The organism is Nocardia sp. MDA0666, from assembly GCF_003023875.1.
GTDB classification, from domain to species: Bacteria; Actinomycetota; Actinomycetes; order Mycobacteriales; family Mycobacteriaceae; genus Nocardia; species Nocardia aobensis.
On record NZ_PYHT01000010.1, the window covers coordinates 1 to 206,336 of the forward strand.

At 68.0% G+C, this 206,336-nt stretch carries 204 protein-coding genes, 1 tRNA gene and 1 riboswitch; of the genes, 81 read left to right on the top strand and 124 right to left on the bottom strand.

Annotated features, from left to right (window positions below; genetic code table 11):
- Nucleotides 1–389: 389 nt before the first annotated feature.
- The 23 genes from murA to argS all read right to left on the bottom strand — a co-directional run bounded on the left by murA (nucleotide 390) and on the right by argS (nucleotide 25,340).
- Nucleotides 390–1,652, bottom strand: coding sequence for a UDP-N-acetylglucosamine 1-carboxyvinyltransferase (gene murA / locus C8258_RS15900; RefSeq protein ID WP_106955854.1), 1,263 nt, complete (start codon nucleotides 1,650–1,652; stop codon nucleotides 390–392).
- Between the two features lie 10 nt (nucleotides 1,653–1,662).
- Nucleotides 1,663–2,271, bottom strand: a complete 609-nt coding sequence (locus C8258_RS15905) for a cob(I)yrinic acid a,c-diamide adenosyltransferase (RefSeq protein ID WP_106955855.1) — start codon at nucleotides 2,269–2,271, stop codon at nucleotides 1,663–1,665.
- A gap of 24 nt (nucleotides 2,272–2,295) precedes the next feature.
- Nucleotides 2,296–2,718 (bottom strand): DUF2550 domain-containing protein, encoded by a 423-nt coding sequence (locus tag C8258_RS15910; protein ID WP_030518273.1) that lies wholly within the window; start codon nucleotides 2,716–2,718, stop codon nucleotides 2,296–2,298.
- Between the two features lie 582 nt (nucleotides 2,719–3,300).
- Nucleotides 3,301–3,675 (bottom strand): F0F1 ATP synthase subunit epsilon, encoded by a 375-nt coding sequence (locus C8258_RS15915; protein WP_036498593.1) that lies wholly within the window; start codon nucleotides 3,673–3,675, stop codon nucleotides 3,301–3,303.
- 6 nt (nucleotides 3,676–3,681) lie between these two features.
- Nucleotides 3,682–5,130, bottom strand: a complete 1,449-nt coding sequence (gene atpD, locus C8258_RS15920; protein ID WP_062961541.1) for a F0F1 ATP synthase subunit beta — start codon at nucleotides 5,128–5,130, stop codon at nucleotides 3,682–3,684.
- A 26-nt stretch (nucleotides 5,131–5,156) separates the two neighbouring features.
- Entirely contained in the window at nucleotides 5,157–6,128 is a 972-nt protein-coding gene (locus C8258_RS15925) for a F0F1 ATP synthase subunit gamma (RefSeq protein WP_106955856.1), read from the bottom strand.
- A 54-nt stretch (nucleotides 6,129–6,182) separates the two neighbouring features.
- Entirely contained in the window at nucleotides 6,183–7,823 is a 1,641-nt protein-coding gene (gene atpA, locus C8258_RS15930) for a F0F1 ATP synthase subunit alpha (RefSeq protein ID WP_106955857.1), read from the bottom strand.
- A gap of 62 nt (nucleotides 7,824–7,885) precedes the next feature.
- Entirely contained in the window at nucleotides 7,886–8,695 is an 810-nt protein-coding gene (locus C8258_RS15935) for a F0F1 ATP synthase subunit delta (RefSeq protein WP_039776815.1), read from the bottom strand.
- 89 nt (nucleotides 8,696–8,784) lie between these two features.
- On the bottom strand, nucleotides 8,785–9,339 hold the full coding sequence (locus tag C8258_RS15940; RefSeq protein ID WP_036498568.1) for a F0F1 ATP synthase subunit B: 555 nt from the start codon (nucleotides 9,337–9,339) through the stop codon (nucleotides 8,785–8,787).
- 5 nt (nucleotides 9,340–9,344) lie between these two features.
- Nucleotides 9,345–9,593, bottom strand: a complete 249-nt coding sequence (locus C8258_RS15945; protein ID WP_025347580.1) for an ATP synthase F0 subunit C — start codon at nucleotides 9,591–9,593, stop codon at nucleotides 9,345–9,347.
- 70 nt (nucleotides 9,594–9,663) lie between these two features.
- Nucleotides 9,664–10,512: a F0F1 ATP synthase subunit A gene (gene atpB / locus C8258_RS15950; RefSeq protein WP_083870617.1), complete on the bottom strand. Its 849-nt coding sequence runs from the start codon at nucleotides 10,510–10,512 to the stop codon at nucleotides 9,664–9,666.
- Nucleotides 10,513–10,757: 245 nt separating this feature from the next.
- Entirely contained in the window at nucleotides 10,758–11,135 is a 378-nt protein-coding gene (locus tag C8258_RS15955) for a hypothetical protein (RefSeq protein ID WP_307617820.1), read from the bottom strand.
- Between the two features lie 97 nt (nucleotides 11,136–11,232).
- The gene (locus tag C8258_RS15960; protein WP_030518282.1) at nucleotides 11,233–12,384 is read right to left on the bottom strand and encodes an MraY family glycosyltransferase; all 1,152 of its coding nucleotides are present in this window, start codon (nucleotides 12,382–12,384) and stop codon (nucleotides 11,233–11,235) included.
- Nucleotides 12,385–12,395: 11 nt separating this feature from the next.
- The gene (locus C8258_RS15965) at nucleotides 12,396–13,061 is read right to left on the bottom strand and encodes an L-threonylcarbamoyladenylate synthase (protein WP_036498542.1); all 666 of its coding nucleotides are present in this window, start codon (nucleotides 13,059–13,061) and stop codon (nucleotides 12,396–12,398) included.
- 72 nt (nucleotides 13,062–13,133) lie between these two features.
- The gene (gene prmC / locus C8258_RS15970) at nucleotides 13,134–14,000 is read right to left on the bottom strand and encodes a peptide chain release factor N(5)-glutamine methyltransferase (protein ID WP_106955971.1); all 867 of its coding nucleotides are present in this window, start codon (nucleotides 13,998–14,000) and stop codon (nucleotides 13,134–13,136) included.
- A 32-nt stretch (nucleotides 14,001–14,032) separates the two neighbouring features.
- Entirely contained in the window at nucleotides 14,033–15,115 is a 1,083-nt protein-coding gene (prfA, locus tag C8258_RS15975) for a peptide chain release factor 1 (RefSeq protein WP_106955972.1), read from the bottom strand.
- Between the two features lie 90 nt (nucleotides 15,116–15,205).
- Nucleotides 15,206–15,451 carry a 50S ribosomal protein L31 gene (rpmE, locus tag C8258_RS15980; RefSeq protein ID WP_036498540.1) on the bottom strand — a complete coding sequence of 82 codons (246 nt, stop codon included), beginning with the start codon at nucleotides 15,449–15,451 and terminating at the stop codon, nucleotides 15,206–15,208.
- 852 nt (nucleotides 15,452–16,303) lie between these two features.
- Nucleotides 16,304–18,301 carry a transcription termination factor Rho gene (rho, locus tag C8258_RS15985; RefSeq protein WP_106955858.1) on the bottom strand — a complete coding sequence of 666 codons (1,998 nt, stop codon included), beginning with the start codon at nucleotides 18,299–18,301 and terminating at the stop codon, nucleotides 16,304–16,306.
- A 433-nt stretch (nucleotides 18,302–18,734) separates the two neighbouring features.
- Complete coding sequence (thrB, locus tag C8258_RS15990; protein ID WP_106955859.1) at nucleotides 18,735–19,694, bottom strand: homoserine kinase; 960 nt, start codon at nucleotides 19,692–19,694, stop codon at nucleotides 18,735–18,737.
- A gap of 25 nt (nucleotides 19,695–19,719) precedes the next feature.
- Nucleotides 19,720–20,817 (bottom strand): threonine synthase, encoded by a 1,098-nt coding sequence (gene thrC / locus C8258_RS15995; RefSeq protein ID WP_106955860.1) that lies wholly within the window; start codon nucleotides 20,815–20,817, stop codon nucleotides 19,720–19,722.
- Nucleotides 20,814–22,214 (bottom strand): homoserine dehydrogenase, encoded by a 1,401-nt coding sequence (locus C8258_RS16000; protein ID WP_106955861.1) that lies wholly within the window; start codon nucleotides 22,212–22,214, stop codon nucleotides 20,814–20,816. Before C8258_RS16000 ends, thrC begins: the two co-directional genes overlap by 4 nt.
- Nucleotides 22,211–23,641 (bottom strand): diaminopimelate decarboxylase, encoded by a 1,431-nt coding sequence (gene lysA, locus C8258_RS16005; protein WP_106955862.1) that lies wholly within the window; start codon nucleotides 23,639–23,641, stop codon nucleotides 22,211–22,213. The genes C8258_RS16000 and lysA overlap by 4 nt, the downstream gene beginning before the upstream one ends.
- A 40-nt stretch (nucleotides 23,642–23,681) precedes the next feature.
- A complete protein-coding gene (gene argS, locus C8258_RS16010; protein ID WP_106955863.1) occupies nucleotides 23,682–25,340 on the bottom strand; it encodes an arginine--tRNA ligase in 1,659 nt (552 codons plus the stop codon).
- Nucleotides 25,341–25,480: 140 nt separating this feature from the next.
- On the opposite strand from argS, the gene C8258_RS16015 reads away from it, so the two are divergent.
- The 3 genes from C8258_RS16015 to C8258_RS16025 all read left to right on the top strand — a co-directional run bounded on the left by C8258_RS16015 (nucleotide 25,481) and on the right by C8258_RS16025 (nucleotide 26,568).
- Entirely contained in the window at nucleotides 25,481–25,789 is a 309-nt protein-coding gene (locus C8258_RS16015; protein WP_106955864.1) for a hypothetical protein, read from the top strand.
- 122 nt (nucleotides 25,790–25,911) lie between these two features.
- Nucleotides 25,912–25,984, top strand: a tRNA-Arg gene (locus C8258_RS16020).
- 122 nt (nucleotides 25,985–26,106) lie between these two features.
- Nucleotides 26,107–26,568, top strand: coding sequence for an SgcJ/EcaC family oxidoreductase (locus C8258_RS16025; RefSeq protein ID WP_106955865.1), 462 nt, complete (start codon nucleotides 26,107–26,109; stop codon nucleotides 26,566–26,568).
- On the opposite strand, the gene C8258_RS16030 is transcribed toward C8258_RS16025, so the two are convergent.
- On the bottom strand, nucleotides 26,523–27,461 hold the full coding sequence (locus C8258_RS16030; protein WP_106955866.1) for an undecaprenyl-diphosphate phosphatase: 939 nt from the start codon (nucleotides 27,459–27,461) through the stop codon (nucleotides 26,523–26,525). The genes C8258_RS16025 and C8258_RS16030 overlap by 46 nt on opposite strands.
- Nucleotides 27,462–27,622: 161 nt before the next feature.
- Complete coding sequence (locus C8258_RS16035) at nucleotides 27,623–29,050, bottom strand: MFS transporter (RefSeq protein WP_233225128.1); 1,428 nt, start codon at nucleotides 29,048–29,050, stop codon at nucleotides 27,623–27,625.
- 126 nt (nucleotides 29,051–29,176) lie between these two features.
- Here C8258_RS16035 and C8258_RS16040 point away from each other — a divergent pair, with 126 nt between their 5' ends.
- Both C8258_RS16040 and C8258_RS16045 read left to right on the top strand, forming a co-directional pair.
- Entirely contained in the window at nucleotides 29,177–29,770 is a 594-nt protein-coding gene (locus tag C8258_RS16040; RefSeq protein WP_233225129.1) for a TetR/AcrR family transcriptional regulator, read from the top strand.
- A gap of 81 nt (nucleotides 29,771–29,851) precedes the next feature.
- Complete coding sequence (locus C8258_RS16045) at nucleotides 29,852–30,340, top strand: FBP domain-containing protein (protein ID WP_106955868.1); 489 nt, start codon at nucleotides 29,852–29,854, stop codon at nucleotides 30,338–30,340.
- Nucleotides 30,341–30,504: 164 nt separating this feature from the next.
- On the opposite strand, the gene C8258_RS16050 is transcribed toward C8258_RS16045, so the two are convergent.
- On the bottom strand, nucleotides 30,505–31,080 hold the full coding sequence (locus C8258_RS16050) for a TetR/AcrR family transcriptional regulator (protein WP_106955869.1): 576 nt from the start codon (nucleotides 31,078–31,080) through the stop codon (nucleotides 30,505–30,507).
- Nucleotides 31,081–31,186: 106 nt separating this feature from the next.
- Between C8258_RS16050 and C8258_RS16055 the strand changes: the two genes are divergently transcribed.
- Entirely contained in the window at nucleotides 31,187–32,356 is a 1,170-nt protein-coding gene (locus C8258_RS16055) for an NAD(P)/FAD-dependent oxidoreductase (protein WP_106955870.1), read from the top strand.
- A gap of 7 nt (nucleotides 32,357–32,363) precedes the next feature.
- Here the strand turns inward: C8258_RS16055 and C8258_RS16060 are convergent, their stop codons facing one another.
- Nucleotides 32,364–32,768: a hypothetical protein gene (locus C8258_RS16060; protein WP_106955871.1), complete on the bottom strand. Its 405-nt coding sequence runs from the start codon at nucleotides 32,766–32,768 to the stop codon at nucleotides 32,364–32,366.
- A 195-nt stretch (nucleotides 32,769–32,963) separates the two neighbouring features.
- On the opposite strand from C8258_RS16060, the gene C8258_RS16065 reads away from it, so the two are divergent.
- Nucleotides 32,964–33,638, top strand: coding sequence for an EthD domain-containing protein (locus tag C8258_RS16065; RefSeq protein ID WP_106955872.1), 675 nt, complete (start codon nucleotides 32,964–32,966; stop codon nucleotides 33,636–33,638).
- Between the two features lie 4 nt (nucleotides 33,639–33,642).
- On the opposite strand, the gene C8258_RS16070 is transcribed toward C8258_RS16065, so the two are convergent.
- Complete coding sequence (locus tag C8258_RS16070; RefSeq protein WP_146161247.1) at nucleotides 33,643–34,674, bottom strand: extracellular solute-binding protein; 1,032 nt, start codon at nucleotides 34,672–34,674, stop codon at nucleotides 33,643–33,645.
- Nucleotides 34,675–34,817: 143 nt separating this feature from the next.
- Between C8258_RS16070 and C8258_RS16075 the strand changes: the two genes are divergently transcribed.
- The 3 genes from C8258_RS16075 to C8258_RS16085 all read left to right on the top strand — a co-directional run bounded on the left by C8258_RS16075 (nucleotide 34,818) and on the right by C8258_RS16085 (nucleotide 37,982).
- On the top strand, nucleotides 34,818–36,227 hold the full coding sequence (locus C8258_RS16075) for a metallophosphoesterase (protein WP_106955873.1): 1,410 nt from the start codon (nucleotides 34,818–34,820) through the stop codon (nucleotides 36,225–36,227).
- A gap of 62 nt (nucleotides 36,228–36,289) precedes the next feature.
- The gene (locus C8258_RS16080) at nucleotides 36,290–36,826 is read left to right on the top strand and encodes a MarR family winged helix-turn-helix transcriptional regulator (RefSeq protein ID WP_036498508.1); all 537 of its coding nucleotides are present in this window, start codon (nucleotides 36,290–36,292) and stop codon (nucleotides 36,824–36,826) included.
- A 73-nt stretch (nucleotides 36,827–36,899) separates the two neighbouring features.
- The gene (locus C8258_RS16085) at nucleotides 36,900–37,982 is read left to right on the top strand and encodes an Hsp70 family protein (protein ID WP_233225130.1); all 1,083 of its coding nucleotides are present in this window, start codon (nucleotides 36,900–36,902) and stop codon (nucleotides 37,980–37,982) included.
- 9 nt (nucleotides 37,983–37,991) lie between these two features.
- Here the strand turns inward: C8258_RS16085 and C8258_RS16090 are convergent, their stop codons facing one another.
- The 7 genes from C8258_RS16090 to C8258_RS16120 form a co-directional block, all read right to left on the bottom strand.
- Nucleotides 37,992–38,498 (bottom strand): DUF3558 family protein, encoded by a 507-nt coding sequence (locus C8258_RS16090; protein ID WP_106955874.1) that lies wholly within the window; start codon nucleotides 38,496–38,498, stop codon nucleotides 37,992–37,994.
- A 5-nt stretch (nucleotides 38,499–38,503) separates the two neighbouring features.
- Nucleotides 38,504–39,004: a DUF3558 family protein gene (locus C8258_RS16095; protein ID WP_158271264.1), complete on the bottom strand. Its 501-nt coding sequence runs from the start codon at nucleotides 39,002–39,004 to the stop codon at nucleotides 38,504–38,506.
- 245 nt (nucleotides 39,005–39,249) lie between these two features.
- On the bottom strand, nucleotides 39,250–40,026 hold the full coding sequence (locus C8258_RS16100; RefSeq protein ID WP_030518309.1) for an enoyl-CoA hydratase: 777 nt from the start codon (nucleotides 40,024–40,026) through the stop codon (nucleotides 39,250–39,252).
- 16 nt (nucleotides 40,027–40,042) lie between these two features.
- The gene (mmsB, locus tag C8258_RS16105) at nucleotides 40,043–40,933 is read right to left on the bottom strand and encodes a 3-hydroxyisobutyrate dehydrogenase (RefSeq protein WP_106955876.1); all 891 of its coding nucleotides are present in this window, start codon (nucleotides 40,931–40,933) and stop codon (nucleotides 40,043–40,045) included.
- Entirely contained in the window at nucleotides 40,933–42,015 is a 1,083-nt protein-coding gene (locus C8258_RS16110) for an enoyl-CoA hydratase/isomerase family protein (protein WP_106955877.1), read from the bottom strand. Before C8258_RS16110 ends, mmsB begins: the two co-directional genes overlap by 1 nt.
- Nucleotides 42,016–42,038: 23 nt before the next feature.
- A complete protein-coding gene (locus C8258_RS16115; RefSeq protein ID WP_106955878.1) occupies nucleotides 42,039–43,178 on the bottom strand; it encodes an acyl-CoA dehydrogenase family protein in 1,140 nt (379 codons plus the stop codon).
- A gap of 3 nt (nucleotides 43,179–43,181) precedes the next feature.
- Complete coding sequence (locus C8258_RS16120; RefSeq protein ID WP_106955879.1) at nucleotides 43,182–44,702, bottom strand: CoA-acylating methylmalonate-semialdehyde dehydrogenase; 1,521 nt, start codon at nucleotides 44,700–44,702, stop codon at nucleotides 43,182–43,184.
- Nucleotides 44,703–44,920: 218 nt separating this feature from the next.
- On the opposite strand from C8258_RS16120, the gene icmF reads away from it, so the two are divergent.
- Complete coding sequence (gene icmF / locus C8258_RS16125) at nucleotides 44,921–48,190, top strand: fused isobutyryl-CoA mutase/GTPase IcmF (RefSeq protein WP_106955976.1); 3,270 nt, start codon at nucleotides 44,921–44,923, stop codon at nucleotides 48,188–48,190.
- A gap of 84 nt (nucleotides 48,191–48,274) precedes the next feature.
- Nucleotides 48,275–49,360: an amidohydrolase gene (locus C8258_RS16130; protein WP_036498497.1), complete on the top strand. Its 1,086-nt coding sequence runs from the start codon at nucleotides 48,275–48,277 to the stop codon at nucleotides 49,358–49,360.
- Between the two features lie 63 nt (nucleotides 49,361–49,423).
- Here C8258_RS16130 and C8258_RS16135 read toward each other — a convergent pair whose 3' ends face one another.
- A complete protein-coding gene (locus C8258_RS16135) occupies nucleotides 49,424–49,753 on the bottom strand; it encodes a Dabb family protein (protein ID WP_199195725.1) in 330 nt (109 codons plus the stop codon).
- 44 nt (nucleotides 49,754–49,797) lie between these two features.
- Between C8258_RS16135 and C8258_RS32900 the strand changes: the two genes are divergently transcribed.
- Together C8258_RS32900 and C8258_RS16145 are read left to right on the top strand one after the other, a co-directional pair.
- The gene (locus C8258_RS32900; RefSeq protein ID WP_233225131.1) at nucleotides 49,798–50,058 is read left to right on the top strand and encodes a TetR/AcrR family transcriptional regulator C-terminal domain-containing protein; all 261 of its coding nucleotides are present in this window, start codon (nucleotides 49,798–49,800) and stop codon (nucleotides 50,056–50,058) included.
- A 95-nt stretch (nucleotides 50,059–50,153) separates the two neighbouring features.
- On the top strand, nucleotides 50,154–51,668 hold the full coding sequence (locus tag C8258_RS16145; protein WP_106955880.1) for an NAD(P)/FAD-dependent oxidoreductase: 1,515 nt from the start codon (nucleotides 50,154–50,156) through the stop codon (nucleotides 51,666–51,668).
- Here the strand turns inward: C8258_RS16145 and C8258_RS16150 are convergent.
- Genes C8258_RS16150 through C8258_RS16160 form a run of 3 tightly spaced genes read right to left on the bottom strand, consistent with a single transcriptional unit; the run spans nucleotide 51,641 to nucleotide 56,074 of the window.
- The gene (locus tag C8258_RS16150) at nucleotides 51,641–52,414 is read right to left on the bottom strand and encodes a helical backbone metal receptor (protein ID WP_106955977.1); all 774 of its coding nucleotides are present in this window, start codon (nucleotides 52,412–52,414) and stop codon (nucleotides 51,641–51,643) included. The two genes, C8258_RS16145 and C8258_RS16150, sit on opposite strands and share 28 nt — an antisense overlap.
- Nucleotides 52,415–52,430: 16 nt before the next feature.
- Nucleotides 52,431–53,219, bottom strand: a complete 789-nt coding sequence (locus tag C8258_RS16155) for an SWIM zinc finger family protein (RefSeq protein WP_036498490.1) — start codon at nucleotides 53,217–53,219, stop codon at nucleotides 52,431–52,433.
- Nucleotides 53,216–56,074 carry a DEAD/DEAH box helicase gene (locus C8258_RS16160; RefSeq protein WP_106955881.1) on the bottom strand — a complete coding sequence of 953 codons (2,859 nt, stop codon included), beginning with the start codon at nucleotides 56,072–56,074 and terminating at the stop codon, nucleotides 53,216–53,218. The genes C8258_RS16155 and C8258_RS16160 overlap by 4 nt, the downstream gene beginning before the upstream one ends.
- 237 nt (nucleotides 56,075–56,311) lie before the next feature.
- On the opposite strand from C8258_RS16160, the gene C8258_RS16165 reads away from it, so the two are divergent.
- Entirely contained in the window at nucleotides 56,312–57,013 is a 702-nt protein-coding gene (locus tag C8258_RS16165; protein ID WP_106955882.1) for an HNH endonuclease family protein, read from the top strand.
- A gap of 5 nt (nucleotides 57,014–57,018) precedes the next feature.
- Here the strand turns inward: C8258_RS16165 and C8258_RS16170 are convergent, their stop codons facing one another.
- The gene (locus C8258_RS16170) at nucleotides 57,019–57,687 is read right to left on the bottom strand and encodes a TetR/AcrR family transcriptional regulator (RefSeq protein WP_233225132.1); all 669 of its coding nucleotides are present in this window, start codon (nucleotides 57,685–57,687) and stop codon (nucleotides 57,019–57,021) included.
- A gap of 218 nt (nucleotides 57,688–57,905) precedes the next feature.
- Between C8258_RS16170 and C8258_RS16175 the strand changes: the two genes are divergently transcribed.
- Genes C8258_RS16175 through atzF form a run of 5 tightly spaced genes read left to right on the top strand, consistent with a single transcriptional unit; the run spans nucleotide 57,906 to nucleotide 64,451 of the window.
- A complete protein-coding gene (locus C8258_RS16175) occupies nucleotides 57,906–59,429 on the top strand; it encodes an amino acid permease (RefSeq protein ID WP_106955884.1) in 1,524 nt (507 codons plus the stop codon).
- Nucleotides 59,430–59,463: 34 nt separating this feature from the next.
- Nucleotides 59,464–60,213 (top strand): DUF1989 domain-containing protein, encoded by a 750-nt coding sequence (locus C8258_RS16180; protein WP_106955885.1) that lies wholly within the window; start codon nucleotides 59,464–59,466, stop codon nucleotides 60,211–60,213.
- Nucleotides 60,210–60,830 carry an urea amidolyase associated protein UAAP2 gene (locus C8258_RS16185; protein WP_106955886.1) on the top strand — a complete coding sequence of 207 codons (621 nt, stop codon included), beginning with the start codon at nucleotides 60,210–60,212 and terminating at the stop codon, nucleotides 60,828–60,830. The genes C8258_RS16180 and C8258_RS16185 overlap by 4 nt, the downstream gene beginning before the upstream one ends.
- Complete coding sequence (locus C8258_RS16190; RefSeq protein ID WP_106955887.1) at nucleotides 60,827–62,848, top strand: 5-oxoprolinase/urea amidolyase family protein; 2,022 nt, start codon at nucleotides 60,827–60,829, stop codon at nucleotides 62,846–62,848. The genes C8258_RS16185 and C8258_RS16190 overlap by 4 nt, the downstream gene beginning before the upstream one ends.
- Nucleotides 62,849–62,858: 10 nt before the next feature.
- Entirely contained in the window at nucleotides 62,859–64,451 is a 1,593-nt protein-coding gene (gene atzF / locus C8258_RS16195) for an allophanate hydrolase (RefSeq protein ID WP_106955888.1), read from the top strand.
- 6 nt (nucleotides 64,452–64,457) lie between these two features.
- Here atzF and C8258_RS16200 read toward each other — a convergent pair whose 3' ends face one another.
- The 3 genes from C8258_RS16200 to C8258_RS16210 form a co-directional block, all read right to left on the bottom strand.
- The gene (locus C8258_RS16200) at nucleotides 64,458–65,273 is read right to left on the bottom strand and encodes a sulfurtransferase (RefSeq protein ID WP_106955978.1); all 816 of its coding nucleotides are present in this window, start codon (nucleotides 65,271–65,273) and stop codon (nucleotides 64,458–64,460) included.
- A gap of 62 nt (nucleotides 65,274–65,335) precedes the next feature.
- On the bottom strand, nucleotides 65,336–66,490 hold the full coding sequence (locus C8258_RS16205) for a benzoate/H(+) symporter BenE family transporter (protein WP_106955979.1): 1,155 nt from the start codon (nucleotides 66,488–66,490) through the stop codon (nucleotides 65,336–65,338).
- Between the two features lie 143 nt (nucleotides 66,491–66,633).
- On the bottom strand, nucleotides 66,634–67,206 hold the full coding sequence (locus C8258_RS16210) for an Lrp/AsnC family transcriptional regulator (protein ID WP_106955889.1): 573 nt from the start codon (nucleotides 67,204–67,206) through the stop codon (nucleotides 66,634–66,636).
- Between the two features lie 181 nt (nucleotides 67,207–67,387).
- On the opposite strand from C8258_RS16210, the gene pdhA reads away from it, so the two are divergent.
- Genes pdhA through C8258_RS16225 form a run of 3 tightly spaced genes read left to right on the top strand, consistent with a single transcriptional unit; the run spans nucleotide 67,388 to nucleotide 70,912 of the window.
- Nucleotides 67,388–68,524, top strand: coding sequence for a pyruvate dehydrogenase (acetyl-transferring) E1 component subunit alpha (pdhA, locus tag C8258_RS16215; protein WP_106955980.1), 1,137 nt, complete (start codon nucleotides 67,388–67,390; stop codon nucleotides 68,522–68,524).
- A complete protein-coding gene (locus tag C8258_RS16220; RefSeq protein ID WP_106955890.1) occupies nucleotides 68,521–69,501 on the top strand; it encodes an alpha-ketoacid dehydrogenase subunit beta in 981 nt (326 codons plus the stop codon). The genes pdhA and C8258_RS16220 overlap by 4 nt, the downstream gene beginning before the upstream one ends.
- Before the next feature lie 25 nt (nucleotides 69,502–69,526).
- On the top strand, nucleotides 69,527–70,912 hold the full coding sequence (locus C8258_RS16225) for a dihydrolipoamide acetyltransferase family protein (protein ID WP_106955891.1): 1,386 nt from the start codon (nucleotides 69,527–69,529) through the stop codon (nucleotides 70,910–70,912).
- Here C8258_RS16225 and C8258_RS16230 read toward each other — a convergent pair.
- The gene (locus tag C8258_RS16230; RefSeq protein ID WP_106955892.1) at nucleotides 70,909–71,370 is read right to left on the bottom strand and encodes a thioesterase family protein; all 462 of its coding nucleotides are present in this window, start codon (nucleotides 71,368–71,370) and stop codon (nucleotides 70,909–70,911) included. The two genes, C8258_RS16225 and C8258_RS16230, sit on opposite strands and share 4 nt — an antisense overlap.
- Before the next feature lie 356 nt (nucleotides 71,371–71,726).
- Between C8258_RS16230 and C8258_RS16235 the strand changes: the two genes are divergently transcribed.
- From C8258_RS16235 to C8258_RS16265, 7 genes are all read left to right on the top strand, one after another.
- A complete protein-coding gene (locus C8258_RS16235) occupies nucleotides 71,727–73,082 on the top strand; it encodes an MFS transporter (RefSeq protein WP_106955981.1) in 1,356 nt (451 codons plus the stop codon).
- Nucleotides 73,083–73,092: 10 nt separating this feature from the next.
- Nucleotides 73,093–73,668 (top strand): TetR/AcrR family transcriptional regulator, encoded by a 576-nt coding sequence (locus C8258_RS16240; RefSeq protein ID WP_106955893.1) that lies wholly within the window; start codon nucleotides 73,093–73,095, stop codon nucleotides 73,666–73,668.
- 70 nt (nucleotides 73,669–73,738) lie between these two features.
- Nucleotides 73,739–74,527: an oxidoreductase gene (locus C8258_RS16245; protein ID WP_106955894.1), complete on the top strand. Its 789-nt coding sequence runs from the start codon at nucleotides 73,739–73,741 to the stop codon at nucleotides 74,525–74,527.
- Between the two features lie 149 nt (nucleotides 74,528–74,676).
- Nucleotides 74,677–74,997: a hypothetical protein gene (locus C8258_RS16250; RefSeq protein ID WP_106955895.1), complete on the top strand. Its 321-nt coding sequence runs from the start codon at nucleotides 74,677–74,679 to the stop codon at nucleotides 74,995–74,997.
- Between the two features lie 5 nt (nucleotides 74,998–75,002).
- Nucleotides 75,003–76,424 carry a hypothetical protein gene (locus C8258_RS16255; RefSeq protein WP_106955896.1) on the top strand — a complete coding sequence of 474 codons (1,422 nt, stop codon included), beginning with the start codon at nucleotides 75,003–75,005 and terminating at the stop codon, nucleotides 76,422–76,424.
- A complete protein-coding gene (locus C8258_RS16260; protein WP_106955897.1) occupies nucleotides 76,425–76,727 on the top strand; it encodes a hypothetical protein in 303 nt (100 codons plus the stop codon).
- Between the two features lie 9 nt (nucleotides 76,728–76,736).
- Complete coding sequence (locus tag C8258_RS16265; protein WP_146161248.1) at nucleotides 76,737–77,021, top strand: hypothetical protein; 285 nt, start codon at nucleotides 76,737–76,739, stop codon at nucleotides 77,019–77,021.
- 6 nt (nucleotides 77,022–77,027) lie between these two features.
- Here C8258_RS16265 and C8258_RS16270 read toward each other — a convergent pair whose 3' ends face one another.
- Nucleotides 77,028–78,464 (bottom strand): MFS transporter, encoded by a 1,437-nt coding sequence (locus C8258_RS16270; RefSeq protein ID WP_106955899.1) that lies wholly within the window; start codon nucleotides 78,462–78,464, stop codon nucleotides 77,028–77,030.
- A gap of 59 nt (nucleotides 78,465–78,523) precedes the next feature.
- Here C8258_RS16270 and C8258_RS16275 point away from each other — a divergent pair, with 59 nt between their 5' ends.
- A complete protein-coding gene (locus C8258_RS16275; RefSeq protein ID WP_106955900.1) occupies nucleotides 78,524–79,033 on the top strand; it encodes a MarR family winged helix-turn-helix transcriptional regulator in 510 nt (169 codons plus the stop codon).
- Between the two features lie 6 nt (nucleotides 79,034–79,039).
- On the opposite strand, the gene C8258_RS16280 is transcribed toward C8258_RS16275, so the two are convergent.
- The 4 genes from C8258_RS16280 to C8258_RS16295 all read right to left on the bottom strand — a co-directional run bounded on the left by C8258_RS16280 (nucleotide 79,040) and on the right by C8258_RS16295 (nucleotide 82,394).
- Complete coding sequence (locus C8258_RS16280) at nucleotides 79,040–79,357, bottom strand: hypothetical protein (RefSeq protein WP_051024354.1); 318 nt, start codon at nucleotides 79,355–79,357, stop codon at nucleotides 79,040–79,042.
- A 191-nt stretch (nucleotides 79,358–79,548) separates the two neighbouring features.
- On the bottom strand, nucleotides 79,549–80,961 hold the full coding sequence (locus tag C8258_RS16285; protein WP_063011162.1) for an NAD(P)(+) transhydrogenase (Re/Si-specific) subunit beta: 1,413 nt from the start codon (nucleotides 80,959–80,961) through the stop codon (nucleotides 79,549–79,551).
- A gap of 3 nt (nucleotides 80,962–80,964) precedes the next feature.
- Nucleotides 80,965–81,306 (bottom strand): NAD(P) transhydrogenase subunit alpha, encoded by a 342-nt coding sequence (locus C8258_RS16290; RefSeq protein WP_063011164.1) that lies wholly within the window; start codon nucleotides 81,304–81,306, stop codon nucleotides 80,965–80,967.
- Entirely contained in the window at nucleotides 81,306–82,394 is a 1,089-nt protein-coding gene (locus tag C8258_RS16295) for a Re/Si-specific NAD(P)(+) transhydrogenase subunit alpha (RefSeq protein ID WP_106955982.1), read from the bottom strand. Before C8258_RS16295 ends, C8258_RS16290 begins: the two co-directional genes overlap by 1 nt.
- Before the next feature lie 326 nt (nucleotides 82,395–82,720).
- Here C8258_RS16295 and C8258_RS16300 point away from each other — a divergent pair, with 326 nt between their 5' ends.
- The 3 genes from C8258_RS16300 to C8258_RS16310 are packed head-to-tail and all read left to right on the top strand — an operon-like array spanning nucleotide 82,721 to nucleotide 84,684.
- On the top strand, nucleotides 82,721–83,191 hold the full coding sequence (locus tag C8258_RS16300; RefSeq protein WP_062994055.1) for an HIT family protein: 471 nt from the start codon (nucleotides 82,721–82,723) through the stop codon (nucleotides 83,189–83,191).
- A complete protein-coding gene (locus C8258_RS16305; RefSeq protein WP_106955901.1) occupies nucleotides 83,188–84,027 on the top strand; it encodes a maleylpyruvate isomerase family mycothiol-dependent enzyme in 840 nt (279 codons plus the stop codon). Before C8258_RS16300 ends, C8258_RS16305 begins: the two co-directional genes overlap by 4 nt.
- A 6-nt stretch (nucleotides 84,028–84,033) precedes the next feature.
- On the top strand, nucleotides 84,034–84,684 hold the full coding sequence (locus C8258_RS16310) for a Type 1 glutamine amidotransferase-like domain-containing protein (RefSeq protein WP_106955902.1): 651 nt from the start codon (nucleotides 84,034–84,036) through the stop codon (nucleotides 84,682–84,684).
- A 21-nt stretch (nucleotides 84,685–84,705) separates the two neighbouring features.
- Here the strand turns inward: C8258_RS16310 and C8258_RS16315 are convergent, their stop codons facing one another.
- Nucleotides 84,706–85,038, bottom strand: a complete 333-nt coding sequence (locus tag C8258_RS16315; protein ID WP_030513638.1) for a helix-turn-helix domain-containing protein — start codon at nucleotides 85,036–85,038, stop codon at nucleotides 84,706–84,708.
- A gap of 67 nt (nucleotides 85,039–85,105) precedes the next feature.
- On the opposite strand from C8258_RS16315, the gene C8258_RS16320 reads away from it, so the two are divergent.
- Nucleotides 85,106–85,432, top strand: coding sequence for a hypothetical protein (locus C8258_RS16320; protein ID WP_036498460.1), 327 nt, complete (start codon nucleotides 85,106–85,108; stop codon nucleotides 85,430–85,432).
- Nucleotides 85,433–85,441: 9 nt separating this feature from the next.
- Nucleotides 85,442–86,086, top strand: a complete 645-nt coding sequence (locus tag C8258_RS16325) for a cysteine hydrolase (RefSeq protein WP_106955983.1) — start codon at nucleotides 85,442–85,444, stop codon at nucleotides 86,084–86,086.
- Nucleotides 86,087–86,098: 12 nt separating this feature from the next.
- On the opposite strand, the gene C8258_RS16330 is transcribed toward C8258_RS16325, so the two are convergent.
- A complete protein-coding gene (locus C8258_RS16330; protein WP_106955903.1) occupies nucleotides 86,099–86,686 on the bottom strand; it encodes a TetR/AcrR family transcriptional regulator in 588 nt (195 codons plus the stop codon).
- Between the two features lie 157 nt (nucleotides 86,687–86,843).
- Between C8258_RS16330 and C8258_RS16335 the strand changes: the two genes are divergently transcribed.
- A complete protein-coding gene (locus C8258_RS16335) occupies nucleotides 86,844–88,307 on the top strand; it encodes an MFS transporter (RefSeq protein ID WP_106955904.1) in 1,464 nt (487 codons plus the stop codon).
- Nucleotides 88,308–88,354: 47 nt separating this feature from the next.
- On the opposite strand, the gene C8258_RS16340 is transcribed toward C8258_RS16335, so the two are convergent.
- The gene (locus C8258_RS16340) at nucleotides 88,355–88,675 is read right to left on the bottom strand and encodes a co-chaperone GroES (protein WP_030513633.1); all 321 of its coding nucleotides are present in this window, start codon (nucleotides 88,673–88,675) and stop codon (nucleotides 88,355–88,357) included.
- A 50-nt stretch (nucleotides 88,676–88,725) separates the two neighbouring features.
- Between C8258_RS16340 and C8258_RS16345 the strand changes: the two genes are divergently transcribed.
- The 3 genes from C8258_RS16345 to C8258_RS16355 all read left to right on the top strand — a co-directional run bounded on the left by C8258_RS16345 (nucleotide 88,726) and on the right by C8258_RS16355 (nucleotide 90,853).
- Nucleotides 88,726–90,084 (top strand): FAD-binding oxidoreductase, encoded by a 1,359-nt coding sequence (locus C8258_RS16345; RefSeq protein ID WP_106955905.1) that lies wholly within the window; start codon nucleotides 88,726–88,728, stop codon nucleotides 90,082–90,084.
- 111 nt (nucleotides 90,085–90,195) lie between these two features.
- Entirely contained in the window at nucleotides 90,196–90,516 is a 321-nt protein-coding gene (locus C8258_RS16350; protein ID WP_106955906.1) for a hypothetical protein, read from the top strand.
- Nucleotides 90,517–90,562: 46 nt separating this feature from the next.
- Nucleotides 90,563–90,853, top strand: coding sequence for a GNAT family N-acetyltransferase (locus C8258_RS16355; RefSeq protein ID WP_036498431.1), 291 nt, complete (start codon nucleotides 90,563–90,565; stop codon nucleotides 90,851–90,853).
- A 22-nt stretch (nucleotides 90,854–90,875) separates the two neighbouring features.
- On the opposite strand, the gene C8258_RS16360 is transcribed toward C8258_RS16355, so the two are convergent.
- The 5 genes from C8258_RS16360 to C8258_RS16380 all read right to left on the bottom strand — a co-directional run bounded on the left by C8258_RS16360 (nucleotide 90,876) and on the right by C8258_RS16380 (nucleotide 95,286).
- Entirely contained in the window at nucleotides 90,876–91,184 is a 309-nt protein-coding gene (locus C8258_RS16360) for a hypothetical protein (protein ID WP_063920619.1), read from the bottom strand.
- A gap of 299 nt (nucleotides 91,185–91,483) precedes the next feature.
- Nucleotides 91,484–92,641: an acyl-CoA dehydrogenase gene (locus C8258_RS16365; RefSeq protein WP_039776753.1), complete on the bottom strand. Its 1,158-nt coding sequence runs from the start codon at nucleotides 92,639–92,641 to the stop codon at nucleotides 91,484–91,486.
- Nucleotides 92,642–92,824: 183 nt separating this feature from the next.
- Nucleotides 92,825–93,505, bottom strand: a complete 681-nt coding sequence (locus tag C8258_RS16370) for a TetR family transcriptional regulator (RefSeq protein WP_106955907.1) — start codon at nucleotides 93,503–93,505, stop codon at nucleotides 92,825–92,827.
- Nucleotides 93,506–93,554: 49 nt separating this feature from the next.
- On the bottom strand, nucleotides 93,555–94,091 hold the full coding sequence (purE, locus tag C8258_RS16375; protein ID WP_106955908.1) for a 5-(carboxyamino)imidazole ribonucleotide mutase: 537 nt from the start codon (nucleotides 94,089–94,091) through the stop codon (nucleotides 93,555–93,557).
- The gene (locus tag C8258_RS16380) at nucleotides 94,084–95,286 is read right to left on the bottom strand and encodes a 5-(carboxyamino)imidazole ribonucleotide synthase (protein WP_106955984.1); all 1,203 of its coding nucleotides are present in this window, start codon (nucleotides 95,284–95,286) and stop codon (nucleotides 94,084–94,086) included. Before C8258_RS16380 ends, purE begins: the two co-directional genes overlap by 8 nt.
- 151 nt (nucleotides 95,287–95,437) lie before the next feature.
- Here C8258_RS16380 and C8258_RS16385 point away from each other — a divergent pair, with 151 nt between their 5' ends.
- Complete coding sequence (locus tag C8258_RS16385) at nucleotides 95,438–95,983, top strand: GtrA family protein (protein ID WP_039776751.1); 546 nt, start codon at nucleotides 95,438–95,440, stop codon at nucleotides 95,981–95,983.
- A 9-nt stretch (nucleotides 95,984–95,992) separates the two neighbouring features.
- Here C8258_RS16385 and C8258_RS16390 read toward each other — a convergent pair whose 3' ends face one another.
- From C8258_RS16390 to C8258_RS16415, 7 genes are all read right to left on the bottom strand, one after another.
- Complete coding sequence (locus C8258_RS16390; protein ID WP_036498426.1) at nucleotides 95,993–97,303, bottom strand: HAMP domain-containing sensor histidine kinase; 1,311 nt, start codon at nucleotides 97,301–97,303, stop codon at nucleotides 95,993–95,995.
- A 6-nt stretch (nucleotides 97,304–97,309) separates the two neighbouring features.
- Complete coding sequence (locus tag C8258_RS16395) at nucleotides 97,310–97,987, bottom strand: response regulator transcription factor (RefSeq protein WP_030513615.1); 678 nt, start codon at nucleotides 97,985–97,987, stop codon at nucleotides 97,310–97,312.
- A 60-nt stretch (nucleotides 97,988–98,047) separates the two neighbouring features.
- Entirely contained in the window at nucleotides 98,048–98,596 is a 549-nt protein-coding gene (locus tag C8258_RS16400) for a PH domain-containing protein (protein ID WP_036498425.1), read from the bottom strand.
- Between the two features lie 29 nt (nucleotides 98,597–98,625).
- Nucleotides 98,626–99,423: a biotin--[acetyl-CoA-carboxylase] ligase gene (locus C8258_RS16405; RefSeq protein WP_232329269.1), complete on the bottom strand. Its 798-nt coding sequence runs from the start codon at nucleotides 99,421–99,423 to the stop codon at nucleotides 98,626–98,628.
- A 122-nt stretch (nucleotides 99,424–99,545) separates the two neighbouring features.
- Nucleotides 99,546–99,776, bottom strand: coding sequence for a hypothetical protein (locus C8258_RS32295; RefSeq protein WP_146161249.1), 231 nt, complete (start codon nucleotides 99,774–99,776; stop codon nucleotides 99,546–99,548).
- Between the two features lie 131 nt (nucleotides 99,777–99,907).
- On the bottom strand, nucleotides 99,908–100,246 hold the full coding sequence (locus C8258_RS16410; protein WP_106955910.1) for a hypothetical protein: 339 nt from the start codon (nucleotides 100,244–100,246) through the stop codon (nucleotides 99,908–99,910).
- The gene (locus C8258_RS16415; RefSeq protein WP_106955911.1) at nucleotides 100,246–100,698 is read right to left on the bottom strand and encodes a DUF1707 domain-containing protein; all 453 of its coding nucleotides are present in this window, start codon (nucleotides 100,696–100,698) and stop codon (nucleotides 100,246–100,248) included. The genes C8258_RS16410 and C8258_RS16415 overlap by 1 nt, the downstream gene beginning before the upstream one ends.
- A gap of 279 nt (nucleotides 100,699–100,977) precedes the next feature.
- On the opposite strand from C8258_RS16415, the gene C8258_RS16420 reads away from it, so the two are divergent.
- Nucleotides 100,978–102,609 (top strand): serine/threonine-protein kinase, encoded by a 1,632-nt coding sequence (locus C8258_RS16420; RefSeq protein ID WP_106955912.1) that lies wholly within the window; start codon nucleotides 100,978–100,980, stop codon nucleotides 102,607–102,609.
- A gap of 110 nt (nucleotides 102,610–102,719) precedes the next feature.
- Here the strand turns inward: C8258_RS16420 and C8258_RS16425 are convergent, their stop codons facing one another.
- A complete protein-coding gene (locus C8258_RS16425) occupies nucleotides 102,720–104,522 on the bottom strand; it encodes an acetyl/propionyl/methylcrotonyl-CoA carboxylase subunit alpha (protein WP_106955913.1) in 1,803 nt (600 codons plus the stop codon).
- A gap of 121 nt (nucleotides 104,523–104,643) precedes the next feature.
- Nucleotides 104,644–105,573, bottom strand: coding sequence for a sulfurtransferase (locus C8258_RS16430; protein WP_106955914.1), 930 nt, complete (start codon nucleotides 105,571–105,573; stop codon nucleotides 104,644–104,646).
- 157 nt (nucleotides 105,574–105,730) lie between these two features.
- Between C8258_RS16430 and C8258_RS16435 the strand changes: the two genes are divergently transcribed.
- Entirely contained in the window at nucleotides 105,731–106,522 is a 792-nt protein-coding gene (locus C8258_RS16435) for a metalloregulator ArsR/SmtB family transcription factor (protein WP_106955915.1), read from the top strand.
- On the opposite strand, the gene C8258_RS16440 is transcribed toward C8258_RS16435, so the two are convergent.
- From C8258_RS16440 to C8258_RS16460, 5 genes are all read right to left on the bottom strand, one after another.
- Nucleotides 106,430–107,155, bottom strand: coding sequence for a nucleoside triphosphate pyrophosphatase (locus C8258_RS16440; protein ID WP_106955916.1), 726 nt, complete (start codon nucleotides 107,153–107,155; stop codon nucleotides 106,430–106,432). The genes C8258_RS16435 and C8258_RS16440 overlap by 93 nt on opposite strands.
- 1 nt (nucleotide 107,156) lies before the next feature.
- Complete coding sequence (locus C8258_RS16445; RefSeq protein WP_106955917.1) at nucleotides 107,157–107,489, bottom strand: acyl-CoA carboxylase subunit epsilon; 333 nt, start codon at nucleotides 107,487–107,489, stop codon at nucleotides 107,157–107,159.
- A gap of 206 nt (nucleotides 107,490–107,695) precedes the next feature.
- Entirely contained in the window at nucleotides 107,696–109,336 is a 1,641-nt protein-coding gene (locus C8258_RS16450) for an acyl-CoA carboxylase subunit beta (RefSeq protein ID WP_106955918.1), read from the bottom strand.
- Nucleotides 109,337–109,481: 145 nt separating this feature from the next.
- Entirely contained in the window at nucleotides 109,482–110,846 is a 1,365-nt protein-coding gene (gene lat / locus C8258_RS16455; protein ID WP_106955985.1) for an L-lysine 6-transaminase, read from the bottom strand.
- A gap of 64 nt (nucleotides 110,847–110,910) precedes the next feature.
- Entirely contained in the window at nucleotides 110,911–111,363 is a 453-nt protein-coding gene (locus tag C8258_RS16460; protein WP_036498415.1) for an Lrp/AsnC family transcriptional regulator, read from the bottom strand.
- Between the two features lie 97 nt (nucleotides 111,364–111,460).
- Between C8258_RS16460 and C8258_RS16465 the strand changes: the two genes are divergently transcribed.
- The gene (locus C8258_RS16465) at nucleotides 111,461–112,990 is read left to right on the top strand and encodes an aldehyde dehydrogenase family protein (protein WP_106955919.1); all 1,530 of its coding nucleotides are present in this window, start codon (nucleotides 111,461–111,463) and stop codon (nucleotides 112,988–112,990) included.
- Between the two features lie 4 nt (nucleotides 112,991–112,994).
- On the opposite strand, the gene C8258_RS16470 is transcribed toward C8258_RS16465, so the two are convergent.
- The 3 genes from C8258_RS16470 to C8258_RS16480 all read right to left on the bottom strand — a co-directional run bounded on the left by C8258_RS16470 (nucleotide 112,995) and on the right by C8258_RS16480 (nucleotide 115,336).
- Entirely contained in the window at nucleotides 112,995–113,846 is an 852-nt protein-coding gene (locus C8258_RS16470; RefSeq protein WP_106955920.1) for an SDR family oxidoreductase, read from the bottom strand.
- Nucleotides 113,843–114,790, bottom strand: a complete 948-nt coding sequence (locus C8258_RS16475; RefSeq protein ID WP_106955921.1) for a patatin-like phospholipase family protein — start codon at nucleotides 114,788–114,790, stop codon at nucleotides 113,843–113,845. Before C8258_RS16475 ends, C8258_RS16470 begins: the two co-directional genes overlap by 4 nt.
- Before the next feature lie 81 nt (nucleotides 114,791–114,871).
- Nucleotides 114,872–115,336 carry a VOC family protein gene (locus tag C8258_RS16480; RefSeq protein WP_106955986.1) on the bottom strand — a complete coding sequence of 155 codons (465 nt, stop codon included), beginning with the start codon at nucleotides 115,334–115,336 and terminating at the stop codon, nucleotides 114,872–114,874.
- 168 nt (nucleotides 115,337–115,504) lie between these two features.
- On the opposite strand from C8258_RS16480, the gene C8258_RS16485 reads away from it, so the two are divergent.
- The 3 genes from C8258_RS16485 (at nucleotide 115,505) to C8258_RS32630 (ending at nucleotide 121,425) form a co-directional block, all read left to right on the top strand.
- The gene (locus C8258_RS16485) at nucleotides 115,505–120,283 is read left to right on the top strand and encodes an ATP-dependent helicase (protein ID WP_106955922.1); all 4,779 of its coding nucleotides are present in this window, start codon (nucleotides 115,505–115,507) and stop codon (nucleotides 120,281–120,283) included.
- A gap of 41 nt (nucleotides 120,284–120,324) precedes the next feature.
- Nucleotides 120,325–121,131 carry a DNA-formamidopyrimidine glycosylase family protein gene (locus C8258_RS16490; protein WP_106955923.1) on the top strand — a complete coding sequence of 269 codons (807 nt, stop codon included), beginning with the start codon at nucleotides 120,325–120,327 and terminating at the stop codon, nucleotides 121,129–121,131.
- Between the two features lie 120 nt (nucleotides 121,132–121,251).
- The gene (locus C8258_RS32630) at nucleotides 121,252–121,425 is read left to right on the top strand and encodes a hypothetical protein (RefSeq protein ID WP_157121695.1); all 174 of its coding nucleotides are present in this window, start codon (nucleotides 121,252–121,254) and stop codon (nucleotides 121,423–121,425) included.
- Nucleotides 121,426–121,444: 19 nt separating this feature from the next.
- Here the strand turns inward: C8258_RS32630 and glpD are convergent, their stop codons facing one another.
- A complete protein-coding gene (gene glpD, locus C8258_RS16495) occupies nucleotides 121,445–123,193 on the bottom strand; it encodes a glycerol-3-phosphate dehydrogenase (protein WP_106955924.1) in 1,749 nt (582 codons plus the stop codon).
- A gap of 132 nt (nucleotides 123,194–123,325) precedes the next feature.
- On the opposite strand from glpD, the gene glpK reads away from it, so the two are divergent.
- Entirely contained in the window at nucleotides 123,326–124,825 is a 1,500-nt protein-coding gene (glpK, locus tag C8258_RS16500) for a glycerol kinase GlpK (protein ID WP_106955925.1), read from the top strand.
- A gap of 10 nt (nucleotides 124,826–124,835) precedes the next feature.
- Here the strand turns inward: glpK and C8258_RS16505 are convergent, their stop codons facing one another.
- The 4 genes from C8258_RS16505 to C8258_RS16520 all read right to left on the bottom strand — a co-directional run bounded on the left by C8258_RS16505 (nucleotide 124,836) and on the right by C8258_RS16520 (nucleotide 130,318).
- Nucleotides 124,836–126,020: a PLP-dependent aminotransferase family protein gene (locus C8258_RS16505; protein WP_106955926.1), complete on the bottom strand. Its 1,185-nt coding sequence runs from the start codon at nucleotides 126,018–126,020 to the stop codon at nucleotides 124,836–124,838.
- A 111-nt stretch (nucleotides 126,021–126,131) separates the two neighbouring features.
- The gene (locus C8258_RS16510) at nucleotides 126,132–127,328 is read right to left on the bottom strand and encodes a hypothetical protein (RefSeq protein WP_106955927.1); all 1,197 of its coding nucleotides are present in this window, start codon (nucleotides 127,326–127,328) and stop codon (nucleotides 126,132–126,134) included.
- A 73-nt stretch (nucleotides 127,329–127,401) separates the two neighbouring features.
- Nucleotides 127,402–128,544, bottom strand: coding sequence for a hypothetical protein (locus C8258_RS16515; protein ID WP_233225134.1), 1,143 nt, complete (start codon nucleotides 128,542–128,544; stop codon nucleotides 127,402–127,404).
- 355 nt (nucleotides 128,545–128,899) lie between these two features.
- The gene (locus C8258_RS16520) at nucleotides 128,900–130,318 is read right to left on the bottom strand and encodes an NAD(P)H-quinone dehydrogenase (protein ID WP_255420422.1); all 1,419 of its coding nucleotides are present in this window, start codon (nucleotides 130,316–130,318) and stop codon (nucleotides 128,900–128,902) included.
- Nucleotides 130,319–130,519: 201 nt separating this feature from the next.
- On the opposite strand from C8258_RS16520, the gene C8258_RS16525 reads away from it, so the two are divergent.
- Nucleotides 130,520–131,002 carry a gamma-glutamylcyclotransferase gene (locus C8258_RS16525; RefSeq protein WP_039776727.1) on the top strand — a complete coding sequence of 161 codons (483 nt, stop codon included), beginning with the start codon at nucleotides 130,520–130,522 and terminating at the stop codon, nucleotides 131,000–131,002.
- 52 nt (nucleotides 131,003–131,054) lie between these two features.
- Here C8258_RS16525 and C8258_RS16530 read toward each other — a convergent pair whose 3' ends face one another.
- From C8258_RS16530 to C8258_RS16545, 4 genes are all read right to left on the bottom strand, one after another.
- Entirely contained in the window at nucleotides 131,055–132,218 is a 1,164-nt protein-coding gene (locus tag C8258_RS16530; RefSeq protein ID WP_106955988.1) for a M20 family metallopeptidase, read from the bottom strand.
- A 218-nt stretch (nucleotides 132,219–132,436) separates the two neighbouring features.
- A complete protein-coding gene (locus tag C8258_RS16535) occupies nucleotides 132,437–133,612 on the bottom strand; it encodes a M20 family metallopeptidase (protein ID WP_106955989.1) in 1,176 nt (391 codons plus the stop codon).
- A gap of 204 nt (nucleotides 133,613–133,816) precedes the next feature.
- Complete coding sequence (locus C8258_RS16540; RefSeq protein ID WP_106955929.1) at nucleotides 133,817–134,518, bottom strand: enoyl-CoA hydratase-related protein; 702 nt, start codon at nucleotides 134,516–134,518, stop codon at nucleotides 133,817–133,819.
- An 88-nt stretch (nucleotides 134,519–134,606) separates the two neighbouring features.
- Nucleotides 134,607–135,515 (bottom strand): ribonuclease Z, encoded by a 909-nt coding sequence (locus C8258_RS16545; RefSeq protein ID WP_106955930.1) that lies wholly within the window; start codon nucleotides 135,513–135,515, stop codon nucleotides 134,607–134,609.
- Nucleotides 135,516–135,616: 101 nt separating this feature from the next.
- On the opposite strand from C8258_RS16545, the gene C8258_RS16550 reads away from it, so the two are divergent.
- Nucleotides 135,617–136,396 carry a purine-nucleoside phosphorylase gene (locus C8258_RS16550; RefSeq protein WP_106955931.1) on the top strand — a complete coding sequence of 260 codons (780 nt, stop codon included), beginning with the start codon at nucleotides 135,617–135,619 and terminating at the stop codon, nucleotides 136,394–136,396.
- Nucleotides 136,397–136,405: 9 nt separating this feature from the next.
- Nucleotides 136,406–138,022 (top strand): phospho-sugar mutase, encoded by a 1,617-nt coding sequence (locus C8258_RS16555; protein WP_106955932.1) that lies wholly within the window; start codon nucleotides 136,406–136,408, stop codon nucleotides 138,020–138,022.
- Nucleotides 138,023–138,048: 26 nt separating this feature from the next.
- Here C8258_RS16555 and upp read toward each other — a convergent pair whose 3' ends face one another.
- Complete coding sequence (upp, locus tag C8258_RS16560; protein WP_036498402.1) at nucleotides 138,049–138,678, bottom strand: uracil phosphoribosyltransferase; 630 nt, start codon at nucleotides 138,676–138,678, stop codon at nucleotides 138,049–138,051.
- Nucleotides 138,679–138,824: 146 nt separating this feature from the next.
- Between upp and C8258_RS16565 the strand changes: the two genes are divergently transcribed.
- From C8258_RS16565 to C8258_RS16585, 5 genes are read left to right on the top strand one after another with little or no spacing between them, the layout of a single operon-like run.
- A complete protein-coding gene (locus tag C8258_RS16565) occupies nucleotides 138,825–139,145 on the top strand; it encodes a type VII secretion target (protein WP_036498448.1) in 321 nt (106 codons plus the stop codon).
- Nucleotides 139,142–140,284 carry an NlpC/P60 family protein gene (locus C8258_RS16570; RefSeq protein ID WP_106955933.1) on the top strand — a complete coding sequence of 381 codons (1,143 nt, stop codon included), beginning with the start codon at nucleotides 139,142–139,144 and terminating at the stop codon, nucleotides 140,282–140,284. The genes C8258_RS16565 and C8258_RS16570 overlap by 4 nt, the downstream gene beginning before the upstream one ends.
- A complete protein-coding gene (locus C8258_RS16575; RefSeq protein WP_036498400.1) occupies nucleotides 140,281–140,628 on the top strand; it encodes a hypothetical protein in 348 nt (115 codons plus the stop codon). Before C8258_RS16570 ends, C8258_RS16575 begins: the two co-directional genes overlap by 4 nt.
- Nucleotides 140,629–140,644: 16 nt before the next feature.
- On the top strand, nucleotides 140,645–140,977 hold the full coding sequence (locus C8258_RS16580; RefSeq protein ID WP_030513580.1) for a YbaB/EbfC family nucleoid-associated protein: 333 nt from the start codon (nucleotides 140,645–140,647) through the stop codon (nucleotides 140,975–140,977).
- A 33-nt stretch (nucleotides 140,978–141,010) separates the two neighbouring features.
- Nucleotides 141,011–142,273, top strand: a complete 1,263-nt coding sequence (locus tag C8258_RS16585; protein WP_106955934.1) for a primosomal protein — start codon at nucleotides 141,011–141,013, stop codon at nucleotides 142,271–142,273.
- Nucleotides 142,274–142,294: 21 nt separating this feature from the next.
- Here the strand turns inward: C8258_RS16585 and C8258_RS16590 are convergent, their stop codons facing one another.
- The 5 genes from C8258_RS16590 to C8258_RS16615 all read right to left on the bottom strand — a co-directional run bounded on the left by C8258_RS16590 (nucleotide 142,295) and on the right by C8258_RS16615 (nucleotide 146,404).
- Nucleotides 142,295–143,389 carry an adenosine deaminase gene (locus C8258_RS16590; RefSeq protein ID WP_036498398.1) on the bottom strand — a complete coding sequence of 365 codons (1,095 nt, stop codon included), beginning with the start codon at nucleotides 143,387–143,389 and terminating at the stop codon, nucleotides 142,295–142,297.
- A gap of 110 nt (nucleotides 143,390–143,499) precedes the next feature.
- Nucleotides 143,500–144,003, bottom strand: coding sequence for a DMT family transporter (locus tag C8258_RS16595; RefSeq protein WP_106955935.1), 504 nt, complete (start codon nucleotides 144,001–144,003; stop codon nucleotides 143,500–143,502).
- A complete protein-coding gene (locus C8258_RS16600) occupies nucleotides 144,000–144,524 on the bottom strand; it encodes a DMT family transporter (RefSeq protein WP_158271266.1) in 525 nt (174 codons plus the stop codon). Before C8258_RS16600 ends, C8258_RS16595 begins: the two co-directional genes overlap by 4 nt.
- 147 nt (nucleotides 144,525–144,671) lie before the next feature.
- On the bottom strand, nucleotides 144,672–145,958 hold the full coding sequence (locus C8258_RS16610; protein WP_106955937.1) for a thymidine phosphorylase: 1,287 nt from the start codon (nucleotides 145,956–145,958) through the stop codon (nucleotides 144,672–144,674).
- A 44-nt stretch (nucleotides 145,959–146,002) separates the two neighbouring features.
- Complete coding sequence (locus C8258_RS16615) at nucleotides 146,003–146,404, bottom strand: cytidine deaminase (protein WP_106955938.1); 402 nt, start codon at nucleotides 146,402–146,404, stop codon at nucleotides 146,003–146,005.
- Nucleotides 146,405–146,733: 329 nt separating this feature from the next.
- On the opposite strand from C8258_RS16615, the gene sdhC reads away from it, so the two are divergent.
- The 5 genes from sdhC (at nucleotide 146,734) to C8258_RS16640 (ending at nucleotide 151,259) form a co-directional block, all read left to right on the top strand.
- Nucleotides 146,734–147,135, top strand: coding sequence for a succinate dehydrogenase, cytochrome b556 subunit (sdhC, locus tag C8258_RS16620; RefSeq protein WP_051024341.1), 402 nt, complete (start codon nucleotides 146,734–146,736; stop codon nucleotides 147,133–147,135).
- Between the two features lies 1 nt (nucleotide 147,136).
- On the top strand, nucleotides 147,137–147,568 hold the full coding sequence (locus C8258_RS16625; protein ID WP_030513572.1) for a succinate dehydrogenase hydrophobic membrane anchor subunit: 432 nt from the start codon (nucleotides 147,137–147,139) through the stop codon (nucleotides 147,566–147,568).
- A gap of 13 nt (nucleotides 147,569–147,581) precedes the next feature.
- Nucleotides 147,582–149,366, top strand: coding sequence for a succinate dehydrogenase flavoprotein subunit (gene sdhA / locus C8258_RS16630; protein ID WP_106955939.1), 1,785 nt, complete (start codon nucleotides 147,582–147,584; stop codon nucleotides 149,364–149,366).
- The gene (locus C8258_RS16635; protein WP_036498394.1) at nucleotides 149,366–150,142 is read left to right on the top strand and encodes a succinate dehydrogenase iron-sulfur subunit; all 777 of its coding nucleotides are present in this window, start codon (nucleotides 149,366–149,368) and stop codon (nucleotides 150,140–150,142) included. The genes sdhA and C8258_RS16635 overlap by 1 nt, the downstream gene beginning before the upstream one ends.
- Before the next feature lie 232 nt (nucleotides 150,143–150,374).
- Nucleotides 150,375–151,259, top strand: a complete 885-nt coding sequence (locus C8258_RS16640; RefSeq protein WP_106955940.1) for a phenylalanine 4-monooxygenase — start codon at nucleotides 150,375–150,377, stop codon at nucleotides 151,257–151,259.
- Nucleotides 151,260–151,272: 13 nt separating this feature from the next.
- Here C8258_RS16640 and C8258_RS16645 read toward each other — a convergent pair whose 3' ends face one another.
- Nucleotides 151,273–151,923, bottom strand: a complete 651-nt coding sequence (locus C8258_RS16645) for a TetR family transcriptional regulator (RefSeq protein ID WP_233225135.1) — start codon at nucleotides 151,921–151,923, stop codon at nucleotides 151,273–151,275.
- Nucleotides 151,913–153,373, bottom strand: a complete 1,461-nt coding sequence (locus tag C8258_RS16650; protein ID WP_106955991.1) for an MFS transporter — start codon at nucleotides 153,371–153,373, stop codon at nucleotides 151,913–151,915. The genes C8258_RS16645 and C8258_RS16650 overlap by 11 nt, the downstream gene beginning before the upstream one ends.
- Before the next feature lie 304 nt (nucleotides 153,374–153,677).
- Between C8258_RS16650 and C8258_RS16655 the strand changes: the two genes are divergently transcribed.
- Nucleotides 153,678–154,991 (top strand): D-alanyl-D-alanine carboxypeptidase family protein, encoded by a 1,314-nt coding sequence (locus C8258_RS16655; protein WP_106955942.1) that lies wholly within the window; start codon nucleotides 153,678–153,680, stop codon nucleotides 154,989–154,991.
- A gap of 35 nt (nucleotides 154,992–155,026) precedes the next feature.
- The gene (locus C8258_RS16660; protein ID WP_158271267.1) at nucleotides 155,027–156,127 is read left to right on the top strand and encodes a D-isomer specific 2-hydroxyacid dehydrogenase family protein; all 1,101 of its coding nucleotides are present in this window, start codon (nucleotides 155,027–155,029) and stop codon (nucleotides 156,125–156,127) included.
- A gap of 34 nt (nucleotides 156,128–156,161) precedes the next feature.
- On the opposite strand, the gene C8258_RS16665 is transcribed toward C8258_RS16660, so the two are convergent.
- Nucleotides 156,162–156,362, bottom strand: a complete 201-nt coding sequence (locus C8258_RS16665; protein ID WP_106955944.1) for a DUF397 domain-containing protein — start codon at nucleotides 156,360–156,362, stop codon at nucleotides 156,162–156,164.
- Nucleotides 156,362–157,243: a helix-turn-helix transcriptional regulator gene (locus C8258_RS16670; protein ID WP_106955992.1), complete on the bottom strand. Its 882-nt coding sequence runs from the start codon at nucleotides 157,241–157,243 to the stop codon at nucleotides 156,362–156,364. The genes C8258_RS16665 and C8258_RS16670 overlap by 1 nt, the downstream gene beginning before the upstream one ends.
- Nucleotides 157,244–157,494: 251 nt before the next feature.
- On the opposite strand from C8258_RS16670, the gene C8258_RS16675 reads away from it, so the two are divergent.
- Complete coding sequence (locus tag C8258_RS16675; protein WP_233225136.1) at nucleotides 157,495–158,862, top strand: serine/threonine-protein kinase; 1,368 nt, start codon at nucleotides 157,495–157,497, stop codon at nucleotides 158,860–158,862.
- Between the two features lie 24 nt (nucleotides 158,863–158,886).
- On the opposite strand, the gene C8258_RS16680 is transcribed toward C8258_RS16675, so the two are convergent.
- The 4 genes from C8258_RS16680 to C8258_RS16695 form a co-directional block, all read right to left on the bottom strand.
- Nucleotides 158,887–159,510, bottom strand: coding sequence for an antibiotic biosynthesis monooxygenase (locus C8258_RS16680; RefSeq protein WP_189594907.1), 624 nt, complete (start codon nucleotides 159,508–159,510; stop codon nucleotides 158,887–158,889).
- A 98-nt stretch (nucleotides 159,511–159,608) separates the two neighbouring features.
- Nucleotides 159,609–160,631 carry a hypothetical protein gene (locus C8258_RS16685; RefSeq protein WP_106955946.1) on the bottom strand — a complete coding sequence of 341 codons (1,023 nt, stop codon included), beginning with the start codon at nucleotides 160,629–160,631 and terminating at the stop codon, nucleotides 159,609–159,611.
- A 3-nt stretch (nucleotides 160,632–160,634) separates the two neighbouring features.
- A complete protein-coding gene (locus tag C8258_RS16690) occupies nucleotides 160,635–160,994 on the bottom strand; it encodes a hypothetical protein (protein ID WP_106955947.1) in 360 nt (119 codons plus the stop codon).
- Between the two features lie 7 nt (nucleotides 160,995–161,001).
- Complete coding sequence (locus C8258_RS16695) at nucleotides 161,002–161,508, bottom strand: YbaB/EbfC family nucleoid-associated protein (protein WP_106955948.1); 507 nt, start codon at nucleotides 161,506–161,508, stop codon at nucleotides 161,002–161,004.
- Nucleotides 161,509–161,612: 104 nt separating this feature from the next.
- Between C8258_RS16695 and C8258_RS16700 the strand changes: the two genes are divergently transcribed.
- A complete protein-coding gene (locus C8258_RS16700; RefSeq protein WP_106955949.1) occupies nucleotides 161,613–162,044 on the top strand; it encodes a YbaB/EbfC family nucleoid-associated protein in 432 nt (143 codons plus the stop codon).
- 17 nt (nucleotides 162,045–162,061) lie between these two features.
- Here the strand turns inward: C8258_RS16700 and yhjD are convergent, their stop codons facing one another.
- The 3 genes from yhjD to C8258_RS16715 all read right to left on the bottom strand — a co-directional run bounded on the left by yhjD (nucleotide 162,062) and on the right by C8258_RS16715 (nucleotide 165,151).
- Nucleotides 162,062–163,075 carry an inner membrane protein YhjD gene (yhjD, locus tag C8258_RS16705; protein WP_106955950.1) on the bottom strand — a complete coding sequence of 338 codons (1,014 nt, stop codon included), beginning with the start codon at nucleotides 163,073–163,075 and terminating at the stop codon, nucleotides 162,062–162,064.
- A gap of 51 nt (nucleotides 163,076–163,126) precedes the next feature.
- Nucleotides 163,127–164,149, bottom strand: coding sequence for a tryptophan--tRNA ligase (gene trpS, locus C8258_RS16710; protein WP_106955951.1), 1,023 nt, complete (start codon nucleotides 164,147–164,149; stop codon nucleotides 163,127–163,129).
- Nucleotides 164,150–164,218: 69 nt separating this feature from the next.
- Nucleotides 164,219–165,151, bottom strand: a complete 933-nt coding sequence (locus tag C8258_RS16715) for an oxygenase MpaB family protein (RefSeq protein WP_106955952.1) — start codon at nucleotides 165,149–165,151, stop codon at nucleotides 164,219–164,221.
- A gap of 99 nt (nucleotides 165,152–165,250) precedes the next feature.
- On the opposite strand from C8258_RS16715, the gene C8258_RS16720 reads away from it, so the two are divergent.
- Nucleotides 165,251–165,892: a TetR/AcrR family transcriptional regulator gene (locus C8258_RS16720; protein ID WP_233225137.1), complete on the top strand. Its 642-nt coding sequence runs from the start codon at nucleotides 165,251–165,253 to the stop codon at nucleotides 165,890–165,892.
- Between the two features lie 7 nt (nucleotides 165,893–165,899).
- Here C8258_RS16720 and C8258_RS16725 read toward each other — a convergent pair whose 3' ends face one another.
- The 3 genes from C8258_RS16725 to C8258_RS16735 form a co-directional block, all read right to left on the bottom strand.
- A complete protein-coding gene (locus tag C8258_RS16725; protein ID WP_199195727.1) occupies nucleotides 165,900–166,421 on the bottom strand; it encodes a barstar family protein in 522 nt (173 codons plus the stop codon).
- Entirely contained in the window at nucleotides 166,421–166,927 is a 507-nt protein-coding gene (locus C8258_RS16730) for a ribonuclease domain-containing protein (protein WP_369974761.1), read from the bottom strand. The genes C8258_RS16725 and C8258_RS16730 overlap by 1 nt, the downstream gene beginning before the upstream one ends.
- 109 nt (nucleotides 166,928–167,036) lie before the next feature.
- Nucleotides 167,037–167,825 carry an exodeoxyribonuclease III gene (locus C8258_RS16735; protein ID WP_106955955.1) on the bottom strand — a complete coding sequence of 263 codons (789 nt, stop codon included), beginning with the start codon at nucleotides 167,823–167,825 and terminating at the stop codon, nucleotides 167,037–167,039.
- A gap of 14 nt (nucleotides 167,826–167,839) precedes the next feature.
- On the opposite strand from C8258_RS16735, the gene C8258_RS16740 reads away from it, so the two are divergent.
- The gene (locus tag C8258_RS16740) at nucleotides 167,840–168,772 is read left to right on the top strand and encodes an alpha/beta fold hydrolase (protein ID WP_233225138.1); all 933 of its coding nucleotides are present in this window, start codon (nucleotides 167,840–167,842) and stop codon (nucleotides 168,770–168,772) included.
- A 63-nt stretch (nucleotides 168,773–168,835) separates the two neighbouring features.
- On the opposite strand, the gene C8258_RS16745 is transcribed toward C8258_RS16740, so the two are convergent.
- The 7 genes from C8258_RS16745 to C8258_RS16775 all read right to left on the bottom strand — a co-directional run bounded on the left by C8258_RS16745 (nucleotide 168,836) and on the right by C8258_RS16775 (nucleotide 175,001).
- Nucleotides 168,836–170,092, bottom strand: coding sequence for an acyl-CoA dehydrogenase family protein (locus C8258_RS16745; protein ID WP_106955956.1), 1,257 nt, complete (start codon nucleotides 170,090–170,092; stop codon nucleotides 168,836–168,838).
- Nucleotides 170,093–170,110: 18 nt separating this feature from the next.
- Entirely contained in the window at nucleotides 170,111–170,980 is an 870-nt protein-coding gene (locus C8258_RS16750; protein WP_063063884.1) for an SDR family oxidoreductase, read from the bottom strand.
- A 14-nt stretch (nucleotides 170,981–170,994) separates the two neighbouring features.
- Complete coding sequence (locus tag C8258_RS16755; protein ID WP_106955957.1) at nucleotides 170,995–171,876, bottom strand: MaoC/PaaZ C-terminal domain-containing protein; 882 nt, start codon at nucleotides 171,874–171,876, stop codon at nucleotides 170,995–170,997.
- A 4-nt stretch (nucleotides 171,877–171,880) separates the two neighbouring features.
- Nucleotides 171,881–172,315, bottom strand: a complete 435-nt coding sequence (locus C8258_RS16760) for an SRPBCC family protein (protein ID WP_106955958.1) — start codon at nucleotides 172,313–172,315, stop codon at nucleotides 171,881–171,883.
- A gap of 13 nt (nucleotides 172,316–172,328) precedes the next feature.
- Nucleotides 172,329–173,546 carry a lipid-transfer protein gene (locus tag C8258_RS16765; RefSeq protein ID WP_106955996.1) on the bottom strand — a complete coding sequence of 406 codons (1,218 nt, stop codon included), beginning with the start codon at nucleotides 173,544–173,546 and terminating at the stop codon, nucleotides 172,329–172,331.
- Between the two features lie 235 nt (nucleotides 173,547–173,781).
- Nucleotides 173,782–174,426: a TetR/AcrR family transcriptional regulator gene (locus tag C8258_RS16770; protein WP_106955959.1), complete on the bottom strand. Its 645-nt coding sequence runs from the start codon at nucleotides 174,424–174,426 to the stop codon at nucleotides 173,782–173,784.
- A 38-nt stretch (nucleotides 174,427–174,464) separates the two neighbouring features.
- Nucleotides 174,465–175,001, bottom strand: a complete 537-nt coding sequence (locus C8258_RS16775; RefSeq protein WP_106955960.1) for a potassium channel family protein — start codon at nucleotides 174,999–175,001, stop codon at nucleotides 174,465–174,467.
- A 257-nt stretch (nucleotides 175,002–175,258) separates the two neighbouring features.
- Here C8258_RS16775 and C8258_RS16780 point away from each other — a divergent pair, with 257 nt between their 5' ends.
- Genes C8258_RS16780 through C8258_RS16800 form a run of 4 tightly spaced genes read left to right on the top strand, consistent with a single transcriptional unit; the run spans nucleotide 175,259 to nucleotide 180,752 of the window.
- Complete coding sequence (locus C8258_RS16780; RefSeq protein WP_199195728.1) at nucleotides 175,259–175,642, top strand: hypothetical protein; 384 nt, start codon at nucleotides 175,259–175,261, stop codon at nucleotides 175,640–175,642.
- 33 nt (nucleotides 175,643–175,675) lie between these two features.
- Entirely contained in the window at nucleotides 175,676–177,616 is a 1,941-nt protein-coding gene (locus tag C8258_RS16785; RefSeq protein ID WP_106955961.1) for a type VII secretion target, read from the top strand.
- Entirely contained in the window at nucleotides 177,613–179,730 is a 2,118-nt protein-coding gene (locus tag C8258_RS32635) for a hypothetical protein (RefSeq protein WP_158271268.1), read from the top strand. The genes C8258_RS16785 and C8258_RS32635 overlap by 4 nt, the downstream gene beginning before the upstream one ends.
- Nucleotides 179,727–180,752: a hypothetical protein gene (locus tag C8258_RS16800; RefSeq protein WP_146161251.1), complete on the top strand. Its 1,026-nt coding sequence runs from the start codon at nucleotides 179,727–179,729 to the stop codon at nucleotides 180,750–180,752. The genes C8258_RS32635 and C8258_RS16800 overlap by 4 nt, the downstream gene beginning before the upstream one ends.
- Nucleotides 180,753–180,774: 22 nt before the next feature.
- Here C8258_RS16800 and C8258_RS16805 read toward each other — a convergent pair whose 3' ends face one another.
- The 3 genes from C8258_RS16805 to C8258_RS16815 all read right to left on the bottom strand — a co-directional run bounded on the left by C8258_RS16805 (nucleotide 180,775) and on the right by C8258_RS16815 (nucleotide 184,930).
- Nucleotides 180,775–182,037 (bottom strand): FAD-binding protein, encoded by a 1,263-nt coding sequence (locus C8258_RS16805; protein WP_106955965.1) that lies wholly within the window; start codon nucleotides 182,035–182,037, stop codon nucleotides 180,775–180,777.
- A 200-nt stretch (nucleotides 182,038–182,237) separates the two neighbouring features.
- Nucleotides 182,238–183,542 (bottom strand): MFS transporter, encoded by a 1,305-nt coding sequence (locus C8258_RS16810; RefSeq protein WP_233225139.1) that lies wholly within the window; start codon nucleotides 183,540–183,542, stop codon nucleotides 182,238–182,240.
- A 170-nt stretch (nucleotides 183,543–183,712) separates the two neighbouring features.
- A complete protein-coding gene (locus C8258_RS16815) occupies nucleotides 183,713–184,930 on the bottom strand; it encodes an NADP-dependent isocitrate dehydrogenase (protein WP_030513542.1) in 1,218 nt (405 codons plus the stop codon).
- A 312-nt stretch (nucleotides 184,931–185,242) separates the two neighbouring features.
- Nucleotides 185,243–185,354: riboswitch (SAM riboswitch) on the top strand.
- Between the two features lie 13 nt (nucleotides 185,355–185,367).
- Between C8258_RS16815 and C8258_RS16820 the strand changes: the two genes are divergently transcribed.
- Nucleotides 185,368–185,607 carry a hypothetical protein gene (locus tag C8258_RS16820; protein ID WP_063063875.1) on the top strand — a complete coding sequence of 80 codons (240 nt, stop codon included), beginning with the start codon at nucleotides 185,368–185,370 and terminating at the stop codon, nucleotides 185,605–185,607.
- 44 nt (nucleotides 185,608–185,651) lie between these two features.
- Nucleotides 185,652–186,770 (top strand): homoserine O-acetyltransferase, encoded by a 1,119-nt coding sequence (locus C8258_RS16825; protein WP_369974762.1) that lies wholly within the window; start codon nucleotides 185,652–185,654, stop codon nucleotides 186,768–186,770.
- A 28-nt stretch (nucleotides 186,771–186,798) separates the two neighbouring features.
- On the opposite strand, the gene C8258_RS16830 is transcribed toward C8258_RS16825, so the two are convergent.
- Nucleotides 186,799–187,044 carry a DUF3017 domain-containing protein gene (locus C8258_RS16830; RefSeq protein WP_036498363.1) on the bottom strand — a complete coding sequence of 82 codons (246 nt, stop codon included), beginning with the start codon at nucleotides 187,042–187,044 and terminating at the stop codon, nucleotides 186,799–186,801.
- 172 nt (nucleotides 187,045–187,216) lie between these two features.
- On the opposite strand from C8258_RS16830, the gene C8258_RS16835 reads away from it, so the two are divergent.
- Nucleotides 187,217–187,681, top strand: a complete 465-nt coding sequence (locus C8258_RS16835; RefSeq protein ID WP_036498362.1) for a tRNA (cytidine(34)-2'-O)-methyltransferase — start codon at nucleotides 187,217–187,219, stop codon at nucleotides 187,679–187,681.
- Nucleotides 187,682–187,696: 15 nt separating this feature from the next.
- On the opposite strand, the gene C8258_RS16840 is transcribed toward C8258_RS16835, so the two are convergent.
- Both C8258_RS16840 and C8258_RS16845 read right to left on the bottom strand, forming a co-directional pair.
- Entirely contained in the window at nucleotides 187,697–187,927 is a 231-nt protein-coding gene (locus C8258_RS16840; protein ID WP_036498332.1) for a DUF167 domain-containing protein, read from the bottom strand.
- 83 nt (nucleotides 187,928–188,010) lie between these two features.
- Complete coding sequence (locus C8258_RS16845) at nucleotides 188,011–191,352, bottom strand: error-prone DNA polymerase (protein ID WP_106955998.1); 3,342 nt, start codon at nucleotides 191,350–191,352, stop codon at nucleotides 188,011–188,013.
- 284 nt (nucleotides 191,353–191,636) lie between these two features.
- On the opposite strand from C8258_RS16845, the gene C8258_RS16850 reads away from it, so the two are divergent.
- On the top strand, nucleotides 191,637–192,986 hold the full coding sequence (locus tag C8258_RS16850) for an MFS transporter (RefSeq protein ID WP_106955967.1): 1,350 nt from the start codon (nucleotides 191,637–191,639) through the stop codon (nucleotides 192,984–192,986).
- Between the two features lie 6 nt (nucleotides 192,987–192,992).
- On the opposite strand, the gene C8258_RS32640 is transcribed toward C8258_RS16850, so the two are convergent.
- On the bottom strand, nucleotides 192,993–193,169 hold the full coding sequence (locus tag C8258_RS32640) for a hypothetical protein (RefSeq protein ID WP_158271269.1): 177 nt from the start codon (nucleotides 193,167–193,169) through the stop codon (nucleotides 192,993–192,995).
- A gap of 205 nt (nucleotides 193,170–193,374) precedes the next feature.
- Here C8258_RS32640 and C8258_RS16855 point away from each other — a divergent pair, with 205 nt between their 5' ends.
- A complete protein-coding gene (locus C8258_RS16855; RefSeq protein WP_036498316.1) occupies nucleotides 193,375–194,355 on the top strand; it encodes an SDR family NAD(P)-dependent oxidoreductase in 981 nt (326 codons plus the stop codon).
- Nucleotides 194,356–194,389: 34 nt separating this feature from the next.
- Here the strand turns inward: C8258_RS16855 and C8258_RS16860 are convergent, their stop codons facing one another.
- From C8258_RS16860 to C8258_RS16875, 4 genes are all read right to left on the bottom strand, one after another.
- A complete protein-coding gene (locus C8258_RS16860) occupies nucleotides 194,390–195,301 on the bottom strand; it encodes a sucrase ferredoxin (RefSeq protein ID WP_106955999.1) in 912 nt (303 codons plus the stop codon).
- A gap of 50 nt (nucleotides 195,302–195,351) precedes the next feature.
- Nucleotides 195,352–196,119: an alpha/beta fold hydrolase gene (locus C8258_RS16865; protein WP_369974763.1), complete on the bottom strand. Its 768-nt coding sequence runs from the start codon at nucleotides 196,117–196,119 to the stop codon at nucleotides 195,352–195,354.
- Between the two features lie 77 nt (nucleotides 196,120–196,196).
- Nucleotides 196,197–197,801: a DNA polymerase Y family protein gene (locus C8258_RS16870; protein ID WP_106956000.1), complete on the bottom strand. Its 1,605-nt coding sequence runs from the start codon at nucleotides 197,799–197,801 to the stop codon at nucleotides 196,197–196,199.
- A 22-nt stretch (nucleotides 197,802–197,823) separates the two neighbouring features.
- Nucleotides 197,824–198,555, bottom strand: a complete 732-nt coding sequence (locus tag C8258_RS16875; protein ID WP_036498326.1) for a hypothetical protein — start codon at nucleotides 198,553–198,555, stop codon at nucleotides 197,824–197,826.
- Nucleotides 198,556–198,960: 405 nt separating this feature from the next.
- Here C8258_RS16875 and C8258_RS16880 point away from each other — a divergent pair, with 405 nt between their 5' ends.
- Nucleotides 198,961–200,106 carry a serine/threonine-protein kinase gene (locus tag C8258_RS16880; protein WP_106955969.1) on the top strand — a complete coding sequence of 382 codons (1,146 nt, stop codon included), beginning with the start codon at nucleotides 198,961–198,963 and terminating at the stop codon, nucleotides 200,104–200,106.
- Between the two features lie 7 nt (nucleotides 200,107–200,113).
- Here the strand turns inward: C8258_RS16880 and C8258_RS16885 are convergent, their stop codons facing one another.
- The 3 genes from C8258_RS16885 to C8258_RS16895 form a co-directional block, all read right to left on the bottom strand.
- Nucleotides 200,114–200,776: a response regulator transcription factor gene (locus C8258_RS16885; RefSeq protein WP_036498325.1), complete on the bottom strand. Its 663-nt coding sequence runs from the start codon at nucleotides 200,774–200,776 to the stop codon at nucleotides 200,114–200,116.
- Nucleotides 200,777–200,930: 154 nt separating this feature from the next.
- The gene (locus C8258_RS16890) at nucleotides 200,931–202,400 is read right to left on the bottom strand and encodes an ATP-binding protein (RefSeq protein ID WP_199195730.1); all 1,470 of its coding nucleotides are present in this window, start codon (nucleotides 202,398–202,400) and stop codon (nucleotides 200,931–200,933) included.
- Between the two features lie 100 nt (nucleotides 202,401–202,500).
- Nucleotides 202,501–202,869: a DUF6223 family protein gene (locus C8258_RS16895; RefSeq protein WP_063008294.1), complete on the bottom strand. Its 369-nt coding sequence runs from the start codon at nucleotides 202,867–202,869 to the stop codon at nucleotides 202,501–202,503.
- A 233-nt stretch (nucleotides 202,870–203,102) separates the two neighbouring features.
- Between C8258_RS16895 and C8258_RS16900 the strand changes: the two genes are divergently transcribed.
- The 4 genes from C8258_RS16900 to C8258_RS16915 all read left to right on the top strand — a co-directional run.
- Nucleotides 203,103–204,320 carry a sensor histidine kinase gene (locus tag C8258_RS16900; RefSeq protein ID WP_106956002.1) on the top strand — a complete coding sequence of 406 codons (1,218 nt, stop codon included), beginning with the start codon at nucleotides 203,103–203,105 and terminating at the stop codon, nucleotides 204,318–204,320.
- Nucleotides 204,317–205,009: a response regulator transcription factor gene (locus C8258_RS16905; RefSeq protein ID WP_233225140.1), complete on the top strand. Its 693-nt coding sequence runs from the start codon at nucleotides 204,317–204,319 to the stop codon at nucleotides 205,007–205,009. Before C8258_RS16900 ends, C8258_RS16905 begins: the two co-directional genes overlap by 4 nt.
- A 9-nt stretch (nucleotides 205,010–205,018) precedes the next feature.
- Nucleotides 205,019–205,237, top strand: coding sequence for an MspA family porin (locus C8258_RS16910; protein ID WP_106955970.1), 219 nt, complete (start codon nucleotides 205,019–205,021; stop codon nucleotides 205,235–205,237).
- 86 nt (nucleotides 205,238–205,323) lie between these two features.
- Nucleotides 205,324–206,336, top strand: a 1,013-nt coding sequence (locus C8258_RS16915; RefSeq protein ID WP_146161252.1) for a PspC domain-containing protein, incomplete at its 3' end; no start/stop codon positions are given.

A 206,336-nucleotide genomic window follows, 5' to 3' on the forward strand; every position in this document is an offset into this window, starting at 1 on the left:
CTTAAACGCCAGCCGGAAAATAGCTGACTAAAAAATGTCCGACCCTCACACGGGGGGTGAAGATCGGAACCAAAATAAATATTTGGCACTGACATTCATCGACACACTATTGAGTTCTCAAAGAACACACGCACTCACCATCTCCCAGATTTTCATCTGTTCGATCGGCGAGGCAACTTTTCCAGCTTAGCTCAACCGTCGGACCCGAACCAAATCGGGGTCTCGGTCGAACCAGTGTGATCGTCAGGCGCTCCCCGTACTACCGCGTTGTCCCCTTGCCTTTCGGCCTGGGGTTGGTGTCCGTGTCGCTCTGACTTGGAATAAGTTACGTGGCGGTTGATTCTATGTCAAATCGCCTGGTCAGGAAGGTCTTTCGGATGTACGGCGGACTACGCCGGCGTGCCGACCCGTTTCACCTCGGCGCCCAGCGAGCGCAGGTTCTCGACGAAGTGGGGGTAGCCGCGGTCGATGTGGAAGACGTCGTGCACCTCGGTGACGCCGTCGGCGACGAGACCCGCGAGCACCAGACCCGCGCCGGCGCGGATATCGGACGACCACACCGGCGCACTCGACAGCCGCGGGATGCCACGAACCACGGCGTGGTGGCCGTCGGTACGGGCGTCGGCGCCCAGGCGGATCATCTCCTCGACGAAGCGGAAGCGCGCCTCGAAGATGTTCTCGGTGATCATCGACGTCCCGTCGGCGATGGTCGCCAGGCCGATCGCCATCGGCTGCAGATCGGTGGGAAAGCCCGGGAACGGCAGCGTGGAGAAATTCACCGCCCGCGGCCGCTCCGGTTGTTCCACCCGGAAACCGTTGGGTTCGAACGTGATTCGCGCACCCGCCGAGCGCAGCTTGTCCAGCACCAGCGAGAGGTGTTTGGGATTCAGGCCGGTGACGCGCACGTCGCCCCTCGTCATCGCGGCGGCGATTCCCCAGGTCGCGGCCACGATCCGGTCGCCGATCACCTGGTGGGTGGTGGGCGCGAGTTTGCGCACACCGGAGATGGTGAGGACCGAGGTGCCGGCGCCGTCGATACGGGCGCCCATCCGGGTGAGCATGGTGCACAGGTCGACGATCTCGGGTTCGCGCGCGGCGTTGTCGATCACCGTCTCCCCCTCCGCGAGGACCGCGGCCATGAGGATGTTCTCGGTCGCGCCGACCGACGGGAAATCCAGCCGGATCCGCGCACCCTGCAGCTCGTCGGCGCGAGCGACCAGGCAGCCGTGCTCGATTTCGCTGGTCGCGCCGAGCAATCTCAGGCCGGCCTGATGCATGTCGAGCGGACGGGACCCGATCGCGTCGCCGCCGGGCAGGGCGACAACGGCACGCTTACACCGCGCCATCAGCGGTCCGAGGACGCAGACCGAGGCGCGGAACTGGGTCACCGCCGGGAAGTCGGCGTGATACTTCGGCTCGGCCGGGGTGGTGATGGCGACCACCGATCCGTCCACGGTGACGTCGCAGCCCAGACCGCGCAGGACCTCCGCCATCAGCGGCACATCCAGGATGTCCGGGCAGTTGGTGATCGTCGTCGTGCCTTCGGCCAACAGGGCGGCGGCCATCAACTTGAGGACGCTGTTCTTCGCGCCACCCACTGAGACCTCGCCGACCAGCCGACTGCCCCCGGTCACCAGAAACCGTTCACTCACGGGGGCCAGCCTAACGGGAGGGCTGGTCGGTCGCGGCCGGTCCGCCGGTCTCCGATCCCCCGGGCCGCCACAGCACGTCACCGTCCGGGTTGGCCACCCGGCCGAGGATGAACAGCAGATCGGACAGCCGATTGAGGTATTTCGCGGGCAACACGCTGATGTCGTCCGGATGCGCGTCCACCGCCGCCCACGCCGCGCGTTCCGCCCGGCGCGCCACGGTGCGGGCCGTATGCAGCAGCGCGGCCAACGGCGTGCCGCCGGGCAGGATGAACGAATTCAGCGGAGCGAGCTCGGCATTGAACTCGTCGCACCAGCGTTCCAGGCGATCGATATAGGACTGGGTGATCCGCAGCGGCGGATATTTCGGGTCCGGCACGACCGGGGTGGACAGATCGGCGCCGGCGTCGAACAGATCGTTCTGCACTTGGCGCAGCACCTCGGCGATCCGCGCTTGCGGCTCTCCGAGGGCGAGCGCCACACCGAGGGCGGCGTTGGTCTCGTCGCAGTCGGCGTAGGCGACCAGCCGCGGATCGGTCTTCGGCACCCGGGAGAAGTCGCTCAGGCCGGTGGTGCCGTCGTCTCCGGTCCGGGTATAGATCTTGGTCAGATGCACACTCATTGCTGGTGACCACCTATTTCTGGGTCAACGTCCCGGGCGTCGCCGGATGCGTTCGGAGGGCCGTGATTCGACCCAGGACAGAAATGCCGTCAGCGCAGGGCGATCCAGGGCGAGTTCATAGCTGCCGTCACCGTCGGAGACCGCGATCACGACGATGTCGTCGGTCATGATGTCGTACTCGTCGCCCACCGGAGAACGCCGATCGACCACTTCGATGCCCAGCCGCCGGATGGTCGAATCCGGTCCCACTTTCAGGCTGGTGAGTTTGTAGAAGACGAGCCGTGATTCGCCGTAGCGAATCAGGCCGTGCCGCCACCCTTGACCACCCTGCGCCGGAAGTACGCGCAGAATCGCCGCGGTTCCACCCCGGCGCAACATGATCAGGCGATACAGCGACACCAGCGCTACGCCGACCAGCAGCAGCACCAGAATGATCAGAAGCACCATCCCGGTCCGCAATCCAGGTCCGTCCCTTCGCTTCGCCCCTGTGCCGTCGCCAGCGCCGTGCCATCCCCGAACAAGGCCGCTCCCGCAGCGAGTCTACAAACCAGGGCGCCGCGGCACACAGCCGGTACATCCGTTCCACAAACGAGGATATCGGCCGATTCGCCGATCCGGAGGAAGGTGATCAGAGGCACACTCGCACAAGGACATTCGAAGCCCATCCGGGTTGGCTGCGCACGGGATTCACAATGGGCCCGTATTCGCAGGTCGCACTCGGCTCATGGTGACGGGCGCCCTGGACGGTCACCATCGCCAGGGCGTGGCCTGCCCCGGTCTCCGCGGTGATGAACGACCTCGCCTGCGCATATCCCCGCATCTGTTCACGGCGAACGTTTCGTCGGTCCACGCGACACCGGCGCGCGGGAAGTTCTGGTGTGATTCCTGGCCGCAGTCGTCCGGCATTTCCAGGTCCTCTCGAACCGGCCGCAAACAGACCGCGCGGTGAGCAGAAACGCCGTGTGGCGGCCCGGAGATCCGGACCGCCACACGGTTGCGCTATTCGGTTCTCGCCCTGAGGCGTTCGCGTCAGGCGTTTATCGCTTCCACCGCGCGAATTCGCGCGGTCGCCGCATTCTGTTCCTGCTCCGAGGCATTCGGATCGGCCAGTACCGCGCGGGCGGCGTCGAGATCGATATCGCCCGCGAATTCCGCCGATTCGGCGAGAATCCGGACCGCCTCACCCGTGCACGAGAAGAAACCGCCGTGCACGGCCGCGACGATGCGCTCGCCCTCGGTGCTGTCGATGGTCACGATTCCGCCCTCGACCAGCTGGCCGAGCACGGGCTCGTGGCCGTGCAGAATACCGATCTGACCTTCCGTGGTCTGGGCGCTGACGAAACTCGCCGTCCCCGACCACAGCCGCCGCTCGATGGCGACCAGATCAACTGACATATCCGCCATGGTGGACTACTTCCCGGCGATCTTCTTCGCGGCCGCCTCGACGTCGTCCAGGCCACCACAGGAGTTGAACGCCTGTTCCGGCAGGTGGTCGAATTCGCCCTTGCAGACCCGCTCGAAGTCGTCGATGGTCTGCTCCAGCGGCACGACCGAACCCGGCTGACCGGTGAACTTCTCGGCCACGATGAAGTTCTGGCCGAGGAACTTCTCCAGACGACGCGCCCGGCCGACGAGGACCTTGTCCTCTTCGGAGAGCTCGTCCATACCCAGAATCGCGATGATGTCCTGGAGTTCCTTGTACTTCTGCAGGATTCGCTTGACCTCGTTGGCCACCGCGAAGTGCCGCTCGCCGACGATCGAGGCCTCGAGGATTCGCGAGGTCGAGGTCAGCGGGTCGACGGCGGGGTAGATACCCTTCTGCGAAATCGGGCGGGAGAGCTCGGTGGTCGCGTCCAGGTGAGCGAAGGTGGTCGCCGGCGCCGGGTCGGTGTAGTCGTCGGCGGGGACGTAGATCGCCTGCATCGAGGTGATCGAACGACCACGGGTCGAGGTGATGCGCTCCTGCAGCTGACCCATCTCGTCCGCCAGGGTCGGCTGGTAACCGACGGCCGAAGGCATACGACCCAGCAGGGTCGAGACCTCGGAACCGGCCTGGGTGAAACGGAAGATGTTGTCGATGAACAGCAGCACGTCCTGACCCTGCACATCGCGGAAGTACTCCGCCATGGTCAGCGCGGACAGCGCGACGCGCATACGGGTGCCCGGCGGCTCGTCCATCTGGCCGAAGACGAGGGCGGTGTCCTGAAGGACGCCCATCTCCTCCATTTCCAGGTGGAGGTCGGTGCCCTCACGGGTGCGCTCACCGACGCCGGCGAACACCGACGTACCGGAGAACTCACGCGCGATACGGGTGATCATCTCCTGGATCAGAACGGTCTTGCCGACACCGGCACCACCGAACAGACCGATCTTGCCGCCCTTCACATACGGGGTCAGCAGGTCGATGACCTTGATGCCCGTTTCCAGGATCTCGGTCTTACCCTCGAGCTGGTCGAAGGCCGGCGGCTGGCGGTGGATGCCCCACTGCTCGCCGTCGCGGCCGAGGCCCGGGGTGTCGAGGCAGTCGCCGAGGGCGTTGAACACGTGGCCCTTGGTGACGTCGCCCACCGGAACCGAGATCGGCTTGCCGGTGTCGGACACCGGGACGCCGCGGACCAGGCCGTCGGTCGGCTGCATCGAAATGGTGCGAACGATGTTGTCGCCCAGATGCTGCGCGACCTCGAGGGTCAGCGTCTTGGCCACCGACGGCAGAGTGATGTCGGCGTGCAGCGCGTTGAACAGATCTGGGATGGCGCCGCGCGGGAACTCGACGTCCACAACGGGGCCGTTGACCCGGACGACGCGGCCTGTGCCAGCGCCCGCCCGGCTTGCGTTTTCTTGCGTGACAGCTGCGGTCATTTGTTCTCTTCCATGGGGGCTAGGGCTTAGTCGCGATCCGAGGACGCAGCCAGCGCGTTCGCGCCGCCGACGATTTCACTGATTTCCTGCGTGATGTTCGCCTGCCGGATCGAGTTCGCCTGGCGGGTCAGGGTATTGACCAGCTCGGTGGCGTTATCGGTGGCAGCCTTCATTGCGGTGCGGCGCGCGGCCGACTCCGAGGCCGCGGCCTCGAGCAACGACGAGTAGATGCGGGTGTTGATGTACTTCGGCAGCAGGGCGCCGAGCAGCTTGTCCGCATCCGGCTCGAACTCGTAGAGCGAGGTGATCTTCGCGTCCGGCGAGTCGGTGAGCATGTCCTCGCCGAGCTCGAAGTTCTCGTCGATGAAGCTCACCTGGATCGGAGCGAGCCGGCGAACCTCGGGCACCTGCGACAGCATCGAGACGAAGCGGGTGTAGACGATGTGAATCTCGTCCACGCCCTCGATGGTCCCGGTGCCGCCCGGCCCCTCCACCTCGGTGTCGGAGCCCGCCATGAACACATCCACCAGGTGGTGGCATGCGGCCGAAGCGTCGGTGTAGTGCGGCTGCTGCGAGAACCCGGTCCACGAACCGGCCAGCGGGCGGTTGCGGAAGGTGTAGTACGTCAGGCCCTTGTTACCCATCACGTACAGCACCGGCTCCTTACCCTCGGAGCGCAGCGTCGTGATCAGTTCCTCGGTGCGCTTGAGCACGTTGGAGTTGTAGCCACCACACATACCGCTGTCACTGGTGATCACCAGGATGGCGGCGCGGCGCGGAGTGGCCCGCTCGGTGAGCAGGGGGTGGTTGAGATTCGAGGAGGCACCGGCCAATTCGCCGAGCACCTTCGTGATCTCTTCCGCGTACGGCTTCGCGGCGGCCACCCGGGCCTGGGCCTTGCTGATTCGCGAGGTCGCGATCAGTTCCTGGGCCTTGGTGATCTTCTTGATCGAGCTCACGCCACGAATACGGGAGCGCAATTCACGCAAGTTCGCCATCAGCGGTTCACACTCCCTTCGCGTATCGAATTCGTAGGCATCGTCGGACCCGGCTTACTTCTCGACGTGCTTACGGGTGACCGACAGCGACTCGACCTCTTCGTGGTCCAGTTCGCCGGCGCCGGCCTCGTTGACCACGCGGCTGCCGTCGGAGGCCAGGAAGCCCTGCTTGAAGCGCTCGGTCTCGGCCTTGATCGCGTCGGCGGGCTCGCCCTCGAGCCGCTTCGCGCCACCTTCGAGGGCATCGAAGGAGCTCTGCACCTTGCTGTGCAGGTGTTCGAGCAGCTCGGCGTTGAAGCGCCGCACGTCGCCGACCGGCACCGAATCGTAGTAACCGGCGTCGACCAGGTAGATCGAGACGATCTGGTCCTCGACCGCGACCGGCGAGTACTGATCCTGCTTGAGCAGCTCCACCCAGCGCGCACCGCGCTCGAGCTGGGCCAGGGAGGCGGCGTCCAGATCCGAGGCGAAGGCGGAGAACGCCTCGAGCTCGCGGTAGGAGGCCAGCTCCAGACGCAGCGAACCGGCGACCGTCTTCATGGCCTTGGTCTGGGCGGCGCCACCGACACGGGAGACGGAGGTACCGACGTTGATGGCCGGACGCACACCCTTGTTGAACAGGTCGGACTCGAGGAAGACCTGGCCGTCGGTGATGGAGATGACGTTGGTCGGAATGAACGCCGAGATGTCGTTGGCCTTGGTCTCGATGATCGGCAGACCCGTCATCGAACCGGCGCCCATCGCGTCGGACAGCTTCGCGCAACGCTCCAGCAGACGGGAGTGCAAGTAGAAGACGTCACCGGGGTACGCCTCACGGCCCGGCGGGCGACGCAGCAGCAGCGAGATGGCGCGGTAGGCCTCGGCCTGCTTGGACAGGTCGTCGAACACGATCAGGACGTGCTTGCCCTGGTACATCCAGTGCTGGCCGAGCGCGGAACCGGTGTAGGGCGCGAGCCACTTGAAACCGGCGGAGTCGGACGCGGGGGCGGCGACGATGGTGGTGTACTCCATCGCACCGTGCGCCTCGAGCGCGGACTTCACGCCGGCGATGGTGGAACCCTTCTGGCCGATCGCGACGTAGATGCAGCGCATCTGCTTGGTCGGATCGCCGGACTCCCAGTTGGCCTTCTGGTTCAGGATGGCGTCGATGCAGACCGCGGTCTTACCGGTCTTGCGGTCGCCGATGACCAGCTGACGCTGGCCACGACCGATGGCGGTCAGCGCGTCGATGGCGGTGATGCCGGTGGCCATCGGCTCCTCGACCGGCTGGCGCTCCAGCACGGTCGCGGCCTGCAGCTCCAGCACGCGGCGCTCGTCGGCCTCGATCTCGCCCAGGCCGTCGATCGGCTGGCCGAGGGGGTTGATGACGCGGCCCAGGAACTTGTCGCCGACCGGCACCGAGAGCACGTCACCGGTGCGGCGGACCTGCTGGCCCTCTTCGATGCCGTCGAACTCACCGAGGATGACCGCACCGATCTCGTCGGGGTCGAGGTTCAACGCGACACCCAGCACACCGCCGGGGAACTCGAGGATCTCGTTGGTCATCGCCGACGGCAGGCCGCTGACGTGCGCGATGCCGTCACTGGTGTCGGTGACCGTGCCGATTTCCTCGATCGAGGTTTCGGGGGTGTAGCTCTGGGTGTAGCTTTCGATCGCGCTACGGATCTCATCGGGGGAGATCGTCAGCTCCGCCATGGTTCTTCCTGCTCTCGCTGTGGTCTGGAATGTCGGGGTGGGTTGCCGGGCTCGAGGCTCGGCTAGGCCAGGGCCTGGCGCAGGCGCTGCAGTCGGCCGACGGCGCTGCCGTCGATCACGTCGTCACCGATGCGCACGACGACACCGGCCAGCAATGCCGGATCGACCTGCACGTGGATGGTGACCGGCTTGTCGTAGATTCGCTGCAGCGATGCGGCGAGATGCTCCCGCTGCTGCTGCGTCAGGGCCGTCGCCGAACGAACGTGCGCGACGATCTGCTTGCGCAACGACGCCGCCAGATCGGACAACTGGTCGAAGGCGACGCCGACATCACCGCGCGACCGGCCGACCGCCTGCTCGGCCAGCTGCATGGTGACGTCTTCGACCTTCCCGGTGAGCAGTCGCGCCAGCAGATCGCGCTTGGCGGCCGCCGGCTTACCGCGATCGGTGAGCGCCTGCTCCAGATCCGGGTTGTCTTCGACGGTGCGGCCCAGCCGGAACAACTCGTCCTCGACGGCGTCGATACGTCCGCGGTCGGCCGCGGCGCGCAACAGCGCCTCCTGCCCGAGCAGCACCAGGGTGTCGACCAGATCTCGGGTACGAGACCAGTCCTGGGCGACGGCAGTGGTCAGCACGGCCTGAGTGGCCGCGCTGATCTTGCCGCCGAAAACGCGTTCGGCCAGTTCGGCACGCACCGAACTCGACACCGACTTATCCGCGAGCGCCACACGCAGCGAACGCTGGTCGTCGAGCACGGCGACTACGGCGAACAGTTCGGAGCCCGTCGTGGCGGCGACGGAGTCACTCCCGGTGAGTGCGGCCGAAAGAGCTTCCCTCGCACGGGAACTCGCCTCGCGGCTCGCTGCGTACATGATTCCCACTTTCACTGTGTTGAATTCCGGGGCCCGGAGTGGTCGGGCGCCGGTGACTTGCGTCACCGACAAGACCTCTCAGGCGCAGGTTACCTTCCGACCCCGATGCCGGCCTTCTCATCCAGCTCGGTGAGGAACCGATCGATGGACGCCGCCTGCTTGGCTTCGTCCGCCACGGACTGCCCGATGATCTTCTCGGCCAGGTCGACCGCGGTGCGGCCGAGCTCGGACCGGAGCTCGGTCACGATCTGCTGACGCTGGGCGTCGAGCTGGGCATGACCGGCGGAGACGATGCGATCGGCTTCGGCCTGAGCCTCCGAGCGCAGCTGCGCGAGGATCTGCTGGCCCTGGGTACGCGCTTCCTCACGGATGCGCGCCGCCTCGAGCCGGGCCTCGGCCAGCTGCTGCTGGTACTGCTGCAGGGTTTCCTGCGCCTCGGCCTGCGCGGTCTCGGCCTTGGCCATGCCGCCTTCGATCTTCTCCGAGCGCTCGTCGAGCACCTTCGTCAATCGAGGGACCACGTACTTGTAGAACAGGATCCCGATGACGACAACGCACACCACCGACCAGACGATGTCGTATGGCTCCGGAATCAGAGGGTTCTTGTCCTCTGCATTCTCGGCGAGCAAGTACATGCTGTTCATCGGAATCAGAAGATGAAGCCGGCGACGAGACCGATCAGCGCGAGGGCCTCGGTGAACGCGATACCCAGGAACATGTTGGTCCGGATGGTGCCCTGCAGCTCGGGCTGACGGGCGATGCCCTCGATCGCCTTACCGACGACGATGCCGACGCCGACACCCGGGCCGATCGCGGCCAGACCGTAACCGATAGCGCCGTAGCCCTTGACCCGATCCGAGGTCTGGGCGAGTTCGGCGGCCACGTAGGAGAGGCTCATGAGATTTCTTTCCCTTTCTGTTGCCCACCCGCCCGGCGGCAGGTGGGGCAGTTCTTGTGCGGTCGTGCGGTCAGTGCGAGTCGGCGTGCTCGGCGAGGCTGATGTACACAGCCGTCAACAGCGCGAACACGTAGGCCTGCAGGAAGATCACCAGAAGTTCGAAAAGGGTGAATCCGAATCCCGCGAGCAAGGAGAACGGCGAGAAGATCTTCATCCACGAAGCGGCGTCGAAGAGGAAGAACTGGGTGGCACTGAAGAACAGCACCAGCATGATGTGACCGGACAGCATGTTGGCCATGAGTCGGACGGTCAGCGTGAACGGACGCAGGATGAAGGTCGAGACGAACTCGATCGGAATCAGCAGCACGTGCAGCGCGACCGGAACATTCGGCACCACGACGGACGAGCGCATGTACCGCCAGAATCCGTACTTGCGAATACCGACGTAGTTGAACGTGATGTAGGCGATGGCCGCCAGCACGATCGGCATTCCGACACGCGCGTTCGAGGAAATGTTCAACAGCGGTATGACGCTGGAGAAGTTCAGGAACAGCACCGTGAAGAAGATCGTGGCGATCAGCGGGAAAAACCTGCGGCCGGTCTTCTTGCCCAGCACTTCATCGCAGATCTGCTCACGAACGAACAGCAGGCCGATCTCCGCGACGTTCTGCAGACCGCGAGGAACGAGGCGGGGACTGCGGAATGCGAGCAACATCACCGCAACCAATACCGCCACCATGATGAGGCGAACCATCATCAATCGGTCGATCTCGAAAGGTGTCCCCCCGAACAGCAGCGCATCAGGGAAGAAGTCTTGTAGCGAAGGCGCGTGGAACTCGCCCGCCAGAGTGGTGACGCTCAGCATTCTCTCCCGTGTTCGGCCACGAGACATGTTCCATCTCGCGGTTCGATCGGACATTGACGATCAGGTGGTCGACTCAGGTCGGCTCGAAGTTCGTCAGCAGCTGCGCGGGGAGACCCGCAGTGGCGTCTGTACGTCGGCGACATCGTCGACGGTGCAGGGCCGGAACTTCTCACCGAAGGACCGGCACGGCAGTAAGCATAACCTCTCGCACCGGCGACGATGCGGTCGGCCCCGTTGGTTCGGATGCTTACGGTAAAGAGTTTACCAAGCTATCTACGACAACGTGTAGGGGGTCTTGTTCACACGTTCGAACGATCTTGGTCGGCGGAGCCCGCCGGCGGGTCGATCACTGGAACACGTTGGCGCAGAAGTCCGTACGTCTCGGCTCCGAGAACAATCAGCAACGCCCCCACGACGGTCAGGAAAAGGGTGCCGGGGCTGTAGAAATCGAACTGGTGCAAGATCGCGACCACGATCATCACGACCAGAATTTTGCCGATCCAGCTCGCCAGCATCACCATGCCCTGAATGCCGGAATCCAATTTCGCGCTGAACAGCACGAGAGCGGCCGTGGTGAGAATGAAGAAACCACCGATCGCGGATCCGATGAGCGCGCCCCAGAAACCGGCCCAGCCCGCGACGATCGAGCCGGCGACGACCGAAACCACCACCAGCACGCACAATCCGGCGATGCCGTAACGCAGCGCTGCTCGTAGTGGCGCGTCGGGATGCAATTCGGGTGCCGTGCTCACGTCGAGCCACTTTACCCGTTCCTTACTTGCGGCGACCGCGGAGCCCGACCACTTCACGCAGCGATGGGACGGCCGTCACAACCAACGCGAAAACCAAACCGGCCGCGAACAGCAGAACCACCACCCGGCGATCCATCAATGAGGTTCCCACGGCCGCGAATGCGAGCACGCCGACCCACAGATAGATCAACAACACCACGCGCCGATGCGAATGGCCGATCTGCAACAGACGGTGATGCAAATGCATTTTGTCGGGAGTGGAGAAACTCACACCCGCGCGCACGCGGCGCACGATTGCCAGCACCAGATCCAATACCGGAATGAACATCACCGCTCCCACCAGCAACAGCGGTGACAGCAGACCCACGATGTCGCGCGGCCCGTATCCGGTGAGCGGAATTCGGCCGGATGCGCCGGTGGAGACCGCGGCGAGCATCAGACCGATCAACATCGAGCCGGAATCGCCCATGAATATTCGCGCCGGGTGGAAATTGTGTGGCAGAAATCCCAGACATCCACCCGCCAGCGCGGCGGCCAGCAGGGCCGGTGGATAGCCGTCGGTCGCACCGCCCTGCTGATAGAGCAAACCCACGGTGAACACGAAGACGGCGGCGGCGGCGATCAGCCCCAGCCCCGCCGCGAGCCCGTCGAGACCGTCCACGAAGTTCATCGCGTTGATCATGGTCACGGTGATGGCGACTGTGACCACCCAGCCCTGCAGCTGGTCGAGCACGACCGTGGTGTTGCTGAACGGGTTGTAGATGGCCACCCAGCTCAGGCCCATCACGGCCATCGCCCCGGCGGCCGAGATCTGGCCCACGAACTTCGTCAGCGCGTCCAGGCCCCAGCGGTCGTCGACGATGCCGACCAGGACGATCAGGGTGCCCGCGACCAGCACGGCCGGAATATCGCGTGGATAGTCGAAACCGCGGCGCAGCGCCGGCAGCTGATGGGCGAACAGCACCGCGGCCAGCACGCCCAGATAGATGCCGACGCCGCCCATGCGCGGAATCGGCTCGAGATGCACATCACGATCGCGGGGCACCGCGATGGCGCCGAAACCGATGGCCAGCACCCGAATTCCGCCGGTGGACAACATCGTCACCACCGCGGACACGAGCAGCACCAAAAGCAGCTCGCGCAGCGGGACGACCGCACCCTGACTGAAAACCATCTACCGGGCCGTCAGCGGGTGGTCTCGGGCGACAGTTCGTCCGGCGCCATACCCAGCACCTCGGCGACCTGGGCGACGGTCACCGCGCCGGCCCGCAGCACCCGCGGACGGTCGCCGGTCAGATCCACGATCGTGGAGGGCACACCGTGTTCGGCCGGGCCCCCGTCCAGATACACGCCGACCTGGTTGCCCAGCTGGTGTCGCGCCTCGGTGACCGTCGTGGCGGGCGGCTGCCCGGAGACGTTCGCGCTGGACACAGCCATCGGGCCCACCTCGCGCAGCAGTTCCAGCGCGATCGGGTGCAGCGGCATGCGCAGCATCACGGTGCCGCGGGCGTCGCCGAGATCCCAGGCCAGCGAGGGCGCCTGCTGCACGACCAGGCTCAGCCCGCCCGGCCAGAAGGCGCGGATCAGGTCGCGTGCCTGCGGCTGCACGGAGAAGACGAGTCCGTCGATGGTGTTCCACGAACCGACCAGCACCGGCACGGGCATGTCGCGCCCGCGCCGCTTGGCCGCCAGCAGGCCGGCCACGGCCGTGGAATCGAACGCGTCCGCGGCGATTCCGTAGACCGTATCGGTGGGGATGACGGCCAGCCGTCCGGATTTCAAGGTGGTCCGCGCGGCGGTCAATCCGGCGGCACGAGAATCGGGATCGGAGCAGTCGTAGACGGTACTCACGGCGGTGAGTCTATTGAATGTGTCTCTCGGCACGTTGCCCGGCTTCGCGCAAATTCTCGGCAATCGCGAGGGTCAGCGCACGCGACGGGCGGCGACGAAGCGCGGCCGGCCGGCCAGATCCGGGTGTTCGACGATGTCACAGAACCGGCCCTCTCCGGCGAACAGCGCCGCGACCTGCGGGCCGTGCGAATCGTCGTGTTCGACGGCGGCCACGCCCTCGGGGCGCAGCAGCCGCGCGATGGTGGCGACCATGGGGGCGATCACCTCGAGTCCGTCGGGGCCACCGAACAGGGCGAGATGCGGATCGTGTTCGGCCACTTCGGGATCCAGCCGTGCGTCCGACGGGATGTAGGGCGGATTCGCGACGACGACGTCGACGCGGCCGTTGAGCTCGGCCAGCACCTGCGCGTCGGTGACATCACCGGCATGCAGAACGATCGGCGTATCTCCTTGCGCGGCTTGGCGTTCGGCGTTGCGCTGCGCCCATTGCCTTGCGGTGGGGTCGATTTCGACGGCGTGGACCTCGGCGTCGGGACGGGCATTGGCGATCGCCAGGGCCAGGGCTCCCGATCCGGTGCACAGGTCGACCACGATCGGTGGGTGCTCGTGGCCGGCCGCCTCGAGCTGGGCCAGCGCCCACGCGAAGATCAGCTCGGTCTCCGGCCGCGGGACGAACACGCCCGGGCCCACCTCGAGGTCCACCTCACCCATCGACGCGGCGCCGGTCAGATGCTGGAGCGGTACCCGCTCGGCCCGGCGCGCCACCAGTTTGAGGAACCGTTCGAGTTGTTCCGGGGTGACCATCGGAACAAGGGCCAGCCGCGATCGCTCGACTTCGAGGACGAAGGCGGCCAGAAATTCCGCGTCGATCTGCGGGCTGTGCACCCCCGCCGCCGCGAGCGTGCGCGCGGCGGCGATGATCGCGGGACGTAGCGGCATTCGGTGCTGACCCGCCTCGCCGGGGGCCTGCATCATTCCGCCGCGAGCCGGGCGGCGCGGTCGGCTTCGCCGAGAGCGTCCAGCAGCGCGTCCAGTTCTCCGTCCAGCACCGAGTCCAGATTGTGGGCCTTGAAGCCGATGCGGTGGTCGGTGATGCGGTTCTCGGGGAAGTTGTAGGTGCGGATGCGCTCGGAGCGGTCGACCGTGCGGATCTGCGACGCACGTCCGGCGGCGGCGTCGGCCTCGGCCTGTTCCTCGGCCAGGCTCTGCAAGCGCGCCGAGAGCACCTGCATCGCGCGGATCTTGTTCTGCAGCTGCGAACGCTCGTTCTGGCAGGTTACGACGATGCCGGTCGGCAAATGGGTGATCCGGACCGCGGAGTCGGTGGTGTTGACGCCCTGGCCGCCCTTACCGGAGGAACGGTAGACGTCGATGCGCAGATCGGATTCGTCGATCTGGACCTGTTCGACCTCGTCGGGTTCGGGATAGATCAGCACGCCGGCCGCGGAGGTGTGGATGCGGCCCTGCGATTCGGTGACTGGCACGCGCTGCACGCGATGGACGCCGCCCTCGAACTTCAGCCGGGACCAGACGCCGTCGCGGCTGGGCTCGCGGCTCTTGATCGAGAGCGTCGCCTCCTTGTATCCGCCCAGGTCGGACACGTTGGCGTCGAGGACCTCCACCTTCCAGCCGTGCCGCTCGGCGTAGCGGATGTACATGCGGGCCAGATCGGCGGCGAACAGGGCCGACTCCTCGCCGCCCTCCCCCGACTTCACCTCGAGGACGACATCGTCGCTGTCGTGCGGGTCGCGCGGGGCCAGCAGATCGGTCAGCGCCTTCGACAGCTCTTCGACCTGCTGTTCGAGCCCGGGGACCTCGGCCGCGAAGGACGCGTCGTCGGCGGCCAGCTCCCGGGCGGCGGCCAGATCGTCGCGCGCCGCGCTGAGTTTGGTGTAGGTCGACATGATCGGCGCCAATTCGGCGAACCGCTTACCGACGCGACGGGCCTCACCCGGGTTGTTGTGCAACGCCGGATCCGACAGCTGTGTCTCCAGGCCGGCGTGTTCGGCGAGGATGTCGTCGATGGCGGAGGGGGCCGTGATCTTGTCGGCCATGGCGGTCATGCCTTCCGTGGGAGCGTGCGAACACCTGTAAACGCACCAACGCCCGGCCTGCGCTGGGCAGGACGGGCGTTGGCGGGGTAGCTACTGGGCTTCCGAACTCTCGGACTGCTCGGCCTTCTTGGCGCGCTTGCCGTAGCGGGCCTCGAAGCGGGCGACGCGGCCGCCGGTGTCGAGGATCTTCTGCTTGCCCGTGTAGAACGGGTGGCACTGCGAGCAGACCTCGACGGTGATGTGGCCCGACTCCTTGGTGCTGTGAGTCTGGAACGTGTTGCCGCAACCGCAGACAACGGTGGTCGGCACGTATGCCGGGTGAATTCCTGCCTTCATGGGTGTCCTCTCGATCTGGCCCCGGGTCGCCCGAGCCCACGGCGGTATCTGCCGTGCTGCCGTGATGGACGTGAACCGGAACCGACTAGGCGGGATGGTCTGCCGATCGCAGACGCACCGACGGTCCAGTATGCCAGAACCGCCGATACGCACTCACAACGCACCCCATACCGCATTTGTTCCGGCATCGGCACCCCGGATAGCGGCAGACCCCAAGGAAGTAGCGGCACGCGTCTTCGCGGTTCTCGAGTCACGCTGAAACGAGTAGTCGGCTACTCGGGAATATGAACACCTTTGTTCGTAGATTCGTTGCAGGAAGTAGACCCATGGCAACCGAACCGACGATCCGAGGGACAGCAGTGAATTTCCCCACCGCGCGGGGGACGAGCAGGAGATCTCGAGCCCCGGACGCCGGACATGCCCGCCTCGGAGACCGCACCATCCGCCTGTTGCCGGGAAATGGACATACCAAGGAAATCGGCGCCGCGACGACATTGGCCGCCCTGGCGGTCCTCGTCCTCGCCGGGTGGCTCACGGCCTCCGGCACCCCGCCCCGCGCCGCCGTCGTGACCCCCACCGGACCGGATCGGCCCTACGAATTCGCCGCGACCTCGGTCTCCACCGGATCCATCACCGGTGCCACCGCACTGATTCTGATCGGGCTGATCGCCGGTGCCGCGGTCATCGGCCTGCTGTTCTACTCCCCTACGACGCCCCGCCCCGGCAGACGGCGCGGTCATCGGCGTACACGTCTCCCGCAGACAGCAATGCGGCCCCGCCGAAGCGGGGCCGCATTATCGCGAGCCGAGCGGCACCTGCGGGTGCGCGCCGGGCGGACGTACTGCTCGTCGCCTATTCGTCCAAGGCGCCCGGTGCGGTCTTCGAGACCGTCATCAGGAATTCGACGTTGCTCTTCGACTTCTTCAAACGGTCGATGAGCAGGTCGATCGCCTGCTGCGAATCGAGGCCCGAGAGCACCCGGCGCAGCTTGTGGATGACCGCCATCTCGTCGGGCGACATCAGCAGCTCGTCGTGGCGGGTGCTGGACGGGTTGATGTCGACGGCCGGGAACACGCGCCGCTCGGCGATCTTGCGATCGAGCTTGAGCTCGGCGTTACCGGTGCCCTTGAACTCCTCGAAGATCACCGTGTCACCGGTGGAACCGGTCTCCACCATGGCGGTGGCGATGATGGTCAGCGAGCCGCCGTTCTCGATGTTGCGGGCCGCGCCGAGGAACCGCTTGGGCGGGTACAGCGCGGTGGAATCCACACCACCGGACAGGATGCGACCCGAGGCCGGCGAGGAGTTGTTGTACGCACGACCCAGCCGGGTGATCGAGTCGAGCAGCACGACGACGTCCTGCCCCATCTCGACCAGGCGCTTGGCCCGCTCGATGGCGAGTTCGGCGACCGAGGTGTGATCGCTCGGCGGACGGTCGAACGTCGAGGCGATCACCTCGCCGCGCACCGAGCGCTGCATATCGGTGACCTCTTCGGGACGCTCGTCCACCAGCACCACCATCAGGTAGCACTCCGGGTTGTTGGTGGCGATCGCGTTCGCGATGTCCTGCAGGATCGTGGTCTTACCCGCCTTCGGCGGCGACACGATCAGCGCGCGCTGGCCCTTACCGATCGGCATGATCAGGTCGATCACGCGGGTCGTGAGCTTGTTCGGCGTGGTCTCGAGCCGCAGCCGCTGGTTCGGGTACAGCGGGGTGAGCTTGTTGAATTCCGGCCGGCGGCGGGCGGATTCGACATCCGAGCCGTTGACCGTGTCCAGCCGCACCAGCGGATCGAACTTCTGGCGCTGATTGCTCTGTTCGCCCTCGCGCGGAGCACGCACCGCACCGGTGATCGCGTCACCACGGCGCAGGCCATTCTTGCGCACCAGGTTCATCGACACGTAGACGTCGTTCTGGCCGGCCAGGTAGCCCGAGGTGCGCACGAACGCGTAGTTGTCGAGCACATCGAGGATGCCGGCGACCGGCTGCAGGACATCGTCCTCGCGGATCTCGACCTCGCGGCCGCCCTCGCCGCCCTCACGGTCACGTCCGCCACGACGGCGCTCCCGGAACCGGCGGCCGCGGCGCCCGCGCCCACCTTCCTCGTCGTCCTCACCACGCTGGTCGCGGCCACGATCGCTACCGCGGGCGGCGCCGTTCTGGCCGGCCTGGTTCTGGCCGCCGGACTGGTTGCGGTCGCGGCGACGATCGCCCGACTCCTGATCCGACTTGGCGTCGCCGCCCTCGGCCTTCGGTTCGGTCTTGGTCTCGGCGCGAGCCTCGCCACCGCGGTTCTCGCCGCGGTTGTCGCCGCCCTCACCACGCTGGTCGCGGCCACGACGCTGGCGGCCGCGGCCGCGCTGGCCACCGTCACGGCCGGACTCGTCCCCCGAATCGGCCGGGCGCGCAGTCGATTCCGCGGTTTCCGCCTTGGCGGACGCGTTCTCGGTGCCGACGCCGTCGAGAGTCTGCTGCTGACCACGCGCGGCACCGTTGCGGGTGCCCTTCGACGCATCGTTCCGGGCGCGTCCCTTACCGGCGGACTCGGTGGCGTTCTCGGAGGTCTGAGGGGACTCGGCCTTCGCCGCGGCACCGGATTCGGTCGCGACATTCGACGCGGACTTCGCGGCGGGCTCGGCGCCCGCATCCGCCTCGGCGGATTTCGCATCGCCCCGGCCACCACGCGCGGACTTGCCGGAGGAGGCCTGGTTTTCCTTGATGGCGGCGATGAGATCGCCCTTACGCATTCCGGATGTGCCTCGGATACCGAGCTCTCCGGCAAGCGCACGCAACTGCGGCAACAACATTCCAGTCAGCCCCGATCGTGCGACGTCGGTGTGTTCGCTCATCTTCGAAATCTGTCCGGAGTCACTTTCGCGGCCGTCCGAGGGATTTGCAGTGTCCACCCCGGGTGTCGCGAGCAGGTCCGTATCTGTCACGGAGATCCTTTCCTTCCCTCGATTGCCGTGTGCATATTCGAGGGTTCGTCCCGAAGCCCGATCACTGTGCCGAGCTCGGATGCCGTATCGCCTGCCCCGCCGGACCGATGGAATCACCCACCTGGTCACGGCCACCGGTTCATTGAGTGGGAGTGATCATTCCAGTCGCTGTCCCCGACGTCGAGGTCGAAGTCCCGAGTGATTCGAGCCCCCGAGCCACCGAGCTTGAGCAAGGAGCCTGCTGGAGCGATTGCCCTGATGAAGCACCGGCGTCTGACGCGCACGATGTACGGACGTGCTCAGGATAGCTCTGTCCGACCACGTCAGCAAGGCAGCCACGCCATCAGTCCACGCTCACACCCGCGGAAATGTCGGGTTCGACCACGCGCAGACCGTCCTCCTCGGCGAGTTTGCGCAGGTCGTCCGGAAATTCTCCGGCGCTCAGCGCCAGGATGGTCGGACCGGCGCCCGACACCATCGCGGCGAGTCCGGCGGTGCGCAGCCGAGTGATCCAGGCGGTGGTCATCGGCAGCGCGGCGGCGCGATAGCCCTGGTGCAGGCGGTCCTGGGTCGCCGGCAGAAGCAGGTCGGGACGCTCGGTCAGCGCGACCACCGACAGCGCGGCGCGGCTGACGTTGAACGCGGCGTCGCCGTGCGGGACCATCTCCGGCAGCAGGCCGCGGGTGTGCGCGGTCGAGGAGCGCTCCTGGGGAATCAGCACCGTCGCGCGCAGCCGCGGGTGCGGTTCCAGCCGCACCGCGCGGTAGACGCGCTGGTGGTGCTCGACGGAACTGCTCGCGTCGAGTTCGCCGGCGCGGTCGGATTCGGTCCACGACACCACGATGCCGCCGAGCACGCTCGCGGCCGCGTTGTCGGGATGGCCCTCGAATTCCGAAGCCAGCTGCACCAATTCGGCATCCGATCCCGTCAGCGCCGGGTCGAACTTCGCGGCCAGCCCACGCGCGGCGGCGAGTCCGCCGACCGCCGCCGAGGCCGACGATCCCAGCCCTCGTGAATGCGGAATGACGTTGCGGCACACCACATCCAGCCCGTCGGCCCACACGCCCGCGGCTTCCAGGCCGCGTTCTATCGCGCGCACGACCAGATGTGAAGGGCCCCAAGGGACGTCGTCGGCGCCCTCACCCTCCACTCGGATGGTAAGCCCGGAATCGGTGGTACGTACCACGATTTCGTCGTACAGCCCCAAAGCGATACCGAGCGAATCGAATCCGGGTCCCAGATTGGCGCTGGAGGCGGGCACCTTCGCGGTAACGGTGATACCGGGCGGGAGGGTCCGCGTCATCAACTGACCTTCGCGCGCACTCAACTCAGGCCAACTCGAGCTCGCGGGCCACCGCTACCGGGTCCACCGCGATCGCCTCCACCGCGGGCATACCCAGCAGGGCGGTGTCCGGGTCCTTCAGGCCGTTGCCGGTGACGGTGCACACGACGGTGAGACCGGAATCGAGCCAGCCCTCCTTGCGCGCGGCCAGCAGACCGGCCACGCTGGCGGCCGAGGCGGGCTCGACGAAGACGCCCTCTGTGCTCGCGACCAGGCGATACGCCGCCAGGATCTCGTCGTCGGTGGCGGCCCGGAAGGCGCCACCGGACTGCTCCTGGGCGGCCACCGCGCTGTTCCAGGACGCGGGCGCGCCGATCCGGATCGCGGTGGCTATGGTTTCGGGGTCCTTCACCGGCGCACCGTTGACCAGCGGCGCGGCCCCGGCGGCCTGCACACCGAGCATGCGCGGGCGGCTCGTGGTGAGGCCGTCGGCGTGGTATTCGCTGTAGCCCTTCCAGTACGCGGTGATGTTGCCCGCGTTGCCGACCGGCAGGACGTGCACGTCAGGGGCCTTGCCCAGCGCGTCGCAGATCTCGAAGGCCGCGGTCTTCTGCCCCTCGATGCGGGCCGGGTTGACCGAGTTCACCAGGCCGACCTCGGGGAAGTCCGAGGTGACCTTGCGGGCCAGCTCGAGGCAGTCGTCGAAATTGCCCTCGACCTGAATGATCTTGGCGCCGAGCATGACCGCCTGCGCGAGCTTGCCCATCGCGATCTTGCCCTGCGGGATCAGCACGGCGCAGTGCATGCCGGCCCGGGTGGCGTAGGCCGCCGCCGAGGCCGAGGTGTTACCCGTGGAGGCGCACAGCACAGCCTTCTGGCCGCGGGCCTTGGCGTCGGTCATCGCCATGGTCATACCGCGGTCCTTGAACGACCCGGTCGGGTTGAGGCCCTCGACCTTGAGGTACACCTCGCAGCCCGTGAGCTCGGACAGGTGATGCGCGGGCACCAGCGGCGTGCCACCCTCGTAGAGGGTGACCGGCTCCCAGTCCGCGCCGACCGCCAGGCGCTCCCGATAGGCGGCGATCAGCCCCGGCCACGGAGTGTGCACGGCCCCGGCCGACGGCGGCGCTCCTGTCTGACTCATTCCTCGGTGCCTTCCAATCTCAAGACGCTGGTCACGGATGTGACGGATTCCAGCTCGGCAAGTGCTGCCACGGTATCGGCCAGCGCCGACTCCGGCGCGTGGTGGGTGACCACGACCAGTCGGGCGCCCTCGTCGAATCCCTCCTGGCGGACCGTCGAGATGCTGACACCGTGTTCGGCGAATTTGCCGGACACCGCCTGCAGAACCCCGGTGCGGTCGGCAACCTGCAGGTTCACGTGATAGCGGGTCGGGATGTCGCCGATCGGCGCGATCGGCAGCTCAGCATAAACCGATTCACCCGGTGCGCGGCCACCGTAGAACTTGTTGCGGGCCGCCATCACCAGATCGCCCATCACCGCCGAGGCGGTCGGCGCGCCGCCCGCGCCCTGGCCGTAGAACATCAGCCGGCCGGCGTTCTCGGCCTCGACGACCACCGCGTTGAAGGCGCCGTTGACCGAGGACAGCGGATGCCGCCGCGGGATCAGCGCCGGGTACACGCGCACCGACACCCGGTCCTTACCGGCGGACGAGCTGCTCGCGTCACCCAGCGCGGCGACCGCCGATCCGTCCATCGACAGCCGCTCGCCGCCGGGCATCCGCTCACAGATGGCCAGCAGCTTCACGGTGCAGCCGACCGCCGCCGCGGTCTCCAGATCCTCGGCGGTGATCTTCGAGATACCTTCGCGGTAGACGTCGGCGGCGGTGACGCGGGTGTGGAAGGCCAGCGAGGCCAGGATCGCGGCCTTGGCGGCGGCGTCGTAGCCCTCGACATCGGCGGTGGGATCCGCTTCGGCGTAGCCGAGCCGGGTCGCCTCGGCGAGCGTGTCGGTGTAGTCGGCGCCGGTCTCGTCCATCGCCGAGAGAATGAAATTCGTTGTGCCGTTGACGATTCCGACCACCCGGTTCACCCGGTCGCCGGACATCGACTGGATCAGCGGGCGCACCACCGGAATGGCGCCGGCCACCGCGGCCTCGAAGTACAGGTCGGCACGGCTGCCCTCGGCCGCCGCGGCCAGCTCACCGGTGTAGTCGGCCAGCAGCGCCTTGTTCGCGGTCACGACCGACTTGCCGCCGTTGAGCGCGGCCAGGATCAGCTTGCGAGCCGGATCGATACCGCCCATCACCTCGACCACCAGGTCGACGTCGTCGCGGGCGACCAGTGCTTCGGCGTCGGTGGTCAGCAGCTCGGCCGGAATGCCGCGGTCGACGTCGAGGCGCCGCACAGCGACGCCGCGCAGCACCACCGGGGCACCCACCCGCGAGCGCAGGTCGTCGGCGTGGTCGCGCAGGATGCGCACCACCTCGGTGCCGACATTGCCCATGCCGAGCACCGCGACCCCGATGGGACGTTCGATTCCGAACGCACCGCCTCGGGGCCGGTTCGTCGCCTCGGTCATGAGTGCACCTCCGTCGCTTCCAGGCTCATCAGATCCGCCACCGTCTCACGGCGCAGCAGCAGCCGCGCCTGCCCGTCGCGGACCGCGACCACGGCCGGGCGGGTGAGCATGTTGTAGCGGCTGGCCATCGAATAGCAGTACGCGCCCGTGGCCGCGACCGCAACCAGGTCTCCCGGTCCGACGTCGGCCGGCATCCAGGTGTCGCGGATGACGATATCGCCGCTCTCACAATGCTTTCCGACCACACGCGCCACCACGGGGGCGGACTCGCTGGAGCGGGAGACCAGCCGGCAGTCGTAGTCGGCCTGATACAGCGCGGGACGGATGTTGTCGCTCATCCCGCCGTCCACGCTGACGTAGCGGCGCTGCGCGCCGGCGTCGAGCGAGACGTCCTTGGTGGTACCGACCTCGTAGAGGGTGACGGTGCCCGGTCCGGCGATCGCGCGGCCCGGCTCCACCGCGATGGTCGGGGTCGGCAGGCCGATCTGCGCCGCCTCCGCCTCGACGAGGTCGCGCACCTTCGCGGCGAACTCGTCCAGCGGCGGCGGATCGTCGCTCGGCAGATACGAAATGCCGAGGCCGCCACCGAGATCCAGAATCGCGATCTGTTCGGTGCGCTCGACGCCGAACTTCTCGATCGCATCGCGCAGCAGTCGCAGCATGCGCCGCGCGGAGATCTCGAAACCGTCGATGTCGAAGATCTGCGATCCGATATGGCTGTGCAGGCCGACCAGGCGCAGATTGTCCGCCTCGAAGACCCGGGCCAATGCCTCCATCGCATCGCCGCCGGCGATCGAGAAGCCGAACTTCTGATCCTCGTGCGCGGTCGAAATGTATTCGTGGGTATGTGCTTCCACGCCGACGGTGACGCGGACCAGCACGTCCTGCACCACGCCGGCGCGGGCGGCGACCGCCTCCAGGCGCTCGATCTCGATCAGCGAGTCGACTACGACGTGCCCGACACCCGCCGCCACGGCCTGCTCCAGTTCGGCGACCGATTTGTTGTTGCCGTGCAACGCGATTCGCTCGGCCGGGAAGCCGCCGTGCAGCGCCACCGCCAGCTCGCCGCCGGAGCACACGTCCAGGTGCAGGCCCTCGTCGCGCACCCAGCGCGCGATCTCGCCGCACAGAAATGCCTTGGAGGCGTAGTGAACTCGCGCACCGGGACCGAAGGCGCGGACCATATCGCGGCAGCGGGATCGGAAGTCGTCCTCGTCGACCACGAACAGCGGGGTGCCGAATTCGGCGGCGAGTTGCGTGACGGGCATCCCGGCCAAGTGCACCACGCCCGCGGCGTCGCGAGAGACGTTGCGGGGCCACACCTTCTCGGGCAGGTCGATCATCTCGCGGGGGTCCGCGGGCCGCTCCGGCAGGTTGGGGGCGTGGGGGATCTCGGCGTGCCGAGGTCCCGCCGGATGCGCACTCACAATAATTCCTTCCTCACACGATGACCTGACCGACGGCGGTTCACATGCGCTCCGGGGCGGATACGCCCAGCAGCGCCAGACCGTTGGACAGCACCTGACGGGTGGCGTCGACCAGTTGCAGGCGGGCGGCGTTGACCGGCAGGACCGGGTCGTCGTTCTGCGGCAGGATCCGCAGCGTCTTGTTGGTCTGGAAGCGGTGGTAGGCGCCCGCCAGTTCCTCCAGATAACGGGCCACGCGGTGCGGTTCGCGCAGGCTCGCCGCACTCGCCACCGCGGCCGGGAACTCGCCGAGGGTGCGGATCAGCTCGCCCTCCTCGTCGGCGACCAGCAGGCCGAGATCCGGTGTGACACCGGCGAATCCGAAGTCGGTGGCATTGCGGGCGACCGCGCAGGTGCGGGCGTGCGCGTACTGCACGTAGTAGACCGGATTCTCACTGCTCTGCTTGGTCCACAGATCCAGGTCGATATCGATGCTCGAGTTCACCGAACTACGCACCAGCACGTAGCGGGCGGCGTCGACGCCGATCGCCTCGACCAGGTCGTCGAGGGTGACCACCGTGCCGGCGCGCTTGCTCATCCGCACCGCCACGCCGTCGCGCACCAGGTTCACCATCTGGCCGATCAGCACCTCGACGGTGTCCGGATCGTCGCCGAACGCGGCCGCCGCCGCCTTCAGCCGGCCGATGTAGCCGTGGTGGTCGGCGCCGAGCATGTAGATGCAGAGGTCGAACCCGCGCGAGCGCTTGTTCTGGAAGTAGGCGATATCGCCACCGATATAGGCGGACTTGCCGTCGCTCTTGATGACGACGCGGTCCTTGTCGTCACCGTATTCGGTGCTGGCGATCCACCAGGCGCCGTCCTTCTCGTACAGATTGCCCGAGGCCTTGAGCTGGTCGAGCGCCTTCTCCACGGCGCCGGAGGCGAACAGCGAGCTCTCGTTGAAGTACACGTCGAAATCGGTGCCGAAATCGTGCAGCGTCTGCTTGATGTGGGCGAACATCAGCTCCACACCCTCGCGGCGGAACAGTTCGTGCCGCTCGTTCTCCGGCAGACTCGCCGCGTCCGGATGCGCCGCGGTGATCTGACCCGCGATCTCGGAGATGTAGGCGCCGGCGTAGCCGTTCTCCGGGGTGGGCGCGCCGGTGGCGGCGGCGACCAGCGATTCGGCGAAGCGGTCGATCTGCGCGCCGTGGTCGTTGAAGTAGTACTCGCGGGTCACGTCCGCGCCCTGCGCGGCCAGAATGCGACCCAGCGCATCGCCGACCGAGGCCCAGCGGGTACCGCCCAGGTGGACCGGGCCGGTCGGATTGGCGGAGACGAACTCCAGGTTGATCTTGGTGCCGGTGAGCGCCTGCGCGGTGCCGTAGGCGGCGCCCGCGGCGCGGATCTGCTCGACGATGGCGCCCTGGGCGGCCGCGGCGAGGCGGATGTTGAGGAAGCCCGGGCCGGCCACGTCGGCGGATTCGATGCCGTCGGTGGCGGCCAGCGCCTCGGCCAGCAGACCGGCCAGTTCGCGCGGATTCATTCCGGCCTTCTTACCCACCTGCATGGCCACATTCGTGGCATAGTCTCCGTGTTCCGGATTACGGGGACGCTCCACCTTGACCTCGTCGGGCAGGACCGCAGGGTCGGATCCACGTTCGACGAGCACCTTCGCCGCGGTCGCACGAAGGAGTTCTGCAAGGTCAGCTGGAGTCACGAGTCTCTATCCTATGGTCCGAGCGGGTGTGCGCCGTCAGCGGGCACCTGCTCGCCGCACCCGGCATCCGGCACCGGCGGCCCCGGCCGTCGTTCCGACACCGCGAGCACCACCGACGCACCCGAAGAGAGCGCCAACCGATGCCGAACACCAGCGCGAAATCAGCCAAGGCGATTCGTGCCGCCGCCAAATCCGCCCCCGGCGGGGCGTACAACGGCAATTCCAACCCGCCGAAGCACCGGCGTGTTCCCTGGGCACTGGTCGGCGCGGTCGTGGTGATCGCCGTCCTGGTCGTCGCACTGGTCGTCTACTTCGTCCCCAAGTCGCGCCACCACGCCGACAAGGAGAAGGCCGTCCCGCCCACCGGCCAGATGGACGAACTCCCCGCCGGTATCCCCGGCGTTCCCGCCATCCCCGGCATGCCGGGTGCGCCGATGCCGACGCAGTAGTGCCGTGACGCCGAACTGAATCCCTGCTCGGACCTGTCTTTTGGCGCACGCCGTGTGATGCGATACGCTTTCCCCGCCCGATCGGACGACGTAACCACTGGTGTCGACCGGGTCCGATCCCCGCCCTCGTAGCTCAGGGGATAGAGCGTCTGCCTCCGGAGCAGAAGGCCGCAGGTTCGAATCCTGCCGAGGGCACAGCACACCAGGTCCCGACCATCCGGTCGGGACCTTTTTCGTTTGTCGATTCGGGGGATGCTCGCGCGTCGGAGAGGTGTACGGCCCGAAGAAGGGCCGCGCTGACGAACGAAGGACATGCCATGACCACGACTCGAACCGACGACTCGGCCGCCATCGCGCAGATCTTGGCCGATCAGTACAAGGCCTGGGCGGCCGGGGACGCGGACGCTTTCGTCGCGGACTACGCCGAGGACGCCACGGTGATCATGCCGGGGACCTGTCGGCGCAGCCGGGCGGAGATCCGGCAGGGTATGGCGGACGGGTTCGCGACCGTTCTCGCGAACTCGACCGTCACCGACGACATCGGAGATATCCGGTTCCTCGGCGCCGACCACGCCGTTGTCGTCAGCAAGGCCGCGATCGCGTTCGCCGGCGAGACCGAAGTACCCGCCGACCGGTACGTGAACGCAACCTGGGTCATGCACCGGCGCGACGGCAAGTGGACGGTCGCCGCCTACCACAACAGTCCCGTCGTGGCGCGTCAGCGGCCCGCAACTCACCCGAATCGGAAGATCGACACCAACCCCACGATCACGCAGTAGGCGGCGAACGGCAGCAGGGTCCGGGTCCGGAAGTACCGTTCGAGGTAGCGGACGGCGAGCCAGGATGTCACGCCGGAGACGACGGCGCCGACGATGATCGGGCCCCAGATCACCTCTGCGCGTGGGGTTATCAGGTCCGGGAGGTCGACTATTCCGGCGCCGAAGATCGCGGGGGTGGCGAGGAGGAAGGCGAATTTGGCGGCGTGTTCGTGTTCGAGACCGCGCCAGAGACCGCCGACCATGGTGAGGCCGGCCCGGCTGAAGCCGGTGAGGAGGGCACCGGCTTGGGCCAGGCCGATGCCGACCGCGTCCCGGGAGTCGAGGGCCGCCAGGCGACGGTCGGATTGCGGCAGGGAAAGTGTTGTCGCCGTGCGCATCCGACTGTTCGCCTGATTCAGGGCGAAGCGGCGGCCGTATTCGGCGAGAGTGGGCTCGTTGCGGCGACGCAGGCCTTCGCCGATGACCAGCACCACGCCGTTGACGGTCAGGAAGGCCGCGGCGCACAAGGGAGCGGCGAAGACGTCGTGCAGCGGATGTTCCAGCAGCGGGCCGAGAATCGCGACCGGCACGGTCGCGATCACGATCAGCCAGGCCAGCCGTTGCGGCACGGTATCCAGCCGCCTGGTCCGCACCATCTCGACGAATCCGGCGGCGATCGCGCACCAGTCTCGCCAGTAGTAGATCACCAGCGCGACCGCCGTCGCCACATGCAGGGCGACGACGAACGCCAGATAGGTTGCGGCCGAATCGGTTCCACCCTGACCGGGCAACGCTCCCCATCTACCTCCGAGCCAGGCCGCCACGAGAACCGAATGTCCGAGACTGGAGATCGGGAACAGCTCGGTGAAGCCCTGCACCGCGCCGATGACCATCGCTTGAAAATAGGTGAGCATCGCGACGAGTCTCGCACGGCAGTCATAGAGGTTGCTGTGAGTCGAATCTCGGTTAAGTCACTGCGCGGCAACAGGTTTCGAATAGTCCCAAATGCCCGGAGTTGATCTTGGATGAACAGGACGGCAACCCTCGGAAGTTCCGAGGGCCACCGTCCGGTCACTCACCGTTGCGCCCGCACACTCCGAAATGTCGACGCCACGAGCAAGGTCAGCACCGCGATCCCGGCCGCCGCGGCGAAGGCGGTCGTGATACCGGAGACGAGCACGTGCACGGCCGATCCGGACGCGGCCCGCACGGCGGTGCCGAATACCGTGACCAGCACCGCCAGCCCCAGCGCGGCGCCGGTCTGCTGCAGCGTCTGCAACGCACCGCCCGCCGCACCGGCCTCCTCGGGCGCCACATTCGCCATGATGATCACATTCAGCGGCGAAAAGGCCAGGCCGATACCGCATCCCATCAACAGCGTCGCCACCGCGAGCAGCGGGAAGTAACCGGTATCGGTATCGAGCAGGGTGAGCAGCGCCAGCCCGGCGATCATCGCGGACGTGCCCACCAGCGTCACCGGTTTGGGACCGAAGCGCGGCAGCAGGCGCGGAATCAGCCGGATCATCGCGAACATCGTCACCGCGGTCGGAAGGAAGGCGAAACCCGTTGCCAGCGCGCTCATTCCCCGCACTTCCTGCAGATACTGGGTGAGGAAGAAGAACATCGAGGTACCCGCCATCGGCCCCAGGAACATGTTGGCGTACGCGGCGGCCCGATTGCGGTCGGCGAACACGTGCAGCGGCAGCAGCGGTTGCGCGGCCCGGTGTTCGATCAGCAGGAACGCGATCAGTGCGAGCACGCCGGCCGCCAGCGACACATCGGTCGTCACATCGTCCCAGCCGTGGGCCGCGGCGCTGATGAAGCCGTAGACCAGCGCGGCCACCGCCCCCGTCGCGGTCACCGCTCCGGGCAGGTCGAGATGAGCGCGCCGGCGCGGCGCGTCGGGTAGGTACCGCGCCGCCAGCAGTGCCACGGCCAGTCCGAACGGCACGTTGATGAACAGCACCGAGCGCCAGCTCAGCCACTGGGTCAGCAGTCCACCCAGGATCAGCCCGATCGCGAATCCCGCACTGGACATTCCGGAGAACAGCGCCAGCACCCGGACCCGCATCTTCGGATCGGCGAAGGTGGTGGTCAGCAGGGCGAGAGTGTTCGGACCGGCCATCGCACCGCCGAGCCCCTGCACGATACGAGCGACGATCAGCCAGGCGGCCGACGGCGCCAGCCCGCCGCCGAGGGAAGCGAGGGTGAAGAGCACGGTGCCGAGGATGAATATGCGCCGGCGCCCGAACAGATCGCCGGCCCGGCCGCCGAGCAACAGCAGCCCGCCGAAGACCAGGGTGTAGGCGTTCATCACCCAGGACAGGCCGGTGGCACTGAAGTGCAGATCGTGCTGGATGCGGGGCAGCGCCACGTTCATCACGGTGATGTCGAGCACGATCATCAACTGGCAGGTCAGCAACGTGGCCAGCACGATGCCGGAGCGCAGCCGCCCGGGCGGTGCGCCGACCTGCGGTGACGAGGAAATCGTGGAGGTAGACAAGGGGGCTCCATCGGATTGCGGAACTAAACGGAGAATGTCTCCGTTTCCAATGGAGATAGCATATGGAGAAGTTCTCCGGTTACGCAAGACTAAGCGGAGAGTTCATCCGTTTCCACTGGAGGGATCGTGAGCGCACCGTCGACACAGGGGTCCGGGCGCGCGGCGCCGCCGCGTCCGATGCGCGCGGATGCGCGGCGCAACTACGAGCGCATACTCGAGTGCGCGCGGGAGGCGTTCGCCGAATACGGCCCGGAGGCGCCCCTGGACGAGGTGGCGCGCCGAGCCGCGGTGGGACCGGGCACCCTCTATCGCCACTTTCCCAACCGGGACGCACTCATCGAGGCGGTCTATCGCTCGAGCATCGAGGCATTGGCCGAACTCGCCGCCGAGCTGACCGAAACTCTCTCCCCTCTCGACGCTCTGGAGCAGTGGTTCCGCGCCCAGGTGCGATTCGTGATGGACAAACGCAGTCTGGCGGTGACCCTCAAGGCCGCCATCGACCGCGGATCGCAGACCTTCATGCTGTGTTCGAATCTGATCACCGACGCCGCGACGGCGATCCTGCAACCCGCCCAGGACGCCGGGCTGATCCGTCCGGAAATCGAACCGCGCGATCTGTTGCGCCTGGGCCACGGTATCGGCGTCGCGTGCGAAACCTCACCCGATGCGGCAGAACGGCTGATCACGGTCACCCTCGCCGGGCTGCGCACCACCGGCTGAGCCGATATTCGATTGCCCGCCGGGACCGGTGGCCGTAGCCTCGCTCCGTTTTCCGTTCATCCATTCGGAAGGAGTGAACACGTGCAACCACTGACCGAACGCGAGATCCGCTCGTCGTTCGTCAACTGTTCCAAGGGCGATGCCAAGCGCATGCCGGTCCCCCGGGATCTCGACACGCGACCCTGGGAGGACCTGGACTTCTTCGGCTGGAACGACCGGTCGATGCCGGGCCGCGCGTATCTGGTGACCCCGCAGGACGATCGGCTGGTCGGCGTGGCACTGCGCTACGAGACGGGCGGATCCGGCCGGGCCCAGCTCTGCTCGATCTGCCTGACCACGCACACCGGTACCGGGGTGTCGCTGCTCACCGCGCACAAGGTCGGCGAATCCGGACGGCGCGGTAACTCGATCGGCATCTACATGTGCACCGATCTGGCCTGTTCGCTGTACGCGCGCAACAAGAAGCGCCCCGCGCTGGGCAACCGCTACCGCGAGGATCTGACCGACGAGGAGAAGGCCGAACGGGTGCGCACCAACCTGCGCGCATTCATCGAGCGCCTCTACAGCTGACCGAACAGGACAGCGTCCAGCCGATCGAACGGAGGTAGATGCCGTGCGCCGACACTCGAGGACCGCATCGCAGCCCTGATGCCCCGAGCCAGCGCCGCCGGACTCGGGGCATTCTCATATCTCCTCGTCATATCTCCTCCCGACTCGTCTCGCCGAGACCCGTCTCATCTCGGCACCGACACCAGATACCGCTGCACCGTCGCGCCGATCTCCGCGACGATCTCCTCGGCCGTCAACGCCACCACCGGCGGCAGGCGCAATACATAGCGGCACACCGCCAGTCCCAGAATCTGCGTGACCACCAATCCGGCTCGCCGCGGCGCGTCCGCGGGGTCGCCGACGCGGGTCACCATCGGCATCAGCTGTTCGGCGAAGACGCGTTGAAACCGTTGCGCCACAGTCTCGTCCGACACCGAAGAACGCAACAGGGTCAGCAGCAGTTCGTTACCCGGCGGCGTCTCCCACAGTTCCAGGAAGCGCCGGGCGACCGTCGCACCCAGCTCGTCCTCGGCCACCGCGGCCAGATCCGGCAGGGCGAGATCGACGTCGAGCGCCGCGTCGAACAGGCCGTCCTTGTTGCCGTAGTACCGCATCACCATCGACGGATCGATGCCGGCGTCGGCGGCGATCGCCCGAATGGTCGCCTTGGCGTATCCCTCGCGGGCGAAATGCCGGCGAGCCGCCTCCAGAATCGCCGCGCGAGTGGCGTCCGAGCGGCGCGGCGCAGCCTCTTCACTCATGCCCACAACCGTAGGCCAACAACTGTTGACTTACCATCCCCGGCCGCTTTATTCTGATGTCAACAGTCGTTGGCCAACATGCGTTGGCAAACCTGAGGGAGTAGTCATGAGCAGCACCGTTCCCGCCACCGCCGCGGTCGTCATCGTCGGCGCCGGACCCGCCGGACTGACCGCCGCGATCGCGCTCGCCGATGCCGGCGCCGACGTGGTTCTCCTGGATCGACTGGCCGCCGGGGCGAACACGTCCCGCGCCGCGGTCGTCCATGCCCGGACGTTGGAGGTCCTCGATGAAATGGGCATCGCCACGACCCTGCACGACCTGGGACTCGAGGTGCCACGCTTCGTCATGTACGAAGGCGCCGATCGGCTGACCACCATCGGCTTCTCCGACCTGCCGACACCGTTCCCCTACACGCTGATGATCGGCCAGGAGGCGACCGAGGCCGTCCTGCTCGACCGGCTGCAGCGGGCGGGCGGAACGGTCGTGCGCCCCGTGGAGGTCACCGCGGTGATACCGGGCGGTGAATTCGTCACCGTCGAATTCACCGATGCCACAGGGCAATCCGGATCGATCCGCGCCGAGTACGTGATCGGCGCGGACGGGATGCACAGCCGGGTCCGCGAGGCGGCGGGAATCGGCTTCACCGGCGCCACCTATCCGGAATCGTTCGTCCTGGCCGATGTGCGGATGGACTGGCCCGCCTCGCGCGACGAGGTATCGCTGCACGTCTCGCCGGAGGGCATCGTGGTGGTCGCACCCCTGCCGGACACCGACCACGATCGCTTCCGCATCGTCGCCACCGTCGCCGAGGCGCCCGAACATCCCACCCGCGCGCAGGTGCAAGCGCTGCTGGATGCCCGCTGCCCCGGCGCCACGGTGCGAGAGGTGCTGTGGAGCTCACGTTTTCGCGTGCATCACCGAGTGGCCGACCGCTATCGCGCCGGGCGGATCCTGCTGGCCGGCGATGCCGCACATGTACACAGCCCGGCCGGTGGGCAGGGGATGAACACCGGGATCCAGGACGCGGCCCTGCTGGGCACGCTGCTGGCCCGGGTCCTGGGCGGCGAACCCGACGCGCTGCTCGACGACTACGAGCGCACCCGCCGCCCGGTCGCGCTGGACGTGGTGGCCTTCACCGATCGCATGACCCGGATGGCGACGCTGCGCCCGCGACCGGCCCGCATGCTGCGCAACACCGCGATCCGCCTCGTCACCCGCATCCCGGCGGTGCGCACGGCGCTGGCCTACCGGCTCGCCGAACTCGCCAACCGTTGAAAAACGCTCAGGCGCAGGCCAATCCGAACTCCGCGGTCGCGGTCCGGCCGGCCACCACGTCGACCTTCTCGGCGGGGTCGGTGGCCAGCCGGCATCCCATCGGCACCGACGTCACCTGAACCTGATAGCAGTCGGCGGCCACATCCTGGTGGGCCTTGCCGTCCCGGCCGGTGGTCAGGGTCGCCAGCACCGATCCGGCCTGACAGGTGGTGATGCCCGCGGCGAGTCCGGCGGCGGCGTACTTCTCGGGACCGTGGGTGGCCACCACCTCGATCGTGCCGTTGGTGCCGTGGTCTGCTGCCGCGGGCGCGGGCGCCGATGTCTTCGCCGGTGCGCGGTCGGCCTCGGCGGAGCAGGCGAGCGCGGGTAGTACGGCGGCACACAACGTCATCGCGAACAGTATGCGGCGCACCTGGTCTCCTCTCACCGGACGGATATCGCTCTCACTGTAGGCGACCGATCCCTCCGGACGGGCGCACGATCGCGGCGATCCGGCCTGGCGATTCGGTCCCGGTGAGCGGGACCGGGTTTGGCGAATCGGGAGTCTCGCGCGGTAGACGGAACTACCGTCGTCGCAGCCGAACGCAGTTCCCCGAAAGGATCCGGCATGAAATTGATGTACGCCCTCTGGGGGCCGGATCTCGCGGACACCCTGCACGCGCCGGAGTTCCACCGGCGGCTGGCCGCCGCGGGGGCGACCGAACTCCAGGTCAACATCGGCGACGCCGATGTCGCGGCCGCACAACTGCGGGTGAGCACCTACGACGAACCCGTCGCGGCGATCGTCGGCGTCTGGAGCGAGGGACAGAACGGGCCGATCACCGATGTGCTCAGTGGCGTGTCCGAGCGGATCAACGGCTGGATCGTGGACGAACGCGAACCGCTCACCACCGCGCGGCCCCCGGACGGAACCCGCTACGAGGCGCTGGCCAATATCGCGCTGCTGCGAATTCCGCAGGAGCTGACCCGCGCCGAATGGCTGCGCAATTGGCAGGACCGGCATACCACCGTGGCCATCGAAACCCAGGCCACCTTCGGTTATGTGCAGAACACCGTGGTCGCGGCGGTCACTCCGGGTCCGCGGGTGGACGCGCTGGTCGAGGAACTTTTCCCGATGGACGCGATGACCGACCAGCACGCGTTCTGGGGCAGCGGGGGTGACGACGCGGAATTGCAGCGCCGCGCCGGTCGCATGATGGCCAGCGTCGCGACCTTCGGCGCCGACCGCGATCTCGACGTCATTCCGACCAGCAGGTACCGCTACGACCTGACCGCCTCGTAGCGGATCAGAGCAGCCCCGCCTCGCGCATCAACGCCTCGACTCGCTCCGGGTCGAGTTCGCTCGGATTCACGCGCGGCGGGTCCAGCGAATCCAGCGGCGGCAGCGCCGGATCGGCGGGGACACCCGCGGCCACCGGATACTCCATGGCCGCACCGCCACTGAGCAGACGCTGCCCGGCCGCGGCCGTCACGAATCGCACGAACCGCTGAGCCTCGGCGGCGTGCCGGCTCGACTTCAGCACCCCCGCACCGGACAGCGAGAGGTATCCGCCCGGGTCCCCGCCGCGGAAATAGTGCGGCGTCGAGGGCCCGATGATCCGCTCGGGTGCGAGCTGGTCGCGGTACCAGTCGGTGGCGAAGACCAGCGCCCCGCCGACCCCTCCCGCGCCGACCGCCTTCAGTGCCGCGAAGCCGTTGGGCGCGACGGTGGCGTTGTCCTTCACCCCGTGCAGCCACGCGCGCGTGGCGTTCTCGCCGTCGAGTGCCAGCAGCGCCGCGACGATCGCCTGGAAGTCCGCGCCGTGCGAATCGGCGGTCCAGCGGCCGTGCCACCGCGGCTGTTGCAGGTCCAGCAAGCCGGCGGGCAGTTCGGCGGGCGGGATCTTCCCCGGATGGAAGACGAATGCGGTCGACCGCGCGGCGATTCCGGTCCACTGCCCCGAACTCGGACGGAACTGTTCGGGCACCTGCGCGAGGGTGGCGGGGTCGAGGCCGGCGAACAGACCGGCGCGCTCCATCCGGGCCATCGCCGGTGAATTCTCCGTGAGAACCACATCGGCCGGCGATCGGTCGCCCTCGGCCAGCACCTGATCGGCGACTTCGGCATCGGCGCCGTCGCGCAACGTCACCCGGATTCCGGTCTGCTCGGTGAAGACGTCGGCCCACTGCCGGGTCAGACGCTGATCATGCGAGTTGTAGACCACGATCTCCGGCTCGTCCGAGGACGCCGAACACGCGGTGATCATGGCCGAGGCGGCCAGCGCCACCACGCCGAGCACGAGTTTCCACCGGCGTTCGTGCTGCTGCGCCGCTGCCATGGACCGTCCTTCCGATCGGATACTGCGCCGAGGCGACCGGCTAGCCAACCTACCCGGTGAGTCGGCGGCACGACACGCGGTATGGCGTCGGCCTGGGTAGGGTCGGCCGTGGATCGGTACCGACCACCCACGAGGGAGCGACGATGACCTGTTGCGGGCCGAATCGCCGCCGCCTGCTCGCGGGCCTGGCCGCCGTGGCAGCCACACCGCTCATGCTTCCGAGTCCGGTTCGGGCACAGGCGAATTCACTGCGGGCGACCGATCTGGAGGTGGTCACGCTCACCGACACGTCGGCGATCATCACCTGGACGACACTCGCCGCCGATGCGTCGGGCGCACCCGTCCCGATCGAGGCCGGCACCGAGATCCGCTTGGCCCCTGCGGATTCCGCCGGGCCCGCCCGGCCGGTGCCCGTGACCGGCGCCGATCGGACGCCGTATCACTACGCCCAGATCGACGGCCTGGAGCCGGGACGGCGATATCGATTCGAGGCGTGGTCGGACGGGGTGCGGGCGGTACCGGCCCCGGAGTTGGTCACTCATCTGCCCGGCGCACCCGAATGTAGCGGTGAATTCACCACTCTCGTCGCTCCCCCGGGCCGGCTGCTGCGCACCCTCGCGCTCTGCAACGATGTGCACATCGGCGAGGAGACCAGCGGCATCATCGCCGCCGGGCTGCCGCCGGGCGTGCGACAGGAACCGGGACTGCCGCCGTACCCCGAGGTGATGCTGGCGGCATTGCTCGACGATCTGCGCCGTCCGGATCGCGGCGCCGACCATCTGATCCTGGCCGGTGATCTGACCGCGGAAGCCGCCCCGGAGCAGACCCGGTCGGTACGAAACCGACTGGACGCCTGGGGAATCGAGGGGCGGGACTGGTTCGCCGCGCGCGGCAATCACGACCGTCCCCACACCGGCGCCGACTACGCCGGCTGTCCGGCGGTGGCGGCCGACCACTACGACTGCTGGGGCGAATCCTTCCTTCCCCCGGCACAATCGACCGAACATCGGCTCGGCGGGCTGCGGCTGATCGGACTCGACACCACCGAACTGGACGGCTCCGGGGGCAGTATCGGTCCCGGGCAATTCGATCGCCTGCGCGAATCGCTGCGTCGCGATCCCGACCGGCCGACGGTCGTCTTCGGACATCATCCGGTCACCGCGGAATCGGGGCTGAGCAATCTCGCCGGCCCGAATTTCGTGCTGAATCGATCGGACGCGCTCACCCTGCAGCAGCTGTATCAATCGACGCCGGGGGTGTTCTTCCACCATGCGGGCCATACCCACCGCAATCGCCGCACCCGCCCCGACATCCCGCTCCGGGTGGAATTCCTGGAAGTGGGCGCGGTGAAGGAGTATCCGGGCGGCTACACCCTGCTGCGCCTCTACGAGGGCGGCTACATGGTCAATTTCTACAAAACCCGCACCCCGGACGCGCGGCGGTGGAGCACCCGCAGCCGGGCCGAATATCTCGGACTGATGCCCGAGTACACCCTGGGAAACACCGCCGATCGCAACCACGTTGTCCTCGGTGATCTTTCGGGACTGTCCTGAATCACCGATCCGGCGACTCCGGACCGCAGCGTGGGAGCGGGCGGGCAAATACACTCGGCGGTATGGCCGCACCCCGCCCGCTTCCGCTGGACCCCATCGAAGAGGCCCACCGCCAGTGGACCTCGCACGGCTGGGGCGATGTCGCCGACGGCATGGCCGCGGTGACCTCTCTGGTGCGTGCCCAGCAGATCGTGATGGCCCGGGTGGACGAGGCGCTGCGCCCGTCGGGGCTGACCTTCTCCCGCTACGAATTGCTGACGCTGCTCGGCTTCAGCAAGACCGGGGCGCTGCCGATGGCGATGGCCAGCGCCCGGTTGCAGGTCCACCCGACGAGTGTCACCAATACCGTCGATCGGCTCGAAGCGGCCCAACTGGTCAAACGAGTACCACACCCCAGCGACCGCCGGGCAACCCTGATCGAGATCACGGCCGCCGGCCGCGATCTGGCGGCGGCGGCCACCCGGGAATTGAACGAGAAGGTCTTCGCCCGGCCGGGCCTGCCTCCGGAGCGTCTCCAGCTGCTGCTGCAATTGCTCGCGGAATTCCGGCGCGAGGCGGGCGACTTCGACAGCGGCGATACGCCGACCCGGTGGGCCTGAGGGTCGACTCGCCAGCATTCCGGCAGCGACATCCCGGGCCGCTGCCTTTCCATCGGCGGCCGAAAGGTTCACCATGGACGCCATGGTGCTGGTCCTGGGCGTGTCGGCGGGCGCTGGTGGCGCGCGCGCCATGCTCACCCACTCCGATCAGCCGCATCTGCCGCCGATCGACCGCTGTGTGGTCGCGCGCCGCGCGGGGGCGGGGGTCGAGGAGCCGGTCTTCCAGGCCATCGACGCGATGCGGGCATCCGCGGCCGACCGGGACGAATTCGTCACCGGCATCGCCGTCACCTCCCGCTGCGCCCTGCACGCCGAGGCCATCCGGGCCGCGGCCGGACGCAGCCGGCTGACCATCATCGACGAACCGCCGGCCCAGTTACGGTATCTGCGGTTCAGCGGACAGCTGCCCGACGAGGGTGCGGTGCTGATCTACGACCTCGGCTGTTCCGGGCTCACCCTCACCGAGGCCGACTGCCGCACCCAGGCCATCCTCGCAGCCAAGCGCAGCACCCTTCTGGGCGGCGACGGCCACGACGCCCTGCTGCGCTGGCATCTCGCGCACGGCGGGGTGGAGATCGACAATGCCGCCGGACGCGACTACAAGGAACAGCTCAGCGCCACCCGGGTGGTGACGGTCGGCGATCCTCGTTCCGGCACGCGAATCGTCGTGACCCGCAGCGATTTCCGCGATCTGGTCGCGGCCGGGATCCATCATTCGGTGTCGTATGTGCGGCAGTTGATCGACGACACCGGGGTCGCGCCGCGGGCGGTGGCACTGCTGGGCGGTTGCACGCGTAGCCCGGGTATCCGGGCGTCGCTGGAGCAGCTGCTGGATCTGCCGGTGATCTACGATCCGGAGCCCGATTTCGTCTCCGCGCGCGGTGCGGTGCTGATGGCCACCGAACAACCGGCGGCGCGCCGGGTGCGCGGTATCCGATTCGCCCCGCCGCAGTGCGGGGCGGCGAAGCCGACGCCGCGACCGGCGGTATCGCGACGCAAGGTGGTCGCCGCGCTGGCGGTGACCGCGGCGCTCGGCGCGACGGTCACCGGCCTGCTGGTCACCGGACACGACTCGGCGCGGCCGGCGCACGACGGCACCCCGGCCCGTCCGGTGGAGGTCGCGGGCAGCAGCGCCGAACCCGTTCCCGGGAAGTGACGCCGCGGATCACCCGTCGAGTTCGACGGTGGCCTTCTCGGCGTTGATCGCCGCGGCACACGGGTCCGGGGTGGCGAGGCGGGAGCGGTTCTGCACCCAGTAGGTGACCGTCCCGGAATCGGCGGCCGACACCCCACAACTGCCCGGATCGCGGGGATCGCGCCAGATCAGGCCGCCGAAATCGGCGACAACCAGATGGTCGGTGCGATAGCCGAGGGCGGCCGCCACCTGGCCGTCACGCAGCAACGAATCCTGCGCGAACCAGGCGTAGGTGATATCGACGACGCCGCCGCCGGGGTAGTTGCCCTCCCAGGCGCAGATGGTCGGTCCGCCCTCGCGGTGAACGGCGGTGGCGTGCACCAGATCAGCGATCTCGGGATCGGTTTCCGGACCGCAGCCCTGCAGGAGTTCGTCCTCGGCCTGCGCCGGCCGATGCGCGGGCGTCGGCCCCGAGGAACATCCGGCCGCGGCGGCGATCAGAGCCACCGCGACGACGAGACGGCGCGCTCGGCGCATCGTCCTCACCCCGCCTTCGCCAGGGTCGCCGCGGCCAGCTGCCGCACGGCCGAACAGGCTTGTGCCGCAGGCTGTTGCGGCTCGTCGGCGCGCCAGTCGACGAAATCCGCGGCACCGGAATCGACGGCGGCCTCACACCACTGCGGAGTGGAGAAGATCCAGCCGGTGTGGTCGCCGACCCGCAGCGACGACACCTGGGCCGCGGGGTCGGGGGCGGTGTGCGCGGCGAGCGGGCTGGCACGGAACCATTCGAAGGTCACCGAGGTGCCCGCGGCAGCCTCCCAACGGCAGCGCAGCGGATTGGCCGAAATCTGCTGTATGCCGGAAATGCCCGTTGCGGCAACGATATCGGCATCAGTGGCGGACCCGCATTCGGCGACCGCCAGTGCCTGCGCGGCAGCCGACGCTGGGGGCGAACTCGTCGCGGCCGGGGTCGTTCCGGACGCGCCGCAACCCGCCACCACCACAGCGGAGGCCACGGTGATCACGGCGGCGACCCATCTCACGCCGATGAGCGTACGGGAAATTACTGGGCCCGCGACCGCTCGACGGGCGTGGACCCGTGCGGTCGCCGGCACCGCGGACAGCGCACCGCCGCCGAGGCCACCTCGAAACCCGGATGCCGGGCGAGGGCGGGGCCGACGAGGAGAGCGGCCCGGCCTCGCCGGCACGTACCCGCTGAATCGGCGCATACGGGCGGCGACGGCCGGGCCGTCGACTGCGAGCGATGCTCGGCTGTCAGGGGTAGCGCTCAGCGGTGTTCGAAGTTCGCCGCGCGCTTCTCCACGAAGGCGGTCATGCCCTCGGTCTGATCCTCGGTGGCGAACAGCGAGTGGAACACCCGGCGTTCGAAACGCAGGCCCTCGGTGAGCGTGGTTTCGTACGAGCGGTTCACGGCCTCCTTGGCGATCATCACCGACGGCAGCGACATGCCGGCGATGGTCTCGGCGACCTCGCGTGCGGTGGACAGCAGTTCCGCCGCCGGAACGACGCGGGCCACGAGCCCGGCCCGTTCGGCCTCCTCGGCATCCATATTGCGGCCGGTGAGAATCAGATCCATGGCCTTGGCTTTGCCGACCGCACGGGTCAGGCGCTGTGAGCCGCCCATACCGGGGATCACGCCGAGCTTGATCTCCGGCTGGCCGAACTTCGCGGTGTCGGCGGCGATCAGGATGTCGCACATCATCGCCAGCTCGCAGCCGCCGCCCAGGGCGTATCCGGCCACCGCCGCGATGATCGGCTTGCGGAACGCACCGACCCGGTCCCAGCCCTGGAAGAAATCGGCCAGGAACATGTCCATATAGGACTTGGACTGCATCTCCTTGATATCGGCGCCGGCGGCGAACGCCTTCTCCGAACCGGTCAGCACCACCGCGCCGATACCCGCATCGGCCTCCACCTCGTCGAGGGCGGCGGTGATGTCGGTGAGCACCTGCGTATTCAACGCGTTGAGTGCCTTCGGCCGATTCAGGGTGATCACCGCGACCCGTCCGGTGCGCTCCAGCAGAATGGTCTCGAAGTCGGTCACTGTTTCCCTTTCTCGGCTACTCGCCGGAACGGCGACGAATATCGGTGACGATAGCGGAGAAGTCCAGGTCGCCCGCCGACCGGTTGAACTGCTCGTAGATCTCGGCCGCCAGCAGACCGAACCGTCCGTCGACATCGTTGTCGCGCAGCGCATTCGCCGCCAGGCCGAGGTCCTTGTTCATCAGCGCGGTGGCGAATCCGGGCCGGTATTCGTTGTTGGCGGGGCTGGTCGGCACCGGGCCGGGCACGGGACAGTAGGTGGTCAGCGACCAGCATTGACCCGAGGCGGTGGAGACCACGTCGTAGAACTTGTCGTGGGTCAGGCCCAGCTTCTCGCCCAGCACGATCGCCTCGGACAGCCCGATCATCGAGATGCCCAGCATCATGTTGTTGCAGATCTTCGCGGCCTGCCCCACGCCCGCGCCGCCGCAGTGCACGACCTTGCCGCCCATCACGTCCAGCACCGGCTGCGCGGCGGCGAAGTCCTCGGCCTCGCCGCCGACCATGAAGGTCAACGTGCCCGCGGTGGCACCGCCGACGCCGCCGGACACCGGTGCGTCCAGGGCCCGATGTCCCGCTCCCACAGCAACTTCCGCCGCGCGCTTGGCGTCGGCGACGTCGATGGTGGAGCAGTCGATGAACAGGGTGCCGGGTTTGGCGGACGGCAGCACCGCGTCGTAGACGTCGAGCACGATGCGGCCGTTGGGCAGCATCGTGATGACGATCTCGGCTTCGGTCACGGCCGCCGCGGCGGTGTCGAAGACCTCCGCCCCGTCGGCGCGGGCCTGTTCCTGCGCGGCCGGTACGGGGTCGTAGGCCAGCACCTGATATCCGGCACGCACCAGATTCGCCGCCATCGGGCCGCCCATATGCCCGAGGCCCAGGAAGGCCACCTTCGTCACGCTCATCACTCCTGTGCTCCGCTCAGTCCGAGTTCCCGATCGCCCAGATCGGCGAAGTAGCTGTCCACCAGCGCATCCGACACCTCGGCGAGGGTGGCGGGCTCCCACTGCGGATTGCGGTCCTTGTCGACCACCTGGGCGCGGATGCCCTCCACCAAGTCGTGGGTGGTCAGCGCGGCCACCGAGACCCGGTACTCCTCGTCGAGCGCCTGTTCCAGGTTCGCCGCCCGCCGGGCGTTGCGCAGGGACCGCAACGTAACCTTCAGCGCCACCGGCGATTTCGCCAGCACATCGCCGGCGGCCTTGGCGGCCTCGGGGGCTTCGTGACGCTGCAGCCGCGCGACGATCTCCTCCACCGTGTCGGCGCTGTAGCAGGCGTCGATCCACGACCGCTGCGCGGCGAGATCCGACACCGGTGCGGGCTGCGCGACGGCGGCGATCGCGGCGTCGGCATCGGTGCGCCGCAGCTGCGCCAGCAGATCCGGAATGCGTTCGGCGGGAACGAAATGGTCGGCGAATCCGGCCGCGATCGCATCACCGGCACCCATGCGCGCCGTGGTCAGGGCGACGTGGGTGCCCAGTTCACCCGGTGTGCGCGCCAGCAGATAGGTGCCGCCCACATCGGGAATGAAGCCGATACCGGTCTCGGGCATGCCGACCATCGACCGCTCGGTCACGATACGGCGATTGCCGTGGGCGGACAGCCCCACACCGCCGCCCATCACGATGCCGTCCATCACGGCCACATACGGTTTCGGATAGTTGCCGATCAGCGCGTTGAGGATGTACTCGTCGCGCCAGAACCGGCCGCTCGGCGAATCGGCGCTGTCGTGGCGCGAAACACCGTGTGCCACAGCGTTCTTCGCGTCGGTGTGAATCGCGACGATATCGCCGCCCGCGCACAGTCCGCGTTCCCCGGCGCCGGTCAGCACCACCGTGCGAACCTCGTCGTCGTCGGCCCACTCGCGCAGGGCCGACAGAATCGCCTGCGCCATCGGGTGATTGAGCGCGTTGATGGCCTTGGGCCGGTTGAGCGTGATCAGGCCCACGCCGTCGCTCTTGTCGAACAATACTTCCGCTTCGGTCATGTGATTCCTTACGCCGTATCCGCTCATGCCGCGCCGACCACCGATCGGGCCACCACGACCCGCATGATCTCGTTGGTTCCCTCGAGAATCTGGTGCACGCGCAGGTCGCGCACGATCTTCTCGATTCCGTACTCGGCCAGATAGCCGTAGCCGCCGTGTAATTGCAGTGCCTTGTTGGCCACCTCGAATCCGGCATCGGTGCCGAAGCGCTTGGCCATCGCGCACAGCTCCACCTTGTCGGCGGCATCGGCGTCGAGCGCGGCCGCGGCCCGCCACAGCAGGGTCCGCGCCGCCTCCAGCGAGGTGCGCATATCGGCCAGGTCGAACTGCAGTGCCGCATTGTCGAGCAGCCGGGCCCCGAATGCCGTGCGCTGAGCCATATACGCCACGGTCCGGTCCAGCGCGGTCTGGCCGCCGCCCAGCGAGCAGGCCGCGATGTTGAGCCGGCCACCGTTGAGGCCGTTCATCGCGATCCGGAAGCCGTTACCCTCGCCGCCGAGCAGATTCGCCGCCGGCACCCGGGCGTCGTCGAGGATTACCTGCCGGGTCGGCTGCGCGTTCCACCCCATCTTCTTCTCGTTGGCGCCGAAGGAGAGTCCGGGCGTATCCGCGGGCACGATGAACGCCGAGATGCCGCGCGAACCGGCATCGTCGGTCCGCGCCATCAGCACGTACACATCGGTGCTGCCCGCGCCCGAGATGAACTGCTTGACCCCGGTGAGCAGATAGTCGTCGCCGTCGCGAACGGCCCTGGTGCTCAGGGCCGCCGCGTCCGAGCCGACTCCCGGTTCGGTGAGCGCATAACTGCCCAGCAGATCCATCGAGGTCAGCCCGGGTAACCACCGATTGCGCTGAGCCTCGGTGCCGTAGCTGTCGATCATCCACGCGGCCATGTTGTGGATGGAGATGTAGGCCGCGATCGCCGGGCATCCGGTGGCGAGCTGTTCGAAGATCCGCACCGCGTCCACGCGGCGCAATCCGGAACCGCCGACATCCTCACCGACGTAGATGCCGCCCATGCCGAGCGAGCCGGCCTTGCGCAGCACATCGACCGGAAAGTGCTTGTGCTCGTCCCATTCCAAGGCGTTCGGGGCGAGCAGCTCGTCGGCGAAGCCGCGCGCGGTGTCCACGATCGCCTGTTCGTCCTCGTCGAGTACGAACATCGATCAGTCCATCGTCGGGATGACGAAGTGATCGGCACCCGCGTCCGCGGCCGGCGCGGTCCGCAGGCCCTGGGGCCAGCGCTGGGTGACCGTCTTGGTCTTGGTGTAGAAGCGGATCGAATCGGGACCGTGCTGGTTCAGGTCGCCGAAGCCGGACGCCTTCCAGCCACCGAAGGTGTGATACGCGATCGGCACCGGAATCGGGACGTTGACCCCGACCATGCCCACCTGCACGCGCGCGGCGAAATCGCGGGCGGTGTCACCGTCGCGGGTGAAGATCGCGACGCCGTTGCCGAATTCGTGCTCGCTCGGCAACCGCAGCGCCTCCTCGTAATCGGCGGCGCGCACGATCGCGACCACCGGTCCGAAGATCTCCTCCCGGTAGATCCGCATCTGCGGGGTGACCCGGTCGAAAAGTGTTGCGCCGACGAAGAATCCGTCCTCGGCGCCCGCCACCTTCAGACCCCGGCCGTCGACCACGAGTTCCGCACCCTCGTCGACACCGATCTGGACGTAGTTGTTCACCCGGTCCACACCGTCACGACCGACCAGCGGCCCGAAGTCCGCGCCCGGATCGTCGGAGCGGCCGACGTTCAGCTTGCCGATGCGCTCGACCAGCTTGGCGCGCAACCGATCCGCGGTCTCCTCGCCGACCGGCACCGCCACCGAGATGGCCATGCAGCGTTCCCCCGCCGAGCCGTAGCCGGCGCCGATCAACTGGTCGGCGACATCGTCGAGATCGGCGTCCGGCATCACGATCGCGTGATTCTTGGCGCCGCCGAAGCACTGGGCGCGCTTGCCGTTCGCGGTGGCGGTCTCGTAGATGTACTGCGCGATCGGGGTGGAGCCGACGAAGCCCACGGCCTTGATCCGCTCGTCGTTCAGCAGTGTGTCGACCGCCAGCTTGTCGCCGTTGACGACGTTGAACACACCGGCCGGCAGCCCGGCCTCGAGAAACAGTTCGGCCAGCCGCAGCGGTACCGAGGGGTCGCGCTCGGACGGCTTGAGCACGAAGGCGTTACCGCAGGCCAGCGCCGGTCCGGCCTTCCACAGCGGAATCATGGCCGGGAAGTTGAAGGGGGTGATGCCGGCGACCACTCCGAGCGGCTGCCGCATCGAGTACACGTCGATCCCGGTGCCCGCGCTCTCGGTGTACTCCCCCTTGAGCAGGTGCGGGATACCGATCGCGAATTCGATCACCTCGAGCCCACGCTGGATATCGCCCTTGGCGTCCGGGATGGTCTTGCCGTGTTCGCTCGACAGCAGCGCGGCCAGCGAATCCATCTCGTCCTGGACCAGGGCGACGAACTTCATCAGCACCCGGGCCCGCTTCTGCGGATTGAACGCGGCCCACGTGCGCTGCGCCTCGGCCGCATTCGCGATCGCGCCCTCGACCTCGGACACACTCGCCAGCGGCACCCGCGCCTGCACCTGTCCGGTGCTGGGGTCGTAGACGTCGCCGAAGTTACCGGAGGTCCCGGGCACCTGCTGCCCGCCGATGAAATGAGTCAGTTCGCGAACCATGCCAGTCCTGTTCTCGATGCGGTCGATGCCTCCCACGCCGGAGCCGAGGCAGTATGCGGCCATCCTATAGTTGGACATCCAAGTATTGGAAGTCATGTGATTCACGCCACCAATGGCGCCGTGGTCCGCATCACAGTACAGTTGATTTGACGTCCTACTATCGGGACGCCAAGCGTAGGCGCCCGGCGGTCCCGCGCCGGCCTCTGGTGGAGGATTACATGGCCGACCTGCACGTTCCGGTTCATCCCGTACGTTTCGTCACCTCCGCGGCCCTGTTCGACGGCCATGACGCGGCGATCAACATCATGCGGCGCATCCTCCAGTCGCAGGGCGCCGAGGTGATTCATCTCGGCCACAACCGCGCGGTCCACGAGGTGGTCGACGCGGTGCTGACCGAGGACGTGCAGGGTGTAGCCGTCAGTTCGTATCAGGGCGGGCACGTCGAATACTTCGAATATCTGGCGTCCGCGCTGCGCGAAGCCGGGGCGGGGCATGTCGAGATCTTCGGCGGTGGCGGCGGCGTGATCGTCGCGGAGGAGATCGAACGGCTGGCGGCGGCGGGAGTGCGCATCTTCTCCCCCGAGGACGGCCAGCGCCTGGGCCTGCCCGGCATGATCAACGAACTCGTCCGCGCCTGCGACGTGGACCTGTCGACCGAACCGGCCGCGATCGAGGCGGTACTCGCCGGTGAACGATATGCGTTGGCGCGCACCATGACCTGCCTGCAGGCCGATGCGCTGCCCGCCGCGCATCTGGACGAACTGCGGGCCGCGGCCGCCGGCCGGACCGTGCCGGTGCTCGGCATCACCGGAACCGGCGGGTCCGGAAAGTCCTCGCTCACAGACGAACTCGTGCGGCGGTTGCGCACCGATCAGCAGGACAAACTGCGGGTGGCGATTCTCGCCGTGGACCCGACCCGGCGCCGCGGCGGCGGCGCACTGCTGGGTGACCGCATCCGGATGAACTCGCTCGACAGCGAGCACATCTACTTCCGGTCGCTGGCCACCCGCGGCGCGCACGAATTGCCGACCAATATCGACGCGATGATCCTGGCCTGCAAGGCGGCCGGATTCGATCTGGTGATTCTCGAAACGCCGGGTATCGGCCAGGGCGACGCCGCGATCATCGACCACGTCGACATCTCGATGTATGTGATGACGCCGGAGTTCGGCGCCGCCTCGCAGCTGGAGAAGATCGACATGCTCGATTTCGCCGATGTGGTGGCCATCAACAAGTTCGAGCGCCGCGGCGCCGAGGATGCGTTGCGGGACGTCTCGCGCCAGCTCGTGCGCAACCGGGAGGCGTTCGGGTCGGCGCCGGAGGACATGCCGGTATTCGGCACCAGCGCGGCGACATTCAACGACGACGGGGTGACCGCGCTCTACCAGCATCTGGCCGGGCTGCTCGGTGCGCGCGGCCTACCGCTGGAGACCGGCGTGCTGCCGCGGGTCGACACCCGGGCCTCCACCCGCTTCGCGCAGATCATCCCGCCGGGACGAGTGCGGTATCTGGCCGAGATCGCCGAGACCGTCCGCGATTACCATGCCGAGACGCGACGGCAGGTGGCGGCGGCGCAGCGGGTACAGCGCTTCGAGCAGGTGCTGGCGGAACTACCGGCGGGCGCTGCCGACGATTCGGCGGACACGAATACCCCTGCGCCGGAGGATATTTCCGCCGCGCGGCGAACGGTGTCCGCACTACTCGCGCGCGCGAGCGAGGAACTCACCCCGGAATCCGCTGCGCTGCTGCGGGATTGGCCCGCCACCGTGGAGTCGTATCGCGGTGAGGAACAGGTGGTCCGCGTCCGTGACCGCGAAATTCGCACTCCGCTGCGACGAACCACTTTGTCGGACAACTCGATCCCGCGCGTGGCGTTGCCGCGTTTCACCGACCACGGTGAGCTGCTGCGCTTCCTGCGATCGGAGAATCTGCCGGGCCGATTCCCGTACACCGGCGGCGTGTTCGCGTTCAAGCGCGACAACGAGGATCCGGCCCGCATGTTCGCCGGTGAGGGCGATCCGTTCCGCACGAACCGGCGATTCAAGGTGCTCTCCGAACATGCCGAGGCCAAACGCCTCTCGACCGCGTTCGACTCGGTGACGCTCTACGGCCACGATCCGGCCCCGCGCCCCGATATCTACGGAAAGGTCGGCACCTCGGGCGTTTCCATCGCCACCGTCGACGATATGAAGGCCCTCTACGACGGCTTCGACCTCAGCGCGCCGAGCACCTCGGTCTCGATGACCATCAACGGTCCGGCGCCGACGATTCTGGCCTTCTTCCTCAATACCGCGATAGATCAAGCGCTGCAGCGCTTTCGGGAGGACAACGGGCGCGAGCCGAGCGGCGACGAAGCGGCCGGCCTGCGTGCCCGCACCCTCGCCACGGTCCGGGGCACCGTGCAGGCCGATATCCTCAAGGAGGATCAGGGGCAGAACACCTGCATCTTCTCCACCGAATTCAGCCTGCGCATGATGGCCGATATCCAGGAATGGTTCGTCCGCAACGGCGTGCGCAATTTCTACTCGGTGTCGATTTCCGGCTATCACATCGCCGAGGCCGGCGCGAATCCCATCAGTCAGCTGGCGTTCACGCTGGCCAACGGATTCACCTATGTCGAGGCCTATCTGGCGCGCGGCATGGCCATCGACGATTTCGCGCCGAATCTGTCCTTCTTCTTCTCCAACGGCATGGACCCGGAGTATTCGGTGATCGGGCGGGTGGCCCGGCGGATCTGGGCGGTCACCATGCGCGACAAATACGGCGCCGACGATCGCTCGCAGAAGTTGAAGTACCACATCCAGACCTCCGGGCGGTCGCTGCACGCCCAGGAAATGAACTTCAACGACATCCGCACCACCCTGCAGGCCCTGATCGCCATCTACGACAACTGCAACAGCCTGCACACCAATGCCTACGACGAGGCGGTGACCACCCCCACCGAGGAATCGGTGCGGCGCGCCCTGGCAATCCAGTTGATCATCAACAAGGAATGGGGCCTGGCGATGAACGAGAATCCGCTGCAGGGCAGTTTCGTGATCGACGAGCTGACCGATCTGGTGGAGGAGGCGGTGCTCGCCGAATTCGAGCGGATCAGCGAACGCGGCGGGGTGCTGGGCGCGATGGAGACCGGCTATCAGCGCGGGCGCATCCAGGACGAATCGATGCGCTATGAACACCGCAAACACGACGGCACGCTGCCCATCATCGGAGTGAACACGTTCCGCAATCCGAACGGGGAAACCCATCAGGTGCTGGAGCTGGCCCGCGGCACCGAGGCCGAGAAACAATCGCAGCTGCGGCGCACCGAGGAATTCGTCACCGCGCACCGCGAGCCGGCGCAGGCGGCCCTGGCCCGGCTCGAGGCCGCCGCACGCGGCGACGACAATGTCTTCGACGTGCTGATGGACGCGGCGCGGGTATGCACTCTGCAGCAGATCACCGACTGTTTCTTCACCGTCGGCGGGCAATACCGGCGCAATGTGTGACAAGGGTTCGGATGTGGCCCGCCGGTGTGTGCGGGCGTGTGACAATGCCGGAGAGCGGACAGTCGAACGCGACGGAAGGGCGCCATGGACCTCGCCGGTATCAGCGTTGTGGACGCACATATCCATCAATGGGATCCGCTGAACACCCCGCGGGATTTCAGCATGCTGGCGAAGCTGTTCCGGTTCGTGCCGGTGCCGGTCGACAAGGCCGCACGGCTGGCTCCCAAACGGGACCGCGATTTCGTCGGAATTCCCGATGCGTATCTGCGGCCGTATCTGCCCGCGGATTACCGGGAGGATCTGGGTGCGGTGCCGGTGGAGGCGCTGGTGCACATCGAGGTGGAATGGGCGGGGCGGGCACCGGACGCCAAGGCCGACGAGACGCGCTGGGTGGCCAGCCTGCCCTTCGGGGTCGACACTCCGGCCCTGGGCGCGATCATCGGCAGCGGTGATCCGGCGGCGCCCGGATTCGCCGAGCTCATCGACAAGCATCAGTCCGCGTCACCGCTGTTCCGCGGCATCCGCACCATGGTCGCCCATCATCCGGATCCCGGAGTGCGATCGTTCTGCCGGGCCGAGGGCGCGCTGACCGAGTCGGCCTTCCTCGACGGCTTCGCGGTCCTGGCCGAACGTGGGCTGTCGTTCGAGGCGTGGGTCTATTCGCATCAGCTCCCGCAGGTCACCGCCCTGGCCCGGCGCTATCCCGAGGTGACCATCGTGCTCAACCACCTCGGCACGCCGGCCGGGATATTCGGCCCGGTCGGCAAGAACACCGGCACCCAACCGGGCCGGCGCCGCGAACTGTTCGTGCAGTGGCGCGACGATATCGCCACGCTCGCGACACATCCCAATGTGATGGCCAAGGTCAGCGGGCTGGCCATGCCGATCCTCGGCCACCCGGTGCCGGTCCGGGGAATTCCGACCACGGTCTCGGAACTGCTGGACCGCACCGCGCCGCTGCTGCACCACGCCTTCGACGTCTTCGGCGCCCAGCGGCTCATCTGGGGTTCGAATTACCCTGTGGACAAACCGATTACGAGTATCGCCAACGGCGCCCAAGCGGTGATCGACGTCCTGGCCGACCGTGACGGCAGCGCCGAGGAACTCGAGCAGGTCTTCCGCACGAACGCCCAGCGCACCTACGGCATCGACGCGGAACTGCTGGCCTGAGGTCGACGGCACGCCACTTGCACTGTCTCCCAGGCGATTTTGTGCGCGGCGGTGGTGGCGGTCTCAGCCGAAGCGCAGTTCGGGAATCGTCGCCATCAGTTCCTTCCACTCCGGGTACATGGCGAGTTTGCGGTCGTTGACGGCCATGATCTTCGCGCTCAACTCGGGGTCCGGATCGTCGGACACATCGGGGCCGATATGCAGCTTCGCCAGGTGCGGAATGATTTCCGGGTCACCGGCGAGATGGACCGGATCGTGCATGTACCGCTCCAGGGCCGCCAGATCCGCGATGCCGACGGTATAGGCGTGGGTGTACCCGGCCTCCGGGGCGGTGAGCAGCGCCTGGCCGACCGCCGAGAACGAGACCGATTCGACCGACGCGGTCCGGCGCATGGCGCCAGGCGCAGCTAGGTGCGTTCCTACACGGTCAGCACCAGGTGACGAAGGCACCGGCCGCGCGGGGACGCATCGACAAGCGCCAGGCGCAGACCCTGGCCGACCGGTTCGCGCGGCTGGCGCTCTCGGGCGGGCTGCGCCGATGCGATCCCGAACTCGCCGCCGAACATTTCCTCGCGCTCCTGACCGGACCGCTCGAGGCGCGTTCCCGGCTGGGCACCCGCGCCGTGGAACCGGCCGAACTGGACGAGATCGCCGACGCCGCCGCCGATGCCTTTCTGCGGGCCTACGGTCCGGCCTGAGACGACCGGGCGTTGACATCCCGGCCACCGCGCGGTTAATTGGTGGCAGGTGCGGCCAGACAGGTGCCCTGGCCGAGGACGGCACGGGAGCAGTCATGGCCATCGACCACGAAGTGATCATCGTCGGCGCCGGATTTTCCGGTATCGGGGTGGCGATCGCCTTGCGGAAGGCCGGTTTCCGGGACTTCCTGATCGTCGACGACGCCGACGGCGTGGGCGGCACCTGGCATTGGAACACCTATCCCGGCATCACCGTGGACATCCCTTCGTTCAGTTATCAATATTCGTTCGAGCAGAGTTCGCGGTGGTCGCGCATCTACGCACCCGGCCGCGAACTGAAGGACTACGCCGAACACTGCGTGGACAAATACGGGCTGCGACCGCGCATCCGGTTCAGCACCACGATCACCGCCGCGGAATTCGACGAGGACGCCTCGGTGTGGACGCTGCGCACCGGCGACGGGGAAGCCCTGACCGCGCGCTACGTCATCGGCGCGACCGGTGTACTGACCCGGCCGAAGCTACCGGATATCCCTGGCGTGGAATCGTTTTCGGGTCTCACCATGCACACCTCGCGCTGGGACCACGACCGCGACCTGCGCGGCAAGCGCGTGGCGATCATCGGAACCGGGGCGTCGGCCGTGCAGGTCATTCCCTCGATCGCTCCGGATGTCGCCGAGCTGACGGTCTTCCAGCGCACGCCGATCTGGTGCCTGCCGCGGCCGGACACCGCGCTGCCCACACCCGCCCGCTGGGCGCTGCGGTATCTGCCCGGCGGACAAGCGATTTCGCGACTTGCGAGCCAGGCGTTCGTCGAACTGACCTTCCCGCTGTCGGCGCACTACTATTCGAATCTGCCCCTGGCCAAACTCGGCGAGCGCTCCGGACTGGCCCATCTGCGGCGCCAGGTGCACGATCCGGTGGTCCGGGACAAACTCACTCCGCGGTATGCGCTCGGATGTAAACGGCCGGGTTTCTCCAACGATTACCTGCCGACCTTCAACCGCGACGACGTGACGCTGGAAACCGATCCGATCGCCGAGATCACCCCCACCGGCGTGCGCACGGCGGCCGGCACCGAATATCAGGCCGATGTGCTGATTCTCGCGACCGGCTTCAAGGTCATGGAATCGGGCAATATGCCGACCTTCGACATGACCGGGGTCGGCGGCCGTGACCTCGAGAAGTGGTGGGACGAGAACCGCCTGCAGGCCTACGAGGGCGTCAGTGTGCCGGGCTTTCCCAACTTCTTCTCGATCATCGGACCCTACGGATACAACGGCTCGTCGTATTTCACGCTGATCGAGATGCAGACCTCCCACATCCTGCGGTTGCTACGGCATGCGCGCGGCAAGCGCGCCCACCGCATCGAGGTCACCGCGGCGGCCAACGAGCGGTACTTCCGGGAGATGCTGGAACGCCGCGGCGGACAGGTCTTCTGGCAGGACAGCTGCGCGGTCTCGAACAGTTACTACTTCGACAAGCACGGCGATGTGCCGCTGAAACCGATGAGCACCGTCGAAGCAGCCTGGCGCGCAACGCATTTCGATCTGGGCGACTACACCTTCGAACAGGTCCCGGCTCAGCTGCCGACCACGCGGGCCAGCTGAGCGGTCAGCCGCTCGCGCGCCTCGACCAGCGAGGGGCCGTACCAGGTGAGGTCGCGGCCGCTCACCAGGGCGACCGGGATGTCCGGAAACGCCTCCGGACCGTCGGTCGCGGTGAACACGTACGGCTCGTCCGGCAGAACCGCCAGCCGAACGCCGTGCACCAGTTCCGATTCCGTCACCGTGGGATAGCGCTCCGGTCCCGTCGCGTGGACGAGGTTCAGACCGAGGCGACCGGCGAGGTCCGCGGTGAAGGTGTCGCGGCCGACCACCATCCACGGCTTGCGCCAGATCGGGATCACCGCATCGATCGGCGGGGTCGGCGCGGGCTCGGACCAGACCGCGCGGGCCCGGGTCAGCCAGGACGGCACCGCACCGCCCAGGGCGATGCCGAACAGCCGAGTCATCGAGGTGAAGGCCTCGTCGACGGTGCGAATCCGGGTGACCCATACCGGAATTCCCGCCTCCCGCATTCGCTCGACATCGAGGCGGCGATTCTCCTCTTGATTGCACACCACCAGATCCGGCGCCAGTTCGGCGATCCGGCGCAGATTCGGGTTCTTCGTGCCCCGCACCCGTTCCACCGCCAGCTCCGGCGGGTGAGTGCACCAGTCGGTGGCGGCGAGCAGCAACTCCGGGCGGCTCACCGCGATGGCCTCGGTCAGCGACGGGACCAGCGACACCACCCGGCGCACCGGACGCCGCAGCGCCACCGCGGCATCGAGATCGTCGACGGGATCTTCGGGCACCACGCCAGCATATGGGCTAGCCGGAGCTCTCGAGGGCCCGGTAGAGGGCGCGAAGTTCCCGCATACCGGCCTCGGCGACCGATTCGTCCTCACTGGTCATCCGCAACGCCTGCCGCAGGGGAATCGGATCGAGGTCCTCGATCGCCGCACGGAACTGCGGCGCCGGCAGGTCGGGCAGGACCACGTTCTCCCCGTAGATGTCATCGGAGACCGTCGGGCCGCTGTCCTCCTGCACTCCGCGAATGAGGGTGTCGAGGTCGAGGCCGCGCAGGGTCAGCATGATCGCCGGGGACTCGTCGAGGCGTTCGGCCACGATGTAGCACAGCGCGGCGACGTGTTTACAGGGCCAGCCGTCGTCCGGGCAGGTGCAGGAGAAATCGAGTTCGGCGGCGGTATCGGGCAACAACAGCGGGCCGAGCTCCTGCGGCAGGGCGCCGGAGGCGAGCTGGGCGAGCATGCCGGGTGTGCCGCGGACCTGCCCGACCAGCTCCGCCAACCGGTCGTCACGCAACACCCGCAGTGTCAGCACGGAGGTGAACGGCCGCGGTTGACTGCCCTGCACCTCGGCGGCCACCGCGCCGGGCTCGATGTGGTAGTTGACGACCTGTCCGGAGCGGGCGTAGGTGCGCCCCCGGGAGAGCCGGCCGGCGTCGGCGACCTGCTCCACGGCTTCGAGGAAGGCGCGGCCCCACCAGGATCGGGCGAAAGACCCACGGCGGCTTCGAGGTTCGACGCCGCCGCGCACCGGGCGGCGCTTGCCGTAGACGCTGAAATCGGGAACCGGATACTCGGGTGCCGGACTCATTCACCCACCGCCTCGGCGCCGAGCATGAACAGGTCGCGCAATTCGTCGGTACTCAGTTCGGTGATCCAGTTCTCCCCGGTGCCGACGGTGAGATTCGCCAATTCCTGTTTGCCGGTGAGCATATCGTCGATGCGCTCCTCGATGGTGTCGACACAGACCAGTTTGCGCACCTGCACATCGCGGCGCTGGCCGATGCGGAAGGCGCGGTCGGTGGCCTGGTTCTCCACCGCCGGATTCCACCAGCGATCCAGGTGCACCACATGATTGGCGGCGGTGAGATTGAGTCCCGTACCGCCCGCCTTCAGCGACAACACCATGATCGGCGGCCCGTCGGCGTCGGCGAAGCGCTCCACCATCCCGTCGCGGCGCTTCTTGGCGACGCCGCCGTGCAGGAACGGGATCGCGGTGCCGAACCGCTCGCTCAGATACGGGGTGATCAGATCACCGAATTCGCGGAACTGGGTGAACAGCAGTGCCCGCTCCCCCTCGGCCAGTACCGATTCGAGCACATCCTCGACCAGGGCCAGCTTGCCGGAGCGGTGGCGTCCCCGCCGCAGCAGCGCCGACCCGTCGCCGAGGAAGTGCGCGGGATGGTTGCACACCTGTTTGAGCCGGGTGAGCGCGGCCAGGACCGCACCCCGGCGAGCCATGTTCACCGCGCCGGAACCGGTGGCGCGCGAGGCCTTCAGCTGCGCGAGCATATCGTCGACGACCGCTTGGTACAGCGCGGCCTGTTCGACGGTGAGGTTGGCGCGCACCGTCATCTCGAACTTCTCCGGCAGATCCGAGATGACCGAGGGATCGGTTTTCACCCGGCGCAGGACGAACGGCGCGGTGACGGCGCGCAGGCGGCTGACCGCGTTCTCGTCGTGTTCGCGTTCGATCGGCACCGCGAAGCGCGCGTGAAATTCCGACGGCTTGCCCAGCACGTTCGGCGCCGCGAAATCGAGGATCGACCGCAGTTCCTCGAGCCTGTTCTCCACCGGAGTTCCGGTCAGCGCCAGCCGATGCCGGGCCGGGATCGCGCGGGCGGCGCGGGCCTGGCGGGTGGCGGCGTTCTTGATGTGCTGCGCCTCGTCGAGAACGACGCGTTCCCAGGGCTGGCGCTTCAATTCCTCCACGTCGCGCGCCAGTAGCGCGTAGGTGGTCAGCACCAGATCGGAATCGGCCACAGCCGCATCGAATTCCGCGCCGGAGCGGCGCGACGAACCGTGATGGACCAGCACCCGCAATCCCGGGGCGAAGCGCTCGGTTTCGCGCTGCCAGTTGCCCACCACCGACATCGGGCACACCAGCAGGGTCGGCCCCGGAACGGAATCCGTTGCGGCGCTTTCGTTCTCGTGCAGCAGCAACGCGAGCACCTGCACCGTCTTGCCGAGGCCCATATCGTCGGCGAGGATGGCGCCGCAACCGAGACGGTTCATCATCGCGAGCCACGACAGGCCGCGCAGCTGGTAGGGACGCAGCTGGGCCTTCAGGCCGGCGGGCGGGTCGACCGGGTCGCCGGAGTGGACACCGTCGAACAGTTCCCGGACCCAGCCGGTCGCGGTGACCTCCTCGATCGGAACCTGGCGCACCTGGGTGGCCGCGATCTCGCCGAGCAGCTGCGTCAGCGTCGCCGGACGTTCGTCGACCTTGCCCTCCAGATAGGCGGCGGCCGCGGCCAGGCTGCGCTGGTCGGCCTGCACCCAGTGGCCGCGCAACCGCACCAGATCCGATTTGGCCTGGATCAGCCGGCCCATCTCCGCCGGTGTGAGGACGGTATCCCCCAGGGCCAGTTCCCAGCGATAGGAGACCAATCCGCTGAGTCCGACGGCGGTGTCGGTGGCGGCCGGGGACTGTACCCGCAACCGCATACTCGGCGAGACGATGCGCCACGCCCGGGGCAGCATCAGATGCACGCCCGCCGAACGCAATTCGTGCGCACCGTGGGCGACCAGCTCCTGCACGACCGACGTCGGGAGCAGGAAATCCATCCCGTACGGGTCGCGCGGGACCTGCTGCAGCCGCGGGTAGGCCTGGACCGCGGCGGCCACCTTCTCCCCGGCGAGCCGGATCAGTGCCGGGTCTCCCTGGATCGGAACCGGTTGCGGCGCTTCGCCTTCCGACCGGAGGCAGACTTCCAGCCGCCACAGGGCGTCGACCCCCTGCGGATCGTCGTCGGGATCGTCGTCCGGTTCGAGCAGGCGCAGGACCAGTTCCGGCTCGCCGACGGTGAGACTCGCGCGCCACTCGTCGAGCACCGAGGCCACCCGATGCGATCCCGATTCCAGCGGGACCTCCGCGACCAGCGCGGCCGTCAGCGGATGCGACGGTTCCCGGACGCTCAGCTCGAGCCGGACGAGCGGGTCGGCGAGTTCGGTGACGAAGTCCTCGAGGATCGAGGCCGCGGACCGGGCATCCGGCACCCGCAGCGCGGGCGGCATCGCGGCCGCCAGTTCGGCCAGCCAAGCCCGCTGCCGCTGCCCGCCCACCAGCCGCCACCGCACCCACCACTCGCCGTCGGCGCGATGCAGTTCGGGCACGATGCGCCCGGCTCGCACCCACCGCCGCAGTCCGCGGGCCACATGGGCGAGAAAACGCAGATCCGCCGCCACCGCCGTCTCCGGCAGGGCTTGGGTGAGCACCCGGGCGGCCACCTCCGGCGCCAAGGCATGCCCGCGCACCTCGACCACTTCCGGTCCGGCTTCCCCGGGCACCAGTACCCGCACCCGGTGCCGGAATCGCGCCGACCGCGCGATCGCCCCCAGCGGATCGGGCAGTTCGCCGAATGCCTCCTCCTCCGGTCGTGCCACCGACTCGGGCAGGCGCCACAGCACCAACCCCGACCCCGGCGACCACAAACCGTGCAGCATGCCTTACATCCAATCAGCCGCCACCGACACGCCAGGTCGTGGCCGGTGGCGGGGTGTGACCGCGCGCGGGTCCACACAGCGGCAGGGCGATGCGCGTGCACCCGGTGTTGTCGTGGCCGACGCGACGGAGGCGGTCACGCGGCTGCAGTGTCATCCGATCCGGGCGTATCGCACGAACGCACCCCGTGCAGGTCCTTCGGCACCGAAGTTGTCGGGCGCGGCAGGTAGATCTGGGGTATGCGGTGGGGACGTCGGGCGGGGTGGGCAGCGGTGGTTGTCGTGGTCATGGCTATGACGGGGTGTGGGATCGTCGGCGGGCCCGACCCCGCGCCGGGGAGTCCGAGCCGGGCTCGGATCGAGCAGTTGCTGGGCGCGGTGGCCGTGGTGGCGCGACGGCCGCATCCGGGCGGGTACGACCGGGACTGCGGGGCGGGGCACGGATGTGTGTTCGGGCCGGCGTGGTCGGACGATCAGGACGGGCCGGGTGGGCACGACGGATGCGATTCGCGCAACGGCGTGCTGGCCCGGCAGTTGCGCGAGGTGAGATTCCGGCCGGGTACCCGCGACTGCGTGGTTCTCGCGGGCACATTGCGAGATCCGTACACCGGCCGCTCGATCACCTTCGACAAGGCGCGGGCCCGGGAGGTGCAGATCGACCACGTCTACCCACTGGCCGCCGCCTGGGATATGGGTGCGGCGGCCTGGTCGCCCGAACAGCGGGCGCGCTTCGCCAACGACATCGAATTCAACCTGCTGGCCGTCGACGGCCCGGCCAATATGGACAAAGGCGATCGCACACCCGCGGACTGGCTGCCACCCGCCGGGGCCTATCACTGCTTCTACGCCGGAAAGTACCTCACCACCGCGGCGCAGTACCGGCTGCCGATCACCGCAGCCGACCACACCGCACTGGCTCGGATCGCCGGGCGATGTCCCTGAGGCGGCTATTCGCCCGCGTCGAGTCGCCGGAGTAGCCGCTCGGCGGCAGCGCGCAGCACGGCCGGGTCGTCGGTGACGCCCAGCAGGCGCAGCGCGGCGTCGGGGATGGTGGTTTCCGCGTAATCGGGTGCGGCGCCCTCGTCGGAGCGAATGTTGATGACCGTCTCCACCATTCGGAAAGGCAGCACGTGGGCTCCGGGGACGCCGGTGGACGCGGTCTCGATCGCCGCCGCCGCGAGCTCCTCGTAGTGGCGGCGCAACCGGGCGCGGCGGCTCCGGAAGTCGGCGAATCGGTCGCTGCGCAGTTCGGGCAGCAGATACAGGGCACCGAGATTCCACTTGGCGGCGCACAGCTGGCGCACGTCGGCGCGGGCCAGGGCGTACAACCGGACCGCCGCCGGCTCGGGTTCGGCACGCAACCGCTCGGCCAATTCCAGTGCGCCGGTGATCGTTTCGGCGAGCAACGCGTCCAGGATGTCGTCCTTGGCGGCGAAGTGGTGGTAGAGCGAGGCCTGCCGGATACCCACCGCATCGGCGATACCGCGGGTGGATGTGCTGCCGTAGCCGTTGGCCGTGAACAATTCCGCTGCGGCGTCGAGGATTTCGGCGCGCGGCGTCCGCCCGCGACGGCTGCGCTGATCGACGCGAGGACGGCCCGGCCCCAGGTGTGTCACCGCCTCATCCTGCCACCGTCCCCGCCCCGCGGACCGGCACAGGGCCGCGCACCGCATCCCACCTGCGGTTGTGAAATATCTGTCACTCGACAGAAATACCCGCAACGCAGACGTTACGCGGGTTACCGCAAGCGATACACAGCCGTCACCGAAAGCGCGATCCGGCCCGCAAAACTGTCACCTGATAGATATTGGCCGCCACGCCGAAGGACCGCCCCATGGCCATTGCACTCGATCCACCCTCCCAATCCCCGACCGGTGACAGCGCCGATCTCGAACGCTTCGGATATCAGCCGGTACTGCATCGCAAACTCGGCCGCTACGCCTCGTTCGCCGCGGGATTCTCCTTCGTCTCGATCCTCACCACCATCTTCCAATTCTTCGGATTCGGTTACGGATTCGGCGGGGGCGCGTTCTTCTGGACCTGGCCGATCGTGTTCGCCGGCCAGTTCCTCGTCGCGCTGAATTTCGCGGAACTCGCCGCGCGCTATCCCATTTCGGGCTGCATCTACCAGTGGTCACGCCGGCTCGCGGGTGAGGTGGTGGGCTGGTTCGCGGGCTGGATGATGATCATCGCGCAGATCGTCACCGCCGCCGCGGCCGCCATCGCGCTGCAGGTCGTGCTGCCCTCTATCTGGAGCGGTTTCCAGCTGGTCGGCACCGATACCGCGCTCACCTCCACCGACGGGGCGGCGAACGCCGTTCTGCTGGGCAGTGTGCTGCTGGTGATCACCACGGTGATCAATGTGATCGGCATCGATCTGATGGCTCGGATCAATTCGATCGGCGTCACCGTCGAGATCGTGGGCGTGCTCGCCGTCATCGCTCTGTTCTTCACCCATACCGAACGCGGCGCCGATGTGGTGCTGCAGACCGACCAGGCGGCGCCCGGCCCGTACTGGGCGGCGTTCCTGGTCTCCGGTTTGATGGCCGCCTATGTGATGGTCGGATTCGATTCCGCCGGAGAGCTTTCCGAGGAGACGAAGAATCCGCGCCGGGTCGCGCCGCGCACCATCCTGCTGGCGCTCGCCGCCTCCGCCCTCGGCGGCGGCCTGCTCCTGCTGGGTGCCTTGATGGCCGCACCCAGCATCAGCGACGGCCACCTGGCCACCGAGGGACTGGCCTACGTGATCACCGCCAAACTCGACAGTCCGGCCGGCACCGTGCTGCTGTGCTGTGTCGCGGTGGCGATCACGGTGTGCACCTTGGCCATTCAGACCGCGGGTTCGCGACTGATCTTCTCGATGGCCCGCGATGGCCGTCTGCCGTTCGCGTCGCGGCTGGCCGCCGTGCATCCGCGCTTCGGCACCCCGATCCTGCCCGCGGTGATCATCGGCGTGCTGGCCGTGGCGCTGCTGGTGGTGAACCTCGGCAACGCCGCGCTGTTCGCGACGCTGGCCAGCGTGTGCATCGTGACGCTGTACGTGGCGTATCTGCTGGTCACCGTCCCGCTGCTGATCCGGCGGCTGCGCGGGCTGCCCGCCGCCGAACCCGGCCTGTTCTCGCTGGGCCGCTACGGCATCGCGGTGAACATCGCGGCGGTGGTGTGGGGCATCGCGATGGCGGTGAATCTGGCCTGGCCGCGCGCGGAGGTGTACACGCCGGCCGGCGGCGGCTGGTGGATGCTCTGGGCCGCACCGCTGTTCCTGCTCCTGACCGTCGCGGTGGGCGCGGTGGTGCACCGCATCGTCACCCCCCGCGTCGCGGCCGCCGAAGCCCGGCCCGCACCGCAACCCGCCTGAGCGACATTCCCATCCGACTCTGCGAGGAGACATCATGTCCACAACCGCCTCCACCGTCGGGGCCCGCGACCACGCGCGAGCGCAAGCCGCGGCCGCGACCGTCGCCGGTCCCGATCTGCCCGAGGGCCTCGATCCGGCGAAAGTCACCTTCGCCCAACGTGTTCCGGGCAACGGCTACACCACCGCGGTACTCGCCCGCGGTACCCGGCTCCGGCTGGCCGATCCGGACGGCGCGGCCGGCGCCCACCTGCTGCTCCTGCGGGCCGAGGCGCCGTGGGAACGGTTGAACGTCGCCGACACCATCAAGGTGCCGTGGCAGGCCTATCCGGGCCCGGGCCATCCGCTGCTGTCGGATCAGGGGCGCGTGCTCGCCACGATCGTCGCCGACACGTCCGGCCACCACGACACGCTGTGCGGACCGACACCTCGGGTACGACAGGCACTGCGGGTCGCGGGCGCGAAACACGGTCTCACACCGCGCGATATCGGCCCGTCCGTCGCGCTGTTCCGCGGGGTGCGCGTCGGCGCGGACGGCGCCCTCACCGCCACCGGCAGCGCCGGTCCGGGCCGCTCGGTCGAACTGCTGATCCACCTGCCGCTGACCGTGCTCGTCGCCAACGGCACCCATCCACTCGACGACCGGCCCGCCACGGCACTGGACGTCGTCGCCTGGCGCGGCACCGCGGAGCCGAACGACGCCGGCACCGAGCCGGAATATCGCCGGGCCGTGGAGAACACCGAACAGGCCTGGCTGGCCGCACACGATCCGGAGGCGATCGCATGACCACCGTTACCGAACGCACCGTCGTCCTGGACGAGACCGTGGCCGCCTGCGCACCGTGGTCGACCGTGGTCCGGGCGGGTCAGCAGTGGCAGATCATCGACCTGAACGGCAACCAGGCGGTGGACTGCCTGCTCTATTCGGCCGCCGATCACGCCGACCGCTACAGCGCCCAGGCGACCGTCGCCGCCCAGCGCAACATCTTCCTGACCACCGGCAGCGTGCTCCGTGCCGAATCGGGGACGGCACTGATGACCGTGGTCGCCGACGAGGTCGGCAATCACGACACCATCGCCGGCGCGTGCTCGCAGGAATCCAACACCCTGCGCTACGGCCACCACACCCGCCATCAGCACGCCTGCGTGGAGAACTTCCTCACCGAGGCGTTGCGCTGGGGCCTGGGCAAACGCGATCTGGTCTCGAACATCAACTGGTTCATGAACGTTCCGGTCGAGGCCGACGGGACCCTCGGCATCGTCGACGGGCTCTCCGCGCCGGGTAAGTCGGTGACGTTGCGTGCCGAGATCGACACCCTCGTCCTGATCTCCAACTGCCCGCAGATCAACAACCCCTGCAACGGATTCGATCCGACGCCGGTACGGATGGTGGTGACGCAATGACGGCGGCGACCGCGATCGACACCAGTACAACGACTCTGGATTCCGACGCCACGGACATCGAGGTGGCGCGGCCGGGAATGCTGACCACCGTGCAGGATTGGCCGGGTCGCGTCGGCTACTGGCACGTCGGCGTCCCGCCGTCGGGACCGATGGACGATCTGTCGTTCCGACTCGGCAATCGGGCGCTGGGCAACGACGAGGGGGCGGCCGGACTCGAATGCACCCTCGCCGGGCCCGCGCTGCGATTCCGCACCGCGACCCGAGTGTGCGTGACCGGTGCGCCCGCGACGGTGACCGTCGACGGCGAGCGCGTACACCAGTGGCGCACCGTCGAGGTACCCGCGGGCGGCACGCTGGATGTCGGCGCCGTGCAGGGACCGGGTATGCGGACCTATGTGTTGTTCGAGGGCGGCCTCGACCTGCCCGAATACCTCGGCAGCACGGCCACTTTCACACTCGGCAGATTCGGCGGCGGCACCGGTGCCGCTCTTCGCGCCGGCGACCGGTTACCCCTGGGCGAGCCGACCGGCACAATCGGGTCCGGGGTGCCGATGGCCGAGCAGCCGGTGCTGACGCGCCGATGGGAACTCGCGGTCACCGAGGGCCCGCACGGCGCGCCGGAATTCTTCACCCGGGCCGATATCGACACCATCCTCGGCACCGACTACGAGGTGCACTTCAATTCCGATCGGACCGGGGTGCGGCTGATCGGGCCGAAACCGCACTGGGCGCGCAGCGACGGCGGCGAGGCCGGACTGCACCCCTCGAACATCCACGACACCGCCTATTCGATCGGCGCCCTGGACTTCACCGGTGATACACCGATCCTGCTGGGTCCGGACGGCCCCAGCCTCGGCGGATTCGTCTGTCCCGTCACGGTTGTCGCCGCGGAGCGCTGGAAACTCGGGCAGCTCTGTCCCGGTGACACCGTCCGCTTCGTCCCGGTGCGCGCCGAGCGCGCCGCCTCGGTCCGCGCCCTGGGCCCGGCCCGGCGAGCCGACTGGCCGATCGTGCTGTCCGACGGCGGTGACGGCGACGACGGCATCCTGGCCCGCGCCGAAGCCGACGACACCACCACCGTCACCTATCGCCGCGCCGGCGACGACGGCGTCCTCGTCGAATACGGTGATATGACGCTGGACCTCGCATTGCGCGCCCGCGTCCACGCCCTGCACCGGCATCTGCTCGAATACGCCGAGCCGGCGATCACCGAGCTGACACCCGGAATCCGTTCGCTCCAGGTGCGTTTCGATCCGGACCGGCTGGCCACGCCGAAACTGTTGCGACTGCTGCGCGAGGCCGAATCCGCCCTGCCCCCGGCCACGGAACTGGTGGTGCCGAGCCGGACGGTGCACCTGCCGCTGTCCTGGGACGATCCGGCCACGCGCGAGGCCATCACCCGCTACATGCACGGCGTGCGGGCCGATGCGCCGTGGTGCCCCTGGAATATCGAGTTCATTCGCCGGATGAACGGATTGTCCACGGTGGCAGATGTTTTCGATACGGTCTTCGCCGCCGAGTACCTCGTGCTCGGCCTCGGCGACGTGTACCTCGGCGCACCGGTCGCGACCCCGACCGATCCGCGCCATCGCCTGGTCACCACCAAATACAATCCGGCCCGCACCTGGACGCCGGAGAACGCGGTCGGCATCGGCGGCGCCTACCTGTGCATCTACGGCATGGAGGGTCCGGGCGGATACCAGTTCGTCGGCCGGACCACACAGGTGTGGAACCACCGCTCCACCGGCGATGCCGAGGATCCCTGGCTGCTGCGGTATTTCGATCGCATCCGCTGGTATCCGGTGTCCGCGGAGGAACTGCTCGACCTGCGCGCCGACTTCGCTCGCGGTCGCGGGGCACTGCGCGCGGAGGAAGGCGAATTCCGGCTCGCCGAATATCGCGATTTCCTGTCCGCCAACGCCGAATCCATCGCCGACTTCCGCGCCGTGCAGTCGGAAGCGTTTGCCGCCGAGCGTGATTCGTGGCAGGCGGCGGGCGAATTGCACGAACGAGGATGAGGAGTCCGATATGAGCATCTGGATTCATCGATCCGAAGACCCGGGTCCGCACGCCACCGGTCCGCTGGCGGGTCTGCGGGTGGCCGTCAAGGACAACGTCGATGTCGCGGGCCTGCCGACGACCGCCGGTTGCCCGGACTACGCCTACCTACCCGACCGCGACGCGCCCGCGGTCGCGGCCCTGCGCGCCGCGGGTGTGGTCGTGGTCGGCAAGACCAATATGGATCAGTTCGCGACCGGTCTGGTCGGCACCCGCTCGCCGTACGGTCCCGTCTCGGACTCGCGCCGTCCCGAATTCATCTCGGGCGGTTCGAGTTCCGGTTCGGCGGTGGCCGTCGCGACCGGTGCGGCCGATATCGCCATCGGCACCGATACCGCGGGTTCCGGGCGCGTACCGGCGGCGCTGCAGGGCATCGTCGGCATCAAACCGACCGTGGGAGTCGTCTCCACCGAGGGAGTCGTCCCGGCCTGCCGTTCCTATGATTGCGTGACGATCTTCGCCGCCGACCCGGCGCGCGCCGATCAGGCGATGGGGGTGATGGCCGCCGGTGCGCCCGCACGCGCCTGGCCCGCCGATACCCGGCTGGCGGCGCCGCCGCGCCCGACCGTCGCGATCTTCGCCGAACTGCCGGAACTGGATCCGGTGTGGCGGGCGGCGTTCGACCGGACCGTCACCGCGCTCCGCCGGCGCGGGGCGACCATCGTGGAGATCGACCCGGCGCCGTTCCTGGCCGCGGCCCGGCTGCTCTACGACGGGGCGCTGGTCGCCGAAAGGTACGCCGCGGTAGGTGAATTCATCGAGACACATCCGGATGCGGTCGATCCGACCGTCGCGAGCATCGTCCGCGCCGCCCGCGGGATTCCGGCGCATCGGCTGGTCGCCGACCACGCCGAGCTCGAGCGCTTGCGCGCGCTCGCGATGGACAGCCTGGGCGGGGCCGATGCCCTGCTCGCGCCGACCGCCCCGATGCATCCGACCATCGCGCAGGTCGAGGCGGATCCGATCGGGGTCAACTCCCGCATGGGCACCTACACGAACTTTTGCAATCTGTTCGATCTGTGCGCCGTGGCCGTGCCCGCCGGGATGGCGGGCGAATCCTGTTTCGGTGTCACGGTTTTCGCGCGGCCGTTCGAGGATGCGGTGGCCTTGGACATCGCCGTGTCGATCACCGGCGATGCGGAGATCACGCGGCCGTGGCCGCTGGCGGTCGCGCCGGTGTGTGAGCTGATCGTGTTCGGGGCGCATCTGCGGGGCCAGCCGTTGGAACACCAGTTGCATGCGCTCGGCGCGCGGTGGGCTGGGCCCGTCCGCACGGCCGCGGCCTATCGCCTCGCCGCCCTGGACACCACGCCGCCGAAGCCCGCGGTGACCCGCTGCGAGGGTGGTGTGTCGGTCGCGGGTGAACGCTGGTTGCTCTCCCCCGCTGCCCTCGGCCGCTTCCTCGCCGCACTGCCGGCGCCGATGCAACTGGGCGCCGTCGAACTCGATGACGGCACCTGGCATACCGCGTTCGGATGTGACGGGACCGCCGCCGCCGACGGGAAGGACATCAGCGAATACGGTGACTGGCGCGCGGCCCTCGCAGCGGGGGCCGTGGGCTGATTCGCGTCAATCCAGCGCCGTGGCGACCGGACGCTCCGGATCCGACGACCACTGCGACCACGAACCCGGATACAGCGCCGCCGACACTCCCACGACCGACAGCGCCGCGATCTGGTGGGCGGCGGTCACCCCGGAACCGCAGTAGACCGCCACCGGGCCGGAACCGAGATCGGAGAACCGCGCCCGCAACTGGTCCGGGGTCTTGAAAGTGCCCTCGGGCGTGAGGTTTTCCGCGGTCGGCACGCTCACCGCGCCCGGGATGTGCCCGGCGCGCGGGTCGATCGGCTCGACCTGTCCGCGGTAGCGTTCCCCGGCTCGCGCGTCCAGCAGCGCGCCCCGCCAGCCCGCGACCTCGTCGGCTTCCACCACCGGCATATTGCCGGGCGTGAGCACCACGTCGCCGGGCTTCGGATCGGGTTCGGTGCCGACGGCCAGATCGCCGCCGCCCCGCTCCCACGCGGGCAGGCCGCCGTCGAGAATGCGCACGTCGCGCACGCCCGCCCAGCGCAGCAGCCACCACGCCCGCGCCGCGGCCATCCCGCCGGTGGCGTCGTAGACGACCGTCGGCTCCCCGCTGCACAGCCCCCAGCTGCGGGCGCATTTCTGCAGGTGGGTGAGGGTCGGCAACGGGTGGCGGCCGTGTGTCGGGGACGGCGGCGCGGCCAGCTCGGTCTCGAGATCGACGAAGATCGCGCCGGGAATGTGGCCGGCGAGATAGTGCTGGGGCCCGTCGGGATCGCCCAGCGCCCATCGCACATCCAGCAGATGCACCCGGCTCCCGCTGTCCGCCAGCGATTTCCGGAGTTCTTCGGGGGAGATCAGTACCGCGGTCAAGCCCGGCTCCTCAGTCAACAGATGTACCCGTGACGCGAACAGGTGTCAGCCTACGACACCGGCGCGTCCCGGCGGGTCAGCATCCATCGCACGACCAGGCCCGCGACCACCGCCCAGAACGCCGCGCCGATGCCGAACACCGCTATCCCGGAGGCCGAGACCAGAAACGTCACCGTGGCCGCGACACGATGTTCGGCGACCCCGAGCGCCGCGGTGAGCGCGGCGGCGAAGGTGCCGAGGAGGGCAAGTCCGGCAACGGTTTCCAGCACACCGGCGGGTGCGGCGGCGGCGAGCGCGACCAGCGCCGCGGCGGCCGGAGCCAGCACGAGGTAGCACCCGCCGGCGGCCATGGTGGCCGCCCAGCGCCGGCGCGGGTCGGGGTGGGCCGACGGCGCGGCCGCCAATGCCGCGCTGATCGCGGCCAGGTTGATCGCATGCCCGCCCGCCGGGGCACCCACGATGGTCCCGAGCCCGGTGACCGTCATCGATGCCCGCCACGGCACCCGATATCCGAACGAGCTCATGACCGCCACGCCGGGGATGTTCTGCGCGGCCATCGTGACCACATACAGCGGAATCGCGATGCCGATGATCGCCTGCCAACTCCAGTGCGGCACAGTGATTTCCAGCTTCGGCACCAGATCGCCGGCCGGAATCGAGCGATGTCCGGCGACCATCGCGATCGCCGCCCCGGCCACCGCGGTGACGAAGGCGCCGGGCACCGCCCACCGCTGCGCGTACCGCTGCAGCACCACCCACACCACCAGCACCGGCGCCACCACCGCCGCGCTCGAGGTGGTCAGCGCCCGCAGCGGCGCCAGGCACAGCGGCAGCAGTACACCGGCGAGCATGGCCTGCGCGATCTCGACCGGGATCGCGGTGATCAGCCGGCCCAGCCGTGACCAGCATCCGGTGAGGACGATCAATACCCCGGTGATCACGAACGCTCCCACCGCCGCGGGCCAGCCACCGGTCACCGCGCCGGCGCCGGCCAGCAGCGCCGCACCCGGAGTGGACCAGGCGAGGGTGATCGGCATGCGGTAGCGCCGGCTCAGGATCCACATGCCCACCGCCTGCGTCACACAGACCGCCAGCAGACCCGAGGCGGCCTGTGCCGGGGTCGCGCCGACGGCGGTGAGCCCGGCCAGCACGACCGCGAACGAACTGGTGAAACCGACCAGCGCGGCGATGATCCCGGCGCTCATCGCCTGTCCGGTACCGCCGGGCCCATGCTCGCTCTCGACCGCCGCCTGGATGCCTGTCTGTGCCTCGGCGATGTCGGGCGGATGGGATGCGGAATCGGCGGTGGCAGTCACCGAGCTATCTTCGCGGGCGGCTGGCCCTGCCGTCAGCGGCCAGTACGCCGGAACTGGACCGAATTCTCCCCGGTGTCCTGTCGTCCCGCGTCCTGTCGTGGCGCTGCCGACTCGTCGGCTCCGGCCAGCCGCTGCAGCAGCGGCGCGGTGCGCGGCCCGACCAATTGCTGCATCACCAGGGCCATATTGGTGCGCTGCACACCCGCGATCTTCAGAATCGCGCCGGTGATCCGGTACAGATCGTCGGCGTCGCGCGCGACCACACGAACCGTCAGATCCGTCTGCCCCGTCGTGCCGCACACCTCGGTGACCTCGGGTATCTCGGCGAGTTCGGCCACCACGTCGGCGAGCCGATGCTGATCGACCACCACCGCGACGAAGGCCGCCAGCCGGTAACCGAGGGCGCGCGGGTCCACGCGCCGCTCGAATCCGGCCAGCACACCGGCGGCCTCCCACCGGGCCAGCCGGGCCTGCACGGTATTGCGAGACAGCCCCAGTCGCGTGGCCAGTTCCACCCCGGTGGCACGAGGGTTGGCAACCAGTTCCAGCAGCAGCCGGGCGTCGGTGGCGTCGATTGTCGCGGGAGCGGGTTCACCACTGGGCATGTAACGCAGTATGACAGTCCTCACCCCCTCCACATCGAGCATTCTGCGCAGTCCGCGTGTTGACACTTGCGCATTGCGCGCAATCGTGGATGCTGTGAGGTACAGCACACAGCTGGCGAAAATGCAGTCCGCCGGATCGCGAGGGACGGAAGACCCCGTCGTACGCGGCAACGAGGAGGTGATGGCTGTGCACAACACGACCACGCACAACACCACAACCGGGTACGACACCGGGACGAACCCCTATCCCGTACAACTGGTCCAGCCCGACGGGCGCCGTGTTCTCGACCGCGAGCACGCGGCCCTGATCGCGGATATCGGTCCGGCCGAACTGCGCGAACTCTACGAGGACCTGGTCGTCACCCGCCGCATCGACGTCGAGGCGACCGCACTGCAGCGGCAGGGCCAGCTCGGCCTGTGGGCGCCGCTGCTCGGCCAGGAGGCGTCGCAGATCGGCTCGGCGCGCGCCCTGCACGACGACGATTACGTCTTCTGCAGCTACCGCGAGGCAGGTGTCGCCTACTGCCGTGGCGTGGATCCCACCCTCATCACCCGGCTGTGGCGGGGCGTGGCGCATTCGTGCTGGGATCCGGACGAGATCAACATGACCAATCCGGCCATCGTCGTCGGCTCGCAGGGCCTGCACGCCACCGGTTACGCCTACGCCGCGCATCTGGAAGGCGCGGAGATCGCGGTGCTGACCTACTTCGGTGACGGCGCCAGCAGTCAGGGCGATATCGCCGAAGCGCTCGGCTTCGCCGCCTCCTGGAGTGCGCCGGTGGTGTTCTTCTGCCAGAACAACCACTGGGCGATCAGCGAACCGGTGCAGCTGCAGAGCCAGACGCCGATCGTCCGGCGCGCCTACGGATACGGCATCCCGGGTGTGCAGGTCGACGGTAACGACGTGCTGGCCGTCCTGGCGGTGACCCGCCAGGCCGTCGCCCGTGCCCGCGCCGGTGGCGGGCCGTCGTTCATCGAGGCGATCACCTATCGGATGGGCCCGCACACCACCGCCGACGATCCCACCCGCTACCGCTCGGCCGCGGAAACCGAACTGTGGCAGCGCCGTGACCCGATCGACCGCATGCGACGGCTCCTCGAACGAGAAGGACTGTGGGACAGCGACTTCGAGCGCCAGGTCACCGCGCGCGCCGACACGGTCGCCGCCGCGGTCCGCACCGCGACCATCGACATGCCCGATCCGGATCCGATGCAGCTGTTCGACCACGTCTACACCACCGCGCATCCGCTGATCGCCGCCGAGCGCGACGAATACGCCGGGTACCTGGCGGGTTTCGAGGAAGGAGTACGGGCATGATCACCACCTTCGCGAACGCGCTGAACACGGGGATGCGCCGGGCCCTGGAGGACGATCCGAAGGTCGTGCTGATGGGTGAGGACATCGGGCGGCTCGGCGGTGTGTTCCGGGTGACCGACACGCTGCAGAAGGACTTCGGGAACAACCGCGTAATCGACACGCCGCTGGCCGAATCCGGCATCATCGGAACCGCTTTCGGCATGGCGCTGCGCGGCTTCCGGCCGGTGTGCGAGATCCAGTTCGACGGATTCGTCTACCCGGCCTTCGACCAGATCGTTTCGCAGGTCGCCAAGATTCACTACCGCACACAGGGCAAGGTCCGCGCGCCGATCACCATCCGGATTCCATTCGGCGGGGGAATCGGTTCGGTCGAACATCATTCGGAGTCGCCGGAGGCGTATTTCGCGCACACCGCCGGACTGCGCGTAGTCTCGCCGAGTACGCCCGAGGATGCGTATCGGCTGTTGCGCCAAGCTATTTCGTGCGACGACCCGGTCGTCTTCTTCGAGCCCAAGCGGCGTTACTGGGACAAGGCCGATCTGGATTTCACCGCCCTGGACGCGGATCCACTCCCCCTGGACCGGGCGCGCATCCGCCGTTCCGGCCGCGACGCCACGATCGTCGCCTACGGCGGCATGGTCGCCACCGCGCTGACGGCGGCCGAAATCGCGGCCGGAGAGGGGCATTCACTCGAGGTGATCGACCTGCGCAGCCTGTCGCCGATCGATTTCGACACGATCGAGGAATCGGTGCGCCGCACCGGCCGGCTGATCGTCACACACGAGGCGCCGGTCTTCGCGGGGCTCGGCGCCGAGATCGCCGCCCGCATCGCCGAACGGTGTTTCTACTATCTCGAGGCGCCGATCCTGCGCGTCGGTGGCTTCGACATCCCGTATCCCCCGGCTAAGCTCGAACGGCACCACATGCCAGACCCCGATCGCATTCTCGACGCGGTCGATCGAACGTTCGCCGCTTGACAACTGTTCGGACAGAGGTGCCCCTTTGGAAGACCCTGCTGTGGACGACAACAACCACATCCTCGAGTTCCGGCTGCCCGATCTCGGGGAGGGATTGACCGAGGCCGAACTGATCTCCTGGTCGGTGGCCCCCGGCGATACCGTCGAACTCAACCAGACCATCGCCGAGGTGGAGACCGCCAAGGCGCAGGTCGAACTACCGTGTCCGTTCGCCGGGCAGGTCGCCGAACTGCTGGCCCGGCCCGGTGAGACGGTGGCGGTCGGCGCACCGCTGATCAGAGTGCGCACCGCCGCGCCGGCCGGTGACGCTCCCGCGACAGGCGAAAGCCGGACCTCGGTGCTCGTCGGTTACGGGCCCGGGGCCGACGCGCCCACGCGGCGTCGTCCGGCGTCGAAAAACGGTGCCGCGGCGCCACATTCGGCCGCACCGGGACGATCCGAGGAGATTCCGCCGGAGTTCCCGGGCCGCCCGCCCGCCACGCCGGCCGCCCGCCAGCTGGCTCGCGAACTCGGTATCAATATCGCGTTCGTGGCCGGCTCCGGGCCGGGCGGGGCGGTGACGGTCGAGGATGTGCGCCACGCGGTGCCGGTGTCGCAGCCGCCGCGCCGGGTGCGGCCCGAGGAGGAGGCCGCCGACGCTCCGCGCCCGGCCGCTCCACCGGTGCCCACCATGCGACCCGACGGCGGCATCATCCGGCCGACGCCGAGTGAACGCGAAACCCGCACCCCGGTCAGCGGTGTCCGCAAGCGCATCGCCGCGGCCATGACCACCAGCGCCCGCACGATTCCTCAGGCCAGCGCGTTCGTGACCACGGATTTCACCGCCTCGATGGAGTTGCTCGACCATCTGCGCAGCACCGACTCCTTCACCGGGCTGTCGCTCACTCCCCTCGCCCTGGTGGCGAAGGCGACGCTCGCGGCGATCGCCGAATTCCCCGGGATCAACTCCTGCTGGGACGCCGAAGCCAATCAGATCGTCACCAAGCATTACGTCAACCTCGGCATCGCCGTGGCCACCGAACGAGGGCTGCTCGTCCCCAACATCAAGGAGGCGCAGTCGCTGAGCCTGCGCGAGCTGTGCCGGGAGATCGGCTGGCTCGCCGATGTGGCTCGCGCCGGTTCGGCGACCCCCGCCGATCTACGCGGCGGCACCTTCACCATCAGCAATGTGGGTGTCTTCGGCGTCGATACCGGTGTGCCGCTGGTGAATCCGGGTGAGGGCGCGATTCTGTGCCTGGGTTCGATCCGGAAACGGCCGTGGGTGTATCGCGACGAGCCGGCGATCCGGTGGATCACCACGCTCGGCGTGAGCTTCGATCACCGCATGATCGACGGGGAGCTCGGCGCGCGATTCCTGTCGACGGTCGCCTCACTGCTCGAGGATCCGCTGACTCTGCTGGGCCGGGTCTAGGTCTCGTCGGTCACCAGCGCGGCGGCGGCGCTGCGGATGATCGCCGGGATCTCCACGGATTTGCGGGTCTCGTTGTCCACGTAGACGTGCACGAAGCTGCCGGTGGCGGCCAGCTCCAGATCCTCCCCGGCGGTGCCGGCGGCGGTGCCGGCGTCCAAGACGCGGAAGATCGCCAGATCATAGGTGATGCTGGAGCGGCCTAGGCGGCTGATCCGCAACCCCACCCGCAGCTGGTCGGGGAAACTCAGCGAACCCAGATACTGGCACGAGGTCTGGGCGACCACGCCGATCGCGGGCAGCTCGCGGATATCCGCACCGGTCGCGGCCATCAACCAGGCGTTGACCGCGGTGTCGAAGTACGAATAGTAGGTCACGTTGTTGACGTGGCCGTAGTGGTCGTTGTCCGCCCATCGGGTCGGCACCGGCCAGAGCACCGGGTAGTCCTGCTGTGTGGTCACGGCCCCGACAATAGTGACCGCGACCGGTGCGACGCGGGCAGAGGCGGCAGGTGAACCCGGCGCGGCTCCGAAACGTGTCGGTGGTAGGTCATACACTCGAATCGAAACCGGTTACATCCGGGGCCCCTGCGGTGACGTCGACGATGCCGTGATCGCTCGGGATACGGGGAGCCGCCGACCGCGGTCGGCGCCGCCGAATCAACGACGCTTCGACGCACTCCTCCGCTCCGGAGTCGTACCCGCGGGGCAGGCGCTTCGGGTGTTGGGCCCCAAGGGGTTCCGCGTGCCGAGCCACCTGGTTCGGCACGTCCTCTCATGCGGTGAACAATCGGTGCGCGCCCGGTACCGTCGAATCGATGCATTCATCGGTGGAGACGACACGGCGCGGGACGGTTGCTCCGGCCGCTCGCCGCGCGCGGGCAGCGGTGTTCGCGGTTTTCGCGCTCAACGGGTTCCTGGCCGCGATGTGGGTGGTGCACATTCCGGTCATCACGGATCGCACCGGGGTCTCGCATGGGACCCTCGGCATTCTGATCCTGGTGATGGCCGGCAGCGGCATCGTCGGTATGCAGGCGGCGGGTCCGCTCGCCGACCGCTTCGGCAGCCGAACCCTGGTCACCGCGGCCGTCACCTGGCTGGTCCTGGCGGTGAGCGGGCCGGCATGGGCCACCGGGCCGGTGCAGCTCGGAATCGCGCTCGCGATCTTCGGTTTCGGCAACGGGGCGCTCGATGTGTCGATGAACGCCCAGGCCGTGCAGGTCGAGCGGGTCTACCGCAGGCCGATCATGGCGGCGTTCCACGCGCTCTTCTCCTGCGGCGGTCTGGTCGGCTCGCTCGCCGGCGCGGCGGCCATGCACGCCGGGACCGATATCCGGGTGAGTTTCGCGGTCGCGGCCGTGCTGGGCCTGCTGGTGATGCTGGCCAGTGTGCCGAGCCTGCTCCCCCGCCTGCACGCCACCTCGCACGTCGAACCGGCAGCCAAGATCGCCGAATCCGTGGCGGTACCGGACCACTCCGCGGCCGGAAACGGTGTGGCTGTCACCGAATCGGCCGCAGCACTTCCGGCAGCCGGCACGGGTTCGCGGCCCGGTCGCCGCGTAGCCGATTCCGCCGTGTGCCGACGCATCCGGCGCTGGCTCCCGCCGAAAGTCTTGGCGCTGGCCGCGATCGCGTTCGCCCTGCTGATGGCCGAGGGCGTCGCCAACGACTGGAGCGCCCTGCAGACGCACGAGCATCTGGGCGTCAGCGACGCCACCGCCGCCCTCTCGTTCGGTGCGTTCTCCATCGCGATGACCGTTGGCCGCTTCATCGCGGACCGGGTCAGCGAACGCTTCGGCCGCATCGCCGTCGTCCGCTGGGGTTCGGTCCTCGGCGCCGCCGGTCTCGCCGTCATCATGGCCTCGCCATGGCTGCCCCTGAGCCTCGCGGGCTGGATCCTCGCCGGCCTCGGCCTCGCCGGCGGCGTCCCCCAGATCTTCACCGCAGCGGGCAATCTGAGCACCGCCACCGCCGCCACCGACATGTCCAAGGTCTTCGGCCTCGGCTACCTGGGCTTCCTCGCCGGCCCCTCGGTCATAGGCTGGCTCGCCCAACTCACCTCCCTCACCCTGGCCTTCACCTTCCCCCTACTCGCCGTCCTCCTCTGCGCCTGGTTCGCAGGCACCGTGGGGGACGAGAGCCGAATTGTTGACCTCAAGGACAAAAACTCGTAGAGTTCGGGACATGGGCAGGCCGCGTAACTTCGAGACCGAGACCGTGGTGGATCGGGCTCTGGATGCGTTCTGGACTCATGGGTATGCGAATACCTCGCCGGCGCAGCTGGCCGAGGCTACCGGGATCGGGAAGGGGAGTTTGTACAACACGTTCGGCAGTAAGCGGGAGCTGTTCGAGCGGGTGCTGAGCCGTTACGACCGGATGGGAGCGGAAGTGGCCGGGGAGTTCATGGCCCGGCCGGGGACCGCACGCGACTGCATCGGCGCGTTCATCCGGTTTCTGGTGGATACCGATGTGGCACAGCCTGTTCGGCGTGGCTGCCTGGCGGTGAACACCGCTACCGAATTCTCCGCGCAGGATCCCGAGATCACGAAGGCGGTCCGGACCATGCAGGAGAACACCATGACCGCACTGTCCGATCGGATCGATCGGGGTCGACGCGACGGCGACGTGGCACAGGACGTCGATCCGCGGGCCGCCGCCGAATTCCTGATGAACACCATCGTGGGACTGCGCGTCATGGCGAAGAGCAGCGATGCGGAGACTCTGCACCGCATCATCGACACCGCACTGACCACCCTCTGATATCCGGGCCGCAACCGCGGCCCTTTTTCGTACCGCAATTTTTGACCTGAAGTTCAAGAAAGGGAAGCTCATGGACCTCGAACTCACCGGCAAGACCGCCGTCGTCACCGGCGCGAGCCGCGGCATCGGACTGGCGATCGCCGAGGCGCTGACCGCCGAGGGAGCACTGGTGGTCGGCGCCGCGCGCACCGTCACGCCGGAACTGGAAAAGGCCAGTGTGGCAGCCTATTCCGTCGATCTCGGCACCTCCGAGGGCGCCACCACACTGATCGATTCGGCGCTGCGTGAACTCGGCGGCATCGACATCCTGGTCAACAATGTCGGTGGCGGTGATGCGGATCGGCTGGGGCTGGGCGCATTCACCGACATCTCCGACGAACAGTGGCGAACCCTGTTCGACCTCAATCTGTTCAGCGCCGTCTGGACCACGCGCGCGGCGCTGCCCAGCCTGCTGGAACGCCGCGGCGCGATCGTGAACATCTCCTCGATCAACTCGCGCCTGCCCGCGGCCGGGCCGATCGGCTACAGCGAGGCCAAGGCCGCGCTCACCGCGTTGAGCAAACGCCTCAGTGAGGAATTGGCCCCGCGCGGCGTACGCGTCAACACCGTATCCCCCGGCGTCGTGGGCACTCCGCTGTGGCGGGACCCGAACCGATTCGGGGGGAAACTCGCTGCAGCGCAGGGCATCTCGCACGACGACCTGCTCGCGACCATCGGCGAGAGTTTCGGCATCGCCTCCGGGCGGATCTCGGAGCCCGAGGAGGTGGCCGCACTGGTAGCCTTCCTCGTCTCCGCGCGGGCCGGCAATATCGTCGGCGCCGACTACGTCATCGACGGCGGGACATTGAAAGTCGCGTAGCCGCTACCGTTCATGCTTGTGCCGCAGGCCGTGACCCAGTGCCACGGCCTGCGGCCGGCCACGCCCCGACACTCAGCACCATGTGAACCGCGAGTACTCGGCTCGCCGGAAGTCGCTTCCCTGCCCTATCCTGACGTCAGGAGGGGTAAATGACATTTCAAGTCAACCCGGACGGACTGCGGGCCGCGGCCGGGGAGTTGGCGCTACTACCGACCGATGTCGACAATGCGCCGAAACTCGACGCCGATCCGGTGGCGAAATTGCTCGCGGGTTTGTCGGTAGGGACGGAACTCGGCAAGTCCAATGTGGCGAGTACGCAAGCGAAGGACGTTCTGAAGGCACGCTTCAACGAGTTCTCAGCCCTGTTGGCGTCGTGTGCAGACAGCTTTCACGGCAACGACCGAGACGCCGCTCAGCGTCTCGCCGCTGTCGCGGATCTGAATTCCGGCGACCCGCACGCGGGTCGGTAGCCATCATGCCGACTCCGAAAGAAGTTCTGGCCTTGGATACCTCAGGCTTGCAGGGCGTCGCCGACCGGGCCGGCCAGATTGCTGACGCCATCGTCAAAGTAGCGGGCACGCTGCACAAGACCATCCACGACGATCTGGCGTGGCAAGGCGCGGCGGCCCGAGCCGCTGAAGACAAAGCCGACCGCGAACAGACTCAGATACGAGCGATTGCCACCGCATACGATGACCTCAGTGCCGCCTGCGCCGGCGCAGCTCGCGACCTTCAGTACCCGGTAGCGGAAATCAAGACGATCTTTCAGCATTACGTCGTCCCGCCGGTTGCCGTCGCGGACGACTGGAGCGCAACCGGAATACAAGATCCGAATTCCGAAGCGGGCGTAGAGCTTTCTCGCCTGTCCGGACTGGTCGCCAGCCTCCGAACCGCCGATGCGCAATGGAGCGCCGCCATTGCCACGGCCAACGACGAACTGACGAAGATGGCATCGGCGGCTACCTTGACGGCAATCAAGGTAGCCGATCAGAGCTTCAAATCCATGGATTCCCGCGCCGATCCGGATCGGATCCGCACCTCGGCCGCGGCGTTCCAGCAGTTGTTCGGGCGTCCGCCTACAACCGCATCCGACTGGAGTACAGCCGAGGTCCTGAACCCGAACAGCTATACCCCGGAGTTCAAGGGTGTCGGGCCCGAAATCCGCGTCGTCAAGATCACGCCCGTTCCTGGTCAGGGGGTGGTCCGATCGTCTCAGTACATCGAGCAACGTGACGTCTCCGACCCGGACCCCAATCCGCTCAATCTCAATCCCGGCGCTCGCGACTTGGGGAACAATCGAACGGCCGACCCGAACTTCGATCCCGAACATACGAAGGTCACTACGTATGTCGACTACGAGAACGGCATCGTCGTCATGCGCCAGAACCCGTCCGTTCGCGAGAACGACGACGGCAGCCCGGGCGAGGTCAAAGTTGGTGCGCCGGACGGGAGAGTGTGGCAGAACCCAGACGGGTCGGTCCGTATCCAGTACGACGCGGGTAACCCACTGCCGCCCTCTTGGATGACCAAACCTCCTGGCCTGGATGGCCACGACGTCACGGTCAACGGCGATTTGGTGTTCCAGCCCGGTCCGAACGGGGTCCAAGTGAACGGGACGCGCACCGATTACCCATCATTGGAGGTGTATCAAGACACCCCCGATGGTCGCACGCAAACGATCGCGCTGGACCCGGCTCGATCCGGGAGCTCACTCGGCCCGGCCATGAATCTGCCGTTTCACCACGACATCGGCGTGGGAGGTGCGGCCTTCGGTCCGTTCACCGAATGGAACGACCGCTACGACGTGCCGGGGAATCCGAAGCCGTCGACATCGTTCGGTCCGGTCACGGCGCCGCCCACCGCCCCGGCGCAGCGGATACCCGCAGGGACGGCCTGAATGACGCCCTCTTCGTCGGAAGATGCGCGGTTCTGGCGCCTCGCCACATGGGGCGTCGCGGGTTTCTTCCTGCTGCAGTTGGTGGTCATGATGATCGCGGCGCGGGTGATGCACTCGGACACCGACGGCACGATCTTCGGTTCGTTTCTCGCCGCCTCGGTGGTAGGTACCCTTATCGCCTCGCTCCTTCGATGGAAGGCGCGGGGGCCCGTCCGCGGCGTAGCTCTTGCCGCAGTGACCACCGCGGGCATATGGCTCGGGTCGTCTGTCATCATCGGATGCCTCTATTTCGCGACCAGGTAGGAGCATCCTGTGACCGGAGAACACTCTGCTCCGCAGGACAGGCGCGAAACCTGGTTCGGCCCACTGTCATTCAGAGGGGCTGCAGTTTGCCTCACGCTGAACGTGATTCCGTTCTTCATCAACGGATACCTGATCTTCGCGCTCGTCCTGCTGTACGCGGTCGAATTGATCGCCGCTGCTCTGCTCTGCACTCGCGGCGGGCGCGCACGACAGCTGTGCACAGGCATCGCGGTGGCGCTGGTCGGCACTGCCGCCTGCTTTGTGCTGCTCCCCGCACTGGGACGGTTGTCCTGACGTCCACTACCGTTCGTGCTTGTGCCGCAGGCCGTTGCCCAGTGCCACGGCCGCGGCCAGCCACGCCCCGACACTCAGCACCGCGAAGCTGATCACGTAGGCGTGCAGCGACGGCACGCCCGTGTGACCGATGGTGAGAGCGCTCAGAATCGAGGCGGTGATGGCGCCGGCGATACTGCCGCCGGCGGTGCGCACCAGTGAGTTGATCCCACTCGCGATTCCGCTCTCGCTCATCGGAACATGCTGGACGGCAAGGGTTCCCAGCGCGGCGTAACCGATACCGAAGCCGATGCCCTGCAGCGTATTCGAGATGACCATGTCGTAGCCGTGCGCATTGGACAGCGCCAGCCATCCGGTCGCCGCACCGGCGAAGGCCGCGCCGATGGCCAGGGTGAAGGCCGGGCCGATGCGCGCGACGATGCGCCCGGTGCGGAAGGAGAAGAAGGTCATCAGCACCGAGCTGGGAATGCCGTAAAGACCCACGGCCAGGACCGACCCGGACAGACCGTAACCGACCTTGTCGGCGGGGGTCTGCACGAAGTTCGAGATCAGCGTGAAGGAACCGAACATCGCGAAACCCAGCAGCGCCGAGGCCATATTGGCCGACAGCGAGCGCGGGCCGACCAGCAACGGCAGGCGCACCAGCGGCTGCGCGACCCTTCGCTCCACCAGCACCCACACCACGGCCAGCACGGCGGCCGCGGCGAAAAGGCCGATCACGCTGGTCTCGCCCCAGCCCCAGCGCGGCCCCTCGCTGATGGCCAGCAGCAGGCACACCAGCAGACCGGCGAGCAGGACCGCGCCCAGATAATCCGGCTGCCCGCCGTGGCGCTGCCCCACATCCCTGGCGCTCACGCCGACGAGCACGGTGGCGAGCACGGCCAGCACCGCGGTCATCCAGAACACGGGATGCGGATCGGTGGTCTTGTCCGCGATGACACCGGTCACCAGCATGCCGACGGTGCCGCCGACGCCCATGGTGCCGCTGATGACGCCGATCGCGGTAGTGAGCCGTTCGCGCGGGAAGGTGTCGCGAATGATGCCGATTCCCAGCGGAATCAGCGCCGACGAGGTGCCCTGCAGCGCCCGGCCGACGATATAGACGCCCAGCGAACTCGCCATCGCGCAGACCACCGAACCGATGATCAGCAGCCCCATGCAGAACATCACCATGCGCTTCTTGCCGTACATGTCGCCGAAGCGCGAAAGCAGCGGTGTGGCAACGGCTCCGGTGAGCAGCGCGGCGGTGAACAACCACGTGACACCCGCGACGTCGGTGTGCAGTTGCCCGATCAGCCTGGGCAGCAACGGAATGACCACGGTCTGCTGCAGCGAGACCACGAGTCCGGCCGCGCACAGCGCCAGCAGTGTCAAGACCAGGTGCGCCGGCGCACCGGTTTCGGAATCGGTTCCGGTGGATCGGCCGGTGACGGTCGACGTCATCTGAGTTCCCTATCTTTATACTTACCTAACTTAAGTAAGTTGGGTAGTAGGATAACCCTGTGCCGCGTTCCGAAGGAAATCCCGAATCGGTGGTCGACGCCGACTACATCGTGGAACTCGAGCGCGCCCTGACCCGGATCGCGCACCTGCTCACCCGGGCCAGACGCCACGATCGCACCGTGGCCGCGGCCGGGGTGAATCTCGATCGCGCCAACGTGCCGCTGCTGCGGATGCTCGCCGACGCCCCGGAGCCGATGCGCATGGGTGAGCTCGCGGCCTGCCTGGATGTGGAAGCGCCGCATGTCACGCGCCAGATCCAGCGCCTGGAGCGGGCCGGTTACGTCGACCGGGTGACCGATCCGGAGGACCGCCGGGCGCAGCGGGTGCGCATCACCGACGAGGGCCGGGCCACCGTCGACGCGATCCGTGCGGTGAGCCGCCGCCACATGCGCGATGCGCTGGCGGAGTGGTCGACCGAGGATCTGCGTCAGCTCGCCGCGCTCAACCACCGCATGGTCGACGCGTTTCTCGACAGTGCCGAGCGCACCGACGTCTTCGGGCGGCGATGAAGCGCGTCAGCGCTCCTTGCGGTCGATCCGGATGGTGACATCCGGCCACGGCGGATTCCGCACCACCGCGATCAGCGACAGCGTCGTCGCCACCAAGCCGACGAAGATGCCCAGCAGGGCGATGGCCGTGTCGTCGGTGACGGCGTGCCAGCCGGTGTTGCCGTCCTCGATGACGAAGACGCCCAGCGGCCGGGCGCGCCGGAACTTTCCGCCGGGGCGCGTCACCGGGATGACCGTGGCGCCTTCGGGGGTCTGATACGGCGTGCCGTAGATCGCCGAATCATCGCCCACCGCAGGCAGATCGAACCGCTCCCGAACCGTCATCTCGACCCCTTCCGGCTGCCGTGCCGCGCTCGCGGCATCATTGAGCCCCGCGGGCCACTCTAGTCCGCCACCCGTGGCTGGGAGGCGGCGTGCGCCCACGTTGCCGCAAGCCCGCATCGCCCGCCGCCCGGAAACCGGAAACGGCCCGCAGCACATCTGCCGCGGGCCGTCTCGGGTCGAACCTACGCTCGTTACAGCGCCTTGAGTTCCTCGGTGACGGCGCCGACGGATTTCTTGGCGTCGCCGAACAGCATGGAGGTGTGGTCGGCGTAGAACAGCGGGTTGTCGATGCCGGCGAAGCCGGAGTTCATCGACCGCTTCAGCACGATCACGCTCTTGGCCTGGTCGACGTTGAGCACCGGCATGCCGTAGATCGGGCTGGAGGAGTCCTCGCGCGCGGCGGGGTTGGTGACGTCGTTGGCGCCGATCACCAAAGCCACGTCGGTGCGCGAGAATTCGCCGTTGATGTCGTCCATTTCCTTGAGCGCGTCGTAGGAGACCTCGGCCTCGGCCAGCAGCACGTTCATGTGGCCGGGCATACGACCCGCGACCGGATGGATGGCGTATTTGACCTCGACACCCTTGGCTTCCAGCAGCGAGGCCATCTCCTTGACCGCGTGCTGGGCCTGCGCGACGGCCATACCGTAGCCGGGCACCACGATCACCTGGTTGGCGTACGCCATCTGGATCGCGGCATCCGCGGCACTGGTGGCCTTGGCCTGCTTCTGTTCACCGTCACCGGCAGCCGCGGCACCGCCGCCACCACCGAAACCACCCGCCACGATGGCCGGGATGGACCGGTTCATGGCCTTCGCCATCAGGTTGGTCAAGATGGTGCCCGACGCGCCGACGATCATGCCGGCCACGATCATCGCGGTGTTGTTCAACGCCAGACCGGCCGCCGCGGCCGACAGACCGGTCAGCGCGTTCAGCAGCGAGATCACCACGGGCATGTCCGCGCCACCGATCGGCAGCACGACCATCAGGCCGAGCACGGCGGCCAGCACCAGCAGCAGCACCATCCACCACCACGGCGCACCGTCCTTGGTGGCGCCGATACCGATCACGACCGCGGAAGCGATCGCACCCAGGGCCAGCAGCAGGTTGACCGGCTGCTGCAGTTTGCCGAGCCCGATGGGGCGGCCGGGCAGGATCTCCTGCAGCTTGCCGAACGCGATCAGCGAGCCCCAGAACGAGATCGAACCGATGATCGCCGCGAACAGCGAACCGATCACGATGTGCACGGTGGGCTGTTCGTGCAGCGACGAGAAACCGTCGCTGTTGAGGAATTCCGACCACGCGATCAACGCGACCGTGCCACCACCGACACCGTTGAACGCGGCCACCAGCTGTGGCATCGCGGTCATCTTGGTGAACCGCGCGGGCGGAACACCCAGCGCCACACCGACAACCAGGCCCGCGATGATGATGATCCAGTTCGAGGTGTCACGGATGGAGATGAACGTCGCGATCACCGCGATGCCCATACCGACCGCCGCGATCCAGTTGCCACGCACCGCGGTCTTCGGGCCGGTCAAGCCCATCAGACCATAGATGAACAGTGAGAACGCGACGATGTAAAGGATATTGACCAGATTGTCCATGAGTCAGCGGCCCGCCTTCTCGGTGTTTCCAGGGCGCTCCGCGCCCGACGCAGCGGGCTTCTTGCCCTTGAACATCCCCAGCATCCGGTCGGTCACCACGAAACCACCGACCACGTTCAGCGTTCCGAACACCACCGCGACGAACAGAATGATCTGCGTGATCACCGACGGGTGCTCGACCTTGCCCAACGTGACCAGCGCCCCCAGCACCACGATGCCGTGAATGGCGTTGGTGCCCGACATCAGCGGCGTGTGCAAGGTGTTGGGCACCTTGGAGATCACCGCGAAACCCACGAATCCGGACAGCACCAGAATCGCGATATTGGCCAAAAGCTCGGTATACATCAGCCCTGCTCCTCGGAGTCGGCGGGACGGCTCGGCGCACCGGCCACACAGGAATCGGCGAGCACCTGGTCACCGAAATCGGGCTCGAGCCGGCCGTCGGTCAGCATCAGCTCCAGCAGCGCCGCAATATTCTTCGAGTACAGCTCCGAGGCGTGCTCGGGCATCGTCGCCGGCAGATTCAGCGGCGAGCAGATCGTGACACCGTGCTTGACCGCCGTCTTACCGGGTTCGGTCAGCTCGCAGTTGCCACCGGTCTCCCCCGCCAGGTCGACGATCACACTGCCGGGCTTCATTCCCTCCACGGCGGCGGCGGTCACCAGGCGCGGCGCGGGGCGACCCGGCACCAGCGCGGTGGTCACCACCACGTCGAAGCCCTTGATCGCATCCTCCAAAGCCTGCTGCTGCTGGGCCTTTTCGTCATCGGTCAGCTCGCGGGCGTAACCACCCTCACCGGCCGCGTCGATACCCAGGTCCAGCCACTGCGCACCCACCGACCGCACCTGATCGGCCACCTCGGGCCGCACGTCGTAACCGGTGGTGCGCGCACCCAGGCGCTTGGCGGTGGCCAGGGCCTGCAGACCCGCGACACCCACACCGAGCACCAGCACCGTCGCCGGCTTCACCGTGCCCGCCGCGGTGGTCAGCATCGGGAAGAACCGCGTCGACTCCGACGCCGCCAGCAGCACCGCCTTGTACCCGGCGACATTGGCCTGCGAGGACAGGGCGTCCATCACCTGCGCGCGCGAAATACGCGGAATCGCCTCCACCGCGAACGCACGCACGCCCGCATCCTGTAGCGCGCCGATCTTGTTGTCCGCGTTGCGCGGAGCCAGAAAGCCGATCAGCGTCTGGCCCTGCGACAGCTTGGCGATCTCCGCATCGTTGGGCGGGGCCACCTTCACCACGACCTCGGCCTGCCACGGATCACCGATCGTCGCGCCCGCGGCCTCGTAGGCTTCGTCGGGGATCAATGCCCCGATACCCGCGCCGGCTTCGACGACGACCTGCACACCCTGCTTCACCAGGCTCGGGATGATCTTCGGCACCAACGCGACGCGTCGTTCATCGGTGCCGGTCTCACGAACCACACCGACACGCGTGCGGTGCGACGTGCGACTGTCGTCGCCGGGCTGCGCGCCCTCGTTCGCGCCCTGCGTTGTCTCCACTGGTCAACTTCCTTACTTGTGACGGCAAGCTGGCCCCCTGATGTCCAGGTGGGCCGCCTGTTGGGTCTGGCCGAGCAGAACTTACTTTCCAGTAAGTTCCGAAATAATTCTCGCAACTGTACCCGGCAGGTCGGTGAGATTAGTTGAGATCAACGTCACACCACACCACGCCTTTTCTCCCGAATGCCCGTTCACGCAGCACAGAAGCGGGCTATGCCGGCTGCGTCGTACGCCGTAATGTCTGCCTGGTGAGTGGCTGCCTCTTCTGCCGGATCGTCGCGGGCGACGCACCGGCGACGCGGATCTACGAGGACGAGCGGGTGTACGCCTTCCTCGACATCCGGCCGATCACCCGGGGACACACCCTGGTGATTCCGAAGAGCCATGCCGCCCACCTCGACGAACTCGACGCCGACCTGGGCGCGGATCTGTTCCGCGTGGGCCATCGCATCGCAAAGGCGTTGCGGCGCAGCGACCTCGGCGCCGACGGGGCGAATCTCGTCCTCAACGACGGTAAGGCGGCCTTCCAGACAGTGCATCACGTCCACCTGCACGTGGTGCCGCGCCGCGGTGGTGACCTGTTCACCTTCGCCCGCGGCTTCCTGCTGCGGCGCCCGCACGATCCGGCGGCCACGGCGGCCGCGATCCGCACCGGACTCGACCGGCTCGGCGCGGAGCCGGACCGACTCGACCCGACCGACAGGGAGACTCGTTCATGAGCACAGCCTCACTCGACCGCACCGAACTGACCAGTGCGCTCTCCGACCAGTGGGATGCGCTGGCGGAACTCACGAGCGGATTGGACGAGGACCGCTGGCGGCTGCCGTCACCGCTGCCGGGCTGGACGGTCTTCGATGTGCTCGCGCACGTCGTCGCCATCGAATCGATGTTGCTCGGCGAGCCGCTGCCACACGTGGACAGCGACGTCCGGGCGTTCGACCATGTCCGCAACGACACCGGGGCGCTGAACGAGGTGTGGCTGGAATCGCTGCGGCCGCTGCGCGGTGACGACCTGCTGCGCCGGTTCACCGAAGTGACCGACCGCCGCCGCGCCGCGCTGGCGGCCGTCGACGAGGCCGCCTGGGCCGCCGACATCCAGTCCCCGATCGGGGTGGTGCCGTACGGCCGGTTCATGCGGGTGCGGTTGTTCGACTGCTGGATGCATCAGCTCGACATCACCGACGCACTCGGCGGCGAGGCGAAGTCCCTGGGTATGGACGAGGGCGGGCGGCGCGCCGAGATCGCGCTGGACGAGATCGAACCCTTCCTCGGGCGCGTGGTGGTCAAGCGTGGCGGCGCGCCCGACGGGTCCCGTATCACGATCGAGACCACCGGTCCGGTCGCCCGCACCGTGCACATTCGTGTCGACGGGCGCGCGGAAGTCGTTGCGGCCCTGGATGGTCCGGCCGATTCCGTGATCCGGCTGGGGTCGAGTCTGTTCGCCCGCCTGTGCGGCGGACGCATCGCCGCCGCGGACCATCGCGACGAGATCGAGGTCGAGGGCGACCGGGAACTGGGTGAGCGGATCGCCGCGAATCTCGCGTTCACCCTCTGATTCGCCGTGCGACTGTTCCTGTCCAGCTACCGATTCGGCGCCCACTACGACCGGTTCGCCGAACTGGTCGGCGGCCCGGGGCCGATCGCGGTGATTCCGAATGCCTGCGACGCATGGCCGTCCGCGTGGTCCGGCGCCGTGACCAGTGATCTGGTTCCGCTGCGGCGCAGCGGTTTCCGGCCCGAGGTGGTCGATCTGCGTGATTACGTCGGTCGTCGCGCCGAATTGGAGCGGGTGCTGCGCGGCTATCCGGCGCTGTGGGTCCGCGGCGGAAACACCTTCGTCCTGCGGGCCCAATTCGCCCGCAGCGCAGCCGATCTCGTTCTGCCCGAGTTGCTGGCCGAAGATGCGCTGGCCTACACCGGTTACAGCGCGGGCGCCTGCCTGCTGACGCCCGACCTGCACGGCCTGGAGGATGCCGACGATCCGGCCGAGGTGCGGGCCGCCTGCGGTATCGATCCGCGCTGGGACGGACTGGGGGTGGTGGACCGGGCGATCGTGCCGCATGTGGATTCGCCGGGCACCGATCCGGACGGGCACGGCACCCGCTTGGCCGAGCGCTTACGCGCGGCGGGAACGCCGCACTGGGCACTGACCGACGACGACGCCATCGTGGTCGACGGTGAACGCACCGAGATTCTGACCGTCGGTACCTGACGCCGCGCCTGCCCAGCTCGCTCAGCCGAGGGTGATACCCGTTCGCTCACATCGCTTTTCGCCCCATTCGTACAGTGCGGTCAGCACCGGAACCAGGCTGCGCCCCTCGGCGGTCAGATCGTATTCCACCTGCGGCGGGACGGTGTCGAAGACGGTCCGGCTGACGAGACCGTCGGCCTCGAGCTCGCGCAACTGCTGTACCAGCATCTTCTCACTGGTCGAGGGCATGGCCCGGCGCAGGTGACCGTAGCGCCGCACCCCTTCTTTCAGATGCGCGAGGATCACCGGTTTCCACTTCCCGCCGATCAGGTCGACAGTGACCTCGACCGGACAGTAATACCGCCGCTGCGACACCGCGTTCACCTACTTACCGAAAAGTGCGCTCTTGTAACACTGTAATCACCGGACTTGCATGGATCTCATGAAAGTTATCGCCTTCGACCGCTTCAAACCCGGAGTCACCCTCGAGACCATCACACCGTATCTGCCCGAGGAGGTCGCCAATGTGTGGCGCCTCTGGAAGGCCGGAATCGTCCGGGAGAACTACGCCCGCGCGGACGAATCGGGCGTGGTGATCGTCTTCGAGGTGGACAATGTCGCGGAGGCCCGGCGCTATGTGGACGATTTCCCGTTGTCCAAGAGGGGTTTTCTGGAATGGACCTACGTTCCGGTGACCGCTCCGCTCCCGCTCGAGGCCCTCATGGACGCCTCGGTCGACACGGCCGAACCCTACGATCGGACCAGGTGAGCAGTGTATATGCGGCATGCATTCGGACTCGACATTCCCCTGACCGTGGCGGACGCGTGCGATCCGGCTCGGACCGCGGTGCTGATCTACGACATGCAGGTCGGCATCGTCGGTCAGATCGCCGCCGGGCAGCAGATCGTCGACGCCTGCGTGCGGCTTCGAGACATCGCTCGTGAGAACGGTTTTCGCGTGTTCTACACCCGGCACATGTCGCTGCCGCCGGCCGCGTCCGGGGTATCACAACTGCGCACGGCCATGGCGTGGCAGCGAGTGGACGATCCGGGCCGGGTGCGCTCGATGTTCCCCCAGGGCTCACCGCAGTATCAACTGGTTCCGGAGCTGACCCCGGGCCCGGACGAGGTGGTCTTCGACAAGATCACCATGTCGGCGTTCGCGGGCACGCCCCTCGATATCGCCCTGCGCGACCTGCGCCTCGATACCGTCGTGATCGCGGGGATCGCCCTCGAGGTCGGTATCGAGCCGACAGTGCGGCACGGCATCGACCTGGGCTATCTGCCGATCATGGTGACCGACGCCTGTGGCGCCGGACATCCCGAGGCGGCCGAGCGATCCTATGCCGCAATGGCTTTCTCCGGCGGATCGCTCACCACCGATCTCGCCGGCCTCGAGCGGGAGGTGGCCGCGCGCCGTTAGCGAGCGTTCGGCTCAGGCGTCCTCGCGCGGCGCCACGATCCGGCGCGCGGCGTCGCGCACCCAGTTGCGCAGCTCCGCCGGGTCGTCGGGGCCGCCGACGACGAACCGCCGGGACTGCGGGAGCGCCTGCTGATAGTTGATCAGTCCCGTCAGCAGGGTCAGCAGGTATCCGGGCGGCATATCGTCGCGCAGCAGGCCCCGCCGTTGCGCGGCCTCGACCTTCTCGATCTTGTCCCGGTAGCGGCGCGCGCGAGCCTCGCCGGCGGTGACCTGATCCGGCGCCAGTTCCAGCGCCTCCCACATCTGCAGCCGGAGGAATTCCGGATGTTCGCGGTGGTAGGCGATATGGGCGTCCACCCAGGCGTCGATATCGTCGATATCGGTCGACACCGCCGCGGCCACATCGATCATCGCCTTCTCCAGCACCTGCTCGAACAGGTGCTGTTTGTCGCCGAAGTAGGCGTAGATCAGCTGCTTGTTGGCCTTGGCGTTGCGGGCGATGCGATCCACTCGGGCACCGGCGATCCCATGGGCGGCGAACTCCTCGGTCGCCGCCTCGAAGATGCGGGCCTTGGTGGCCTCGGGATCGCGCGGGGGCATGCCATCGATGCTAACCAACCAATTGGTTGACACGACGTCGCGGGCGCTGGAATAGTTCTAACCAACCGGTTAGTTACATCCCTCGCGGAGACCGATCCGCATCCCGCGGCGCAGCGCGGCGCCGCCGACACTCTCGACCGATTCCGGGGAGTCCGATATGCCCACCCTCGAAACCCCTACCGCCCCACCGATTCTGCGCACACCACCGGCCGACGTCGTGCCCTACCCGGCGCGCTGGCGGGTCCTGCCGGTGGTGCTGAGCGCCATGTTCATGGCGATGTTCGACTGGTTCGTCGTCAATGTCGCCGCCTCCTCGCTGCAACACGACCTAAACGCCGGCGAAGCGGCGCTCGAACTGATCGTCGGCGGCTACGGCTTCGCCTACGCCTCGGGCCTCATCACGGGCGGCCGGCTCGGCGACCTGTTCGGCCACCGGCGCCTGTTCGTGATCGGCATGCTGGCCTTCACGGTGGCGTCGCTGCTCTGCGGCCTCGCGACCGACGCCTGGACGCTGGTCGGGGCCCGTGTGCTGCAGGGCGGCACGGCGGCGCTGATGGTGCCGCAGATGCTCGCGCTGATCAACACCCTGTTCCCGCCGCTCGAGCGACCGCGGGCGATGGCCGCGTTCGGCGCCACCATCGGTCTCGGCGCGGTCGCGGGCCAGGTGCTCGGCGGCATCCTGCTCGACGCCGATCTGTTCGGCTGGGGCTGGCGGACCATCTTCTACATCAATGTGCCGATCGGAGTGGTCGCGGCCGTTCTGGCCGCGCGCTGGCTCCCCCGCACCGGCAGCACTCGCGGGGCACGGCTGGATCCCGTTGGCGCCGTGGGCATTTCCTCGGCGCTGGCACTACTGCTGATCCCGATCACACTGGGCCGGCCGGAGGGCTGGCCGCTGTGGACCTGGGTGTCGATGGCGGCCGCCGCGCCGGTGCTGCTGGCGACGCTGCGCTACGAGAACCGGCTGGCACGCCGTGGCGGGGAACCGGTCCTCGACACCGCCATGGTCCGCGAACGCGGCTTCAGTCTCGGCCTGGTGATCGCGGGCGGCTATCTGACCTTCTTCGCCGGCTTCATGCTCTGCCTGACCCTGATGCTGCAGGGCGGACTCGGATTGTCGCCGCTGCGTGCGGGTCTGGCGTTCGCGCCGCTGGGACTGTGCTTCGCGGGCAGTTCACTGTTCCTCGCACCACGGGTCGCCAATCGCTTCGGAAACAGGGTCATGGTGATCGGCACCTGCACCAGCCTGACCGGTCTGGGCATCACCCTGGCGGTGCTGGCCGGCATGGGCACACAGGTGAGCGCCCTCGCGCTGATTCCCGGCATGATGATCGTCGGGCTCGGCAACGGTATGACCATCCCCTCGGTCGTCTCGGCCGTGCTGTCCTCGGGTATCCCCGCACCGCAGGCCGGGATGGCGGCCGGCGTGCTCACCACCGCGCAGCAGTTCGGAAATGCCATCGGCGCAACGGTTCTCGGCGTCATCTTCTTCTCGGCGCTGGGTGCGGCACACACCACCGGCAGCTATGTGACGGCCATGGAAATGGCCGCGGTGGCCGGGATCGTGGTCCTCGGTGTGGTGCTCGCCGCCGCGCTGGCGCTGCCGCGGCACACCCGCTGAACGGCTCGATGCCCCCGGCCGCGCGACCGGGGGCATCGCCGTGGCGGTTACAGGTAGAGGCCGGTGCCGTGTTCGGGGCGTTCGCTGGCCACCGCGTGCAGATCGCGTTCGCGCAGCACCAGATAGGCCTGGCCCTGCACCTCCACCTCGAACTGATCCTCGGCGCTGAACAACACGCGGTCACCGACGCCCACGCTGCGCACGTGCGAACCGACCCCGCTGACCTCACCCCAGGTCAGCCGCTTGGCGACCTGCGCGGTGGCGGGAATCAGAATGCCGCCGCTGCTGCGTCGTTCACCCTCCTCCTGGGAGACGCGAACCATGATCCGGTCGTGGAGCATCTGGATCTCGAGCTTGGCATCGGACACCGCGGCAGTGTACTGCGCACGGATCCCGTGCGAGCACGTAGGTTCGGGGTGTGGACATCGCAACACTCGCAGACCGGCTTCCCGACGGCACGGTCGTCACCGATCCCGACATCCTCACCGGGTACCGCCACGACCGCGCGCTCGATCCACAGGCCGGGATGCCGGTGGCGCTGGTGCGGCCGCTGACCACCGAGCAGGTCGCGACCGTGGTCGGCTGGGCACACGAACATCGGGTCCCGCTCGTGCCGCGCGGCGCCGGAACCGGGCTCTCCGGCGGCGCGACCGCACAGGACGGCGCCCTGCTGGTGAGCACCGAGCGCATGCGCGAGATCACGGTGGATCCGGTCACCCGCACCGCCGTGACCCAGCCCGGACTGCTGAACGCGGAGGTCAAACGGGCCGCCGCCGAACACGGACTGTGGTATCCGCCGGATCCGTCGTCGTTCGAGATCTGCTCGATCGGCGGCAACGCCGCCACCAACGCCGGTGGGCTGTGCTGCGTGAAGTACGGCGTCACCACCGACTACATCCTGGGTATGGAAGTGGTGCTCGCCGACGGCACGGTGGTGCGGCTGGGCGGGCCGCGGCTCAAGGATTCCGCCGGGCTGTCGCTGACCAAACTGTTCGTCGGCAGCGAGGGCACCCTCGGCATCATCACCGAGCTGACACTGCGGCTGCTGCCCGCGCAGCCGCAGCAGAGCACCGTGGTCGCCACGTTCTCCACCCTCACCGCGGCCACGGCGGCGATCGAGGCGGTCGCGGCCCGGCTGCGTCCCTCGATGCTGGAATTCATGGACTCGGTGGCGATCAACGCGGTCGAGGACGAAATGCGGATGGGACTCGATCGCGAGGCCGCCGCCATGCTGGTGGCCCGCTCCGACGCCCCCGGCGAATTCCGCGCGCGAGAGGCCGCGATCATCGCCGAGGCCTGCGAAAGCGCCGGAGCCGCCGAGGTTTTCCGGACCGAAGACCCGGAGGAGGGCGAAGCGTTCTGCGCCGCACGGCGATTCGCGATCCCCGCGGTGGAACGCAAGGGCCCGCTGCTGCTCGAGGACGTCGGGGTGCCGCTGCCGCGCCTGGGCGACCTGGTCACGGGGATCGCCGAGATCGCCGAGCGGCGCGAGGTGCTGATCTCGGTGATCGCGCACGCCGGTGACGGCAACACCCATCCGCTGATCGTCTACAACCCCGCCGATGCGGACGAGACCGCACGCGCCCATCAGGCCTTCGGCGAGATCATGGATTTGGCCATCGCGCTGGGCGGCACGATCACCGGTGAGCACGGGGTCGGGCGGTTGAAGAAGGCGTGGCTGCCCGATCAGGTCGGTCCGGAGGTGATGGATCTGACCCGGCGCATCAAGGAGGCCCTGGACCCGCACGGGATTCTCAATCCGGGCGCCGTGCTCTGAACTCGACCGCAGCCGGAAAAATCTCGCAAACCGGACAGTCAGCGGCTAGGCTGCGAGATCTCGGTTCGCTCGCCTTGTGAGCGGCCCCTATCGAAAGCCTCCCGAGGACACATGTTCAAGAGCCTGCCCGCCGTCGTGTTCGCCGCCGCGACGACCGTTTCCCTGCTGATTCTCCCCGCGGCCACCGCCGAGGCGAAGTCTCCGGCCTGCGATCGAGCCATCGCCATGGTCAACGCGGGAGTGCAGATGAGCGGCGGCACATTCGACGCCGAGACGGCCCGGGCCCTGCACGATCGGCTGTGGACCGTCGGCGATCTCGCCGCGGGTGAGGAGCGGGCCGCGATCACCGGATATGCCGATGCCCTGATCGACGACAACGTCACCGACCTGCAGCCCTTCACCGACGAACTCAATCGAGTCTGCGGGGGCTGACCCCGCGCGCGGAACAAATCGGCCCGGGACGGCGGTTCCACCTGATATGACGACCAGGCTCGAGCACAATACGGCCGCCGGCCGCTACGAGATCTACATCGACGACACCCTCGCGGGCTACGCGGACTACAACGAAAGCAGCGCGGGCGGCAAGCCGATTCGCGACCTCAACCACACCCTCACCTTCCCCGAATTCCGTGGGCGCGGGGTGGCGGCGCAACTGGTCGAATACGCGCTCACCGACTGCCGCGACAACGGCTTCGCGGTGGTGCCGACCTGCTGGTACGTGGACCAGTACATCGGCGACCACCGCGAATACGCCGACCTCGTCGCCTAGCGGACAGACGACGGCCGCCGCGTCAGATGCGGCGCCGCCAGACCAGGAACTGCCGGTCGCCGACCGTCTCCATCGCCTCGATCACGGCGGCGTTGTCGAAGCCCGGCAGTTTCTGCAGGCGGGCCAGGAACTCGGTGTCGGCAGCGGAATGCGGTACCACGCAACCGTTCCCGCGCACACCGATCAGCACGAAGAACACATCGTCGGCGAAGGGGCCGTCGGCGGTGGTGATGATCCGCACCTCGGTCAGCTCCAGCCAGGTGACCTCTTCGATTCGCCCGTTGTCCAGCGTGCGGCGGACGAACCTGTCGGTGATCTCCACGCCTGCCATGCATCAATATTGCGCTGCGAAAGCCGTTGGGACAATTCCGAATTCGCCCGATTGCGATTGAACGAACATTTGAAATTGCAGATGAAAGTACTTCGCAGAGATTTTCTGGGCACTACCGTTCTACCAGCGAAAATTGCCGGTAATTCACTGAATTGGGCGCTTCGATACCGTAACGCGCCCTGACAACCCGGCGCGCGCGACGCGCCACGAGCCCCGGCCGCTTCGGTTCGATGTCACAAGGTGGCGCGGGCGGTGCCGAGTCGTCACCGGCACCGCCCACGCCCTCGCGCGACCTGCGATCAGCGCAGCAGCTGACGCGACATGACCAGACGCTGAATCTGGTTGGTGCCCTCGTAGATCTGGGTGATCTTGGCATCGCGCATCATCCGCTCCACCGGGAAGTCGGTGGTGTAGCCGGCGCCACCGAACAGCTGCACCGCGTTGGTGGTCACCTCCATCGCCACATCGGAGGCGAAGCACTTGGAGGCGGCGGAGATGAATCCCAGGTTCTTCTCGCCGCGCTCGGCGCGGGCGGCCGAGGTGTAGACCATCAGGCGCGCGGCCTCCACCTTCATCGCCATATCGGCGAGCATGAACTGGGTGTTCTGGAAATCGGCGATGGCCTTGCCGAACTGCTTGCGGTCCTTGGTGTAGGCGATCGCGGCGTCCAGCGCACCCTGCGCCAGACCGACGGCCTGCGCACCGATGGTGGGCCGGGTGTGGTCGAGGGTCTGCAGCGCGGTCTTGAAACCGGTGCCCTCGGCGCCGATGATCCGGTCGCCCGGGATGCGGCAGTTCTCGAAGTACAGCTCGGCGGTCGGCGAACCCTTGATGCCCAGCTTGTGCTCGAGCGGGCCGACCACGAAGCCCTCGTCGTCCTTGTGCACCATGAACGCGGAGATGCCGTTGGCGCCCTTCTCCGGATCGGTCACGGCCATCACGGTGTACCAGGTGGACTGGCCGCCGTTGGTGATCCAGCACTTGGAGCCGTTGATCACCCAGTCGTCACCGTCGCGCTTGGCGCGGGTGCGCATGGAGGCCGCATCCGAACCGGCCTCGCGCTCGGACAGGCAGTAGGAGGCCATCTTGCCCTCGACGAGGTCGGGCAGCACCTTCTGCTTCAGCTCCTCGGAGCCCTGCAGGATCAGGCCCATGGTGCCGAGCTTGTTCACGGCCGGGATCAGCGAGGACGAACCACAGACGCGGGCGACCTCCTCGATGACGATGCAGGTGGCGACCGAGTCGGCGCCCTGGCCGCCGTAGGCCTCGGGAACGTGGACCGCGTTGAAGCCCGCGGCGTTCAGCGCGTCCAGGGCCTCCTTCGGGAACCGGGCGTTGCCGTCGACATCCTTGGCGTGCGGGGCGATCTCCTTCTCGGCCAAGCCGCGAATCGCCGCGCGCAGCTCGTCGTGGATGTCGTCCAACTTGAACAGATCGAAATCGGGGTTGCCCGCCATGGGTTCACTCCTGGTCGTGGGGTTTCGGTTCGCCTGGTCCGCGAATTCCGGCACTACACTGGCGCACCTCGGCACTCAGTGCCAGTCGCGTTCGAGTATACGCCGCCGAAGGGCGACAACGTGAGGGGATACCGGTAATCCAGCCTGGCACTCAGTGCCACCCGGCGGATTCGCCGGCCCGGCTCACAGATTATCGAGGCGGTCGGCCAGCAGGTCGGCGACCTGCCGGGCGTGCATCGCGCGCGGGAAGACCGCCACCACCAGCTCGGCCGGATCCGGCGCCGGACCGGGAGGCGCGATCGCCCGCACCGCCGCGCGCAGATCGGCCGCGCTCGCCTCGGATCGGCCGCGCACCATACGGCGCAGCAGATAGTTGTGGGTGGCGGTGACGGCCGCGCTGAACTGGATCAGCGCCAGATCGGGCACCTCGGGAAGCCGATCGCGCAGATAGTCGGTGAACAGCCGTTCGTACCGGAAGACGGTCACGATCTCGCGATCACGCAATGCCGGCGCCTGCCGGACGACCCGATAGCGGCGCGCGGCCAGTTCCCTGGTCTCGGTGAACCGCTCGAAGATCCCGACCACCGCCTCCCGCACGGCATCCCACGGATCCCCCTGCGCCGCAGTCAGATACGCCTTCGCCCGGGCGAGCTGCTCCTCGTGGTCGGCGAAGACCACATCCTCCTTCGACCGGAACTGCCGGAAGAACGTCCGCCGCGAAATCCCCGCCGCCTCCGCGATCTCGTCCACCGTGGTCGCCTCGTACCCCTGCTCCGCGAACAGCCGCAACGCGTGATCGACCACGGCCAGCCGGAACTCCGCGGCGTCGGCGGCACGAACGGGGGTCGAATTGTCGCTGGGCACCCCACAACGGTAGCCGTGCCGTACCGGGAGGCCCCGGGCGCGCCGACGACTAGCCCAGCAGGCGGGTGCGCAGGGCTTCGTCCTTGTCGAGGACGAGTTTCTCCAGGTCGGCCTGGAACTGTTCCATGCGGGTGCGCAGCTGGGGGTCGCCAGCGGCGAGGATGCGGACGGCCAGCAGGCCCGCGTTGCGGGCGCCGCCGATGGAGACCGTGGCGACGGGGACGCCGGCCGGCATCTGCACGATCGACAGCAGGGAGTCCATGCCGTCGAGGTACTTCAGCGGGACCGGAACACCGATCACCGGCAGCGGCGTGGCCGAGGCGACCATACCGGGCAGGTGGGCGGCGCCGCCCGCACCGGCGATGATCACCTTGACGCCGCGACCGGCGGCCTCGCGGGCGTAGTCGAGCATGCGCTGCGGCGTGCGATGCGCCGAGACCACACCGACCTCGAAGCGAATCCCGAACTCCGCCAACGCTTCCGCGGCCGCTTCCATCGTGGGCCAGTCGGAGTCGCTGCCCATGATCAGGCCGACCGCCGGAGCGGAGCCCGCGGAGCGACCATCGAACCCGATTGCGTTACTCATGGGGATCCCATCCATCGGTCCACACCGCGTGCGACATCCAGTGCGCCGCTCGTTCGGCCTTCTCCCGCACCTCGGTCACGTCGTCACCGAGGATGTTCACATGCCCGATCTTGCGCTTCGGGCGCTCGCCCTTGCCGTAGAGATGCACCTTCGCCTCCGGCATCCGGGCGAACAAGTGATGGAGCCGCTCGTCCATCGACATCGCCGGCGCCTCGGCCCCGCCGAGGATATTCGCCATCACCGTCACCGGCGCCAGCGGCGTGGTGGCGCCCAGCGGATAGTCCAGCACCGCGCGCAGATGCTGTTCGAACTGTCCGGTGACGGCGCCGTCCATTCCCCAGTGCCCGGAATTGTGCGGGCGCATGGCCAGCTCGTTGACCAGCAGGTCACCGGCGTGGGTCTCGAACAGCTCGACGGCCATCGCACCGGTGACGCCGAGTTCGGCGGCCAGCCGCAGGGCCAGCGATTCGGCCTCGGTCGCGGCCTCGTCGGAGAGCTCCGGCGCGGGCGCGATCACCACGGCGCACTGCCCCTCACGCTGCACGGTCTCCACCACGGGCCAGGCCGCGGCCTGCCCGAACGGCGAGCGCGCCACCATCGCGGAGAGTTCACGCTTCAGATCCACCCGCTGCTCGGCGAGCAATGTCACACCGTGCCCGAGCTGGTCGGTGACGATACGTTCGGCCTCGGCGGCGTCGTCGATCATCCACACGCCGCGCCCGTCGTAGCCGCCCCGCACCGCCTTCAGCACGAACGGACCGTGCTCGGCGAGAAATCCGGTGGCGTCCGCGACGGCCTCGACCGCCGTGAACGCCGGAACCGGCACGCCCATCCCGGCCAGCTTGCGCCGCATCGCGAGCTTGTCCTGGGCGTAGACCAGCGCGGCCGGCGGCGGCTGCACGTTCACACCCTCGGCCACCAGCGCCAGCAGATGCTCGGTCGGCACATGTTCGTGGTCGAAGGTCACCGCGTGCGTACCGACGGCAACCTTGCGCAGCGCCGCGAGATCGGTGTGCGATCCGAGCACCACCTCGGGGCTGACCTGAGCCGCCGGATCGTCGGGTCGATCGACCAGGACCCGCAGGCACTGTCCCAGCGCCACGGCAGCCTGATGCGTCATCCGCGCCAGCTGCCCGCCGCCGATCATCGCGACGGTCGGCATTCCGCCACCTTCGAAACTGCGTGAAACCGGCATCGGTTCACCTTCGGCAACCTCTTGCACCCCGGTGGAAGGGTCCATCGATGGCCCACTACGCTCGCTCACAGCCCACCATGTTGTCATGCGCCCACACGCGGGAGTGAGTGCGGGTTGATTGCCCATCGTGGGACGGACGTAGACTCACCGGGTGCCATTTGTCGACGATGTGGTCAACATCCTGCCGAAAACGCTACGGGACCTCGCTATTCGTCATCACGAGCTGATCAAGTTCGCGATTGTCGGAGCGACCACTTTCGTCATCGACAGCGGTATCTTCTACATCCTCAAATTGACGGTTCTCGAGTCGAAACCGATCACGGCCAAGATCATTTCCGGGGTTATCGCGGTCATCGCGTCCTACATCCTGAACCGGGAATGGTCGTTCAAGGGTCGCGGCGGTCGTGAGAAACACCACGAAGCCCTGCTGTTCTTCATGGTCAGCGCCATCGGAGTGCTGCTGTCGAATCTCCCGCTGTGGGTTTCGCGGTATTTCTTCCACCTGCACGTCCCCGATGTCAGCTTGACCGTGGAGAACATCGCCGACTTCGTCAGCGCCTTCATCATCGGCAACATCCTGCAGATGGTGTTCCGATTCTGGGCGATGAAGCGCTGGGTGTTCCCCGACGAAATCGATGCGCTGGTCGAGGAATTCGAAGAGCTGTACGAGGAAGAGAAACCGCTCGGCTTCAGCTGAACCCGTCGTTCAGCGGGGCTCCCCGATGACGCCGTTACCCGACCGCCCCGCGGTCGGCTTACCGAGAAATACCGCGAACAGCGCCGGACGCCGTCGCTGGAGTTCCAAGCGGCCACCGTCGGCTTCGATCAGCGCGCGCGCCAGCGCCAGCCCCACTCCGGTCGATCCGGCGCCGGAGAAGCCGCGGTCGAAGATGTGCGGCGCCAGTTCGTCGCTGACCCCCTCGCCCTCGTCAGCCACCTCCACCGCCACCAGCGGTTCCCGGTCGGGGCCGCCGTAGACCGTGCGCACCGACACCGAGCAGTCACCTCCGCCGTGCACCAGCGCGTTGTCGACCAGCACGGCCACCGCCTCACGCAACCGCGATCCGGTCACCGGGGCGCGCAGGCCCGGATCGCCGGAGAGCACGAGCTTGCGCCCGGCCTCGGCGAAGGGATGCCGCCATTCGGCGACCACACCGCGCAATTCGGCGACCACCGGAACCGGTTCGTGATCGGCGGCGTCCTGGTCACGGGAATCGCGGACCAATTCGTCGATCGCCTCGGTGAGCCGGTCGACCTGCGCCATCGCCTCCTCCGATTCCTGGACGACCGCCGGATCCGGATGCGCCGACAATTCGTCCAAGCGCAGCCGCACCGCGGTCAGGCGACTGCGCAACTGATGGGAGACATCGGCGACCAAGGCGTGCTCGCGCTGCAGCCGGCCCGCGATCTCCACCGTCGCCGAATCGAGCACATCCGAGACGCGGTCGAGTTCGGTGATCCCGTGCCGGCGCGGGTCGGGCCGGAAATCGCCCTTCGCCAGCCGCGCGGCGCGCGCGGCCACATCGCGCAGCGGATCGGCGACCCGTCGCGCGGTCACCACCGCCACCGCGGCGCCCGCCGCCAGGGAGGCCAGGGCCACCAGCGCCACCGCGCCCACCGCTTGCCGCTGCATCGAATGCATGGGGGCGGCCGGCACCTCCAGTCGCAACGAGCCCGACGTGCCCATCGACAGCGATTCCACCACCGGGTTCTCGACCTCCGGCGCACCCGCGTCCACGCGCAGCGCGGCATCCTCGGGCGTCGGATAGATGATGGTCAGCCGTCCGCCGGAGGGGATCAGCGGCCGCACCGAGCGCAGGTCGAGCACGCCGTGGACCAATCCGTCGTCACGCTCCTGGCCGACGATCTCCACCGACATGCGATCCAGCCGGGCCCGCAGGTCGCTGCGGGTGATATCGGCCACCCACTGCCACGCCGTGAACGCCAACGGGATACCCAGCACCACGGTGGTGAGGGTCAGGGCCGCCAGCATGGACAGCAGAATTCGGCGCCGCATCGGCGATCAATCGGTGTTGAAGCGGAAACCGACACCACGCACGGTGACGATGCGCCGCTCCGCGACGGGGCCCTCGTCGCCGATCTTGCGGCGCAGCCAGGACATGTGCATATCGAGGGTCTTGGAGCCGCGCAGATCGGCATCGCCCCACACCTCGCGCAGAATCGTCTCGCGTGGCACGACCTGCCCGGCCCGGTCGATGAGCACCTTGAGCAGTTCGTACTCCTTGTTGGCCAGATTCACCTCGTGGCCGTTGACCAGTACCCGGCGCGCCGCGGGTTCGAGCCGCACACCGCCGATCTCCACCGCCTCGTCGCCGATGCCGCTGCGCCGCAACAGGGCTCGCACGCGGGCCAGCAGTTCGGCGAGGCGGAACGGTTTTCCGACATAGTCGTCGGCGCCGGCGTCGAGACCCACCACGAAATCGACCTCGTCGGTGCGGGCGGTCAACATCAGCACCGCGAGATCGGCGCCCCGGGCGCGTACCTGGCGGCACACCTCCAGGCCGTCCATACCGGGTAGCCCGAGGTCGAGGATGAGCAGATCGTGTTCACCCTCCAGCGCCCGGCGCAGCACGGCGGGGCCGAAACTCTCGACGGTTACCGAATAGCCTTCGCGCCCCAGGGCTCGCGAGAGCGGAGCGGCGATGGCCTCATCGTCCTCGGCCAGCAGTACGGCGGTCACAGCACAAGATTACTGGCGAAGCGGGCCGATCGGGCGTGCGCCACCGAACCGCGGCGGCCGCTACCGACGGCGGCCGTAACGGGGGTCCTGATACTGGTCGTGGCCCGGATCGCCGTGCGGGTTGTCGAAGACCTGGTGGTACAGCAGCGAATGCACCTTCTGCACGTTCGGAATGTCGTCGTATTCCAACGGATCCCCCGAGGCGGCGTCGATGATCAGCGTGCCCGTGCCCAGCAACCGGTCCGACAACCCATGGCGGAACTGCACACTGGAGATGCGGTTCATCGGGATATCGATGCCGGTGTGGGTGAGTACGCCCTCGCGTACCAGTACCCGCCGGTCGGTGATGATGAAATGCGTTGACTTCCAACGGATCACCTGCGACAGGCAACGCCACACGACCAGCAGCGCCCACACGACGACGATCGCGATGAGAACGATGTTGCGCGTGGTGCCCTCGGTGTTGCGCCAGGCCAGCCCGCTCAGGAATCCGGCCAGCGCCGTGGCGAGGATGAAGGTGAGCGCCGGCAAGAACAACATCTTCCAATGCGGATGACGGTGCAGTAGCAGCTGCTCGTCCGGCGCGAGCAGCTCCTCCGGATAACTCATATTCGAACCCTACCCCCTGATTCGTCGCGCTATGCCGGGCGAAGATGAGTGACGTCGCCCGCCGATACCGAACGGCCACCGATGATCAGGCGGCCGTAGCCGTCGATATCGGTGGCCACGCCGGTGAGGACCTCGCCGCCCGGCAATTCCGCCCGCACATCCGCGCCGAGGGTGGCGCAGCGGGCACGATAGGCGTCGGCCAGCGCGCCGACATTCCAGTTCTCCGTCCGCCATTCGGTGAAGTGGCGGGCGAAGGCGCGCAGCAGGGCGAGGACCAACGCGTTGCGGTCGGCGTTCTCGGCGCCGGCCAGGGTCAGCGAAATGGCATGCGGCACAGGCAGTTCGTCCTCGGTGAGGCTCACATTGAGCCCGACGCCGACGACGACCGCCGGAGCACCCGCACCGGAGGCGACCTCGGCCAGGATGCCGGCCACCTTGCGGCCGCCGATCAGAACATCGTTGGGCCACTTGAGGTTCGCGTCCAGGCCGGTGGTCTCGCGGACCGCGTCCACGACGGCGACACCGGTCAGCAGCGGCAGCCAGCCGAGGACGGCCGGTTCGATGCCGCCGAGGCGCACCAGAATCGACATCGCGATCTGCGCGCGCGGCGGACTCACCCACGAACGTTCGTGACGGCCGCGGCCGCTGTCCTGATATTCGGCGACCAGCACCCGTCGATCCGAGGACGGATCGCCGGCCGCACCGATCAGATCCGCATTGGTCGAACCGGTCGACTCCACCACATCGATACGGGAGAAGAACGACAGGTCGGGCTGTTCGGCGACGGCATGTCGCAGGATATCGGCGTCCAACGGTGGCCTCTGCACGCCTCGCAGGCTACTCCAGCGGGCTGCGGCCGCCGCTGTGCCGCTCCGCAACGAACTCCGGCCCGGCGAGTGCGACCGGGACGCGGGCACCTTATCGGCGGCACCCGCGTCGCGGTCTTCTCTCATCGGGCCAGGTCGTACTCCGGCAGATGGATCGAGCGCACCATCTCGCCCGCGTCTCCGAATGCCAGGACGGCGTCGGAGGCCGGCTCGCCGACCTCTTCCGGAGCCGGCTCCCCCGGCCGCTCGGCCCAGACCTCCGGATCCACGACGGTCGGCGCCGGTTCTCCGGCCGACCGGGTCCACGCTGTCGCGGTAGCCCGTTGCGCGACCGATCTACTCCACTCCCACATCGCGCACCTCCCCAGTGCTTGATTTCGGAGTCCTCACGGTACGGGTACGGGCACCCGGCAATCCACCGAATTAATCGGCCGCCCCGGCGACGCGCCGCGAAAAACGCTGCGGTACAGCGTGTTCGGTAAAATCACAAAGGTTGCAGGCCCAGCGCTCCGGCGACGAAGCGGCTCACCGCGGTCAGACCGGACTGCAGCGCGGAATCGTAGCCCGCACGCGACCAGCCCGAAATCTCCGCGGTGCCATCGGCTCGAGGCGTCACCACGATCTCGGCGACCAGTTCCGCGGTGGTGGGTTCGCACACCGCCCACGAATATCCGGTCTGCTCGGCCCATTCGCGGGCACGGCGTTCGACATAGCCGGGATCGGTGATGCCGCCGTCGGCCAGTGCCGGGCGGTCGTCGATACGGTCGTCGGCACGCAGCGCGCGCAGATACCAACTGCCGGCATTGATCTCGATCGGTTCCATCAGAACCTCCGGCGACGGTCGCGCCGACGGCGGCGGTCGAGCACGCGATGATCGTCACCGCCGAGGAGCCGGCGATCGTGGCCGCGCTGCTGCAGGCCGCCGGTAATGATGCCGACGGCGGGGATGAGCAGGAACCAGAGCCAGGTGTGGGTGGTGAAGAACAGCACCAGCGCGAGGATCACCACCAGGCCCATCATCGGACCGGCGAATTCGCGGCGCCCGCCCGGCTGGGCGGCGGCCGGTTCCGGCGGCTCCGGCGGCTCCGGTACGGCGGCCGGGAGGTCGCCGAACACCGGTGCCAGATCGCCCCGCGTCACCGCCGCGGCGATCAGGCCGCTGCGTTCGTCGAACTCGGCGACCGACAACCGACCGGCGGCGAAGTGCTCCGACAGGCGCTGCATCGCCTGCTCGCGCTCCGCGGTACCGATGCGGACGTCGGGAGAATCAGCCATGGCACGAGATTACCGCGCTGCGCGCCGGTGAGCGGGCCCGATCCACCCGCGGTACCGCCGACCGCGTATCCGCACTATCGTCGGTCTCATGTTCCGCCAGCGCGGCATCGGCACCGCTGCCGCCCCGCTCGTCGCAGCGTCGTCGGGTCGAGCCCCACAGCCGAGTTCCGAGACGCGACCGCAGATCGGCGACGCGGGGCTCCGGACGCGGAGGAGCCCGGCGGGCAGCGGTGTCCCCGGCGGCTTTCGGCCGAACAACGCGCACATCGGGCGGATGCGATGACCGCGCGGGAATTCGGGCGGTACCGGCTCGATCGACTGCTCGGCCGGGGGTCGGCCGGGGAGGTGTGGCTGGCGTACGACCCGGCGGATGCGCGGACCGTCGCGCTGAAGATCTTGTCCGGGAGTGCGGCCGAGGACGCGGATTACCGGCGGCGGTTCGAGCGGGAGGCCCGGATCGGGGCGCATCTGGACAATCCGCACATCGCGCCGATCCATCGGTTCGGCGAATACGCCGGACGGCTGTATCTGGACATGGCCTACATCCCGGGCGTGGACCTGGCGCGGCTGGTGCGGTCGAGTGCGATGGAGCCGGCGGAGGCGGTCGAGCTGACCTCCCAGATCGCCGAGGCACTCGATGCCGCGCACACGGCCGGGCTGGTGCATCGAGATGTGAAGCCCGCCAACATCATCGTGCACACCAGCGGATTCGCCTACCTCATCGATTTCGGCATCGCCCGGGCGGCCGGGCAGACCACCATCACCGCAACCGGTTTCACGGTCGGCACGCTCGCCTATATGGCGCCGGAACGCTTCACCGGGCACGGCGACTCCCGCTCGGACGTGTACTCGCTGGCGTGCGTGCTGTACGAATGTCTCACCGCGCGAAGGCCGTTCGGCGATACCGACGCCGTACAGCAGTTGCACGCCCACCTGCACGAAGCCCCGCCGCGCCCCTCCGCCGCCGATGCGCACATCCCCGCCGCCCTCGACGCGGTGGTCGCGCGAGGTATGGCCAAGCGTGCCGACGACCGGTACCGCACCGCGGGCGAGTTGGCGGCCGCGGCCCGGGCCGCCGCCGGGATGACGATCTCCGATCGCACACCGCCGTTGCTGCAATCCGAACAGGGATCCACGACGCGGCTGGGGTCGGCGTCCGCGACCAGGTACATCAGCCCTGCATCAGCGGCGACCGGACCGCCCGGCCCCACCTTCGCGGCGACTCGGCAGGACGCCGCGCCGGCTCCGAGGGGTTACTCCGGCCCCGCACCCGTAACGAGAAGAGTCGGCTCCGAACCCGCTGACACGGCGGCCGACCGGCCGCCTGCCCCGGTGCGGGCTACTCGTGTCCTGCCGGACGCGAGCGCACCCGTCGGTCCGCCGGCGTCACCGGCAGATCGCGCGGTGTCAGCCCGGCCGAATCCGTCGGCCGTTGGCAACCCCCGGCCCACCCTGGTCGGTAGTACGTCTTTTCCGGTGAAATCTGTTCCGGCACAGCATGTTCCGGCCACGCCGCCACGACGCCCGACTCTCGCCGTCGCCGCCGCCCTGATCGGCGCCGCCATCGTCGCCCTCGCGGTAGTCGCCGGATGCACGGCCCTGCTCAGCAGTGGGTCCCGCACTCCGTCCGACCAGCAGTCGACCACCCGGACCGAGGTGAACACTCCCGCGCCGACCACCGCGGCGCCGGCCACCCCGGAACCCGAATACACCACGACGGTCATCCCACCGCGCTGGACGCTCCCCTTCCCGACGAACATTCTGCCGCCGCCGCTCCAATTTCCCCATCCCGCAGCGCATTCCGAGGAGCACCACCCCGCACCGGCGAAGAAGGGCAGTCCCGGTGCTCCGCGTACCGACCGGGTCTCCTGCGCCGAGGACACCACCGCCTGCGAGGGCGCGACACGATAACCCCGTCCCGCGATCGGCCGCCGACCGGCACAGGGCTGCCGCACATCACCCCCGAAATGTCGAAGGCCCCGCTCCGATTCGGAGCGGGGCCTTCGACGAAACCGTTGGTACTACTTGATTTCGGCGAGCACGGTGCCCTGGGTGATGGCGGCGCCGGCCTCGACGGCCAGTCCGGTAACCACGCCCGACTTGTGCGCGTTGACCGGGTTCTCCATCTTCATGGCCTCGAGCACGGCGATCAGGTCGCCCGCCTCGACCGACTGGCCCTCTTCGACGGCCACCTTCACGACGGTGCCCTGCATCGGCGCGGTCACGGCGTCGCCGGAGGCGGCCGAGGCGCCCGCGCCGCCACGCTTGCGCGGCTTGGGCTTCTTGCGGATCACGCCCGCGCCGTTGTTACCGGCGGCGGCCACACCCGCGCCCACGCTGAACTGGCCCGGCAGCGACACCTCGAGGCGACGGCCGCCGACCTCGACGACCACCGTCTGCCGCGCACCCTCGTCCTCGTCCTCGATGGGCTGGGCACCGGTGTAGGGCTCGATGGTGTTTTCCCACTCGTTCTCGATCCACTTGGTGTAGACGTCGAACTTGGTGCCGTCACCGACGAAAGCCGGGTTGGTCACGATGTGGCGGTCGAACGGCAGCACCGTCGCCAGGCCCTCGATCTCGTATTCGGCCAGCGCACGCGCGGCCCGCTCCAGCGCCTGGGTGCGGTTCTCGCCGGTGACGATCAGCTTGGCCAGCATGGAGTCGAACTGGCCGCCGATCACGCTGCCGGCGACCACGCCGGAATCGACGCGCACGCCGGGGCCCGACGGCTCCTTGTAGACGGTGACCGGGCCGGGTGCGGGCAGGAACCCACGCCCGGCGTCCTCACCGTTGATGCGGAATTCGATCGAGTGACCGCGCGGGGTCGGGTCCTCGGTGATGGTCAGTTCCTCGCCGTTGGCGATGCGGAACTGCCAGCGCACCAGGTCCAGACCCGAGGTCTCCTCGGTGACCGGGTGCTCGACCTGCAGGCGGGTGTTGACCTCGAGGAAGGAGACGGTCTCGCCCTGCACCAGGTACTCCACGGTGCCGGCGCCGTAGTAACCGGCCTCCTTGCAGATCCGCTTGGCGGACTCGTGGATCTTGCCCCGGACCTCGTCGGACAGGAACGGCGCGGGCGCCTCCTCGACCAGCTTCTGGAACCGGCGCTGCAGCGAGCAGTCGCGCGTGCCGGCGACGATCACGTTGCCGTGCTTGTCCGCCAGCACCTGCGCCTCGACGTGGCGGGCCTTGTCCAGGTACTGCTCGACGAAGCATTCGCCGCGGCCGAAGGCGGCGGTCGCCTCACGGGTGGCGGAGTCGAACAGCTCCGGAATCTCCTCGATGGTGTGGGCGACCTTCATGCCGCGGCCACCACCACCGAAGGCGGCCTTGATGGCCACCGGGACGCCGTACTGCTTCGCGAACTCGACGACCTCGTTCGCGTCCTTCACCGGATCCTTGGTGCCCGCGGCCATCGGGGCCTGCGCGCGCTCGGCGATGTGTCGCGCGGTGACCTTGTCACCCAGATCGCGAATCGACTGCGGCGACGGGCCGATCCAGATCAGCCCGGCGTCCAGGACGGCCTGGGCGAAGTCCGCGTTCTCGGACAGGAAGCCGTAACCGGGGTGGATCGCGTCGGCGCCGGATTTGCGCGCCGCGTCGAGAATCTTGTCGAAGACCAGGTACGACTCGGCCGAGGTCTGCCCTCCGAGCGCGAATGCCTCATCGGCCAATTTGACGAACGGCGCGTCCGCGTCCGGTTCCGCGTACACGGCGACACTGGCGATACCGGCATCCTTGGCGGCCCGGATCACACGCACCGCGATCTCGCCCCGATTGGCGATCAGGACCTTCGTGATCTGCGCGCTGGCATGGCTGGGCACTGAGCCTCCTGTGCTGTGGACAACTTACGTCTCGGGTGAGTGTAGGCAGTGTGCCAACAGACGCCGAACACGGCTAGGGCTACCGAACAGTAGCCCGGACCCCCGTGACGTGAACAACACCTTAGACCGACTGTGCCGCCGCCGACACGGCGGCCGGAGCCGAACCCGGTTCACTTCCCTTGACGATCGGCGTGCGCACGGCGTTGCTCCACTCGGTCCAGGAGCCGTCGTAGTTGCGCACATTCGCCACTCCCAGCAGCGAGGTCAGCACGAACCAGGTGTGTGCCGAATGTTCGCCGATGCGGCAATAGACGATGGTGTCCTCGGCGCCGAGCAGCGGCGCGTAGGTCTGTTCGAGTTCCGCACGGCTGCGGAATCGGCCGTCGCCGCCCACGGCCGCGGTCCACGGGATGTTGATCGCGGTCGGAATGTGCCCGGCGCGCAACGACTGTTCCTCCGGGCGGTCGAGGATGCGGTCGTCGTCGCCGGTGTACTCACCCACCGCGCGCACGTCGACCAGTCCGATGCCCGATCCGCCGCGAGTCAGGTAGCCGCGCACGTCCTCGAGGAAGGCACGGCCGCCCCGGTCGTCGCGCTCGACGACCGGATACTCCCCCAGCCCGACGTCGGGCACCTCGAAGGTGGTGTCGCGGGCCTCGGAGATCCACGCCTCCCGGCCGCCGTCGAGCAGCCGCACATCGGGATGCCCGAACAGGCCGAACACCCAGGCGGTGGCGGCGGCGGTGCCGTTGGCCTTGTCTCCGTAGACGACGACCGTATCGTCGCGGGCGATGCCCTTGGCGCGCATGAGTTGGGCGAAACGGGCGCCGTCGATCACGTCGCGGGTGAGCGGATCGGTAAGCTCGGCCCGCCAATCGATCTTGACCGCCCCTGGCACATGGCCGATGTCATAGAGCAGGATGTCCTCGTTGGACTCGACGATCGCGAGGCCACGCGTACCGATGTTTGCCGACAGCCACTCGGTGGTTACCAATCGTTGTGGATATGCATGAGAGCCGAAGGATGGATGAGAGTCCGGAGCGACGGGCACGGTGGAAGATCCTTCACACGTGGTAGGCGATGGTCGGCTGGGCAGTACCGATCGTAGGTGCGAAAATGCGCGCCGGTGGTTTCACATCACGAATCGGATGAAGCGCGATTAAGTCGCAGCGTCGTCCGATAAAGTCACATGGGAGGAGGGGTGAGCTATGTCCGATTCTTGGCCACGACGGCGCCTGCTTGCGATCCTACGCGGCGCCAGCGAGCCTCTCGATGCCCAGGAACTGGCGCGCATCACCGGACAGCACGTCACCACCGTCCGTTTTCATCTCGACGTTCTCACCCGGGAATCGCTGGTCCGTCAATTCCAGCAGCCGCCCCGGGGCCGCGGCCGCCCGCGCATCGGATACACCGCGGTACAGCGATCGGTCGGTTATCAGGATCTGGCGCAGGTGCTCGCCGATCAGCTCGGCAGTGATCCCCGCCGGCGTTCCGAATTGGCCGTGACGGCCGGACGGGCGTGGGGCGCCAAGGTCGAACAGCTCGAGCAGCCCATCGCCTCGCTCGACGACGCCCGCGACGTCGCGGTGACGGTGAGCTCGGAGCTGGGTTTCGCCCCGGAGCGCGATCCCGCCTCCGAAACCGGCGACCAGCTCAATATCCGCCTGACCGCGTGCCCGCTGCGCGAATTGGCGCGCACCCATTCCGAGGTGGTCTGCGGTGTGCATCAGGGCCTGATGCGCGAGGTACTGGATCGCAACGGCGGGCGCGACGCGGTGAACGTCCGGCTGCACCCGTTCGTGGGCCCGGAACTGTGCGTGATCCACCTGGAGGCACTGGCGAGCACGCTGCCGGATCCGGCCCACATCCCCGATCAGACGGGGGCGGCGCCGCGACTGCCGACGCCGTCAGCCAATCGCGTCGGCCCGCAGCTGCGCACCGATCCACAACTGCGCAATACCGACGCCCACGTCGCCCAGGAGGCGACGCAGCAGCGGTAGGCCGATCCCGATGACGCTGGACGGGTCACCGTCGATGCGATCGACGAACCAGCCGCCCATTCCGTCGAGGGTGAACGCACCGGCCACCCGCAGTGGCTCGCCGGTGGCGATGTAGGCATCCAGCTCGACCGGCCCGGGTTCGGCGAAATGCACGGTGGTGGTGCTGCAGTCCTGGGCGTCGGCGACGATCGCCCCGTCCCGCAGGCGCAGCACGCAGTGGCCGGTCAGCAGATCGGCGCTGCGCCCGGCCATTTCGGCCCAGCGGGCGCGCGCGACGTCGGGAGTATGGGGCTTGCCCTGCAGGACGCCGCCGACCAGCAGCATCGAGTCGCAGCCGACGACCACACAGTCGTCCACCAGGCGCGGAGCCCGCGCGGAGACGATGCCGTAGGAATCCGGAGCGGCCGGGCCGTGTCCGGACGCCGCGGCGTCGGCGATCAGGCCGGCGGCCACGGTGTGGGCCTTGGCCGCGGCGAGGGCGGTGACCACCCCGGCGGGCGCCGTGTCCGGCGGCAGGGCCGCGGCGACCGCGTCCTCGTCGACCTCGGATATTCGCACCACCGGATCCAGCCCGGCCGCGCGCAGCACTTGCAGCCGCGCGGGCGAGGCGGAACCGAGAACGAATCCCGTCACGTCAGCCGCGGAGGTGCGACAGGTAGGGGAAGGCGTACGGGGAGAACGGCGAGGTACCGCGGTGCATCATGGTGGGCCGGCCCCAGTTGTCCACCGGGCCCTGGTCCTGCGGCGCGCCGGCATTCGCGCTCGCGGCAGCGAACACGGTGACCAGTGCGGCGAGGTCCTCGTCGGTGGGCGAACCCTTCAGGACGCGGATGACCGGTCCGTGACCGGCCTCGACCTCGACGGCAGCGGTGACGGATACGAGCTTCGTGTCGTCGTCACCGAATTCGTCGACCGCCAAATCCACTTCGGCAGCGCGCAATATCTCTTCGTCAGCCACAGCCGTCACAGCGCCAACTCCTCCTGTTCTGTGCCGGCCCCGAAGGGTCCGGCGTTCACGGTGCGGGACGAGCCCACGCCGCGAAGGGTATTCGTGCGGCCCTCATCGAATGAGGGCCTTTTCCTACCATCTTCGCCCGGATGCGGCGATCCTGCGCGGTGCGAACACATCACTCATCCGGAAAGTGTGCCTCCGCTACCGCACATATCGTCGGATCAGAGCGGAATGTTGCCGTGCTTCTTCGGCGGAAGAGTAACCATCTTCCGTTCGAGCAAGCGCAGTGCGGAGACGATCTGGCCGCGGGTGTGCGAGGGCGGGATCACCGCGTCGACGTAGCCGCGTTCGGCCGCCACGTACGGGTTGACCAACGTGTCCTCGTACTCGTTCTGCAGCTCGAGGCGCAGCGCGTCGACATCGGCGCCCTCCGCGGCGGCCTGCTGCAGCTTCTTGCGGTAGACGAAGCCGACCGCGCCCGAGGCGCCCATGACGGCGATCTGGGCGGTGGGCCACGCCAGGTTCACATCGGCGCCCATGTGCTTGGAACCCATCACGTCGTACGCGCCGCCGTAGGCCTTGCGAGTGATGACCGTGATTTTGCCCACAGTGGCCTCACCGTAGGCGTAGAGCAGCTTCGCACCGCGGCGGATGATGCCGTTGTACTCCTGGCCCGTGCCCGGCAGGAAGCCCGGAACGTCGACCAGCGTGATGATCGGAATGTTGAACGCGTCGCAGGTGCGCACGAACCGCGCGGCCTTCTCCGAGGCGTCGATGTCGAGGCAGCCGGCGAACTGGGTGGGCTGGTTGGCCACGAAACCCACACTGCGGCCGTCGATGCGGGCGAAGCCGACGATGACGTTCATCGCGCGCTCGGCCTGTACCTCGAAGAACTCATCGTCGTCGACCAGGCGCCGGATGACCTCGTGCATGTCGTACGGCTGGTTCGGCGAATCCGGGATCAGGGTGTCGAGCTCGATGTCCTCCTCGGTCAGCGAATCCTCGATCGCGCCGGCGATCGGGTCGGTGGCCGGGAAGCGCGGGGCCTCGGCGCGGTTGTTGCTGGGCAGGTAGCTCAGCAGGTCCTTGACCCAGTCCAGCGCGTCCTGCTCGCCGGAGGCGACGTAGTGCGCGGTACCGGACTTCACCATGTGGGTGTGGGCGCCGCCCAGCTCCTCCATGGTGACCTCTTCACCGGTGACGGTCTTGATCACGTCCGGACCGGTGATGAACATCTGGCTGGACTGGTCGACCATCACGACGAAGTCGGTCAGCGCCGGGGAGTACACGTGCCCACCGGCCGCGGCGCCCATGATCAGCGAGATCTGCGGGATCACACCGGAGGCCTGGATGTTGCGGTGGAAGATCTCGCCGTAGAGACCGAGCGAGACCACGCCCTCCTGGATGCGAGCGCCGGCGCCGTCGTTGATGCCGATCAGCGGGCGGCCCGTCTTGACCGCGAGGTCCATGACCTTGACGATCTTCTCGCCGTAGACCTCACCGAGGCTGCCACCGAAGACCGTCGAGTCCTGGCTGAAGATGCAGACGTCGCGGCCGTCGATGGTGCCGTAGCCGGTCACCACGCCGTCGCCGAGCGGACGGTTGTTCTCCAGGCCGAAGTTGACGCTGCGGTGCCGGGCCAGCGCGTCCATCTCCACGAACGAACCCTCGTCCAGCAGGGCCAGGATGCGCTCGCGCGCGGTCAGCTTGCCCTTGGCGTGGACCTTCTCGACCGCGCCCTCACCCATCGGGTGCTGGGCCTCTTCCAGCCGATTGCGCAGATCAGCCAGCTTCCCTGCGGTGGTGTGGATATCGGGGGCGCCCGCCGAACCCGGCGAAGGCTGACTCTGGACACTCGTCATGCCCCGGAGTGTAACCAGTGGCGCAGTCCGGCGGAATTCCAGTGGGGGCTACCGACCAGTACCCTTATTGACTACCTGCCAGCAGAAAACCGCTGGTGAAGTGCCACAACGACGGCCCGGACGAGCTTCCGCGAGCCGGGAATCGTCACCGATCGGCCATGCCCGTGAGGACGCGATCCAGGGCATCCACCGCCCGCTCGAGCTCATCGGCGGCGACCGTCAGCGGCGGCCGGAACCGGAGGCCGCGCTCGCCGGTTCCGAGGAACAGTACCCGTTCGCGCTGCCGCAGATCGGCGAGGACGGCGTCGCGCAGTTCGGCGGACTCCAGCGTCACCGCGCACATCAGGCCGCGGCCACGCGGATCGGTCAGCCGCTCGTGCCGGTCGGCGAGCGCGCGCAGCCGGTCGAGCAACAGGGCGCCCAGTTCCTTCGCGCGGGCGGCCAGGTCTTCGGCCTCGACCACCTCGAGGATGCGCCGCGCCCGCACCATATCGGCGAGGTTGCCGCCCCAGGTGGAATTGATCCGCGAACTCACCGCGAACACGTTGTCGGGCACCTCGTCGACGCGCCCGCCGGCCATGATTCCGCAGACCTGTGTCTTCTTACCGAACGCGACCACATCGGGTCGCAGGCCGAACTGCTGGTAGGCCCAGATCGAGCCGGTCATCGCGACGCCGGTCTGCACCTCGTCGACGAGGAACAGCGCGTCGTGCTCGTGGCACAGCTCCTGCATGTGCCGGAGAAATTCCGGTCGCATATGCCGGTCGCCGCCCTCGCCCTGTATCGGCTCGGCGATGAAACACGCTATGTCATGCGGATTTTCGGCGAACGCGGCCCGGGCCTGCGCCAGCGCACGCTGCTCGGCGGCCTCGATGTCGACACCGGGACACAGGTAGGGGGTCTCGATGCGCGGCCAGTCGAAGGCGGGGAATCGTTCGGTCTTGATCGGGTCGGTATTGGTCAGCGACAGGGTGTAGCCGGAGCGGCCGTGGAAGGCGCCGGTCAGATGCAGCACCTTCGTGCCGAGGTCGGCCGGGCGGCCGTGCATCGCGTTGTGGCGGCTCTTCCAGTCGAAGGCGACCTTGAGCGCGTTCTCGACCGCCATCGCGCCGCCGTCGATGAAGAACAGGTGCGGCAGTGCCGGATCGCCGAGGACGCGCGCGAAGGTGTCGACGAAGCGCGCCATCGCGACCGTATAGACATCGGAGTTACTGGGCTTGTTCAGTGCGGCCGTGGTGAGTTCGGCGCGAAAGCGGGCATTCGCCGCCAGCGCCGGATGGTTCATCCCCAGCGCCGAAGACGCGAAGAAGCCGAACATATCCAGATAGACGGTGCCGTCGCGGGCGTCGACCAGGTTGCGTCCCCGCGATCTGCGCAGGTCCAGCACCAGATCGAAACCGTCAGCGAGCATATGGGCGGACAAGATGTCGTGTACGCGCGAGGCGGTGACCGACGCCGGGTTCGTGACCTCCGCGTCGGCCGTTCCGGGGCGCTCCAGTTCGAGGGTCACACCCACAGGATACGAAAATATTTACGGTTTCACTACGAACAATCGGATAAATTACGATCCAGTCTCACCTGTCATAGAATGTCTGCAGAATGATGGTGCTTCGGGTGCGGACATTGGCGGTGGCGCGGATCTCCTGCAGCAACTGTTCGAGATGCCGGGGCGAGGCCACCCGGACGAGCAGCATGTAGCTCTCCTCCCCCGCCACCGAATGACATTCCTCGATGCCGGGGATGTGCTGCAGCAGGGCCGGAGCATCGTCGGGCTGTGACGGATCGAGAGGAGTGATCGCGACGTATGCCGACAGCAGTTGTCCCAGCGCCTCCGGATCGACCTTCGCGGAATATCCGCGGATCACGCCGCGCGCCTCGAGCCGGCGCACCCGCGACTGCACCGCGGATACCGACAGACTGGCCTTCTCGGCGAGATTGGACAGCGTGGCCCGGCCGTCGGCCATCAATTCGCGGATCAGGAGCCGATCGATATCGTCGAGAACAGGTTTCGCAGGTGCATCCGCCATCAGCGAAGGCTAACCCAGCGGGCGGTGGCCGGGGCCGGAAACGATCTCCCACCGGTGCGAAGTCACCCACGAATCGATGTCGGAAACGGAGCCGCACATGACATCCGCACCCGTTCTGCCCACCACCGACGAACTCCGCGACCGAGCCGCGCGCCTGCTGCTCGAACTCGGCGTCGACCCGGTCGACTCGGGCGACCTGCCCGCCCGCACACCGATCACCGGCGGTGAGCTGATGCGTGTCCCGGCCACCTCCGCATTCGAGGTGACAAGCGCGATCGACAAGGCGCACAGCGCTTTTCAGACATGGCGTACCGTCCCCGCGCCGCAACGCGCCGCCGTGGTGCGGCGCCTGGGACGACTACTGACCGACAATCTGGACGCGCTGGCCCAACTCGTCACCCTGGAGGCGGGCAAGATCGGCGCCGAGGCCCGCGGTGAGGTCCAGGAGATGATCGACGTCTGCGAATTCGCCGTCGGTCTGTCCCGCCAGCTCTACGGCCGCACCATGGCCTCCGAGCGGCCCGGGCATCGGCTCATGGAGACGTGGCATCCGCTCGGTGTGGTCGGGGTGATCTCGGCGTTCAACTTCCCGGTCGCGGTCTGGTCGTGGAATACCGCGATCGCGCTGGTCTGCGGCGACACCGTGGTGTGGAAGCCCTCGCAGACGACGCCGTTGACCGCGCTGGCCTGCGATGCGCTGCTGCGGCGCGCGGCCCTCGACGTCGGCGCCGACCCGCAGATCCATCAGCTGATCCAGGGTGGCGCCGAGGTCGGCACCCAGCTCGTCGACGACGAGCGGGTGGCCCTGGTCAGCGCCACCGGATCGGTGCGGATGGGGCAGGCGGTGGCACCCCGGGTGGCGGCCCGCTTCGGCCGGTGCCTGCTCGAGCTGGGCGGTAACAACGCCGCGATCGTCACCCCGTCCGCGGATCTCGACCTCACCACGCGGGCAGTGGTTTTCGCCGCGGCGGGAACGGCCGGACAGCGGTGCACGACATTGCGCCGGGTCATCGCCCACGCGGACGTGGTCGGACCACTGCTGGATCGGATGAGCACGGCGTATCGCCAACTGCCCGTGGGCAATCCGTTCGACGACTCGGTAATGGTCGGACCGCTGATCGATGGCCGAGCCCACACCGCGATGCGGGCGGCGATCGACCGTGCGGTCGCCGACGGCGGTGAAGTGATCTGCGGCGGTGAGCGGGTCGAGGTCGGCGGCGGCGACTCCTACTATGTGCGCCCGGCCCTCATCCGGATGCCCGCCCAGACCGCGATCGTGCGCGAGGAGACCTTCGCGCCGATTCTCTACGTGCTCACCTATGACGATCTCGACTCCGCGATCGCCCTGCACAACGGTGTACCGCAAGGGCTGTCGTCGGCCATCTTCACCGGGGACCAGCGTGAGGCGGAACGGTTTCTCGCCGCCGACGGCTCCGATTGCGGCATCGCCAATGTGAACATCGGCACCTCGGGGGCGGAGATCGGCGGTGCGTTCGGCGGTGAGAAACAGACCGGCGGCGGGCGCGAATCGGGGTCCGACTCCTGGAAGGCGTATATGCGCCGCGCCACCAATACGGTCAACTACTCCACCGAACTGCCGCTGGCACAAGGCATTCGGTTCGGCTGAACGTCTAGCGCTCCGGTTCGCGGCCGATGGCGCGGACCTGCTCCTCGTAGACGGCCCGCACCCCCGCATCGCCCGGGTGCAGCGCCCGGTCGCCGTCGAAGAGGCCGCGCACCCTGCGCACGACCGATTCAGGCGCGGCCGCCAGCGCGATGTCGACGGGGTCGAGGTACTGCGGCACCGCCACCTCGGCTCGGCGGGTGCGGCAGGTCTTGACGATCGCGGTGGCGACGTCGACCGGGTCGACCGTGGGCAGCCCGCGTCCCAGGGTCAGCCCCGAGGACAGCCGGGTGCGCACCGCGGCGGGCAGCACACAACTCACGCTGACCCCGGATTCGGCGAATTCCAGCCGGGTCGCGGCCGACAGCCCGACGGCGGCGAATTTGCTCGCGTTGTACACCGCCAGACCGGGCAGCGGAATCTTGCCGGCCAGCGAGGCGACGTTGACGATATGACCGCGGCCGCGATCGATCATCGCCGGCGCGACGGCTCGCATGCCGTGGATGAGTCCCCAGACGTTCACATCGATCGTGGTGTGCCCCACCGCATCCGGTTCGCTGAGGAACGGGCCCGCGGGCATCACTCCGGCGTTGTTCACCAGGATGTCGATCCGGCCCAGGTCGGCGACGACCTCGTCCCACCGCTCCCGGTCGCGCACGTCGAGTTCGACGGCGCGGGCACCGAGGCCGGCCGCCGCGTCGGTGGCGGCCGCGAGGTCCACATCGGCGAGGACGACCTCGGATCCCTTGTGCGCGAACATTTCCGCGGTGGCCCGGCCGATACCGCGTCCGGCGCCGGTGACCAGGACCCGGGCCGCGGCGAGGTCGATCGTCGGATAGCCGTTACCGAACAGGTTCATGCGAATTCACTCCGTTCCATGGCGCGGCGGGTGCTGCGCAGACTGTGTTCGAAGGTCTCGCCGCGGCGGCGGCCGTCCATGAAATTCGGGCCCATGACCGCGAGGTCGGCGGCGGTCACCGCCAGTCGCAGCACGCGGGTTCCGGTCGCGCGCACGGCGGCGATCTCGGAGTCCAGTTGCGCGCTCATCGGCCTGCGGAGCTGACGCTCGAGCCAGTGCCCGGGCCCGCCCGCGGGCACCGACCGCACCGAGGCCATCGGGGTCAGCACAACCAGTTCGTCCAGGTGCAGCGGCAGCAGCAGATCCACCGAAGCGGTGGAGGCGGCACCGCCGTCGACGAACCGCCGGCCAGCGATCGGCACCGGCGGGAACCAGCCCGGAACCGCCCACGACGCCCGCAGCGCCTGGCCGACCGTTGCGGCCGGCGCCTCCGGTGCGCCGAAGGCGACCCGCTCGCCGGAGTCGTAGTCCATCGCGACCAGCCATGCGGCCGGATGGGCGAACCAGTCCCGATCGTGGTTCAGGTCGGTGGCCAGGCGCTGCAACCAGCTCGCATCGCCGCCGCCGACCGGCAGCAGCCGACTGCTCGCGCTCAGCAGCGCTTGCCGGGAACGATTGCCGTGCAACGCCATTCGCGGTGCACCGAGGCGCGGTCGGGGCAGCGGCGGGAAGCGGCCCGGTTCGTCGGCCATGTGCCGGGCCAGGATCGGATCGGCGACGGTGCCGCGCTGCATCGCCACCAGATCGTCGACGGAGATCCCCGAAGCCAGCATCGTCACCATCTCCGCACCGGCGGAGGTGCCGATCAGCGCGTCGGCCTCGCGCGGGTCCCACTCCAGCACGTCTCGCACCGCCGCCAGCGCCGCCACGATCCAGGCCGCCCCCACCGTGCCGCCGCATCCGATCGCCAGGCCACGCCGCTGTAACCCGTTACTGTTACACATAGTCTCAAACACTAGCGGGCAGGCGGTGCGAGGTGAGGCACGGTTCGGCGGATCGCAACCGTTCGGCAATGAACGCGCCCGCTACCGCCAGGGCATGTACTGCAAACTCCATGTGTTGCCGTCGGGATCGGCGAAATGGGCGTACAGCACACCCCCGCCGACATCTTCGACCGCACCTACGGCGACGCCGCGCGCGACGAGATCCGCGCGAGCAGCCTCGATATCGGCCACCACCAGATGCAGCCCATGCAGGGAACCGACCGCGCCGGCGGTGGTGGGGACGCCTTCGGAGAGCAGGATCGAACAGGCCGAACCGGGCGGGGTCAGCTGCGCGATGCGCACACCCGGTGCGGGAGCCACGTCGACATCGAGATGAAATCCGACCCGATCGCGATAGAACTCGATCCCCCGATCGATATCGCGCACCGGGACCGGCACCAATTCCAGCAGCAGCGTGCCGGGCGGGACCGGCGGATTGTCCGGGTCGTTCGTGACCTGGGCGGGGTCGGCCGGGATCTCGGTCACAGTGTCGGGGCGCTCGCTCATGGTCGGTCCCATCGTCGGTATCCACCGCGTTCGCGGCCAGCCTATCGGGACGAGCCGTGGACCGGCGCCGATCCGGCCACCCCCGTCCGGCGAGGTGCGGCCCGGGAAATACCCCCGCACACATCGCCGCCCGGACTCGATGTCGGTGCCCGGGTGCAGACTGAACCCATGCAGCAGTTCTCCCGGCCGACCCAGGAGTGGTTCGACGGTGCGTTCCCCGCGCCCACGACCGCCCAGCTGGGGGCCTGGGAGGCGATCTCCGCCGGAGAACACACCTTGGTGATCGCGCCGACCGGGTCGGGCAAGACGCTGTCGGCCTTCCTGTGGGCGATCGACCGGCTCGCCACCCGCGAGCCCACGGACGGTCCGCAGCGCACCGCCGTGCTCTACATCTCCCCGCTCAAGGCACTGGCGGTCGATGTCGAGCGCAATCTGCGCGCACCCCTGGTGGGCATCACCCGCACGGCCGCCCGCCTCGGTATGCCCGCCCCGGAGATCAGCGTCGGCGTGCGTTCGGGCGACACCACCCCGGCCGACCGGCGTACCTTGCAGCGCCGGCCGCCCGACATCCTGATCACGACGCCGGAATCGCTGTACCTGATGCTCACCTCGGCGGCACGCGAGACGTTGTCGCAGGTCGGCACCGTGATCGTGGACGAGGTGCACGCGATCGCCGGTTCCAAGCGCGGGGCACATCTGGCCCTGTCGCTGGCCCGGCTCGACCAGCTCACCGAGCGGCCCGCCCAGCGCATCGGGTTGTCGGCCACCGTCCGGCCGCCGCAGGAGGTGGGGCGCTTCCTGGTCGGTTCGGCGCCGATCACGATCGTCTCGCCGCCGGCGCCGAAAACGTTCGACCTGTCGGTGCGGGTGCCGGTGGCGGATATGACCGAGCCGGGCGAATCCGATCAGCCGGGTTCGATCTGGCCGCATGTGGATGCCGCGATCGTGGATCTGGTGCTGGCGCATCGTTCGTCGATCGTGTTCGCGAATTCGCGGCGGCTGGCCGAACGCCTGACGGCGCGGCTGAACGAGGAATACGCCGAGCGCGTCGCCGAACCGGACGAGGCGGAGGAGGTCGCGGGACGCCGCGAGCACGCGCCGCCCGCACAACTCGGGTCACCGACCGAGGTCAATCACGGGGCGGCGCCGTTGCTGGCGCGGGCCCATCACGGTTCGGTGAGCAAGGAACAGCGCGCCATCATCGAGGACGACCTCAAGAGCGGCCGGTTGCGGTGCGTGGTGGCGACCAGCAGCCTCGAACTCGGTATCGATATGGGCGCGGTGGATCTGGTGGTGCAGGTCGAGGCGCCGCCGTCGGTCGCCGGCGGGCTGCAGCGGGTCGGTCGCGCCGGACATCAGGTGGGTGAGATCTCACGCGGGGTGATCTTCCCCAAACACCGCACCGACGTGATCCACTGCGCGGTGGCGTCGATGCGGATGACGGCGGGACAGATCGAGGAGTTGAAGATCCCCGCCCATCCCCTCGACATCCTCGCCCAGCAGACCGTGGCAGCCTGCGCGCTGGAACCGATCGATGTCGACGATTGGTTCGAAACCGTCAGGGGGACAGGCAGTTTCGCCGCCCTGCCGCGCTCGGCGTACGAATCGGTGCTGGACCTGCTGTCGGGCCGCTACCCCTCCGACGAATTCGCCGAACTGCGTCCGCGGCTGGTGTGGGATCGCGATGCGGGCACGTTGACCGGGCGTCCCGGCGCGCAGCGCCTCGCGGTCACCTCCGGCGGCGCGATTCCCGACCGCGGACTGTTCCCGGTGTTCATGGTCGGCGAAAAGGCCTCGCGGGTAGGTGAACTCGATGAGGAGATGGTCTACGAATCGCGAGTGGGCGATGTGTTCGCCCTCGGCGCGACCAGCTGGCGCATCGAGGACATCACCCACGACCGGGTTCTCGTGTCCCCCGCCTTCGGTCTGCCCGGCCGGCTGCCCTTCTGGCACGGCGACTCCCTCGGGCGGCCGGCCGAATTGGGCGCGGCCCTGGGTGAATTCGTCCGCACGGCCGGTCAGGCCGTCGAGCGCGCACCGGCCGGGCGGGTCGAGGAACTCGTGCGGGATGCGGGCGGTTTCGATTCGGCGCTCGACGGTGCGGCCCTCGACCCCAGCGGAAACGGCGCCACCCGGCGCACGCCCTCCCGCGCCCGCGCGGCAGCCACGGACTCCACGGCCGGTAGGAAGGGCGGTGAACTGGTCGAACTCGAACAGCTCGTCCATGCCGCCGGCCTGGACGATTTCGCGACCGCGAATCTGGTCACACTGCTGGCCGAACAGCGCCGAGCCACCGGCCATCTGCCGACCGACCGCACCCTGCTGGTCGAACGCTTTCGCGACGAGCTCGGCGATTGGCGGCTGATCCTGCACTCGCCCTTCGGATTACCGGTGCATGCGCCGTGGGCGCTCGCCGTGGGCGCGCGGCTGCGGGAGCGATTCGGGGTCGATGCCGCGCCGACCGCCTCCGACGACGGCATCGTGGTGCGGCTGCCCGATACCACCGACGATCCGCCGGGCGCGGAACTGTTCGTCTTCGAACCGGACGAGATCGACGACGTGGTGACCGAGCAGGTGGGCGGGTCGGCGCTGTTCGCCTCCCGCTTCCGCGAATGCGCGGCGCGGGCACTGCTGTTGCCGCGCCGGGATCCCGGCCGCCGCGCGCCACTGTGGCAGCAGCGCCAGCGCGCGGCCCAATTGCTCGATGTGGCAAGGAAATTCCCGGATTTTCCGATCCTGCTGGAAACGGTGCGCGAATGTTTGCGCGACGTCTACGATCTGCCCGCCCTGCGGGATCTGCTGACGAATGTGGCGCGGCGCAAATTGCGACTGGTCGAGGTCGAGACGGCCTCCCCCTCGCCGTTCGCCAATGCGTTGCTGTTCGACTACATCGGCCAGTTCATGTACGAGGGCGACAGTCCGCTGGCCGAGCGCCGCGCGGCCGCGCTGTCGCTGGACTCGAGCCTGCTCGCCGAACTGCTGGGCCGGGTGGAACTGCGCGAACTCCTCGACGCCGCGGTCCTCGAACTGACCGAACGCGAACTGCAACGGCTCACTCCCGAACGCCATGCCCGCGACGCGGAAGGGCTCGCCGACCTGTTGCGACTGCTCGGCCCACTCACCCCGGCCGAGGCGGCCGAGCGCTGCACCGCGGACCCGGGCCCGTGGTTCGCCGAATTACTGCAGGCCAGGCGGGTTCTGGAGGTGTCGTTCGCGGGATCGCGGTGGTGGACGGCGATCGAAGACGCCGCCCGGTTGCGCGATGCCCTGGGCGTCCCCCTGCCGATCGGCACGCCGGCGGCCTTCATCGAACCGGTCGCCGATCCGCTGGGTGATCTGGTCGCCCGCTACGCCCGCACCCACGCCCCGTTCACGCTCGACGCCGTCGCCCGGCGCTTCGGGATCGGCCCGGCCGTCGCCGCCACCGCACTGCATCGGCTCGGAGCCGAGAAGCGAGTGGTGGAAGGCGAATTCACGCCGGGTTCGGCCGGTGCGGAATGGTGCGACGCGCAGGTGTTGCGCCGGCTGCGGCGCCGTTCGCTGGCCGCCGCGCGCAAGGAGGTCGAGCCGGTATCCACGGGCGCGTTCGGCCGGTTCCTGCCGGCGTGGCAGCATATCGGCACCTCGACACTGCGCGGCGTGGACGGGGTGGCCGCGGTGGTGGAACAGCTTGCGGGCGTGCCGATTCCGGCTTCCGCGTGGGAGTCGCTCATCCTGCCCTCGCGGGTGCGTGACTACACACCGGCGATGCTCGACGAACTCACCGCCTCCGGTGAGGTGCTGTGGTCCGGTCACGGCGCCATCACCGCCAAGGACGGCTGGATCGCCCTGCATCCGGCGGATCAGGCGCCGGTCACGCTGGGGCCACCGCAGGAGATCGACTTCACCGACGTGCAGCTGCGGCTGCTGACGGCGTTGGGTGCGGAGATGACGGTGGCGACCGACGCGATCGCGCTCGACGCCGACGCCACGGCCGCTTCCGAATCGGGCGCCTCCGCCGGCAATCAGCTCGTCGCGGTGGCGGGCGGCGCCTATTTCTTCCGGCAACTGTCCGATGCGACCGGCGTGCTCGACGACGCGGCCGTCGCGGCGGCACTGTGGGAACTGGTGTGGGCCGGATATCTGTCCGGCGACACCTTCGCTCCGGTCCGGGCGCGGCTGGCCGGCACCACCCGCAGCACCACCGCCCATCGCACCCCGCGGCGCACTCCGCGCGGACGCATGTACCTGCCGCGACCGGCGATGCCGACCCGGACCGGCCCACCCGCCGTGGCCGGGCGATGGTCGCTGCTGCCACAGCGCCTGCCGGACAACACGATTCGCGCCCACGCCACCGCGGATCTGCTGCTGGAGCGCTACGGCGTGCTGACCCGCGGTTCGGTGCAGAACGAGGAGATTCCGGGCGGGTTCGCGCTGATGTACCGGGTGCTCACCGAATTCGAGGATCGCGGACGGTGCCGGCGCGGCTATTTCGTCGACACCCTCGGCGGCGCGCAGTTCTCCACCACCGACGTGGTGGATCGGCTGCGCTCCTACGATTCCGACCGGGCGGGCGCCGGCACCGGCCGGGTCGGCACGGTCGCACTCGCCGCCTGCGATCCGGCCAATCCGTACGGCGCCGCCCTGCCGTGGCCGAAGAACGCGGGCGAGGGCGCCGGACATCGCCCGGGCCGCAAGGCGGGGGCTCTGGTGGTCCTGGCCGCGGGCGAACTGGCCCTGTACCTGGAACGCGGCGGTAAGACGCTGCTCACCTTCACCGAAGACCCCGAAATCCGGACCGAGGCCGCGGCGGCGCTCGCGGCCCTGGTCCACGACCGCCGGATCGACTCCCTGGTCGTCGAACGCGTCGACGGGGAATCGGTGCACGGCAACACCTTCGCCACCTTCCTCACCGACGCCGGTTTCCACACCACTCCCCGGGGCTTCCGGCTGCGGAGCACAGCATGAGACCGGCCCGCCTCGTCCGCCGGCACCGGTGGTGAACGCCGATGCCGGAAGGAGATACCGTCTATCTCGCGGCGGCGCGGCTGCGGACCGCGCTGGCGGGAAAGACACTGACGCGCAGTGATTTCCGCGTCCCGCGCTATGCCACGCTCGATCTGCGCGGCAGCCGGGTCGACAGCGTCGGCAGTTACGGCAAACACCTGTTCGTGCGCACCGAGAAGCTCAGCATCCACACCCATCTGAAGATGGAAGGCACCTGGCGGGTCTACCGCCCGGGGCAGCGGTGGACCAAACCCGGATTCACCGCGCGACTGATTCTCGCCACTGCCGACACCGAAGCCGTCGGGTTCTCCCTCGGCCTGGTCGAGGTGCTACGCCTCGCCGACGAGCACACCGCCGTCGACCATCTCGGCCCGGATCTGCTGGGCCCGAATTGGGATGCGGCCGAGGCGGTCCGGCGGCTGCGCGCGGATCCGGAGCGGCCGATCGGACTCGCGCTGCTCGATCAGACGACCATGGCGGGAGTCGGCAACATCTTCCGCAGCGAGATCTGTTTCGCCGAGCGGGTCCACCCGGCCACCCCGGTCGCCGCGGTACCCGATCTCCCCGGGCTCGTCGACGCCGCACACCGCATCCTCGTCCGAGCCGCACACCATCCACCCCGGCCCGCGGTGGTCTACGGCCGCCGGGGTCAACCGTGCCCCCGCTGCGGATCGATGGTCCTCGTCCGCACGCTCGGCCCGGAAGCCGCCTCCGCCCCGGCCACCGAACGCGGGATCTACTTCTGTCCCCGCTGTCAGCCCGCCCCCGAGACGCCGGAACCGGGAGCGGCGGGCCGGACTCGCCGCTGACCGGGCACGAGCCGTGATGTTTGCCGATCAATAGCTCTATTTCTTTCGGCCGCTAACACTTCGGAGCGTGAATGCGACATAAGGGCGACACAGATCGTCACCGGTCGGGAAGCAGGGCAGATGACATATGCGAGCACCGCGATGCGGCGTAGCACACGGCTTGTCACCCAGCTGCTGATCACGGCCATCGCCATCGCGGCCACCGTCCTGTTCACCTATGCGCTGCAGCACTCGGTGAGTACGGGCCCGGTCCATTCCGGTCACACCTCGGCGCCCACGTCGACCGCCCCCTAGCCGCACACCGCGCGCGGCGCTATGCCTGAGGCAGCGGCACCGGCTCCAGGATCTCCGGGCGAGGTTCCGGTGCGGCGGCGCGCAGGGCGTCGGCCGACACGTCGTCGGGTTGGGTCTGGGACCGGATCTCGGCATCGACCCGGGCGTTGTACGTACTCACCTCGCGCCGGATCTGCTCCTCGTCCCAGCCCAGCACCGGCGCCACCAGCCGCGCCACCTCGTCGGCGCATTCGGTGCCCCGATGGGAGAACTCGATGGAGATCCGGGTGCGCCGGGCCAGGATGTCGTCCAGATGCAGCGCCCCCTCGGCGACCGCCGCGTAGACGGCCTCCACCCGCAGGTAACCGGGCGCGTCCGTAATCGGCTGCAGCAGTTCGGGTTTGCCCTCGGCCAGATCGAGGACATCGGTGATCAGGGAGCCGTACCGGTTGAGCAGATGTTCGATGCGGTAGGGATGCACACCGTAGGTCTGCGCCAGCTGCGGCGTCTGGTTGAGCAGGGCGAAGTAGCCGTCGGCGCCGAGCAGCGGCACCTTGTCGGTGATCGAGGACGACACCCGCTGCGGAATGTCGTGGACGGCCAGATCCACCGCGTCGTAGGCCATCACCCGGTAGGTGGTGTATTTACCACCCGCGATGGCGACCAGGCCCGGAGCGATCTGCGCCACCGCGTGCTCGCGCGACAGCTTGGAGGTCTCGTCACTCTCCCCGGCCAACAGCGGCCGCAGCCCGGCGTACACACCCTGGATGTCGTCCTGGGTGAGCGGGGTGACCAGTACCTCGTTGATCCGTTCGAGCAGATAGTCGATATCGGCCTTGGTGGCGGCCGGGTGGGCCAGATCCAGATTCCAATCGGTGTCGGTCGTACCGACGATCCAGTGATTGCTCCCCCACGGAATCACGAACAGCACCGAGGTCTGGGTGCGCAGAATCAGCGCGGCGTCACTGGCGATCCGATCGCGCGGCACGACGATATGCACGCCTTTGGACGCGCGCACATGGAATCGGCCGCGAACATGCGACAGCGCCTGCAGTTCGTCGGTCCACACGCCCGTCGCGTTGATCACCACATGTCCGCGGACCTCGGTCTTGCGCCCGTCCTCGCTGTCGCGCACCTTCACTCCGACCACCCGGTCGGCCTCCCGCAGGAAATCCACGACCTGGGTCGACGTGCGGATCACCGCACCGTAGTGGGCGGCGGTGCGGGCCACCGTCATCGTGTGGCGGGCGTCGTCGACCACGGTGTCGTAGTAGGTGACACCGCCGATCAGCGCGTCCCGGCGTACGCCGGGCGCCAGGCGCAGCGCTCCCGATCGGGTCACATGATGTTGGCCCGGAACCGATTTCGCTCCGCCCATGGTGTCGTAGAGCACCAGGCCCGAGGCGACGTAGGGCCGCTCCCAGCCGCGATGGGTCAGCGGGTAGAGGAAGCGCAGCGGTTTCACCAGATGCGGAGCCAAGGTCTTCAGGCTCAGCTCACGTTCCCGCAGCGCCTCGCGGACCAGCCCGAATTCCAGCTGCTCGAGGTAGCGCAGACCGCCGTGGAACATCTTCGACGAACGGCTCGAGGTGCCCGAGGCCAGATCGCGCGCCTCCACCAGGGCCACCTCCAGGCCCCGGGTGGCGGCATCGAGGGCGATGCCCGCGCCGACGACCCCGCCACCGATCACGATGACGTCGAAATGCTTGGCGCCCAGGCTTTCCCAGCTGGCCTCCCGCTGCTCGGGCCCCAGTTCGCCGGTGTGCTGACCGTGTGACTTCTCGTTCATCGCTCGACTTCCTCCGCACTGTTCGGTGGGATCGTCCTGCGTTACCCGTCGGTAATCGCTTTCACCCTAGTCCACCGCCGGGCGTGCGGCGATGTGATGCGCGGCGCGTGCGAGGTTTAGTAGCCTGCACGGATGCGACGCTTCGTGGCCGCCATCGACCAGGGGACAACCTCGAGCCGGTGCATCGTGTTCGACCGCTCCGGCCGCATCGCCGGCCTCGGGCAGCGCGAGCACGAACAGCTGTTCCCCCGGCCGGGCTGGGTCGAGCACGATGCCGAAACCATCTGGCGCAATACCGAACTCGTGATCGGTGCGGCGCTCGAGGATGCCGGGATCGGCGCCGACGACATCGCAGCGGTCGGGGTCACCAATCAGCGCGAAACCACCGTGGTCTGGGACCGTGCCACCGGCAGGCCGGTCGCCAACGCCATCGTCTGGCAGGACACCCGCACCGCAGCGCTGTGCGAGGAGCTGGCCGGTGACGTCGGCCCCGCGCGCTACGCCGACCGGACCGGGCTGCCGCTGAGCACGTATTTCGCGGGTCCCAAGCTGCGCTGGATCCTCGACAACGTCGACGGTGCGCGCGCCCGCGCGGAGGCCGGTGACCTGTGCTTCGGCACCATGGACAGCTGGATCCTGTGGAAGCTGACCGGCCGCCACCTCACCGACGTCACCAACGCCTCCCGCACCATGCTGATGAATCTCGAGACCTTGCAATGGGATTCGCAGATCTGCGCGGAATTCGGCGTTCCCGTCTCGATGCTGCCGCAGATCCACAGCTCCTCGGAGGTGTACGCCGAGATCTCCGCCGGTCCGCTCGCGGGGGTTCCGGTGGCCGGCATCCTCGGCGATCAGCAGGCCGCGACGTTCGGGCAGGCCTGCCTCTCACCGGGCGAGGCGAAGAACACCTACGGAACCGGCAACTTCATGCTGCTCAACACCGGTACCACGCCGGTGTTCAGCAAGCACGGTCTGCTGACCACGGTGTGTTACCGGCTCGGCGACCAGCCCGCGGTGTACGCGCTGGAGGGTTCCATCGCGGTGACCGGATCCCTGGTGCAGTGGTTGCGTGACAATCTCGGCATCGTCGAATCCGCGGCGGAGATCGAACCGCTGGCCCGCAGCGTCGACGACAACGGCGGCACCTACATCGTCCCCGCCTTCTCCGGTCTGTTCGCACCGCGATGGCGGCCGGACGCGCGCGGCGTGATCACCGGACTCACCCGCTTCGTCACGAAGGCGCATCTGGCCCGAGCGGTGTTGGAGGCCACCGCATTTCAGACCCGCGAGGTGATCGACGCGATGCGCGCCGACGCCGAGGCGGAGAATCTGGGCGTCGAATTGACCACCCTCAAGGTCGACGGCGGAATGGTCGCCAACGAACTGCTCATGCAATTCCAGGCCGACATCCTGGATGTGCCGGTAGTGCGGCCGGTGATCACCGAAACGACCGCGCTCGGCGCCGCCTACGCGGCCGGACTGGCGGTCGGTTACTGGTCCGGCACCGACGACATCCGCGCCAACTGGTCCGAGGACAAGGTGTGGCAGCCGACGATGTCCGACGCCGACCGCGATCACCTCTACGGCGAATGGAACAAGGCCGTCGAACGCACCTACGGGTGGGCGCAGTAGATTCGCCGCGCTACCCCGCCGCGTCGACCGCCCGGCCCAGCCGATCGACCGCGTCGGTGAGCACGGCCGCATCCGACGTGGTGAAACACATGCGCATCGAGCCACGGTAGGGCTGCGAGACCGCGAACGCGGAGCCCGGGACGTAGGCCACGCCGTGCTCGATCGCGCGCGGCAGCAGTTCGACGGTATCGGTGCCGTCGGTGAAATCGAGCCACACGAACATGCCGCCGGCGGCGTCGGTACTCACCATCCGGTCGCCGAAGCGGGCGCGAACCGCACTCACCAGGGCGGTGGCGCGCTCGCCGTAGATGCCGCGCACCTTGTCGAGGTGGGCGCCCAGCCACGGCTCGTCGGCCAGCAGGTCCGCGGCGATCTGCTGGGTGAGCGCCGAACCGCACAGATCGGCGCCCTGCTTCAGCAGTTCCACGCCGCGGCACACCGCGTTGGGAGCGATCATCCAGCCCACCCGCAGCGTCGGCGCCAGGATCTTCGAGGCGCTCGACAGCCGAATCACGTTGGGCGAGTAGGAGGCAACGGCCTGCGGCGCGGGGCGGTCGAACCACAGCTCGCCGTACGGATCGTCCTCGACCACCCAGAAGCCGTACCGTTCGGCCAGCGCCGCCAGTTCGCGCCGGCGCTGCGGGCTCAGCGTCACCCCGCGCGGATTGTGGAAATTACTCACCGTATGCACCAACGCCGGGCGTTCGCCGCGCTCGAGCAGCTCGGCCAGCGCGTCGACACGCATACCGTCGGAATCCAGCGGAATCGCCACGATTCGTGCCCCCGCCGCGCGGAACACCTGCAGCGCGCCGACGTAGGCCGGATCCTCGACCACCACGAGAGCGCCCGGATCGAGAAGCACCTCACCCAGCAGCGACAAGGCCTGCTGCGAACCGTGCGTGACGAAGATCTCCTCCAGTGGGACGGGCCGGCCCAGCCGCACCGACTCCCGGGAGGCGAGCACCTCGCGCAGCGGCCCCCAGCCCGCGGACTCGGTGTACTGCAACCGGGACGGATCGGCCAGCGCCGATTCCGCGGCGCGGGCGATGGCATCGCGCGGCATCAGCTGTTCGTCGGGCAGACCCCCGGCCAGGCTGACGATATCCGGCCGGGCGGTCAGCTTGAGCAGATCCCGGATCGCCGAACTCTGCAGACCGTCCAGTCGGCGGGACAGGGGTGGAGTATGCGGCGACATGGAGACCTCCGATAGCTGCGGATCATGGCAACTATCGCATATCGGTACCCAGAATATGAAATTGTTTTCCCAGATATTGAGATTACGGGACAGCGGGGCGAGCCCGCGCGATCAGCGCTGATCGATCGAGAAGACGAGGTTCTTCCCCTCGCGATTCACGGTCTTGACCAGCTGTTTGTACAGCGTGGTCGTACCGTCCGGCCGATGTTCGGTGAGGTCCACGTTGAACTGCTCCGGCGTGACCGTTTCCACACGCAAGCAATACGTGGTGCCCTGCGGGATCAGACTGTCGATCGCCTGCTGCATGGTCGAGGCGGTCGACACGTTCGACGCGTCCGGCGCGACGAAGTCGTGCGCCTTGGCACCACTACGGTCGGCATAGAACGCGTGCTGGAATCCCAGAATCGCCGCGGCTCCGCTGTTCGTGTCGCCGGGGCCGTTGCCGATCACGACATTGCCGTCGGTACGTGCCGGACAGCTCAGCGCGGCCACCGACGGCGGTGACGATTTGCCGCCGGCGACGGTTCCGTCGCCATCGCTGCTGCGCGTCGCGAACACGATGATCAGCACCAGCGCGATCACGATCACGACGGCACCCGCCGCACCGGCCAGGATCATCGGAATGTTGCGGTCGGGCCGGGCCTCCGGCTGCGGCTGCCCGAGGGGCCGCGACGGCACGAGCTTCTTCGCCAGCTCGTCGTCGTCCCACAATGAACCCGATTTCTGCTCGGCGCCGCCGCGCGGCACGGTGAGCTTCTTGGCGAGTTCGTCGTCGTCCCAGAGCGATCCCGGGGTTTCCCGCGGCGGAGTGGGCGGAAAGCCGGAATCGTCTGCGCGCCACCAGGTTCCACGATCGGCCTCGGCACCGCCGGCGTCGGGGTATCGCACCGTCTCCGGGGCGCGCGGTGCATCCGGGGCGCGCGGCGGCTCGGGCATGCGGCGTGTCTCGGGCGCGGGCGTCCGAACGGTCTCGGGTGCGGGCGTCCATGTGGCGTCGGGCGCGGGCGCCCGCGTGGTGTCGGCCGCGCGCGGCGCCTCCGGTGCCGGATGGCGCACGGTTTCCGGCGCCGCGGTCGAATCCGGCGCACGGTACTGCGGGGGCGGCGGCGGGACGGACGGCGTCGCGGGGGCGTCGGCGGGCTGCCAGCCCAGTGTGGGACGTTCCGGTTCGCCCACCGGCGCCCAGCCGATCGCACCCGTTTCACCCGTCGGCGGCCCGAAATCGTTCAGCGGTGGTCCGAATCCGGAAACCGGCGGGCCGAATCCCGACTCGCCTTCGTCCCGGTCCTGATCGTCGCCGGAGGCCATCACCCGTTCCTTCCCCGAGACACACGCGTGGGGCGGTCGCGAACGACCGCCCCACGCGTCGATTCAGTCTGTATCAGTACTGGACCGTGCCACCCCACTGTGTGGTCGCACCAGCGACATTCACCGTTTGCGGAGCGAAATCACCCTGCGGGAGTCTACCAATCTGAGCGGCCGCATCCAGTGCTGCGGCGCCACCGGGCTGCTGCTTGATCCAGCCCTCGACGGCAGCCTTGGCCGCATTGGCCTCGGTGGTGTCGACGTAGTTCTCGGACTTCAGATCGTCGAAGCCGGTGGCGTGGGTGTACGAGGTGACCTTGATCTTGTTCGCCTCGACGAACTCCACCGACACACCCGCGTCGCCCACTCCGTTCGGAGTGCTGTAACCCACCGTGCCGACATATCCGTCGAGGTTGCTGAAGTGGTGGGTGTTGGCCACGTAGCCCGGCAGCAGTCCGCCGCCGTCGACGTTGGCGCCGACCTCGGTGTGCGGGCCGTTCATCTGGACGACCGGTGCGGCCGGTGCGGCCTGCAGGCTCGGCGAGGTCCACTGCGCCTGCTGCGACGGGGTCGAGTTGCCCTGCTGGCTACGCAGCGTGTCCGCGTTGCCGCCGTTCTGCGACTGCGGCTTGTTCGGAGTGCCGACGGTCTGGTCCGGCGACTGCTGACCCGGCTTCAACTGGTCGGCCTGACCGTTCGGGGTGGGCTGGTCCGGAACGACGGCCGGCTGCACCTGGCCACCCTGACCCGGAACCGGCAGCGGCGCGACACGCGGGGTGGTCACACCCGGCTGCGTCGGCGAGGCCAGGTTCTGGTCCGGCTTCGGCGTGTTCTGGTTCGGGGTGGTGACACCCGGCTGCGGGGTGGTCACGCCCGGCTGGTTCGGAGTCGTGACACCCGGCTGATTGGGGGTGGTGACGCCCGGCTGCGGATTGCCGTTGCGCTGAGGACCGTTCTGCTGGGTCCCGTTCTGCTGGTTGTTGTTCTGCTGCGGCCCGTTCTGCTGCGTGCCGTTCTGCGGAGCGTTCTCCTGCGTGCCCGGCGCGTTCTGACCCTGGCCGTTGTTGTCGCCCTGCGCGGGTGCCTCGTTGGTGGCGCCCGGCTGCGCCGGAGTGGTCGGCACGCTCGGCTGATCGGCCGGCGCCGCACTCGCCGTACCCGACGCGAGGATGGTCGCCACGGCGGCCGCGGTGGCCAGTGGCAACGACGTCGTGGCCATCGCTCGCTGCGCCCGACTCGGCTTACGATGTTTCACTGTCTCGCAATCCCTTTCCCGAGCTCGGCCAGTGCCATCGACCGACGAACGCCGCTCGACGGGGCCGTCTCCATTGGTCCCTCATCGATGTCCGGCCCGCACCCTGCTGCGGTCCGCGAGCCGCTCGCGGATTCCCGGCCCGGGAAAGATTGCATTCCCCCCGCCACGTGAACCTGCCAGCCGACCACCACTGACATCTCTGCCGGAAGTGAACCACACGAACAAGTTTCAGGCAACCGGTGCTACCCGGCTGTGGGAAGCCGCACTCGGTCCGGCAAAAGATCAAGCGCGGCAGCGCATTTGAAACAGCCGCCGCCCACTAGTCCAGATCGTCGTGACGCATCAACTGGCGCGCCGCCTCGGTGACCGATCCCGACAGCGACGGGTACACCGAGAACGTCTGGGCCAGGTCGTTCACCGTCAGATTGTTCTGGACCGCGATCGCGATCGGCAGGATGAGTTCGGAGGCGATCGGCGCGACCACCACGCCACCGATCACCACACCGGTGGCCGGCCGGCAGAAGATCTTCACGAAGCCGCGGCGCAGGCCCGACATCTTGGCGCGCGGATTGGTGTTGAGCGGCAGCATCACCGTGCGCGCGGGCACCTCACCGTTGTCGATCGCGGTCTGGCTGACACCGACCGTGGCGATCTCGGGCCGGGTGAAGACGGCGGAGGCCACCGTCTTCAACCGGATCGGCTGCACTCCCTCGCCGAGCGCGTGATACATCGCGATCCGGCCCTGCATCGCCGCGACCGAGGCCAGCGGCAGCAGCCCGGTGCAGTCACCGGCGGCGTAGATCCCGGTCGCCGCCGTCCGCGAGACGCGGTCGACACGCAGATAACCGCCGCGGTCGAGTTCGACGCCGATGCGCTCGAGGCCCAGATCCTGGGTGTTGGGCGTGGAACCGACCGTCATCAGGGCGTGGGAGCCCGTGACCGTTCGGCCGTCGGACAGTTTGACCACGATCCCGTCCGCGGTCCGCTCGACGGCGTCGGCACGGGCCTGTTTGACGAGCTCCACCCCGCGTTCGGCCAGGGCGTCCTCCAGGACCAGCGCGGCGTCGGCGTCCTCCCCCGGCATCATCCGGTCGCGGCTGGAGACCAATTTCACCTGCACGCCCATCTCGGTGTACGCCGAGACGAATTCCGCGCCGGTCACACCCGAGCCGACGACGACGAGCGTTTCCGGCAGCTCCTTCAGGTCGTAGAGCTGACGCCAGGTGAGGATGCGTTCCCCGTCGGGTTCGGCGCCGCGCAGCACCCGCGGGCTGGCGCCGGTGGCGATCAGGACGATCTCGGCCTCCATCACCCGTTCGGTGCCGTCGGCGAGCGTCGCGCGCACCAGATGCGTGGCCAGACCGGCGATCTGGTCGATCAGCTGACCGCGGCCGTTGAGGATGGTGACCCCGGCGGCCTGCAGTTTGGAGCGGATATCGGACGACTGCGCCTGCGCCAGCGCCTTCACCCGGGAGTTCACCTCCGACAGCCGCACCTGCGCCTGCGCCACATGCAGCGTGATACCCAGATCACGCGCGCGGCGCAGGTCGGTGCGCACACCGGTCGAAGCGATGAAGGTCTTGGACGGGACGCAGTCCCACAGCACGCATGCGCCACCGATACCGTCGGAGTCGATCACGGTGACCGTGGCTCCGTGCTGAGCTGCCACCAACGCCGCCTCGTAGCCGGCGGGGCCGCCCCCGATGATTGCAATGCGGGCCATGTGTACCTCCGCTATCGAGCCGTGCGGCCGGGATCTCCGGCACTGCAGTCAACGTTATCGGTCCTGCTCCTCATCGTTTTGACCGCGTCAGGGGTGACGTTGCGCGTGTCACCCACCGGTAATTCTCCGGACATCCGCCCGCCTCGCCGGAGACAGGCACGGCCCGAACCCGGCCGGATCGAAACAAGCGGTCCCTACATTCGATACTCTTGCCAGGTGCCGATATACGCCGCCTACGGATCCAATATGGACCCGGAGCAGATGCTCAAGCGCTGTCCGCACTCCCCCGTCTACGGAACGGGCTGGCTGGAAGGGTGGCGCCTGACCTTCGCCGGCGACGACATCGGCTGGGAAGGCCCGCTCGCGACGGTGGTCGAGGATCCGGGCTCCCGGGTGTTCGTCGTGCTGTACGACGTCTCCGCCGAGGACGAGCAGAGCCTCGACCGGTGGGAGGGTTCGGATTTCGGTATCCACAAGAAGATCCGGCTCCGGGTCTCGCCCAATTCGGGGACGGGTACCCAGCCGGTGCTGGCGTGGTTGTACGTGCTGGACGCCTACGAGGGCGGGCTGCCCTCCGCCCGCTACATCGGTGTGATCGCCGACGCGGCCGAAAAGGCCGGGGCTCCGGCCGATTACGTCCACGCGCTGCGCACCCGCAACAGCCGCAACGTGGGCCCGGGGACCTTCGGCTCGATGTAGCCGGGACGGAGCCGGACAGCCCGCCGGGTTCGCCACCCGACGGGCCGTGCGATCAGCGTGCCTGCAGGACCAGATTGGTCATCACGCGCACGCCGGCCGCCAGCGCGCGCTCGTCGATGTCGAAGGTCGGCTGGTGGATGTCCAGTTGCGGGCCCTCGCCCGACCACACGCCCAGCCGCCCCATGGCACCCGGAACCTCCTCGAGGTACCAGGAGAAGTCCTCGCCACCGCCGGACTGCGGAGTATCCGACAGCGCGTCCGGACCCAGACCGAGAATCGCGTCCTCGAACATCCGGGTGGAGAATTCGTCGTTGACCACCGGCGGCACACCACGCTTGTAGTTCAGCTGGTACCGCACCCCGGTCGGGGCGAGCAGCCCGTCGACGATCTCGCGGACCATCGGCTCGAGCAGCGACCAGGTGGCGTGGTCACCGGTGCGCACGGTCCCGGTCAGCATGCCGGTCTGCGGAATCGCGTTGGGCGCCTTACCCGCCGATACCGCACCCCACACCATCACCGTGCTGGTCCGCGGATCGATGCGGCGGCTCAGCAGACCCGGCAGGCCGGTGATGACAGTGCCGATGGCGTAGACCAGATCGCTGGTCAGATGCGGCCGGGAGGTGTGCCCGCCCGGCGAGTCCAGCACCAGTTCCACGGTGTCGGCGGCCGAGGTGATGGCGCCGACCCGCACCCCGATCCGCCCGACCTCGAGCCGGGGATCGCAGTGCAGCGCGAAGACCCGCGAGACGTCGTCCATCGCACCGGCGGCGACCATGTCGATGGCACCGCCGGGCATGACCTCCTCGGCGTGCTGGAAGACCAGCCGGACGCCGACCGGAAGGTCGCCGATCTCGGTGAGGGCCAGGGCGGTGCCGAGCAGGATCGAGGTGTGCGCGTCGTGACCACAGGCGTGGGAGACGCCGGGAACGGTCGAGGCGAACGGCCGCCCGGTGTACTCCTGCAGCGGCAGCGCATCCATATCGGCGCGCAGCGCCAGGCGCGGACCGGCCGGGCCGATATCGCAGATCAGGCCGGTGCCGGTGGGCAGTTTGCGCGGTTCCAGACCGGCCTTGACCAGCCAGGATTCGACGAATTCGGTGGTGCCGTGCTCGGCGCGGGACAGTTCCGGATTGGTGTGGATGTGGCGGCGCCAGCCGATCAGATCGTCACCGTGCTCGCTCAGCCACGCCTCGACCGCGGCCTGTCCGGCCGTGATCTCCGCCTGCCGACCGGTCGCGAGTCCGGTGTGTCGACAGGTTCCGGCCTCCGGGCCCACCGCCTTGCTCTGCAGGGCGGAACCGGCAGTCTTGCGGCCCGCCGCCGCGGAAGGGCGCGAACCGGTCGCGGAGTCGTCCTCCGAACCGGTCGCGTCATCGTCGCGACCCGCCGCGGCGTCTCCCTCGCGGCCCGCCGGTGATGACCGGCCGATCGTGCTCACCGAATTTCCTCCTGTCGCTGAATACTGCGCTCCAACAACCTGTCCCTGTGTAGTTGATCGCCCGCAACCTGGATTGCGGTACGGGCCAGTGCCCGCGCCCCGTCGGTCACCGCGAGATCGGCCGACGGCGTCACACAGGCCGCGGCGAACTCCCGCTGGTGTGTCACCGCCCCGTTGGCCTCGATGCCGATAACCGGGTGGATGCCGGGAATGACGTTGGTGACATTGCCCATATCGGTACTGCCCAGCGGCCGTGCTGCCTCGAGTTCCGGCGCGAGCGGCATGCGACCCATACCGACGATCTGCTCGCGGTAAGCACACAGTAGTGCGGAATCCGGCGTGAGCTCGGTATATGTGGGCGCCAGCGCACGGATTTCATGGGTGCATCCGGTTGCCAGCGCTCCCGCCTCGAAGCAGGCCGAGGCGCGCTGCAGCAGATCGTCGAGGGACGCGGAATTGTCTGCCCGCAGGTAATACAACAGTTCCGCATGGCCGGGCACGATATTCGGGGCAACACCGCCCGACTCGACTATACCGTGCAGTTGCTGGCCGGGGCGCAGATGCTGACGCAGCAGACCCAGCGCGACCTGCGCGACGGTGGCGGCGTCCCCGGCGTTGCGGCCGTACTCCGGCGCGGCGCTGGCATGTGCTTCGCGGCCGTGGAAGGACACCGACAGATCGGCCAGGGCCAGCGACCGCGCACCTACGATGTCCAGCGGACCCGGATGCACCATCAGGGCCATCGCGACCCCGTCGAAGACGCCGCGCTCGAGCATCAGCACCTTGCCGCCGCCGCTCTCCTCGGCCGGCGTGCCGAACACCTTCACGGTGAGACCGCACCGATCGGCCACCTCGGCCAGGGCCAGCCCCGCACCCACCGCGGCCGCGGCGATGATGTTGTGGCCGCAGGCGTGACCGATCTCGGGCAGCGCGTCGTATTCGGCGCAGATGCCCACCACCAGCTCGCCGCTGCCGAAGGTGGCCTCGAAGGCGGTGTCCAGGTCCGCGACCGGCATCTCGATCGCGAACCCGCGCTCGCGCAGCGGGGCCAGTGTCTTGGCCACACTGCGGTGCTCGGCGAATGCCAGCTCGGGTTCGGCGTGGATGGAATGCGAGAGGGCGATCAGTTCCGATTCGGCCGCCGTGACGGCGGCATCGGCGGCGGCGAGCAGGGCCGGGTCCGCCGGGTCCACCGAGGCTTCGGCCTCGTCGGCACGGAAAGTATCGGCGTCGGCACGGGGGTCGTCGGCGGGGGCGCAACCGGATGCCGCGGGCCGGTGCGCCGACCGGTCCGTGCGACTCCAGCTGCGTTCGTCCCCGCTGCGTGGCATGGCACACAGTCTCGCACTGTGCGCCACGCGATGATCATCGGGTGTTCAGGAGCCGAACGCGAGATTTTCCGGTGTCGTCGGGGTGTTCAGGCCCGCGAGCGCCCGTCCGTGCAGCGCACGCTTGATAACCGGCAGATTCGGCTTGCGATTGCCGGTCAGTGCCGCGGCCCGCGCGACCGCCGCGGCCAGCACACCGTCGGCCTCGGCCGCCTCGTCGACGATGCCCGCGGCGATCGCGTCGGCGGCGCTGTAGCGGCGGCCGGTGGTCATCGCCTCGAGCGCCACCTGATTGGTCAGCCGCTCGGTGACGAGCGCGTTCATCGCCACCGTGAACGGCATTCCCAGGTGGACCTCGGGCAGGCACCAGTATCCGCGATCCGAGCGCATCACCCGGAAGTCGTGCGAGGTGGCCAGCATGGCGCCCGCGCCGAAGGCGTGCCCGTTCAACGCGGCGACGGTCGGCATTTCGAAGACCAGCAGCCGGCTGAAGACGGTGTGCACCCGGTCCAGGTACCAGTGCATCCTGTCCATGTTGCCGAACAGCCAGTCGGTGTCCAGGCCGTTGCTGAAGAATTTTCCGGTGGCCACCGTGACCAGCGCCGCCGGCCCCTCGGCAGCCTCGACCTCGTCCAGTTTCGCGTGGATGGCGTCGATCCAGTCGGGATGGAAGCGGTTCTCGCTGTCGGTCTGACCCTCGTTGCCGAGGTAGAGCACGAATACGTCCCCGTCACGGTCCAAGTACGGCATACGCAGAGAATATGCAGCTCCGAATGAACGCCCGCATCACACCCCCGGCCAAGTTACCGGCGAGTTGTGATCACCGCTGGTGCACGGGTCAGCGACGCGGCGGGAGCGGCACCCGCATCAGGTCCTCGGCGATCACCAGGTCCCCGTCGAAATACCGCTGCGCCTCGGCCCGGTGCCCGGCCAGATCGCCGTAGCGCTGCGAGAAATGGGTGAGCACGAGCGTTCGCACGCCTGCCTCCGCGGCCACGCGCGCCGCCTGCCCGGCGGTGAGGTGGCCGAAATCGTCGGCCAGTTGCGCCTCGGCCTCCAGGAAGGTCGCCTCGATGACGAGCATATCGGCGCCTTCGGCCAATTCCGTTATGCCCGAACACATTCGGGTGTCCATCACGAAGGCGAAGCGTTGCCCGGGCCGCGGAACCGACACCTCGTCCACGGTGACCCTGCGACCGTCGGGCAGCCGGACCGCGCCTTCGCGCTGCAGCGTCCCGACCAGCGGACCCGCCAGGCCGAATTCGGCGAGCCGCTCCGGCAGGATCCGATAGCTGTCGGGTTCGACGAGCCGATAGCCGAAGGTGTCGATGCGATGCGACAGCCGCACCGCCTCGAAGGTGAACGGCGCGTCCGGCAGCGGCACCGGGCCGTCCGCATCGATCGGATGCTCGCGCAGACCGGGAAAGTCTGGCACCACGCCGCGCAGATGTGTGAGCAGTTCCGCGCCCGATCCCGGGAAGCAGATGTCGACCGGATGGGTGACCTGGTCCAGATTGAGCCGCGCCAGCACCCCGGGCAGGCCGAGGCAGTGATCGCCGTGGAAATGGGTCACCCCGATCCGGGTGATGCCACTCGCCGAAACCCCCGCGAACAGCATCTGCCGCTGCGTCCCCTCGCCGGGGTCGAACAGCAGGCCGTCACCGTCCCAGCGCAACAGATAACCGTTGTGATTGCGCCGGCGGGTCGGCACCTGACTGGCCGTCCCGAGGACCACGAGTTCACGCACGGCACCATCCTGCCCTCGCCCCGCCAACCGCGCCCGGCGGCGGCACCCGTGTCCGGCCCGCGACGCGCACAACCGGCCCGTCGGCGCACTATCGTGGGCGCATGCTTGCCGAACAGGCCGCCGAGGCGATCGCCACACGTACGGGAGTCACGCATCATCGGGTCGCGGTGGTACTCGGATCCGGCTGGCAGTCCGCCGCCACCGAGATCGGAGCGCCGCGGGCATCGATTCCGATGACCGAACTGCCCGGCTTCGAACCGCCGACGGCCCAGGGGCACCAGGGCATCGTGCATTCGGTGCAGGTCGGCGAGGTGCCGGTGCTGCTGATGATGGGCCGCCAGCACCTCTACGAGGGTTACGAACCGCACCGGGTGGTGCACGCGGTCCACGCGGCGGCCGCGGCGGGTGCGGAAACGGTGATCCTCACCAACGCCGCGGGCGGTATTCGTCCGGGCCTGCGGGTCGGCGAGCCGGTACTGATCAGCGATCATCTCAATCTCACCGGGCGCACCCCGCTCACCGGCGCCGCGTTCGTGAACATGGTCGACGCCTGGGACCCCGAATTGCGCACGCTGGCAAGGGAAATCGACCCGTCGCTGACCGAGGGCGTCTACGCGGGCCTCAACGGTCCGCAGTACGAGACACCCGCCGAGATCCGCATGCTGGGCGGCATGGGCGCCGATCTGGTCGGCATGTCGACCGTGCTGGAGGCGATCGCGGCCCGGTCGCTGGGCCTGCGGCTGCTGGGCATTTCGCTGGTGACCAATCTGGCCGCGGGCGTGACCGGCGCGCCACTGTCGCATCAGGAGGTGCTCGCCGAAGGGCAGGCCGCCGCACCGAGATTGGGCAAACTGCTGCGCGGTGTGCTGGAACGGCTGTAGGCGGGCACCATGTTGCGATTCGGAACGGCAGGTCTGCGCGGCCCCCTGCAGGACGGGCCGGACGGGATGAATGTCGGCACGGTGGCGCGCGCGAGCGCCGGTGTGGCGGCCTGGCTTCGGGACCGCTGCCTGGGCGGCGGCCTGGTGATCGTCGGCCGCGACGCCCGCCACGGCTCCGCGGAGTTCGCCACTGTCACTGCGGAAGTGTTTGCGGCAGCGGGCTTTTCGGTGCTGCTGCTGCCACGCCCGCTGCCGACGCCGATCGTGGCGTTCGCGGTACGGGAGCTGGGGGCGGTGGCCGGCGTGCAGATCACCGCGTCCCACAACCCCGCCACGGACAACGGTTACAAGCTCTATCTGGATGGCGGCTCGCAGCTGATCCCGCCCGCCGACGCCGAGATCGAACGCTGCATCGATGCGGTCACCGAACCGATCGCGCGCACCGATCCGGCGACCGGCGCCCCCTCGCCGTCGATTCTGTCGCTGCCCGCCGATGCCGCCCGCGCCGACCTCGGCGAGGAACTCGTTCGCCGCTATCTGGCGCGAGCCGCCGCCGTGCCCGAGACGATCGGCGGCGCGCGGACGGTTCCGGTCCATGCGGACCACGCGGCACGCCACGCCGATGAACCCGACGGCGAGCGAATGACGCTGCGGCGCCCTGATATTCGTATCGCGCTGACGCCCATGCACGGCGTGGGCGGCGAGACGGCGGTGGCCGCGCTCGCCGCCGCCGGATTCCCGGACGTCCACGTGGTCGACGAGCAATTCACCCCCGATCCCGACTTCCCGACCGTGGCATTTCCGAATCCCGAAGAACCGGGCGCCGCGGATCTGCTGCTGGCTCTGGCGGAGAAGATCGAGGCGGACCTGGCCGTCGCACTCGACCCGGATGCCGATCGCTGCGCGATCGCGGTGCCCGGACCGGACGGGTGGCGCATGCTGCGCGGCGACGAAACAGGCGTCCTACTGGCCGATTACGTGCTGCGCACGGCGGCGCCGGACGCACTGGTCGCGACCACCGTCGTGTCGTCCCGGCTGCTCGGGAAGCTCGCGCCCGCACGCGGCGCTCGTTACGCCGAAACGCTCACGGGCTTCAAGTGGCTCGCCCGCGCCGGTGCGGGGCTCGTGTACGCCTACGAGGAGGCCATCGGCCACTGCGTCGACCCGGCCGCCGTGCGCGACAAGGACGGCATCACCGCCGCCGTCGCCGCCGCCGACCTCACCGCTCGGCTGCGGGAGCAGGGGCGTTCCCTGCTCGACGTCCTCGACGACTACGCCGTGGAGTTCGGCCTGCACGCCGGCGACCAGGTGTCGCTGCGACTGGCCGATCCGGCGGCCGCCGCGCGCGCCGTTGCCCGCCTGCGCGATACGCCGCCCGACGTCATCGCGGGCGTCCCCGTCACCTGCACCGATCTGTCGACGGTTCGCGGCCGGATGCGGACCGACGCCTTGGTCTTCGAGGGCGAGGGGCAGCGCATCGTCGTCCGTCCCTCGGGTACCGAGCCGAAACTCAAATGCTATCTGGAGGTCGTCGAACCGGTCCCCGACCGCGATGCACTGGCTCGATCGAAAGCGGTTGCAGCAGATCGACTCTCGACGATCCGTGACTTCTGCGAAAATTTGTGAGCCGCTGAGCCCAGCGGCGGGCGACCTCAGTCGTGGCGCGGACCGAATTGCCGGTCCCCGGCGTCGCCGAGGCCCGGCACGATGAAGGCGTCCGCATTGAGTCCGGAGTCGACCGCGGCGGTCACCAATCGCACCGGCAGGCCCGATTTCTCCAGCGCGGCAATACCTTCCGGGGCGGCGACGACGCAGACGGCGGTGATGTCGGTGGCGTTGCGGGCGCACAGCAGTTCCAGGGTGTGGCGCATGGATCCGCCGGTGGCCAGCATCGGATCGAGGACGAAGACCGGTAGGCCCGACAGATCCGCGGGCAGCGATTCCATGTACGGCACCGGACGATGGGTCTGCTCGTCGCGCGCCACGCCGACGAAACCCACACGGGATTCCGGAATCAGCGCACTGGCGGCGTCGACCATGCCGAGGCCGGCGCGCAACACCGGCACGAGCAGTGGTGGTTTCGCGAGCCGGGTGCCCCGGGTCGGCGCGACCGGGGTGTCGATGTCGAAGGTGTGCGTCGGGGCTTCCCGCAGTGCTTCGTAGACGAGGAATCCGGTCAGATCGGCCAGTGCCGCCCGGAAACCCGCGTTGGAGGTGCGGGCATCGCGCATGGCCGTCAGGAGGGTGGCCGTCAGCGGGTGTTCCACGATATGCGTACGCATGAGGGAACGATAAGGTCTGTCGGGCTTCGAATTCGCCAACCGAGGGCGGATTTCCGCAACCGGAGTGGGAACCGTTGCGCAGGAGCATGCGTCGAACTACTCGGATGACGTAATCTGCCACCAGACCAGCACGATGGGGGATGTTGATGCACAAGATCTCGGTCGACACCGAGGGCGTCGCCGCCTACGGTGCCACAGCCGCGGGACTGGCCGGTGAAATGGGTGTTGCCGCGGCGGGCGCCGCCGGGGCCGACCCGCTCCTGCTCGGCCCGATCTTCGGACTGGTGGGGGGCGATTTCGTCGCTGCCTATGCCGCTGCCCATGCCGGGCATGTCGCGGGGATCGGCGAATTGTCCGCGGTGATGGGCAGCGTGGGGGCCGCCGCGACGGGCGCCGCCGCCACCTACTCCGAAACCGACGCCGCCCACGCCGCCGCACTGCGCGCCGCGGAAGGCCCGATCGGATGACGGGCGTCATCGATCTCGACGCACTCGCCCAACCACTCATCGATCTGCTCACCAGCTTCGGCTCCGGTGTGCTGCCGGCCGGCGGCCCGGCCGACGCGCTGCGTCAGGTGTCCACCCACCTCGACGGAATCCACCAGGCCGGCAGCGCGAGCATCAATCAGATGACCAACGCCTGGAACGGCGGTGGTGGCGACGCCGCGATGGACAAGGCGCTCAAGGTGCAGACCTCGGCGGCCACGATGTCGGATCGCGGCAACGATATGGCCGACGTGGTCAGCCAGGCCGCCGCCACGGTGCAGACGGGGCAGAAGGAACTCGACGGAATCGTCCAGTCGTTCGTGCAGTCGGTGACGGCGCTGGGGCCCGCGCTGACGACTCCTCCGGGACTGATCACCGTGGTCAACTCCGCGATCGACCATTTCGGCCAGGCTCTGAGTGTGGTCGGCCGGGTGCGGTCGGACCTCGACACGCACACCACCTCGATGACCGAACTGACCCCGCCCCCGCCGACGCCGTCCATGGCGGGTACCCCGGTGGCCGCGGCCTCGGTCGCCGCGCCCGCGCTGAGCACCGGCGCGCAGACGGCCAGTTCACTGCTCGGCGGGCTGGTGTCGAGCGGCGGTTCGATGATGAGCAGCATGACCACCCCGGCCTCGGCGGCGACGCAGTCGCGATCGAGCTCGGGCGCGACGAAAACTCCCGGAGCCCAGCAGTCCGGAGCCGACAAGCCCGGCCGCCACGGCGGCGTCATGATCACGCTGCCCGACGGCAGCCAGGTCGAGGCGCCCAATCAGAAGGCCGCCACGGCGGTCAAGGCGGCGATCAGCGCCTGCGGCACGCCGTACGTCTGGGGCGGCAACACCCCCGGGGCCGGGCTCGATTGCAGCGGCCTGACCAAGTGGGCCTACGGCGAGGCCGGCGTCGACCTGCCCCGCCTCGCCTGCGATCAGAGCGCCGGCGCGACACCGGTGAGCCCGGGCGATGTCATGCCGGGCGATCTGGCCATCTGGGACGGTCACGTCGCGATGGTCGTCGGTAACGGACAGATGGTCGAGGCCGGTGATCCGGTGCAGATCGACTCGATTCGAACGGAGAACATGGGAATGGCGTTCCACGGGTTCTACAGGCCGACGTCATGAGCCAGCCGCAGCAGCAGATCCCGAGCGTCACGGTCGCCGCCAGCACCAATCGCGCCGGCACCATCAGCGTGCGGGCCACCGATCAGGGCATTCCGGTGGAGATCAAATTCGAGCGCAGTGAATACCGTTACGGCGCACAGGCTTTGGCCGCGGAGATCCTGCGGCTGACCAAGCGGTCGGCGATCGTCGCCAAGGCCCGCCGGCGCGAACTGCTCGCGGAATCCGGCATGCCCACCGAGATCCTGGACAAACTGGGCCTGCCCACCCGCCAGGAAGCCGTCGACGAACTCGATCGCATGGACGACGAAGACACCGGACCCACCAGCTGGATGAGGCCCGTATGAGCGGAAAGGACGCCTTGTGAGCGCGGAAATGGATGCCCTCGTCGCCGCGGCGACGAATAAACTCGAGGCCCTCGAGGCCGCGCTCTACAACCTCAAGAACGTGCGCGGTCGTTTCACCGCCGAGGACGGTTCGGTGAGCGTCGAGGTCGACAGCGACGGCGCCCTGGTGGGCCTGGATCTGTCCGAGGCCGTCACCTCGCATTCTCCGGCCGAGGTGGGCCAGTTGATCATCTGGGCGTGCCAGCAAGCTGCGCAGAATGCGGGAGAGCAGCGCTCCGAGGTGGTCGCCACCCTGAATTCCGCCTTCACCGCACCCGAATCGGGAAACGTTGGGGGGCGGGCCGAATAGTGTCGAAGGCAACGGCTCGATAGGCTTCCGTTCATGGCTTCTGGAGACATCGTCCCGATCGAGCTCGGTCTCACCGACGGCGATCTGGTCACCCTGTGGGCACCGCGCTGGCGAGACGGTGACGACGAGTGGGAGGCATTCCTCGGTCACGAGGACGAGCTCTACGGATTCGACTCCCCCGCGGAGCTCGCCGCGTTCATCCGGACCAACGACGACAACGATCTGGTGGACCATCCGTCCTGGAAGGTCGTCGTCGGCTTGTCCGCCGCCGAGCTGGAGCCCCAGGAGGAGCACGTCTTCGATCTGGTCGGCGTCCCGGAGCTCGCGGCCGGTGAACCCGACCCGGAGACCATCGCCGAACTGGAAGAAACCCTCGAGATGGTCCGCACCATCGGCGAGGTGTGCGAACTCGAGGTGGTCACCAAGTTCTTCGGCTCGCACCCCGTCCTCGGCGCACTGCCGGCGGGAGTGACCGCGTTCGTGGGCCGCGACGGCGAACAGCTGTGGGATCAGGTCGGCAACGCGATCGCCAAGGACTGGGATCAGGTCGTCGACGCCATCGATTCGGTGGTGGCCTCGCCCGAGGTCGATGCCGAAGCGCTGGCCGTGGCCGAGGCTGAACTGCTGGCCGCCGAGGAGAACGTCGTCGATGCCGAGGACGTCGCCGACACCGACGACGACGACATCGAACCGGTCGACCTCGACGAGGACGAGGACACCGACGAGGAAGACGACGAGGACGAAGAGGAGACCTTCTGGCACGAGGTCGGCATCGACCCGGTCAAGATCGTCACCTCCGAGGGCGAATTCTTCACCCTGCGTTGCTATCTGGACGACGAGCCGGTGTTCCTCGGCGCCAACGGCACCATCACCGTCTTCCCCTCCGAACGCGCGCTGGCCCGCTACCTGGCCGACGATCACGACCACGATCTGGCGCGGGTCAGCACCTACGGTGCGGTTCGCACGGCGGCGGTCGACGGATCGCTCGAGGTCGAGGTCACCGAGGAGAACGTCTACGTGCTGCCGGGGCTGGCCGACGATCTGGGGCAGGGCCCCAAGTCGGTCGACATCGATCAGCTCGATCTGGCGGTCGAATTGTTCACCGACGCAGCCGATTACGTCGGCGACGACTCGGTCGAGCAGGCGCTGGCGAAGTCGACGCCGCTGGGCTGGTACGTCTCCTACCTGCTGGAGCCGGACCCGACCCGGCTGGCGCCGAGTCCGCCGTTCACCGCCGAGGCCGAGAGCTGGCGGGCCCTGGAGCAGGCCTTCGAGAACCGGCTGGAGAAGGGCTAGCCGGCTCCCGAGGCGCAGTCGTCATCCGATCAGCACGGCGTAACCGGGCTTGATCACCTCGTCGATGATGCGCAGCCGGTCCGGGAACGGGATGAACGCCGACTTCATGGCGTTGATGGTGAACCGTTCCAGATCGCTCCAGCCGTAGCCGAAGGTTTCCACCAGCTTCAACATCTCGCGGCTCATGTCGGTATCGCTCATGAGCCGGTTGTCGGTGTTGACCGTGACCCGGAACCGCAACCGGGCCAGCAGGTCGAACGGATGCTTGTCCAGAGCCGGTACCGCACCGGTCTGCACATTCGACGAGGGGCACAGCTCGAGCGGAATCCGCTTGTCACGCACGTAATTGGCCACCAGCCCGAGAGTGGGTTCGGCGCCGTCGCTGTCGAAGATGTCGTCGGTGATCCGCACCCCGTGCCCGAGCCGATCGCAGCCGCAGAACGCCAGCGCCTCGTGGATCGACGGCAGTCCGAACGCCTCCCCGGCGTGAATGGTGAACTGCGCGCAATTGGCCCGCATGTATTCGAAGGCGTCCAAATGCCGCGAGGGCGGATACCCCGCCTCGGCGCCGGCGATGTCGAATCCGCCGACGCCGCGGTCCCGGAAGCGCACCGTCAGTTCGGCGATCTCACGGGAGCGGGCGGCGTGACGCATCGCGGTGAGCAGGCAGGTCACCCGGATCGGAGTGCCGGCTTCGGCGGCCAGCCGCTCCCCCTCGTGGAACCCGGCCAGCGTGTGCTCGACGACCTCGTCGAGGGTGAGGTCGCGTTCGAGATGCTGTTCGGGCGCGAAGCGGACCTCGGCGTACACCACGCCGTCGGCGGCCAGATCCAGCGCGCATTCGCGGGCCACTCGCCGCAGCCCCTCCGGCGTCTGCATCACCGCCACCGTGTGGGCGAAGGTCTCGAGGTAGCGCTCGAGCGATCCGCTGTCGGCCGCTTCGCGGAACCAGTGCGCCAGCGCCTCCGCGTCGGTGGCGGGTAGCTGGTCGTATCCGCAATCCTCGGCCAGTTCCAGCACGGTCGCGGGACGCAGGCCACCGTCGAGATGGTCGTGCAGCACGGCCTTGGGGGCCTGGCGGATCGAGGCGAGAGTCAAAGGCATCGGTCCAGTCATGTAACGACGCTATCCGCATTCGCGGGCCCGCGCAGGCAACTTGCGCCGGTGTGCATCTACCCGCCGGGCTGTCGTTGCCCGATGGTCGCCCGCGCGTAGCCGGACCCGGCTCAGTACTTCGCCATCAGATAGGCGCCCACGACGATCAGCGCACAGCCCGCCAGTCGTTGCGCGCTGACCGGACGGCGCGGGAAACCCATGACACCGAAGTGGTCCATGACCACGGCGAGCAGCATCTGACCGGCGATGATCAGGGCATTGAACGTGCTCACCCCGACGCTGGAGGCCACGGTGATCATCGCGAAGATGGCGGCGCCGCCGGTGAGCCCTCCGAAGGGAGCCCACCGTGGCATCGTCTTCAGATCCGCCCGGGACGGCCACGGCTGCCGCGGTGAAATCGCCAGTGTCACAGCGAATATCGCGCCGACACCGGCGAGCGCCACCGCGTAGGAAATCACGCCGCACAGAAAGACGTTGTGCAGGGCGAGTTTCAGTGAGTTCTGGCATCCGGCCTCGACCGAGCGCAGGGCGCCGCCGACGAGCATCAGGACGAAGACGAGAATCATCGCCCCGCGGCCGAGCGTCGCAGGCCGGACTGTGGTGCGGGCGGTCATCGCGCCGCCTCCCCCGCCGGCACGAATTCGGGTTGCCGGGGCTCGGCCTCACGGGAATCGCCGGCCATGAGATAGACGGCGACGGCGATCAGCGCGGCCGCCAGCAGCCGCGGCGGGGTCGCGTGCCGTTCGGCGAAACCCATCGCACCCACATCGTCCATCACCAGCGCGACCAGCATTTCGGCCACGATGACCACGGCGTTGAAGGTGGCGACACCGACATATTTGGCCACGGTGATCATGCCGAGTACCGCGACACCGCCGATCAGCCCACCGAACGGCGCCCACCAGGGCATTCGTTCCACGTCGGCCCATGTCGGCCACGGCGAGTGCGAGACCACGGTCGAGATCACGAGGAAGACGGAGAATCCGGCCAGCGCGACGGCGTAGGACACCACCGCGCACAGCCACATGTTCTTCAGATGGAATTTCTGCGTGTTCTGGCAGCCGACCTCGACGGACCGTAATCCGCCGGCGGCCAGGATGAACACGAAGATGAGTCCGAGAGCGACAGCACCCACGAGCACACGTCCTTCGCTAGGCAATCGAATGCCGTCCGCACGCAGGCGGTGCTACCAGCCGGATTCTGCGGTCGTGCGAGCACAGAATAGCAACCCAGACGACGTGCCGTTAGTTATTGGCACAATAGACAGGTCATCGATACCGGCTCAGAGCCCGATCCGGCCGAGGATCAGCGGATGCGCGACCGGCGCGACCGGCCCGATGTCGAATCCCGCCCGCAGTGCTGCGATCGCCGCGGGAACGGCCGCTTCGGAATCGGTGTGCAGCGTGAACAGCGGCTTCCCGGCCGTCACCGAATCACCTGGCTTGCAATGCATTTCGATGCCCGCGCCGAACTGGACGGGATCGCCCTGACGCGCGCGTCCGGCGCCGAGCCGCCAGGCGGCGAGGCCGACCGCCATCGCATCCAGCCGGGTGAGGACGCCCGACTCCTGCGCCACCAGGGTTTCGGTATGCAGCGCCCGTGGCAGTGGCGCATCGGGATCGCCGCCCTGCGCCGCGATCATCGCCCGCCAGCGATCCATCGCGCGGCCGTCGGCCAGCGCATCGGCGGGGTCGACATCGTGAATTCCGGCCTGCGCCACCATTTCTCGCGCCAGGGCGACCGTCAGTTCGACGACATCCGCCGGGCCGCCCCCGGCCAGCACCTCCATCGCTTCGGCGACCTCGAGCGCATTCCCAGCCGCATGCCCGAGCGGAGTGTCCATCGCCGTCAGCAACGCGACCGTTCGCACCCCGGCGTCGGTGCCCAATTCGACCATGGCCGTGGCCAATTCGGTGGCGTCACGGAAGTTCTTCATGAACGCGCCGCTGCCGACCTTCACGTCCAGGACGAGTGCGCCGGTCCCCTCGGCGATCTTCTTGCTCATGATCGAACTGGCGATGAGCGGAACCGATTCCACCGTGCCGGTCACATCGCGCAGCGCGTACAAGCGCTTGTCGGCCGGCGCCAGATCGGCCCCGGCCGCGCAGATCACCGCGCCGATCTCCGGATCGGTGAGGATCGAGCGCATCCGCGCGGGGTCCAGATCGGCCCGCCAGCCCGGAATCGACTCCAGCTTGTCCAGAGTTCCGCCGGTATGACCCAGGCCGCGGCCCGACAACTGCGGGACCGCCGCCCCGCAGGCGGCCACGAGCGGCGCCAGCGGCAGGGTGATCTTGTCGCCGACCCCGCCCGTGGAGTGTTTATCGACGGTCGGCCGGGGCAGGTCCGTGAAATCCATCCGCCGGCCGGAGGCGATCATCGCGGCGGTCCACCGGTCGAGTTCGCGGCGGGTCATGCCGCGCAGCACGATCGCCATCGCCAGGGCCGACATCTGTTCGTCGGCGACCTCGCCACGGGTGAACGCGTCGACCACCCAGTCGATCTGCTCGTCGTCGAGTTCCGCACCGTCGCGCTTGGCCGCGATCACCGATACCGCCGTATGGGTCATGGCGAAAAGCCTTCCAGATCCCGTTCGGGGTGCGGAAATTCACATCATGTCCGGCCGGCGGCCAGATCGTCCGACCCGAAGGCGTCCGGCAGCAACCTCGCCAGCGGCACCGGGCCGTCGCGATGGTCGACCAGCAGTTCGGGCCCGCCATGCTCGTAGAGCACCTGCCGGCACCGTCCGCAGGGCATCAGGATTTCCCCGTGCGAATCACAGACCGCGATCGCCAGCAAACGGCCGCCGCCGGCAGAACAAAAGTTACCGACGAGTACAGTTTCGGCGCAGACGCCGAGCCCGTATGAGACATTTTCCACATTGCAACCGCTCACAATGGAACCGCCGGTCGTGAGAGCAGCGGCGCCGACCGGAAAGCCGGAGTACGGCGCATACGCATTACGCATTACTCGAAATGCGTTGCGACGCAGGGAATCCCAATCGATTTCCGGCATATCGGACCTCCGCTCGAATGGTTGATATGACAGCGTAGAAATGGCATCGAGACGCTGTCGAACATTCAGGCAAGGCAAACCTAACTCCCCGCTTGGAGGGTCAACGCACGGCACGCCGAATTAGTTCCGCGAATCGCCGGGGATTAGAGTTCTCCACAGATCGGTCCAGGTTTGGCAACGCACCGCCGGCCACCGCCTCCGGATGTCAGCGCCCGAGATGAGCTGGTGTTTCTCCAGATTCACATGCTCGGCGTATGCCGAAGCTGCGACCGGATCCGACTGCCGGCTCGCCGGCGTGTCCATCAACGACGTTGGAGGCACCGCACTCTATGACGACCACACTGGAAGCTCCGGCCCAGCCGAAGCGGAAGACCCTGTACCGCGGCGACCCGGGTATGTGGTCCTGGGCGATGCACCGGATCACCGGTGTCACGATCTTCTTCTTCCTGTTCGTCCACGTACTCGACACCGCTCTGGTGCGGGTCAGCCCGGACACCTACGACCGGGCCATCGAGACCTACAAGAACCCGGTCGTGGCCCTCATGGAGATGGGCCTGGTCGTCTGCGTGCTGTTCCACGCGCTCAACGGCGTCCGCGTCATCCTGGTGGACTTCTGGTCCAAGGGCCCCAAGTACCAGCGCCTGATGCTGTGGATCGTGCTCACCATCTGGGTTCTGGTCTCCGCCGCCGGCGTCGGCCGCCAGTTCTTCTACCTGCTGACGGAGCACTGATATGACCGCACCTGTTCTCGGCAAGTCCTACGACCGGCCCGCCAGCCTCGACTCGCCGCGCACCCCGCGCCGTTCCTCCGGCAACAACTTCGAGAAGTACGCGTGGCTGTTCATGCGCTTCTCCGGCCTGCTGCTGATCGTGCTGGTGCTGGGCCACATGACGATCATGCTGATGCTCGACGGCGGCGTGAAGCGGCTGAACTTCGGCTTCGTGGCCGGCCGCTGGGCCAGCCCGTTCTGGCAGTGCTGGGATCTGGCCATGCTGTGGCTGGCGCAGCTGCACGGTGGCAACGGCCTGCGCACGGTCATCGACGACTACTCCCGCAAGGACTCCACCCGCTTCTGGCTGAAGACCCTGCTGGCCGTCGCCATGATCCTGATCATGGGCGTGGGCACCTACGTCATCTTCACCTTCGACCCCAACATCAGTTAGGAACGCCTCCGCGATGAGTGAATCCCGTCCGGTTCAGGAACACCGCTACGACGTGGTCATCGTCGGTGCCGGTGGCGCGGGGATGCGCGCGGCGATCGAGGCCGGCCCCCGGGCTCGCACCGCCGTGCTGACCAAGCTGTACCCGACCCGCAGCCACACCGGCGCGGCTCAGGGCGGTATGTGCGCCGCGCTGGCCAACGTCGAAGAAGACAACTGGGAATGGCACACCTTCGACACCGTCAAGGGTGGTGACTACCTGGTCGACCAGGACGCCGCGGAGATCATGGCCAAGGAGGCCATCGACGCGGTGCTGGACCTGGAGAAGATGGGCCTGCCGTTCAACCGGACGCCCGAAGGCAAGATCGACCAGCGTCGCTTCGGCGGTCACACCCGCGACCACGGCAAGGCGCCCGTACGCCGCGCCTGCTACGCCGCCGACCGCACCGGCCACATGATCCTGCAGACGCTCTACCAGAACTGCGTCAAGCACGACGTGGAGTTCTACAACGAGTTCTACGTGCTCGACCTGGTGATGACCGAGACCGACCGCGGTTCGGTCGCCACCGGTGTGGTCGCCTACGAGCTGGCCACCGGTGAGATCCACGTCTTCCACGCCAAGGCGATCATCTTCGCCACCGGCGGTTCCGGCCGCATGTACAAGACCACCTCCAACGCGCACACGCTGACCGGTGACGGTATGGCGATCGTGTTCCGCAAGGGACTGCCGCTGGAGGACATGGAGTTCCACCAGTTCCATCCGACGGGCCTGGCCGGCCTGGGCATCCTGATCTCCGAGGCCGTCCGCGGTGAGGGCGGCATCCTGCGCAACGCCTCCGGTGAGCGCTTCATGGAGCGCTACGCCCCCACCATCAAGGACCTCGCGCCCCGCGACATCGTGGCCCGGTCGATGGTCAAGGAGGTCCTCGAGGGTCGCGGTGGCGGCCCGAACAAGGACTACGTCTTCATCGACGTGACCCACCTCGGCGAGGACGTGCTCGAGGAGAAGCTGCCCGACATCACCGAGTTCTCCCGCACCTACCTGGGTGTGGACCCGGTGAAGGAGCCGGTGCCGGTCATGCCGACCTGTCACTACGTGATGGGCGGTATCCCGACCCGCATCCGCGGTGAGGTGCTGCGCAACAACACCGACGTGGTCCCCGGCCTGTACGCGGCCGGCGAGTGCGCCTGCGTGTCGGTGCACGGCTCGAACCGCCTGGGCACCAACTCGCTGCTGGACATCAACGTGTTCGGCCGACGCTCGGGCATCGCCGCCGCCGAGTACGCCGCCCGCACCGAATTCGTCGAGCTGCCGGAGAACCCGGCGCAGATGGTGCAGGACTGGCTGGCGCTGCTGCTGAGCGACCACGGCAACGAGCGGGTCGCCGACATCCGCACCGACCTGCAGGTCACCATGGACGCCAACGCCGCGGTGTTCCGCACCGAGGAGACCCTCAAGACGGCGCTGACCGACATCCACGCGCTCAAGGAGCGTTACCAGCACATCACCGTGCAGGACAAGGGCAAGCGCTACAACAGCGACCTGCTCGAGGCCGTCGAACTCGGCTTCCTGCTGGAGCTGGCCGAGGTCACCGTCGTGGGCGCGCTCAACCGCAAGGAATCGCGCGGCGGCCACGCCCGCGAGGACTACCCCGACCGCGACGACGTCAACTTCATGCGCCACACCATGGCGTACAAGCAGGTCGAGCCCGGTAAGCCGGCGGAGCTGATCGCCGACATCCAGCTCGACTTCAAGCCGGTCGTGCAGACCCGTTACGAGCCGATGGAGCGTAAGTACTGATGACTGCTGTAGCCGAAGCCCCGGCCGGGCAGAAGCCGGCCCCCGTGCCCGACGGGTCGACCATGGTGACGGTCAAGGTCGCCCGGTTCAACCCGGAGGACGACAAGGGCGCGCACTGGGATTCGTTCCAGGTGCCGGTCCTGCCGACCGACCGCTTCTTGAACGTGCTCATCTACATCAAGTCCTACCTGGACGGCACGCTCACCTTCCGGCGCTCCTGCGCGCACGGTGTCTGTGGTTCGGACGCCATGCGCATCAACGGTGTGAACCGGCTGGCGTGCAAGGTACTGATGCGCGATATGCTGCCCAAGAACGGCAAGGAGCTCACCGTCACCGTCGAGCCGATCCGCGGCCTGCCCGTGGAGAAGGATCTCGTGGTGAACATGGAGCCGTTCTTCGACGCGTTCCGCGCGGTGAAGCCGTACCTGATCACCTCGGGTAACGCGCCGACCCGCGAGCGCATCCAGTCCCAGACCGACCGGCACCGCTTCGATGACACCACCAAGTGCATCCTGTGTGCCTGCTGCACCACCTCCTGCCCCGTGTACTGGAGCGACGGCAGCTACTTCGGCCCGGCCGCGATCGTGAACGCCCACCGCTTCATCTTCGACAGCCGCGACGAGGGCGCCCGCGAGCGTCTCGACATCCTCAACGACGTCGAAGGCGTCTGGCGCTGCCGCACCACCTTCAACTGCACCGACGCCTGCCCCCGCGGCATCGAGGTCACCAAGGCCATCCAGGAGGTCAAGCGCGCCCTCCTGTTCGCCCGCCCGTGAGGTAGCAGACTCGCAGAGTCCGAAAAACGAAGGCCGCCCGCATCTTTCGATGCGGGCGGCTTTTTCGTCTCGGTTACGCGTCAGCCACATGTCCGGGTCGTGCCGAGAGGGCGTATCGACTGACGATCGAGCCTCTCGGCGCGGAGTCCATAGGACCGGCTGCAACTAGGCAATTTGCTCAGTTTGCTGGGGGTTTGTTGTCGGATCGAGGTCGGGGTGCTTGCCTGGAGGCATGTTCACCGAAGCTCAGTTGTATTCGCCGGTTACCAAGGGTAGCGACGGCGATGTCACGGTGCATTTGAGTGCCGAGCATCCGGGTGTGCACGATCCGGAGTATCGGGCGCGGCGCAACGCCATCGCCGCGCTGGCCTTGGCGTATCGGGAGGGCGAGTCGCTGCCGCGCATCGACTACACCGAGGAGGAGCAGCAGGTGTGGCGCATCGTGTCGGCGGAGTTGACCCGCAAGCATCGGACGTACGCGTCGGCGGAGGTGCTCGACGGTGCCCGGCGGCTGGGCCTGCCCACCGATCACATTCCACAGTTGGACGAGGTAACCGCGAAATTGGTGCCGCTCACCGGTTTTCGTTATGTACCGGCGGCGGGACTGGTGCCGTTGCGCGAATTCTTCGGCTCGTTCGCCGATCGAATTTTCCACTCCACCCAGTACATTCGCCATCATTCCGCACCGCTGTACACGCCGGAGCCCGATTCGATTCACGAAATCATCGGGCACGCAAATCAATTGGCCTCGCCGCGGTTCGCCGCGATCTATGCCGAAGTGGGCGCCGCGGTGGCCCGGCTGGAGACCGAGGCGGCGCTGAAATTCCTGGCCGACGTGTTCTGGTTCTCCATGGAATTCGGCGTGGTGCGCGAAAAGGGTGAAGTGCGTTGCTACGGTGCGGGTTTGCTGTCCTCGTTCGGTGAGATCGAAGAGTTCCGGCACGCCCGGCTGCGTCCGCTGAACATTCACGACATGGGCACCGCGACCTACGACATCACGCACTACCAGCCGATTCTGTATTGCGCGGAGTCGATTTCCGAGATCGAGGACGTGATCGGCGGCTTCTTCGCCACCATGACCGACGACAGCGCGGCCGCCGAACTGGCCGCGTCCTGAGTGTGGGCTGCCGTCAGTCGTCGGATTCCGAGGGAGTCGCCGGTGCCAGCGGCATGCCCGCCTCCATGAATTCCACGATCCGGTCGATCTTGTCCAGATCGAGCCCCTCCCGGCCGAACGCGGTCATCATCGCCCCGATCATCGCCCCGGAAAAGGCGCGGACCTCGAAGTCGCCCGGATCGCGGCCGACTCGGCGTGCGAGCAGCGCGGAGACCAGATCCACGTTGCGCTCGGTCTCCTGCATGATCACGCTGCGCAGCTCGGGCTCGTTGTAGATCAGCCTCATCCGGTCCTGTTCGAACTGCCAGTCCTGCGGGTCCAGATTGTCGAAGGTGTCGCGCATCGCCTGGCGGAAGGCGGCCAGCGGCGACAGCTCCAGCGGCTGGGATTCGAGCGCGTCGATCATGATCGGATCGACGTCGTCGGCCAGCACCACCTGCTCTTTGGACGGGAAATAGCGGAAGAACGTGCTCGGCGAGATATCGGCGGCCTCGGCGATCTGCTCGATCGTGGTCGCCGAATACCCCTGTCGCTGAAACAGTTTCATCGCTTCGGCGCGGATGGTGCGGCGGGTGCGCTGCTTCTTGCGTTCGCGCAGACCCATCCGGGGCGACGTGGTCGCCCCGGAATGGGCCCGAGCGGGTGCGTTCGACTCAGCCGACATGCACCGATTCTCCCGCATCGGCGCCGGCGTGCGGGTCCGGCTCCCCGCTTCGGGTCCGGATCACCGCGAGCAGCGCCGCCACCGCGCACACCCCGGCACACAGCCACAGCATCGCGCCCATCCCGGAGACGAAGGCCGACTGCACGTGGGCGAGCATGTCACCGTCGCCGGTGGCCCGAGCCACCGCCACACCCGCGTTCACGCCGTCCGAGATCGGCTCGTGGTTGTACGAGCCCAGGTCGGAGCGATACTGCGTGGCGAGCACGGTGCCCAGCACCGCGACGCCGATGGTGCCGCCGGCCTGGCGCAGCGCCTGTAGCAGCGCCGATCCCGAGCCGGCGCGCTCGGCGCCCAGCTGACCCATCGCCATCCCCATCGCGGCCGGCATGACCAGGCCCATCGCGAAGCCCAGGATCGTGGTCCAGGCGGCGGTGTAGCCGTAGCCGCTGCTCACCTGGGTCATGGCGCCCATGGCGAGACCGGCGCCGAGGATCAGGAAGCCGCCGCTGAGCACGATCCGCGCGCCGAGTTTCGGCAGCAGTTTGTCGACCGCGCGCGTGCCGACCACGAGCCCGCCGATCAGCGGCAGCAACCGCAGCCCGCTGCCGAGCGAATCGACGCCGAGCACCGCCTGGAAGTACTGCGGCACGGTGAAGAACATCCCGAACATCGCGAAGTTCACGAATACGGAATACGCGGTGCCCCAACGGAAGCCACGGTTGCTGAACAGCGCGATATCGACCAGCGGATGCGCGATCCGCCGCTGCCACCAGACGAAGCCGCCCAGCAACACCGCACCGGCGACCACCGCCGCCCAGGCCGCGCCGTCGCCCCACCCTTGTTCGCCGAAGCGGATGAATCCGTAGGTGAATCCCAGCATGCCCGCGGCCGAGAGCAGCACACCCGGCAGATCGATGCGGAAGGCCGTATCGCTGCGGGTCTCCGGGACCAGGAGCGCGACCGCGATCAGTCCGACCACGACCAGGGGAACGTTGATCAAGAACACCGATCCCCACCAGAAATGGTTCAGCAGCCAGCCGCCCACGATCGGGCCGAGCGGCAGACCCAGTGCGGTGGAGCTGACCCAGATCGTCAGCGCGCGTTGACGTTCGGCCTGCTCCGGGAACAGGCTGGGCAGTACCGACATCGACAGCGGCATCATCGCGGCCGCCGCGATGCCCAAAACCGCGCGGGCGGCGATCAACATCCCCGCCGAGGTCGCCAGCGCACACCACAGCGACGCCCCGCCGAAGACGACCAGCGCAGCCAGCAGGAACTTCTTGCGGCCGTAGCGGTCACCGAGCGCACCCGCCGGCAGCATCACGGCGGCCAGCGCGAGCGTGTAGGCGGTGGTGAACCATTGCAGCGCAGCGGTATTCGCGTGCAAGTCGATGGCCATGGTAGGCAGCGCGACGACCAGCACGGTGGTGTCGAGCCCGATGGTGAGCATCGCGAGCGCGAGTGCACCGAGGGCGAGCCAGCGCGCCCGTCCGGTGCCTGGCGCGTCGGCAGTGTGCGCTTCGCGGTTCGCTGCCGACGGCCCGCCGGTCGCTTCCGGGCTGCCGGTCGCGTTCTCTCGCTCCGCGGTCTCGGCGAGTGCGGGCGATTCCGATGATCTCCGCAAGTTCATGACATGTCCATTCAGTTGGTTGTGTCTATATTTTGATAGTAACTATCATTTCATGGTCTCTGTCAATACTCCGGCCCCGAGTGTTCGCGGCACCATCGCGCCACGCCGCATAAGCTGCATATCGATGAACACCCGCATGTCCCGCACCGTCCGCTTCCGCCGACCCCGCGCGCTGGCGGCCGCCGTTTTGACTGCCGGGCTGCTGGGCGCCACCACGGTCACCGGGCTCGACGTGGCAGACGCGGCCCCCGCGCCGCCCCCTACGCCGTTCACCACGCCGAATACGGATTCCTGCCCGAACAAGACGGCTCCGCCGCCGCCGATCGACACCTCGGAGGTGCCGGCGCCCGGCAGTACGACGCCGTCGCCGCTGCCGGTGCCGTCGGATCCGATCGGCGGCGACAAACTCGGGCGCTGCGGAGTGGTGGTTCCGGCGGGAGCACCACCGCTGCCCGCCGACATCTCGGCGACCGCGTGGCTGGTGGCCGACCTCGACACCGGCAAGGTGCTGGCCGCCAAGGATCCGCACGGCCGCTACCGGCCCGCATCGACGATCAAGACGCTGCTGGCCGCCGTCGCGCTCCCCGCACTGGACCCGAACCAGGTCGTGATCGGCACGCAGGACGACGCGAATGCCGACGGCACCCGCGTCGGCATCGGTCCCGGTGGCCGCTACACCAACGACCAGCTGTTCCACGCGCTGCTGATGTGTTCCGGCAACGACGCCGCCCACGCCATCGCCACCCAGTTGGGCGGCGACGAAGCCACCGTCGCGAAGATGAACGCGATGGCGAAACAGTTGCGGGCCATGGACACTCGGGCCGCCACCCCCTCCGGTCTGGACGGCCCCGGGATGAGCACCTCGGCCTACGATCTGGCGACGATCTTCCGCCACGACATGCAGAACCCCACCTTCGCCTCGATCATCCACACCGAGCAGTACGACTTTCCGGGCTATCCCGCGAACCCCGCGATCCCAGACGACAAGGACCACCCCGGCTTCCCGATCGCCAACGACAACCACCTGCTCTACGACTACGACGGTGACCTGGGCGGCAAGACCGGCTACACCGACGACGCGCGGCAGACATTCGTGACCGCCGCCGAACGGGGCGGCCACCGCCTCGTCGTCACCCTGCTCAAGGCCGATGTCCTGCCCATCCGCCCGCCGGAGCAAGCCGCCCGCCTCCTGGACTACGCCTTCGCCCTCCCCGCCGGCGCGAACATCGGCTCCCTCCCCGACCGGAACACCGGCGAGGACTCGAACACCAACGTCGCCCTGGCCTCCCCGCCTGCCCACGACACCCCGACCGCCGCCGCGCAGACAACAACCCACGGCAACTCGAACCTGCGGACGATCGGCATCATCGGCGCACTGGGCTTGGCCATCGCGCTGGGCTTGTTCGGGTGGTCGCGCATGGGCCGGTCGCGGCGGTAGACGGCCCGTCGAGAAGACTTCGCGAGCGTGACGCGGTGATACCCGCCGAGCCGAGGCCCCGGCCCGCACGGCCTCGCATCCTCGTCGTCGATCCCGCGCCGGGTGAGCTGGCGATCCCGGAACTCGAGGCCTTCGCGGCACTCGGACTCACCCCGACGGTCAACCTGCGGCGAGTAGCGGATCCGAAGCTGCGTTCGGAGATCTCCCGCCGGTGGGACTCGATCGACCTCGACGGTTTCCGTGCGGACGACATCGTGACGGCGTTCGACCGCCACGGCGGTTACGACGCCCTGAAATGCCGCGCCGCCATCCCCCTGACCTGCGGCGTCTTCGAGCGACTGACCGCGAGGACGCACGATCAACCGCTGCGCCTGGTCGCCAAGGCCGCCTCGGGTGTGGACAGCTTCGACCTGGACGCTGCCGCCGAACGAGGCGTCACGGTGCTGTCCACGCCGGGCGCCAATGCCGGCGCGGTCGCCGAGCTGACGATCGGTCTCATGCTCGACGCTCTCCGCGGAATCAGCAGGCGCGATGCCGCACTGCGCGCCGGTGACTGGAGGGCGGCGATCGACGGTATGCCAACCAGGAGCCTGGCCGATTCCCGCGTCGGCCTCATCGGAAGTGGTTCGATCGCACGGGAAGTCGCGAAACGACTCGCGCCGTTCGGAGCCGAGGTCTGGGTCCACGGCTCGCCGCGTTTCACCGCGCGGGATGCGGCGCACTGGCCTTGGCGATGGACCGCTACGCTGCGCGAGCTCATGACCGGCTGTGACATCGTCTCCGTGCATGTGCCGGCCACCGCAGCGACCGCCGGGCTCATCGGCGCGCGGGAACTGCGGTGGATGAAACCCGGTTCGATACTGGTCAATACCTCACGGGCGCAAGTGGTTCCGGAAGGCACTCTCGATGCGGCACTGCGCGATCCGGATTGTGGACTCGGCCATGTGGCTGTCGATGTATTCGCCTCGGAGGGAACACAATTCACGTCGCCGCTGGCATCGAATCCGCACACCACGATCAGCCCCCACGTGGGCGGAATGACCGTGCAGGCGATGAAAGCCAGTTCCGCACAACTGCTTACCGAGATTTCGCGGTTCTATCAGAGCGCAGCGGAGTTCACCGCCCGACCAGGCTGAGGGCGGCGCCAGACCCCATCGCGGCCCGGCGCAATCAGAAGTCGAGGTCACCCCGGGCGGCGGACGCGGTGAACGCCGACCACTCCCCGCCAGTAAAGATCAAGGCGGGACCGGCAGAATGCTTCGAATCTCGCACGCCCACAAGACTGTCGGCCAGGAACGCTACTTCGACGCAGTTCTCGGAGGCACCGCTGTGTGAACTCTTGAACCACCGTGCGGCCGCTAGATCGTCCATTACGACACGTACTCCTTCGCTATCTGACGTAGCAAGGACCGGCTGGCGACAGCATCCAGCACACTCCGTCGGAGATCCTCGTATGCTCCATAGTAGCGCTGAACGGTGCCCGGTTTCTCAAGATACAACCCCCCCGTGAAACATTCGGTGTACACGACCGATGGTTCCGCTGGTCGTCCGTCGCAGTCCGAACCGAAGTCCAGGATCACAAACGGCCCGATCGGCTCTCCCAACGGGAATCCTGCGGCGAACGGAAGAATGTGCACATTCACATTGGGACGTGTCCCCATGTCCGCCAGATGTTTCAGCTGCGCCGCCATGACCTTGGGGCCGCCGACCACGCAACGCAGGACGGACTCTCGCAGGACGACGTCGAACGTGGCCGGAAGATGTTTGCGCGTGATGCGCATCTGTCGTCGCATCCGCAACTGCACTCTCCGAGCATGCTCGTCTGCCGTATCGTTCGGGTGCCCAGCATGAAAGAGCGCGCTGGCGTAGGCCGGAGTCTGCAACAGGCCAGGCACGAGTTCGGGTTCGTAGGTCGTCAGCCGTTGCGCGGATGCCTCCAAGCCGACATAGAAGTCGAAGTTCATCGGCAGCAGATCTCCGTATTCACACCACCAGCTCAGTTCTTTACCCTGGCTCGCAAGAGCTTTCATCGCGAGCACGGCGTCCCCTTCGAAGCCGTAGATCTTGCACAGGGCCTCGATATCCACCTCCCGCAGTTGCGCGACCATGCCGTGCTCGATGCGTTGCAGGGTGCTCGCGCTGCGCTGAATCAGCGCCGCCGCCTGATGCAATGTCAGCCCGCATTCCTCGCGGCCGTTGCGCAGATACCTTCCGAGCTGCCGTCGCGGCAAGGTGGACCCGTACTCCGACATGCCTGCCTCCCAACAGGTTCCGATTCGACGCCGCCAGCACACCATCACGCGAACCACCACGACGCGTCCACCGCGGAATTTCATTCGATCTCCGCATAACCCCAGGAAGCTTTGCACCGACCGGCGCCTTTCGACCCGCATCCCGGACGGCGCACCCGGGCGCGCACGGCTCGGGTCCACGACGGCCGCCGTCCGGGGCGTCGATGTGTCCGGTATGGTCGGGGCGAATTTCAGGGTGGGAGGTACAGCCGGTGGCTCAGACACTGGTGCACGGTCAGGTCTTTGCCGGCTACCGGATCGAGCGACTGCTCGGTGCGGGCGGTATGGGCGAGGTGTATCTGGCATACGATCGCGATCTGCCGCGCTACACGGCCCTGAAGGTGCTCAATCCCGCCTTCGCGGGTGACGAGGACGCCCGCCATCGGTTCCTGCGTGAAGCCGATACCATTGCGCGCCTGTCACATCCGAACATCGTGACCGTCTACGCCCGGGGCCAGGAGGGCGATCGGCTGTGGATGGCCATGCAGTACATCGAGGGCACCGACGTCGCGGCGGTGCTGCGCAACGGTCCCATGCATCCGGAACACGCGGTCGCGATCGTCACCGAAGCGGCGAAGGCCCTGGACTTCGCGCACCGCGCCGGGGTGCTTCATCGCGATGTGAAACCCGCCAACATCCTGCTCGCACAGGGTGATTCGAGTCAGGTTTTCCTCGCCGACTTCGGCATAGCGAAGATCCTGGATCATACGAACGAGTTGACGCGGTCCGGCGAGGTGCACGCCAGCCTCCGGTACGCCGCGCCCGAACAGCTCGACCCCGGTGTGCCGGTCGACCACCGGGTGGATGTCTATGCCCTCGGCTGCACCCTGTACCACATGCTGACCGGAACGCCGCCGTATCCCGGCGCCTCACCCGCTCAGCTCGTCCATGCCCACCTCAACCTTCCGCTTCCCTCTGCGAGTCAGCAGAACCCTTGGCTACCAGCGGCTTTCGATGCGGTGATCGCGCGGGCCACGGCGAAGAACCCGCAGGAGCGGTTCGGCAGTTGCGGCGAACTCGCGGCGGCCGCTCAGTACGCCTCGGCCGGAAGCGCGGCGCACGCGGCACCGGCCTCCGGCTCCGGTCGCCGCTGGGGGTGGATCGTCGCCGCGATCGTGGCCGTCCTGGTGGTCCTCGGCACGGGCGGGGCCGGCGCATTCGTCCTGTACCACAACAGGTCCACCGACGACGCCCAGCATTCGGCCGACGCCGCCCGCGACGCCGCCTGTGCCTTCGGCCGCACCGTCTCCACGTACGACTACGACAAATTCGCGGCCTATCAGACGGCGGTTCTCGATGCCACCACCGGTGATCTGAAGACCCAGATGCAGTCGACCATGCCTACCTTGCGAGATGTCGTCACCCAGTCGCAGGCGCGATCCCACGTGTCCGACGCTCAGTGTTTCGTGAAGACCTCCGACGCCGATCGCGCCGAGGTCGCCGCGATCATCACCCAGGCCCTCACCAACAACACGTCATCGACCGAACGGAGCAGTCAGGTCTCGGTTCTGCTGACGATGCAGTTCGTGGACGGACGGTGGCTCGCCGCGAAGCTGGAGCAGCTGGCGGCGCCGAAGTAGCTACGGCACCGCTCCACGCCGCCCTCACACGAGTTCCGGCACCCGCAGATGGGCCAGTGCCAGTTCGAACTCGCGCACGTCGATCGCCTCGACACCGACCTGACGGGCCGCGTCGACCCGCAGCGCCGCGGACTGTTCGCGGTTGCGCTGCATGGCCTCGGCACTGTCGAAGACGCCGCAGGACACGGCACGGCCGGATGCGCGGTTGATCAGCAGGCTCGCGCTGCAGAAGCCGTCGAGCTGTTCCATCCCCGGCAGGATGTAGTTGCGGTAGGCGTCGGTCGACATGTCGAGCCGGCTCGGGTCGGTCTTGATCCAGGTGGCGCGCACGCAGGCCCCCGGCATCGAGCGGTGGTCCCGGTGCAATACGGCGATCTCCCATTCCGCGACCTGCGCGGCGGTGCCGCCGAAGACCGTCACTGCCCGGTCGCGCGCGGCCATGAAGGCGCCCTCGCTGTCGTGCATCGCGGCCTCGGATTCCCAGCCGGTGGTGGAGATGCAGCGACCGAAGGTGCGATCGACCAGCAGAGACAACCCGCTACAGCCGGGCGTCTCGGCCAGCACCGGCATGACCTCGTCCCGCATATGCGCAATTCCGGCATCGATAGCGGAGGGTTGCGCCTGAATCGTGGTAGACCGTGCGAACACGACCCACCCCCTCTCTGCTCGGGGCAGCGCCCGGCGGCGCCACCGGTGCATCTCAGCCTGCTCCGATGCGCGGGCGCTCGCAATAGGCCGTTTCGGCGTCAGTCGAGGCGCAACCGGCCCCCGTTCTCCTCCCGGTAGAAGGTGTCACCGTCAAGATCGAGACTGAATCCGGAGCCGTTCGCGACAGCGCCCGCCACTGCCGGCTGTGGCGGCTCGACATCGCTGCTCTCGGAGTCGTGGCCCAACCAGTGCTTCGCCAGTTGCGTCGCGTCGGTCTTCAAGCGCTTCTTGTCGTCCTGCGGACCCTCGACGACCTCGCCGGCGACCTTCTCGCCGAAGTCACCGACCTTGCCTTCGAACTTCTTGCGCTCCTTGGTCTTCGGCGCGCCGGGGCTCTCGGGCTCATGGGTGTGCGGGTTGCGCCCGTCGGGGGACTTGTTGTGCTCGTCCACCCCGACCGTGCGCAGAGCGCCGCCGAGCGCACCGCTCGCCGCACTCGAAATGCCGTTGTGCAGACCGGCTTTCCCGATGTCGTCGAGGCTGAAGCCGTCGCGCAGGCCGAGCGCGTTCTCCCCCGCCTCCCAAGCCAGCTCCTTACCGGCCCCCTTCATGAACCCCTTGAAGCCCTCGATGGCGGTTTCCTTGATGATGCGCGTCAGTAGTTGCTTCAGCGCCTGCTGGATCACCACACGGGTCGCGACCTCGGCCGCGGCCGCCTCGGCCATACTCGCGCCCAGCGTCTCGACCGCCGCGGCAGCGGCGATCGCCAGGTTGATCGCCAATTCGACCAGCATCGCGATGATGTAGAGCTTCACCGCGAGAATCAGCACGGACATCACCCGGCAGGCGATGGCGATCGCCTTGCAGAAGGTGACCAGACCATCCAGGTCGTCACCGGCGGTACGCCAGAACTGCTGGATGGATTCGTGGGTCCGGCCGTCGATGCGGGCGAGGATCGCGGTGGTGACGGCGTCGCCTTCCGCACGGATCTGCGACAGCGTATCGCCCATATGTTCCCAGTGGTCGGCCATCCGCAGCAGGGCGGTTTCGTCGGCCTTGGGCCAGTCGCAGGCGACGAGGGAGGCGACCGGCTTCAGATAGTCGGGGATCTCGATGCCCATCGCTTACGCCTTCCCCCCGTTGAGGCCGTTCTTCTCGATGGCGTCGCGCACCGTGTTCAGCACCCCGGCCAGTCCCTCGTCGGCGGCCTCGAGCGTGTCGGCGGCAGCGCCGGACGACTCCTCCAGATGTGCGAACATCAGCGCGGCCTTCGCGATGTCCTGCAGCGCCTGTTCGGCTTTCGGCAGATAGTTCTGTGCGAACGCGGAGCCGAAGATGTCGTCTCCCCATTTGCCGGTGACCTCACCCAGGTCGACCGCGAGATTTTTCAGGTCCTCCTCGAGCTGCTTGCCGAGTTGGCCCAGACGCGGTGCGTGCCGCCGGAATTCGTCGAGCTCGATGCGAAACTCGTTGCCGCTGGTCATATCCGGCTCACCATCCCTTCCAGTGCGGCCCGTTGTCCTCGTCGTCGTCCGCGGCACGCGGTGGATCCGCGGCCGGTTCCGGCTCGGCGGTCGGCGGCGGCGGCGGCAGGATGCCGTCCACGACGCGCTGCAGGTCCAGACCCTCACCGAGCGGATTCGTGATGTGGAAACGCTTCTCGTCGGCGAGGATCGGGGCCATCGCCGCACCGACCTCCGACTTCGCCGCGCGGGCAGCGGCTTGCGCGGCCTCGGTGATGGCGTCACCGAGCTTCTCCGGAGTGGTGCGTTTGAACGCGGCGGGGTCGACCCATACCTGGATCGGGATGCCCGCCGAATTGCTGGTGACGCGGATCAGATTGTCCGAGGACCACCCTTCGGCGGTCGCGGCGGCCAAAGTGTCTCGGGCCGTGGCGATATCGCGCAGTTGATGCTCGTAGTTCTCGAGCATCGAATCGACCTGTATCTGCAGGGCGTCGGTTCGCGCGCGCAGCTGATCGTAGCCGGATGAATCCACTGGTTCCCCTCAATCGGACTTGTCGCGTCCTGTATTCCGACGCATCGGATCGGTTGCCGGTTCCCGCGCCCGGCAAACCTGTCCGTTGTGTCAGGATGGTCCCTGTGGATCCGAACGACCCGGACGGCGCCGCCGATCAGCTGACGGCCTGGGCCGACGACCTCGAACACAAGGCCGGGCAATACCGGGAGCTGCACGACCGGATGGCGAGTCTGAGCGTCACCGAAACCTCACGCGACGGCATCGCGGTGACGGTCGACGGCGACGGAATCCCCACCGATATCCGCTTCGCCGATTCCGTGCGTGGCATCGATCCCGCCGCGCTGTCCGCCGAGCTGATGCGCACCCTGCGGCGCGCCCAGGTGCGGATGCGCGAGCAGATCGCGGCGACCGTGCACGAGACGGTCGGCGACGACGAAGCGGGGGCGAACATCGTCGGCCGCTACGCCGAGCGGTTCCCCGATCCCGAGGAGCCCGAGCCGGACTTCGCTCCCGATGCGGACGGTTCGCCGCTGAGACCGTCGGCCGGACAATAACTTTCGAGCCGCGCGCCTCACCGCTTCCGGCGCGCGATACCGACCATCGACCCCAGCGCCGCGCCCACCCCGAACAGAGCCAGGCCCGTGGACGCCGTCATGCCCGCGTGCATCCGCGGCTCGATCACCGCCGGTCCCGGCGCCGGGATCTCGGCCTCCACCTCGTTCTCCCGCGCGGTGGCGGCCCAGGCGGTGGCGAACAGGATGATGCGGGCGGTGATGTAGGCGAAGACCATGAGGCCGATGATCGAGCCGAAGGCGACGCCCGCGGGGCTGGTGAGGACCTTCTGCAGGTAGAAGGAGGCCACCTGCTTCCAGATCTCGAAGGCGATCGCGGCGATGAACGCCGCGCGCACGGCACTGCGGAAGGTCACCGGCTGGCGCGGCAGCCGGGCGATGATCCAGACGAAGACCGCCCAGGACGCGAGCACCGCGAGGACCAGCGTCAGCAATCGCAACAGCCATGAGACACCGGGCGCCTTGTCGAGCCCGACGCTTTCCAGCAGTTGCAGCGCCAGCCCACTCGACGACAAGGCCGACAGGCCCAGCGACACCACCATCGCGACGCCGAGCCCCGCCAGCGCCATCAGGTCCGACAATTTGGTCTTGAACCAATTACCTTCGTGCGCGGGCTGTTCCCACTGCTCGGTCAGGGCGGCGCGCAGGTTGGCCATCCAGCCCAGTCCGCTGTACGCGGCGATGAACAGACCGATGAGGCCCACACTGGTCCGGGACTTGATGGCCTGATCGATCAGATCGTTGACCTGGCCGCCGAAGGACCCCGGAATGTTCTCGACGATCTTGTCGCGCAGCTCCTCGAGCAGGTGCGGATCGCGGGCGAGGACGAATCCGGCGACCGCGAAGGCGACCATCAGCAACGGAAACAGCGAGAGCACCGTGAAATACGTGATGCCGGCCGCGAAGTAGTCGCCACGCTGGCGCTGGTAGCTGCCGCCGGCGCGGACGGCGTGGTCCAGCCACGGCCGTGCTCGCACCTCACGTTGGATCCGCGCCTCGAGCTTGTCGAGCACCTGTCCTCCCGAACCTGTTCAACCGCAACACACGGCCTCGCGCGGCGCAGATCAGCGGTGCAGGAAACCCACTCGGTCGTACACCTGCGCGAGGGTCTTACCGGCGATCTCGCGCGCCTGCTCGGCTCCGGTGGCGAGAATGCGATCGAGTTCGCCCTGATCGTCCAGATACTCTTGCACTTTCGCCCGCAGCGGTGTCACGAATTCCACCACGGCGTCGGCCACATCGGCTTTGAGCTCGCCATATCCCTTGCCCTCGAAGCCTTTTTCGAGTGTGACGATGGGCGTGTCGGTGAGCGAGGACAGGATCACCAGCAGGTTGCTGACGCCCGGTTTGGTCTCCGGGTCGTAGCGAATCTCCCGTTCGGTGTCGGTGACGGCCGAGCGGATCTTCTTCGCCGAAACCTTCGGATCGTCGAGCAGACTGATCAGGCCCGCGTCGCTGGCGGCGGACTTGCTCATCTTGGAGGTCGGATCCTGCAGGTCGTAGATCTTCGCCGTGCCGGTGACGATATGCGGTTCGGGGACCACGAAGGTCTTCTTGAAGCGAGTGTTGAAGCGCTGCGCCAGGTTTCGGGTCAGCTCCAGGTGCTGGCGCTGGTCCTCACCGACCGGGACCAGCTGCGGGCGGTACAGCAGGATGTCGGCAGCCATCAGGATCGGGTAGGTGAACAGGCCGACGGTCGCGTTGTCGGAACCCTGTTTGGCCGACTTGTCCTTGAACTGGGTCATCCGGCTGGCCTCGCCGAAGCCGGTGATGCAGCTCAGCACCCAGGTGAGCTCGGCGTGCTCGGGCACCTGACTCTGGACGAACAGGGTGGACCGCTTGGGGTCGATACCTATCGCGAGCAGCTGCGCGACACTGTGCAAGGTGCGGCTGCGCAGCTGCTTGGGGTCCTGCGACACCGTGATGGCGTGCATGTCCGGAATGAAGTAGAGCGCCTCGTAGTCGTCCTGCAGCGGCACCCAATACTGCAGCGCACCAAGGTAGTTGCCGAGGTGGAAGGAGTCGCTGGTCGGCTGGACGCCGGAGAGGACCCGCTGCTTGCGTTCGCTGGGGGCAGGACTGGACATGAATCGATCTTCCCATGCACGCCCAAGCGGTTTTTTCCGAGGGAGCGGGGACGCGCGGGGCGGCGCCGCTCAGACCGCGTGCCGCTCGGCGTAGCTCCGCGGATCCACCCCCGGCATGCTGGACCTACCGCTGGCGACCAGGTTCTTTTCCCGCCGGGTGATCAGGCGATAGACCGGGGCGCTCGGTCCGGAGAGGGTGTCGCGCAGGACCGGCGGCGCGAGCGGCGGGCGCACGTGAGCGGTGCGCACGGCCTGCGCGAGCCCGCGATAGGCGAGCTCTTCGCGCCGGCCCCACCGGATGTCGTACATCCGCCGGATCCGCGGCGGCAGCGAGCCCTGGACCAGCAGATGCGCCCCACTGCTGGCCTGCTGCCACGGGCGCGGCAGCGGATGCGGCACCTGCGCGCCCGCCAGATACGAGCCGACCAGCCGTGCTTCCTCGGTCAGATACAGCTCGTCCGAGGCGAGGTAGGTATCGAAGACCCGCCGGAAGGCCGGATAGTCGGCGGGAGCGGCCGAACGCGGCATGCCGAACAGCTCACCCCAGCGCACGTAGTCCTGATACAGGTCCTCCCGCTCGCCCGCAGTCAGCTTGCGCACCAGCACGTCGTGCATGACCTCGGCGGAGTCGGCGGTGAACGCCATGGTCATGAACATCAGATGCGGGTCCAGCGCGGAGTAGTGCGAACCCGCCGGATGATGCGGGCCCGCATCCTCGGGCAGCACACCTTCGACGGGGACGTGCCGCTTGCGGGTGAACGCCAGCGCACGGTCGGCCTCGTCCTTGTCGCCGAGGAACACCGCCTCGAACAGTCGCCCGGTAAGTGCCAACCGCGTGTACGGGGTGGCGCGGTGGGCGGTGTTCTCGGCGGTGCCGACGAACAGCAGCGGATGGACCGCGCCGATCACCAGCGCCCGCAGGCCGTAGGTCAGTCCCACCGCGCGTTTGCGCATCACCCGGCGGATCATCGAATCGTCGGAGAAATATCCCGGACCAGGCATCGTCGCCCTCCTCGCACTGAATCTGGCAATAGCATCCACCAGAAACCGTCGTTCTGGCAAGAGCCCATGCCAGAATCGCGTCCGTGCCACAATCGGACCGTGACGGCACAGCGGACCTATGGCGGTATCTCGGCCGCCGAACGGCGCGCGGGCCGGCGCGCCGCGCTGCTCGACGCGGCACTCGAGATCATCGGCACCCAGGGCGTGGACAAGCTGACGGTCGCCGGGCTGTGCGCCCAGGCCGGGCTGAACGAGCGGTACTACTACGAACAGTTCACCGGCCGCGACGCCGTTCTCACCGCACTGTTCGACGGCATCGCCGAGGAACTGGCGCACGCCATCGTGCAGGCCCTGCAGGAGGTGGCAGGGGGCTCCGATACGCGCACGATGGCGCACGCCGCCGTCGCGGCCGGTATCCACGTGCTGACCGACGATCCGCGCAAGGCCCAGGTTGCGCTGGCGGTGAGCGCCTCCACACCGGAACTACGCTCACGCACCCTGCAGACGATCGCCTCGTTCGCGAATCTGGTCGCCGCGCGCGGCATCGACTTCTACGCCCTGAGCACCCCCACTCCGGACCCGGCGATCGGTTTCCGAGCGACCTACCTGGTGGGCGGTCTGGTGCAGACGCTCACCAGCTGGTTGCAGGGCGATATCGACATGACCCGGGAACAGCTCATCGACGAGACGACCGACGTGTTCGTCCTGCTCGGTGAGGATCTCGCCCAGCGGCTCCGCTGAACGCGCCTTACGCCGGGTCGGCCATGGTGAGCTCGACCGGCGACAGCACCGCCGGATGCTGTTGCAGCACCACCCGGAAGACCGTGCCGTGCGCGGCCCAGTATTCGGCCGCCTGGGTCATCGCGTCGGCGAACCATTCCAGATCCTCGCGCTGGTCGACCAGCAGCGCGCTCGAATCACGGATCACGACAACGTATCCCGGCGCTTCGCCGACGAATTCGTCCAGGTCGCGCAGACATTCGTCGAAGGCGTCGCGGTTGTCGCCGAAATAGTAGGGAAACTGCAGGGCGGCGGCGAATTCGTCGAAAACCCCCGCGGTGGTGCGCATCTTCGTGCCCCGGACCTCGCGGGCGATGTACCCGTCCGGGACCTGGAATCGCACCCCGCTGAACGGTCCGGCGCCGACGTCGAGGGCGCCGAGGACCGGCCCCGTCGCGGCCCGGTGGGCGCGGCCGTTCTGCCGCGCCGCAGCCGCATCGGAGCCGGCGGCCGGGGCCAGGAACTGCGACAACGACATGGTTTCGGCCATCAGCGCATCCTCGTGAAGGTCTGGTAGTGGTCGCCGGTGTAGTAGGCCGACCCGTCGCTGCCGGTCACGATGCGTTCGGCGTCGCGGGTCTGGCCGCGTTGCTTCGGGTTGACGTCCCATTCCTGATAGCTGATCGCCTTACCGCTCGAGTCGGTCTTCGGCAGGGTTCCGGCGCGGTTCATCCACTGATCGCCGCCCTTGGTGCCCGGCGCGTTCGCCGAACCGGGCCAGCGTCCGGCGTCGATTTCGACCAGGGTGGCGTAGGCGCGATCGGGCACGCCCGGCGCCCGGGTCGCCGACGCGGCGGGTGTGGCGCCGTTGCCGGGCGCGGGCTTGGCGGATGCGGTGGTGGACTGCGCGGCCTTGGTGGAGTGCACGGTCGCCGCCACCGAACTCGCGGTGTCGTGCGTGGTGGAACCGCCGCGCAGGCCCAGGACCCCGGCCACGATCGCCGCGATCACCAGCCCACCCAAAACCATCAGGATGCGAATTCTCTTGTCGGACATGTTCATCGGTGCCTGTTCATCGGTGCTGCCGGACTTGCGGAAGTCCCGTCCACACTGACGGGGTCGCGGTGCGGAAACAATGGTCCCACCGCGATCGGTCGATCAGGATTCAGCGATATTGCACGGTGACCGGAGCGTGGTCCGACCAGCGCAGCGCGTACTCGGGCGCGCGCTCTACGACGGCCTGCTTCGCGCGGCCGGCGATCGCGCCGCGAGCGAGGTGGTAATCGATCCTCCACCCGGCGTCGTTGTCGTAGGCGCGGCCGCGATAGGACCACCAGCTGTAGGGGCCGGGCACGCCCGGGTGGAGTTGGCGGACCACATCGACATAGCCGGCGGCCAGCATCTCGTCGATCCAGGCCCGCTCCCCCGGCAGGAAGCCGGAGTTCTTGACGTTGCCCTTCCAGTTCTTGATGTCGAGTTCGGTGTGCGCGACGTTCCAGTCGCCGCAGATCACGAAGTCGTGGGTCTGCGCCTTCATATGCGCGCCCAGTTCGCCGAGGAAACGATATTTCTCGTCCTGCATGGGCGTGTCGGCCTCACCGGTGTGCACGTAGACGCTCGCGACGGTCACCTCGTCGAAGTCGGCCTCCACGTAGCGGCCGACGCCGTCGAATTCGGTGCTGCCGAAGCCGATTCGCACGCGTGTGGGCTCGCGGCGCGACAGAATCCCCACCCCGGCGCGGCCCTTGGCTCCTGGCTCGGCGTGGGCGAGGAACCACCCGGCGTCGAGGACCGAGGCCAGCGCCTTGCGGGTCTGCTCATCGGTTGCCCGGGTCTCCTGCAGGCAGATGATGTCGGCCTCGGTCACTGCGAGCCATTCGAGCATCCCCTTCCCGGTCTTGCCGGTAGCTGCGCGTATGCCATTGACGTTGACGGAACTGATGATGCTGGCCACGTATCGACCGTACAATGCGGGAATCAACCCGTCCTCGCGGACATCGCGGCCACGCCGAGCAGGCCGCCGCCGATTCGGAAGGGGTGACGACGATGACGTCCGGCACCACCCAACCCGCCACCTCCCTCGCGCCGATGACAGCCCTGCACACCGGATCGGGTGATCCCCTGCTGCTGTTGCACGGTTTTCTCATGTCGCCGCACTGCTGGGAGGACGTCGCGTCCCGATTGTCCGCTACTTGCGAGGTGTTCGCTCCGGCCTTCGCCGGGCATTGGGGCGGCCCCGACCTCAGCGGCTGGTACATCGACGTGAATCTGCTCGCCGACCGGGTCGAGGAACAGCTCGACGAATTGGGCTGGCGCACCTGCCATATCGCGGGCAACTCGCTCGGCGGCTGGGTCGGCTTCGAATTGGCCCGCCGCGGCCGGGCCCGCACGCTCACCGCCATCGCTCCCGCCGGCGGATGGCATAATCCGTCGCTGGCGCAGTTGCGGGTGGGGCTGGAGTTCCTGACGCTGCTGCCGATCGTCGAAATCGGTAAGCGCCTACCTGCGTGGATCCGGTTCAGCGCGCCGGTCCGGCGTGCCACCGCCATGCTGCTGAGCAAGAACGTCGCCGCGGCGCCGCGGCGCGGGGTGGAGGCGGCAATCATGTCGGCAACCCACTGCGCGGCCATGCTCCCACTGATCGCCAGCGGTTTGCGGATGGCCGTCCTCGACGATCTGTCCACGGTGCGGACACCGGTGCGGCTGCTGATGTGCGAATACGACCGGATCATCCCGAATCGCATGTACGCCAAGCGTTTTCTGCGGGAACTGCCCGAGACGGCGGACCGCATCCTGGTGCACGGCGTGGGTCACGTCCCGATGCTGGAGGCTCCCGACCGCATCGCGACCCTCATCGCCGAGCACGTCTATGCCAGCCGCACGCGTCTGCGGGCGGTGTGAGAAAGGCCGGCGGATCGGTTCGAACCCCTCGGCGCCGATCCGCCGGCCGCCATCACGTGGCGATCACCGGCCCAGCAGGCCCTTCGCGATGTGGGTCACCTGGATCTCGTTGCTGCCGGCGTAGATCATCAGCGACTTGGCATCGCGGGCGAGCTGTTCGACGCGATATTCCTGCATGTAACCGTTGCCGCCGAACAGCTGCACGGCCTCCATCGCGACCTCGGTGGCCGTCTCCGAGCAATAGAGTTTGATCGCCGAGGCCTCGGCCAGCGTGGGCGGTTTCCCCGCGCGGCCGCGTTCGAGGGTGTTGAAGACCATGTTCTGCACGTTGATGCGGGCGATCTCCATCTTCGCGAGCTTGAGCTGCACGAGCTGGAAGCGGCCGATCTCCTGACCCCACAGCGTGCGAGTCTTGGCGTATTCCACACAGAGCCGGTGACATTCGTTGATGATGCCCAGCGCCATGAAGCCCACGCCCACCCGTTCGGCGACGAAACTCGTTCGCGCGCTTTCGCGTCCGTCGCCGCCCTTGTGTTCCTCGGTCTCGCCGAGCAACCGGTCCCGGCCCAATCGCACGTTGTCGAAGAACAATTCGCCGGTGGGCGAGGAGTGCAGACCCATCTTCTTGAACGGTTTGCCCTGGGTGAAACCCTCCATCCCCTTGTCGAGGACGAAGGTGAGCACCTTGCGATCGCGCCTGTCGGTGCCGTCGCCCTCGTCGAGTTTGGCGTAGACGACCACCACATCGGCGTAGGGACCGTTGGTGATGAAGGTCTTCTGGCCGTTGAGGATGTAGTCCTCGCCGTCGCGTTTGACCGAGGTCTTCATGCCGCCGAAGGCATCCGAGCCCGAATCCGGTTCCGTGATGGCCCAGGCCGCCACCTTCTTCAAGGTCACGATATCGGCGAGCCAGCGCTCCTTCTGCGCGAGTGTGCCCCGCGACATGATGGTGGCCGCGCCGAGGCCGATCGAGACGCCCATCGCCGCGACCAAACCCATACTGACGCCGGATAATTCGCTGATCAGCACCGCCATCAACGACTGCTGCTCGCCGAACGGGTCACCACCGGACCTGGGCTTCTTCTCGCGCTGCCCGGCCTCGTCCGGCGCGGCCTCGGCGGCACGCTGCTTGGCGAGCATCTTCTCGATCGCCTCGGCGCCCATGACGTCGATGCCGAACTCGCCGAACAGTTTTCGCAGGATCGGATACGGCGGCATCGCACCGCTGTCGAGGGCGTCCAGATGCGGCCGGATCTCCTTGTCGATGAAGGCGCGCACGGCCGCGCGGATCATCTCGTCGGTCTCGGACCATTCGAACATCGTCGTTCTCCTCCTGCGTCAGGGCAGCCGGGCTGCGATGTCGTCGATCAGCCAGGGGCCGTCGGTTTCGATGGTCTTCACGTCGTGCCAGCCGCCGAGCTCGGAGATGGCGCCGCCCTGGACGGCGAAGACCTTGCCGGTGACCGGGCATTTGTCGGTGGCCAGGTAGGCGACCAGCGGCGAGATGTTGGCCGGGCTGAAGGCATCGAATTCCCCCTCGCCCACCTCGGCGGCGAAGATCGCCCCCATCCCGGGTGTGGCCAGGGTCAGGCGCGTGCGTGCCATCGGGGCGATGGCGTTGACGCGCACGCCGTACCGCTCCAATTCCTCGGCGGCGACCAGCGTCAACGCGGCGATACCGGCCTTGGCCGCGCCATAGTTGGCCTGGCCGGCGTTGGGCAGGGTGACGCCGGAGGCCGAGGCGGTGTTGACGACGGCGGCGTTGGGCTGCTTACCGGCCTTCGACTGGTCCTTCCAATACGCCGAGGCGTGGCGCAGCACATTGAAGTGGCCTTTCAGGTGCACCGCGATGACGGCGTCCCACTGCGATTCCTCCAGGCCGGCGATGAACCCGTCGCGCAGGATGCCGGCGTTGTTGATCACCACGTCCAGCGTGCCGAATTCCGAAATCGCCTGGTCCACCAGGTTTTTCGCACCGTCCCACTGCGCGACGTTGTCGGTGTTGGCCACCGCCTTCCCGCCGGCGGCGCGGATCTCGTCGACCACCTCCTGCGCCGGTCCGGCGTCGGCGCCCTCCCCGGCGTTGCTGCCGCCCAGGTCGTTCACCACGACCGAGGCGCCCTCCCGCGCGAACAACAGTGCGTGTTCGCGTCCGATGCCGCGGCCCGCGCCGGTGATGACGGCGACCCGCCCATCCAAAACACCCATGACAGTCTCCTCGACTACGAGTTGTCGGCGACGACCGCCAGGCCGTCGGTCAGAACGAGATCGGTCCCGCGTGCGGTGCGGAACGCGTAGGTGGTGTCGGAGCCGGTCGAGCCGGTCTTCCAGATCTGGGTCTCCAGATCGTCGCCGGGGAACACCATCTTCGAGAAGCGCACCGCGAACCGCTTCAACCGCTGCACATCGGAACCGGCGACCTCGGTGAGAACGGCCCACGACGACATCGCCATGGTGCACAGACCGTGCGCGATGATGCCGGGCAGTCCGGCATCCTTGGCCACCTGCTCGTCCAGGTGCAGCGGCACCGGATCGCCGGAGGCGGGAGCATAGCGGTAGGTCTGATCGTCGTCCACGTGCGCGGCGACCCGGGCCAGCGGCGGCTGCGCCTCCAGACCGGGATCGAACTTGTGCGACGGCGCGCTCTCACCGACCTGCTTGCCGACATCGATGTTGCGGAAGAAGGCGGTGAGATACTGCTCGTTGACCAGCTCACCGCCGGAGTCCCGGCATTCGATGAGAATGGTGATGGTGGTGCCGTTCTCGCGGCCCTCGTAGCCGATCGCCTTGGCCCGCGAGACCAGCCGATCACCGGGCCGGATCGGGCGGTGGAAGTGAAAGTCCTGCTCGCCGTGCACGACTCGGCCGAAGATGTCCATCGGGACGACGTCGATCACCGGCATCATCATCGCCTCGAAGACGGGGACGATGGCGAACACGGGTGAGGCGATATCGCCGGACAGGTGAGCCGGAATCGGGTCGTTGGTGGCGGCGGCGTACTCGGCGATCCGCTCCCGGGTGACCTCGAACCGCTCCTCGTCGGACCAGACGTTCAGGCCCGCATCGTCGAATTCCACGGGCCGGGGCCCTGTTTCGGTCGCCATCTCGTCAGGCCGTCGCCAGGGCGTCGAGCTGTTCGAGGGTGGTGTCCAACTGCTTGGCGCCGTCCTTCTCGACCGCCTTGCCCAGCGCGCCCTTGATGAGCGCACCCTCGAAATCTCCGGAGACCGAGAATTTGCTACCTGCCCCCTCGGGTGCGATGTCGAAGGAGAACTTCACCTTCACACCGGCCATCCCGGCGCCGCTGAGGACCAGGCTGTTCGGCGAGTTCACCTCTTCGACAACCCATTCCATCTTGTTCGCCATGCCGAGCATCATGATCTTGGCAACCAGCTTCGAGCCCGTGGTCAGCGTGGCCGGCGGCTCCTCCATCCAGCGCTCGTGAATGGTGAACCATTTATCCCAGGTCTGCGGATCCGAGACGACCGCCCACAGCGCGTCCGGGGTGGCGTTGAGGTTCTTGGTGGCTTCGATGTGACCCATGTTCGTACTCCTTTCAGCGCTCGGCGCGCTGGTAGGCGGTGACGACCGCGGCTCCGCCGAGGCCGATGTTGTGCTGCAGCGCAGCGGTGACGCCCTCGACCTGGCGTTTGTCGGCGTCACCGCGCAGCTGCCAGGTGAGTTCGCTGCACTGAGCCAGACCCGTCGCCCCCAGTGGATGGCCCTTGGAGATGAGGCCGCCCGACGGGTTGACCACCCATTTGCCGCCGTAGGTCGTCTGATCGCCGTCGATGAGGCTGCCGGCCTCGCCCTCGCCGCACAGGCCCAGCGCCTCGTAGAGCAGCAGTTCGTTGGCGGAGAAGCAGTCGTGCAGCTCGATCACCTGGAAGTCCTGCGGACCGAGGCCCGACTGCCGGTAAACCTGCTGCGCGGCTTGCACATTCATGTCGTAGCCGATGAGGTTCTTCGCGGTGCCGTCGAAGGTGGAGGCGAAATCGGTGGTCATCGCCTGGCCCACGATCTCCACCGCGCGCCCGGCCAGGCCGTGCCGGTCGACGAAATCCTCGGAGGCGAGGACCACCGCACCCGAACCGTCCGAGGTGGGCGAGCACTGGAGTTTGGTGAGCGGGTCGTAGATCATCCGCGCGCCCAGGATGTCGTCGAGCGAATACGCGTCCTGGAACTGCGAATACGGGTTGTTCACCGAATGCTTGTGGTTCTTGTACCCGATCTTCGCGAAATGCTCCGCGGTGGTGCCGTACTGCTTCATATGTTCGCGGCCCGCCGCGCCGAACATCCACGGCGCCGGCGGGAACAGCACCTCGGAGATCTCGGCCAGCGCCATCATGTGCTTGGCCATCGGCTGCTCGCGATCGTCCCAGGTGGAACCGAGCGAACCCGGCTGCATCTTCTCGAAGCCCAGCGCCAGTGTGCAGTCGGCCAGCCCGCCCCGAATCGCCTGCGCCGCAAGGTAGAGCGCGGTGGAGCCGGTGGAACAGTTGTTGTTCACGTTGATCACCGGTATACCGGTCATCCCCAGTTCGTAGACCGCGCGCTGGCCGGAGGTGGACTCGCCGTAGACGTAGCCGACGTAGGCCTGCTGCACCTCCCGGTAGTCGATCCCGGCATCGGCCAGCGCCTTGGTGCCGGATTCGCGGGCCATATCCGGGTAGTCCCACGCGCGCGTCGTGCCGTCGGCCTCCTCGACCTGCCGCCGACCCGGTTTCTCGAACTTCGTCATTCCGACGCCGACGACGTAGACCTTGTTCGTCATCGAACCACCCTTCTCCCAGTCGGCCGCCCCGTCGAGCGGCAGTGGTCGATCCGTTCCGATCGAACTGGAAACAAACATACGGAGCTGTATGTAAAGACGCAATAGGGTGCGCGTTTTACCCGTCGGGTCGAGGGATATACCCAGCTAGAGCGTTTGTGTTGCTACGTACAGGAGCATCTGTAGCTCGATACAGCTCGCGTGCCGACGCCGGCGCACCGACGTGGCGGTACGGGCGTCAGCCGCCGATTCCGAGACCCGGGAGTGCGGATTCGGCGGCACGACGCAGATGCGCGGAAGCGCGCTGCCAGCGGCGGTGGGCACGCTCCGGATCCGGAGATACGAAGTTGGAGACCAGGATTCCGCGCAGGGTATCCATCGCGGTATAGGCGAAGTCCCGGACTTCCTTGCGCCGCAACTCGTCCGGGACCAGCTGCGATACCGCCATCAGGACGGCGTTGTTGACGAACGGTTCGACCTTCTCGGCCTCCGCGGCCAGCACCGGATCGGTGCGGCCGGCCACCCACAGCTCCATGGCCGCGACGAACAGCGGCCCCTGGTGCAGCTCCCACATCGCGTCCAGGGTGGCGCCGATCGGATCGTCGCCGGCGCGCAACCGGCCCAGCTCCTTCATCGCGGCCTCGGTGCGCCGCTGCGCCAGGTGCGAAATGGCGGCCACGACCAGATCGGTTTTGGAACCGAAGTGGTGCACCTGCGCGCCGCGGGTGACCCCGGCTCGCTCCGCGACGCGTGGCGTCGTGGTGCCCGCATAGCCGTATTCGACCAGGCAATCGATGGTCGCGTCGAGCAACCGCACCCGCATCTCGCTGCTGCGCTGCTCCTGGGTACGACGCGGCGGCTTGCCGACGACAGATCTGGCCATCCGGAAATCCTACACTTACATACACACGTGCATGAAACTCACTCGGGCTCGCGCGCCGCACGTCCTCGTTGTATCGCGGCCAGCAGCACCCGGACCCCGGCGCCGATGAGCGCCAGATCGGCCAGAATCTGCACCGTCACCACGACGCGCGCCGCCTGCGAGGTCGCCGCGATATCGCCGAAACCCACCGTCCCCAGCACGGTCACCGTGAAATAGAGCGCGTCGATCCGTGTCAGCAGCGCCGAGAAACTGTCCGGCTCGGCCGCCGACATCAGCACGTACGTGGTGGCGAACATGAGTATGAAGGCCACCGCGATCATGGTCAGCGCCTCGGCCCCGCGCAGCCCGGGATACGGTGCCGCGACGATACGAGTGGCCTGCCGGTAGATGAGGACGACGACCAGCAACAAACCACCGCACAAGCCCAGAATCGGACCGAGCTCGTTCAAATGGCGAAAGGGCAGGACGAAATACAGAGCCACCAGCGCGATCGTCGTCAGCGCGGTCCGCGCGGCGGCATACAACACCGCCCGCCGCCGCGCATCACCACCGCTCCCCTGTACCTGCGGATCCATCCTGACCTCCCGGTCGAGTGCTGCCGCCTGCTCGGATCACTCAACCACGCCGGAGGCGGGTGCATCGGGAGGTTGGCGCGGCGGCAAGCCAACACTTCCCCACAGTGGGAAATCCCGTCACCGCGCGGCGGCGACCCGAGTTGAGAGACTGAACGTCGACCAGTCGGTGCCGGGCCGCGCGTGGCCCGGTCGGCGAATCGGGAGGGTTCGACGGGCCGGCATGCCGAACTGTCAGCCGGAAGCAGCGTGAGGATTTGATGAGAGAACTTCACCCCGATGTCCGCGTGGCCATGGCGATGGGGCGGGAGCTGAAGCACCGTATCGCCGAAATGCGTGAGCGCGCCGACAGCATGGTCGCACGCCGCCCCTCACCCAGCGGCATGGTGATTCCCGAGGTCAACGTGTACGGCGAGTTGACCGATCTGTATCTGGCGCCGGGCACCTGCGACCGGTTCGGCAACGACGAGCTCGCCTTCGAGATCGTGTCCGCTGTGCGGGAGAGCAGCGCCGACGCGCGCCGCCAGTACCACATCGCCATGAACGTCGACCGTCACCATGTGCCGCTGGCTGAGAAGGCCCGGCAGTGGCGGGCGGAGATCGACACACCGAAGACCCCCACCACTGGGAACCGAGAAGAATGAGACCGGGACGGCTGACGGGAGGATTGGCCGATTATGGCAAACTTTCTGGATCTCGATCCTGATCAGCTGCGCAGGTACGCCGAGCAACTCGACAGGTATGCCGCCGCCATGCGCAAGTGGGGCGAGATTCCGAAGGATTGGCTCGACGAGTTCCCGAACGGTTACGGCACTATCGCAGATCCGCTGCATGGTGCACTGGAGGATTACTACCGGAATCGCCATGACAAGGCTGAAGCACAGGCGGCGTCGGCCGAGCGGACCGCACGCGATCTACGGGCCGCGGCAGACCGGATGGAGAACAGCGAACTCTCCGGAGGGCAGCAGATCGCCAACACCGGCCCGCACAGCGGGCCCAGCCCGGTAACGCACGGTCCCGGCAGCGCGAAAGACGCGCCCGACAGGGCGGCACCGCACATCCCGGGGGCTGCGCCGCAGCGCCTGCCGGACGACAACCACACACCTTTCACTGACACCGTTCATCCCAGCCCAGCGGCATCCACACCCGAGCTCGGTCATGATGGTGGTGTGGCGCCTTCCGAGCCGCATATCGGTGCGTCTGTCGGCATTTCTCATCCGGCGCCCGGCCCGGAACACGACACCGATGCTTCGATGCCACCCATCGGCCACAGGCACGCCGAGGGCCACGTCATGCCCATAGGAGTTGACCCGTCCGCGACCGGATACGGGGGAGGTGAGCTGTCCGCCGAACCGGTTGCGGCCGCCGCACCGCCGATAGCACCGGCGGGGCCCGGACCCGCGGGTCCCGTACCCGCGGGTCCGCCCCCCAGACCACCGATGCCTTTGCGTGCCGGACCATTCGAGGTGTCGGCGTTTCCCGCTCGCGGGCGGCGGCAAGGGCTGACGCCGCTGGTGGTAGGTAACACCGACGAGGACGACCTCACACTGGCGCGGACATTGCTGAGCGCGGTGCTCTACGCAGTGGGCGACACCGCGCCTGATGTCGAGTGGGCGACTGGTGTGGTGAGGAACTCCAGGGGCGTCGTCGTCCTGCTGACCTCCACCGAGGGACGTGGATGGTTACCGCCGGGGCTGTTCGTCCCCTCCGAGGTTTTGGTGCCGTGGCAATGGGATTCGATTCTGAACACCGAGGGGCGCGCGGCCATGGCGATGTTCGAAGGTTGCCCCGATCCGGCCGTTATCCTCACCGAATTTGCTCGCCATGCCTCCGGCAACAAACGGGGACAGCTGCGTGCCCTCGCATCGTCGGCAGTGGTGGACGACTATGTGCGCGCCACCCTGGGCGACACTGTGGCCGTCACCGACCGGGTGATGGCGAATGAGACCGCGGTGGACCTGTCCCGCCCCGGTGCAGGGCTGGCCGACCGGCTGGACGTCGGCGGTTCGCCGGCATCACGACAGCTCGCGACCACGATTCCGGACTCCGAGATCCGAGCCACCTGCCTGAGATTGGCTCACGCTGCCGACGAACTGGTCCGGCAGGCGGTGACCGGGACCGCACCCGAAAGCGCCGCACGGCGAATTCGGCGGCGCGATGCGCTGAAATCAGTGCGTACCGGGCAAGAGGCCCGGATCGTCTCCCCAGAACACTCACCCACAGCTCAGCAGTACGGCGTGGCACCGTCCACGACTGTATTCGCACCCATTGCTCCATCACATCAGGCGGTCGCATCTCCGGTCGGTACCAGCGTCCGGCGCAGCTCATCGGACACGGATATCGAACGTGGCCGGACACTCGAGCGGCGAGCCGACGAAGTGTTATCGCTGTTGCTTGCGGGCGGAGATGATCGCCAAGTACTTCGCGATGTGCTGTATGCACACGATCAGATTGCCGCACATCCACAACTCGAGAACATGATGCGAACGACGGGTAGCGGTTATGTCGATTCGGTTCCGACCGGACCCGGCGCAATTACGAGACCGTCCGACGAGTATTCCAGCTTCCCAGTGAGCCCGGGACTCGACGCTGCCGCCGTAGACAGGAGTATCCGATGACGATGACCGCTGAGGAGCAGCAGCAGGCTTCTGATCTGGCCAAGAAGATCAAGGATGCCCACACGGTCGCCGGCTGGAACGATTACTACACCGACGATGAAGCGAAAGATTTCGTAAAAAAACTCGACGGCCTCACATCGGACCAATTTACCTTCGTATGGAATGCGCTCGACAAGAACACTCGAGAAGATCTCGTCAATGACGACGGGTGGGAGGACGCAAACAAGGACTACCCAGCGCTCGCCAAAGCACTGAAAAGTGACGATCCCGCAGCTGTAAAGGCGTATACCGACACCAAATCGGATGCCAAACCGAAATACGGCTCGGAAGGGGGGTTTCTCCCCGGCGACGGCAAGAAGCACTTCGTGGAAGTGCTCCTATGGGTTCCCAAAGGCAGAAGCGAGTCGCTGTACGACCTGATCGTCGATACCCAGGATACGATGCAGAGAGGTTTCGACTCACTCGGCTCTCGCGACCCGAAAGACGCGCCGGATTTCAGTTCCATTCTGGAGCACCATCAGGCCGAGAAACCGCAGGGTTGGTCGAACATCGTCCAAAGGTACGGTGAATTCCACGACACTTTCAAAAAACGTGAAGATGATTTCGACGCGAAGAACAAGGATGTGAATTTCACCACCAAGGACACTCAGAAGGAACTGGTGGCGTGTTCGAAAGATCTCCAGAAAGTCGTGGATGACCTCAACCACGACCTTCAGTTGGATTTGAGCCCGAGCAGCGACCCGAACAGCACCGCCAAGCAAAACGGGAACGAGATAACCTACACCGCAGGACACGACAATCCGGATGTCGTTTACAAACGGAAGGATAACTCATCGGATTTCGTCCTTACTCCGGAGGCCGAGCAAAAGTATTACGTCAGCGCCATCCAAACTGCTGTCGACAAGTGGAATAAGATCTACGACGATACGGCGATCAAGTTTCAGAAGGACGCCGACCATGTCGACAAGCCGGGTCCGAAAGAACCCGCCGCACCGGCTGCGCCCGCCGCACCGGCGGCCCCCGCGGCACCGGCAGCGCCGGCGACACCATTCACACCCGTCTCCGACACTTCCGGCACCACCGATCTGGCCGACCAGACGGACTACAGCGACAGCATTTTCGGCGGTCTCACCGACGGCCAATTCCAGACCGATACGACCGATATCACGGATCCCTGGAACATCGACGGAGCGAGCGGAACAGGCACCGGAGACGGCACCGGCACCGATTCGACCAGCGGCACGGGCTCGAGCGATTCCACGGCATGGGACCAGCTAGAGAACGCCCTCACCGGTAACAACGGTGCCAGCGGGACCACCGGTCAGAATTCGGCCGGCACGACCGCCGCGTCCGCGACCCCGTCCATGGGAGCCATGAATCCCTTGGCTGGGTACATGAATAATCCGAATCCGATGGGGAACTTCGGGGCGGGCGGATTCATGAACCAGAGGGGTAATCAGAACGATCCCGCATCGCAGTACGGCCAGAACCCCCTGTCCTCCGCTCTCGGAAGACAGGCGAATTCACTTCTGCCAGAAGCTAATCCGGCGCAAGCGGCGACGGGCGCCACCGCACAGCAGGCCGCCTACACCAATCCGGCCTCGGCCGTCTCGGCCACGCCGGCTTCCGGCACGCCCCCGCATATCGGCAATTCCATGGTCGACATGAAACTGCCGGACGGCAGCACGCCGCAGAAGGTTCCGGCGGTCGTTGCCGACGCCGTCAACAGGGCATTCAACAATCCGAACGGGAGCGATGCGGCCGCCGCGTATGGCAGCGCCTACGCGCAGGCGACCCCGGTGGACCCTTCGAATCTGCACACCGGCGATGTCGTGCAATGGGCCGATCGCAGTGCGGTAATCGTTCGCGAAGGCACCGACAACTACTACATCATCACCGACGGCCAGATGCGGCACGTCGATCTGAAAGACCTTCCGAACTACGACAACGGGGCATTCGGCAAGTTCGGAGGATTCTTCCGACCAGCCGGGGCAGGTGATCCGAGCCAGCAGGGAGAGCTACAGGCGCACGCCGTCGTCCAACCGACCACAGTGGTCTCCGCGTCGTCGACGACCTCTACACGTCCGCCGAGCACTGACACACAAGAGACATGACAGTCGCAACGGCGACATCGGCAGGTGACTTCCTGGTCGATGTCGCCGAGCAGATCGGGCCTGGCTGTACACCGGAATCCCTTCGCTCGGTGCTGCTTCGGGCCTGTGGCGGTCGATTGGAGGCGCGCACCCCGGATGGGGTGCGTTCGAGCGGAATCACCAGCTCAGGATTTCCATTCGAAGCGAGCGTGACGGGCGGGTTGGGCCGGTGCTCCCCGATGCTTCGCTACATCACGGAAACCACCACGTGGGAGCCGGAGTTCGCCGTTCGGCTCGAGGCATATCTGGCCACGATCACCGAGCTCGTCATGTGGCTGCCGGGTGGCAACCCGGCGATGGCCGACCTTCTCCACTCCTTCGTCAGCACCGTCTATCCCGACCCCGCGGCCATCGAGCCGGGAACGCGCCCGGCCATGTGGCTCGGAATTGTGCATAACCCCGCCGAACCGGATCGCCTGGGCGGCCTCAAGGTGTACTGCAGCCCGAGAGCGCGCACCGACGTCATCGAGACCGTCAGCCGAGAGTGGACCGCCTTCGAGGGATTGAGTCCCGTACGGGAGAACGACGAACTTTTCCGCTATGCCGGGCTCGCCGTCGAGCTCGGCGTGGACCGAGATCCAGCGTACAAAATATATCTCCGGGCGCGCACCCGAAACGTCGCAGTACCAATGAAGTTGGTACGCCATCTCGGTGATCCCGCGTGGCGGACGCTCTCGGAGTTCACCGCCTGTGGCGTGGATGCGGCCGACCTGCACAACTTCGACTACTTTGTGTGCTGCAGCCGACGCGGCAGCGAAATCCCTTCCTACACAGTCTCATTGATTACGAGGCCCTCGGACGACATCACAGCACTGGCTCGCGCGCTGGCGGCACGGCACCACGGCACCACGCGGGCGATCGACGCGATGGCGCACGCCGCGCAGGAACGGGGTGCGACGTGGCGGTATACGGCACTCGGACTGGGCTTCTCATCCGAGCACGGCATCGACAAATTGAACGTCTACGGAACACCGACATGGTAGCCCACCCCGGAATCGACCGCAGTCACGTCCGTCCGGCCGCCAGTACGATCGGAAGTTGCGCGTTGACGCGCTCGAGCCGCAACGCGGAACGCAGTTCGGCCAGCCGATTCAGATCGTCACCGTAGAGACCGGCCGCCTTCGCGTCATCGAGGTCGGCGACTCCGTACAGGTATGGACGGCCACCCAATTCGCAACAGCGTCGCTGTAGGTCACGAAATGCCTTCCGGACATCGGCTACCGCATCCGGGTCACGCTCGACGGTGGCATACAGCCCGACCCCGACCGAGACGGGAGCGGGCAGCACGGGCGCGAAAGCGAAGGGGACAGCATCGGCTCGCCGTCGAATGACGAGGATGTACACCCGTGTGGCCGGACTATCGAACGGCGCTCGATCGAGCTGTGCCGCAACGGTTTCGACCATGGACACGCAGCGGTCGACCGGTACGACGTAGTCCGCCCACATCCGGGCTCGATCGACGAGAGGCGTCCACGCTGCGTGCGAATCGTTCTGCCCCACCGGCGATTGCGCGACGACGGTGCAGTCCTCGCCCTCGCACGGCAGCGCCGGCCCTGCACTTCGCCATACGATGGTCGATCGGATCCGGCCGCGTCCAGCCAGTCCCGAGTAGAAGTCCACGTCGCCGCGATCCGCCACTTGTATGGTGTGCTCGGCGAGGGCGCCGAGACTTGCATGGTCGGTCCGATGCTCGTGTAGGCGAGGCTCGTGTTCGACTGTCCGCAACACCACCCGCTCGATCAATCCGACCGTGCCCAGTCCCCCGAGCGCGAACCGGAACAGCTCCTCGTGATCGGTACGGGAACACCAACGGTGCCTGCCGGTTCCGTCGATCAGCTGAATGCGCTCCACGTGGTCGATCTGCCATCCGGACCTGATCGACCCGGATCCTGCGCCGCCCACCGACAATGTGCCACCCACCGACATGTGCAGATGGTCCGGCAGAACCGGGAACGCCCGGCCGCGCCGGTTCAGATATCGCTCCAGCCCGTGCCAGCTCGCACCCGCCGGGACCTCGAACAATCCCTCGCCGAGGTCCCGGATCTCCCGGGTCGCGCTCTCGGGCGCGTACGTGACCAGCAGCTCGTCGCCGGTGACCGTCTGCCCCGCGCAGGAATGCCCGGAGCCCCGCAGCGTCAACGGCCGGCCGGAACCGAGCAGGGCGGATGGAAAGGCGGACGGCAATCGATGGACCGCCCGAGGTGTGGCTCGGTGCAAGCCGCCGAAGTCGGTGTCGAATTCGGCGGCGGAAACCTCAGCGGCACTCATGATTTCGGCAGCGGTCGTGTCACCGTCCGGTCAGCGGTATGCGGCACGCCGTCATCGTAGCGATCTGCCTGGGGAGCTTCTCACTGCCAGGAGTAGGGCACAGGCGGATCGTCAGGCGCTGCGACGAATCGACGACATGACACTTCCGGCCCGGTCGCGTGCGGATGGCCATCCGTAGGCGAGCGGTCCGGAGTCGATGTTCAGCCGCGCCCCACAGCAACCTCGCGGTGCGCCGGGATCCTGCGGGCCGACCACGCAGTGATGGTGAACAGCACCACCCCGGCCACAGCCAGCCCCGCACCGACGACGGCCGGTGCCGTGTACCCGAGGCCCGCCGCGATCACCAGCCCGCCCAGCCACGCGCCCGCCGCGTTGGCGATGTTCAACGCCGCGTGGTTGAGGGCGGCGGCGAGAGTTTGGGCGTCGTGGGCGACGTCCATCAGGCGGGTCTGCAGGCCGGGAGCCAGTGCGGCTCCGGAGGCGCCGACCAGGAAGGCGCCCGTGGCGGCGGTGAACGGGTTGTGGGCTGCCGCAACGAAACCCGCGAGGATGACGACCATCGCGACGAGTGCGACGAAGATCGAGCGGTCCACGCCGCGGTCGGCGAGGACGCCGCCACCGATATTGCCCGCGACCATGCCCAGGCCGAACAGGGCCAGCACGATCGGTACGAGGCCCTGTCCCAGGCCGGCGACGTCGGTGAGGGTCGAGGTGATGTAGGTGTAGACCGCGAACATGCCGCCGAAGCCGACCGCGCCGACCAGCAGCGTCAGCAGCACCTGCGGACGGCGTAGGGCGGTGAGCTCGGTGCGGGGATCGGTCACCCGCACCCCGTGCAGATCGGGTACGAAGCGACTGATCGCGAAGACCGTGGCGAGCCCGATGACGGCCACGACCACATAGGCGTCGCGCCAGCCGAGGCCCTGCCCCAGCCAGGTGGCGGCGGGAACGCCCACCACATTGGCGGCGCTCAGGCCCAGCATCACCGCGGCGACGGCCTTGGCCCGCTGCCCCACCGGAGCCAGCGAGGCGGCCGCGAGCGAGGCCACGCCGAAAAAGGCGCCGTGCGGCAGGCCTGCGACGAACCGGGCCGCCACCAGAGCGGGAAAGGCTGGGGCCAGCACCGAGGCGATATTTCCGATGGTGAACGCGACCATCAAGGCGATCAGCAGGCGCTTGCGCGGCATACGGGCGCACAGCGCCGCGATCACGGGCGCGCCGACCACCACGCCCAGCGCGTATGCCGAGACGGCATGTCCGCCGGTGGGCTCCGAAACGTGCAGGTCCGCGGCGATGTCGGGCAGCAGTCCCATGGTGACGAATTCGGTGGTGCCGATCCCGAAACCGCCGAGCGCCAGCGCGAGCATCGCCGGAATGTGCCAATCGGTGCGAGTCTGCGGCGCCGCCCCGGAGCCGAGCGCCGCACGGGACGACGCGGCACTCGCGGGTGACTCCGGTGGGAAGTCGACGGGTGGTGCGGTGCGCACTGGAGCTGAGTCGGCCATGGGTGTGGCCAACACGCGCGGTCGCCGCGGCGATACCGGCGGCCGGGGTGATTCGACTCACGCGATCGGGTGCGGAAAGCAATTCGGGCACCCGCGGCCACCGGGATCGGTGGGGGCGGGTGCCCGGATATGTCTACCGGCCGCGCCGGATTCCGGCCGGTCGTGAGCGTTCAGCTCAGTTCGCGCGCCAAGTTCGCATCCAGCACGCCGAGGAACTCCTCGGTGGTCAGATAACCCTGGTTGCCGCCGACCAGCAGCGCCAGATCCTTGGTCATCTGGCCGCTCTCGACGGTCTTGATGACGACGTCCTCGAGGGTCTGCGCGAAGCCGATGACCTCGGGGGTGTTGTCCAGCTTGCCGCGATGCGCCAGACCCCGCGTCCACGCGAAGATCGAGGCGATCGGGTTCGTGGAGGTGGGCTTGCCCTGCTGGTGCTGCCGGAAGTGGCGGGTCACCGTGCCGTGCGCGGCCTCGGCCTCACAGGTGCGGCCGTCCGGGGTGAGGAGCACCGAGGTCATCAGGCCCAGCGAGCCGAAGCCCTGCGCCACGGTGTCGGACTGCACGTCGCCGTCGTAGTTCTTGCAGGCCCAGACGTAGCCGCCTTCCCACTTCAGCGCGGAGGCGACCATATCGTCGATCAGCCGGTGTTCGTAGGTCAGTCCGGCGGCCGCGAACTCGTCCTTGAACTCGGTCTCGAAGATCTCCTGGAAGGTGTCCTTGAACATGCCGTCGTAGGCCTTCAGGATGGTGTTCTTCGTCGACATGTAGACGGGGTAGTTCTGCTGCAGGCCGTAGTTCAGCGACGCCCGCGCGAAGTCCTCGATCGACTTCTTGAAGTTGTACATACCCATGACGACGCCGCCGTCCTCGGGCATCTTCACCACTTCGTGGACGATCGGCTCGGAGCCGTCCTCCGGGGTGAACTGAATCGTGACGGTGCCGGCCTGATGCACCTTGAAATCGGTGGCGCGGTACTGGTCACCGAAGGCGTGACGGCCGATGATGATCGGCTTGGTCCAGCCGGGAACCAGACGCGGAACATTGGAAATGATGATCGGCGCGCGGAAAATGGTGCCGCCGAGAATGTTACGAATCGTGCCGTTCGGCGAACGCCACATCTTCTTGAGGCCGAATTCTTCGACACGTGCCTCGTCGGGGGTGATGGTGGCGCATTTGACGCCCACGCCGTGCTTCTTGATGGCGTTGGCCGCGTCGACGGTGACCTGGTCATCGGTCTTGTCGCGGGTTTCGATGCCGAGGTCGTAGTACTCGAGGTTCACATCGAGGTACGGATGGATCAGCTTGTCCTTGATGAACTGCCAGATGATCCGGGTCATCTCGTCGCCGTCGAGTTCGACGACGGTCCCTTCAACCTTGATCTTGGACATGGATCTTCGTGTCCTCCTAAGGAAGGTGTGCTCCCATTGCACGGCCAGGCGAGCACGCTTGTGAGCGGACCCCAGCTGTTCAACAGACAACGTATACGCCCCGCGTTGTCCACGAGACGCCTGGTGCTAAACAAGACAAGCGTACTGGTGCGCTGGGTCTCACTGACAGGGGCGGTCCCATTGAGAGCTACCCGCGTCACACCCGCCCGATGGCGATCGATAGGGAAACGGACATACGCCGCGAACGTGCGCCTCGAATCGGCCGAGCCCAACCCTCGCCCCGGTCGTGCCCGATTGTTACCATCCACGGCAGGTCATGAGCGCCAGCGCCAAGCCCCGGCTCGCTGGCCGGCAACCCTCCAGTTGCGGTGGGGTGCTCCGGGTGATTGACCGGGCTCTCGAAAGCCGAGAGCAAGCGCGACTGTCAGGAGCAACAAGTGAGCGAGTCCACCGTGCCCATCGCCGGCAAGTCCGTGGAGGCGGCGGAGCGGCGCAGCCGTATCGCTACCATCGGGGATGTGTGTGCCCCAGCCCTCCGTACCGCCTCGACCACGCGCGCGCTCTCGCCGTGCGCCGACCCGGCGGCCGCCGGCGCCGCGTTCCGGCAGGTCCGCGGGCCGATGCGGGTGACGGGGATCGATCGCGTGGCACGGCTCGACGTGGTGACGGCACGGTGACCGTGAGTATCGAATCGAGCACGTCACGCCCGGGCGCAACGACACTGCTACCCCCGCCGGACGGCACGGTGGGCATCATCGGGGTCGGCGATGTCCGCCTCGAGAACGGCGCGGTCGTCCCCGGTGTCGAACTGGCCGTGCAGCGCTGGGGTGAACTGGCCCCCGGCCTCGACAACGTGGTGCTGGTCGAACACGCACTGACCGGTGATTCGCACGTCTGCGGGCAACCCGACGAACTGCACGCCCTGCCGGGCTGGTGGGACGGACTGGTCGGGCCCGGAGCGGCATTGGACACCGACCGCTGGTGCGTGATCGCGACCAATGTTCTGGGTGGTTGCCAGGGCAGCACCGGCCCCTCGTCCCTCGCGCCGGACGGAAAGCCCTGGGGGGCACGCTTTCCGGAGATTTCGATCCGCGACCAGGTGAGCGCCGAAGTGGCGCTGCTGGACCTGCTCGGGTTGAGCCGCATCGCCGCGGTGGTCGGCGGTTCGATGGGCGGCATGCGGGTGCTGGAGTGGATGGTCGGATACCCAGATCGCGTCGACGCGGCCCTGGTGCTGGCGGTCGGCGCCCGCGCCACCGCGGATCAGATCGGTACCCAGACCACCCAGATCGCCGCGATCACCTCGGATCCGGACTGGCAGGACGGCGATTACCACGGCACCGGCCGCCGGCCGCTGGCCGGTCTGCGCATCGCGCGCCGGATCGCGCATCTGACCTACCGCACCGAATTCGAACTCGACCACCGGTTCGCCAACACCGCTCAGGGCGACGAAAACCCTTGGGACGGTGGCCGTTATGCGGTGCAGAGTTATCTGGAGCATCAGGCCGACAAGTTGGTCGCACGGTTCGACGCGGCCACCTACGTGCTGCTGACCGAGGCCATGAACCGGCACGACGTCGGCCGCGGACGCGGCGGCATCGAGGCCGCGCTGGCCGCCACCCCGGTGCCGTGCGTGGTCGGCGGCGTGGACTCGGATCGGTTGTATCCGTTGCGGACCCAGCAGGAACTGGCCGATCTGCTGCCCGGCTGCAAAGGTCTGGAAGTCGTGCATTCACGCGACGGCCACGACGGTTTCCTCACCGAGATCGAGGCCATCGGCAAATTGCTGGAGCAGACGATGGAGTTGGCGCGCGCCGCGCAGGACGCCCGCGAATCCTGAATCCGTCCGCTGGATCCGTCCGCTGCGTTCAGCCGACGCCGAGGCTGCTGATGGTGGCCGCCAGCACGATGATCGCGCCGCCCAGCACGGTATAGGCGCCGATGTCGAACGGACGGCTGCGCACCGCCAGCAGCCCGACCCGCGCCGACGGCAGGCACAACCGGAACACGGCCGCGAGCAGCGTCGCACCGCCGATGAAGAACGCACCGCGCCGCCACCGGTCCTGCGCCAGGAAAACCACCGCGACCAGCAGCACCACGACGACCAGCAGCATCGGCAGATGAACCTGGAAGAAGCGGCTCGCCGGGCTGGAATGCTGCGGGTGGGTGGTCGGCACGTCGGTCACGGCTGCGATTCTCGCATGTCCGGTCGTGCCGCCACCGGGAGCGGGGGCGGCGATCAGACGCCGAACGGAGCGGCGTAATCCGGGCAGGTACCGTCTCGGTGTGCTCAAGCTGGTGTTCTTCGAACCGCGTATCCCACCGAACACGGGCAATGCGATCCGTCTGGCGGCCGGCACGGGGTGCGAACTGCATCTGATCGAGCCGCTCGGATTCGATCTGTCGGAGCCGAAGCTCCGCCGCGCCGGATTGGACTACCACGATCTCGCGGTGGTCACCGTGCACGAAAATCTTTCTGCCGCATGGAAATCCCTGCGGCCCGAGCGCGTCTTCGCCTTCACCACCCATGCCACCACGCACAACACCGACATCGCCTACCGTGCCGGTGACGTCCTGCTGTTCGGTCCGGAACCGACCGGCCTTCCGGACGACGTCCTGGCCGATCCGCACATCACCGACCAACTGCGCATCCCTATGCTGCCGGGCCGCCGGTCGATGAACCTGTCCAATGCCGCGGCGGTCGCGGTGTACGAGGCATGGCGGCAGCTGGGGTTCCCGGGAGCCGTATAGCTACCGTCGGGCGCCTCATAGGTCGATCGCGAAGCGTTTGAAGCGGGAGGTGGCGCCCGCGGTGAGGTGGACGGCCGACTTGGGCACACCGTAGTGCTCGGCGAGAAGTTCGATCGCGGCCTTGTTGGCCTTGCCCTCCACCGCGGGGGCGCGCACGTACAGCTGCAGGGTGCCGTCGTCGAGGGTTTCGACGAGTGGGCCCTTGCGGCTGTTGGGTTTGATGGTCGCGCGGACCACGGTCGGCACGTGCGGCTCCTCGATCTTCGGGCGGTGGGGATATTCGGGCGGTGTGGATATTCGGCCGGTGGGACGAGCGTAGCCGCGATGGTTCAGCGGAAATCGCGCGACTTCGAGGCCATCCGCAGGTCCATGCGCTGCAGATGTTCGGCCACCACGCTCACCACGCCCTCGGCGTTCTGCACCCGGCCCCGGATCAGCAGCGCGGGGGCACCCTGGGCGATGCGGCGGTAGCGGCGCCACAGGCCCACCGAGCACACCACGTTCACCATGCCGGTCTCGTCCTCCAGGTTGATGAAGGTGACTCCGGACGCGGTGGCCGGTCGCTGCCGATGCGTCACCGCGCCGCCGATCAGCACCTTCGACCCGTCGGGCACGGCGAGCAGCCGGTTCGCGGCGACCACGCCGAGTTCGTCCAGGCGCGGGCGCAGGAATTCGGTGGGATACCGGCCGGGCGACACACCGGTCGCCCACACATCGGCAGCCGCCATCTCCAGTTCGCTCATCCCGGGCAGCGCCGGTGCGTCGGTCACCGCCCCGGTCCCCGGCAGCCGATCCGCCCGCTCCCCCGCCGCCGCACCGGCGGCCCACAGCGCCTTCCGGCGGTCGAGCCCGCGTCCGGATGCGGACTCGATACTGCCGAGCGCACCCGCGGTAGCCAGGGCCTCGGCCTGCGGCACGGTCAACTCGACCCGCCCGGTCAGATCCAGAAACGATCGATAGGGACCGGAGGACCGTGCCGCGACGATCTTCTCGGCCACGTCGTCACCGATGTGCCGGACCGCGGACAAGCCCAGCCGCACCTGGGTTCCGTGCTGCTCGAGCGTCGCTCCGGCCAGGCTGTGATTGATATCCGGCCCGTGCACCACCACCTCGTGCCGGCGGGCGTCGGCCACCAGCGACTGCGGAGAGTAGAAACCCATCGGCTGCGCGTTCAGCAGCCCCGCGCAGAACGCGGCGGGATGATGCAGTTTGAACCAGGCCGAATAGAACACCAGCGCGGCGAAACTCTGCGAATGACTTTCCGGGAAACCGAAATTCGCGAAGGCGTAGATCTTCTCGTAGATGCGATCGGCCAGCTCTCCGGTGATTCCGTGCAGATCGCGCATGCCCTGATAGAAACGGCCGCGCAGCCGCTCCATGCGCTGCGGTGACCGTTTCGACCCCATCGCGCGGCGCAACTGATCCGCCTCGGCGGGGGTGAACCCCGCGATATCGATCGCCATCTGCATGAGCTGTTCCTGGAACAGCGGAATTCCGAGGGTGCGGGCCAGCGAACTCTCGAGCGCCGGATGGTCGAGCGTGACCTCCTCCCGGCCGTTGCGCCGACGGATATAGGGATGCACGGAACCGCCCTGAATAGGACCGGGCCGGATCAGCGCGACCTCCACGACGAGATCGTAGAAAGCACGCGGACGCAGCCGCGGCAGCGTCGCCATCTGGGCGCGCGACTCGACCTGGAACACTCCCACCGAATCCGCGCGCGCGAGCATCTCGTAGACGGCGGATTCGGTGAGATCGAGGGCATGCAATTCGACGACCTCACCTTTGTGCTCGCGCACCAGATCGATCATGTAGTGCAGGGCCGAGAGCATGCCCAGGCCGAGCAGATCGAATTTCACCAGACCCGCTGCGGCACAATCGTCCTTGTCCCACTGCAGCACGCTGCGGCCGGGCATGCGCGCCCACTCCACCGGGCAGACGTCGGCGATCGGCCGATCGCAGATCACCATGCCACCGGAATGAATGCCGAGATGCCGCGGCAGGCCCTCGATTTCGCCCGCCAGTTCCAGGACCCGATCCGGAATATCGGTATGCGTCTCGGACGCCACCCCGGTCCACCGGCTCACCTGTTTGCTGAACGCGTCCTGCTGCCCGGGCGAAAACCCCAGCGCGCGGGCGGCATCGCGCACCGCGGACTTACCGCGATAGGTGATCACATTGGCCACCTGCGCGGCGTATTCGCGACCGTACTTGCGGTAGACGTGCTGGATCGCCTCCTCCCGGCGATCGGATTCGATATCGAGATCGATATCGGGCGGACCGTCGCGTTCGGGCGCCAGAAAGCGTTCGAACAGCAGATCGTTGGCGACCGGATCCACATTGGTGATGCCGATCGCGTAGCAGACCGCGGAATTGGCCGCCGACCCCCGGCCCTGGCACAGGATGTCGTTGCGCTTGCAGAAGTGGACGATGTCGTGCACGACCAGGAAATAGCCGGGGAAATTGAGTTCGGTGATGATCCGTAGTTCGTGTTCGATCTGCCGGTACGCCTTGGGATTTCCCTCCGGCGGGCCGTATCGCTCGCGCGCCCCGGCGAGGGTGAGTTCTCGCAGCCAGGAATTCTCGTCGTGCTCGGGCGGCACGTCGAACGGCGGCAATTCGGGGGCGATCAAGCGCAGATCGAAGGCGCATTCGCGGGCCAGATCGACCGCCCCGGCCACCGCCTGTGGGCATTCGGCGAAGAGCCGGGCCATTTCCGCACCCGACCGCAGATGCCCGCCGCCGGTCGGCGGTAGCCAGCCGTCGATCTCGTCCAGACTGCGCCGGGCCCGGATCGCCGCCAGCGCCATCGCCCGGCGCCCCTGGGCGGGGGTGGCGAAATGCGCTGCGGTCGTGGCGATCACCGGCACGTCCAGCCGCGTGGCGAGGGCGATCAGCCGCGCATTGCGTTCGTCGTCGTCGGGCACTCCATGGTGGGTGAGTTCGACGCTCACCCGGTCGCGTCCGAACAGATCCATCAACCGGCGCAGCTCCGCCTCCGCCTCGGCATCACCACGTTCCAGCGCCCGACGCACGTGACCTTTGCGGCACCCGGTGAGGATATGCCAGTGCCCGTCCGCGGCGGCGGCGAGCCGATCCAGGTCGTACCGCAGAATTCCCTTCTCGCCGGCCACCATATGTGCCGCCGACATCTCCCGCGACAGCCGCCGATATCCCTCCTGCCCGCGCGCCAGCACCAGCAGATGCGGTCCGGACGGATCCGGCTCCCCCGTGCGCGGCTGGGAATCGTCCATCGGCGCCGAACCGAATATCGTCGCCGCGTCGCGGGTTTCCCCCAGCGACAATTCGGCGCCGAACACCGTCGGCAGCCCCCATTCGGCGGCGGCCTCCGCGAAACGCACCACACCGTAGAAGCCGTTGTGATCGGTGAGCGCCAGGGCCTCGAGCCCCAGCCGCACCGCCTCCTCCACCATTTCCTCGGGTTGGCAGGCGCCGTCGAGAAAGCTGTAGGCCGAATGCGTGTGCAATTCCGCATACGGCACCAGCGGACCGCTCGCCTCCGGCCGCGTACCCGCCCGGTATTCGCCGCGGGTATGCGACCACGCCGGGCTGTCCCCGCCGTCACCCGGTGGAGTGGCCCCGCGCCCGGGCAGACCGGAGAGCACCCGCTCCATTTCCGCCCAGGTGGGCGGGCCGTTTCCCCAGCCCATACCGCTCACACCTTCGTCGATTCGAACGTACATTCGATACCGATGCTAACTCGCGAGCCCCGGGTTCGGGAAGGCAGCCCCGCCGCGGTCGGCAACACGCCGCCGATCACCGGCCCGGCCGCCACCGCGGCCCCGAGGCCCTGCGCGAAACACCCTCGGCCGCGGGCCGGAACGGACCGCCGCGATATACGTCGCTGGAATCGCACTGATTCGAATCCTTTTCGCGGATATCGACTCGCCCTAATGTCACTGCGCGAATCGACGGCGGGAAGGAAAGGGACCCCATGTCTGTACTGGAGTCCGCGCCGGCGAGTACGCGCGCCGGGGGGCAGCACGAGGAGCGGCCGGAACATCTCGGCGCCGCCGAGACTCGAACAGCGGTGGCGGCGAGCCTGATCGGCACCACGGTCGAGTGGTACGACTTCTTCCTCTATTCCACCGCCGCGGGCATCGTCTTCAACAAACTGTTCTTCCCGGATACGAGCGCGTTCGTCGGAACCATGCTGTCGTTCGCGACATTCGCGGTCGGTTTCGTGATGCGTCCGGTCGGCGGATTGGTTTTCGGCCATATCGGTGACCGCATCGGGCGCAAACGCACCCTCGCACTGACCATGGCGCTCATGGGCGGGTCGACCGCGCTGATGGGTGTCCTGCCGACCAGTGCCGCGATCGGTATCGCGGCGCCGATCCTATTGCTGGCGTTGCGCATTCTGCAGGGTTTCGCACTCGGCGGGGAATGGGCCGGTGCGGTACTGCTGGCCGTGGAACACAGTCCCCGCAAGAAGGTCGGCCGGTTCGGCAGCTATCCGCAGATCGGTTTGGCGCTCGGCCTCGCACTCGGCACCGGCGTCTTCGCCCTGCTGCGTACAGTCCTGAGCCAGCAGGCATTTCTCGACTACGGCTGGCGAATCGCCTTCGGCGCCAGTGTGGTTCTGGTGGTCATCGGCCTGGTGGTGCGGCTCCAGATCGACGAGACCCCCGCGTTCCGGGAAATCGACCGGCTCAATCGGATCTCGAAAGTGCCTGTGGTCGAACTGTTCCGGAATGCGCGCACCCGGCGCAATACCGTCCTCGGCCTGCTTTCACGGTGGGGTGAGGGCGCGGCGTTCAACACCTGGGGTGTCTTCGCGATCAGTTTCGCGACCGGACATCTCGGATTCGAACAGGTCCCGGTACTGCTCGCGGTGACCATTGCCGCGGTCGTGATGGCCGCCCTCATTCCGGTATCCGGAAATCTGACCGACAGGTTCGGGCCGCGCCGGGTCTATATCGCCGGTATCGCCGCGTACGGCCTGCTGGTGTATCCGGTATTCGCACTGTTCGAGGTCGGCAATATCGTCGTGTTCACCGTCGCGATCATCGCGGTGTTCGGTGTCGCCCATGCCCTGTTCTACGGTGCGCAGGGCACGTTGTACGCCGGGCTGTACCCGGCCGAGGTGCGCTACACCGGACTCTCGTTCGTCTATCAGTTCTCGGGGATCTACGCCTCGGGCATCACCCCGATGATCGTCACGGCGCTGATCGCGGTGGGCGGCAGAACACCCTGGCTCGCCTGCGGTTATCTGGTGGCGACGGCGGTGGTCAGCGTGGTCGCGACGCTGTTCGTCAGCGAGGACGACCGGCTCACCGCCTGAGCCCGCTCATCCGCCGGCGTACAGGGCGCGACGCCGCCGACGCGCACGCCGGACCGCCTCTTCCGCGGCGGCAGCGGCTTCTCGTTCGGATGCCCCCGCCGCGATCGCCTTCGCCCGGGCATCGGCCCCGGCCTTCTCTTCCCTGGCCGCCGAGCGCCGGCGCAACGCTGTCCACAGACCCACCGTCGTCTCCTCCCGCACAGATATCCGAACACCCAGCATGACCGCGGGAGCACCCGGCCGGCATCGCCCTGCGGGATGACCGGCGGAGGGTGGATGTAGTCCTCGTGGCCTACCCGGCTCCTCCCGGCGATGTGCGCCGGCCCCCTTGGCAGCGGAACTTACTTTGGAGTAAGTTCGGGGGAAATCGACCTGCAAGGGAGCAGCGATGTCGGATAACCACGCGGCCGAACAGGGCTATCTGTCCCGTCGGCGGGCACGCCGGGATCTCACCGGCAAACATGTCGTCATCACGGGCGCCTCCTCCGGGATCGGGCGGGCGGCGGCGACGGCCGTCGCCGCCAAGGGGGCCGTGGTGCTGCTGCTCGCGCGGCGCGACGAGGAACTGAACGCCGTGGTCGAGGAGATCACCGCCGCGGGCGGGCGGGCCTACGCCTATCAATGCGACGTCACCGATTCCGATTCGGTGGACCGGACCGTGAAGTCGATTCTCGACACGCACGGCCACGTCGACATGCTGGTCAACAATGCCGGCCGCTCCATCCGGCGCGCCGTGCACCGATCCACCGACCGGCTACACGATTTCGAACGGACCATGGCGGTCAACTACTTCGGCGCGGTGCGGATGACGCTGGCACTGCTGCCGCAGATGCGGGAGCGCAAATCCGGTCACATCGTGAACATCTCGAGCGCGGGCGTCCAGGTCGCCACCCCGCGGTTCGCCGCCTATCTGGCCAGCAAGGCCGCCCTGGACAAGTTCGCGGAGGTCACCGCGGCCGAAATGCTCTCCGACAACATCACTTTCACGACCATCCACATGCCGCTGGTGCGGACGCCGATGATCGCGCCCAGCGGTAAGCAGGGACCGTCGGAATCTCCCGAATGGGCGGCGGCCACCATCGTGCGCGCGCTGAGCGAGCGCCCGCGGCGCATCGACGTGCCCGTGGGCACCCTGGCCGAATACGGGACGCTGTTCGCGCCGGGGATCAAGGATCGCGTCATGCACCGGTACTACCGGGCGCTGCCGGACTCCCCCGCCGCCAAGGGCGAGCTGCCGGTCGAGGACGAACCGGAGTCGGAAGTGCCCGCGCTGCAGGCGAAACCGCAACGCAAATCGTCGACGGCGGGGCGGGTCACGCGCTCGACGTTGCGCCGCGCCGCGCGATTGGTGCCTGGCACCTACTGGTGAACACGGCAGCGGACCGCAGGCACGGCACTCGCCATCAAGTGGTCTCGCGGATTTCGTCCGCGACGATCGCCGACGCCGGTTTCGGGGCCGCGCCGCAGCTCGCCTGTCGGGGCGGATAGCCGACGGTCCGCGTGGTGACCAGCCACCGGCGGCCACCGGTGTGGGTCACCTCGGCGGCGCCGGCGAAGGTCGCCGGATCCGTGATCGGGGTGTCCGGCTCGACAGCCGTCACCGTCAGCTGGTCGAGGGCAGCCGGCACCCGTTCGCGCACCGCGATCTCCGCCACCTGCTCGACCGGGGAAAGGCCGCTTCGCCCGCGAAAACCATTCAACGACAGATCATTACGCCCGACAGCCGCGACCGCGCGGACCGCATCCTCGCCGTCGACCCGGCCGTAGGTCAGTCCCTCGGGCAGGATCACCATCGCGGGTGCGAACCGATGCCCACCGGTATGCGAGCACTCCCAGACCTGATCCGGATATTCGGCCGCCAGCCGGGCCGCGATCGGACGTCCCAGCCGGGCACAACACTGATCGCGCTTGCCGTGGGCGCACACCAGGGTCGGCGGATCGGTCACGCGCTCACCGATTCCCGGCGCGGGACCGTTGAGCACCTGCAGGTCGATATCGAGAAGCTGTTCCAGATCGGTGACGGTCAGACGTTCGCACCACGAACCCTGCGGCCGGGAGGCGGCGAGCAGAACCGTTCGCACACCGGTGAATTCGCCGCGACCGGGACGCCGGATGAGGGTGGGACGGACTCGCGCGGCCTTGGTCCGTGCGGCCAGTTCGGCGGTGAGCTCGGCGCCGAGAACCGCATCGCCGATCACATCGCGACCCCAGGCGCCAGGTTGTTCGATACACAGCCAGCCGCTCACCCGGGTCGCGCTGCCCGGCAGCGGAATATCGGCCGCGGCCGCCGAACACGGCAACCCATCGAATTCGATCGCGGCCACCTGCGACGTGGGTGGTGCGGAACGGGAATCGGCCCCCACGTTCAGTGCTCCAGGAACGGCAGCACCACCGAAGCGAATTCCCGATACCGGTCGCGGTGGATGCTGTGCCCGCAGGTGAAGGCCTCGACCCGGCAGTCCGGCACGCTGGCGCGGAAGATCTCCAACTTCTCCGGATCGACCATGCCGCCGGGACCGCCACGCAACATCACCGTGGAGGCGGTGATATCCGCCAGCCCCTCCCACCATTCCGGATGCGGTTTACGGAACTGCTCGAGCGCCGGAGTGGTCATCGACCGATCGAAGGCGAGGACCGCGCGCGGGTGGCGCAGCAGACTGGTGGTGGCATGCCACAGTTCCGGCACCGACGGCAGCCGCCGGGTGAGGGTGAGTTGTTCGTCACCGGAGCGCAGCGGCAGCGGCTGCTCCTCGAGTATCAGCCGCCGGACCAGTGCCGGTCGTTCGATGGCCACCCACGAGCAGGCGTATCCGCCCAGCGAATGGCCGACCAGATCGACGGTGGTCAGTTCCAGTCGATCGCAGAGGTTCAGCAGATCCGCGCCGAAGTCCTCGAACCGGTACGAGGCGGTGTGCTCGCTGCGGCCGTGTCCGCGCAGATCGGGGATGATCACCCGGCGCCCGGACCGGATCAGCGCGGTGGCGAAGCGATCCCAGGTGTGGCCGTCGCCACCCATCCCGTGCACCAGCACCACCGGGATCTCCGAGAGCGGATGCGTGGTCGGCGCGCTGCCCGAATCCCGATAGGCGATCTGCACCCCCGCCAGGGGCACCCGGATGACGTTCGACTCCACGATCAGCCAGGGTACGTCGCCGTGGGCGCCGTCGCCGCAGCGTGTGGGGTGTTCCATAGCCCGCGCCCGGGCCGGGGCTACTCGTAGAGTCCCTCCACGTGCCAGATGTGCTCGTAGCCGAGCAGCAGTAGGGCACGCTCCTCGGTGTCGAGCAGGATCTGCACGCGGACGGCGGCGCCGGAATCGCCGGTGGCCCACCAGCGTTCGTCCAGCAGCCAGGGCCCGGCCCAGCCCGCGACCAGCCACGACTTCTTGCCCCAATGCAGTTCGGCCGGTTCGGCGGTGAACTCGCCACGATCGGTGAGCCAGATCGGGCTGCCGTCGCCGGACTCCAGCCGGACCTCGGGACGGTTGCCCAGCACCACCGCGGGGGCCGGTTGCGGCAGCCGGCCCGGCCACGGCAGGCCGGGGTCGGCGGCGGGGACCAATTCCTCACCGAAGGTGATCAGGGTGACACGTTCGACGGGTCCGCGACCGCCGCTGAGGACACCGATCCGCACCGCCTCACCGCCCAGCAGACCCTGCACCCGGGTCAGGGCACGGCGGGCGCGTTGATCCTCCTCGCCGACCCCACCCCAGAGCCCGAGTTGCAGCGCACCGGCCGCCACCACCTCGACCGGTTCCAGGCGCAGCAAGGTGATCGGAGCGGACGGCGGCGCTTCGGCATCACCCGTCCGCCCGCGTTTCCCGGCGTTCCCGGCGCGGTGGGTGAGCCAGCCGTCCAGCTGCCAGCGCACCCGATCCGCGGTGGTTTCCGGGGTGAGCGGCTGGGCACAGCGCCAGATTCTGGACAGGGCTTCCCCGGCCCCGGTTTCGGCGTGGACCGCGAGCCGGGTGCAGGCCACCGAGGCCGCCGCCAGTCGTTCGTGCAGCCGGGTGGCGAGCATGCGACCGGCGAAGGCGGCGGCGTCGACCCGCTCGATCGGCGGATCGCACCGGTACTCCACCATCAGATCCGGGGCGGGCGGGGCCGCCGAGGGCGGGCGCTCCGGTTCGGCGCGGGCGCACCGGTGCGCCCGGATCGCGTCGGCGCCGAAACGGGAGGCGACCTCGGCGGGCGTGAGGGCCGCGAAATCGCCGATCCGGCGTAAGCCCAAGCGATGCAACAGATCCACCAGTTCGCCGCGTTCCGGCGGAGCCAGACTCGGTTCGACGGCCAGCTCGCCCACCGGCAGTGGCGCCAGGAAATTCGCGGCGGCGCCGGGCGCGACGATCTGCGCCCGGCGCGCGGCGATCACCGCGGCCGACAGTTCGTCGGCGATGCCGATGCGGCATTCCACACCGAGTGCGGCGACCGCATCGACCAGGCGTTCGGCGGCCTCCTCCTCGGAACCGAAGTAGCGGGCGGCGCCGCGGGCGGCGAGGACCAGCAGGCCGGGCCGCAGGACCTCCACGCCCGGCACCGTCGCGTCCACGGCCGTCGCCACCGGTTCGAACAGACGCGCGTCGCGGTCCGGATCAGCCTGCGCCACATGAAGGTCCGGGCATCGCGCCTGTGCCTCGCGCCTGGTCAGACCGCGCCGCACTCCCGCGTCGCGAGCCACCGCCGAACAGGCCACCACCCGATTCGCGTGCAGTACCACCACCGGGCGCAGCGGTGAGAGATCGGCCACGGCGGCGGCCGCGGCGGCCGGCCAGTCCGGACACCACACTGCCAGTACGCGAAATCCGGGGCGTTTCATCTCGCTCCCCTGCCGCGTTTCATCACGCACCCACTGCCGACAGTGTCGTCGGCGGCGAATCCGATTCCGGGACAAGCCATTCGACCCGGCCGTCGCGCGGGCACAGATCGAGGGTGCCGGTGCGTTCCGGTGCGGACCGGCCGCGCACGCAGACGTCCAGGCGCACCGACCGCAGCCGGCCGCGGCCACGCCCCAGGCCCGAATAGCCCGCGACCCGGGTGTCGATCCGCAGCATCGGACCGCTCCAGGCGCCGCCGGTCACCACGAGCGTGGACCCTTTGCTGCGGGCGCGGGCGGCGAGAATTCGAGTTCGGCTGGGCGGCACCGACATACCGGCCAGGCCGACCACCACCAGATCCAAACCATCCAGCAACACTGCGGCGACCTCCACCGGATCCGGGCCGGGCTCGGTCACCACGGCCAGCCGGCCCAGATCGGCGCCCATCTCCGCGGCGGCGAGCAACCCGAGCCGCGGCAAACCGATCGCCGCGGCGTAACCGCCACCACCGGTCACCGCGGCCAGCAGGCCGGTCAGCAGCGACCCCGCACCCGAGTAGGCCACCACCGACCCCTTCGGCACCCCACCCTCGGGCAGCAGCCCGGCCAGGGCGGGCGGTACGGGAAGCAGCTCTCTGCGCAGTTCAGCGGCAGTCGGCGGGCGTTCCACGACCTCGACCCCACGGGCCGGAACCGCGGCCATCCGCCGCCGCAGCTCCGCCAGCTGCACGGCTCGCGCGTCACCAGCCGAACCCATCTCGCCGACCACCTATCTCTCACCGAATGGACTCCACCGCACTCGATGCACCGCACCGCCGAATCGGCTACATTCCGCTCCTCCTCCGCTTCGCCCGCCGCGCCGGAGCCCACCTCCCGCGACAGCGCTCGGAAGCATCGCCGAGAGGTGCAGCACTGATTCAGCTATCGATCTTAATCGAATATACGTTCGATCCGGTGACAGTAGAACCTTCCGACCGGTCTCCGTCAAGCCGCACCGGCCCACGTGTCACATCAGCCTCACGGCGACTGTTCCGTCACCGGTCGCGACTGTTGTCCACGCCACCCGTCAGTGACATCCGACGGCCTGCCCGCCGGGCTGTGACCGCCGCCAACCCCGGTCCGAAGCAGGCCGGTCGCCCTGGTTTTCGGCTATCCTCGCGCCGTGACCGAACGCGCCCGCCCCATCGTCGGCCCCGACTATCTCGTCGCCGGCCGTTACCGCCTGCAGTCCAAACTCGGAGGCGGCGGTATGGGTGCGGTATGGCTCGCCACCGACCGGCTGCTCAACCGCGAGGTCGCCATCAAACAGGTGCTCACCACCGCGGGACTCAGCGAGGCCGAGGCGACCGAGGTGCGCAACCGGATCGTGCACGAGGGCCGCGTCGCGGCCAAGCTCTCGCACGAGCACGCCATCGCCGTCTACGACGTGGTGCTCGAGGCGGGGGAACCGTGGCTGGTGATGGAGTATCTGCCCTCGCGCAGCGTCGCCAAGGCGCTCGCGCTGGCCGACACCCTCTCCCCCATCGAGGTCGCGCAGATCGGTGCTCAGGTGGCCGATGCGCTGGCCGCCGCCCATGCCGCCGGGATCGTGCATCGCGATATCAAACCGGGCAACATCCTCGTCGCCGATCGAGGCTCCGACGTGGGCAAGGCCAAACTCAGCGACTTCGGTATCTCCAGTGCCGGTGAGGCTTTCGACGAGCCGGAGGACGTGATCACCGGCACTCCGTCCTATCTGCCACCGGAGGTGGCGCGCGGTGCTCAGCCGGGCCCGGCCAGCGACGTATTCTCCCTCGGCGCAACGCTGTACACCGCGATCGAGGGACATCCGCCGTACGGATTCGATGACGACAACGACGTCATCGTCACGCGCGCGGCGATGGCGCAGATCATTCCGCCCACTCGCAGCGGACCACTCACCCAGGTGCTGCTGCACATGATGGAGCCGGCGCCGCAGCGTCGCCCCACCATGGCAGAGGCGCGCGAGGAAATCCTCACCGCCGCATTCGGTCCCGGCACCGGGCCCTATATTCTCGGCGCCCCGATCCGCACCGACGACGGCACGATTCCGGCGTGGGCCGCCCGCAATTCGGCGGCCGGACTGCGCAGTCCGCATTCCGCGCCGCTGCCCCGTCCGCCGCGGGTCGCCGCGGCCGGTGCCGTTGCGCAGCAACCGAAATTGGGGAAATCCAAGCTCGTCGACATCGACTTCACGAAGTTCGGGCCCAATGCGGCGCCGCTCGCGATCGCGGTGGGCCTGCTGATCGGACTGCTCATCCTGATCGTGGTGCTCGTCGCCGCGATGTAGGCGCGACTCAGTCGATGCGCCGGCGGTGTGCCCAGCGAGTCAGCGCGTTGCGATTGGACTGCTGGGTTTTTCGCAACACGTTGGAGGCGTGGGTTTCCACGGTCTTCACCGAGATGAACAGGGTTTCGGCGATTTCGCGATAGGTGTAGCCGCGGGCCAGCAGGCGCAGCACCTCCAGTTCACGCGGGGTCAGCGAATCCAGTTCCGGGTCCAGCGGGGGTTCGGGAGCCGGTGAGCGCCCGGTGAACGAGTCCAGTACGAAACCGGCCAGCCGCGGACTGAACACCGCGTCGCCGCCCGCGACGCGCCGAATGCCTTCGGCCAGTTCGGAACCGGAGATGGTCTTGGTGACGTAGCCGCGCGCGCCCGCACGGATCACCGCGATCACATCCTCGGCGGCGTCGGAGACGCTCAGCGCCAGGCATACCGGGCCGTTACCCGACGCCGAACCGTTCGGGCGATCGTCGATGCCCTGCAGGACCGCCACACCACCGCCGTCGGGCATGTGCACATCCAGCAGCACCACATCGGGTCGCGCGGCGTCGATCCCGGCCACGGCCTCGGCGACGGTACCCGCCTCCCCGACGACATCCATATCGGCTTCGCGGCTCAACTCCGCCCGCACCCCCGATCGGAACACGGCGTGGTCGTCGACCAGAAAAACCCGGATCGTCACAGTTCTCCTCACCTCGAGCCGGCCCGCTGCCGGGCGCGGCGGCGCCAACTCATCGGTACCACATCGGTGGTCGGGGTGCTCGGCACCGGCCTCGAGGACGGCGGCATCACCGCCCGTCCGAATTCTGTCCACTCCGCGGGTGCGTCCGCTAGTGCGACCGGCGGGGGCCAGTCTCCGCGGTCTCCCCTCGCGATCCCCCGGTCTCGGCCTGTTGCGGCCGGCCCTGCGCATCGCCGACGCCGTCCGCGTCGCCGGAGGCGGGCATCTCGGTCTCGGCGCCGTCGAACCCGCCGGTTTCGCCCTGGCCTTCGGAATCCTTGCGGGGCATCATGATTCGCACCTCGGTGCCGCGGCCGGGTGCGGTCTGCACCTCGACGGTGCCGCCGCGGCGTTCGATCCGGGCGTGAATGGATTTCGCCAGGCCCTGCCGGTCCGCCGGAACGGCGGCCGGATCGAAACCGGTGCCGCGATCGCGCACGAAGATGCTGACCTGATGCGGTTCCACCTCGGCGAAGACGTCGATGGTCGGCACACCTGCATGTTTGGCGGCGTTGACCAGCGCCTCGCGAGTGGCGCCGAGCAGGGCGGTGAAATGTTCCTTCGGCAGGCCGAATCCGGTGTCGCCGACATCCATCGAGACGTCGCCGACGGTCACCGGAGTGACCTGGACCCCGTGCTGGTCCTCCACCTCACCGGCGATCGTGCGCAGGGCGGCGGCCAGGCTCGACTGCGCGGGCATGGAATCCTCGAACAACCACTTCCGCAGTTCCCGCTCCTGGCTGCGGGCCAGCCGGGCGACCTCCTGCGGGTCGTCGGCCTGCCGCTGGATCAACGCCAGGGTCTGCAGTACCGAATCGTGCAGATGGGAGGCGATCTCCTCGCGTTCCTCGTTACGGATGCGGGCCGAGCGTTCGGCATTGAGAGCGCGCATCATGCGCAGCCACAGCGGCACCGTCAGCAGGCCGACGCCGATCAGGGTGACCGCGACCGCGATCAGTGCCGAACCCAGCGAACTCAGGTTGATGCGGGCCAGCACCACCACGCCCAGCCCGACCACGATGAGCGTCGCCCCGGCCAGGATGCGCGTCCAGGTGAGCACGGTCGGCCGGGCGGGCAGACCCAGAATGGAACGCGGCCCCTCGGCATCGAATTCGCGCCACACCAGCGCCGCACCGACGGCGACCACGATGATCGGCGCCACCACCCGCGCCGCGGTGCCGTTGAACAGCCACGCCATCGAGACCGACAGCGCCAGCCCGAGCAGCACCAGCCCGACGGCTTGCCGCCGCTCGGACGCCGTGGGCGGCGGTCCGTCCGCACCGGAGGAGGTGAAGATCCACAGCAGCCCGTAGGCCACGATCCCCGCCCCCATCAAGGCCGACAGCAGGACGAACGCCATCCGCACCTTGAAGACGTCGACACCGAGATGGTCGGCGATACCGCCCGCGACGCCGCCGACGACCCGCCCACCGGATCGCCGCAGCAACCGCGGCTGCTCGAGGACCGGATCGGCGCCCCGGCCGTCCGGCCCGAGACCGTCCACACCGGCGCGAGGTTCGAACCCCACGCGACCGTCGAACCCCGAACGCGCGTCGAATGCGGGCATGGACGGGTACATGCTTCGATCCTGGCACGTCACCCCGACAACCGACCATCGGGAAATACCCGGATTCCCGATCTCGGGGTCCCGGCGGCGCCGTGTCGCCGGAACCGCCGTGTCATCCGAACCGGCGGGCCCGCACCAGCGCGAGGCCGCCCAGAATCACGCCGCCCAGTCCGAGCACCACCGCGGCGATCGCGCCGGCGAGCCCGTTGCCGGTGCCGAGACCGCCGGCGGCCTCGGCACCGTGGATGCCGCCGACGATCACGCCGACCGCTCCCAGCACCAGCGCGGTGAGGGCCCGGAACCGGCCGGTGCCGGCCCGCCGGGATCCGGACGAGATCGCCAGTCCCCCGGCGACCACACTGATCAAGCCCAAGACGGCCGCGATGCTGGGAACGGTCCGGCCGACGCCGACTTCGTACCCGGCGGCGGTAACGGAGAGGTGAGTAGCAGAGAGCGCGGTGAACATATCGAGCGTGGGCATCGCGGATCCTTCCGGTCGAGCGAGGAGTGGCGGCCGTGCGGATCCCACGGACTCGGAATCGGCTGCGGCCGCAACGATCGTCGCGCCACGACCCGGTCGACGGCATCGGCCCGGAAGCGACGACGCCTACGCCGTTCGGCGTAGGCGAGCGATGTCCGACCGCGCACCGCGACGTACGGTGTCGCGCGATCGGCACGATGTGCCGGACCGGTGCGGACTCCTATGATCGCCACATGCCGGACCGCGTCACACCGCTCCGCCTGCCCGTGTGGTCTCAGGATCTGCTGCTGGCGGTATTCATCACCGTGATGCAGGTCCAGGGCACCGTGGTCCGCAACAGCGCCCGGCCGGAGTCGGTGCTGCGCCCGCTGTCGGATTTCGGATATCTCGGCTACCTCCTCTTGATCGCCGCGGGCGCCGTCCTGGTCGTGCGGCGGCAACGGCCGGTCGCGGTCTTCGCCGTCACCGCGCTCACCAGCGCGGTCTACTACACGCTCGACTTTCCGGACGGGCCCGGGTGGCTGGCCCTGTTCGTCGCGCTCTACACCCTCACCGCCCATGGCGACGGGCGGCGCTCGCTGGTGGTGGCCGGAGTGGGTATCGCGGCCCTGACCTCGATCTGGCTCCCCGCCGCAGCGGACGTCGAACCACCGGCAGCGATCGGCTGGGTCTATTTCCGGATAGGCGCTGCGGTGATGAGCGCGGCGCTCGGCGAAAGTGTCCGCTCGCGGAAAGTCGTTGCGGCGCAGGCATTGGAGAGGGCGGAGCTGGCGGAACGAACGCGCGAGGAGGAGGCCCGCGCCCGGGTCGACGCGGAACGTCTCCGCATCGCCCGCGAAGTGCACGATACGGTCGCTCATGCCATCGCCGTCATCAACGTCCAGTCCGGCGTGACCGCGCATGTGCTCGACAAACGGCCCGAACAAGCACGCGAGACCCTGAAGATCATCGAGCGGACCAGCTCTCGGGCGTTGACGGAGATGCGGGCGATCCTCGGAGTTCTTCGCGACGACACCGACGAGCGCGCCCCGCATCCGGGCCTCGCGCAGATCCACGAACTGGCCGCCGCCGCCCGCGACGCCGGGATCGAGGTCGAATTCGACACGCCTGCACCGCCTCCCGAGATACCCGGCGCGGTCGGCACCGCGGTGTATCGGATACTGCAGGAGTCGATCACCAATGTGATCCGTCATGCCGGCTCGACGCGAGTGTCGGTCGAGGTGACCTACGGTGCCGACGCGGTCGAGGTCCGGGTCATCGACGAGGGGCGGCGGCCGCAGGCGAGCCCCCTCGCCACCGCTCGAGCGGACAGCGACGGGCGCGGCATCCTCGGCATGCGCGAGCGATGCCGGCTCCTGGGAGGCGACCTCGACGCGGGCCCGCTCCCGCACGGCGGATTCGCGGTCACGGCCCGGCTTCCCTTGACGACGACGGAAACGGTGAACCTGTGAGCACTGCGGCGGACTCACCGGACGGCGGCACCCCGATCCGGGTTCTGCTCGTCGACGACGAGCAGTTGGTGCGGTCGGGATTTCGGCTCCTGCTCGATATCGAGGACGACATCACGGTCGTCGGGGAGGCCGCAACCGGGGCCGAAGCCGTACGCAAAGCCCGTGCGCTGCGCCCGGATGTCGTCCTGATGGATATCCGGATGCCGACGATGGACGGCATCCAGGCCACTCGCGACATCGCCGCCACGCCGGGGCTGCGGGATGTGCGGATTCTCATTCTGACCACCTACGACACCGATGCCTACGTCTTCGAGGGCCTGCAGGCCGGCGCCGCCGGCTTCCTGCTCAAAGATGCCGGTCCGGCCGAATTGCTGCACGGTATCCGCGTGGTCGCCGCCGGTGAGGCCCTGCTCGCGCCCCGTATCACGCGCCGGCTCATCGCCCAGTTCACGGCCCGGCACACCGCCGACCGAGCCGCCGAACAGCGGCTCGCGGTACTGACCGAACGGGAGCGGGAGGTGCTGGCTCTGGTCGGCCAGGGCATGAGCAATGCCGAAATCGGCGCCGAACTGTTCCTCAGTCCGGCCACCGCCCGCACCCACGTCAGCCGGGCGATGGTCAAACTCGGCGCTCGCGACCGCGCGCAATTGGTCGTCATCGCCTATCGAACGGGGCTGGTGGCGCCGTAGGCCGAGCGCGTGAACGTGTCGGTCACGCCCGGGAAGATCACCGACGTCGAGGTGGGGCAGAAACACCTCGGTGCCGGGGAGACCGACTATCTCGTCAGCCGGGACTTCCATCTCATGGTGCAGGGATGCGGCGGTCCGCTGACCATCCGCGCCTACAGCAGGATCGAGGTCTCCGCGGCAGAGGTCGACGGGAACGGCGCCGTCTTCGCGGATCCGACCGTGCTCTGAGTGGCGTATCCGGGAGATGTAGTTCAGGTTCGTTTTCAGGGTGAACCCCGATGCCATTCGATACTGCTCACGGCCACCATTGAGTTATGACCACAGCGAGCGGCGGGACCGGCGGCACGAGCCGGACGGGATTCAGCGAACAGCTCCAGCACCTGTGGCGGACGCGTCCGACACGGCTGCCGGGACAGAGTCCAGTCGCCGGCGTGGCGTCCGGATTCGGCCGTCGCTACGGCGTGGACCCGGTACTGATCCGGGTCGCGTTCGTGGTGTCGACGATCTTCGGCGGTGCGGGCATCGTGTTGTATCTGGCGGCATGGCTGCTGCTGCCCCCGGCGGGTGATGCGGTATCACCCGCCGAGGGCCTGATCAGCCGCGGACGCAGTTCGCAATCGTCCACCAAGACCATCGTCCTGATCGTCGCCCTGGCGATCGCGGTCACCACCATGGGTCCGGTGGGCGTCGGACTCGGCGGCTCGGGGGTGATCAGTTTCGCCCTGATGGTGGCCGGTTGGTGGTTGCTCTACATGCGGCAGCCGGAACCACCGTTCGACGGCTCGTATCCGCTGGCGGCCGAGGGCGGTATCGCGGCGACGGGATATCCGGGGGCAAGCTTCCCGGGTGGGTCGCCGTGGAGCGGAAGTCAGTACGGACCGTTCACCAAACTCCCCGACCACTACGAACCGGATCCGAACCGGGTTGCGGGCAGCCAGGTTCCGGCCACGCCCACACAACCCGCGAACGACAACGTCTCGACGGCAACCGAACCGATCGACGCAGCCGCCACGACCCCACTGCGGGTCGATCCGGTCACGGTGACGCCGGAGAGTCCTCCGGACGAAGCACGCGCCGACTCGCCCCACACTGCGAGCTCGGCCGACGAAGCGACCGAAAGCATTGCGACCGAAGGCGTTCCGACGGCAAAAGCGCCCGGTACCTCCGAACCCGTTGCCGCCGAATCGGACTCGCCCTCCGACGAGATGACCACCGACGAGATGCCGCCCGACGATCGCCCCACGGTCGCGATGACCCGGCCGCTCCCCGTCGAATCCGAAGCAGCGGCAGTCTCCGCCGAGCGCACGGCCGAGGACGAGTCCGACCC

What these genes read in the sequence shown, in the direction of transcription:
- C8258_RS16725 (WP_199195727.1), bottom strand. Translation starts at nt 166,421, where the DNA reads ATGGCCGAAACCATGTCGTTGTCGCAGTTCCTGGCCCCGGCCGCCGGC.
- C8258_RS16805 (WP_106955965.1), bottom strand. Translation starts at nt 182,037, where the DNA reads ATGAGTGCCGCTGAGGTTTCCGCCGCCGAATTCGACACCGACTTCGGC.
- pdhA (WP_106955980.1), top strand. Translation starts at nt 67,388, where the DNA reads ATGGCTGTGCACAACACGACCACGCACAACACCACAACCGGGTACGAC.
- C8258_RS16025 (WP_106955865.1), top strand. Translation starts at nt 26,107, where the DNA reads ATGACCACGACTCGAACCGACGACTCGGCCGCCATCGCGCAGATCTTG.
- C8258_RS16570 (WP_106955933.1), top strand. Translation starts at nt 139,142, where the DNA reads ATGACGGGCGTCATCGATCTCGACGCACTCGCCCAACCACTCATCGAT.
- C8258_RS16240 (WP_106955893.1), top strand. Translation starts at nt 73,093, where the DNA reads ATGGGCAGGCCGCGTAACTTCGAGACCGAGACCGTGGTGGATCGGGCT.
- C8258_RS16490 (WP_106955923.1), top strand. Translation starts at nt 120,325, where the DNA reads ATGCCGGAAGGAGATACCGTCTATCTCGCGGCGGCGCGGCTGCGGACC.
- C8258_RS16855 (WP_036498316.1), top strand. Translation starts at nt 193,375, where the DNA reads ATGTCGGATAACCACGCGGCCGAACAGGGCTATCTGTCCCGTCGGCGG.
- C8258_RS15925 (WP_106955856.1), bottom strand. Translation starts at nt 6,128, where the DNA reads ATGGCGAACTTGCGTGAATTGCGCTCCCGTATTCGTGGCGTGAGCTCG.
- C8258_RS16890 (WP_199195730.1), bottom strand. Translation starts at nt 202,400, where the DNA reads ATGTACCCGTCCATGCCCGCATTCGACGCGCGTTCGGGGTTCGACGGT.
- mmsB (WP_106955876.1), bottom strand. Translation starts at nt 40,933, where the DNA reads ATGAGCGTGACGAAGGTGGCCTTCCTGGGCCTCGGGCATATGGGCGGC.
- atzF (WP_106955888.1), top strand. Translation starts at nt 62,859, where the DNA reads ATGAGCATCTGGATTCATCGATCCGAAGACCCGGGTCCGCACGCCACC.
- C8258_RS16650 (WP_106955991.1), bottom strand. Translation starts at nt 153,373, where the DNA reads ATGCTCACCATCGGGCTCGACACCACCGTGCTGGTCGTCGCGCTGCCT.
- C8258_RS16505 (WP_106955926.1), bottom strand. Translation starts at nt 126,020, where the DNA reads ATGTCGCCGCATACTCCACCCCTGTCCCGCCGACTGGACGGTCTGCAG.
- C8258_RS16210 (WP_106955889.1), bottom strand. Translation starts at nt 67,206, where the DNA reads ATGCCCAGTGGTGAACCCGCTCCCGCGACAATCGACGCCACCGACGCC.
- C8258_RS16555 (WP_106955932.1), top strand. Translation starts at nt 136,406, where the DNA reads ATGTTGCGATTCGGAACGGCAGGTCTGCGCGGCCCCCTGCAGGACGGG.
- C8258_RS16670 (WP_106955992.1), bottom strand. Translation starts at nt 157,243, where the DNA reads ATGTCGGAGTACGGGTCCACCTTGCCGCGACGGCAGCTCGGAAGGTAT.
- thrB (WP_106955859.1), bottom strand. Translation starts at nt 19,694, where the DNA reads ATGACGCGGACCCTCCCGCCCGGTATCACCGTTACCGCGAAGGTGCCC.
- C8258_RS16775 (WP_106955960.1), bottom strand. Translation starts at nt 175,001, where the DNA reads ATGGATCCGCAGGTACAGGGGAGCGGTGGTGATGCGCGGCGGCGGGCG.
- C8258_RS16610 (WP_106955937.1), bottom strand. Translation starts at nt 145,958, where the DNA reads ATGACCCATACGGCGGTATCGGTGATCGCGGCCAAGCGCGACGGTGCG.
- C8258_RS16110 (WP_106955877.1), bottom strand. Translation starts at nt 42,015, where the DNA reads ATGACCGAAGCGGAAGTATTGTTCGACAAGAGCGACGGCGTGGGCCTG.
- upp (WP_036498402.1), bottom strand. Translation starts at nt 138,678, where the DNA reads ATGCGTACGCATATCGTGGAACACCCGCTGACGGCCACCCTCCTGACG.
- C8258_RS16165 (WP_106955882.1), top strand. Translation starts at nt 56,312, where the DNA reads ATGCGGTGGGGACGTCGGGCGGGGTGGGCAGCGGTGGTTGTCGTGGTC.
- C8258_RS16335 (WP_106955904.1), top strand. Translation starts at nt 86,844, where the DNA reads ATGCCCACCCTCGAAACCCCTACCGCCCCACCGATTCTGCGCACACCA.
- C8258_RS16160 (WP_106955881.1), bottom strand. Translation starts at nt 56,074, where the DNA reads ATGCTGCACGGTTTGTGGTCGCCGGGGTCGGGGTTGGTGCTGTGGCGC.
- rpmE (WP_036498540.1), bottom strand. Translation starts at nt 15,451, where the DNA reads ATGAAGGCAGGAATTCACCCGGCATACGTGCCGACCACCGTTGTCTGC.
- C8258_RS16565 (WP_036498448.1), top strand. Translation starts at nt 138,825, where the DNA reads ATGCACAAGATCTCGGTCGACACCGAGGGCGTCGCCGCCTACGGTGCC.
- C8258_RS15935 (WP_039776815.1), bottom strand. Translation starts at nt 8,695, where the DNA reads ATGTACGCAGCGAGCCGCGAGGCGAGTTCCCGTGCGAGGGAAGCTCTT.
- atpB (WP_083870617.1), bottom strand. Translation starts at nt 10,512, where the DNA reads ATGTCCGATCGAACCGCGAGATGGAACATGTCTCGTGGCCGAACACGG.
- C8258_RS32295 (WP_146161249.1), bottom strand. Translation starts at nt 99,776, where the DNA reads ATGTGGGAGTGGAGTAGATCGGTCGCGCAACGGGCTACCGCGACAGCG.
- C8258_RS16130 (WP_036498497.1), top strand. Translation starts at nt 48,275, where the DNA reads ATGGACCTCGCCGGTATCAGCGTTGTGGACGCACATATCCATCAATGG.
- C8258_RS15940 (WP_036498568.1), bottom strand. Translation starts at nt 9,339, where the DNA reads ATGAACAGCATGTACTTGCTCGCCGAGAATGCAGAGGACAAGAACCCT.
- C8258_RS16015 (WP_106955864.1), top strand. Translation starts at nt 25,481, where the DNA reads ATGCCGAACACCAGCGCGAAATCAGCCAAGGCGATTCGTGCCGCCGCC.
- C8258_RS16470 (WP_106955920.1), bottom strand. Translation starts at nt 113,846, where the DNA reads ATGAACCTGTTCGGTAACGGCTATCCGACGATCGACCTCGCCGCGGCC.
- C8258_RS16245 (WP_106955894.1), top strand. Translation starts at nt 73,739, where the DNA reads ATGGACCTCGAACTCACCGGCAAGACCGCCGTCGTCACCGGCGCGAGC.
- C8258_RS16510 (WP_106955927.1), bottom strand. Translation starts at nt 127,328, where the DNA reads ATGGCCTCCGGCGACGATCAGGACCGGGACGAAGGCGAGTCGGGATTC.
- C8258_RS16410 (WP_106955910.1), bottom strand. Translation starts at nt 100,246, where the DNA reads ATGGAACCGATCGAGATCAATGCCGGCAGTTGGTATCTGCGCGCGCTG.
- C8258_RS16550 (WP_106955931.1), top strand. Translation starts at nt 135,617, where the DNA reads ATGCTTGCCGAACAGGCCGCCGAGGCGATCGCCACACGTACGGGAGTC.
- C8258_RS16595 (WP_106955935.1), bottom strand. Translation starts at nt 144,003, where the DNA reads ATGACCGCCCGCACCACAGTCCGGCCTGCGACGCTCGGCCGCGGGGCG.
- C8258_RS16220 (WP_106955890.1), top strand. Translation starts at nt 68,521, where the DNA reads ATGATCACCACCTTCGCGAACGCGCTGAACACGGGGATGCGCCGGGCC.
- trpS (WP_106955951.1), bottom strand. Translation starts at nt 164,149, where the DNA reads ATGTCCAGTCCTGCCCCCAGCGAACGCAAGCAGCGGGTCCTCTCCGGC.
- C8258_RS16080 (WP_036498508.1), top strand. Translation starts at nt 36,290, where the DNA reads ATGGCCGCACCCCGCCCGCTTCCGCTGGACCCCATCGAAGAGGCCCAC.
- C8258_RS16400 (WP_036498425.1), bottom strand. Translation starts at nt 98,596, where the DNA reads ATGAGTTATCCGGAGGAGCTGCTCGCGCCGGACGAGCAGCTGCTACTG.
- C8258_RS16540 (WP_106955929.1), bottom strand. Translation starts at nt 134,518, where the DNA reads ATGCCGTACTTGGACCGTGACGGGGACGTATTCGTGCTCTACCTCGGC.
- C8258_RS16515 (WP_233225134.1), bottom strand. Translation starts at nt 128,544, where the DNA reads ATGGCCACGACGTCGTTGCCACTGGCCACCGCGGCCGCCGTGGCGACC.
- C8258_RS16785 (WP_106955961.1), top strand. Translation starts at nt 175,676, where the DNA reads ATGGCAAACTTTCTGGATCTCGATCCTGATCAGCTGCGCAGGTACGCC.
- C8258_RS16065 (WP_106955872.1), top strand. Translation starts at nt 32,964, where the DNA reads ATGAAATTGATGTACGCCCTCTGGGGGCCGGATCTCGCGGACACCCTG.
- C8258_RS16330 (WP_106955903.1), bottom strand. Translation starts at nt 86,686, where the DNA reads ATGCCCCCGCGCGATCCCGAGGCCACCAAGGCCCGCATCTTCGAGGCG.
- C8258_RS16320 (WP_036498460.1), top strand. Translation starts at nt 85,106, where the DNA reads ATGAAAGTTATCGCCTTCGACCGCTTCAAACCCGGAGTCACCCTCGAG.
- prfA (WP_106955972.1), bottom strand. Translation starts at nt 15,115, where the DNA reads ATGGCCGACAAGATCACGGCCCCCTCCGCCATCGACGACATCCTCGCC.
- prmC (WP_106955971.1), bottom strand. Translation starts at nt 14,000, where the DNA reads ATGCCGCTACGTCCCGCGATCATCGCCGCCGCGCGCACGCTCGCGGCG.
- C8258_RS16180 (WP_106955885.1), top strand. Translation starts at nt 59,464, where the DNA reads ATGTCCACAACCGCCTCCACCGTCGGGGCCCGCGACCACGCGCGAGCG.
- C8258_RS16305 (WP_106955901.1), top strand. Translation starts at nt 83,188, where the DNA reads ATGAGCACAGCCTCACTCGACCGCACCGAACTGACCAGTGCGCTCTCC.
- C8258_RS16090 (WP_106955874.1), bottom strand. Translation starts at nt 38,498, where the DNA reads ATGCGCCGAGCGCGCCGTCTCGTCGTCGCGGTGGCTCTGATCGCCGCC.
- C8258_RS16765 (WP_106955996.1), bottom strand. Translation starts at nt 173,546, where the DNA reads ATGACGAACAAGGTCTACGTCGTCGGCGTCGGAATGACGAAGTTCGAG.
- C8258_RS16770 (WP_106955959.1), bottom strand. Translation starts at nt 174,426, where the DNA reads ATGGCCAGATCTGTCGTCGGCAAGCCGCCGCGTCGTACCCAGGAGCAG.
- C8258_RS16635 (WP_036498394.1), top strand. Translation starts at nt 149,366, where the DNA reads ATGACTGCTGTAGCCGAAGCCCCGGCCGGGCAGAAGCCGGCCCCCGTG.
- C8258_RS16135 (WP_199195725.1), bottom strand. Translation starts at nt 49,753, where the DNA reads ATGCGCCGGACCGCGTCGGTCGAATCGGTCTCGTTCTCGGCGGTCGGC.
- C8258_RS16875 (WP_036498326.1), bottom strand. Translation starts at nt 198,555, where the DNA reads ATGGGTTCGGCTGGTGACGCGCGAGCCGTGCAGCTGGCGGAGCTGCGG.
- C8258_RS16690 (WP_106955947.1), bottom strand. Translation starts at nt 160,994, where the DNA reads ATGACCAGCGGCAACGAGTTTCGCATCGAGCTCGACGAATTCCGGCGG.
- sdhA (WP_106955939.1), top strand. Translation starts at nt 147,582, where the DNA reads ATGAGTGAATCCCGTCCGGTTCAGGAACACCGCTACGACGTGGTCATC.
- C8258_RS16050 (WP_106955869.1), bottom strand. Translation starts at nt 31,080, where the DNA reads ATGAGTGAAGAGGCTGCGCCGCGCCGCTCGGACGCCACTCGCGCGGCG.
- C8258_RS16070 (WP_146161247.1), bottom strand. Translation starts at nt 34,674, where the DNA reads ATGGCAGCGGCGCAGCAGCACGAACGCCGGTGGAAACTCGTGCTCGGC.
- C8258_RS16625 (WP_030513572.1), top strand. Translation starts at nt 147,137, where the DNA reads ATGACCGCACCTGTTCTCGGCAAGTCCTACGACCGGCCCGCCAGCCTC.
- atpD (WP_062961541.1), bottom strand. Translation starts at nt 5,130, where the DNA reads ATGACCGCAGCTGTCACGCAAGAAAACGCAAGCCGGGCGGGCGCTGGC.
- C8258_RS16640 (WP_106955940.1), top strand. Translation starts at nt 150,375, where the DNA reads ATGTTCACCGAAGCTCAGTTGTATTCGCCGGTTACCAAGGGTAGCGAC.
- C8258_RS16420 (WP_106955912.1), top strand. Translation starts at nt 100,978, where the DNA reads ATGACCGCGCGGGAATTCGGGCGGTACCGGCTCGATCGACTGCTCGGC.
- C8258_RS16415 (WP_106955911.1), bottom strand. Translation starts at nt 100,698, where the DNA reads ATGGCTGATTCTCCCGACGTCCGCATCGGTACCGCGGAGCGCGAGCAG.
- C8258_RS16055 (WP_106955870.1), top strand. Translation starts at nt 31,187, where the DNA reads ATGAGCAGCACCGTTCCCGCCACCGCCGCGGTCGTCATCGTCGGCGCC.
- C8258_RS15960 (WP_030518282.1), bottom strand. Translation starts at nt 12,384, where the DNA reads ATGGTTTTCAGTCAGGGTGCGGTCGTCCCGCTGCGCGAGCTGCTTTTG.
- C8258_RS16665 (WP_106955944.1), bottom strand. Translation starts at nt 156,362, where the DNA reads ATGGACGATCTAGCGGCCGCACGGTGGTTCAAGAGTTCACACAGCGGT.
- C8258_RS16355 (WP_036498431.1), top strand. Translation starts at nt 90,563, where the DNA reads ATGACGACCAGGCTCGAGCACAATACGGCCGCCGGCCGCTACGAGATC.
- C8258_RS16850 (WP_106955967.1), top strand. Translation starts at nt 191,637, where the DNA reads ATGTCTGTACTGGAGTCCGCGCCGGCGAGTACGCGCGCCGGGGGGCAG.
- thrC (WP_106955860.1), bottom strand. Translation starts at nt 20,817, where the DNA reads ATGAGTCAGACAGGAGCGCCGCCGTCGGCCGGGGCCGTGCACACTCCG.
- C8258_RS16325 (WP_106955983.1), top strand. Translation starts at nt 85,442, where the DNA reads ATGCGGCATGCATTCGGACTCGACATTCCCCTGACCGTGGCGGACGCG.
- C8258_RS16350 (WP_106955906.1), top strand. Translation starts at nt 90,196, where the DNA reads ATGTTCAAGAGCCTGCCCGCCGTCGTGTTCGCCGCCGCGACGACCGTT.
- C8258_RS16115 (WP_106955878.1), bottom strand. Translation starts at nt 43,178, where the DNA reads ATGTTCGTACTCGACGAGGACGAACAGGCGATCGTGGACACCGCGCGC.
- C8258_RS15910 (WP_030518273.1), bottom strand. Translation starts at nt 2,718, where the DNA reads ATGGTGCTTCTGATCATTCTGGTGCTGCTGCTGGTCGGCGTAGCGCTG.
- C8258_RS16755 (WP_106955957.1), bottom strand. Translation starts at nt 171,876, where the DNA reads ATGGCGACCGAAACAGGGCCCCGGCCCGTGGAATTCGACGATGCGGGC.
- C8258_RS16255 (WP_106955896.1), top strand. Translation starts at nt 75,003, where the DNA reads ATGCCGACTCCGAAAGAAGTTCTGGCCTTGGATACCTCAGGCTTGCAG.
- atpA (WP_106955857.1), bottom strand. Translation starts at nt 7,823, where the DNA reads ATGGCGGAGCTGACGATCTCCCCCGATGAGATCCGTAGCGCGATCGAA.
- C8258_RS16780 (WP_199195728.1), top strand. Translation starts at nt 175,259, where the DNA reads ATGAGAGAACTTCACCCCGATGTCCGCGTGGCCATGGCGATGGGGCGG.
- C8258_RS16740 (WP_233225138.1), top strand. Translation starts at nt 167,840, where the DNA reads ATGCGGGAATCAACCCGTCCTCGCGGACATCGCGGCCACGCCGAGCAG.
- C8258_RS16185 (WP_106955886.1), top strand. Translation starts at nt 60,210, where the DNA reads ATGACCACCGTTACCGAACGCACCGTCGTCCTGGACGAGACCGTGGCC.
- C8258_RS16085 (WP_233225130.1), top strand. Translation starts at nt 36,900, where the DNA reads ATGGACGCCATGGTGCTGGTCCTGGGCGTGTCGGCGGGCGCTGGTGGC.
- glpD (WP_106955924.1), bottom strand. Translation starts at nt 123,193, where the DNA reads ATGAACGAGAAGTCACACGGTCAGCACACCGGCGAACTGGGGCCCGAG.
- C8258_RS16465 (WP_106955919.1), top strand. Translation starts at nt 111,461, where the DNA reads ATGACATCCGCACCCGTTCTGCCCACCACCGACGAACTCCGCGACCGA.
- C8258_RS16575 (WP_036498400.1), top strand. Translation starts at nt 140,281, where the DNA reads ATGAGCCAGCCGCAGCAGCAGATCCCGAGCGTCACGGTCGCCGCCAGC.
- C8258_RS16280 (WP_051024354.1), bottom strand. Translation starts at nt 79,357, where the DNA reads ATGACGGTTCGGGAGCGGTTCGATCTGCCTGCGGTGGGCGATGATTCG.
- C8258_RS16390 (WP_036498426.1), bottom strand. Translation starts at nt 97,303, where the DNA reads ATGCGGCGCCGAATTCTGCTGTCCATGCTGGCGGCCCTGACCCTCACC.
- C8258_RS16145 (WP_106955880.1), top strand. Translation starts at nt 50,154, where the DNA reads ATGGCCATCGACCACGAAGTGATCATCGTCGGCGCCGGATTTTCCGGT.
- C8258_RS32635 (WP_158271268.1), top strand. Translation starts at nt 177,613, where the DNA reads ATGACGATGACCGCTGAGGAGCAGCAGCAGGCTTCTGATCTGGCCAAG.
- C8258_RS15905 (WP_106955855.1), bottom strand. Translation starts at nt 2,271, where the DNA reads ATGAGTGTGCATCTGACCAAGATCTATACCCGGACCGGAGACGACGGC.
- C8258_RS16460 (WP_036498415.1), bottom strand. Translation starts at nt 111,363, where the DNA reads ATGGCGGATGCACCTGCGAAACCTGTTCTCGACGATATCGATCGGCTC.
- C8258_RS16075 (WP_106955873.1), top strand. Translation starts at nt 34,818, where the DNA reads ATGACCTGTTGCGGGCCGAATCGCCGCCGCCTGCTCGCGGGCCTGGCC.
- C8258_RS16485 (WP_106955922.1), top strand. Translation starts at nt 115,505, where the DNA reads ATGCAGCAGTTCTCCCGGCCGACCCAGGAGTGGTTCGACGGTGCGTTC.
- C8258_RS16745 (WP_106955956.1), bottom strand. Translation starts at nt 170,092, where the DNA reads ATGTTCGAATGGTCCGAGACCGACGAGATGATCCGCGCGGCCGTGCGC.
- C8258_RS16830 (WP_036498363.1), bottom strand. Translation starts at nt 187,044, where the DNA reads ATGCTGCTGGTCGTCGTGGTGCTGCTGGTCGCGGTGGTTTTCCTGGCG.
- C8258_RS15945 (WP_025347580.1), bottom strand. Translation starts at nt 9,593, where the DNA reads ATGAGCCTCTCCTACGTGGCCGCCGAACTCGCCCAGACCTCGGATCGG.
- C8258_RS16815 (WP_030513542.1), bottom strand. Translation starts at nt 184,930, where the DNA reads ATGTCCAAGATCAAGGTTGAAGGGACCGTCGTCGAACTCGACGGCGAC.
- C8258_RS16615 (WP_106955938.1), bottom strand. Translation starts at nt 146,404, where the DNA reads ATGCCGGAAATCGATTGGGATTCCCTGCGTCGCAACGCATTTCGAGTA.
- C8258_RS16285 (WP_063011162.1), bottom strand. Translation starts at nt 80,961, where the DNA reads ATGGACAATCTGGTCAATATCCTTTACATCGTCGCGTTCTCACTGTTC.
- C8258_RS16870 (WP_106956000.1), bottom strand. Translation starts at nt 197,801, where the DNA reads ATGAAACGCCCCGGATTTCGCGTACTGGCAGTGTGGTGTCCGGACTGG.
- C8258_RS16895 (WP_063008294.1), bottom strand. Translation starts at nt 202,869, where the DNA reads ATGCCCACGCTCGATATGTTCACCGCGCTCTCTGCTACTCACCTCTCC.
- C8258_RS16380 (WP_106955984.1), bottom strand. Translation starts at nt 95,286, where the DNA reads ATGCCGGTTTCACGCAGTTTCGAAGGTGGCGGAATGCCGACCGTCGCG.
- C8258_RS15915 (WP_036498593.1), bottom strand. Translation starts at nt 3,675, where the DNA reads ATGGCGGATATGTCAGTTGATCTGGTCGCCATCGAGCGGCGGCTGTGG.
- C8258_RS16590 (WP_036498398.1), bottom strand. Translation starts at nt 143,389, where the DNA reads ATGACTGGACCGATGCCTTTGACTCTCGCCTCGATCCGCCAGGCCCCC.
- C8258_RS16260 (WP_106955897.1), top strand. Translation starts at nt 76,425, where the DNA reads ATGACGCCCTCTTCGTCGGAAGATGCGCGGTTCTGGCGCCTCGCCACA.
- C8258_RS16800 (WP_146161251.1), top strand. Translation starts at nt 179,727, where the DNA reads ATGACAGTCGCAACGGCGACATCGGCAGGTGACTTCCTGGTCGATGTC.
- C8258_RS16360 (WP_063920619.1), bottom strand. Translation starts at nt 91,184, where the DNA reads ATGGCAGGCGTGGAGATCACCGACAGGTTCGTCCGCCGCACGCTGGAC.
- C8258_RS16155 (WP_036498490.1), bottom strand. Translation starts at nt 53,219, where the DNA reads ATGAGTCCGGCACCCGAGTATCCGGTTCCCGATTTCAGCGTCTACGGC.
- C8258_RS32630 (WP_157121695.1), top strand. Translation starts at nt 121,252, where the DNA reads ATGACATATGCGAGCACCGCGATGCGGCGTAGCACACGGCTTGTCACC.
- sdhC (WP_051024341.1), top strand. Translation starts at nt 146,734, where the DNA reads ATGACGACCACACTGGAAGCTCCGGCCCAGCCGAAGCGGAAGACCCTG.
- C8258_RS16655 (WP_106955942.1), top strand. Translation starts at nt 153,678, where the DNA reads ATGAACACCCGCATGTCCCGCACCGTCCGCTTCCGCCGACCCCGCGCG.
- C8258_RS16730 (WP_369974761.1), bottom strand. Translation starts at nt 166,927, where the DNA reads ATGTCCGACAAGAGAATTCGCATCCTGATGGTTTTGGGTGGGCTGGTG.
- C8258_RS16480 (WP_106955986.1), bottom strand. Translation starts at nt 115,336, where the DNA reads ATGAGCGAGCGCCCCGACACTGTGACCGAGATCCCGGCCGACCCCGCC.
- C8258_RS16030 (WP_106955866.1), bottom strand. Translation starts at nt 27,461, where the DNA reads ATGCTCACCTATTTTCAAGCGATGGTCATCGGCGCGGTGCAGGGCTTC.
- rho (WP_106955858.1), bottom strand. Translation starts at nt 18,301, where the DNA reads ATGAGCGAACACACCGACGTCGCACGATCGGGGCTGACTGGAATGTTG.
- C8258_RS16715 (WP_106955952.1), bottom strand. Translation starts at nt 165,151, where the DNA reads ATGCCTGGTCCGGGATATTTCTCCGACGATTCGATGATCCGCCGGGTG.
- C8258_RS16250 (WP_106955895.1), top strand. Translation starts at nt 74,677, where the DNA reads ATGACATTTCAAGTCAACCCGGACGGACTGCGGGCCGCGGCCGGGGAG.
- C8258_RS16270 (WP_106955899.1), bottom strand. Translation starts at nt 78,464, where the DNA reads ATGACGTCGACCGTCACCGGCCGATCCACCGGAACCGATTCCGAAACC.
- C8258_RS16750 (WP_063063884.1), bottom strand. Translation starts at nt 170,980, where the DNA reads ATGGGTGTTTTGGATGGGCGGGTCGCCGTCATCACCGGCGCGGGCCGC.
- C8258_RS16365 (WP_039776753.1), bottom strand. Translation starts at nt 92,641, where the DNA reads ATGGCGGGCAACCCCGATTTCGATCTGTTCAAGTTGGACGACATCCAC.
- C8258_RS16585 (WP_106955934.1), top strand. Translation starts at nt 141,011, where the DNA reads ATGGCTTCTGGAGACATCGTCCCGATCGAGCTCGGTCTCACCGACGGC.
- C8258_RS16475 (WP_106955921.1), bottom strand. Translation starts at nt 114,790, where the DNA reads ATGTGTAACAGTAACGGGTTACAGCGGCGTGGCCTGGCGATCGGATGC.
- C8258_RS16235 (WP_106955981.1), top strand. Translation starts at nt 71,727, where the DNA reads ATGCATTCATCGGTGGAGACGACACGGCGCGGGACGGTTGCTCCGGCC.
- C8258_RS16900 (WP_106956002.1), top strand. Translation starts at nt 203,103, where the DNA reads ATGCCGGACCGCGTCACACCGCTCCGCCTGCCCGTGTGGTCTCAGGAT.
- icmF (WP_106955976.1), top strand. Translation starts at nt 44,921, where the DNA reads ATGGCCGACCTGCACGTTCCGGTTCATCCCGTACGTTTCGTCACCTCC.
- C8258_RS16810 (WP_233225139.1), bottom strand. Translation starts at nt 183,542, where the DNA reads ATGGCCGACTCAGCTCCAGTGCGCACCGCACCACCCGTCGACTTCCCA.
- purE (WP_106955908.1), bottom strand. Translation starts at nt 94,091, where the DNA reads ATGAGTAACGCAATCGGGTTCGATGGTCGCTCCGCGGGCTCCGCTCCG.
- C8258_RS16435 (WP_106955915.1), top strand. Translation starts at nt 105,731, where the DNA reads ATGTCCGATTCTTGGCCACGACGGCGCCTGCTTGCGATCCTACGCGGC.
- C8258_RS16760 (WP_106955958.1), bottom strand. Translation starts at nt 172,315, where the DNA reads ATGGGTCACATCGAAGCCACCAAGAACCTCAACGCCACCCCGGACGCG.
- C8258_RS16205 (WP_106955979.1), bottom strand. Translation starts at nt 66,490, where the DNA reads ATGAGCGCCGGGATCATCGCCGCGCTGGTCGGTTTCACCAGTTCGTTC.
- C8258_RS16645 (WP_233225135.1), bottom strand. Translation starts at nt 151,923, where the DNA reads ATGTCGGCTGAGTCGAACGCACCCGCTCGGGCCCATTCCGGGGCGACC.
- C8258_RS16685 (WP_106955946.1), bottom strand. Translation starts at nt 160,631, where the DNA reads ATGGGCATCGAGATCCCCGACTATCTGAAGCCGGTCGCCTCCCTCGTC.
- glpK (WP_106955925.1), top strand. Translation starts at nt 123,326, where the DNA reads ATGCGACGCTTCGTGGCCGCCATCGACCAGGGGACAACCTCGAGCCGG.
- C8258_RS16190 (WP_106955887.1), top strand. Translation starts at nt 60,827, where the DNA reads ATGACGGCGGCGACCGCGATCGACACCAGTACAACGACTCTGGATTCC.
- C8258_RS16175 (WP_106955884.1), top strand. Translation starts at nt 57,906, where the DNA reads ATGGCCATTGCACTCGATCCACCCTCCCAATCCCCGACCGGTGACAGC.
- C8258_RS16845 (WP_106955998.1), bottom strand. Translation starts at nt 191,352, where the DNA reads ATGGGCTGGGGAAACGGCCCGCCCACCTGGGCGGAAATGGAGCGGGTG.
- C8258_RS16000 (WP_106955861.1), bottom strand. Translation starts at nt 22,214, where the DNA reads ATGACCGAGGCGACGAACCGGCCCCGAGGCGGTGCGTTCGGAATCGAA.
- C8258_RS16290 (WP_063011164.1), bottom strand. Translation starts at nt 81,306, where the DNA reads ATGTATACCGAGCTTTTGGCCAATATCGCGATTCTGGTGCTGTCCGGA.
- C8258_RS16450 (WP_106955918.1), bottom strand. Translation starts at nt 109,336, where the DNA reads ATGACGAGTGTCCAGAGTCAGCCTTCGCCGGGTTCGGCGGGCGCCCCC.
- C8258_RS16120 (WP_106955879.1), bottom strand. Translation starts at nt 44,702, where the DNA reads ATGGTTCGCGAACTGACTCATTTCATCGGCGGGCAGCAGGTGCCCGGG.